The sequence below is a fragment of the Thalassospira sp. genome (assembly GCF_030690045.1).
Taxonomy (GTDB): domain Bacteria; phylum Pseudomonadota; class Alphaproteobacteria; order Rhodospirillales; family Thalassospiraceae; genus Thalassospira.
This window is the reverse complement of record NZ_JAUYHK010000010.1, coordinates 55,932-253,057: the sequence shown is the minus strand read 5'-3', so window position 1 is coordinate 253,057 and position 197,126 is coordinate 55,932. Positions and strand designations below refer to the sequence as shown.

The window sequence follows — 197,126 nt, the reverse complement described above, 5'->3', positions numbered from 1 at the left end:
ACAGCCCCCAAATCGCCAACCGGGCAGGACCGATGCACACAAGACGGACTACCCCCGTAGGATTTTGGCGAGGCTCCATCAGGGGTACCTGATATGGCGCCCATACCCCCGTCTGCCTCACAAGCCGCATCCGAAAATGCAGGCCTGGGTCTCCTTCTACCGCCGGGCCTTCGCCCCGCGTTAACCGAACCCGCCGCAAGACGGCCCGGCCACAACCCGGCTTTCCCGTCACCACGGGAACCGGACACACTTCGGGCTTCCGCCCGCCGTGCCAACACCCCCGGCAAGGCCGACATCTCCCGCCACGATCCCGGCAGGCACGGCCAACCACAAGGCGCAATTCGGGCATCCGTCAGCCTCACCAACGGACCCGCTACCCGCTCCTGCCACCCCCGGCAAGGCCGGATGGCTCCCGGTACGATCCGGGCAGGACGCGCCACCGACAAGACGCAACTCGGGCGTCTTGACAAATGGCCGGGTCAGACCGTCTGCACAATGCCTCCGTAATGGCTTTTCCATCCGCCGGTCATGATTTTGCGGGTGGTTCGCCCGCCGCCTTGTCTGTGTTTTTGCCGCTGCATCATCATCGCCTCTTTCCTCTGGCCCAAACGCAAAAACCCGCAAGGCATCAAGCCTTGCGGGTTTCGCTCCGGGCGGAATTGTCCCGTTGACTTTACTGTTATGCCGCAACGAAAAGAACAAATCAAGAACTTTTTTCAGAAAATCCGAAAAAACTTTGGATGCGTACTGTCGCCTGATAAAAGCATTTGAAAATCAATGAGTTGATGGTTTGTGGGGCAGGTGACGGGGCGGATATCTATTGCGATTGTAAAAACAATCGTGTCTGTTCTATCGCTTCTTTCAGCCCGACTCGCTGCACCGCGACATCCTCGGGAAATGCACCCAAAAGCCGGGTCGGCATCCGGTTATCGAGCAACACAAACACCCCGCGATCCTCGGCGCGACGGACAAGGCGGCCAAAGGCCTGCTTCATGCGCAGGCGGGTCAGCATATCGTCATAACGTGCGCCGTGAAATGCCGCCTTGCGTGCCCGGTGCAAAATATCGGGGCGGGGCCACGGCACGCGGTCAAAAACAATCAGGCGCAAACTGTCGCCGGGCACATCGACTCCGTCGCGCACTGCATCGGTGCCCAGCAGGCAGGCATCGCGTTCGACGCGGAAAATATCAATCAGGGTCGAGACATCCATGCCGTCAATATGTTGCGCCAACAATTGCAGCCCGGCCTCGTCCAGCGGCCCGGTCAGGCGGTCATAGACCGCCCGCAGCCGCGAAATTGCGGTAAACAGGCCCAGCGCACCGCCTTTGGAGGCCAGAAACAATTCCCGATAGGCCGCCGCCACATGATCGGCATTGTCGCGGCCCAGATCATTCACGATGAAAACACGGGTTTGCCGGGCATAATCATAGGGGCTTTTAAGCGCCGCCCGCACCGCCGGAAGCGGCATGTGTGAGGCCCCGGTGCGGTCTTCGGCCACCGCCCAGTCAAACATCTCGTCCCCTGTGCCATCGCGCAGGGTTGCCGATGTAATCACCATGCCATGTGCGGTCGGGGCCAGGGCGGCGGTCAGCGGCAGGGTCGGGTCAAGATAATGGCGATGCATGCCAATATCAAAATCGCGGCCAAATTGCCGTTCAATTGCAAACCAGTCCACAAATTGCGCCGGTGTGTTTTCAACCAATGATGCCAGCATACCGCGCCATGCCGCCACCTGCATGATCGCACGCCGTTCCAGCGACCGGATGGCGGCATCAAGGCGTTGCCGTTCGCCCGATTCCAGTTCATCGGCCTTTTCATCGAGCATATGGGTGATGATTTTAATCAGGGCCTTGGCCGGTTTTTCAAGGGCGGCAAGTGCGCGGTCCAGATCGGCGGCACTTTTCAGCACCGCCTCAATCGCCGGTTTGCAATCGGTTTCAATCGAATAACCGCGATCTGATTCTGTGGCCCGCGCCGTCACCTGCGCACGGATATGGGCCAGAAATATTTCGGCCGGTCCCTTGGCATGTTCCGCCCCGTCCTGAATACGCATCAACCAGCCCTGTTCGGGCAGGCATCCGGCGGCATGAATGACGGCATGGACGGCATCGCGCAATTCGCTACGTTCGGCAATCAGGCTTTCCAGCCGTTGTTTCAGGCCGCGTGCCCGCGACCCGCCCCGGTTTTCCGCCCCCAATAACCAGCGCCTCAATTCCGCCCCTTCCTGTCCGGTCAGATGGGCGGAAAAGGCCTTGTCGGCGGCATCAAACAAATGATGGCCTTCGTCAAAAACATAGCGGGTCGGCATCGCCGCATCGTCCAGCCCGCCAAGGGCCGCCTGCACCATCACCAGCGCATGATTGGCCACGACAATTTCGGCCGACCGCGCCCGGCGCACGGTTTTTTCAACAAAACAGCGCGTATAATGCGGGCAGGCGGCATAAATACATTCACCGCGCTGATCGGCCAGCGCACTGGTAAAGCGGGTGCCGATCAATTCGGTCAGCCATGCCGGAAAATCGCCCCCCACCATATCGCCATCGCGGGTCGCCAATGCCCAACGCGCCATCAGGCCCAACGGCACCGCCTGATGGGGTTGCTGGGCCAGGGGCCGTTGCGCTTCTTCAAAATTCAACAGGCACAGATAATTCTCGCGGCCCTTGCGCACCACCGCTTTCAGGCGTTTTTTGACCGGGTCGTCATAAAGCCGGTCCAGTTCACTGTCGATCTGGCGTTGCAGATTGCGGGTATAGGTGCTGATCCATACCGCTCCCTCGTTTTTCTGCGCCCATAAGGATGCCGGGGCGACATAACCAAGGGTCTTGCCGGTGCCGGTTCCGGCCTCGGCCAGCACGATATTGGGCGCACCCTCGGCGGTGCGTGGCGCAAAGGCGGAACAGACTGCCGATGCATAATCGGCCTGTTGCGGGCGTTCTTCGGCCCCGTCACCCAACAGGCTGCGCAATCTTTCGCGGGCCTCGACCGGCTCCACCCCGATATGGCCGGGGGTGGGCGGCGGGGCATGTTCCGACCATTCGCCGATTTTTTTCCAGATTTTCAGGCCTTCATAGACGGCAAATTTATGCGGCCCGTCGCCATCGGCGCCAAGGGCGGCCAGAACCGGCATGCCCCATGCCCATGTGCCGCGCGCCATCGGCCAGGCCAGGGCAAGGGCGCGGGCGCGTTTGTCGCGGTCCAGAATGGCCAGTTCCTGAAGCAACCGCTTCATCGCTTCGGCCATGGCTTCGGCCTGTCCGGTCAAATCGTCGGATGGTTTTTGCCCGGTGGCAAGGGCGATGCCCCGTGGGGTCGGCACGCAAAATTGCGCCGGGCGAACAAAGGCAAACAGTTCCAGCAAATCATACCCGCCAAATCCCTCGATCTTCAGACGTCGGGCGGTGGCGGGCAAATGCACAACAATCGGGCGCTGTTTTCGGGCGCGTTTGGCCGCCGTGGCCAGCGGCATTTCGTCAATTTCGCCGTCCGGTGTCAAAAACACAGCATGGCGCAATCCGGCGACCATCACAGGCGCGTCGGGCGGCAAAAAACGCGGAACAGGATCAGAACGATCATCGAACATCGGGGGGGACTATAATCAGACTGCCGCAGTGGCGCCACAGGGGAAATTGCCGTATCAAGAGATTCTTGTGTGATCGGAACCCGGACAGCAGTATGAGCCGCAGCAAAACCGCAAACCAGCATTTCTGGCGCAATCCCGCCCTGCCATTTATCGAGGCGCAGCGCGTGCGCGACGGGCGGGGGATATGTTATGAAAAACACAGCCACGATACATTTTCGATTGGTGCGATCACCGGCGGGGCCAGCATCTGTTGGAACCGGGGGCGCAGCCATGATGTGCAGGCCGGATCGGTGGTCGTGATCAATCCGGGTGATGTTCATGCCTGCAATCCGCGCAAGGATGTGCTGTGGTCCTATCAGATGATTTATATCGATACCGGCTGGCTGCGCGATATACAGGGGGGCATCCATGCCGATCAGGCAGGTGAATTTGCCATGTTTGCCGATATCGTCCCCGAACATCCGGCCCTCTATCGCGATCTGACAGGGCTGGGCGATGCGCTGTTTGATGCAGATATGGATATTCTGGGAAAGGAAACGGCAATTGTCGGTTTTTTCACCGGCCTGCATGATGTGCTGGGCCGCCGGGCTGGCCGCACGCACGGGGGTGGCGGTGGGGTAGGCGATAATCGCAAGATGGTGCTGGCGGCTGATTATATCCGGGCGCACTGCACCGATGCGATTACGCTTGCCGATATTTGTGGTGCTGCCGGGGTTTCGGCCTCTTATCTGGTTCGGGCCTTCAAGCGGGTCTATGGCATGACCCCGCATGCCTATGTGATCAATTGCCGGATTGCGTGCGCCCGTGCGGCGCTGCGGCGCGGAGGGCGGATTGTTGATGTTGCGCTGGATTGCGGCTTTGCCGATCAGGCGCATTTTTCGCGCCAGTTCAAACGCCTGACGGCGACGACACCGGGGAATTATGCGCGGGCGGCATAGTTGTGCCGGGTGGTGTTCAGCCTAAGATTAAATACACCGCAGAGGCAATCAGCAAGGCGGCCATCACCCGGTTAAACAGCCGAATGCGGCGCGGTTCGTTCAGGGCATGTTGTAAAAACGCCCCAATCCCGGCCCAACATGCGACCGAACCATAACAAATTACGAAATAAAGGGCGGCAAACTGCCAGACCAGCACCGGGTCACCATCGGCAACATAGGCCCCCATGCCCGCGATTGAAGCCAACCATGCCTTGGGGTTCAGCCATTGCATGATGGCACCATTGAGGGCGGATGGCGTGTGAACCCCGTCCTTTCGGCCAAATTCGCCATTATCGCGGGCCAGTTTCCACGCCATATAAAGCAAAAATCCCACCCCGGCCCACTGAATGACGCGGGTCAGATGCGGCCACTGGATCAGGATTTCATTCAGTCCGAGCCCGATCAGCAACAATAGCAGGCAAAACCCGATTGTCGCCCCGGTGACATGGCGCAGGCTGGGCCGAAAACCATGCTGTACCCCCGAGGCAAGGGCCACAATATTCACCGGCCCCGGCGAGATCGAGGCGGCCAGCGCAAAGGCCGCCATCGACAGAAAAAGCGTTGTTGTCATCGGGTGGTTCCTTGCATCCATTTTCGGTGGGCGCAAGATAGCGACATGGTCTGGCGAAAATATTGAAGGAAATTGACCTGCTCCGGGTCCTTAAACGACAACGTCCGCCCGGACTGTCTCCGGGCGGACGCGTTTGGGATGTTTCCGGAAAAATCAGGAAGCGGTCAACGCCATCAGTTCGTTCGCGCAGGCACCGGCAACATCGTTATCCGCGGCGTCGCTACCGGGCGTGGTGGCCCAGCCGTTGCTGGCGACAAATTCGCGGCGTTTATAGGAGCTTTCTTCCTTGAGGGCGGCCAGTTGCAGCGACTGGTTGGTCGGGGTCTGCAACTTGAACCGGGCGACACACAAGGCCGAAAGGGCGTTCGTCACCGCTGTTTTTTCCTGTGCGTCGGCGCGTTCGGTTGCGGCACCATGAGTCGTTAGCCAGCCGGAGCTAAAGCCGATAATGACAAACGCCATGACGCCCAAAACAGCACCCCAGATACCGGGCTTGAGCCAGACGGGAATGTTTTTTTCCATTTTCAGGATCCAATTCTATAAATTAAAAGTTTATAATATAAATTATTGAATTAATAATAGATTATATGTGAGTAAATATCAAGTAATATCAAAAATAGGTGCCACCATTATCGGCATTTTATGGTTTTTGTATTTTCATATTATCTGTAATTTATAGTATTTTTCATGAGAAATATTATGAAATGAAGTCTGAAATCCAGGCGGCTGCACCTGAAATCATTGCATAGCGCGCCGCCTTTCCCAGCGTCACCAGTACAACAAACGGCCAGAATTTCACCCGCAGCGCCCCGGCCACCAGTGTTAACGGATCGCCAATCACCGGCAACCAGGCAAACAGCAAGGCCCACAGCCCGTACCGGTTAAACCAGCGTTCGGCGCGCTCATATTGCGTCGGCGACACCGGAAACCAGCGTTTGTGGCGGAAATGTTCGATCCACAATCCCAGCCCCCAATTGACCAGCGATCCCAAAACATTGCCCGCCGTGGCAATCGCCACCAGAAGCCACACGGCATGTTCGCCCGTCGTGACAAGGGCGACCAGTGCGGCCTCGGACGTGCCGGGCAGGATGGTGGCGGAAGTAAAGGCGGACAGGAACAGGGCAAAAAGCACGATGGCTATCCGGGGTCAGGATTTGATTGAAAATTTCCGTATATCAATCGGTTCGGCCAGTATCTCGTCGATGGTTTCGGCAAAATTGCGCAGATGCGGCGTTTCAAAATGCCGGGCAAGGTCTTCTTCGGACCGCCAGTTTTCATAGGCCATCCACACCGCCGGATCGTCGTTTGACTGGTGCATGGTGTAAGAAATACAGCCTTCTTCGGCGCAGGACGGCTCAACCAGCGCGATCAGACGCTTGCCAAGTTCGGTTTCCATTCCGGGTTTGGCGCGGGCAATGGCAAGAACGGTCAGATATTTGGGCATGGATATTTCCAGTTGGCTGGGGGCTGTTTTCATAAGGCGGGATCATCAATGTTTGACACGGATCGGGCAATACAAAAAAGCCCGGCAGGTTTCCCCGCCGGGCTTTGATGATTTTAGGGCGCCTCAGACGATGTGCGAAGTAACTTCGACATTGCCGCGTGTGGCGTTGGAATAGGGGCAGATCTTGTGGGCTTCTTCGACCAGTTTTTCGGCATCGGCCCTGTCAAGGCCTGGCAACGAGATATGCAGGTCAACTGCAAGTCCAAAGCCACCGGCGGCACGCGGACCAATTCCGACTTCGGCCTTGACCGACACATCGGTCGGGGTTTTCGGGCCACCCTGCGATGTGACAAATTTCATCGCGCCGATAAAGCAGGCGGAATAACCCATGGCGAAAAGCTGTTCGGGGTTGTTGCCGTCACCGCCGGCACCCCCCAGTTCCTTTGGGGTGGAAAGCTTGACATCAAGGCTGCCGTCTTCGGTTTTCGCACGGCCATCGCGGCCACCGGTTGCACTTGCCGTCGCACGATAGAGAACATTAACAGACATGGTTTTCATCCTTTATGAAAAGAGAAGGGTTTGGGTTCGGTGTCAAGAATTCAGGTGTTTGGTCGTTCAGTTATTCAGTTGGCGTTAAAGGCGTTCCGCAGAAAACTGGTTGCCTGATCAATGGCAGCGCGGGTCGCCGGGGTTTCGGCTAGGGCATTGAGCATCACGAAATCATGGATCGTGCCGTTATACCGGGTTGCCGTCACAGTAACCCCGGCTTGTGACAATTTGCGGGCATAGGCTTCACCTTCATCGCGCAGCACGTCATTTTCGGCCGTAATTACCAGTGCAGGTGCCTGCCCTGCCAGTTGGGATTCGCTGGCATGGATCGGCGTAATCGTCGGGTCGGTGCGGTCAATCCCTTCGGGCAAATACTGGTTCCAGAACCAGTCCATCGCCGGACGGGTCAACCACGGACCATTGGCAAATTCGGTATAGGACCCGTTATCAAGATTGGCATCGGTTACCGGATAGAATAACAGCTGTGCGGCAATTTTCGGCCCCTTGCGTTCCTGTGCCAGCAGCGAGACCACCGCCGTCATATTACCGCCTACACTGTCCCCGGCAATCGCCAGACGGGTCGGGTCGATGTTGAATTCTGCGGGGTTGTTCGCAACATATTGGGTCACTGCGTAATCCTGTTCAATCGCGACCGGGTAACGCTGTTCGGGGGACCGTTCATAATCGACAAACACCAGGGCGGCATTGGCACCAACGGCGATTTCGCGGATCAGGCGATCATGGGTGCCGGTATCGCCCATGACCCAGCCTGCACCATGGAAATATACAATCACCGGCAGGGTATCAGTGTTGCCTTCGGGGCGGATGACGCGGATTTTGGTGGTGCCCGTCGGGCCGACCGGCAGGGTGGTGTCGTTAATATCGACCGCCGGTTTGGCGACCGGGCCGGACTGCGCCCCGGCCAGAACGTTACGGGCTTCATCCGGAGTCAGGGTATAAATCGCCGGGCCGCCCGATGCGGCAACCGCATCGACAAAGGACTGGGTGGCGGGTTCCAGAACCGGGTTGGCGGCAGCGCCGCTGGCAAAGCCGGAAGCCGCAGCAATGGCGAAAGTGGCAGAAGCAACGGTGGTTTTAAACGCATTCATGATGTTAATCCTCGCTGACCGGGTTTGATGTGACGGGCATTCCGTCTTGCTGCATTTTAAGTATCATACGATTTAATTGTGCGCGATATAAAAATGGGCAACTCAGGTATGCGATAAAATCGGTTGATATTAAATCGTGCACGATGTATATTTCCCGGTTACCGCCTAAAACGAAGGAGACAAGCCATGACCCCCCCCCCTTTAAAACTGGATGATCACCTGTGCTTTTCGATCTATGCCGCTGCCCATGCCTTTAACCGGCTTTATAAACCGGTGCTGGATGATCTGGGCCTGACCTATCCGCAATATCTGACGATGGTCGCCCTGTGGCAGGAAGACGGCCAGCGGGTCAGCAGCATCGGCGAGAAACTGTATCTGGAATCCAGTACATTGACGCCTTTGTTGAAACGTCTGGAGGCTGCGGGCCTTGTGACCCGCGAACGTGATCGTGCGGATGAAAGGCAGGTCCTGATCCGACTGACCGATACCGGTCGCGCCTTGCAGGATCGGGCCGGGGCGGTTCCGGCCTGTGTGCTGAATACCAGCGGCATGTCGATTGCGGAATTGCAGGCGCTGAACCGCGAAGTGCAGGCACTGCGTCGTGCACTGGATCGCTCAGCCGCGTGAATGGATCGGCGCCCCCTTTTTACGACGGTGATAGCCCAGAATGGCGGCAATGCAGAATTTCAGGGCATCTTCGGGAAGGGCTTGGTCCAGTGGCAACAGGATGGCGCGGTTGCCTTCAAACTGTAATTGCCCGTCAAACATATCGCGAAATTCGGCAATCAGGCTGGTCTGGCAATTGACATAAAGGGCGATCTGGTTCGGATTTTTATCCTTCCAGTCCAGCCGCAAGGTTGTGCCGCCGCCCGATATTGGTCGCCATGACGGCTCTCCCCATTTCACGGTTTCGGCCAGCGGGCCTATTGCCGGATCGCCTGTGGCAACTTCGTAGATCCAGCCGCGCAGAATGTGGAACCGTTCCTGTGCTGCGGTGGGATAAAGGGCGTAGCGGGCGGTAATGGCGGGGTTTTGTATCGGGGGTGGGGATGCTGGCGGCGTCATGCGATCAGAACGCCAGTACGATCAGCCACACACCGGCCAGAACAAAACTGACATGCTGGATCACCATCGCTGCCCCGCGCGGGGCCGGGCCGGGAACATACAAGGTGCCCAGCGCGTGCAAAAGGCGAGAGACAATAAAAGCCAGTGCGACCAGCCACACCCAGTTGCCCGCCGTGCCTGAAAATTCCAGCCCGGCACAAACCAGAATGGCTAGCGGGGCATTCTCAGTGAAATTGCCATGGGCACGCATCCGCACCCGCAGGGTTTTGTCATCACCATCGCCATATCCGACCATTACAGCGCGACGGCGAAACGATACATTCAGGCTGAGGATCACCAGCATCAGGGCGAAAATGCCGGTGAGGAAAAAAGTGGCGGGCAGCATGGGCATCGGGTGGTTTCCTTCCGGGGTGAGAGGACATGGAAAATCGCGATGGTCGCATTTGCCACCATCGCGGTTCTTATATCAGAAAAACCCGCAATCAGATCGTACGAATACGTCCCAGAAAGGCTTTGACCTGTTGATCCAACTCGCGGGCCTGAACGGCAAGCTCCGTCGCGCCTTGCTGCACATTGGAGGCTGCTTCGCCCGTTTGTTGGGAGGCGGTGCGAACAATGCCGATGGAAGAAGATACTTCGTTGGTACCCGCCGAGGCTTGTTGAATATTGCCGGAAATTTCGGCGGTGGCAGCCCCTTGCTGTTCGACCGCCGAGGCAATGGCGGTGGCGATTTCATTGATGCTGGAAATGGTTTCGCTGACCTTTTCAATTGCGCCGACTGTTTGGCGGGTTTCTTCCTGGATCGATCCCACTTGCTGGGCAATGTCATCGGTGGCGCGTGCGGTTTGATTGGCCAGGTTTTTGACTTCCTGTGCCACCACAGCAAAACCTTTGCCGGCTTCACCGGCACGCGCCGCCTCGATGGTGGCATTGAGTGCCAGCAAATTGGTCTGGGAGGCAATATCATTGATCAGGCTGACGACCGCCCCGATCTTGTCGGCGGCATCGGCCAGACCGGCAACCATGGTGTTGGCGCGTTCGGCCTCGCTGACCGCCGTGCTGGCAATGGTGGATGATTTGCTAACCTGTTCGGAAATTTCATGGATTGAGGCGGACAATTCCTCGGTTGCGGCGGCAACCGTCTGGACATTGGCACTGGCCTCGTCGGCGGCAGCCGCAACGACGGTGGCCTGATGAGATGATTCATCGGCGGCAGACCGCATCTGGCGCGATACGCTTTCCATGCTGGTGGCACTTTTTGTCACCGATCCGACAATCTGCCCGACCGATTTTTCAAATTCATCGGCCAGTTGCAACCGGGTGCGGTTGCGATCCTCACTGGCGCGATGTTCGGTCGCCAGTTTTTCGCGTTCCGCCTCCTGCATGCGGGCCGATGCCGATTTGAATTCTTCCAGGGCGCGGGCAATCAGACCGATTTCATCGGACCGGTCCAGATAGGGTACTGTGACCGTCAGATTACCCTTTTCCAGATGATCAATCACCCCGGCGACCTGTGTCATCGGGCGGCGCACCATGACATTGGCCGAAACCAAAATTACGGTAATTACAATCATCAGCAATACCACACCGCCGATCAGAGTAGCATTGCGCAGGGCATCGGACGGGGCATTGACAGTTGCCAGCGGCACATTGACCGCCACCGCCCAGTTCCGGTCATATTCTTCGATCCGGATCGGTTTGAAAATCCGGACATAGCCATCGGCAATCAGGGTGCGGCTTTCGCCCCGTTCCATGGCATCAAGGGCGGTGGCCTGTGCCGGGATGGCAGGGTCAAGGGCGGTGCCACGGATGGCAGGGTCTTCGTGGGCAACCCATGTGCCCTGGGCGGAAATCAGATTGACCGTGCCGGTGCCAAAGGGTTTGAGTTCGGCAAACCGGTCCGAGAGGGCATTCAGTTCAAGGTCCACCCCCAGAACGCCCAGAAATTTGCCTGCCGGATCCTGCACCGGATAGACAAACGAGGTCAGAACCACATCGCGCCCCTGAATGTCATAGGTAATGGCATCGGTCAGATAGGGGCGGTTGGTGCGTTTGGGTTCCTCGTAATATTCATTGACCGACGGATCATCCAGCCCGGTCAGGTGATAGGGCACAATCCCGTCGCCAAAATCATAATAATAGGTGACATAGCGTCCCGTGCCTTCGCCAAACGGTTCGCCTTCGTCTTTATAGGCGTCGTCGTTGTTATCGAGCGCATTGATTTCAAACCCGGCCCATGCCCCGGCCAGATCGGGATTGTTCATCAGGGTGCGGTTGAGGATTTCGTTATAAACGCCGCGATCCACGTCATCGGTTTCACGGATGGCGCGGAAGGCCCCGGCAAGGTTTTTGGCGGTGGCAATTCCCATATTCAAAACACGGCCTGCCTGTTCGGCATGATGATCGGCAACCGAACTGGCCTGTCCGACGGTCAGGTCTTCGGTGGTTTGTCCGGTCTGGTTTGTTTGTAAAAAGATGCCAATCATCAGGCACGCCGCAACGGCGACGGCACTGACACAGGTCAGTTTCGCCCCCAGTGAAAGTCTGGAAAAATTCATCGTCACCTGCCTCCTTGTTATGCCCCGCCCCTTTGGGGGTATTTTACATGTGGAGACAGTAAACCAGACTTCAACGCTTTAAACGACAAATTACGATGACAGTTTTATTCAAGGTCGGCTGTCCGTTTGTTAAGAAAGCCGTTGTTTATTATGGTTTGTGAAAGTGTTCGCAAGGAAGCGTCACAAGTGTTGTGATCCGGTGTGGCGAATGGTGGTGTCGTCAAAAACCTGACTGGCGGGAACCGGTCGTTTGAACAGGAATCCCTGAAGTTCGTCACAGCCCTGTTTGGCAAGGAAATCGTGCTGTATTTTTTGTTCGACCCCTTCGGCGGTGATGCGCAAGCCCAGCTTGTGGGCCATGGCGATGATGGCCTCGGTCATGGCGGTATTTTCGGAATCGTCGGGAATGCCAATGATAAAGGCGCGGTCAATCTTGATACGTCGGATCGGTAGTTTTTTAAGCGAACTGAGGCAGGAATAGCCGGTGCCAAAATCGTCAATGGCAATCGAAACGCCAAGTGCGAGAAGATCGTGCAGGGTCTGGATGGTGTCTTCGGCATCCTGAATCATGCTTTCGGTGACTTCCAGTTCCAGATATTCCGCTGCCAGCCCGGTTTGGGTCAGAATGGTTTTGACCGTCGTGGCAAAATGGGGAGCATGAAGTTGCCGGGCCGAGACATTTACCGCCATGCGAAGGGCCGGTCGCCCGTCCTTTTGCCATTGGCAGGCCTGACGGCAGGCTTGTCGCAAGACCCAGTCGCCAATTTCGACAATCAGACCGCTTTGCTCGGCAATCGGGATGATGTCGGCAGGCATCAGCAAGCCTTCAGTGGGATGGTTCCAGCGGATCAGGGCTTCAACCGCCATCATCTCGCCGGTTTGCGCGGAGAGTTGCGGCTGGTAAAACAGTTCCAGTTCGCCTTTTTCAAGGCCGTGGCGCAATTGCAGGCTGCGGGTCATGTAATGGGCGGTATTTTCAGTCATTTCCGATTTGTAATAGGCAAAGGTGCGGCGACCCTTGGCCTTGGCGGCATACATGGCGGTATCGGCAAGGCGCACCAGATCCTGCGTGGATTTGCCGTTTTCGGGATAAATGCTGATGCCGATACTGGCCGACATGGTGATTTCCTGGCCCTTGACATGAAAGGGGCGGCGCAGTTCGGCATTGATCCGGGCCGCCAGATAGGATGGCGTTACCGCATTATAAACATCCTCGACAATGATCAGGAATTCATCACCGCCCAGCCGGGCAACCGTGTCGCTTTTGGCGATGGCAGCGCGAATGCGTCGGGCGGCAATCATTAGAACCTGATCGCCGATATCATGACCCAGCATGTCATTGACGTTTTTAAATTCGTCCAGATCCAGAAACAGACAGGCGACATGGGTGCCTTCGGTTTCGGCGCGGTCAATGGCGCGTTGTAGCCGGTCATTGGCCAACAGCCGGTTAGGCAGGGCGGTCAGGCCGTCATATTGCGCCAGATATTGCAATTCCTGTTCGGCCTGCCGGATGGCGGTGCGGTCTGAAATCATCGCGACATAATGGGTCAGATTGCCATTGTCATCGGATACGGCGATGATCTGAGCATGAACCGAAATTGGATCGCCACTCTGGCGTCTGGTGTCGATTTCCCGGTGCCAGTAACCGCGTTGTTTAAGGTTGGCCTGCAAATCCTGTTGCAGGGCGTCGGAGCAAGAGCCATCGGCGACCATATAGGGCGGTTTGCCGATGATCTCGTCGGGCGGGCTGCCGGTGATGGCGCAATAGGCGGGGTTGGCGCTGACGATATTCAGTTGGTGATCCAGAATCAGGATGCCGTCCTGAGTGGTCTGAAAGACCGTTTTTGCCTGCCGCAGTTTTTCGGTCGAAAGATGTTGGTCGGTGACGTCCTGAATGATGCCGATCAGGCGTTCGGTATTGCGGCGGTCGGCGGCAAAAATCTTGCCCTGGGCGCGAAACCAGCGTGGGAGACTGATGCCGCCACCCTGTTCACGGCGAAACATGACATCGTAAAAATTGCCATGCATGATGGCATATTCAAAGGCAGCCCGGACGGTGTCGCGATCCGATGGAATAACGCGCGCCAGAAAATCATCCAGATTGCCAAGGAACCCTTCTGCATCGGCTTCGGGGATCAGGGTTTCAAGACCAAATCCACGCATCAGGCGGGTTTTGACATCGATTTCCCAACAGCCCAGATTGGCTGCCGCCATTGCCAGAGACAGACGTTCTTCGGTCTGGCGCAGGGCATATTCGACTTGACGGCGTTCGACCGCCATCTGAATGGTAGCGTGCAATTCGCGTTCGGAAAAGGGTTTGAGCAAAAAGCCATAAGGCTGGGTTTTCCGGGCCCGTTCCAGCGTCGGGTCTTCGGAATAGGCAGACAGATAGATCACCGGGATCAGAAAATCGGGCGGGATGCTGGCGGCGGTTTCGATGCCGTCAAGATCGCCGTCAATATGGATATCCATTAAAATGACGTCGGGCGCATCGCACATCATGGCGTCGAGTGCCGGTTGACCGGCACTGTGGACGCTTATTTTTTTATATCCCAGACGAGTCAGTTGTTGTCGCAAATGCAGGGCGACAATTCGCTCGTCTTCGACAATCATGACATGGACCTGATCAAACATGGGCCTAATCCGGTTGTTGGAATTCAATGACAAGACGGGTGGGGTTTTGTCGGTTGATGGTCAGGGTGCCGCCCAACTGATCAGTCAGAAGATGGATCAGTTGCAGGCCAAGGCTGGCGCAATTTTCAATATCGAAATCCATCGGAATGCCAACCCCGTCATCGGTCACCGCCATGATGATGGTGTTTTGGCCGGTGTCCTGAATGGCGATATCGATTGTGCCGCAACGATCCCCGGGAAACGCATGTTTGAGGGCGTTCGATACCAGTTCATTGGCAATCAGGCCGCAGGGTACGGCAATGCCAATGGGCATGCGCACTGTTTTGATATGGGTCGTGACCGCAATACGCCCGATATCGGCATTATAGGATGCCGACAGGGTTTGCAGTAATTCCTCGAAAAAATGGCCGAAATCGACCTGACTCATATCCTCGCTTTGATACAGGGCCTGATGAATTTGCGCCATTGAGCGTACCCGGTTGCAACTGTCGCGCAACATCTCGCGGGCATGAGAATCATCAATCTGTGAAGATTGCATATCAAGCAGGCTATAAATGATTTGAAGGTTGTTTTTGACCCGGTGATGGACCTCGGCCAGCAGCAAATCCTTTTCCTGAAGCGATTTTTCAAGGGTTTCCTGTTTGCTTTTGCGGTCCGAAATATCTACCACCGCGGCCAGAATCTGGATGCCGCCACTGATCGGAATCGGGTTCAGGCCGATTTCAACGGCAAACTCGCTACCATCTTTGCGCAGGGCATACAGGTCGCGGCCCGGGCCCATCGGCCGGGGGCCGGGGGCGCGCACGAAACTGTCGCGCAGATCAGCATGATGGCTGTTGAAACGGGCGGGTACCAGAATTTCAATCGGTTGGCCCAGTAATTCATCGCGCCGATAGCCAAAAAGCTGTTCGGTTTCCGCATTGACCATTTCGATACGTCCGCGTTCATCAACCAGAATCATCGCATTGGGCGCATGTTCGACCACACGATGAAACCGGTCATCATGATCATATCCTCTGTCTTTTTTCGCATCTTCCGTTAAAACCGGATCGTCGATCATGCCGCCTCTCTTGCGAAATGCCCTGATATTTTATTGGTCCGCTCACAGTATGTATGGGTAACGTCAGGATCATGTTTCCTGTGGTCATGCATTGTGCCGGGCCCTTTTGGCTTGCTTACCCATGTTTGTCGCGAGGGGCGGACATACAACCCTTTTGATGCGAAATTTTATCATTCCAGTTGAAATTTGGCATCGGCTGTTGTGATCCGGTACTTTGCCGCCGGAAGGTGCGCCATCATACAGAACGATGCGAAATGCAGTCACAAGAGGTCTGATCTGCTATTTTGCGGGTTTGCCGTGCTTGATCTTCGTCGGCAGCAAGGCTATCACCATTGCCGTTACACACAGTTTTCAAGGTTTCATAAAATGACAGACGATCTTCGTAATGCCGCACTTAACAGCAATATCTGGGCTTTCGCAGAAGCCCGCAAGCTGGTTGAGCGGTATAAACAGAAGAAGCCTGAAAAGGGATATGTCCTGTTTGAAACCGGTTATGGCCCGTCGGGCCTGCCGCATATCGGCACCTTTGGCGAAGTGGCGCGCACCACATGGGTTCGTCGCGCCTTTGAAACCATGTCCGATATTCCGACCAAACTGTTTTGCTTTTCCGATGATATGGATGGTTTGCGCAAGGTGCCCGACAATGTGCCGAACCGCGATATGGTGGCGCAACATCTGGGCCGGGCACTGACCAGTGTGCCGGACCCGTTTGGCAAATACGAAAGTTTTGCCCACCACAACAATGCCCGTCTGCGCGAATTTCTGGATGCGTTCGGTTTTGAATATGAATTCAAATCATCGACCGATTGTTATCGTTCCGGTATGTTTGACGCGGCATTGCTGCGGGTTTTGGACCGGTATGACGCGATCCAGAAAATCATGCTGCCGACTTTGGGCGAGGAGCGCCGTGCGACCTATTCCCCCTTTATGCCGGTTGAACAGGATACGATGAAAGTTCTGATGGCCAAGGTGGTTGAAACCAGGGCGGCCAGCGGTACCATTGTTTATGAACATCCCGAAACCGGCAAGCTGGTGGAAACCCCGGTGACGGGTGGCCATTGCAAATTGCAGTGGAAGCCTGACTGGGCGATGCGCTGGTATGCGCTGGGGGTGGATTACGAAATGGCGGGCAAGGATCTGATTCCGTCGGTCGAACTGGGCAACAAGATCGTCAAGGCGATGGGGGGTACGCCGCCCGATGGCTTTAACTATGAATTGTTCCTTGATGAAACCGGCCAGAAAATTTCCAAATCCAAGGGCAATGGCCTGTCGGTTGAAGACTGGCTGAAATATGCGCCGGAAGACAGCCTGTCACTGTTTATGTTCCAGAAACCCAAGGCGGCCAAGCGGCTTTATTTTGATGTCATCCCGAAAACGGTGGATGAATATCTGACCTTTGCCGAAAAGGCCAAAACCGAAACCGATCCGGACAAATTGCTGCAAAACCCGGCATGGCACATCCATGAAGGCAAGATGCCCGAACGTCAGGTGCCGCTTTCATTCGGTATTCTGCTTAATCTGGTGTCGGTCTGCAACACATCGGACAAGGATTTGCTGTGGGCGTTTATTTCGCGTTATGCGGACGGTGCGACGCCGGAAAACGCGCCTTATCTTGATAAACTGGTTGGCTATGCCATCACCTATTATGCCGATTTCGTCAAACCGCACAAAAAATACCGCCGCCCTGAAGTTGCTGAAGCCGCAGCCCTGATGCAATTGCGTGACACGCTGGCAACCCTGCCGAAGGGAGCGGACGGTTCCGAAGTGCAAAATGCGGTGTTTGAAGTTGGCAAACAGCATGACTGCTTTGCCGATCTCAAGGCGTGGTTCCGCGCCCTTTATGAAATCCTGCTGGGGCAGGAACAGGGGCCGCGCATGGGATCGTTCATTGCGCTTTATGGCATTGATGAAAGCATTACCCTGATTGACCGTGCGCTGGCGGGTGAGGATTTGGGGGCGTAAACCCTGATGTCCGGATGACAACAACAAGGCCCGCCAATTTGGCGGGCCTTGTGCGTTTGTTAGGTGTCCGATTTTGGGTGCGATGAGCCGGGTTATTTGGCAGGCGCACTTTCCTGCTTTTTCAGTTCCTCAAGATATTCAATGATTTTGTGCAAATCGTTTTGCATAACCTGCGGGTCGATGGGCTCGAAACCCTGTTCGATTTCCTGCGACATCAGATTGGTGGCGGCGGTGAGGGCGGCGGTATTGGCCGCGACATAGGCATTGGCATCCAGCGCACCATTCATATGGGCAAAGCAGTTATAGGACCGAGCATCGCGGTAAAATTGGATGGCGGCGGTGCGGCGCAAAAGCGGTGTAATATTCTGGGCAATCGCACGGGCCATATTCGCCTTGGCGGTTGCGTCCAGCGACTGGCTGGTCACTTCCATGCTGGCGGTCAGGGCTGAGGTGATGGCCACTGCCACATCGGGCGGCGGTTCCGGGCAGACAATTGAGGCTTGGTCAAATTTCGCGACCACGGTGCGATAATTGGCGGTGGTGGAAAGTGCGCCCACCTTGGCCTCGCCCAGCAGGGCATGGCCACCAACCACCTGATCATGAATGCCATTGGCGCACCCGCCCAGCAGTAAAAGACACAATCCGCCTGCGGCAGCCCGCAAGGTCGTATTTTGAAACCCCATGCGTAAATCCCCCTGTTGGGTGCCGCCGCATGTACTGCCGGGCACCGGAATCTGTTATGAAAATTGATCTGTTTTTGAAGTAAATTCAACCAAAAGTTATGTTTCGGCGATTGACGCAAAATAGCCGTACTTGCGTGCCAACTTTTGGATATATATGTGCGGGGCATGCCCTTGCGGATGATAAAAGGATGAAATGGCGATGAAAATCAGGATTTGGGCGGCGGCCCTGATGGTGACGGTTCTGACGGCCTGTGCGGCCAGCATGCCGCGCGTCTATACCGATGCCGACCATGCTGCCGATTTCGGCCAGTATCATAGCTATGCCTTTTTTGAGTCCGCCAAACAGGTTGGCGAAGAATACGGCACCCTGATGGGGCAACGCATCGAAGACGCCATTGCCGCCAAAATGGCGGAACGCGGCTATGTTCTTGATATCCATCAGCCCGATATGCTGATCAATTTCCATGTCAAACGCACCGACAAACAGCGGGTGCGTCCGGCCACGGTCTATGGTGGTTATGGCGGCTATGGCGGTCGTTATGGTTCTCGCAGCGGTATGTATATGGGCTGGCCGGGCTATGTCGAGCCGGGTTACGCCGATAGCTATGCCGAAGGCACGATCACGGTGGATATGGTGGACCGTGTCACCAACCAGATGATCTGGGAAGGTACGGCCATTCGCCGCCTGAGCGATAGCGATCTGCGCAATCCCGACCCGTCGGTCAGCGAGACCATCAACAGCATTTTCAACAATTACCCGTTTGTCGCCGGGCAATCCGCGCCGGTTGTGGCGCCTGCGGCGCAACAGTAATATATGGTATGTCACAAAAAAGCTGACGGGATGATGTCCTGTCAGCCTTTTGTTTGCCGGTTGTTCGGCAGGCTTATCCGCGTTCAACAAAATCCCAATAAAGTTCCTGCGCACGGCGGGTGATCGGGCCGGGTTGCAGGGCGCGGGCGTCCAGTTTGACGCAGGGGGCGACCTTGTAATAATTGCCGGTGCCGAAAATTTCGTCGGCGGCTTCAAGGTCGCTGTATTTAACCGCCTTTTCAACCACGTCCACGCCATCGTCGCGCAGCAGGCCGATCACGCGCTGCCGGGTCAGGCCATTGAGGAATGTGCCATTGATTGCCGGGGTAAAGACCGTGCCATCCTTGGCGTAAAACAGATTGGCATAGGAAAATTCCGCGACATTGCCGACGGGATCCAGCATCACCCCGGTATCAAAACCGTTATCGCGGGCCTCGGAAACGGCCCGTCCGACATTGGGATAGAGGCAGGATGCCTTGGCCTCGGTCGGGGCACTTTCGGGCGAGGGACGGCGGAAGGATGATTTTTGCGCGCTGAACCCGGTCTGGATGGCATCGGGCAACGCACTTTCATAAATGCACAGCACAAATTGCGCACTGTCGGGGTCGGGCGCGATGAAGCCGGTTTCACCGTAAATGATCGGTTTGATGTAAAGTGCTACATCCGGATCAAATTTGGCAATGCCCTCGCGTGCCAGCGTGACGATTTCGTCCGTTGTAATTTTGGGGGACAGCCCCATCAATTGGGCGGAGCGGATGACGCGGGCGCAATGGGGGATCAGATCGGGTGTTTTGCCCTTCATGCGGCGCGCACCGTCAAAAACCGTGGAAGACATCCACATGCCGTGGGTGGACGGGCCGATGATGGCCGGATTGCCTTCGTGCCACTGGCCGTTAAACCATGTCCATGCCTTTTGGGGGGCGGCGTTTCCCATGTTGATGCTCCGCGTGATGGATCGGTGTGGATCAGGATAGACCCTGATGGTGGGGCGTGACCCCAGCATAGATTTTTTGGCCGGGGCCGGTCAAAGAAAACCGAACGGAATGTGACAGGAATTTACCCGAAAGGATGATTCCAATGCACACGTGTGCGCTTGTGCGCCGTCAAATAATGGCTAAAATGACCCAGCGGGGTAGGGGCAGGCCGGATGTCCTGCCAATGCGGCCATGACGGGTGGACAGGGGAAAAGACCGTGAGCAAACCAAAAAACGGGACGGTGGCGGCACCGGTCCTGCGGCATCATACGGTAACATCGGCCGATGTGGCGCGTGAGGCCGGGGTGGCGCGATCCACCGTGTCGCGCTGTTTGTCGGGGGATAGCCGGATATCGGAGGCCACCCGCGACCGTGTGGTCGCCACCGCCGAGCGGTTGGGATACCAGATCAACAAGATCGCCCGGTCGATGAATACCCGCAAAAGCGATTTGATCGGGTTGGTGACATCTGGGCTGTCGGACCCGTTTCGCGTTGAATTTCTGGACCATCTGATCGCCGCCATCCAGCAGGCCGGATTTCGGCCGCTGGTGATTGATGTGTCCGACCCGGCATTGATGGAAACATCGATGTTGAATTTGCTGCAATATCAGATTGCCGGAATTGTCGTGACATCCGGAAGCCCGCCGCCCGCCATTGGCCAGCATTTCCTGCGCCGCGATGTGCCGGTAGTTCTGGTCAATCGGGCCGGGTTGCTGGAGGGGGCCGATGTGATTAATTGCGATAATATCGCGGGTGGGCAACTGGCGGCGGAAATTTTGCTGGCGTCCGGGAAACGCCGTCTGGGGTTTTTGAACATGCGCGGCGGGACTTATAGCGGCAATGCAAGGGGCGAGGCCTTTGTCGCCGCCATCGCCCCCGAATTGGCAAGCGGGGCGGTCAGTTTTACCCCGCTGTCGTGCAATAGTGCCGATTACGACGGCGGGTTTCAGGCCGGGCTGAAATTTTTGGGCAAGGAAAATGCGCCCGATGCGATCTTTTGCGGCAAGGATCACATCGCACTGGGCCTGATGGATGCCGCACGGTTTGAATTGGGGCTTAAGGTGCCCGACGATCTGGCGATTGTCGGGTTTGACGATATTGTTGCCGCCGGGCAGCGTGCCTATCGCCTGACCACGATTGCCCAAAGCCCGGCCCGGCTGGCGGCCTTGACGATTGGCCGCCTTAAACAACGAATTGCGGGCGAGGTCATCCGCGATGAGCGCCTGATCCTGCCGGTTGAACTGGTGCGCCGCGAAACGGTTTGAAACGGTAAACGGGCGACCGGGCGATCTGACTCGCGGGTTTCTGCCTTGTTGCGCACACGTGTGCGCTGCACCATTCGCTAACCGGATGCAGGGCAGGATTAAATGCAGACTGTCCAGCTTGAGAAAGATTTCAGATTTATTCTTTAAATATCAAATCACTATAATGATAAATGACATTTTTATGACAGAAAAATAGAATTTTTCTGTCATTTGTCAGAATTTGTGATTTAATAATTCCAGTGCGTGCGCTGCGCGTGAGTTGCGCACACGTGTGCATTCAACGAAATGCCATAGGGAGGAATAAAATGACCTTGAAAAATGTATTGCTGGGTTCTGCATGTGTTGCTGCGGCGACGATGATGGCGTTTTCCGCACAGGCGGCCGGGCGGCTGAATGTGATTTGCTCGGCTGATAATGAATGGTGCGAATTGATGGAAACCGCGTTTGAACTGGAGCATGACATTGATGTGTCGATGGTCCGCAAAAGTTCCGGCGAGGCTTATGCCCAGGTTCGTGCCGAAGCCAGCAACCCGAAAATCGATATCTGGTGGGGTGGTACGGGGGACCCGCATTTGCAGGCAGCCGCCGAAGACCTGACCGAAGAATATAAATCTCCCACCCTGGACCAGCTTCAGGATTGGGCGGTGCGGCAGGCCGAAAACGCCAATTTCCGCACGGTCGGCATTTATGCCGGGGCGTTGGGTATTGGCTATAACACCCCGCTTTTGCAAAGCAAGGGCCTGCCGGAACCCAAATGCTGGAAGGATCTGGCCGATCCAGCCTATAAGGGTGAAATCCAGATGGCCAACCCCAATTCATCGGGCACGTCCTATACCGCCCTTGCGACATTGGTGCAGTTGTTTGGCGAAGAAGAAGCCTTTGCCTTCCTGATGGACATGCATAAAAACATCAATCAATACACCAAATCGGGTTCGGCCCCGATCAAGGCGGCCGCCGTGGGGGAAACCACGATTGGCATCACTTTCATGCATGACATGGTATCCCAGGTCAAACAGGGGGCGGAATTGACGATTGTGCCGCCTTGCGAAGGCACGGGGTATGAAGTCGGTTCCATGAGCATCATCAAAGGCGCACGCAATCTGGAAAATGCCAAAATCTGGTATGAATTCGCCCTGAGTGCCAAGGCACAATCGATTGCCGAAGATGGTGGCAGCTATCAGGTGCCGTCCAATTCGGCATCGCGCATTCCCGAAGCGGCCCCGCGTCTGGAAGATATCAAGCTGATTGATTACGACTTTGCCAAATATGGTTCGGCGGAAGTGCGTCGCAGTCTGTTGTCGCGCTGGGATGAAGAGATCAAAACGGCCCCGCAATAACGGCGGGCTGTGATCCGATCTTTCCGATAACGGCATGCCGGGGCAGTGTGACCCCGGCATGGTCGCCATATGCGATCTGACAAGACGACAGGAGTTTCCCCGTGAACCGAATGCTGTGGTTCTGGCTGTTGGCGGGCTGGACCGGTTTCCTGATTTTACCGTGGTATCAACAGGAATACGGGTTCTGGACGCTGGAATGGCTGACGGATGGTTATCCGTTTTATGCCGATTACGCCCCGGCAATTTTGCAAGCCACCCTGTATGACCGGGGCTGGTTATTGCCGTTGGCGATTTTCCTGATCCTGCCTTTGGCGTTGCTGCGCGTGGCGCGGCAGGACCGCAATTATGCCCGGATCCTGATCCTGTCGGGTATGGGCGGGCTGGTTTATCTGCTGGTTCAGGGCTTTGCCATTGGTATTTCCGGCTGGGGATTTGGCTTTTTGGAAAGCCTGTTCGGGCCGTTGGATGTGCGGCAATACGGGCTGGGCTATGGTGCGTTGTTTTGTGCGGCCAGTTTTCTGGTGCTGTTGTGTACCGGGTTGGCCGCCGCCGGGGCAATGCGCGGCGATGTGTTTGTGACATCGGCGATTGGCGTTGTCGTGGCACTGGTGGCGGTGTTTGTGTTTTTCCCGGTGTCGCGCATTCTGGTCGGTGGTTTTGTCGATTATGACGGTGCCTTGTCCGGGGCGGCGTTTGCGCGGAATTTTTTCAATAATGGTGTCTGGGGGGTAGGGTGCCTGTCGGGCGGCTATTGCGGGGTGGCGTGGAATACGGCCATTCTGGCGATTCTGACGGCAACATCGACCACCCTTTTGGGGCTGACCTTTGCGCTGGTGGTGACACGCACCGCCTTTCGCTGGAAAAAATCCCTGCGGGTTTTGACCGTTTTGCCGATCATCACACCGCCTTTTGTGATTGGTCTGGCGCTTATTCTTCTTTTTGGCAGATCGGGGGCTGCGACGCAGTTCTTTTCCGATCTGCTCGGGGTGGAGGCAGGCCGGTGGCTTTATGGCCTCCCTGGGATATGGCTGGCGCAGACCTTGTCCTTCACCCCGATTTCTTTTCTGGTTCTGATTGGTGTTGTCGAGGGGGTCAGCCCGTCGATGGAAGAAGCATCGCAAACCTTGCGCGCCAATCGCTGGCAAACCTTTACGCAGGTGTCGCTGCCGCTGATGCGGCCGGGGCTGGCGAATGCCTTTTTGCTGAGTTTCATCGAAAGCATGGCCGATTTTGGCAACCCGATGGTGCTGGGCGGCAATTATGATGTGCTGTCTACCGAAATTTTCTTTGCCATTGTCGGGGCGCAAAATGATCAGGGCCGGGCGGCGGTGCTGGCCGTGGTTCTGTTGTTTTTCACCCTGTCGGCCTTTGCCGCCCAGCGGTTCTGGCTGGGCCGGAAATCCTATGCCACCGTGTCGGGAAAGGCCGATAACGGGGCGCATGTCGGGCTTAATCGCGGGCTGAAAATCGTTTGTTATGCCACGGTCATTCCGTGGGCGATTTTCACCGTGGTGATTTATGCCATGATTTTTTATGGCGGTTTTGTCCGGCGATTTGGTTTTGACAATTCCCTGACCCTTGCCAATTACCGCGATGCGTTCGGGGTGGCGATTGGCGATCATGGCATTGTCTGGTCGGGGGCGGCGTGGGATTCGCTTTGGACCACCATCAGTATTTCGGCGATTGCCGCCCCGCTAACGGCGATTGTCGGCCTGACCACCGCCTATTTGCTGGTGCGGCAGAATTTCAGGGGCAAGAATGCCTTTGAATTTGGCACGATGCTGAGCTTTGCCATTCCCGGCACGGTGATTGGGGTCAGTTATATTCTGGCGTTCAATGTGCCGCCTTTGGAGCTGACCGGCACCGGGGTAATCCTTGTGATCTGCTTTATTTTCCGCAATATGCCGGTCGGGGTGCGCGGCGGGATTGCCGCCATGAGCCAGCTTGACCGCAGCCTTGACGAAGCCTCCCTGACCCTTGGGGCCAACAGTTTCACCACCTTTCGCCGGGTGATTTTGCCCCTGCTACGCCCGGCGATTGTCGCGGCTTTGGTTTACAGCTTTGTGCGGGCCATTACCTCGGTCAGTGCCGTGATCTTTTTGGTCAGTGCCGATCATAATATGGCGACATCCTATATCATCGGTCTGGTGGAAAATGGCCGGTACGGGGTGGCGATTGCCTATTGTTCGGTGCTGATTGTGGTGATGCTGGCGGCCATTGTTTCGGTGCAGCTTGCGGTTGGCAAACGGCGCCTGCGCCGCGAAGACCGGATCAATGATACCGATACAGATACCGGCGCAAACGGGGGAGAAACATCCCCGATCTTAAGGGAGAAACGTTCATGACACTTAAATATCGCGCCGGATCGGTGGTTTTTGAAAATGTCACCAAGACCTATGGCCGGGGGTCGGTTCTGGCGATTGACAATGTGTCCTTTGACATTCAGCCGGGCGAACTTGTTACCCTTTTGGGGCCCAGCGGCTGTGGCAAAACCACAACCTTGCGCATGATTGCCGGGCTGGAACATGCGTCGTCCGGGCGGATTTTGATTGGTGGCAAGGATGTGACGCAATTGCCCGCCACAGACCGCGATGTCAGCATGGTGTTTCAGTCCTATGCCCTGTTTCCCCATATGAGTGTGGCGGAAAATGTCGGTTATGGCCTGTCGGTGAGCGGCAACAGCAAGGCCGAAACCCGCGAAAAGGCCGAAGAAGGCCTGCGTCTGGTCGGGCTGGCGGGCTATGGCGACCGTCTGCCATCCGAATTATCGGGCGGGCAGCAACAACGGGTGGCGGTGGCGCGCGCCCTTGTTCTGGAGCCGGAGGTTTTGTTGCTGGACGAACCCCTGTCAAACCTTGATGCCAAGCTGCGCCGCCATGTCCGCACCGAAATCCGCGATTTGCAACAGGAACTGGGCCTGACGGCGGTGTATGTCACCCATGATCAGGAAGAAGCCCTTGCGGTGTCGGACCGGATCATTGTGATGAATAATGCGGTGATTGCCCAGCAAGGCACGCCGCGCGAATTGTATGAACAACCGGCCTCGGCCTTCATTGCCGATTTTATTGGCGATGCCAATCTGGTCGAAGCCGAAATTCGCGAGATTTCCGGCGATTATGCCGTGGTGGATCTGGGCGGGGTGACGCAGGAATTGCCCCATCGTGGATACCGGCCCGGCCCGATCAGGGTGGCGGTGCGCCCCGATGCGGTGCAACTGACTGCCCTTGACCCGGTCCCCACCGCCACCGCAGGGGAAATGTCGTTAAAGGGTCACATTACCCATGCAACTTATCTTGGTAGTCAGATGCATTACAGCGTGGATACCCCGTTAGGGCCGCTTTTTGTCATTGATGGCCTGATCGATACGCCGATTGCCGCTGGCCGCGATGTCGGCATTGGATTTTCACGGCGCGGTCTGGCACTGGTGCCGAAAAATTAACATCTTGAAGACACCCAGAGAAAGGAGACCCTTCGTGGTCCAGTCAAGCAGCGAAAGCCGTAAAAACATTGATATCGACGCCCGGTTTGAACATGCCAAGGCGGTGATGAAAGAAGCCGGGAAGGTGGCGATGGATTATTATCGCCGGGTGGATGAACTGGTGGTGGAAACCAAGACCAATCCGCTTGATGTGGTGTCGATTGCCGACAAGAATGTCGAGGCGATCATCCGCGACCGCATCGCCGATGCCTTTCCCGAAGACGGGTTTCTGGGCGAGGAAATGGGCATTACGCGCGGCGATAATGACTGTTTGTGGGTGATTGATCCGATTGACGGCACCGCCTGCTTTGTCAATAAAATGCCGACATGGTGCATTTCGGTGGCGCTGATGATTGGCAAGGAAGCGGTGATCGGCCTTGTCTATGAACCCAATGGCAATGAATTATTTGCCGCCATGACCGGGGAAGGCACGACGGTTAATGGTGATCCGGTCAAGGCCAACCCGGTAAATAATGTCAATGCCGGGGTGATGGGGATTGGCATGTCGCACCGGGTTGGCAGCGATGCCCTGATCCCGTTCATGACCGATCTGATTGACCGCGAGGGGATGTTTATCCGCAACGGGTCCTGTGCGCTGATGATGTCCTATGCGGCGGCGGGGCGGCTGATCGGCTATTTTGAACCGCACATCAATTCATGGGATTGCATGGCGGGGATTGTCCTGATGAAAGAGGCCGGTGGCTGGTGCAGCGATTTCCTTGATCAGCCAGACAGCCTTGAAAGCGGTGCGCCGATTTTGGTGGCGGGGCCGAATGTTGCGGCCCAATTGTCGAAAATGACCGGGGTGAAATAACCCCAATGCCACACCGCCCCGGTGTTTTGTCACGATTTCATGGTTTCATGATCGGCAGGACACCGGGGCAGTGTGGAGCTTTGGCAGATATTCAGATTGCGGTGATATTGCCATCGCAGGCATTCCGCCTACTGACTGCACCACAACACCCGGGCGATCCAGTCGATCTGGTCGGCGGGGATATAGCGGTTTTCGTAATCGGGGTTGAAGGATTTAAGCTCGATCCCCATCGCGCCGCGCCGCACCAGTTCCTTGGCCATCACTTCGCCGTCGATGGTTTTGACCACCACCCGGTCATGCGGGCGGATGTTGGACGCCGGGGAGACAATGATCAGATCGCCATCGCGGAAAACCGGGCTCATCGACTCGCCCGAAATCCGCAAGCCATAGGCGGTCGGATCATGCAGGGCGGGAAAGGTGATGTCTTCCCATGCGCCGCCAACCGGATACCCGGCATCGTCAAAAAAGCCGCGATTCCCGGCCTGGGCAAAGCCGATTACCGGCACCCGCCCGGCCCCGTTGCCATCCATCAGTTCGGAAAATTCGCGGAATGTCACATTGGTGACGGATAACACCTTGGCGATGCTTTCGGTCGAGGGCCAACGCGATTTTCCCGCCGTCGTTACCCGTTTGGACCGGTTGAATGTGGTCGGGTCAAGCTGTGCTAACCGGGCCAGCCCCGAAGGGGACAGCCCGTGATCTTCGGCGATTTTATCAAGCGCCGCCCATATTTGGTCATGCCGGATCATGCCGAGATATTAGCGGGTGGCGGGAGGCGGGGGAAGGAATAAATTCCTTTAAAAGGTCGATCTACGCAGAAAGTTGTATTGGGCAGTATTATGCTTGAATGCATCAGTGCCGCAATTTGATTTCCGTTACAGCTAACGCGCTGTGCTCAAGATTTCCGATGCAAAACGTGGGGAGCAACTTCACCAAGCCATCTGTGGCAAGCGTCATAGCTATCGGCGGATTGCTGAAGTCTAAAGCTTTTCAGAAGCGTTGACTCTGAGTTGATGTGAGCAGAGCATTCTTTCCTATTACATCAAGGGAGGAATGCTAATGGTTTACGACACTGGCCCTAATCAGGATTGGTATGTCCACGTAAATGGCACAGTAGGCGAACCAGAATCCGAAAAGGTACACGTCATTCGCCAGAAATCCCCGCGTATTGTCTTGGAAATTGACGTGCACGGCGCTCTATCTCAGTCAGAGGATCAAGTGAGCGAGGTTCGTCAATTGATCCAGAAGGCAGTCGATGACCTTCAGGAGGTGTTAGACGCTCCGTCAGGGTTGCCTGGATTTCCTCGCCTTTAGACTTCATCTTCTTTTTGATCGGAGTTCGACATGGTGAAAAAGTTCGACCATCTTTCTGACGATTTTCATTTTGCAATCGCAAATGTCGCTGCTCATTCCTCTCGGCTTGAACAACATATTGAGAGAACGATTCATAAAGCTCTTGCTGATAAACCCAAAACCGCAGAATACCTTCTAAAAAACACCGGCCCAGATCGGCTTGTTGGGTTATTGAAATCGCTACTTGTCGATATTTTTCCTGACGAAAAACCTCAAATTGACCGTTTAATTTCTCTCATTAAAGCCGCCAGAAAAGAGCGAAACGAGGTTTTCCATAACACTTGGATTACTGGAGCAACGCCAGAAACATCAATTAATGTTTCTTCTCGCCCGTTCCGTGAGTTCCGTCACAAAGAGATGAATTCGGAACAAGTTCAGAGAACTGCGGATGACATTCATGAGGCATATGCGGCCCTTCTGAAATGGCAAAAGTGCCTTTCTCGGCGGCAATCAAAATCATCTAGTTAAATAGCTTTGTTGCGAGATTGGCAGTTCAGTTTGACGGCGTCATGTATTCAGAATAGTAGGAAAAAAATCCTTTACAAAAAGAACAAAAAGGGATTACAGGTTGTGTGTCACCGGGGAAGCTGCATCCGCAGGCTGGCATACCGGGCAGGGGCGGGTCGCGAAGGTTGGCCGATTGTCTCTGCTTTTCCCCTGACGACATGAAACAAAACCCAGTTTGAAACCGCGCTTTTGCGCCGGATTTTGCATCAGGCCGCCGGTTTGTCGGGCGGCGCGTGCGCCTTGTTGCGCATTTGTCAGGAGGCAGCAGCATGAAACAGAAAAAACATTTTCCCAAACCGCTGATTCAGGGAACACCCACCGCGTTTTCAAGTGCCCGGCAGGCATGGTTCTGGTTCGTGCGGTGTCAGTCCTCGCGGGTTGAGGGGGCGCGGGTGATGGCCGGGGCGGGCGATGTGATTCGCCCCTGTGATCCCGATGATATCTATAATGCGGTCAAGCGGTTGCACCGTGAGGGGATTTTGGCGCAGGCGCATTTGCAGGTTCTGGAATATTACGGGCTTGTCGAACGTCTGCCCGATTCGCGCCGGGCGGATGAAGCCCGCAAGGATATCCTGTGGCGCGAGGCGCTGGATGCCCTGGAGATCGTGCTGATCGGGCGCGGCATTGTCGTGCCGGGTCCCGACATCGAAGACGATTTGAACGAAAATTCCCTGAAACCCTGCCCGATGATTTGGGAGTTGCCGCCATGTCATATGTGAGCGGGGCGGAAACCGTGCCGGAACAGGATATTCTGGTGGTGTTTGGCGATGCTCCGGAAAAACGGTTTTTGAGGCTGTTAAAGCCGGGATTCCGGCATTGTTTTGTGCTGTTTCCCGGCGCGCGGGCCGGGGAATGGATTTGCCTTGATCCGCAAAGCCACCGGGTGCGCTGCGAGGTCTGGCATTATTCGGTTTTGTTTGATCCGGCGGCGTTTTACCGGGGAATCGGGCATCAATGCGTGTGGGTGCCGTATCCGGGCGAGGTGGCAAAACAGGTGCGGATCGGGCCGTTTAGTTGTGTCGAATTTGTCAAACGGCTGACGGGGATTTCCGGGGTGGGGATTGTCACGCCATGGCAGCTTTACCGGTTTTTGGTGCGGCAGGAGCGTTTGGGGATAGCGGCGTAACCTGTTGGAACTAAATATGGATTCCCGATTTCAGGGAAAGGGAAAGGCCGGGGGCAAAAGTTTTTTGCTTTTTTGCGAAAAAAGTTCTTGATTTGTTCTTTTGGCTGTGGCATAAGAGAAAAGTCAACGGGACAAATGCGCCCGGATGAAAAACCCGCAAGGTTCACGCCTTGCGGGTTTTTGCGTTTGGGATGCATGGAAAGGAAAAGCGTGATGGGAAGTTTGTTTTCAGGGCCAAAGCCGCAACCGGTGGCAAGCGCCATGCCGGTTGCCGTCAGTCCGCCGGACGACCCGGTGCAAAGTGCGGTTGAGGCCGCCCGACAGGCGCGACTGGAAGCGCAAAGACGGCGCAGCTATGGCCGGGCCGGATTGATTGCGACCGGGTATCGCGGGTTGTTGCAACCCGGTGCGGTTACGGCGGCAGTGACAGGTGCGACCGGTGCAAATGCGGCCGCGACAGGTGGCGGCAAGAACCTTTTGGGGGAATAGGGGGATGGCATTGTTGGACAAGATGCAGACCGCAGACCGGATGCGGCCCGATGTGGATGGATTGCGCGGCCGGTATCGCCGGGCCGTGGCGCGACGGCAGAACTGGCAACGGCATTGGCAGGAATGTTATGAATTCGCCCTGCCGCAGCGCGGGGAAGGTGCGTCTGGCGGGAGTGTGTCCGGTGCATCTGGCGCATCGGGTGGCGGGCAGGAGGGCAATCGCCGGTTTGACCGGGTGTTTGATGCCACGGCCCCCGATGCGGTCGAGCAGCTTGCCGCCAGTCTTCTGGCCGAAATCACCCCGCCGGGTGGTGGCTGGTTCGATCTGGAATGCGGGGCGGCGGTGCCAGAGAATGATCGGGCGGTTTTGGCCGACAGTCTGGCGCAGGCGGTGCGGATCATTGACGGGCATTTTGAACGGTCGAATTTCAGTGTTGAAATCCATCAGGCGTTTCTGGATCTGGTGACGGTCGGAACGGCCTGTTTGCGGCTGGAAGAGTCGCCGTTTGGCACCGCGTCCGCATTGCGATTTGCCAGCATTCCGGTGCGCGAACTGGCATTTGAGGAACGGGCCGACGGGGCGCTGGATGCGGTGTTTCGCAAATTGCATCTGGGGCTTGGCGATATCCGGGCGCGATGGCCCGATGCACCCTTGCCCGATGGGGCGAGCGGGGCCGGGAATGGGGCCGGGGCAAATGGCGGGGATGCCGCCACGCGCAAATGGAGTCTGATCGAGGCGGTCTTGCCGGTGGCGAGCGGGACGGGCGGTATGGATGGCGCGGGCGGTTATGATCTGGCGGTGTTTTACGAGGATGGCGGGGCGGCGGGGGGCGATGGCCTGATTGCGGTCGACCGCTTTGCCGTTTCGCCCTATATCGCCTTTCGCTGGTTGAAGGCACCGGGCGAGATTTATGGCAGGTCGCCGGTGATGAAGGCATTGCCCGATATCAAGACCGCCAACAAGGTGGTGGAACTGATTTTGAAAAATGCCTCGATCGCCGTGACCGGTATCTGGCAGGCCGACGATGACGGGATTCTGAACCCCGCCACTGTGCGGCTGGTGCCGGGCAGCATCATTCCCAAGGCGGTCGGATCGGCGGGGTTGAAACCGCTGGACGCGCCGGGGCGGTTTGATGTGTCGGACCTGGTATTGCAGGATTTGCGCGACCGTATCCGGCGCTGTTTGCTGGCGGATCGTCTGACCCCGATGGAGGCCCCGCGCATGACGGCGACCGAGGTTCTGGAACGGGCCGCAGAAAACAGCCGGTTGCTGGGCGCGACCTATGGCCGGTTGCAGGCGGAATTGCTGTTTCCCCTGATGCGCCGGGCGGTGCATATCCTGACCCGGCGCGGGGTGTTGCCGGAAATACCGCTGGAGGGCGATGTGGTGCGGTTGCGCCATGCCGCCCCGATGGCGCAATTGCCAAGGCGGGTGCAGGCGGCACAGACGCTGGACTGGTTGATCCGGCTGGGCGGGTTGGGACCGGATGCGATGGCGCGGATTGATCTGGACCGCACGGTCGGCTGGCTGGCCGAACAGTTTGGCGTGCCGGAACATTTGTTGCGTCCGGTTATGCCCGAGATGCCCGACATAGCGATTGCCGACATTGTGACGGAACTTGCCGGGATGGTGGAATTGGGCGGGGGTGCATCATGACCGGCTGGCACTGGTTCAATCCGCAAATGTCGGACGATCCAGCCGCAGATGACGCCGCAAACGTCGATCAGATGCGGCGCAAGATCTGGCAGCGTTGTCTGGGCGGTGCGGATGGCGCGGTTGTTTTGGGTGATTTGCGGGCGATGACACTTGATCGCGTCCTTGGCCCCGATGCCGGGGACCGGGCGTTATGGATGCTGGAAGGGCAACGTGCCCTTGTCTTGCAAATGCGTCAGATGGCGCAGGGTTCTGAAAGGAAAAACAGATGACTGATCCGGTTTCAGGGGAACAGGGTGCCGATATTGCCCTGGATGCCGTTTCCGCCGCGATGACGGGCGGGGAAACGGCATTTGTTGAGGATACCGCCCGCATGGTGCGCCTGCCGGGGGCAGACAGCAGCGATGCTGAGAAACAGGCCTTTTACCGCGAACTGGGTGTGCCTGAAACGCCGGAGGAGTACCGGATTGCGGTGGCCGATGAACTGGGCGGTGTGGATGAGGCGGTCAATCACCGGCTGCATGCGGCGGGTTTTACCCCCGATCAGGTGCAACTGGTTTATGATCTTGCCGCCGAAATCCTGGTGCCGCTTTCGCAACAGATGACGCAACAGGCCGGGTTGCACCAACAGGCCGGGGCGGAGCGCCAGATCCTGGAAGGCGTCTTTGGCGGGGCGGCCGGCTGGGCCAAAATCGCACCGCAAATTGCGCAATGGGGCAAAACCGCCTTGCCCCCGGCGGCCTATGACGCGCTGGGCGAAACGGCGGCGGGGGTGCAGGCGATGTATCGCCTGATGATGCAGGACCGTGAACCGGGATTGACGACGCTGTCCGATGGGGCGGGCGGCGAAGATGACCGGGGGCGCATTCGCCGCCTGATGAATGATCCGCGGTATTGGCGCGATGGTGATCCGGGGATTGTCGCCGAGGTCCGGGCGGCCTTTGGGCGGTTGCAGGAGCGGTCTGAATAGGGGGATTTACCCGCCATTTCCGACCTGATAGCGCCCGCCGGTTTTATGAACATCTGGCGGAATGCGGCGGCGTTCAAAGGCGGCATAGACATCATAGAGCCCCGGTGCCGGGGCGGCATCCATCGCATCATCGCCGAGATCGACGACATCGTCATTTTGATATTGCTGGTCAAAGACATGCACCGGCACGTTGGGCAATCCGGCGCGCAGGGCGGCATCAACCAACAGCCATACCGGTTCGATATCGCTGTTATCCAGCGCCAGGGCGGTTTCATTGGCACAGGCCCCCTGAAGAATGGCGGTTTGATCCTGTGCATTGTCGGTGTCGGGGCTGCTGTCGGGAAGGGGGATCAGATTGACGGCAAGATGGTGCGGGCTGTTGGGGATCAGGTCGTCGCGCGAGACGCGATAGATGCCGACCGGCACCCCGCCGGCATTTTCCGGCAGGGAACGGGCGGCAGAATCGTCATCGCCGCACAGGGTCAGGTTTTTGAATAATTGATAGCGGCCATTATTGGCCCGCAGCCAGACTTCGAGATTTTTCTCAAGCGTAAACACCCGCAGATAAACCGGGGTGCCAATCGCCAGACCAAATTCGGTCAGTTCCTGTTCCAGAGCGGGCAGGACGCGGGCGCGGATGCGGTCGGCCCCAAACCCGGCAAGGGCGGAAAGACGGTCGGTAAAGGCGTGATAATGCGCCGGAATCGGCGTGTAGGGCAGGGCGGCAATGGATGCCGCCCCGGCACCGATCAGAATCAGGATCGCATAGGTGCGCATGCGCATGGAAGGTCTCCGGTCAGGGATATTGCAACAGATCCGGAGAAAACCGGAGAGGCCACACACAACCACCAAAGCATGACCATAAAATGACCGAAACGGCGGCAATTAAGGCATTTCCGCCCTGATTTAACAGCAACAGGAAAGCAGGCAATATGAGTGACAGTATTGATCAAGGTTTTGTCGATCATTTTCAGGCCGATGTGCATCAGGCCTATCAGCGCATGGGATCGAAATTGCGCAATACGGTACGGGTGAAAAACGCCGTCAAGGGCGCGACCACCGTTTTTCAAAAAGTCGGCAAGGGGGTGGCAACCACCAAATCGCGCCACGGCAAGGTGCCGGTGATGAATCTGGATCATGACAGCGTGCGGTGTGATTTGCGCGATTATTATGCCGGGGACTGGGTCGATGCGCTTGATGAACTCAAGATCAACCATGATGAAAAAATGGTGCTGGCCAATGCCGGGGCATGGGCGCTGGGCCGGAAAACCGACGAGCTGATCATCAATGCCCTGTCGGGGACGCTGGATGTGATTGCCGATCAGGATGAGGGGCTGACACTTGCCAAAATCTTGTCGGCGTTTGAAGGCATGGGGGCGCGCGATGTGCCCGATGACGGGCAACGTTATGCGATTGTCGGCTGGAAACAATGGTCGGACTTGCTGGCGATCCGGGAATTTGCCAGCAGCGATTATGTCGGCGATGACGATCTGCCGTGGAAGGGGACACAGGCCAAACGTTGGCTTGGAACATTGTGGATGCCCCATTCCGGCCTGCCGGTGGCGGCAAATATCCGCTCGTGTTTCTGGTATCACCGCACCGCGATTGGCCATGCGATTGGCGCGGATGTGCAATCCGACATCACCTGGCACGGCGACCATGCGGCGCATTTCGTCAATAATTCCATGAGCCAGGGGGCGTGCCTGATTGATGGCGGCGGTGTGACCTGCCTTCAGGCCAAGGAATGATTTTTCCCCGATTTTCCAGACAGGAGTTTTAAGATGGCAGAAGGTTTCAAGGCCCGGAATCTGAGCGTTCTGGCCTATGCCAACGGCTTTACGCTTTGGCATTATATCACCCCGGATTTCGCGGTGGATGTCGATACCACCGGCTATTTCAACGATGCCCGCGACATGTTGCGGGTGGGCGATTTCATCATCGCCAATACCAACCGCGATGGCGGCATGTCGGGCGGGTTGTTCATCGTCGCCAGTTCGGCGCCCAACCTTGTCGATGTCCGCGATATGACGGCGGTGGGGACGAGCAATACGGACTGATCGGCACAGTCACCGATTTTGATTTTCTTTTCCCGACCCGTTCCTGATTTCAGGGGCGGTTTTTTTATGTCCAAGCAAGGAGAATGACATGAGCGATACCATTACCATTTGTTATGAAACCGATATTGACCAGTTCGCCCCGATTGCGGTTCCGACCGCATCTGTGCTGCCGTTCGCAGGCTCAGTTGCCCCGCAGGGGTATCTGTTGTGCGATGGCGCGGAAGTCAGTGCGACTGACTACGCAAATCTTTTCGCCCAAATCGGCACCATCTATGGTCAGGCATCCGAAGAAGGGCTTTTCAAACTTCCCGATCTTCGGGGGCGAATTCCGGTAGGTGCCGGGCAGGGTGAGGGCCTTGCGGATCGGGTGTTGGGCGGTTTTGGTGGTGCGGAAATGCATCAGCTTACCGTTGATGAGATGCCACGACACGAACATGCTTGGGGAAATTCTTTTTACAGTTTGGTTCGGGTTTCGGCGACAGGGGGTGAAGGGATCGGATCGGGTAGTGAAGACTATAGTAATCTGGCTTCCACAGGCTCTTTCCAAGGCGGCGACCAGCCGCACAACAATATGCAGCCTTTCTTGGTGCTGAACTACATCATCAAGGTCTGATTATACGCCTCTAACCATTTCCCTCGGCCCGGCAGCATTCCGCTGCCGGGTTTTTTTATGTTCTGAATAAGGAGAATATCCATGCAGTGTAATACCCCGGTTGCCAGCGAAGTCCTGAACGTTGTTCTGGCCGCAAATATCGCCCCGGATCGTCAGGATGACACCCAGCTTTTGCAGGCGATCAACGCCCTGATTGCGCAGGGTGGTTCCGGTGGCGGCAATGGTGGCGGTTCCGGCAGTGGTTTTGGGGCCGAAATCGGTTCGGTTTCAGCCTTTGCCATGCCGACCCCGCCGGAAGGTTGGCTGGTGTGTGATGGTTCGGCGGTTTCCCGGACTGACTATGCCGATCTGTTTGCAACCATCGGCACCCTTTGGGGGCATGGCAATCAGGTCAGTACCTTTAACCTGCCCGATCTGCGCGGCGAATTTATTCGCGGGTTTGACGATGGTCGTGGTGTAGATGTGGATCGTACTTTCGGTTCGGTGCAGCTTGATGCTGTTCAGAATTTTGAAGGTGAGGTGTATCTTAACAATGCAAATGCGAGTGCTCCAACCGGTATTTTTGAGATTATCTCCGGGCCAAGCAATAGAAATGGCACGGGAAGCACTGCAGCGAATGGATTGCGCATTAACGCTTCAAATGCTGTTCGGGTTGCCGATGAAACCCGCCCGCGTAACATTGCCATGACCTATGCGATCAAGGCGTTTTATCCGGTGGCGGCTGCCAGCCAAGCCTGATGAAACGATTGGCGGGGCCCGGTTTTCCGGGCTCCGTTTTTTCATGTGCCCGACGGGGGCAATCACCCTGCAAAATATCACCCAATCACAACAGGAAAAAAATCATGGCCTTAAGCGATGTAGCCCTGTGCGCCCGCGCATTGGTGATGATCGGGGCGGCGCCGATTGCGTCTTTTGCCGAGGAAACCACCGAGGCGGAGGTGGCCGCGATGTTGTATCCCGTCCTCCGCGACGGGATGCTGGCCGGGTATCCGTGGCGGTTTGCCGCGCGGGGTGGCTGGTTGTCGCGGTTGGGGGAGGGCGGGAATGATGCGGATGATGAGGGCGACAGTTTGTTTGCGCTGCCTGGTGATTTTATCCGGTTATTGTCGTTAAGCGGGGCAGGCGGGGATATTGCCCGGTTTGAATTGCGCCATCAGGCGGTTTCGTGTCCGGCGGGCCGGGCTGCGCGGGTTTATTTGCAGTATGTCGGGCGGTTGCCCGAGGCGTCGTTTCCGGCGTGGTTTGATCTGGCGTTGATTGCGCGGCTGGCGGCGGAATTTTGCCTGCCGCTGACCGAAAGTACCAGCCGGGCCGATTATCTGTCCAAACGCGCCGATGAATTGTTCCGTCAGGCGCGTCTGGCCGATGCGCAGCAATCGACCCCGCATGCCATTCGTGATTTCACCCTGTTGGAGGCCCGGTTGTGATGGCGCGGCGTATTCTGGAAAAAACCGCCTTTTCGGCCGGGGCGCTGGCCCCGTCCCTGTATGGGCGTGGCGATCTGGCGGCCTATGCCAACGGGGCGGCGGTGTTGCAAAATGTGGTGGTGGAACCTTCGGGCGGGGTGCGCCGCCGTGACGGGTTGCGCTTTGTCGCCACCCTGCCCGGTGTCACCCGGCTGGTGGCGTTTGAGTTCAATAGCGAGCAGACCTATTTGCTGGTGTTAAGCGCCAATCGGGTGGCGGTTTTTGAAGATGTCAAGGCGGTGACGTATTTTGAAAGCCCGTGGGCGGCAGAGCATCTGGCGCATCTGAGCTGGACGCAAAGTGCGGACAGTTTGTTGATCGTGCATCCCGAGTGCCCGCCGGTGCGTCTGACCCGGCACGGTGTTGAGGATTGGCGCATGACGACATGGGCGTGGCGAACCGATGGAACGCATGTGTTTTTGCCGTTTTACAAATTCGCCGCCGCCGACACCATCCTGACACCATCGGGGATCAATGGCACCATCACGGCCAGCGTGAATGAAGATGTGTTTGAGGTCGGTCATGTCGGGACGTTGTGGCGGATTAACGGGGTGGAGGCGACATTGAATGCGGTGGCCGGGCCGCGCAGCGCGACGATGGTTCTGAAAGCCGCCCTGCCCGATGCCGGACCGACACAGGATTTTCAGGAGGCGGCGTTTTCGGCGATGCGGGGCTGGCCGCGCAGTGTGACATTTCATCAGGACCGGATGATTATCGGCGGGTCGCGGGATTTGCCCAACCGGATCTGGATGTCGAAATCGGGCGATCTGTTCAATTTCGATCCCGGCGAGGGTCTGGATGATGAAGCGATTGAATTTGGCCTGCTGGCCGATCAGGTCAATGCGATTGTCGCGGTGTTTGCCGGGCGGCATTTGCAGGTGTTTACCAGCGGGTCGGAATGGATGGTGACGGGGGACCCGTTGACCCCGAAAAATGTCCAGATTACCCGGCAAACCCGGATTGGCAGCCAGACCGACCGCAATGTGCCGCCGGTCAGCATTGACGGGGCGACGATTTTTGCCGCCCGCAATGGCCGCGAAATTCGCGAATTTCTGTTTACCGATGTTGAACAGGCCTATGGCGCGGCCGATCTGGCGCTGTTATCGGGGCATCTGATCAATCGCCCGCGCGATCAGGCCTATGACGCGGACCGGCGTTTGTTGCATGTGGTGATGACGGACGGCAGCATGGCCACCCTGACCGCCTATCGCAGCGAAGCGGTGACGGCCTGGAGCTTGCAAAAAACCGCCGGAGCCTTTCGCGCCATCGCGGTATCGGGCGGGGTGGTTTATGTGGTGTGCGAACGGGCCGGGCGGTTTTTTCTGGAATGTTTCGATGCGTCTTGCGGGTTTGATTGCGCCAGCCGCAAAACCCTTGCCGAAGCATCGCCGTCGCGCCGCCATTGGGGCGATTTGCGGCATTTTGACGGATTGACACTGGCCGTTTGGGCCGATGACCGGATGTTTGGCGACATTGCGGTTGCGGGCGGCAGTCTGAGTGTGCCGGTCGCCAGCCACAGCATGATGGTCGGGTTTGCCTTTGAACATGTGATTGAACCTTTGCCACCGGTCGGGGCGGACGGGTCGCGCCCGCATGGCGGCAATGCGGTTCGGCTGATTGCCGCGACCCTTCGTTTGCATCAAACGGCAAGTTTGAAAATTGACGTCGGGCGAGGCCTTCGCGATGTGCCCTTGCGTCGCCGGGGCGATGGCCGGGTTCTGGACCGGCCGGGGGGATTGTTTGATGGCGATGTGACGGTCCGCGCCCTGGGATGGCGGCGCGGGGGATCGGAATCAGTATGGCGGATTGCCGGGGATTTTCCCCGGCCTTTTTGTCTTTTGGCAGTGAGTTGCGAATTGGGGGTGAATGACTGATGGGGGCTTTTGCATCATTGGCGCCGATGGCGATATCGGCCGTGCAGACCGGGCGCGAAATTTCGGCCCGGCGCAGCAGCGCACAGGCCGCCAGCGCCCAGACAGAGGCAGACCGTGCGGCACAGATTGCCGCCCTGCAAAGTGAACAGCAACAGCGCGCCCGGCAAAGGGCCGAACAGGCCCGGATCGCCGAGGCCACCCAGCGCGCCCGGCAGGGCGGGGCGGGATTGCAGGCGGGCGGGGCCGGGTCGGCCGCGGCGGTTCTGGCCGGGTTGCGCCGACGGGTGCTGGACGGCGATGCGGAGGATGCGCAAACCGCCGCCTTGCAGGCCGAACGTCTGAACCGCAATGCCGCCTATCAGCAGCAATCCTTGCTGTCATCCAGTCGCAACGAGACGCTGGCGCGGCTGACATCGTGGTTTGCATCGCGCAATGGTTTTGGGGGATAGGATGATGACGGACAGGACAGGTATTTTCAGCAATCCGGCCGATCCGGCCCGGATTACCTATGAGGGTGATGGCACATCGCGCGATTTTCCGTTTGGTTTTGCGGTGTTTGATGCCGCCGACATTGTAGTGCGTGTGGGGGATGAGGATGTTTCATCGGGGTTTCACATTGCCCTGAAAACCCCCGATGCCGGGCCGGGCGGCGTGGTGCGGTTTGAAAGTGCCCCGGCATCCGGGGTGGAAATCGGCATTCGCCGCCGGTTGCATCTGCGGCGGTTGAGCCGCTATCACAGCGGGTCGAGCCTGAGGGCCGATGCCCTTAATCATGATTTTGATTATATGCTGGCCGCGCTTGGCGATCTGGGCGCGGGCATGGCGGGGGTTTTGACCCTGCCCGATGGCGAGGCGGGCAAAAGCCTGATCTGGGATGAAAGTGGCAACCGCCTGATCAATGGGGCGGATGGGGCGGTGATTGCCGGGGCGCAGCAGCAGGGGCATCTGGCAACGGCGGCGGCACTGCGGGCCGAAACGGCACAAGACCGGGCCGAAAATGCCTTGCACGGCTTTATGCAACAGGGGGCGGGGCCGGTATTGGCGCTGGATTGTCGGGCGCAAAATACCGTGGCCTATGAAGATGAACGGCGCATGAAAATGATTGCCGCACCGGGTTATCGCGTGCTGGACCGGCGCGAAACCGGGGCGTTTGTGATGCTGTCGAATGGCGGGCGGGCCGATTTGCCCGCCTGTGCGGCGGCGGGCAACGGGGTGTGGTATCGCATCAGCAATGGCGACGGCACGCAGGTTGATATCCGGGCGCAAGGAAGCGACATTTTGCGCCCCGCCGACGGATCGGCCGAACAGGCCCTTGTGACCCTGCCGCTGCGCGGGGATGCGGTGGATGTGGTGTGTGACGGGATGCGCTGGCACATCCAGCCGGTGCGATCCGGCGGGCCGGTGGTCAAATTGCGACGGGTGGCGGTGCAAAATATTCCGGCCGATGGCGATTTCATCATCGAATGGGACAGTGTGCCGACCGATACCCATCATCTGTATGATGCCGCGATTGACGGTATCAACCATGTGCCGCCCGGCCATTATCACCTTGATATCGGTGTGTGTTTTGAACTGACCGCCGATGCGGTGCAGGGGATGGTTTATGTCGAACGGTTGGGGGCGGGGGGATGGAACCTGCATTTGCAGGGGATTGATACCCTGCCCGCCGGGCCGGGGGCGCGCAAGATTGTGCGCTGTGGCGGGATGATCCGGGCGGGGATTGGTGTGGACAATGCCTTTCGCGTGCGCGTGGTGCATGGATCGGATGACAGCCGCGTGATCCCGGCAAGCGACCTTCAGACCTGGTTTCATCTGGCGCGGATCGGCGCGTAACATTTTCATTTGGCGGAGAAAACATATGGCGATGCGGGTTTTGCCGCTGACCGGCACCCTGACTGTGGGGCGGGCCAGCCCCAAAATGGTGCGCAATCCGGGCGGTATCCTGATACCGGTTCTGGTTGATCAACCGGCCTTTGATCATGATGCCGCCGGGCGGCCTTTGGGATTGTTGATTGAGGAAGCGCGCAGCAATCTTTTGCGGCATTCCAACAGCTTTTCCAACATATTGTGGGAACGCGATGGCGGGGTGACGGTCAGCGCATCGGCGATTGCCGCACCGGATGGGGCGGCCCATGCGATGCGGCTTGATCTGCCCGGCGGGGCGGCGGGGCTGTATCAGCGGGTGGATAACCTTGCGACCGGGGCGGTTTATGCCTTTGCCATCTGGATGCGGGCGGTTGCGGGCAGTGCATCGGTTATGCTGGGCGGGATTGACGGGCCGTCGGGCCATGAGGTGACGGTTGGCGAAAGCTGGCACCGGGTCGGCTTTGCCGAAAGCGCATCGGACAGCACCCGTTATCCGAAAATCAGAAGTGCGAACGGGCAGGCGGCAAGCGTTGTGATCTGGAATGCGCAGCTTGAACGCGGCCCCAACCCCACCAGCGACATCATCAGCAATGGCAGCCCGGCGATGCGGGCCGGGGATGATGTGCGCTTGTTGCCCGGTGACTGGTTCCGGGCGGGGGCGGGGTGCTTTGTCTTTGACCTTGAAGTGCCGCCGGTATGGGACGGGACGGGGATTTGGCGGATTGTGCAGCTTTATTCCGCCAGTTTGAATGACGATCATCTTGATCTTGGCTTTGACCCGGCGGCGGGGCAATTGCGCATCAGCCTGCGCCGGGCCGGGCAGCAGATCATCAGCCAGTCGCTTTACGGGGCGCTTGCCCCCGGATCGCGGGTGAAAATCGCGCTGGCGTTTGATGATGACGGGGTGGCGGTGGCGTGTGGGGATGGGGTGCTGAAATCCCCGCCGGGATTTGCCTTGCCGCGCAATTTTTCAAATATTGTGATCGGGTCTTATGGCGGGGTGGACAAACATCTGAACGGGTATTTGCGCGGGATATCGTATTGGCCGGAACGGTTGCCCGATGCGCGGCTTTTGGCCATCAGTACAGTGACGGGAGAATAGAGATGGAAATACACCAGACGAACGGGCCGGACCCGATTGCGGAATTGCGCGCCGAACTTTTGCGCGGCTTGCCCGCCGATATCCGCCGGGTGCGCAATGCCTATCGCCGGGCGGCACAGGAAGCCGCCCTTGTCCGCGAGGCCAGGGATTTTGCGGCCCATCAGGCGGCGTGCAAGGCGGGGCTTGCGCATCTGGAAAGCCTGATCAAGCTGCTGCGCTGGGCCGGGGAGGAAACGGAAAAGGACCGGGCGGGTGGTGGTGGCGGCGGCAAGGGCGGGACGGCGGAAAACGCAACCCTGATTGCAGAAGCGCGGGCGGCGTTGGCGGGGGGAGGGTGAGGGGAGAGGGAAGGCCGACACCATATTGCGTCACACCCGCGAAAGCGGGTGTCTATGGGGCGTGATAATTGAGCATTGGATAGCTTAAAACAGAGGCACAAAATCTTGGAAATGCTTTTGGGTATCTTCGTTGAATAACTCAGTTACTCTGTTCATCAAGCGAAATGCCATATCCACGGATTTTTCGGGCCCTGAGATTGGACTTCCCTGCAATTTTAAGCAAGGCTGCATGAGACGCAATACGAATTGCTTCTGCATACGGACCGGGTTGGCGCCCCATGTCTAAAACCCGGCGTATTCCATTGCCCAATTCAGGACCTTCCAGTGACTCGAATATTTGTTCAAAGGAATCTATGGACTGTTTCGACATCAAAACAACATCCTGATCGTTCCATTCACGTGTTCGGGCAATATTCTTCAAAACTTCAAGTGGATTTCGACTATCTTCAAAATTACCTAATTTTTCGGAAAAAGCCCTTTCTAATCCTTCATCTACTACGTCATCGGGAGAAAAGTGATGCTTTCCTATATCGTAGAAAGACCAGCCATCGTTTTCATGTGCATCAATATACTTTGATATGATTTCATCTGCCCTGTCGCCTTGGTTGCACATGCGAAGCATTCTTATGGATGAATTAATATTTAAAGGGCTTATGATTTCAAGATTTTCCAATAATCCATTATATAATGCTTCTAGAAAATCATCATCATTAGTGGTCAATGATCCATGATATAAGTTATGCCAAGCATGCTCAAATGAATTATTTTCAGATGACTTTCTGAGTTTCGATTCTGATTTTGGAGCTGTTTCCTTTAATCTATTATCGTTGAAGTAACCAGATACTACCCCATCTAGTATGATGTTATCCATTTCGTCAGTAGAAAAATGAGGATATTCTGAAAGAATGTTGGCCCAGGATTGAGTTTGCTCATCCAGTTTTTTCTCGGACGCGCGTACTGAAACAGAAAGTTTATTATAGGTTCGGATAAATTCAATTGTTGGAGCTATTTTAGGTTGTTGGGTTGACCAAATTCCCAAGATCAAGGTGATCATAGCCTGCTCTATCAAAGGTTTAGATGCGCCGGATAGAATTTTGTTAAGCTTTTCCGATTGAATAACGATTTTGCGAATGACACGAATATTGGTGATCCCAAGTTTGGCAATCAAGGGGCGCAGCGCTTGTGACAAAGTATCATTTTCTGGCAACGCAATGTTCAGGGCTTCATCTGTGGTGAGGTCGAAGGTTAGGGAAATATCGACGACTTTCTCAATTTGCTGATCAAATTCATCTTTTTTATCTCCTAATTCCACGTCGTTGAGCAACAAGACGACTTTGGATTTCCGTTCTTCCTTAAGAAGGGAGGCAAGGCCAAGGATGTCTGTTATCTCCAAGCCTTTCCCTCGTCGTTCAAGGTCGTCAAGGCATACAATTTGGTTGCGCACCATCATAAAAGAAGATTTTAAAAGTTGTGTCGTTATTCTTTTGGCGGAAAATAAATTAAGAAATAAATCTAATAAATATCCAATAAAAGGAACGGATTTTCGACCAAATTTTTTAAGATTATTGAATCTATTTTTTAAAGTTTTAAGTGATGGTCCTTCAATTACTTTTTCAACAGAAATTGTGTTTTCAAACAAAGAATATTTTAGTTCCTCTAAAGAATTTATTCCGAATAGTGACACATATACGTAGTTTTTAAGAGAGATGTCTTTGTCTTTTGAGGATTCTTTCAGATACTGGTTCCAAGTATATGTCTTGCCAATACCCCATTTTCCCTTGATGCACAAAACTTCAGGGGTAGGTGAGGCAAGGAACCGTTTGATCTCGTTTTGAATGAGTTGCAACGACATGATTGTTCCCCCCCTGATTTCTGTATTTTTCGATTGTAGCGAGAAGATACAGGCAGGCCAACGACCAAAAATGTTGGCGATGGACAAGGCGTATTGCACCGCTGTCTGGATGCCGCCTGCGGGGGAAAGGCGGTGGCTTTTTGCGAGGGGAGGGTAAAAGGAGGATTGCCGGCGATATCGATATAAATCCGGTTATCCAACCAGCGCGGCAATCGTCGATATGTTGAGATAAAGGGTCAGCCCGTCGCCAGAGATTTCGGGCAAAGTGGTAAATCCGTATTGTTCGTAAAAGGATTTGGCTTTGGCATCGAGGGCATGGACCAGAATCACACGCGCCCCGATATGGTCGGCGGCAATCATGGCCCGCTTGAAAGCATCCTTGATCAGGGCTTCGCCAAGTCCCTGTCCCTGACAATCCTTGTGAACGGCAAGGCGGGCCAGCAGGATGGCGGGGACGGGGTGCCGTGGTAATCCCCTGACGAAGGCAGGGTCAACATTGGCGGGATTGATCTGGCTGGCAGAGGTGGCGTAATAGCCGCGGATCAGGTCGGTTCCGGTTTGAAGGGAAACATGGACCCGGCACATATTCTTTTTGGAATTTTGCCAGGCATAGCGGTCTATCCATTGATCCAGTGCGGCATCCCCGCACTCAAAATCGGCGGAAACATGGTGTCGCGCCAGCGGCACCGGCGGGGTATACAACATCATCATGCCCCTGCTGTCAGGCTTCAAATATCGTTTTTTTCGCAAACAGTTTGCGCAAGGCCGGGGCTGGTTCTGCGGGATGGTCGAGGGCATCATAGAATGCCGCGACCGCATCGGGATGCAGGGTAAAGACCGTCCGGTCGGCAAGGGCGATTTTGGCCTGAATCAGGGCGGATTGAATCAGATAGTCGGAAATGTTACGGGCCTGTGCGCTGTTGGCGCCTTTGCGGATCAGGCGTTCATCATCGGGGGTGACCCTGATTGAAAAACGACCGGTGAGCTGTTCTTCCGGGGCGGCGGTGTTCATCGGGGGCTCCTGTTGCAAGGCGGGCATGAGGCGGGATCGCGCCCGGCATGGCTGTGTGACATTGTCTGACAGGAATGTATGACAATGTCGGACAAAATGCAAGGATGTTGCGGCATTTGTCTGGTGTGTGAGGGTCGCGTTTATGTCGATCCCATCGACATATCGGGATGATGTGTCGATTTTTTACTGTTTTTTCGACATGAGGGGCGGATGGCGTAGCCATGCGGCTGGTTTGGTGTGTGCGGGGGGAGGATTTATGCCGCAGGTGATCGGGCAGGCGGGAAGTGCCGGGTTTGGGGAGTTTGTGTGGATCTGGAACCGGATGTTGGGCCTGAGCACGCCCGGCCATCATCGGCGTCTGGCCGGGTGGCTGGAGGGGTGCTGGTGCGGGGGGCAGCGGGATTTGCTGGTGCTGGCGTTTCGCAACAGTGGCAAATCGACCCTGATCGGGCTGTTTTGTGCGTGGGTGCTGTATGGCAATGCCGATTTGCGCATTCTGGTGCTGGCGGCCGATCTGGAACTGGCGAAAAAGATGGTGCGCAATGTCAAACGCATCATCGAACGCCATCCGTTGCTGGCCCGTCTGGTGCCGGGGCGGGCGGCGGATTGGGGGGCGGAGCGGTTTACCGTCAATCGCCCCGGCGAATTGCGCGATCCGTCGATGCAGGCCGTCGGGATTGGCGGCAATATTACCGGGTCGCGGGCCGATCTGGTGATTTGCGATGATGTCGAGGTGCCCAAAACCTGTGATTCCGTCCATAAACGCCATGAATTGCGCGAAAAACTGGGCGAAATTGCCTATGTCTTGTCGCCCGGCGGCAGCCAGATTTATATCGGCACCCCGCACAGCTATTATTCGATCTATGCCGATGAAGCCCGGCCCGAAACCGGCGAGGATGCGCCGTTTCTGGCCGGGTTTGCGCGGTTTTTCCTGCCGGTTCTGGACGATGCCGGGCAGTCGGCGTGGCCGGAACGGTTTTCGCCCGCCAAAATCGCCGACATCCGGCAACGCAGCGGAGAAGCGAAATTTGCCAGCCAGATGATGCTGGTGGCAGGGGCGGGCGAGGAGGGAGAGTTTGATCCGGCGCGCATGCATGCCTATGACGCCGTGCCGGAATTGCTGTTTGCCAATGGCGAGCAACGGTTGATGCTGGCGGGGCGGCGGATGGTGTCGGCATCGTGCCATTTCGATCCGTCCTTTGGCAGTGCCAATGGCGACGGGGCGGTAATTGCCGCGCTTTATGTCTGTGAGCAGGGGGAATACTGGCTTCAGGATATTGAATATTTGCGGTTTGATCCGGCACAGGTTGGCGTGGTGGACGAAGCCAGCCAGCTTTGCGCCCAGGCGGCACATTTTTTAAAAATTCACCAATTGCCGGTCGTCCGCGTCGAAAAAAACGGGGTCGGGCAGTTCCTGCCGGGCATTTTGCGGCGGGAGCTTAAAAATGTGCGCTGGGCGGCGTCGGTGGTGGAATACCATGAAAGCCGCAACAAGGATGCCCGCATCCGGGATGCCTTTGCATCGGTTCTGGGGGCGGGATTGTTACACGCCCATCGCGATATCTGGAAAACGCCGTTGATCCGTGAAATGCGCGAATGGAAGCCGGGCGGCGGCGGGCGGGATGACGGGCTGGACGCGGTGGCGGGATGTTTGTTGGCCGAACCGGTGCGCCTGCCGCGCATCGCCCGGCCGGCATGGGAAGGCGATTGGCGACCCGGCGCGCAGACCCGGACGGTCCGCAGCGATTTTGCGCCGTAAAACAGGCCTGATCACAAAAATGCGATTTTTATGGAAATTTCATTTTTTGATCCCAAATATAACTATATCAAAGGATAGTTTTTTCGACCGGATACTAAACCAAAAGGATAGAGCGGTTGGCAGGGACGAGGCGTTTGGTTTGTTGATTTGAGACGCAGGAGAGTGAAATCTGCCATTTTGGCAGGTGCCCTTGCGTACAAGACCGAAGGAGGGCCTGACCATGTGGAAAGCCATCAGCCTGTTAACCATGCTGGCCGCGACCATCACGATTGCGACCCCGGCCAGTGCGGCCCCGCCGGTATGCGGGGATCGTGAAAAAGTCCTGAGCAATCTGAGCGCCAAATATGCCGAGGAACCGGTTGCCGTCGGTGTGACCGCCAATGGCGGCGTGATCGAGGTTCTCAAGGCGCCGGACGGGGCAACCTGGACCATCCTGTTTACCCATCCATCCGGGCCAAGCTGCCTGATTGCTTCGGGCGAGGCGTGGCTGGAACTGACCCGCAAGATTTCCGGGCCGGGGGTTTGAGGGGTGGGAAGGACCATTCCTTTCCGTCACTCCCGCGCAGGCGGGAGTCCATGGTGCCGCGCGTTCGGATTGTTTGCCCGGAATGTGTAACGTGTTGAGATAGAAGATGGATTCCCGCCTGCGCGGGAATGACGGATGAGGGGGGAAGGGTTATCCGTTTCCGCCCCTGCCGCGATGATGGACTGTTCTGAGCGATTTCTTGCCGATGCCTCCTGACCTGCCCGCACCTTTGTTGGTGCGGGCTTTTTTTATGAAAGGAAGATTTTATGGACCCGTCAATTGATGTGATGTGGTGGATCAGTGCCGTGGAAATTCCGGCGGTGGCCGGGTTGTTCTGGCTGAACTGGCGGTTGCGGGGCGAGCTTTCGGGCCGTCTTGAGGCGCTGCGCGATAGTACGGGGGCCGACATTGCCGCCTGCCGCGAGGGGCTTGTGGCGTTTCGGCTGGATGTGGCGCGCAATTATGTGTCGATCCCGTATCTGAAAGATATCGAAAACCGCCTGACGGCGCATTTGTTGCGCATCGAGGCCAAGCTGGATTCCACCCCGAAACAGGAGGCCCGGCATGGTTAACAAAACCCGGATTGTTGTTGCCGATCCTCTTGTCGATCCGGCGCAATTGCCGGTGTGGGATGTTTTGGCCCGCACGCTGTATGGCGAGGCGCGGGGCGAGGATGCGCCGGGGATCGAGGCGGTGGCGATGGTGATTTTGAACCGTGTTGCGTATGCCTGCAAACGCGGCGGTTATTGGTGGGGCAATGATGTGGCGGCGGTGTGTTTGAAACCGTCGCAATTTTCCTGCTGGAATATCGGTGATCCCAACCGGGCGAAACTGTTGCGGCTTTGTGATGACGATGCGGCTTACCGGCTGTGTTGCCATGTGGCGCGCCGGGCATTGGCGGGGGATTTGCCCGATTTGGTATCGGGGGCGACCCATTATCATACGCGGGCGGTGCATCCGTGGTGGGCGCGGGGCCGGGTGCCGGTGGCCGCGATTGGCCGTCATGTGTTTTATGACAATATTGGATAGGAGAGACCCTTATGATACCGGCATTGCTTGCGCAAATCGGCCTGCCGCTTTTGATCCGGGCGGTGGGGGCGGGGCTGGGCACGATTGACCATCCGGTCGCCCAGACCGCCGCCGGGGGCCTGAAAGATATTGAAACCCTGATTGGCAAGGGCGAGGTGACAGACAACCAGATATTGGAAGCCAACCGCCATACAGAACGGATGGCAGAACTTGAATTATCGCGCGATGCCAGCGTGTTGGTGACGGTGAACCGCACCATCCGGGCCGAGGTGGGCAGCGAGGATGCCTTTGTCCGGCGGTGGCGGCCCAGCTTTGGCTATGCCGTTGCCCTGACCTGGGTGATGACGATGGGGGCGATTGCGGCGGCCATCCTGCTGACCCCGCACGAAGCCCCGGCAATTATCGCCGCCCTTGTCAATACCAGCCCGATCTGGGGCATTGCGCTGGGCGTGCTTGGGGTCAGTGTGGTGAAACGGAGTGCGGATAAGAGGTTGGGGTGATGGGGGAAAGGTTATTATGTGTAGTTGTGGGCTATGAATACTTCGATGTCTTGATCCGTATAACCGAGAAGTTTGCCCATTTTCCGGTCATATTCCCTGTAATCCTTTACGCGCTGATGAACGAGGTCGATCAATAACTGATGGGCCTGTTCCATTCTCCATGTTTCCGAAGGCAGGGCATAAAAGACGGCTTTGATGGTATGGTTGCCTTGTTGATAGGTTTCCTCGCGCCGGAAAATACGTTGGTTCTGGACATGGGGGGCAAATTCTGTTTCGGGGAAGTATCGGGCAGAACCAATCTCATCGGAAAACAGTGCAAGTGGCTTGGCACCGGCCAGCATCAGGTCACATTCCTGCCCTTCATGAGGCCCGATTCCGGGCAATATATCTGTTTGTCTGGGCATGATTTGATCTGGTGCCGGTGCCATTTTCTGTTCGGCCAAGTGTTCGGCAATTACAAATATGTTTATAGCATCGGGCAACAGGCTGTTTCGAGTGTAAAACGGCGTGAGAAGATCGAAAATCGGGAGAGGGAAAGTTTCCTTCTCCCGCCTGGAAACACCCGGTTTTTCAACCACCTGCCTTGAACCAATGACCGTCGTCAATACCTGGCCGATCTGGGGGATTGTATTTGGTGTGGGCGGGGGCGTGCGGTGGCATGGTCTCCGTCCTCTTTGGCGAGGTCCCAGTCTTTATCCAGGTTATGCAGTTCTTGATTTCAGCCTGTTTTCTATAGTAGTGTCAAAATATCGTAGAGATTTGCTAAGTTTTGACAAATTTTGTCGTTATTTTCATCGTTTGATTAATCTAACAGGAGCCGGGCAGTGATTTTGCGGTTCAGCGTACAGAACTATCTGTCATTCGATGAGGAGCAGGAAATCTCTTTCATCGCCAGCAAGCTGCGTGACCGGGATGATGGCCTGATTGATTTGGAGCATATTTCGTCCGGGTTACAGGGGCTTCCTGTTGCTGTGGTTTATGGTGCGAATGCGTCTGGCAAAAGTAATCTTTTGCGCGCGCTTTCTACAATGCGGCAGCTTGTTCTGTTTTCGCATAGTTCCAGCGGGCCGGGACAGGGGATAACCCGAAAGGCTTTTGCGCTTCGAGGTGCCTGCCAGAATGAAGAAACCAAATTCAGTATTGATTTTGTCCTGAATAATGTCCGCTATCACTATGGTTTTTCATTTGACGACGAGATGTATCGCGAGGAGTGGCTGCACTTCTATCCGGAGGGTTCACGTCGTGTGCTGTTTGAGCGTGAAGCTGGTGCGCCGGTAAAATTCGGCCCGTCTTTTAAGGGTGAAAAGAAAATACTCGAAAGCTTGATGCGGGAAAACAGCCTGTTCGTTTCTGTCGCAGCCCAGAATAATCAGGATATTTTGGGGGATGTTTTCAAATTCTTTGATCGAATTTCGATTGAATTGGAGCTTGATGGAAAGTTAGGGATTGCAAAAATCAAACGCGGGGATCGAGAATTTGACGAACGTTCAATTAAGTTTCTTAAATTAATAGGTGCGGGAATTGTCGGATTTCGCAGAAAAAATCCCGATGAATCCGAACATTTTTCAATGTTCTCTCAAATATTGAAACATCAAAGTAATTTTTCAAAAATTTTAAGAGAGCAATATGAAAAATTTCAAGATTTAGAATTGGGTCATGAAGGGAAAGGGGGAGAGATATTCTATTTTAACATTGATGATGAAAGCGCAGGTACTCGAAAAATTGTAGATATTCTGTCACAGATTTTCTCTGTGCTTGATAGAGGGGGATTTGTTGCAATAGACGAGATTGATATAAGTGTTCATTCTCAAGCGACCGAAGCCATTGTTGCGTTGTTTGCCAACAAGGCAACAAATCCGAATGGTGCGCAATTGCTGGCGACAACGCATGATACCAATTTGATGGCGTCGGATATCCTCCGAAGGGATGAAATCTGGCTGGTTGAAAAGAACCCTGAGGGAATGTCCGAACTGTTCCCCCTGACCGATATTCGGACCCGCAAGCAGGACAATATCGAAAAAGGTTATCTGGAGGGGCGCTATGGCGCGGTGCCGATGGTTGATATTCGGGATTTGATTGCGGAGGTCGGCTGTGGGGCGCAGAATTCCTGACCTCAAACGTCGGGGGTCGGTCCGGGCACCCAAGAAAACCTTCTATCTTTTTTGCGAGGGGAAAAATACGGAACCGGATTATTTTCGTGCCCTGAAACGCAAACTCCGTGACCGGTTGATCAGCGTCGAGCCAGTGCCTGCTGCCGGGGTGCCGTTTACGATTGCCCGGAAATCTGCTGATATGGCCAATGCAATTGGCAAGGGGGCAAAGCGTAAAAAAGCAAAACAGTCCTATCAGGAAGCCGATGAGGTCTGGGCGATATTTGACCGGGACGCGCATCCGCACATTGAAGAGGCCAAACAGCTTTGCCAATCAAATAACGTTGGTGTTGCTTTTTCCGATCCGTGTTTTGAACTTTGGCTGATTCTGCATATTCAGGATTTTGATGGCGGATGTGACCGGCACCAGATCCAGCGGGCGTTAAGGGGCGTGCTTGGCGGGTATGATCCAAACGAAGGCAAAACAGCCGATTTTACCGTGCTTCTTGATGAGATAGAGACGGCGGAAAAGAGGGCAGAAGTCCTGCTTGAACGGCGGACTCAGGAGGGTGACGATACGAACCCGTCAACGACAGTATTCAAGCTAACGCGGAAAATTCGGGGCGTTGATACGTAATTGGCTTGAATGATCGCTCATGCAGCCCGCAGGGATTTGCGCATATGCACGATAATGCCGCCGGTCCATGTTTCTTCGCGGTCAATTTTATAGCCGGTTTTCAGATAGATTTCGACGTTTTCGGCAAAGAGCTTGTTGGTATAAAGCCGGATTTCCGAGTGGCCGAGAGACTGTGCGACCTGTTCGGCATGGTTTAGCAATTTGCGGCCAAGGCCCTTGCCCTGACAGGCGGGGGCGATGGCGATATTTTCGATCAGAAGATGATCATCCTTTGGGATCATCTCGATCAGCCCCGCCAGCGTATCGCCCCAAAACAGCACATCAATCTGATGGTTTTTGACGGCTTCGGCGTAGTCGGCCTGCATGGGCAAGGGTTCGCGCCCGATGACGGGCACCCATTTGCCATAGGTTTCGCGAACCAGGGCGCGAATGGCATCCACGTCATCGGTACTTGCACGTTTAAGGAGGAGGGTTTCGCTCAATCGGGTGTTTCCTGTTCTGTTTGAAGTCGCCCCTTACACCCCCAAAACCGGTGCCCCCAAAACCGGCCGCATGAAATTGCGTTCATAGCTGATGATGCTGCGGTTGCGGGCTTCCATGTCCAGAATGGCGGTGCATTCCGGGTCGGCGGCCAGACGGTGGCGATAATCTTCATAGGCCGCAAGGCTGGGAAAGCTGAACAGGGCATAGGCGATGTTGCTGGCCCCTTCGCCGGGCAGGAAATAGCCGTGATGGGTGCCGCCCATGCGGTTGACCTTGTCGATCCAGAGGCGGGAATATTCCTCGAATTCGGCGATTTTATAGGGGTCGATGATGTATTTCAGGTGGCAGGTGATCATCGGGGGCTCCTTGATGTTGTGGGGGACATGGGGGCGGATTGGGGTGACGGCCCGATCATAAGACGTCTGTGATCCGTGTCACGCAACAATTGGGGTTGCGTCCTCATCCGGGAGCCTGTTGCGCGATGGGCTCCCGCGTGCGCGGGAGCGACGGGGAAGGAGGTTGTTTGCGGAAGGGAGCCGGGAAGGGCGGCGTGGAAGGGGTGCGGCGGGAACGGCACCGAAGGGGCGAGAGGGGACGGTGAGGCGACGGCGAAGGGTCCCCAAAAAATGCGGGGGTCCGGTGGCGGATCATTGCACTTTTGCGCGGGGCGACATAAATTCCCCCCATGACACAGGATTATATTTACCGGGTGCTGGGCAGTGACGAATGGGCGGAAGCCCTGTCGGCCGGGCATTACGAAGGGGCGGCGCATGATATCGCCGACGGGTTCATTCATTTTTCCACCCGTGCGACGCTGGCAGAAACGCTGGCGCTGCATTATCCGAAACGGCCGTGGCTGAAACTTTTGCATGTGCCGGTGGCCGTGGTGCAAGACAGGTTGAAATGGGAACCGGCCCGTGGCGGCACGCTGTTTCCCCATTTGTATGGGGTTTTGGCGGTGGAGGATGTGTTGCGGGTGGATGATTTGCCGCTGGATGAAGACGGCATTCATATCTTGCCGGACGGTTTGCGGGGTTGAGGTTTGCGGCTTTGAGGTTTGACCCTCTGCCCTGATCCCGCTACATCTGGATCATCTGTTGGCAGAACGGCTGACACACCCCGAAAACGGAGCAAAAGCGTGGCGTGGTACACTTCCCTTGTTTTGCCGGTCATTCGCTGGATCGATGCCGAATGTGCGCATGGTCTGGCCCTGTGGGCGCTGAAAAACAATCTGGTGCCGCGGGCCAGCGACGCCCAGGATGTCCTGCCGATTCTGGAAACCGAGGTGTTTGGCCGCACATTTGCCAATCCGGTCGGGCTGGCGGCGGGGTTTGACAAAAATGCCGAGGTGCCCAACCAGATGCTGGCGCACGGGTTCGGCTTTGTCGAAATCGGGTCGGTCACGCCCGAACCGCAGGCCGGCAATCGCAAGCCACGGCTGTTTCGGCTGTATTCCGACCGTGCGGTGATCAACCGCATGGGGTTTAACAATGACGGGGCGGCGGTGGTGGCAACCCGCCTGCGCAAACGTGCGCGGCGCGGTATTGTCGGGGCCAATCTGGGCAAAAACAAATATGCCGCCGATGCCGCCGATGATTATGCCAAGGGGGTGGCCGCCCTTGGCCCTTATGCCGATTATCTGGTGATCAATGTTTCCTCGCCCAATACGCCGGGGCTGCGGGCGTTGCAGGGCCGGGAACCGTTGCAAAAGCTGTTGTCGGCGGTGCTGGTGGCGCGGGACCGGTTTGCCGCCGGGGTGCCGGTGTTGCTGAAAGTCGCGCCGGACCTGACGGATGAGGACAAACAGGATATCGCCGCCGTGGTGATGGCGTTGAAACTCGACGGCATGATTGTATCAAACACCACGATTGACCGGCCGGTCGGGCTTAATTCCTATGATCAGGATGAGGCGGGCGGGCTTTCGGGGCCGCCGCTTATGGAGCCCTCCACCCGTGTTCTGGCCGATTTTTACCGCCTGACCAAGGGGACCATTCCCCTGATCGGGGTGGGGGGGGTTGCATCGGGCAAGGATGCCTATGAGAAGATTCTCAATGGCGCATCTTTGGTGCAGCTTTATTCCGCCCTTGTTTATCACGGGCCGGGACTGGTGCAGGAGATCAGGGAAGATCTGGCGCGGCGTTTGCGCAAGGATGGTTTTGCCAGTGTTGCCGATGCGGTCGGCGCGGCTTTTCCCGATATTGGCGCGTCCAGCCCGGCGATTGACGAGGCGGTGCAGGCGCGGGGCGCTGTGGTGGTGCCTGCGGCACCGGCACCTGCTGCCAAAGCGAAAGCTGCGCCGGTGAAGGCTGCTGCGCCGCGCAAGAAAGCCGTTAGAAAACCGGCGAAAAAAGAAGGCTGAGCGGGTGGGGCGATGGATTCCCGCCTTCGCGGGAATGACGGTTTTTGGGGGATCGCACCTTTGGTTCGTCATTCCCGCGAAGGCGGGAATCCATCGTGTGGCGTGCGCGGTGCTACTGTTGTGGTCTCCCTCGCGCCTGCATCCATTAGCACACTATATTGTAATGATAGTTTTCAAGCAGACAGGAAGCGTGAATGACCCCGTCCCCGTCCTATGAGATGATTTCCGGCCTGTCCGAGGTGATGGGCAAATATGATGCTGTGATCCTTGATTTGTGGGGCGTGGTGCATGACGGGGTGACGCCCTATCCGCAATCGATCCCGGCGCTGAACGCCCTTCGGGCCGCCGGGGTGCCGGTGGCGTTGTTATCGAATGCGCCGCGCCGCTCCGAAGTGGTGATTGCCCGGATGGAAGAAATGGGGATTGCGCGGGATTTGTATGGCCCGGCGGTGGCATCGGGCGAAATCGCCTATCGGCAACTGCGCACACGCACCGACCCGTGGTATGCGGCACTGGGGCGCAAGGTTTTGCGGGTGGGGCCGGGGCGCGACCAAAGCCTGTTTGAAGGACAGGATGTGGATATGGTCGAAGATGTCGCCGATGCCGAATGGGTGCTGGTGACCGGGCCGAATGACGATTATGACGCGGTGGCGGTGTATGAGGATCTGTTGCATGCCGCCCGCGCGCGGGATTTGCCGATGTTGTGCCCCAATCCGGACCGCGAGGTTATTCGCGGCGGGGATCGGATTATTTGCGCAGGCGCGATTGCCGGGCGTTATGAAGAACTGGGCGGCAATGTGCGCTGGGAAGGCAAGCCTTTGGCGAGCGCCTATGATTTCTGCTTGCAGGCATTCAATATGGGGCCGGATGCGAAATTGCTGGTGGTGGGCGACAGCCTTTCGACCGATGTGGCCGGGTCCAACGCGGCGGGGCTTGATATCGCCTTTGTCACCGGCGGCATTCATGCCGAGGAACTGAACGCCCCGCGCGGCACCTTGCCCGACCGCGATGCCCTTGACCGCCTGTTGACAATTACCGGTCGGCAGATTGCCTATGCGGTGGGGGATTTTAACTGGTAGAGGGGCACTCTTCACAGTTGATACCTGAAACCCGCCTTTCGTTTGGAAGGCGGGTTTTTTGTTGCGTTTTGGGCTTGTGGCGCGGCGGTATGGATTCCCGCGTTCGCGGGAATGACGTTGATTTTATTGATTTTTTCGTCATGCCCGCGTAGGCGGGTATCCATTTTGCCGCACATTACAGCGCGGCTACTCTGGCGCATATCATTAAGAAACAGCATCCAGATGCGTGTTTTGCAACTCCTGATCGAGCGATTTCATCGTATCGATAAACGCCCGGAGCGGTGGGGGAACCCGGCGGTGATCGGGATAATATAAAAACATTCCGGGAATTTCGGGCAGCCAGTCATCAAGGACGGTGACCAACTCGCCCCGTTCGATGGAGCCGGTCGTGTAAAATGCGGGCACATAGGCAATGCCAAGACCACGGCGTGCGGCATTGATCATCAGATCATGGCGGTCCAGCGTCAGGGAGCCGGGAACATCAATGCGGATTTCCTGTCCCTGTTTCTCGAAATCCCAGTGATAAATCTTGCCGCTGGGAAAGCGTTGTCTGATGCAGGAATGGTGATGCAGATCATCGGGCGTCACCGGACGCGGTTTGTCCTTGAAATAGTCCGGTGCGGCAACCGCAACAAACCGGAATGACGGGCCAAAGCGGACCGCAATCATATCAAGCGGGACTGTTTCGCCCAGGCGAATACCCGCATCAAAACCACCGTCAACAATATCAACCAGGCGACCGTCGGTTACCAGATCAACCGAAACATCGGGATAACGGACCCGCATTTCGGGGACGACATGGCGCATCAAAATATGTGCTGCCCCTTCGGGTGCGTTGATGCGCACAGTGCCCGATGGGCCGCCGGTGCGAAAGCTTTCGACCGATGTCATGGCATCATCAAGCCCGAGAAGGGCCGGGCGCAACCGTGCCAGAAGGCGTTCGCCCGCTTCGGTCAGGGAGACGCTGCGTGTGGTACGGTTCAAAAGACGCACGCCCAGATTTTTCTCCAAACCGCGCAAGGCATGGCTGAGCGTCGAGGGTGCCACACCGAGATTGTCGGCCGCGCGCCGGAAACTGCGATGATCGGCGACCGCGATGAAAAAGTGCAGGTCATTCAGTGTCGGCTGGTTAATTGATGGCATATTTTCACTAACCTATCCAAATTGCGTGCGGTTATCACATCAATGTTTGGCTTCTATAGTGCGTTTCCGTTCAGAGCAAGGAAGAAAGGAAGCAGACATGAGCAAGACATGGTTCATTACCGGTGCGTCTTCGGGATTTGGTCAGGGCATGACGAAACGGCTGCTTGCACGTGGTGATCGGGTGATTGCTACCATCCGCCAGGAAGGGGCGCTTGATGATCTGGCCACGCAATATGGCGACCGATTGCATGTTGTGTATCTTGATGTGACGGATACCGATGGAATTGAAAAATGCGTTGATCGGGTCTTTGCCGGTTTCGGGCGTATTGATGTGATTGTCAGCAATGCCGGATATGGTGTTCTTGGTGCCGCTGAAGAGACCAGCATCGATCAAATCCGCCACGCCATTGACACCAACCTGATCGGTTCAATGGTTCTGATCCGTGCTGCCTTGCCGCATTTGCGTGCACAGGGCGGGGGACGGGTTGTTCAGGTTTCGTCCGAGGGGGGACAGATCGCCTATCCGGGATTCAGCCTGTATCACGCGACCAAATGGGGTATTGAGGGATTTGTTGAATCCCTTGCGATTGAGGTCGCGCCGTTTGGTATCGAATTCATGCTGGTTGAACCCGGTCCCGCACGGACCAACTTTGCAGGGGGACTGGTTCTGCCCGAGCCGATTTCCGATTACGATGGTACGCCTGCACATGACCTGAAAGACGCCGCCTTTGGTGGTGGCTGGGTGATCAAGGGGGACCCGGCGCGTATGGTTGATGCGATGATTACCGCCGCCGATCAGCAAGACATGCCATTCCGCCTGCTATTGGGGGCAGATGCCTATGCCGGTGTGCATGCGGCGCTGACCAAACGGCTGGGGGTGCTTGAAGCTAACCGCGCGATAACAGAATCCGCCGATTTTACCGACGCGGAACTGGCGGCGATGTAAATAACGCATGCGCCGCTTTTGGCCAAAATACAAAACGCCGCCTGACATGACATCGGGCGGCGTTTGCTCAGATCTGGCGTTGGTTTACAGCGCCGTTGCGCGGTTGGCGTCGATGTAGATCTGGCGCAAGCGTTTGGCGATCGGGCCGGGGGTGCCGGTGCCGATTTTGGTGCCGTCGATTTCCACCACCGGGCAGACAAAGCTTGAGGCCGAGGTTGAGAAGGCTTCCTTGGCATTTTGGGCTTCGGCGACCGTAAAGGGGCGTTCTTCCACCGTCAGGCCGAGTTCGGCGGCACAGCGGATCACCGACTGGCGGGTGATGCCGTGCAGGATGTCGGTTGAAAGATGGCGGGTGACGATGGTGTCGTCATGGGTCACGATATAGGCGTTGTTTGACGATCCTTCGGTCACAAAACCGTCCAGCACCATCCAGACATCATCGGCGCCTTCGGCATAGGCCTCGGTTTTGAGCAGCGATGCGTACAGAAGCTGCACGGTTTTGATATCGGACCGGCGCCAGCGGATATCGGGGCGGGTGACGATTTTCTGACCGCGATCCGCCAGCGTGCTTTGGATCAGCGAGTTCCGTTGGGTGAACAGCACCAGACTTGCCGGGGTGTCCTTGTTGATCAGGAAATTCCGATCCCCGGCGGAGCCGCGCGAGACCTGAAGATAGACCAGACCTTCGGTTATATCGTTGCGTTTGACCAGTTCGCGATGGATTTCAAGAAGCTGGTCAATGTCGGGCTTGAAGGCGAATTTCAGTTCCGACAGCGAACGTTCCAGCCGTTTCATATGACCCATAAAGTCAATCAGCTTGCCATCCAGGACCGAGGTGACTTCATACACCCCGTCGGCAAACAGGAAGGAACGGTCAAAGATCGAAATCTTGGCTTCATTTTCCGGCAGATACTGGCCGTTCACATAGACAATACGCATGGCAATTTCCTGATCCGCAATCATGGCTGCACGGGCGGCCCCTATAATGATCCTGAGATATCATAGCCCGCCCCCGATTGTCGCCCGCCACGATCAGGGTTGCGTGTAAAAGGTGAAATGTTGCTTTAGTGGTGCCAATTCTGGCAGTTGTATCGTGATGGCAGGCGGTTTTTACCGGGATTTTCGAATAAAATTCGGTGGTTTGGGGGTGGGGTGGATGTTTATCTTTTTGCAATCAGCTTGGGGGCTTATGTTTATGTGCGGAAAAGGTTTGAATGCTCCAATCTATGAAGGCGCGAACTGTCGGGGAAATATGACGGTTATGCGGATACATGATTGAAACAGGTTCTGGTGGGGCGGTGTTTTCAGACAGTACTTCGCACAATGCGCCGCTTTGTATAAGTGGATCAACGATATAGCTGGCGGCACGAATAAGGCCAAGACCAGCAAGCGCACACGATATATATGCATCGGTGTCATTGACGATCAGACGGTCATTTGCGGGGATGTGGCGTTGCTGCCTGTTGACTTCGAAGGTCCAGTCAAGTGGGCGTCCGGTCGCGCTGGCGACATATCCCACCAGATGATGTTGTTGCAGATCATCAAGGTTTGAGGGCCGACCGTATTTTTCGAGATAGGACGGGGCGGCGCAAACAACCCAACGAAAAGAATGAAGGCGGCGGGTTATCAGGCTGGTCGTGTCTGTGGGAATGCCGGTGCGAATAACGCAATCAATGCCGTTCTGAAACAGATCAATGACATTATCGCGCGCCGTCAGAAACAGCTTAACATCGGGATAGCATTCCTGAAAATCCTGCAATCGCGGCACGATAAAATGTCGGGCGATTGATGCCGTTGTATCGACCCGAAGAATGCCTTGAGCACGCCCTGCGCGACCGGGGAAGGATGCCTCGACGAGTTCAATTTCATGAAGAACGCGCTGGCAATCGGTAAAATAGGAAGCACCATCGACTGTCAGGCTGAGTTTCCGTGTGGTTCGGTTTAGCAGGGATACGCCCAGATAGTCTTCCAGTTCCTTGATCGCGCGTGTCACCGTCGAGGGAGGAAGGGACAACGTTTCAGCAGCCTTGCCAAATCCCCCAGCCTGAACAATGCGAACAAATATTTCCATCGCTTTCAAACGGTTCATTCTGCCTCCGGTCATAAGAGAGGTTCAGCGGAGGATGTACAGGTATCACAATAATTGCATCAGATGGATAAATATGGCGTGGTTTTTATGGGGTGAAAAAACAAACGTTAAAATAGATGTTTTATATCAATATGTTATATTGATATCGGATTTCTCTATTTTTTGATTATTCCATTTTTGAGAATTAACTGCGCAGGATTGCTTCATAGTCAATGGCGGTAAAGCTGCGTATCCAGCACCTATCAGTTGTTCGGGATGATCCCGGTTATTTGAAAAGGAAATGGATATGACAGACGAGAATACAGCACCAAAAGAACCGATCCTTGTGCTTGGTGCAGGTCAGCTTGGATTTGCGGTTTTGCGCGAATTGGCACCGCGACTTGATCCGGAAAAGCAGCCTTTGTCCGTGCTGGTTGCGCCGGGGATGACCCGATCGCAAAAGGAAATGGACCGTGAAATCGTCGCGCAATTAAACCAATGGGGCGCGGAGGTTATCGAGATTGACCTGCGCGATGTATCGGTTGGCGACCTGGCGGACCGGTTTCGGTCGTTCCATACGGTCGTCAGTTGTACCGGTTTCGTCGGCGGCAAGGGCACACAGCTTAAAATTACCGATGCGGCTCTTGATGCCGGTGTGACACGATATTTCCCGTGGCAGTTCGGTGTTGATTACGACATCGTCGGGCGCGGAAGCCCGCAGGATGTTTTTGACGAGCAATATGATGTTCGGTTGTTGCTTCGCGCGCAGAACAAAACCGAATGGGTTATTATTTCGACCGGTATGTTCACGAGCTTTCTATTCGAGCCAAGCTTTGATGTTGTCAATCTTGACAGGAAAACGATAAACGCGCTGGGGAGTTGGGACACAAAGGTCACGGTCACAACACCGGAAGATATCGGAATATTGACCACCAAAATCATTCTGGCAAAGCCGCGTTTTGCCAATGAAGTTGTTTTTGTGGCGGGTGATACTGTTTCCTATGGCCAGCTTGCCGCGATTGTCGAAACCGTGACTGGCGAGGTATTCCGAAAGACAGAACTGACCCACGAGGTTCTTGGGGAATCCCTGAGACGTAACCCGAATGATGTTATGGGCAAATATCGTGCGGCTTTTGCGCAGGGTGATGGCATGCATTGGGATAAGGCCAAAACGTTTAACACCGTTAACAATATCCCGACAACCGATGTTGAAGGCTGGCTGCGTGCAAACCTTGGCGATAAATAAGAATTCGGCAGGTTTGGATTTTTTGGCCGTCTGACCAGGTGATACGGCGAGGGATTGCTCAAGGCACCCTCGCCAGACGGCTAAGAGACCACGGGAGCAGAATATTCGATGAAAACTTTTTGAAATTAGCGTTTGACCTGAAGTTAGGTTGAGGTCGTATCGTCCGGGGCAGTGATGATATATGCCTTGCACGGAGCCCCCGATGAACAATTGTTTGCAAATTCGCCCCGATACTTTGCCCCGACATCTGCCCCGACATCAGAGCGGTGCCGCAAATGCGGTTGATCTGGATGCCTATTTTGCCCGGATCGGCTATGACGGGCCGCGTGAGGCGAGCCTTGAAACCCTGCGCGCTCTTTTGGCCCGTCATATCGCGACCATCCCGTTCGAGGCGATGGATGTTTTGTGCGGGGTCGGGGTGGATCTTGCGCCCGGTGCGATTGATGCCAAGCTGATCACCGGGCAGCGCGGCGGGTATTGTTTCGAGCAAAACGGCCTGTTCAAACGGGTTTTGAGCGCACTGGGTTTTGCCGTTGAGGGGTTGGCCGGGCGGGTGATGTGGATGCAGCCCGAAGACGCGCCGATGCCGCCAAGGTGCCATATGGCGTTGCGGGTGGTGATTGACGGGGCGGCGTGGCTGGTGGATGTCGGGGTGGGCAGCACGGTGCCCGATGCGCCGTTACTGATCGATACCGGGATGGTGCAGGTGACGGCGTTTGACCGGTATCGCCTGCGACCGGTCGGGGATGATTTGCGCCTTGAGATGCAGATCGGGACGGTGTGGCAACCGGTTTATCAATTTTCCCCTGCCCCGGTGCCCGATATCGATTATCAGGTGATGAACTGGTATGCCAGCACCCATGACAAATCGGTGTTTCGCCATAATCTGACCGCATCCCTGACCACGCCAACGGCGCGGTTTTCGCTGCAAAACAATCGCCTGACGGTGCGACCCCGGCATGGTGCGGCCGAACGGCATTTTTTGACGGCGGATGAACTGGAACAGGTGTTGGACGATATTTTTGGCCTGCCGGTTGATCCGGCATGGCGGGCGGCGATTGAGCGGGTTTGCGAGGCCGCACCCGACCTTTGAGGTAACAGCAAGGCCGCGCCCAGGGAGACAGACGCGGCCTTGCTTGCCGGGATCAAGGATCACGGGGGTGGACGTGATCAGGTGCCATTCGCCCCGGAGGTTTCCTTGGTGGTTTCCTCGGGGGCCTTGATCACCGGCGGGAGGCGCAATTCGCTGTTGCGGTCGAAAATATGGGTTTTGTCGATGTCAAAGGCGATGTGAATGGTGCTGTCGATGGCAAAGGCCGGGCGGTCCATCGTAAAGATTTTCAATTCATGCCCGGCCAGCGTGACATGGATCAGGGTTGAAAGCCCCATCGGTTCGATCAGATCGACACGGGCGGGCAAGGCGCCCGGCGTTTCCGGGGCGGCGATGGCAACATGTTCGGGCCGGGCGCCAAGGGTGATTTCCTGCCCGGCATAAAGACCGGGGCGCGGGGCGACAGGCAGGATATGGCCATCGGCAAAGCGGATCGCCGATGTGGTATCGGTTTTGATACAGGTGCCGTGCAGGAAATTCATCGCCGGGGAGCCGATGAAGCTGGCGACGAAGATGTTGGCCGGATGATCATAGATTTCAATCGGCGTTCCGACCTGTTGAATGATGCCGTCATGCATGGCGACAATGCGGTCGGCCATTGTCATGGCTTCGATCTGGTCATGGGTGACATAGACCGATGTGGCGTTCAGCCGCCGATGCAATTTGCGGATTTCGGTGCGCATCTGTTCGCGCAGGCGGGCATCCAGATTTGACAATGGTTCGTCAAACAAAAAGGCCCGGGGTTTGCGGACAATGGCGCGCCCCATCGCCACCCGTTGACGCTGCCCGCCCGACAGCGCCTTGGGCCGACGGTCCAGCAAGGCATTCAGACCCAGAATTTCCGAGACACCGGCCAGCGATTCCGCAATGCGTTCCTTTGCGGTTTTGCGCAGGGTGAGGGCGTAGCTCATATTCTGGGCGACGGTCATATGCGGATAAAGCGCATAGGATTGAAACACCATCGCAATATCGCGGTCTCTGGGTTGCAGATCATTGACGATGTCATCGCCGATGCGGATATCGCCCGATGTGATATCTTCCAGCCCGGCAATCATGCGCAGCAAGGTTGATTTGCCGCAGCCCGATGGCCCGACCAGCACAATGAATTCACCATCGGCAATGGCAAGGTCGATACCATGCAGCACATGGACAGCCCCGTAACTTTTGCGGGCATTTGCAATTTCAATCGAAGCCATTTGGGTTCCCTTATCCTTTGACCGCGCCAGCTGTCAGGCCCTGCACCAGATAACGCTGGATCAGCAGGAAGAACAGGCAGGCGGGAACAAGTGCCAGCACACCGGCGGCCATCATCTGGCCGAAATCGACACTGAATTTTGATACGAATGACAGAAGCCCGACCGGGAAGGTCGAAGCACTTTCACTGCTGACCAGCATCAGGGCGAAGAGAAGTTCGCTCCATGCGGCGGTAAAGACAAAGCCGAGCGTTGCGGCCACACCGGGCAGGGTCAGCGGCAGGATGATCTTGCGGAAGGCTTCAAAGCGGGTATTGCCGTCAATCATGGCGGCTTCTTCCAGATCGCGCGGGATGCCGTCAAAAAACGACTGCATCAGAAAGGTCGCAAACGGCACATTGAACGCCGTATAGACGATGATCAGGCCGGTCAGACTGTCGGTCAGGCCAAGCGGGGCCAGAATGCGAAAAATCGGCGCAATCAGCATCACCAGCGGAAACATCTGGGTGATCAGCATCAGGGCGATGATCACCACCTTGCCGCGAAAGGCAAAGCGCGAAAAGGCATAGCCGGTCATGGCGGCGATGATGGTGGTGATAAAGGCCGTGCTGCCCGATACAATCACCGAATTGAGAAAGAAATGCGGAAAGCTGCTTTTGGTCAGGACAAATGCGTAATTGTCCCATGTGATCCGCGACGGCCACATCCGCACCCCTTCGGTATAGAGGATGTCATTGGGCGTCACCGAAACCTTGAGCAACCAGAACAGCGGAAACAGGGCAAAGGCGACAAAGGCCGCAATCATCAGATAATGCGTGGCCCAATAAACGGTTGTTCCAAGGCGGGATCGTCCGGACAGAACCATGACCGAATTCCTTTGCGGGTTTCAGGAGGAATGCGACATCGCACGGCGCAACGCGATGACCGACAAGGCATAGGCCAGCAACAGGACCAGCAACACCGCCGCAATCGCCGAGGCATAGCCGAAATCGAGACGGCGAAAGGCCTGGGTGAAGATGTAACTGGCGACGATCTGGGTGGAATCCGCCGGGCCGCCATTGGTCATCACCACAATCAGATCGGCGAAATTGGCAATCCAGATGGTGCGCAACATCAGGGTGATGGCGATGGTCGGGGCGAGAAACGGCAGGGTGATGCTGAAAAACTGCTGACGGGTGGTTGCCCCGTCAATCGCGGCGGCCTCGTACAGATCGGACGGGATGGATTGCAGGGCGGCCAACAAGGTGATCGCAAAAAACGGAATGCCAAACCAGATATTGGCGACAATCGGCCCCCACATCGCAAGGTCCGGGTCGGACAGGATGTTAAAGGGGCTGTCCATGATGCCAAGGGCGGTAAACCAGTGCGGCAACGGCCCCACCACCGGATTGAACAACCACGCCCAGTTCAGCCCCGACAGGAAGGTCGGCACCGCCCACGGCAAAAAGACCAGCGCCTGCACCAGCCGCCGCCCGACAAAATGCCGGTTCAGCAACAGGGCGAGGATCAGCCCCAGCGAAAACTGAAACAGCAATGACCCAAAGGTCCACCATGCGGTATTGAGCAGGGCCTGAAAAAAGGCGCTGTCTTGCATCAGGGTTTGGAAATGGGCCAGACCGATGAAGCCGCCGCTAAACGGGTTGAGAATACGGATATCGCGAAAGGCATAGGACAGGCCCAGCACCAGCGGCATCAGCATCACCGCCACAATCAGAATGATTGCGGGCGACACATATAAATACGGTTCAAGAATGCCGGACCATTTGCGGGAGAGAACGCCCCGCCTTGCGACGGGACGTTTTCCGGCGTCAGCCAACAGGGTCACTGGGCTGCCAACCATTTTTTCTGGGCCGGGGTCAGATATTCGGCCCATTGTCTGGCCAGTTCTTCGGCACTGATCCGGTCCAGCATGGCTTCCTGACTGGTGCGTACCACAAGGGAATCCTTGAAAAAGGCGAATTCTTCCAGATGGGTCGGCATAACGGTCGGAAAGACATCGGGGTCGGACAATTCGGCAAACCAGCCTTCAAATTGCGGGGTGGCATAAAACGGATCGGATTCCGCCCCTTCGTAAATTGGCAGGGCACCGATGCGTTTGTTCCATTCCAGATTGGATTCCCGGCCCGACAGGTGGGAAATCAGGCCCCATGCCGCATCCTTGTTTTCGCTGGCTGAAAACATCGACCATCCGGCATAGCCGATTGTCGGAAAGGCCTTGCCCGACGGACCCTTGGGCATGGTGGTGACGCCGAAATCATCCGGGTTCATGCGGCTGGCAATGGCGATCAGGGCGTCGGGATCCTGATCGAGCATGGCACAGGTGCCGGAATAAAATCCGCTGACGATTTCGTTAAAGCCCCAGTTCAGGCTGTCCTTTGGGGCAAGACCGTCCTTGTAAAGTTGGGTCAGATAGGCAATGCCATCCTGCCAGCCGGGGGAATCAAAGGTGCTGTTGCCGTCCGGCGTGAAAAAATCGTTCGACCCGGCGGCGGTGGCACCAAACATCACCCAGCCATTCAGGCCACCCGGCCCGCCGCGCATGCAATAGCCATATTTGCCCGGTGTTGCCGATATTTTTTCGGCAATGGCGCGGAATTCCTCAAGGGTTTGGGGCGGTTCTTCCACGCCTGCCTCGGCGAACATTTTTTTGTTGTAAAACAGGGCACGCAGATAAAACCCGTAAGGCAGCATATAGGCTTCGTCCCCGGCGGCGCGGGCGAATTCAAGGGTGCGGCTGTTCAAGCCATTGGTCGCATCCCAGTTATCGAGATAGGGTTCGAGGCTTTCGAGCATGTTGTTATTGGCATAGAGCGTCAGCCAGGTATCGGGCATTTCAACAATATCGGGCAATTGCCCGGCCGAGACCATGGTGGCGAATTTTTCAAAGGCCTGCCCCCAGGGCAGCGAGATGATTTCGACAGTGACGCCGGGGTTTGCCTGTTCATATTCGGCGACCAGACCCTTGAGGGTTTCGGTGCGTTCCGGGCTGGTGATGACTTCCACCAGTTTAAGCGTGGTGTCGGCATGGGCCTGACCGGTCAGAACAAAGGATGTGACGCCGGCCAGAAGAATTGTTTTCCAGTTCATGTGAAGTCCCCTGTTGTGGACGTTTGATCATTGGAGGGGTTAATCCCAGGCACTTTTTTGGGCACTTATCTCAGGCTGGCCTCGATCGCCTGTTTGAGGTCCGACCATTGGTCGTCCGGGTTTTCGAGGCCGATATGCAGGCGGACCAGCTGTTCGGGCACGCCAAAGCGCAGCGCCGAATTGGGGCCGCCGGTCTGAACCCGCGTTACCTGTGCGGGAACAACAAGGCTTTCATGTCCGCCCCAACTGACACCGATCTTGAAAATGCGCAGCGCATTGCAAAAAACCGGGATGTTGATGCGGGGTGAAAATTCAAAGGAAAAAAGCCCCGATGTCCCGTTCAGCCCGTCGGGCAACGGCCCGGCAAGGCCGGGATGATGAAGGGCAACAGTTTCGGGGTGATCGGCCAGTTTTTGCGCAATCATCAATGCGGATCGTTGATGTTCGCGCATGCGGGCAGGCAGGGTGCGCAGGCCGCGCAACAGCAACCATGCCTCGAACGCCGAAAGTTTGCCGCCCAGATAGGGCAGGATATGCGTGCGCAGCCGGGCGATGAAATCAGACGATCCGGCGACAATCCCGGCGACGACATCGCTATGCCCGCCCAGATATTTCGATGCCGAATGAATGACCACATCGCAGCCCAGCCGGGCCGGGTTTTGAAACACCGGCGAGGCCCAACTGTTGTCGATCATCGATACGGCCCCGTGACGGCGGGCAATGGCAGCAAGGGCAGACAGGTCATGGGTGTGAAACATCCAGCTTGTCGGGCTTTCGAGATACAGCACCCGCGCACCGGGCATGGCGCGTTCCACCGCCGCATGATCGCGGCCATCGACATAATCGACCGTGATATCAAGATCACGCAGCACCATTTCAAAAAACCGGAAGGCATCGGGATAAAGATGTTCGACGGCGACAATGCGGTCGCCCGGCCGCACCACGGAAAGGACCGCCGATGAAATGGCGGCCATACCCGATGCAAAACCCAGGGCATCGTCGCAGCCTTCGAGGGCGGCGACTTTTTCCTCGAAGGCGCGCACGGTGGGGTTCAGGCCGCGGCTATAGACCGGGCGGGTTTTCTGCCCGGCATAGGTTTCGGCCATTTCCTCGAACGAGGAAAAGGTAAACAGCGAATTTTGAAAAATCGGTGGCACCACGGCACCGGCAATGTGGGGTTCGTCATAGGCGACAATGGTGGCGGCCGCACCAAAGACGTCTTTATGATTGTTGTTCATTGGACATTCTCACAATGTCGTTTTCGACGATTTCCAGGATGGCGATGGTATGGGCGCGGGCGGCTTTGGGGTCGTGGCGCGCGATTGCGTCAAACAACATGCGGTGAAATTCAAAGGAATCACGGGCAAAATCGGGCCGGTTGAAGGGCTGGGCGAAAAAGGATTCAAATGCGGCGCGCATCTGGCCCAGCAATTGTTCAAACAACGGATTGCCCGACGCCCGGTAAATCGACAGATGGAACAACAGATCGGCCTGACCGGCGGTGCCTTTTTCCAGATGTTCGGCTTCCATTACCTCAAGGGCGGTACGCATTTTTGCGATGTCATCGGCACTGGCACGTTTGGCGGCCAGCATGCTGGCCTCGATCTCCAATCCGCGCCGGACTTCAAGCGTTTGCAGCAGGCCGTCGCGCTGGGTGGCGATTGACAGCGGCATGAACACGGTTTTTTCGCTGAGCGCGCGTTTCAGATAGGTGCCCGACCCGCGCCGGATTTCGACAATGCCCAGTGCCTGTAGATGACCGATGACTTCGCGGATGCTGGAACGGCCGACTTTCAACCCGGCCATCAATTCGCGTTCGGGCGGCAACTGGTCGCCGGGCTGAAGGTTTGATTGAACGATATAAAGGGTCAGGGCTTCCAGAATCGCATCGCGACGCCCGGAAGAATCAATTGGTCGAATGGCAAGCCCCATCGGTTGTGGCACATCGCACCTGCTTTAACGTGATCCTGTTGGTTCGCCCGGATCGACATTTGGTATGTCGTCAGACGTCAGACCAATTTCAGGATTGAATCGGTTCAAGTCAAGAAAAATGAAACGAGCGGTGATGTTTTTATGGGGGGAGGGCGTGGCGATGGTCTGGCCGGGCGGATCAGTAACGCAGCAAAAGACCGTGCTTTTCGACAAGGCGGGCATAGGTGCCGTCTTTTTTGACGGCATCAAGGGCGCGGTTGAAGCGGACGAGCAGCCTGTCATTTTGCGGATAATCGCGGGAGGTCATCAGATGCAGGCCGCCGCCATCGATCAGGGGTTTTTCAACGGTTTTGAAACGGGCGGCGATGTCGGGCGGGAAAATCTGCCCGATCAGATACCAGCCAAGCGTTGTGGACAGCGGAACCAGATCGATGCGGCCCAGATACAGACGCCGCAGATTTTGTTCCTCGGAATGGGCGAAATCGGTATCCAGCCCGGCCTGTTCAAACCAGTGTTCGTAATAATATCCGTAAATGCCGCCCATGCGCAGGCCTTTGAGGTCTTCCAGTTTTTCATACAGAATCGGCGGGCGTGTGCCATCTGGGTCATAGGTGAAAAAATGGGCGTCGGAGAAATAGATCGTTTCGGAAAAATCATGGATTTTGAGGCGGTCCTCGTTGGGGGTGTAGGGGAAGGTGCCCCATGCCTGACCGGTGGCGACTTCCTGTTCACCGCGCCGCCATGGCATGAAGCGGATATCAAACTGCACGCCCATCCGGTCGCCGATTGCGTCAAACAGATCGGGCAGGAAGCTGTTATCGGCCCCGGCGATGGCATAGGGCGGATAATCATTGGTGACGACAACCAGTGTTTCGGTCATCGGCGGTTCGATCCTTGATGGTTCGGAGGCGCGCGCGGTCATTGCCGTGAAAAACAGCACAAGACCAAAAGAGACTGCGCGGGTGCGAAGGATCATGCCGATGCCTTTGCATGTAAAAATTAAACTTAAGGTTATATAGGAAGCGAAAATGTCATTTATAGGGGGTGCGACAAAAGACGCCCCGCATCGGGGAATGCGGGGCGTCTGACGGGCAGGATGTGGGGCCGGTCCGGGATCAGTTCGCGTTGGCGGCCTCGATGATCAGATCGGCGACGGCTTGCGGGTGCGAGATCATCACGACATGTGATGCCCCCTCGACCGTGACGGTTTTGCGTGATCCGGCACGGTCGGCCATGAATTGCATGGCGGCAACCGGGATGTTTTTATCCGCCGTGCCAAAGATATGGTAGGACGGCAACACCTTCCATGACGGATCGCCCAGAGGTTCGTTGAGGGCGGCGTCTGTCACCGGGCGCTGTGCGACGGCCATCAGGCGGGCGCGTTCAACCGGCAGGTCGGCGGCGAACTGGGCATGGAATTTGGCCTGATCGATGTAAAGATCATGGACGCCGTCGCCCAGCGGAACCGGTGCGGCCAATGCCTCGCCCAATGTGCCGCCGGGGAATTTCCCGGACAGTTCGGCGATGGTTTCGCCCTTTTCAGGGGCAAAAGAGGCGACAAACACCAGCGATTTGACATTGGTGGCCCCGTTGGCCGCCGTGTCGATCACCGGCCCGCCGTAAGAATGGCCGACCAGAACAACATCACCGTCAATCGTATCGATGATGGAACGGGCATGGGCCGCATCAGCGGCAACACCGCGCAGCGGGTTGGCGACGCTAATGACCGGGTATCCGGCATCCAGAAGAATGCCCGATACGGCATCCCAACTGTCCGACGCCGCAAAGGCCCCGTGCGCCATGACGATGGTCGGGCGTTTTGCCGCAGTTTCGGCGGCGGAGGCGGCGGTCTGGGCGGTCAGCATGGCGGCGGTGATGGCGGCGGCCTTGACCAGATTTTTGACATTCAACATTTCATCTCTCCGTGTGGCCGGTTCCGCCGGAATGGCGGGGCACCGTGTTGCGATGAGATGCTTGTAACGCGCAAAATTAATTATCGCAATATTAAATCGTGTGCGATTTAATCAAATGGCAGTCACATGATTGTGAGGTTGCGGGAAGGGGCGGGGACAGTGGCAGGTGGCGCGCCCTAGAATTTCATGCGGAAACCGGCACCAAAGGCGTGTTCGCGGTTGTTTTCCGATATTGAGGGCTGGTAGTCGGCATATAGGCTCCATCCGTCATCATCAGCCAGCGCCATGCCGAGATTGCCGACCAGCGTATCGCGGTCGGTTTCGCTGCCTGCGACCGTGAAGGAGGATGTGCCGGTAAAGGCCAGTGTGGTGCTGTTGGCTGTCGGCCCAAGGTGATGGTCCCAGCCGAGCCGGAATTGCGGGATCAGGGTTTTGCCATTGCCGGTTTCATACAGGCCCGCCATCCGCAGGCCAAGGCTTGCGGTGCCGGTCAGGGTGCTGTCAGACGCGCGTGACAGATTGGCCGATCCGGCCCCGGTTTCGGTAAAGGCGTCATGATCGTTCCAGAGCACGCCCAGCCCGCCATAGGGCGCAACCCGCCAGTTATGGGCAACGTCAAATCCCCTGGCCAGTTCAAGATTGGCATTGAGCGCGTTGTCGGTGTAATCCGCCGTTGCCGTGCGATCAATGCCGCCAAAATCAAGGTTACGGCGGCTGTCATTTGCCGTTCGGGTCCATCCGGCCTGCCCGGAAAGCCGCAAGTCATTGCCAAGATCGTGCGTACCATAAAACCCGGCCATGAAATTGTGGCTATCGAGGGTGGCATCCCGGCCAGCCTGACGGTTTTTGGCGTCGGCATAACCGAAATAGCCCCCCAGAATGGTGGTGTCGGAAAGCTGTGTATCAAAGCCGCCAACCATGCCGGTCCATTGGTAATCGGTGGTGTCGGCATTGCCATCGCCGTCGATCCGGCCGGTTGCCCCGATGGCCTGAAGCCAGATGGCGGAGGCGGCCTGTGGCACATTTTCAGCCCCCAGCGACAGCATGTTTGCGTCACTGGCATATATTTCACTGTCACTTGCCATCGGGCCGGAACGGGCAAAGCCGGTAAGTGCTGCGGGGGACAGGGTGCTGGCGGCGACAAGGGACCCGCTGGTGGTGTCAATGCTGCGGTTGCGGTTCAGATCGGCAAGGCGCGCCCCGATCTGGCCGGTGGCCTGATGGGTGATGCGGTCATTCAGGGCGGCGGCATAGATATCGCCCGAGAGCTGTTGATAGGCGCGCTGTGCCCCGGCATTCGTCAGGCCGAGAATGGCGTTGCTGATGGTGGTGCCGTCCGTGTCCGAAAGGTTGCCGATCTGGCCTGCGACGGCTTTTTGATTAGGGGTTGTGGCAATGTCGGTAAAGCTGCTGGCGTTGCGTGTCAGTGTCAGGGAGACATCATTACCGGTGCCGCCGACGGTTGAACGGGCGGCGTCATAAAAGGCAAGCTGATTGTCAATCGTTGCGAAATCGCCGGTAATCGCATCAACGCCATCATTTTCGATGATCACGTAACTATAGGTGGTTTGACCGGAGAAATTGTTACCCGATACGCCTTTGACCCGCAGCGTCGAGCCGGTGATATCGACCGTGCCGGTCACGATGACCTTGTCGGAATTGCCGGCATCATCCACCTCGATCTCGAGGATGGAACCGGCATTGAGGACATAGGCACCATTGACGGTTTGTGTGCCGATGGAATTGCCCGGCGCATGAATGCCGCCAGAGGAAATCGTGGTGGCTGCGAGGGTTCCCGTGCCGCCAAGGGTGGCACCGTTCGCAACCGTGAGTGCCGAGGTAATCGACCCGTCAACCGAAAGGCGTCCTGCCGAGACGGTCGTGGTGCCGGAATAGGTGTTGGCCGCACTGAGTGTGACGGTGCCGGTCCCGGTTTTGGTCAGCGCGCCGGTCCCGGCCAGAACGGCACTGATCGTGCCCGACCGGGTATCGAAGGTGCCCGATGATGACAATGTGCCGTTTGACACGGTTGCACCATTGAGTGTGATGGTGCCGGTTCGGGTCTGTGTCGTCGTGCCGAGATCAAGTGTTCCGCCGGTCAGGTTAAGCACCCCGGCGGCATCCCCGAGTGTTCCCGATCCTGACAGGGATAATGTGCCCGCCGAAAGGTCTGTTGCGCCGGTATAGGTGTTGGCCGCACTTAATGTGACGGTGCCGGTTCCGGTTTTGGTCAGTGCGCCGGTCCCGGCCAGAACGGCACTGATCGTGCCTGACTGGGTCGCGAAAGTGCCCGATGATGACAATGTGCCATTTGACACGGTTGCGCCATTGAGTGTGATGGTGCCGGTTCGGGTCTGTGTCGTCGTGCCGAGATCAAGCGTTCCGCCGGTCAGGTTAAGTGCCCCGGCGGCATTTCCAAGTGTTCCCGATCCTGACAGGGATAATGTCCCGGCCGAAAGATTTGTTGCACCGGTATAGCTGTTGGCGGCACTGAGTGTCAGGGTGCCTGCGCCGTTTTTGGTTAGTGCCCAGCTTCCGGTGCCGCCCGATCCGGCCTGATCGGTGATGGTATTGGCAAGGGTTTGCGTGTTGCCGGTATCAGGATTGAAGGTCAGGGTGCCGCTGCCTTGCAGGAAAACACCATCGCCAAAGGCAGAGCCGCTCTGGGCCGTGCCCGCCGCACCGGTTCCGCCGGTTCCGCCAGTGACGGTGTTGTTATTGACGGTCAGGGTTCCGGCAATGGTCAGGGTTGCACCTTCCATGACAAAGATTGCGCCCCCGGCACCAAGGCCACCACCCCCGGCAGCCTGAGCGACGGTACCGCTCGAGACACCGTCGCCAGCCCCAAATCCGCCCTGACCGACATTGGCGGTGCTGCCAAGGCCGCCGCCACCACCCCCGCCACCAAAACCGCCATCGCCCCGGAATGCGCCACCCCCGCCGCCAAAACCGCCAGTGCCAGAATTGCTGCCGCCGCCACCAAAACCGCCATCGGGGTCGTCGGTTAACGAGCCATCGGTGCCGTTGACACCGCCGCCTGCGGGGAAGTTATCACCCGTGCCACCGCCGCCGCCATTATTGCCACCCGTGCCGCCACCGCCGCCGGAATTGACGCCATCCCCACCGGCACCTTCGCCCTGGGCGATCCCGTCGCCGCCATTTCCACCATTTGATCCACCGGTTGCCCCGCTGCCAAGGCCGCCGCCGCCGCCGGAAATGCCACCGGCAGCAACGCCGCCATCGCCCCCCATGCCGCCGCCGCCGCCAGTGATCCCCGCTGCGGTTTGTGCGCCGCCATCACCGCCGGTTGCGGCGTTGTTTTGCGCGACAAGATTGCTGATGGTGACGCTTGCGCCATCCTTGACGAACAGCGCACCGCCAAGCCCGGCGCCGCCGCCTGTGGCCTGGCCTGCGTCGCCGCCGGAAGCAACGGCGTTTTCAATGGTCAGGTCGTTGATTGCCACGGTGCCGGAATAAACGAACAGGCCGCGAAACGCGTTATTGCCACTGAGCGTATTGCCATTCCCGTTCAGCGTGATGTTGCTGTTCAGCGCGTTCAGATCGCCGCTGGTCAGCGTGATGGTGCCCAGACCGTTCTGGACATCGATGGTGTTGGTGCCGCCCGCAGCATTGGCATCAAAAATCGCCTGACGTAGCGAACCGGCACCGCTATCGGCGGTGTTGGTCACATTGAAAGTTGCGGCCTGTGCCGATCCTGCCGGTGCGGTGCATAACAGGATCAGGGGGACAAGGCCGTATCGGGCATGCGCAAAGATACCGCGCCAGCAGGAGAATTGACGTGCCCGCCGGGATGGTTGATGCAGGCCCATATGAAAGCACGCCTTCGGTCATGAGAAATGATGATTTCCCATTCCTTTGGGCGACTTTTGAGAAGGGCACAACCCGCTATCTGAGGCCGTGGACTTTATTCTGCGCAATGTGGATATCGGGTTGCGCAAAGTGGATGTTTGGCAGATTTTTTGAGATAAAAGGACCATCCGTCGGCAGGGGGCGGGGCCGCCACCCGACCGGATCAGTTCGCCGGTTTGGCATCGGCCTTTTGGGAAAGATCGCCGAGATAGGCCAGCAGATCGGCGATGGTTTCCGGGGCCAGGGAGAATTCGGGCATCATGGTGGCGTCATGGCCGACGGTGATGCCTTCGGCCAGGGCTTCCTGAAGGTTTTCAAGCGGCCATTTCTGACCGAAACTGGCCAAAGGCGGGGCGTTCTGGATGGCGGGATTGGGGGCCGGGTCCCCTGCAAATTCGGTATGGCAATTCAGGCAGGTGGTTTGGGCGATGGTCCGGCCCTGATCGATGCTGCCTTGCAGGTCGGGGGCATTTTCCGGGGAATCGGGCAGCGGGGGCACCGGGCTGTCGGATGTATCGGGGGGGCCGCCTGCGGTCGCAAGGCCGGGGGAAAGCACAAGCAGAGCCGTCAGCAAAAACGGAAACAGAAAGGCAGATGCGGGGCGCATGGCGGTCTCTTTGCAAGATGTTGTTTCGGTGCGGGTCGATCATTCCCTATGTGGTAGCGGATTTTGCCGGGTTCGGAAAGTGTCGGGGTGAGATCCAAAAGCTATTGATAATTAGTCTTAACTTCGATAGGTACATCATCGCGGCGTAAGAGTGCCCGTTTACGCCCGATCAAAAGGAAGATGTACCTTTGCCGGGAAGCCCGACCCCCCTTGCCCTGTTTGTGTCCCATCGTGCGGCGCTGGTGAATTATGCCTGCCGGATTACCGGCAATTGGGGGCAGGCCGAGGATCTGGTGCAGGAAGCGTGGTTGCGGTTTGATGCGGCGTCGGACGGGCGGTTGATCGAGGATGCCACCGGGTATTTATACCGCATCGTGCGCAATCTGGCCTTTGACAGCCGACGCACTATGGCCCGTGAAAGCCGCATGACCAGTTCGGCCGATTTTGACGAAATTGCCCGTATATCGCCCGATCCCGCCGCCGACCCGGAAACCGTCGCCCTTTATCGGGATGAATATGAAACCGCGATGGCGGCCCTGGCCGAATTGCCCGAACGCACGCAGATTGCCTGTGAAATGCACCGGTTTGGCGGGGCGAAATTGCGCGAAATTGCCGCGTTTCTGGGAATTTCGGTGCCGCTGGCGCACAAGTTGGTGGCGGAAGGGATTGATCATTGCAAGCAGCGTCTGGGCCGGTCATGACGGTTTTTGCGAAAATTTATAGAAAAAAGCCCGGTCGATGCGTTTAGTAAGAAGGGGCGTTTTAAACGCAAACCCGCATGGCGGGATATTGGGGATCATCGGGGCAGCGATACGGGCAATTGCCGGAACCGGTCAGGGATCATGACACGCATGAAAAGACATACCGACCCGATCCGGGACAAGGCATCAAAAGAGGCGACCGGCTGGTTGATCCTGTTGCAGGAAGACCCCGACGATATGGAGGTGGCGCAGCAGTTTCAGGACTGGTGCAATGCCAGCCCCGCCCATCTTGTCGCATGGGAGGAAACCCGTCATGCCGCCGGTCTGATGGCGCAGGGGGTGCCAAGGCATGCCGGGCGCTGGCAACCGTTTCTGAGTGCAAGCCGCGATGCGGTGGCCCATCCGGTCGCCAGCAATGACAACCGGCGGGGATGGCGGCGGGTGCTGGGCGGATTGGCGATTGCGGCATCCCTGCTGGTGGCGGTGATGGCCGGGCCGGGAATTGTCATTGATTTTCAGGCCGATTACAGCACGCAAACGGCGGAAACGCGGGCCATCGTTCTGGCCGATCAGAGCGTTGTCATGCTGGCCCCGCAAAGTGCCATCCGGGTGCGGTTTGAAGGGGGCGAACGCCAGATCGATCTGTTGCGCGGCGAAGCGTTTTTCGAGGTGACACCCGATGAAAGGCACCCGTTCCGGGTATCGTCAGACAGTATTGATGTTACGGTTCTGGGCACGGGGTTTGATGTCCGGCGCGGGGAAAACGGCACGGATGTGGCCGTGGAACATGGTCTGGTGCGGGTGGATATGGAGGACGGGGAGGCGCCCCTTGCCGATATGCTGACGGCGGGGCAACGCGCTCGCGTGTCATGGGCGGGCGATGTGGTGCGTGATGATGTGCCTGACGGGCAGATTGCGACATGGCGGCATCAGCAACTGATTGCGCAGGATCAGCCCCTGTCAACCGTGATTGACGGTCTGCGCCGGTATTATCCCGGTACTATCCTTATTACCGATGCGGCCCTTGCCCGGCGACCGGTGACGGGGGTTTATCATCTTGCCGATCCGCTGGCCGCCTTGCGCGGGATTGCGCGGGCGCAGAATGCCGTTATCCGGCAGGTGACGCCGTGGGTTATTCTGGTGTCGGCATCCTGAAAACCTGTTCAATCTCAATAATTTAAAAAAATCCGGAACTTTTTTTGAAAAAACAATCCCGACAGGCGTTTTGTGTCTTATGCGCGAATGAGAAGCGTTTTTATTCTCATTCGCATTGAGCAGATGACCTGAAACGGAGATGACAGAATGTCTACAGGGGAAAAAGCGGGGATGCGGGGGTGCCGCCTGAGGCTGGTTTTGACCGGGGCGCTGATGATGACGACGGCGCTTGTCCCGGTCGTGATCGCCACACCGGCATTGGCACAGCAGCAAGGGGTGACCGGTGGTGCGTCCGGCGTGCTGGATGGTCAGCATGATTTCGATATTGCGGCCCAGCCAATGACCCGTGCCCTTGCCCTGTTCGGGCAGCAATCGGGATTGCAGATTACCGTGGACGGGGCGCTGGTGCGCGATGTGACGGCACCGGAAATTCGCGGCAACATGACACCGGCGCAGGCGCTGGACCGGATGTTTGCCGGGACCGGGCTGTTTTATACCGTGGCCGATGATGCGACGATTGTGGTTGATCAGGTGGCGCAAGGGGCAGGCGATGCGGATGGCACCCTTGACCCGGTGCGGGTTGAAGGCCATGCCGGAAGCGATACGGCCTTTGGCCCCTATGGCCCGACAACCGAAAGCTTTGTCGCCGGGCGCAGCAAGACGGCCTCGAAAACCGATACGCCGATTCTGGATGATCCAGCCGCCGTTTCGGTGATTACGCAAAAGGAAATGGAAACCCGCAATGTGCAGGATGTGCAGCAGGCGGTGGCCTATACCGCAGGCGTGCAGGCGGGCGAATATGGATCGGATGTGCGCTATGATTATGTGCGTATCCGGGGATTTTATTCGTCGCTTTCGACCTATCGCGACGGGTTGTCGTCGCGCAACTATAATTTCACGACCGCGCGGCAGGAACCCTATGGGCTTCAGCAGGTTGATGTTTTGAAAGGATCGACATCGAGCCTGTTTGGCATGAATGGCCCGGGCGGTCTGGTCAATCTGGTGACCAAGCGCCCGCAGGACGAGGAAGGTGGCGAGGTTTTCACGACCATTGGGGAAAACCATGTACGGGGCGGCGGGGATGTGACCGGCCCGGTTGCGCAAGACAGCAACTGGACCTATCGCCTGACCGGGATGTGGCAGGATGCGGAACGCAGTCAGGATTATTCGCAGGATGACCGCCTTTATGTGGCACCGGCCTTTACCTACAAGCCGAAGGCGGGAACGGAACTGACGATCCTGACCAGCTATAGCAAGCGTGAAAGCAATCTGGGTTATGGTTTTCCGACCGGGATTGAAACCAGCCGTGATGCCTTTTTCGGCGAACCGGATTTCAACACATTCGATACCGAAGAAACCAATCTGGGATATGAATTTTCCCACCAGATTACCGACAAGCTGCAATTCCGGCAGAATGCGCGCTATACCCATGTCGATCTGGATTACGAGACAGTTTATCTGAACGATACCACACCGCTGGGCAATCGTTGGGCCTTTGCGATTTATGGCGAGCTGGACCGTTTTGCCATCGACAACCAGATGCAATATGACACGGCGATTAACAAAAACCTCGACAGCAAGACGCTGGTGGGGATCGACTTCAATCGGGATGTGAACCGAGAGAAACGATATGACGGGTCGGCATCGCCGATTGATCCTTACAACCCGTCCTATTGCGGTCTGTCCTGTGTGAACCTTAATTTTACCTCGGATACGGAAATCACCCAGGCGGCCTATGGGCTTTATGCGCAGGAACAATTGACGATTGCCGAAGACTGGATTGCGACCATTGGCGGGCGGTTTGATTATGTTCAAAGCGATACCGACACGCTGAGCAGCGGGGCAACCGAGGAACGCGATGATCATCAATTTACCTCGCGCCTTGGCCTGACTTACAAGGCGAGTGACGAAGTTTCGGTTTACGGGAATTATTCGGAATCGTTCCAGCCGGTTTATGGTAGCACCGCGTCCAGACCGGGCGGTACCAAGCCACAGGAAGGGACGCAATACGAGGTTGGTGTCAAATATCAGCCCGCCGGCATGGATGCGATGTTCACCGCTGCCCTGTTTGATCTGACGCAGGAAAATGTTTCGCAGTGGAACGCAAACACGGCCACCTATCAACAGATTGGTGAAATCAATTCGCGCGGGCTGGAGCTTGAGGGCAAGATGGCGCTTGATGCGCGGACCAATGTGACGCTGGCCTATACCTATCTTGAAGCCGAAATCAAAGACGATGTGGTGACGGCCAATATCGGTAATCGTCCGTCAAATGTCCCCGAACATGCCGCATCGGCATGGATCGATTATACCATCCCCGAAAGCGGGGAGCGGGGGGACCTGACCTTTGGCACCGGGCTGCGCTTTGTCGGGTCGCGCTATAACAATGATGCCAATGCCGATTTGCTGGGATCGCATACGGTGATGGATGCGATGGTGAATTACAAGGTGACGGACAATGTCGATCTGGCGGTCAATGCGACCAATCTGCTGGACCGGGAATATGTATCGTCCAATACATTCGGCAGCCGTTTTTATGGCGATGGCCGCACGGTTCTGGCGACGTTGAAATATAGCTGGTAGGTTTTTTCCGGCTTTACACGGCAAACGGCCGCGCCATTTGGGGCGGCCGTTTTGCTGTTGCGTGGCCCAGACCCGCCTTGCGCAGGCGGGTGGTCCTTTGCGGTGTGTGGAACCTCTGATAGAGTTATCCAAAACCCGGGAGGATAAAATGGATCGGCGTTTGTTGGGGAAGACGGCACTGGTGTTTGGCGGCGGGTCCTGTGCGCCCGGCTGGGGCAATGGCAAGGCGGCGTCGGTTTTGCTGGCCCGTGCCGGGGCGAAGGTGGCGGTGGTCGATATCCACAAGGCGGCGGCAGAAGAAACCGTTGCGCTGATCCTTGAAGAAGGCGGGAACGCCATTGCGCTTGGCGGCGATATCACCCGGCGCGATCAGATTGACCGGGCGGTTCTGACTTGTCGCGAGGCGCTTGGCGAGATTGATGTTTTGCTGAACAATGTCGGGGTGGTGACGGGTGGCGGGCTGGAAGATTTGACCGCTGAACGCTGGCAGGCGGCGTTTGATGTCAATGTCACCGGGTTTTTCCACACCTGTCAGGCGGTAATGCCCGCCATGCGCAAGCGCAAATCCGGGGCGGTGGTCAATATCGGTTCCATCGGCGGGGCGCGCCAGATCGGCATTGATTATCCGGCCTATGCGGCGGCAAAGGCGGCACTGGTGCAACTGACCCGGTCGTTGGCGGTGGAATATGCGCCGCACGGGGTGCGGGTCAATGCGGTGATCCCGGGATTGATCGATACGCCGCTGGTGACGGCGTCGCTGGCGCGGCTGTATGACGGGGTGGAAATCAGCCGCATCATCGCCAAACGTCATGCCCAGGTGCCGATGGGCCATATGGGCGATGCGTGGGATGTGGCGGAGGCCGTGGTGTTTCTGGCCTCCGACGCGGCAAAATATATTACCGGGGCGGATATTCCGGTTGATGGCGGGCTGTCCTGTACGACGCGATAGGCGCGTGTTGTGCGGCTGTCTCAGCCGCCCGTTGCCCGGTCCATGACGGTGACGCCATTGATGATCAGGCGGCCATCGGGCAGCAATTCGATGTTATAGGCGGTGGTTTCCTGGGGGCCGGGGAGACCGGCGGCAAGGCCTTCGACCGCAAAGGGCACCAGCGCACCGAGCAGGGTCGGGCTGGCCGGGGTGCCGATCAGGAATTCCAGACGATCACGGCCGACCAGATTGACATCAAGATCGCCCTGAAAGCCATAACGGGCATTGTCGCGGGCCAGAAGTTGCCCGTCGCCGCGGGCTTCGAGGCCGCGGCCCTCGACATAGATTTCGTCAATCAGGATCGGCTGGCCGCTGGCCGCGGCCTTGCGCCACAGGGCATTGCCGATATCGCGTCGGGTCTGGCGCGGCGATTTGCCGGTCATCATATCGTTGATGCCCTGTTGCAGGATCGGGCGGGCCTCAGTCCATGGCACACCGGCACTGTGGGTTTGCAGGCGCACGGTGCGCGGCTGGATCAGATTGGGCAGCCATAATCCGTCATGGGCGTAATCAAGGCGGGTTTCGCCGTCCGGGCCGGGATAAAGATCAAAGCTGGCCGATTGCACGGCACCCATTTTTTCGCGGTTGGCTCCGGTCCATTCGGACGCCCCCCATGAAATGGTAGCGCGGGTTTCATCCAGCAATACTTTCAGATTGTTCATCAACCAGTGTTTGCGCGACACCGGTTCGTCGCCGACCAGCATGGCCGCCGCCGCATTAAAGGATTTGGGCGTGGCGGTGACATGGTTCCATGCCAGTGTCCCCCGTGCATCGCGCAGGGTTATCTCGCGGGCATCGGTGGTTTTTTCTGCCAGCATTTGGGCGGTTTCGGGCAGGGTCACATCAATATCGACAATATCGGGATTGCCGGTATCGCGCAGGGTGACGGCGACATCGGACATCACCAGTTCGCGGGCCGTGCGGTATCCGGTCAGATCAAGCCGGACATCATCATAATGCAGCGTCACCGCGCCGTTTTCCGTCTGGATGTCGCGTTCGGTCGCATCAATGCCATGCTGCATCAGGATGGCATCGACAATCTGGCGGGCCTTGGCCGGTTCAAGGGCATGGGCCCGGTCGCCCGGAAAGATCACCAGCGACAAGCCGCACAAGGCGGCCATCGGCAAAAGGCGGGAAACAGGCCAAAACGGTTGCGCAAAACGGCTCATGGAAGCGATCCCTGAAAAAAATGATCTGACAGAAATCTATCATGCGCGTCAATTCTGGTGAAGTCAGGGCAGATTTTCAGGAATTTCTGGCGACACCACCCAGGAAAATATCCACGGCACGGGTGGCGCGTTTTGCGATTTCGGCGTCTGAAACCGGCGGGGATGGCGGTTTTTTCAACATGCGATGCAACCATTGTCCCTGAACCATCGAGACCAGTATTTCCGCCGCGTGCGTCGGGTCATCAATCATGATTGCGCCGGTTTTGGCCTGCCGTTCCAGATAGCTTGCCAGACGCGATGTTGTGCAATCGGGGCCGCTGGACAGGAAAGTATCTGTAATGCCGGGAAAATGATGACCTTCGGACAACAGAATTTGGGTGATACGGATCGCATCCTCGGATAGTATTTTGCGGGCCAGTTTGATTGCAAAGTCGGTCAGGGCGTCACGCGGGGGTAAATCGGTTTCGAGTGCGATCAGCAGTTCGACCGAAAATTCGTGGCACCGTTCGGCAAGAACCGCAGCAATCAGGCCATCTTTTCCGCCAAAGGCCTCGTACAATGTCGTGCGCGAGCCACCAGAACGGGAAATGACTTCGTTGAGAGTGACGCCGGAAAAACCCGATTCCATCAGAATATCCCAGGCGCAATCCATCATGGCGCGCTTGCGCGCCGCACCACGCGACGGATGTTTTTCTTCGGTATCAGGGGTTTCGGACGTTTCTGTCATGATTAAAAAGCCTTTTTTGCCTCTTGATTTCGCAACGCATCATCTGTACTGTACCGTACAGTATTGAAAATTACAATGGCAAGGTTGCTTTCATCGCCTTGTTGTCGGGACCCAGAAGGATCATGATTTTGTCCATTCGTTCATATGCCAAATTTGTTGGACTGGCGGCTTTCGCGCTGCTGTTGGCGGGCTGCGGTCAGGAAGATACCGCACAGGGAGGGGGCGAACAGCAACAGCCCCCGGCAACGCAGGTTGGTTTTGTGACCCTGAAGGCGCAGACGGTTGGTCTGAGCGGTGAAATGCCGGGTCGGACCGTGGCGTTTCGCATGGCAGATATCCGCCCGCAGGTGGACGGGATCGTCAAGGAACGCAGCTTTACCGAAGGCACGCTGGTTGAGGCCGGGCAGCAGCTTTATCTGATCAATCAGGATGTGTATCTGGCCGAAGTGGACGCCGCCGAGGCCGAACTGGCCCGCCAGCGCGCCAGCCTTGACCGGGCGGCCAAAAACCGCGTGCGGTATGAACAACTGGTAAAAACCCAGGCCGCCAGCACCCAGTCCTATGACGATGCGGTGGCCGACGAGGCCGAAGGCAAGGCATTGGTTGCGGCCGCACGGGCCAGTCTCGACAAGGCACGGATCAATCTGGAATATACCAGTGTTGTCGCCCCGATTTCGGGCCGGATCGGCAGTTCTCGGATTACCGAAGGTGCCCTGGTTACCGCCAGTCAGGCCGATGCCCTTGCAACCATCACCCAGTTGGACCCGATTTATGTCGATGTGACGCAGGCGGGCGGCAAATTGTTGCAAATCCGCGATGCGATTGCGACGGGGCGGATCAAGGGATTTGACGATGGTGAAATCGATGTGCGTCTGACCATTGATTCAACCGGTGGCGAATATGGTCATGTCGGCAAATTGCAGTTTTCCGAAGTGACGGTGAATGAAACCACCGGCACCGTGCGCCTGCGCGCCGTATTCCCCAATCCGGACGGCACCTTGTTGCCGGGCATGTTTGTGCGGGCATCGGTTGATCAGGGGCGTGTTGAAAATGCGTTTCTGGTGCCGCAGCGTTCTGTGATGCGGCGTCCTGACGGGTCGGCCTATGTCTATGCCATTGCCGATGACAATACGATTGTGTCCAAGGATGTGACGATTGAACAATCCCAGAAAGATGCCTGGGTGGTCAGCGCCGGTCTTGAGGATGGCGACCGTATTGCGGTGGACGGTGTTTTGATGATCGGGCCGGGTGCCCCTGTGACCCCGGTTTCGATGGATGATGCAAATGCCCAGCAGGCAGCGGCCCAGTAAGGATTTTATCTGATGGCAAGATTTTTTATCGACAGGCCGGTCTTTGCCTGGGTGATCGCCCTGGTGATCATGCTGGCGGGCGGTTTGTCCATTATGCAGTTGCCGGTGGAGCAATATCCTTCCATCGCGCCGCCGACCGTGGAAATCAGCGCGACCTATCCGGGGGCATCGGCCCAGACGGTGGAAAACACCGTGACCCAGATCATCGAACAGCAGATGAGCGGGCTGGATCATCTGCGTTATATGTCGGCGACCAGTGACGGGGCGGGCAGCGCCAGCATTACCCTGACATTCGAGGCCGAAGCCGACCCCGATATCGCCCAGGTTCAGGTGCAAAACAAGTTGCAAGGCGCGATGGCATCCCTGCCGCAGGAAGTGCAGGAACAGGGTGTTACGGTCACCAAATCCAGTGGCAGCTTTTTGATGGTTATCGGTTTTGTTTCCGCCGATGGCAGCATGAGCGGCAACGATCTTTCGGATTTTGTTACCAACACGGTCAAGGACCCGTTATCGCGGGTCAACGGTGTGGGCGATGTCACGGTGTTCGGGGCGCAACACGCTATGCGCATCTGGCTGGACCCGCACCGCATGCTGAGTTATGGCCTGTCGGTGACGGATGTCAGCAGTGCGATTTCCGCCCAGAATACCGAAATCACGCTGGGCCAGATCGGCGGCACGCCGGCGGTGGCCGGACAGCAGATCAACGCCACCATTACGGCGCAAAGCCGCCTTGAAACCCCCGAAGAATTCGCCAACATTCTGGTGCGGGTCAATACGGACGGGTCGCAGGTGCGGCTGGGCGATGTGGCGCGGATCGAAGTCGGTGCCGAAAGCTATAACATGGTTGCCCGTTATAACGGCAAGACCGCCAGTGGTATCGGCGTCAATCTGGCGACCGGGGCCAATGCGCTTGATACCGCCGAGGCGATCAAAAGCCGGGTTGCCGAATTGTCGGAATTCTTCCCCGATGGCGTTGAAGTCGTCTATCCCTATGACACGACGCCATTTGTGCAAATCTCGATCGAGGAAGTGGTCAAAACCCTGTTTGAAGCAGTGGTTCTGGTTTTCCTTGTGATGTTCCTGTTCTTGCAGAATTTCCGCGCCACCCTGATCCCGACGATTGCGGTGCCGGTGGTGTTGCTGGGAACTTTCGGGGTTTTGGCGGCATTTGGCTATTCGATCAATACCCTGACGATGTTTGGCATGGTGCTGGCAATCGGCCTTTTGGTCGATGACGCCATCGTCGTTGTTGAAAACGTTGAACGTGTGATGCATGAAGACGGGCTGGGCCCGCGTGAGGCAACCCGCAAATCGATGGGCCAGATCACCGGTGCGCTTGTTGGTATTGCGCTGGTTCTGTCGGCGGTGTTTGTGCCGATGGCGTTTTTTGCCGGATCGACCGGGGCGATTTACCGCCAGTTTTCGATCACCATTGTTTCGGCGATGGTATTGTCGGTGATTGTCGCGATTGTCCTGACCCCGGCATTGTGCGCCACCCTGCTTAAACCCGGCCATACCGATCCGAATGAAAAACGCGGTTTTTTTGGCTGGTTCAACCGGGGATTTGATAAAACCAACCGGTTCTATCAGGGCAGTGTCGGCCATGTTGTGCATCGCAAATGGCGCTATCTGGTGGTGTATGGGGCGCTGGTCGGTGTTCTGGTGCTGCTGTTTACCAGATTGCCCAGTTCGTTCCTGCCTGATGAAGATCAGGGGATCATGTTTTCGATGGTTCAGCTTCCGGCGGGGGCCTCGCAGGAACGTACCGTCGAGGTTTTGAAAAAAATCGAAACCCATTTCATGGAAGGCGAAAAGGACAATGTGCGCGGTCTGTTTACCGTGGCGGGCTTCAGCTTTGCCGGCAGCGGCCAGAATGCCGGGATTGCCTTTGTCAATCTGGCCGACTGGTCTGACCGGACCGAGCCGCAACAATCGGTGAATGCGATCATCGGGCGGGCCTATGGGGCCTTTGCCCAGATCCGCGAGGCGATGGTTTTTGCCTTTGCCCCGCCTGCGATTATCGAACTGGGTACGGCGACCGGCTTTGACATGCAGCTTGTCGATCGGGGTGGCATCGGGCACACCGCCCTGATGGCGGCACGCAACCAGTTGCTGGGCATGGCCGGGCAAAACCCGGCGGTGGTCGGGGTGCGGCCCAATGGCATGGCCGACACGCCGCAATTCCGCATCGATATCGATCAGGAAAAGGCCAGTGCGCTGGGCCTTGCGATTGGCGATATCAACCAGACGCTGGCCACGGCCTGGGGGTCGTCCTATATCAACGACTATACCGAAAAGGGCCGGGTCAAAAAGGTGTATGTGCAGGCCGATGCGCCGTCGCGCATGATGCCCGAAGACCTTGATAAATGGTATGTCCGCAACAATCTGGGCGAAATGGTGCCGGTATCGGCCTTTGCGACCAGCGACTGGACCTTTGGGTCGCCGCGTCTGGAACGGTTTACCGGCCTGTCATCCCTGAATATTCAGGGGCAGGCGGCGCCGGGTATCAGTTCCGGCGAGGCAATGGCCGCCATGGAACAGATGGTGGCGCAATTGCCGCCGGGGATCGGACTGGAATGGACCGGGCTTTCCTATGAGGAACGCGAAGCCGGGGCGCAGGCCCCCGCCCTTTATGCCTTGTCGATGATTGTGGTGTTCCTGTGTCTGGCGGCCTTGTATGAAAGCTGGTCGATCCCGTTCTCGGTGATGATGGTGGTGCCGCTGGGCGTTTTGGGTGCGGTTGCGGCGGCCTTGCTGCGCGGATTGCCCGATGACGTGTATTTTCAGGTGGCCTTGCTGACGACCATCGGGCTGTCAGCGAAAAACGCCATCCTGATTGTCGAGTTCGCCCGCGATTTGTATGACGAGGGGATGACGTTGCTGGACGCCACCGTGGAAGCCGCACGGCAGCGCTTGCGCCCGATCATCATGACCTCGATGGCCTTTACCCTTGGTGTTTTGCCGCTGGCGATCAGCACCGGGGCCGGGGCCGGGGCGCGGGTCGCGGTTGGGACCGGGGTGATGGGCGGCATGATTGCCGCAACGGTTCTTGCCATCTTCTTTGTGCCACTGTTCTTTATCGTGATTGTCGGGGCGTTTTCGCGCAAACGTCAGGCCGCAGGCGAGGTGGAAGCCCCGCAGCAGCACCCGGCAGAATAAACAACAAGGCCGGTCCGGATAAACCCGGACCGGCCTTGCGGTCGCGCTCGCGACGGTATGCAGAATAAATCTGCAAGTCCCCCGACCCCGCCGTCGTGCGCGTGAAGAGAGGGCGGATACTGGAAACAGTATCCGCTCTTTTGTTTTTGGCGATCCTGACCGGTTCGTCAAGTCGTGAATTGGTCTATGACTATTATTACCGCCCCAAAACCGCCGTCAGTTTATCGAGAAACACCTCGCAGCGGGCGAGTTGGTCGAGTTCTATATATTCGTCGGGTTTGTGGGCCTGTTCGATGTTGCCGGGGCCACAAACCACGGTGGGGATGTCGCCCATTGCGGAAAACACCCCGGCTTCGGTGCCGAAGCTGACCTTGCCAGTGGTGTTGGCCCCGGTCAGTTCCATCACCAGTTTTGTGATTTGCGCATCGTCGCCGGTGGCAAGGCCGGGCATGTCCGATACCACCTCGATCTCTACGCCGACATCGGGGTAAATCTCACGCATTTGCGGGATCAGGATCGTGTCGAGATACTGGAAAACCAGGGATTTCAGCTCGTCGCGGTCATGATTGGGCAGGTTGCGGAATTCAAAATCGACAAAGCAGTTTTGCGGGATGATGTTAAGCTGCGTGCCGCCCTGAATGACGCCGCTATGAAATGTCGTGTGGTTGGGGGTGAAATCATCATCATGCGGGCCATCGGTGCGGAATTTCTGGCCGAGCCTGCGCAAGAACACCACAAATTCGGCGGCAAATTCCACTGCATTCACCCCTTCACCCGGCAGCGATGAATGACCGGCGCGGCCGGTGAAATGGGCACGGGCGGAATATTTGCCCTTGTGCTGGGTGATCACCTGCATATTGGTTGGCTCGCCGACGATGCACATGGCGGGTTTGTGCGGCAGGGCGTTGATCGCCTCGACCAGGGATGGCACGCCCAGACAACCGACTTCTTCGTCATAGGTAAAGGCGAGATGGACCGGCACGCGCAAGGGAGCCCCGGCAAAGGATTCGGCCTTTGCCAGCAGGCAGGCCAGAAAACCCTTCATGTCGCAGGCCCCGCGGCCATACAGCCGCCCGCCTCGGATATCGGCGTCAAACGGGCCGGTTGTCCAGTTCTGACCCTCGACCGGGACGACGTCGCTGTGGCCGGAAAGAATAATGCCGCCCGGAAGGTCCGGGCCGATGGTGGCATAAAGATTGGCCTTGCCGTGGGTTTCGTCAAATACCGTCACACAGCGATAACCCAGACCCTCCAGAAAAGCCTGCACATCCTTGATCAGGGCAAGGTTGGAGGTCAGGCTGACCGTTTGATGGGCGATCAGACGTTTCAGCCAGGACAGGGTGGCTGAAGACGGTTCGGCTGGGCGGGCGGGGCGGTCGGATTCAGGGTTCATTCGACAAACTGTTCCTTGAGAATGCGTTCTTCGAGATTGTGTTCGGGATCAAACAGCAAACGGATTTTCAGGGTTTGATCCTCGCGGATGGTGACACGGGCGACATCGCGGACTTCGGTATAATCGGCGACGGCCGATACCGGGCGTTTGTCCGGGTCCTGCACGTCAAAGGTAACGGTGGCCGCATGCGGCAACAGCGCCCCGCGCCAGCGTCGGGGGCGAAAGGGGCTGATCGGGGTTAAGGCCAAAAGGCCGCTTCCCATGGGCAGGATCGGCCCGTGCGCCGACAGGTTATAGGCGGTGCTGCCTGCCGGGGTGCAAACCAGGGCACCGTCACAGACCAGTTCGGCCAGCCGTTCGATGCCATCAATGCGAATGCGCAATTTGGCGGCCTGCCGCGTTTCGCGCAGCAACGATACCTCGTTGATCGCCAGCGCACACAGGCTTTCACCGCTGACGGTGTGGGCCTCCATTTGCAGGGGCGAAAGGGCGACGGTTTGGGCCTCGGCAATGCGTTCGGGCAAATCGGATTCGCGAAATTCATTCATCAAAAAGCCGACAGTACCGCGATTCATGCCATAAATCGGCACCTTGCGGCCCATATAACGATGCAGGGTTTCGAGCATGAAGCCATCGCCGCCCAGCGCGACAATGACATCGGCCTTGTCAGGCGACAGGTGGCCATAGCGATGCTTGAGCCGGTACATGGCGTCCTGCGCGATTTTGGTGTCGGCCGCCACAAAGGCGATGGAATGAATGTGCATCTTCTGTCCGCAATCGACGGGGTTTCTTGCAATGACTGGTTAATAGAGACCTTCTTGCAATGACAGGCAAATAGAGACCGAAAATCATGGAATTGCAAGGGGCGGCTGTGGGAGTGCGCGTTGCGATATTGACCTTGGCGGCAAAAGACGCGACCCTGCGGGCATAATGAAACAGCTCGAACCCGATCAGAACCCGATCCGAAAGATCGCCATGACCCATCCGCCCCTGCATCCTGCTGATCCGTCTGATCTTTCTGTGGTATCGGCCCCGGAAGGCTCCGAGACCGGGGGGAATGCCGGGGGAAATGCAGGTGTTCCTGCCGGGATTGTGCCGCGCGACGGGCGACGGGTGGCGATGATGCGCAAGGAAGCCGCCGGGGCGGCAACGCGCCGGATGCTGCTGGACGCGGCCTTTGCCGAAATCCGCCATGCCGGATTTTCCGGGGCGTCGATTGCGCGGATTCTGGATAAAACCGGCGTGACCAAGGGGGCGCTGTATCATCATTTTCCCGGCAAGGCGAAGCTGGGCCATGCGGTGATCGAGGAATGCCTGCCTGATTATATCAACACTGTGTGGCTGGATCCGCTGGCCGGGCAGGAGGATGTGTTGCCGGTTTTGATGGCGCAGGTTGATATTCTGGGCAGCGATGCGGCCCCCGCCGCCCTTGATGGGGGTTGCCCGCTGGCGCGGTTTGCGGCCGAGGCCGCCGATCTTGACGATAATTTGCGCCGCCGGATTGACGGGGCATACCGGCATTGGCGGCGCGGGCTGGCCGGGCATATCAGCCGGTCGCAATTCGGCCATTTCATCCGCACCGACGCCGAACCGGCCTCGGTCGCCGAATTCATCATTGCTACCCTGCATGGCTTTCTGACCCGCCCGCCATCCTTGCGCAGCAGCGAAACCCATGCGGCATTCTCGCGGGAATTTGCGCGGTATTTGAATAGTTTGAGGCCGTGATCCTGCATGGGGCGTTTCCTTCAAGAATGCCCCGAAACCCATAACATGTTGATATAAAATATGGTTTCCCGCATTCGCGGGAATGACTGTGGGTTTTGGGCTGTGCCCATTTTCCGGTGGGTAAGGTTTGTTGAGGGTATTAATAACAAAATAAAATTGTATTTTATGAATTATTGACATTAATTAGATGGTGAATATATAAGTATCACATAAAATTTTAACGGAGGATATCCGATGCGTTCTTTCCTTGTGGCCGGTGTTGCGGCTGTTGCTTTTGTTTTTTCCGGTGTGGCGGTTTCGTCCGCCCAGGCGGAGCGTCTGACCGATCAGCCATTGGTCGATGCGGCGTGGCTGGAAGGGAATCTGGATCATCCGTCCTTGGTGGTGGTTGATGTGCGCGATGCGACCAAGGATGCCAATCCGTATGCCGTGGGGCATATTCCCGGTGCGGTCTGGGCGTCTTATGCGCAGTTTGGCTGGCGCACCAAGGTGGGCGATGTGGTCGGGCAATTGCCGCCGGTCGAGGATATTTCGGCGAAAATCGGCAGCCTTGGCATTGATAACGACACCCAGGTGGTGATCGTCCCGGCGGGTGAAAATTCCAGCGATTTCGGGTCGGCGACCCGTGTTTATTGGACCTTCAAGGTTTTGGGTCATGACGCGGTGACGATCCTTGATGGTGGACAGCGCGCATGGATCGCGGCGAATGGCGAGACTTCGACCGATGTGGTAACGCCGGAAACCGTGGCGTTCAATGCGAATTTCCGGCCGGAATTGCTGGCCGATGCCGATGATGTTGCCGCCGCACAGGCCAACGGTGTGGCCCTGATCGATGCGCGGCCCAAGGCGCAATATCTGGGCCAGCAAACCAGCCCGATTGTTGCGCGGGCCGGGGCGATTCCCGGTGCGGTCAATATCGAACAAAGCGCGTTTTATGATGATCAGAAAGGCGCGTTTGTGGCATCGGATGTGATTGCGCAACTGGTGGGGACCGCCGGTGTGGCACCGGAGGCCGACGAGATTGCCTATTGCAATACTGGCCACTGGGCGTCTGTGGCGTGGTTTGGTCTGTCGGAAGTGATGGGGAATAAAAATACCCGCATGTATGACGGATCGATGACCGAATGGGCGGCCGATGCATCGCGCGATGTGGTTGTTCCGGCACAATAATCTGTTATGACTTTGTGATGTGCCACCGCATCCCGACATCATACCGGGTGCGGTGGCGTTTGATTTTTGGTGTTTGACAAGGCTTTGTCATGAGTGAAATCCGTCTTTCGTCCGCCGGTTCCATGCCGGGCCGGGTGCCGTTTGATCGCGGGGCTGCGGCCCTGATTGCCGCGATTTTTGTTCTTGGTGCCATTGCGATTGCGCAGGCCGCCGGTCTGCGTCAGGCCGTGCTGTATGGCATGGGCGGGGTGCTGGGCATGGCGCTGTATCATGCGGCGTTCGGTTTTACCGGCGGCTGGCGCCGGTTGGCCGTCGAGCGGCGCGGGCGGGCGATGCGTGCCCAGATGGTAATGATTGCGGTGGCGACGGTCGCCTTTATTCCGTTGCTGGCGCTTGGTTCGCCCTTTGGGCAACCGATTGTCGGGGCGATGGCCCCGGTCGGGGTATCGGTACTGTTTGGTGCGGCCCTGTTCGGGCTGGGCATGCAATTGGGCGGCGGATGCGGATCGGGCACGCTGTTTACCGTGGGCGGTGGCAGTGCGCGGATGTTGGTGACGCTGGTGTTTTTCATCATCGGGGCGGTGATCGGGTCGGCGCATTTGCCCGCATGGCTGGCGCTGCCGTCCTTGCCGCCGATCAGTCTGGGGACTGAACTGGGCATTTTTGGCGGTGTTGCGGTGACGTTCGGGGTGCTGGCACTGGTGGTTCTGGCAACGATTGTGATTGAACGCCGGGCGCATGGATCGCTGGAAGCCGCCGCACCTGCGGCGCGGTCGGGGCTGGCGCGGGTGCTGCATGGGCCGTGGCCGCTGGTCGGGACCGGTATTTTACTGGCCGCAATCAATATTGCCACCTTGCTGATTGCCGGTCATCCGTGGTCGATCACGTTTGGGTTTGGCCTGTGGGGGGCGAAGATTGCGCAGGCGGTCGGCATTCCGGTGGCGACGTGGGAATTCTGGAACTGGCCCGGACCGGCCTTGGCGCTGTCGCGGTCGGTGTTGATGGATACAACATCGGTGATGAATTTCGGCATTGTGATTGGCGCGGCCCTTGCCGCCGCATTGGCCGGGAAATTTGCACCAAAGGTTGCGGTGCCGCTGGCATCGTTGCTGGCGGCGGCGATTGGCGGGCTTCTGATGGGTTATGGCGCCAGGCTGGCCTTTGGCTGCAATATCGGGGCGCTGTTTAGCGGCATTGCCTCGGGCAGTTTGCATGGCTGGTTATGGTTTGGTGCGGCCTTTGGCGGCAGTCTGATCGGGATTTGGCTGCGTCCGCTGTTTGGGCTTGATGGATTTAAAAAGAAATGAGCGAACGCAATTATCTTTTATATGGCGCGGTGTTTCTGGCCGCAACCGGGGCGGTGGCCGCCGATCATATCGCGAATCAGCCCAACCCGGCGGCAATTGCCCGCCCGGCGGCGGTGCCAGATGACGGTGGCAATCCGTGTGGTGCGGCAAATCCGTGTGCGGCAGGGAATCCCTGTGCTGCGGGCAACCCGTGTGGGGCGATGAACCCTTGTGCTGCCGGGAACCCTTGTGCAGCCAATCCATGCGGGGCCTATAATCCGTGTGGTGCGGGTAATCCCTGTGCCGCCAGTCCTTGTGCGCCTGCCAATCCTTGTGCGGCGATAAATCCCTGCGCCGCAGTGAACCCGTGTGCCGCGATCAATCCTTGCGGCGCAGGGGCACAATAGGATTACAGGACAATGACTTGCTGGCGGATTGCGGTTTCGAGACGATCGACCGCATCCGCCAGTTTTTCATCGATGATATGCAGATATTCGGTCCAGTCGCCGATATGTTTCAATTCGGCCACGCCATCGGAAATGCCGCGCAACCCGATCAGCGGCAGATTGAATTTGTGGCAGGCCCGCAGGACGGCAAAGGTTTCCATATCGACCATATCGGCATCAATGCCGTCATAGGCGGCCCCCGACACAATATTGGCGCCGGTGGACAGCCGCGCCGGGGCAATGCCCGGAATGCGCAGGGGCATATCAAGAATGGCAGGCAGATCCAGCAAGGGGGTCCGGCCCTTTTCAAAGCCAAGGGCCGAGGCATCCATATCGCGGTAGGATACCGAGGTTGCCTGATAGATTTCGGCCTGTTGCAGGCTGCGCGATCCGGCGGAACCCAATGAGACGACCAGATCGGGGCGTTCCCCTTTGGCATGGCATCCGGCAAGGACGCTGGTCAGATTGACGGCGGCCTCGACCGGGCCGATCCCGGTCATCAGGGGGCGGATGCGGGCTTGCAAATGCGGGCCATATTCGGGCCGGGCGGCCATCACGAACAAAACCGACTTGCCACCGATGGATTCCGGGCCGGTGTATTCTGTCATTGTGTCTGATCCCCTTTGTGCCGTCATATCGTTTTATTGCTTTTGCGCCGCCGGGGCAGGGGCGTCAAGAAAAAGGCCCGGCGGGGATGCCGGGCCTGATCGGGAACGGGATGGGCGGGGTCAGATCGCCCGGACTTCGGTCAGGAAATGTTCGACCTCCTGCCCCAACGCATCGGCCTGTGCGGACAATTGCGAGGAGGCTTCGAGAACATCGGACGAGAGCAGGCCGGTTTTGCCCGCCATTTCCGTGACCGACGAGATGTTATCGGAAACCTCTGCCGTGCCGGCGGCGGCATGCTGGACATTGCGGGCGATTTCCTGGGTGGCAGAGGATTGTTCCTCGGTCGCCGCTGAAATCGCCGAGATGGCTTCGTCAATAGTGCGGATTTTATGACCGATGGTGGCAATGGCGGTGATGCAGCCGCCAACGGCCGATTGCATTCCGGCGATCTGGGCGGAGATATCCTCGGTCGCCTTGTGGGTCTGGGTCGCCAGCGTTTTGACCTCGTTGGCGACGACGGCAAAGCCTTTGCCCGCTTCGCCCGCCCGGGCCGATTCAATGGTGGCGTTCAGCGCCAGCAAATTGGTCTGGGAGGCGATATTCTGGATCAGTTCGACCACGGCACCGATCTTTTCGGCGGCGGTCTTGAGATCCTCGAAGCTTTCATTGGTGCGGTCTACCTCGCCCACGGCTTCGGTAGCCATGCGCGATGAATTGTTGATCTGCTGGTTGACCTCGCTGATCGAGGCGCTGAGTTCTTCGGAGGCGGCGGCGACGGTCTGGACATTGCCCGATGCTTCTTCGGAGGCATGGGCAACCGTGACAGACCGGCTGTTGGCGTCTTCGGCAAGAACCGAAAGATTTTGTGCATTGGCCTGCATATGGATGGAGGCATCGCGCACCGCAGTGACAACGCGCGAAATGCCGCGTTCAAAGCTGCTGACGGCGGTGGCCAGTTTTTCGCCACGTTCGATCTGATGTTGTTGCTGGGCCTGTTGTTCTGCCTGAAGGCGTTCGGCCTCAAGGGCGTTGTGGCGCAGTTCTTCAAGGGCTGTGGACAGGCGGCCCAGTTCATCGGGATAGGGCAGGGCCGGGACCGGTTCGGCGAAATGGCGCATCGACAATTTGCCAACCGCCGTCATCAGGATGCTGATCGGGCGCGAGAAACGCCGCAAAACCGAGGTGATGGCGAAAAACGATAATGCCAGAACCAGAAGAAGGGTCAGGGCGGAAAAGCCCAGAACGACCTGCGCTGTGGCCAGCGCATTTTTGCCATGCGTGACGGCTTCGTCCATTGCCATATGGCCGATATCGACGATTCTATCGAACGGACCATTGCACATGGCGGTATATTCGACCGGCGCGATGACGGGCTGGCCGCTATTGTCGAGTTTTTCGACCAGTGTATTCATGCTGCCTTGGGCGTCGGCGGTTGCTTTTTGGGCGCTGGCGACGGCGGCGACCAGTTGCGCCGGTGCGCCGGGACGCGCCAGCAGCAAATCAATCGCCCCCCACGCCACCTGATAGGAACCAATGCCGTTTTGCCATTTTGACAGCGCCTCGACGGTCAGGGGCTGGTTTTGGGAAATGAAGGGACGCAACAGTGAACATTGCGATCCGTAATGGTCGCGCACCTGCCAGGCAGAGCGGCGAATCTGGATCATTTCTGCGACAAAGGGGTCCAGAAGCCGGACATTGTTGCCGACCAGCAACGAGGCGTCCGAAATCGCATTGACCACGCCGCGCACGGCGTCGGACCACGGGGCGGCTGCTTTCAGGTCACGATCGGCTTTCGGGGTGGAGGCAAGGGCGTCGATCTGCGCCTCGCGCTGTTTCATCTCCCGCCATGCGGCTTCGAGGGTACTGACCTGCGCATCCTTGCCGGGAATGTCGAGGGCGGCCATCGCCGAAAGGGCGGACTGAAAGCTGGTATCGGCAATGCTGCGGGTGTCGCCAAGGGCGGATACCAGATCGTCGCGCGAGACAATCGCGGTTTGGGTGCTGGCGATTTGTTGGCGGACGCCGATCATGGCATCAAACAGCAATTTGTCGGTGGTGGTGGCATCCAGAATATTGGAGGCATCCGTGGCATCCCGCCAACTGAGCACGGCGACAATCGCCATGACGCCGACAAAACCAACAAGCAAAATGCCTTGCAGCACGATAATCAATCGCGAGATCGACGTTCCAAACACGATGTACCCCTGTCATTATGGCATAGCTGCGCATCGCAATGCGCGATTGTGGAATGACTGCCTGTTTTAGATATGTCTTATGTGATTGTGCGCAGAGGGAATTTCAATATCTGGATCGTGACTCATTTTTGAATGAAGTTTTGGCGGAGAACTTACTCTCTATTCGCCTGCCCTTTAGGAGACATACAGCGCACAGCAACGCGGTACGTTATTGTCATTGCATGATTTTGTTCACATGGTTCGGGGGTGTTGCAAATATCCTGTTTGACAAGCTTGCAAAACTCTGCGCATGGTGGGGCCGTCATTCGATTGCTCCGGTAGCGTAGAGGGAACTGTTTTTCAGTTTCAGGCTTGTGAGTATATCGTGGAATAACCGCACTGAACGGCCCTACTACGCGGGCTTTTCCCAGGAAGATGCATCGCGCAGACCTGTTTAAAATTAACTTGGGGCCGATTCCCTGTTTGTCTGCTGCCGAAGAACTTAAGAGACCTATTTTTTGACCCAATTTTCGGATCTCGGCCTCGCCGAGCCCGTCCTTCGCGCCCTGACGCACGAAGGCTATGACAAGCCCACGCCGATCCAGGCGCAGGCGATTCCCTCCCTTCTTCAAGGCAAGGATCTTTTGGGCATCGCCCAGACGGGTACCGGCAAAACTGCCGCATTTGCCCTGCCAATCCTTGACCGTTTGTCCAAATCCACCACCCGCACCCCGGCCAAAAGCTGTCGTGTGCTGGTTCTGGCACCGACCCGCGAGTTGGCCGCCCAGATTGGCGAAAGTTTTCGCGCCTATGGTCGTTTCCTGAAACTGACCGTTGCCGTTGTGGTTGGCGGTGTTTCTGCCGGGCCGCAAATCAAGGCGATTACGCCGGGCGTTGACGTTCTGGTGGCAACACCGGGGCGTTTGCTGGACCATGTCGATAGCGGCAAGCTGCGGCTTGATGCGGTTGAAGTGGTTGTGCTGGACGAAGCCGATCATATGCTGGATCTTGGTTTTTTGCCGCCGATCAAACGCATTGTCAAAATGCTGCCGAAAAGCCGCCAGAACCTGTTTTTCTCTGCCACCATGCCGACCCAGATCGGGCAGCTGGCCGGGGATATGCTGCGCGATCCTGTCAAGGTATCGGTGACCCCGGTTGCCACCACGGCCGAGCGCGTCAGCCAAAGCGTTTATTTCATCGAATCATCACGCAAGCGCAATTTGCTGTCTGAATTGCTCGATGCGCCGGAATTTGCCCGGACCCTGGTTTTCACCCGCACCAAACGCGGGGCGGACCGTGTGGCCCGGCATCTGGAATCCTGCAAGATCAGTGCGGCTGCCATTCATGGCAATAAAAGCCAGAATCAGCGTGAACGTGCCTTGGCCGCCTTCAAGGATGGTCAGACCCGCGTTCTGGTCGCGACCGACATTGCCGCACGCGGCATTGATGTTGATGGCGTGACCCATGTCGTCAATTACGAATTACCCAATGTGCCTGAAAGCTATGTCCACCGGATCGGCCGCACCGCGCGCGCCGGGGCGGTTGGCACGGCCATTGCCTTTTGCGCCGATGACGAGCGCAGCTTGCTGAAAGATATCGAACGCACCACCCGTCAAAGCATCCCGTCGATTGATCGTCGTGACGCCAAGGAAGCCGCAGCGCAGGAAGCGATTGCGGCAGAAACCCGGCCTTCTGGCCGGGGGCGTGACAATCGCGGGGATGGTGCCGGGCGGAATGGCCGCAATGGCGGCGGTCGCAACCAGAACAGCCGGGGCGGCCAACGCCCGGCGGCATCTGGTGGCAATCGCACAGCCGAAGGCCGCGATGCTTCAACCGGTTCGGCCAATCAGGCCGCTGCCGCGTCCCGTTACAAGGGCGGGCTGAAACGAAATGACGCCGCTGCTGCGCAGCAACGTGACACGACCCGTCGGGACGCTCCGCGCGACCAGGACGGCGGCAATGGCGGCGCAGTGTTTGGGAACGGGAATGGCAAGTCCAATGCCCGCCCCAATGGTGACCGTCCGGCACGGTCAAATGGCAATGCCGGTCAAAACGGCAATCGCAACAATGCTGCTTCTGAAGGCCAGAACAAGATCGCGTCGAATGTCGCGTTTCTGGGCAAGGCCAACGGAAATGGCAGAAAATCTGGAAATTCGGCGGGATCAGCGGGCGGTAATGCCGCCCGTACCGGCAAGGCCTCCGGGCCTTCGGGGAATGATCGTCGCCGGGCAAGTACCGGAAATCGCACCGGGCGCTCTGTCGCCTGAAGATTTCCAAAAAAGACGGGCAGGACCCACGCGGGGTTTTGTCTGACAGTTTGGGCCAACTATACTCAAGGAGAGATTAAAATGGCAACTGGTACCGTAAAATGGTTTAACGCAACCAAAGGCTTTGGTTTCATTCAGCCGGACGAAGGCGGAAATGACGTGTTCCTGCACATCAGCGCCGTTGAACGCGCTGGCATGAGCCACCCGCAGGAAGGCGACAAGATCAACTACGAACTGCGCACCGACTCACGTTCGGGCCGCGTTTCGGCTGACGATCTGACCGCTGCCTAATTCGGCTTTCTGTCCTTCGGGACGGCTGCGAATGTGCGAAACCCCTGTCCGGGAAACCGGGCGGGGGTTTTGTTTTGGGGCGTTTCGCTGGATCGATTCTGCTCTGCCATGGGGCCGCGCGCAGGATTACGGGCGCAAAAAGGCAATACCTGCCCGGGTGGCGGCACTCAGCACATGGAAATGCATGGCGTCGCGGGCACCCGACGGGTTGCGGTCGCGGATATAGCGTAAAATCTGTTCATGTTCGCGCAAGGGGGCGCTGATTGCTGCCGGGTTGGCGAAGGGCAGCATCTGGTTTTCGTGGATGGTGTCGGCGGCGGGGGCCATTGCCTCGCCAAACATCGGGTTGCCCGATGCGCCCAGCAAAATCTGATGAAATTCGATATCGGCGCGCGAGGCGGTGATCAGGTCATCCTGTTTGAGGGCGTCGGCCATGTCGGCAATGCTGGCGGTCAATGCATCAAGATGATCGCGGCTGCGCGATTGGGCCGCCAGCCCGGCAACATAGGGTTCGATGGCAAGGCGGAACTGATAGACTTGGGCGGCGTGCCTTGCATGGTCGCCGCTGGGCAATTGCCGGGTGGAGGGGTCGGCGACAAAAGCCCCCTTGGCGGCGCGGATTCGCACCAGACCGAGGGCTTCGAGGGTGGCGAGGGCCTCGCGCAGGCTGGCGCGGCTGATGCCGAGATCGCGGGCAAGGTCGCGCTGCCCCGGCAGGCTGTCCCCGGCCTGCAAGTTTTTGGTTTTAATCAGTTCCCGAATGCGGCGGGCGGCATGTTCGGGCGCGGAAAGGGCGCGGGGCATTGGAAATCCTTTGCAACTGGTCAGACCAGATATAATTCCCTGAAAATCAAATAAATCCAAGAAATATATACATAAAAATTGGAATACGTAGTTTTTGCAGTTTTGGTATTCAAATTACTATTGGACAATAGCATAAAATTTAGTCAGTTATTATTCATGTTTAAAAAACATGCTTGCGTGCTGCGGACGGGCCGGGGCGAAGCGGGCATGATCAGAACGGGTAGAGGCTGAGTGATGCATAAAAAGATCAAATCCGCGATTGTGGCGATGGCAATGGCGGTGGTGCTGCCAGGGGCGGCGACGGCGGCCGATGGCGCGTTGAAATCGATTGCTGATGCAGGTGTTTTGAAGGTGGCGGTGCCACAGGATTTTCCGCCTTTTGGCTCGGTCGGGGCGGATATGACCGCACAAGGGTATGATGTTGATATGGCGGCCCTGATTGCCAATGATCTGGGTGTTGCCGTTGAAATTGTCCCGGTTGCCAGCACCAACCGCATTCCGTATCTGACGACAGGCAAGGTTGATCTGGTGATTTCCAGCCTGGGCAAAAATGCCGAACGTGAAGCGGTGATTGATTTTTCCGATGCCTATGCCCCGTTCTTTAACGGCGTTTTCGGCCCTGCCGATATCGAGGTTTCGGATGCAGCCGGATTGTCGGGCAAAACGGTTGGTGTGACGCGTGGATCAATCGAAGATCTGGAACTGACCAAAATTGCCCCGGCGGATGCCGATATCAAACGTTATGAAGATAATAACGGGACGATTTCGGCGTTTTTGTCCGGGCAGGTTGATCTGGTGGCGACCGGCAATGTCGTCGCCGCGGCCATTATCGAACGCAATCCGCCTAAAAAACCGGAACCGAAATTCCTGATCAAGAATTCGCCCTGCTATGTCGGGCTGAACAAGGAAGAACCGGCATTTCAGGCCAAGGTGAACGAGATCATTGCCGTAGCCAAAACCGATGGCCGTCTGGAAGCGATTTCGCAGAAATGGCTGGGCATCAGCCTGCCAGCCGATCTGTAAACCAGACCTTTCGTCTTTCAAACCGGACCGCACCGATGGCATATAAATTCGATTTCAGTACGATCCTGCCTTATTGGGATATGCTGTTGCACGGGATTGTCCTGACAACCGAGTTGACGGTTATCGGTGCGGTGTTCGGGGTGGCGCTGGGCACGTTGGGCGCATGGGCGCGGTCGGCAAAAACCCCGGTGATCAGCCCGATTGTCGGCATTTATGTCGAACTGATCCGCAATACCCCGTTTTTGGTGCAATTGTTTTTTATCTTTTTCGGGTTGCCCGCCCTTGGTGTGCGCATGGGCGAGTTTGAGGCCGCCGTTTTGGCGATGGTCGTCAATCTGGGTGCCTATTCCACCGAAATCATCCGGGCGGGGATTCAATCGATCCCCAGGGGGCAGATTGAGGCGGCCGCCAGTCTTGCGATGAACCGGGTGCAGATTTTCCGATATGTGGTGATTTTACCCGCCCTTAAAAAAATCTGGCCGGCCTTGTCCAGCCAGATTGTCATTGTGATGTTGGGATCGTCGGTATGTTCGCAGATTGCCGCCGAGGAACTGACCTTTGCCGCCAATTACATCCAGTCGCGCAATTTCCGGGCGTTTGAGGTCTATTTTGTCGTTGCCGGGCTGTATCTGGTGATGTCGATTGTGCTGCGCTGGTTGTTGAAAAAGATCGGAAACCGCATGTTCGAGCGTCGCCGCCATGTCTGATTTTACGCTTGGGGTCATTGTTTATAATCTGATGCTGGCGGCGCGCTGGACGGTGTTGCTGTCGCTGATTGCGTTTGTCTGTGGCGGGATTGTCGGGTTGCTGATTCTGATGCTGCGGGTATCTGGGCGGCGGTGGCTGGTGCGGTTGACCATTGGCTATGTCGAACTGTTTCAGGGCACGCCGCTTTTGATGCAGTTGTTTCTGGTGTTTTTCGGCCTGCCTTTGATCGGCATCGATGTATCGCCATGGATGGCGGCGACATTGGCGCTGACATTGTTTACCAGCGCGTTTCTGGCGGAAATCTGGCGTGGTTGTGTCGAGGCGATTGGCAAGGGGCAGTGGGAGGCCTCGGCCAGCCTTGGCATGAATTTTCGCGAACAGATGCGCTGGATCATCCTGCCGCAGGCGATGCGCATTGCAATTGCGCCGACCGTCGGGTTTTCGGTGCAGGTGGTCAAGGGTACGGCCCTGACCTCGATCATCGGCTTTGTCGAACTGACCAAGGCGGGCACCATGATCACCAATGCCACCTTTGCGCCCTTTACGGTCTATGGCTGTGTCGCGCTGTATTATTTTATCATTTGTTATCCGCTCTCGCTTTATGCCCGCCATCTGGAAGGAAAGCTCCATGTCGCTCGTTGAACTGCATGCGATTTACAAAAGTTTTGGCGATGTGGAAGTTCTGAAAGGCATTGACCTGACCATTGACGAGGGGCAGGTAATTGCCCTGATCGGGCGCAGCGGATCGGGCAAAAGCACATTGCTGCGCACCATCAACGGCCTTGAAACCATTGATGACGGCACGATCATGGTGGCGGGCAAAAAGATTGGCGACAAGGATACCGATTTGCGCGACTTGCGCCTGAATGTCGGGATGGTGTTTCAGCAATTCAATCTGTTTCCGCATTACACCGCCCTTGAAAATGTCATGTTGTCGCCGCAGGTCGTCAAGAAACAATCCAAAGCCGAGGCCAAGGTGATTGCAGAGGAAATGCTGGCCAAGGTCGGGCTTGCCGACAAGATGCTGCATTATCCCGATCAGCTTTCAGGCGGGCAGCAACAGCGCGTGGCGATTGCAAGGGCGCTTGCGATGAAGCCCCGTGTGCTGTTGTGCGACGAGGTCACATCGGCCCTGGACCCGGAACTGGTGAATGAGGTTTTGGCAGTGGTGCGCAAACTGGCCGAAGAAGGCATGACGCTGGTGATGGTGACACACGAAATGCGCTTTGCCCGCGAAGTGTGCGACAAGCTGGTATTCATGCATCAGGGCCGCATTCATGAAACCGGCAAACCCGAAGACGTTTTCGCCAGCCCGAAAACGGCAGAACTGGCGCAGTTTGTGGGTGGGTTGGGTTGAAGGAAGTTGACTTTGCATCGCGTATGTCGATGCCTTTGGGTGTGTGCTAACTTTCCCGGTCAATCCTGTCTGCCAATCGCGTCATGAGGTCCATCCGCTCGTGAAAAATCGCCACGACCAATGCAGGCGCATTTTCGCGTGGCAGGCAGAAGACGTAATGATGTTCGCAACGCGCCATCCGCAACGTTGGAAAAAGGTCGGACAAATCCTTGAATGAACCTTGTCCGACGGCAAGGTCAGTAATGCCTTGTTCCAGCCTGGCGATATAGCGTCGGACCTGCGTCGCGCCCCACTCTTTGCGCGTATAGCGGATGATGCCGCGCAGATCGGATTCTGCCTCCGCCGTGAGGATGTAGGCTGTCAATCTCGCCCCGCGGCCAGTTCTTCATCCAGAATTTCAGCGATGCTTTTTGTGGACACGTTGCCGACAAGCCCGTCATTGATGCGGTTTTCCAGCAAGGTTTTCAGTTCCTGCCATGCCTGATCGGCAGCCGTATCGTCAGGAAACAAGCGTTCAAGGGCGTATTGCTTGATGGTCTTGCCCTGCAAGGCGGCCAGCGCCTTCAGGCTTTGGTGCTGCCGGTCGGTTATGTCGATTGTCAGGCGGCTCATGGGGTAATCTCCGTAGAACTACACAAACCCACATTAGCACATATGTGGGAATAAGGCTACCGGTCCGCCTGATGTGGCGATTGTGACAATTTTGTTCTGGCGGATAAAAGCATTCGCCATTTTCGGTTGTTGCGCTAAAAAGTTTCCCTGATCAGGTGTGATGGGGAACGGGATGCGCGACGGGGTTGGCAAGGATAATGGTGGTGTTGGTGGCATCGGGCGGGTGGCGCTTACGGGTGGACTGGCTTTTCTGGACCGCTATCCGTTTTTGGTGCTGGGCCTATTATTTGTCGGTGCGCTGACATCGTCTTCGGCGGCACCGCTGGCCGGGTTGTTTGTTGTCGAGGGGCTGGGCGAACCGCCGTGGAAGCTCAGCATGGTGGCGGTGGTGCAGGTGTGTGTCACGCTTTTGACCAATCGCAGTTTTGGCCGGGCGATTGACCGGGGTGTTCCGGTCAGGATTTTGCTGATCTCAAGCATTCTGTGCTTTGCGACCGGCATGGTGATTTTGGGCACGTTTCAGATTTACTGGGTTTATCTGTGTCTGGTGTCGATCCTGCTGGGGATCGGGTCCGGTGCGCTATCGGTGATGTATTCCTTTGGCCGATTGTTTGCCGAACAGACCGGGCGCGATGTCGTCAAATTTAACAGTCTTTTGCGGATACAAACCTCGCTGGGCTGGATGATCGGGCCTGCGGCGTCGCTATCGCTGTTTGGGGCGTTCGGTTTTACGGCGACCTATTACAGCATCGCGGTTTTGGCGGGGGTGTGGTTTGGCGTTTGTGTGCTGATCCTGCCTGCGGTGTTTCGGTCGCATCATCCGGGTAGTTTGAAGGCGGGTGAAAAGGTGCCGTTCAATCGTGGTTTGGTGTTGGCCTGCATTCCCGTTTATCTGATTGCGACCGGGCATGTTTTGTTTTTAACCGCCATGCCGCTTTATTTCACAACCGGCCTGGGTTTGCCGCCATCAAGCGCCGGGTTCGAACTGACGGTGAAATGTTTTGTCGAGGTGATTGCCATTTATGCTTCTGCCCGGTTGATCCGCCGTATTGGCGAACGGATGGGGCTTATGATTGCCGCAGGCTGTGCGGTGGTGTTTTTTATTCTGGTGTATCATGCGCAAACCTTGCTGCATGTTCTGGCCCTTGGTGCACTTGACGGGCTTTATTACGGGCTGTTTGCGGCCATTGGCATGACTTTTGTGCAAAATTTTGCCCGCAATCGACCCGGTATCGCAACCGGTTATTATGTCAGCACATTGTTTGTTGGCGGTTTGACCGGCAATCTTTTGATGGGAACCATCGCCCACTGGTATTCGTTTCATGCGACGGTCGTGGTGTCGGGGCTTATTGCCGCTATCGGCGGTTTGTCGTTGCTGGTTATCCGGGATGCACCACAGGAAGAAGTCACACCGCAACAGGCATGATTTCTTGACTTTGCATCGCACATGTCGATGATCGCGGCCATGAATGAGATGCAACACTCCAAACCCCGCCTGTTTGTCGATGCCGATGCCTGCCCGGTCAAGGCGGAATGTGAACGTGTGGCCGAACGGCACCGCCTGGAAATGATTGTGGTGTCAAATGGCGGTATTCGCCCGTCGCGCAATCCGCTGGTGCGCAATGTGATTGTGCCGCCCGAACCGGATGCCGCCGATGACTGGATTGCCGAAAATGCGCGGTCGGGTGATGTGATTGTCACCAATGATATTCCGCTGGCATCGCGCGGGCTTGCGATCGGGGCGCGGGTGATCCGCGCCAACGGGCAGGAATTTTCCAATGCCAATATCGGCAATGCGCTGGCGGGCCGCGAAATGGCGGCGCATATGCGCGAAGTCACCGGCGAGCAGGGCCGCAATGCCGGATTTACCCCCAAAGATCGGTCGCGGTTTTTAAGCGCGCTGGAAGTTATGGTGCAGGCGGTTTTGCGTGGGTGACGGGATTAAAATTTACGCTGTGGCGTAATAAATGATTATTTACTCTGTAGCGTAAATTTTGTATTGTTACGCTATCGCGTAAATTATCAGGGGCGTAAAATGGAACTCAAGGCCCGAACCCCGGAGCAAATCGGTCAGTCGTTGCGGCGGTTTCGCAAGGCGAAGGGCCTGACCCAGAAGGATATCAGCGACCGGACCAATCTGCGTGTCGCCACGATCTCGTCACTGGAAAATGGCGATCCGGGGACGCAGCTTCGCACGCTTGTCAGTGTTCTGACCGCCCTTGATCTTGAATTTGTTCTGCAAGATCGGGGCAAATCGACCACGCTCAGCATTGAGGATGTCTTTTCATGAAGAAATCCTCGCGCCACCGGCCTTTGACGGTTTTGCTGAATGGGCGGCTTGTCGGGGCCATCCGCATGGCATCAAGCGGGGCGATCAGCTTTCAATATGATCAAGGCTGGCTGGATCGGGAATATGCCTTGCCGGTTTCGCGGTCCTTGCCGCTTGGCGAGCAGGCCTATCGTGGTGCAGCGGTGATTGCGTGGTTGGAAAATCTTTTGCCGGATAATCAGGTTATTCGCGAGCGCGTGGCGGCCAAAGTGGGGGCAACGGGGACGGGTGCGTATCATCTGCTGGAAAAAATCGGGCGGGATTGCGTCGGAGCGTTGCAGTTCGTTGTTGATTATGACGGCGAAAATCCGACGAGTGAGATTACGGGTGATATTCTTTCGGAGCGGCAGATTGCCGATATTCTGAAAAATCTGGCAACGGTCCCGTTGGGGATTGAGCGAGATCATGATTTTCGTATTTCTCTTGCCGGGGCGCAGGAAAAAACCGCGCTTTTGCATTATGACGGGGCGTGGATAAAGCCATCTGGCATGACGCCCACCACGCATATCCTCAAGACGCAGATTGGCACCATGCCCGGCGGCATTGATTTGCAAGACAGTGTGGAAAACGAATTTTTCTGTATGCGGTTTTGCAAGGCGATGGGGGCGGATATTGCCGATGTGGAAATCCATGATTTCGAGGATTGCCGTGCATTGGTGATCAAACGGTTTGATCGTCAATGGATGCAATCGGGCAAATTGTTGCGATTGCCGCAGGAAGATTTCTGTCAGGCGACGGGGTATCCGCCAAGCCGGAAATATCAGTCGGATGGCGGGCCGGGCATTGTGACCTGTGTCGATCTCTTGAGCGGCAGCGACAGGCCGACAGAGGATCAGATTGCTTTTTTTCGGGCGCAAATCCTGTTCTGGATGCTGGCGGCAACCGATGGGCATGCCAAGAATTTCAGCCTGTTTTTACAGCCAGGCGGCGGATTTGTCATGACGCCGCTTTATGATATTTTGTCGGTGCAAAAGGTTTGCGATGACGGGCAAGTGCGGCACAGGCAGGTCAGACTGGCGATGTCAGTGGGGGATGCGAACCATTCCCGGGTTGATGAAATTGCCCCCCGGCATTTTGTGCAATCGGCCAGGGCGGCGGGCTTTGGGGTTGGTCTGGTGGCGGAATTGATGGCCGATATGCAGGACCGGATTCCGCAGGCGATAGAGGAAACCTACCAAACACTTCCCGATGATTTTCCCCCGGAACTTGCCGCATCAATCACGCGGGGAATAGAGGCCCGTGGCCGGGTATTGCAGATGGGGATTGAGCATATCGGCGACGTGTGATTTTGAGAACGGCGGTAATGAAAAAGCCGGGCAGTATAGGGGCTGCCCGGCTTTGTGTTTTGCGGTGTGATCAGAACGGATAATGGCGTTTGCCGCTTTGGATTGTGATCCAGCGCAGTTCGGTGAATTCGTCAATCGAGGCGTTGGAGCCAAAGCGGCCATAGCCGCTGGATTTCACGCCGCCAAACGGCATCTGGGCTTCATCTTGCACCGTCGGGCTGTTGATGTGGCAGATGCCGCTTTCGATCCGGCCCGCAACGGCCATGGCACGGGTGATATTTTGCGAGAAAACCGCCGAGGAGAGGCCATATTCGCTGTCATTGGCAATGCGCACGGCTTCGTTCTCGTTCCCGGCACGGATGACGACGCAGACCGGGCCAAAGCTTTCCTCGCTATAAATCCGCATGGCGGGGGTGACGTGATCAAGCAGGGTGGCATCCATCAAAACACCATCGGCCTTGCCGGAACCGGCGACCAGTTTGGCTCCTTTCGATATCGCATCCTTGACCAGTTCCTCGATCCGGTTGACGGCCTCGACATTCACCACCCCGCCCAGAATGTGGTTGTGGTTGTCCTTGGACGGGTCGCCTGCGGTCAGGGTTCTGGCCTTGGCGGCAAGTTTTTCAACGAAATCATCGGCAATGGCGTTATCGACGACAAGGCGTTCGGTGGACATGCAGATTTGGCCCTGATTCATATAGGCACCAAAGGCAGCGGCGTTGACGGCCTCGTCCAGATCGGCGTCATCAAGTACGAGAAACGGCGCCTTGCCGCCCAGTTCGAGCAGAACCGGTTTGAGATGTTCGGCGGCCAGTTTGGCGATGATGCGGCCAACCCGGGTGGATCCGGTGAAATTGATGCGGCGCACGGCGGGGTGCGCGATCAGGGTTTCGACGATTTCCGGCGCATCTTCGGGGGCGTTGGTCACGACATTGACCACACCGGCGGGTGCGCCTGCCTCGACCAGGCATTGGGCGATCAGATGATGGATGGCGGGGCACAGTTCGGATGCCTTCAACACCACGGTATTGCCACAGGCCAGCGGCATGGCGATGGCGCGGGTGCCGAGAATGACCGGGGCATTCCACGGGGCGATACCCAAAACAACCCCGACCGGCTGACGGATGCCCATTGCCATCAGGCCCGGCGTGTCGGACGGGATGATGTTGCTTTGAATTTGCGTGGTCATGCCACCGGCTTCGCGCAGCATATTGGCGGCAAGATGGGCGTTGAAACCGCCCCACATGGCGGTGCTGCCGGTTTCCTCGACCACAAGACGGCCAAATTCGGCACCCTTTGATTCCATGATGTCGGCAGCTTTGAGCAGGATTTTGCGCCGGGCACCCGGCCCCATTTTCGACCATGCCGGAAAGGCAGCGGCGGCCGCCGTTGCGGCCTTGCGGGCGTCCGCAGCATTGGCAGCAGCAGCGATGGTGGCGGTTTTGCCGGTGATCGGGTTTTTACGCTCGAATGTGCGGTTGTTTGTGGCGCTGATGTCTTCGTTGTCGATCAGCAATTTAATCTCGGTCATGAACGTTTCTCCGTGTGATGTCGTTTCTGCCTGATGCGGTGTTTGCCGGAAAAAGCCAGACCGCAGCCGGTTTCTTGTTTGGGTCGCAAAAATCGTTGCGTATCAAAAGGGTGGGATTAATGGACGTCCGGCTTACTTTGAAGGTCAAAGTAAAATAACGCCATATCCTCCCTTGTTTTGTTACGCAGATGCGAGACAAAACCAACGCATTGTTTTTTATTTTTTCATTTTGGCGATAATGCCATGTTTATACTAGTAAGCGATGGAACGCTTCCAATGTAAAGACACCGAAATTGACATTTTCAGACGAAAAATTGTACTATTTTACATATAATTTAATGGTTATGGATCGGGGGTGAAAAGGCATGTTTGATCCGTCGCCGGTAACGTTGCAAGCGGTCATGGACCGGTTTGACGCGCCGTTATCGACGCAGGAATGGGTGATTGGCGATGCGGCGCAGCGCGAACGATGCCATGCAGTTTTGTTGCTGGCGGGGCGCGGGCGGGCGCAATTGCGGCAAGGGGGGCTGGATTTCGCGGCACCGGCGCTGGTGTGGTTGCCGGTGGGGGAAACCCAATCCTTTGCGATGACGGCGGGGGCCGGCGGATATGTTTTTTCGGTATCCGAGGATCTGGTAGCGCGGTATGCCGGATCGGGTGCCGGTGGGTTGCCGTTGCGCTTTGTCGCCGATACGGTGCACGCAGTAACGCCGGAGGAAGACGGCCCGGATTTGGCGGGAATCACGCAATCCTTTGCCGCTATCCATGCCGAATTGCGGCGCAATACGGTGGGGGCGGGGCTGGTGATCGGGGCGTATCTTCAGATTATCCTGACCGGGATTTTGCGCCTTGCCGACGGTATGATGGAGCGACGCGATGATCAAAGTCCCGGTTCGGTGACCTTTCAGCGGTTTTTGCAGGTGCTGGAACTGCATTTTCGCGAACACTGGAATGTGGTGGATTATGCCCGCATTCTGGGGATCAGCGAACGCCGTCTGTCATCGGCGGCGATGCGGGCAACCGGCAAGCCACCCTTGTTGTTGATCCATGACCGGGTGATCCGCGAGGCGTGTTTGCGGCTGGAACAATCGCCGCTGGCGGTGGCGCAAATCGCCTATGGCCTTGGTTTTCGCGATCCGGCCTATTTCAGCCGGTTTTTCAAACGCTATATGGGCGAAGCGCCGGGGGCCTATCGCCGGTTGAAACGCGCCGAACTGCGCATTCGTGATGATACATTTGCAGCGTGGCCGTAAAAAACGGGTATTTTGCCATTTTTTTGCTCCGTTTTGCCGGTTTAACCGTATTAAATCTGAAACATATGTTTAAGCGGAAATAGCCCTGTGAGATCACGAACGATATTTTGCCTGAGTTTGCTGGCCATTCTGGTGGCACCTTTCGGCTTGAGCCTGGCACAGGACCCGCCTGCCAAAAAGGCCGAGGAACGTCAGACATGGCGCACCGCGCCGCGTCATGCCAGCGGCATTGCGCCGGACCCGGTGGCCTTTGCCGATACGGCGATTGTGCAGGTGATGGCCGCGCCGACCTATGGCTGGCGCGGGTATTTTGCCGTGCATCCGTGGATTATTACCAAGCGTAGCGGTGAAACCGCCTATCGCCGCTATGACGTGGTGGGCTGGGGCGGCGGCAAGGTTGTGCGCCAGAATTATGCCCTGCCCGATGGTTTGTGGTTTGGATCAACCCCCGAAGTTCTGGCCGATCATCGCGGCGACGGGGTGGATGCCATGATCGACGAGATCGAGGCGGCGGTGGCAAGTTATCCCTACCCCGATCAATATCGCAGCTATCCCGGCCCCAACAGCAACACCTTTGTCGCCCATATCGGTCGCGAGGTGCCATCCCTGACCCTTGATATGCCAGCCAATGCGATTGGCAAGGATTATCGCGGGGCGACCAACCCGGTCGGCTTGTCGCCATCGGGCACCGGGGTTCAGGCCAATCTGTTTGGCTTGCTCGGCCTGACCGCAGGGGTTGAGGAAGGGCTGGAATTCAATGTGCTGGGCCTGAATTTCGGGATTGATTTCAATCGTCCGGCCTTGCGCCTGCCGTCTGTCGGGCGGCTGGGCATGCAAAATATTCCCGATCATCAGGACGACAAAAACGGCACTGCCGAAGCGGCCGAAATGCCGTGATGCGCGTTATCGGTTGAGCCACCAGATCGCGCCATTGAGCGCGGTGGCAAAACCAACCCACACTGCATAAGGTACAAGCAGATACGCCGCCCAACGATCAATGCGGGCAAACAGCATGATATTGACGATGATCAGGCAGAATAGCGGCACGATGCCGACCAGGCCTGCGATAGGGGATTGTGCGCCGAAAAACAGGAACGACCACGCCAGATTAAGGAATAATTGTGCGCCATAAATCGCAAAGGCATCTCGCCCGCCGGTGCGCTGGCGAAAGCCGCCCACCAGCCATGCCCGCCAGCCCGACAGGGCAATCATGAAATAAATGACCGTCCAGACCGGGGCAAACAGCCAGTCAGGCGGGCTGAAAAACGGTTTGGTCAGGGTTTGATACCAGTCGCCGACACTGGTGGCGGTGACGGCCCCGCCTGCGGCGGAAATGATCAGACACAGCACCATAAAGGCGATCAGGGCAAAGAACCGCGTGCGGTGGGTCAGGGTCTGGGCGGGTGTGTCGGGCATGTCAAAATCCTTGCCGGTCAGGGGCTGCTGCGCCTTATAAATTGCCGAAATGGCGGTATTTGCAAGGGGCATTTCAGGGGCGATAGGGATCATAGGTACCGAATGTCCAGACATGTCCCTCAGGATCGCGGGCGGAATAGCCGCGCCCGCCATAATCCTCGTCGCGGATCGGCAGGATAATTTCGGCGCTGGCCGCAATGGCGCGGGCATAATGGTTGTCGGCATCGGGTACGACGATATAGAGGCTTTGCGTCACACCTCCGGCGTCACGCGGGCGGCAGGTGAATTTGCCAAATCCGGTTTCGCTGCCGGGTTTTTGCGCCTGTCCCAGCATGATCATGCCATTGCCAAAAACCAGTTGCGCATGGTTGATGATGCCGTCTTCGGTTTCATAGACCGCATGGCGTTCAAAACCAAAGGCACGACACAGAAAATCGATGGCGGTTGCCACATCGTCATATTGCAGGGCCGGGATGATAACGCCACCCGGCAAGGAACCGTTTGTGGTTTCGCGCATGACTGTTTCCCCATCACAAGATGCCAATGATCAAGGGCAAGGGTGCCATTATGGCGGCCTGTTGTCTTTGACAAAGTGCAAAAGAATGAAAGCCGGGCAAAGTGACTGCTGTCACTGTCAAAGCCTGTAGTTGCATATATTATGCAATATTGTTTTAGGATTTCCTGAGGTTTCCTGCCGTTTCGGTGGGGCAGGAATGGTCAGGACCCAAAAGGAGTCTTGAAAACCGGCAAACAAAGCCAAATATCACAGCAAAAGTTTGGCAAACAGGATATGGGGATCGAAATGTTCAATCTGAATTCGATGAAAATCGGCACACGGATGCTGATTATCGTGGCGGGAGCCATTCTGGCGGCCTTGCTGGTCGGGGCCTTTGGTCTGTCTGAACTGCGTTATAACATGCTGGAAGATCGCAAGGCGAAAACCAAAGACCTTGTCGATGCGACAATCAGCCTGGTCGGGCATTATCATGCCCTTGAACAAGCGGGGGCGATGAGCACCGACGCGGCACAGGATGCCGCCAAGAAGGCGGTGGGGGCCTTGCGCTATGACCGGGATAATTACTTTTTCGTTTTCGATGCGACGCCGGTTGTGATCATTCATGATATCAAGCCGGAACTGGTCGGCAAGAATATGAGTGAGTCGGTCGATGGATCGGGCAAGCATCATTACCGCGAATTTGCCCGGGTGGCGCGCGAAGACGGGTCGGGCTTTGTCGATTATACCTATCAGGTGCCCAATTCCGATAATCTGCGGCCCAAACTGTCCTATGTCAGCAATTTCAAGCCGTGGGGCTGGATCGTTGCCACCGGCATTTACATTGACGATGTCAATGCGGTTTTCATGAAAAGCCTGATGGTGATGGGTGCGGTGGCGCTGGCGGTGTTGTGTGCGGTTGTCGGGGTGTCGCTTTTGATCAGCCGGGGGATTACCCGGCCGCTTTTTGCGATTTCGGACAATATGCTGCGTCTGTCGCGGGGGGATCATAATATCGAGGTCAAATATACCGATCAGCAAAGCGAGATCGGCGATCTGGCCCGTGCGATGGATATTTTCAAGGCCAAAACCATCGAAATGGAAGAAATGCGCACCCAGCGCGAAGAGCAGGAACGCCGGACCGAAATCGAAAAGCGCGAAGCTATGCACAAAATGGCCGACAGTTTCGAGGCCAGCGTCGGGCAGGTTGTGGGTCAGGTGATTGCGGCATCGGGCCATATGCAAACATCGGCCAATGCCATGACCCATACCGCCGAACAGGTCGGGCAGAAATCGATGGTGGTGTCGTCCGCCTCGCAGGAAATGTCCACCAATGTCGAAACCGTGGCCTCCGCCGCCGAAGAATTATCGACATCAATTGCCGAAATCAGCAATCAGGTCGCGCAATCCTCGGCGATTGCCAATGGCGCGGTGCGGATTTCCGATGATACCCATCAGAAAATCGAAGCCCTTGCCGATGCCGCCAACCAGATTGGCGAAGTGGTATCGCTGATTACCAGCATCGCCGAACAGACCAATCTTCTGGCGCTGAATGCCACGATCGAGGCCGCACGGGCCGGGGATGCGGGCAAGGGATTTGCCGTGGTGGCCAACGAGGTCAAAACCCTTGCCAGCCAGACCGCACGGGCGACCGAGGATATCCGGTCGCAAGTCGGCGATATTCAGGTGGCAACATCGCATGCCGTCACCGCGATTGCCGAAATCGCCCAGACCATCCGTCAGCTTGACGGGGCGACAACGGCGATTGCCGCCGCCGTTGAGGAACAGGGAGCCGCGACCCACGAAATCGCGCGGAATGTCGAGCAGGCCGCCCACGGCACCCGCGATGTATCGGAAAACATCACCGGGGTTTCGTCCGCCGCCGGGGATGCCGAAAAACTGTCGGGCGAGGTTCTGGGGTTGGCGCAGGATTTGGGCAGACAGGCCGATGTGCTGAGCAAATCGGTCGAGGCGTTTTTGGCCGAAGTGCGCAGCGCGTAACACCGCAACGTGACAGAAAACCCGCCAGCCCGGTGACAGGCTGGCGGGTTTTTTGTGCCAGATATTTATAATCTGTGTTTTGTGGTCGGGAAGCGCTGAAAGCCCCTAACGTCGCCAGACCGGAAACGGATCGGGCAGGGTGGCATAGTGTGCCGGGTCAAAATGGCCCTGATCAATGGCGCTGTCATCGTCAATCAGGCAGGCATCAAGGCGGGCGCGGATCTGTGCTTCGTTCATGCCGGTGCCAATAAAGACAATTTCCTGACGCCGGTCGCCTAGAACCGGGTGCCAGTTGCGCATCACGGTTTCGCGCCAGTTTTCATCATCAGGCCAGCGGTTGCGCGGAACGGCAACCCACCATGTGCCCAGGGCTTCGTGCTTGACCGCCGCCCCGGCCTGACTGAGTTCGCCGACCCAATCGGGACGGGTGGCGATCCAGAAATGACCCTTGGCGCGGATCACGCCGGGCCATTCGGAATTCAGAAAATCGTAAAAGCGTTGCGGATGAAACGGCAACGCACAGCGATAGACAAAACTTTGTATGCCGTATTCCTCGGTTTCGGGCACATGATCGGCAAAGCCGTACAATTCTTTGGCCCAGAGGGGATGGTCTTGTGCCCGGTCAAAATCAAAGCGCCCGGTATTGAGAATGCGGGCCGGGTCCACCCGCCCGTGATCGGTTTCGATGATGTCGGCATCGGCATTCAGGGCGCGGATGATGGTCAGCACGGTATCGCGTTGTGCAGTACTGATCAGGTCGGTTTTGTTCAGGATGATGATATCGGCAAATTCGATCTGATCGACGAGAAGATCAACCAGGGTGCGGTCATCCTCGTCACCCAGTGATTCCCCGCGATCCCGCAGAAAATCCTGTGATGAATAATCGGCAATCAGGCGTGCGCCATCCACCACAGTGACCATGGTATCAAGCCGTGCGACATCGCCAAGCGACTGGCCGTCGGCATCGCGGAAATCAAAGGTGGCAGCTACCGGCAAAGGTTCGGCAATGCCGGTCGATTCAATCAGCAAATAATCAAATCGCCCTTCGGCAGCGAGACGGCGAACCTCGGCCAGCAAATCATCGCGCAAGGTGCAGCAAATGCAGCCATTGGTCATTTCAACCAGTTTTTCATCCATCTGCGACAAGGCCGCCCCGCCTTCGCGGATCAGATCGGCGTCGATATTGACCTCGCTCATATCATTGACAATGACGGCAACGCGCAGGCCGGAACGGTTATTCAATACATGATTGAGAAGCGTGGTTTTGCCCGCGCCCAAAAAGCCGGACAGCACGGTGACGGGAAGGCGGTGCATGGTATATCCTCATAAATGATATGTTATAACATATCATTTAGCGCGAGACGAAGCGTGTGGCAACAGGGAAAAGGGAACGACCCGCGAACACCGCGTTTCCGCCCGATGGACAACCGCGTTCTCGGGTGTGGCGGTGGGTTTCCCGGTTCAATATATCCGTCATGCCCGTGACCACAGGCATCCATCGGGCGGCAGGTGCGGCGGGTGCGGTGTGATCAGGTGGTCTTACCGACTATCCAATCAGCTTGTCAATTACGGTGAAATCCCGGTTGTTAGGCATACAGAACAGGCATTTTCCATGACTGGCTTCGGCCCATACTTCGCCAATTTGGCGTTTCGGGGCTGCTGCGTCGTAACGATCCCCGCCTTTGTATTCGACAACCATAATCCGGCCATCATGGAGCATTGCCACAAAGTCAGGATAGAACTTGCCGCTGGGCAACTGAAGCCAGAAGGACGTTTTCTTGCTATCGACGTTTCTGATCCAGTATTGCACCTTGTCATGGCGGTCCAGATAGACAGCGCAGTCAAATTCCTCGCCTTGCGGCTTCAGATCGCCAATCAGCGATGTATAGTGTTTGTTGAACTTTGTCGTCCCGGAATAGGGTTGATTATAGGCATATGTCGTTTCATCAAAAATCATTGCCAGATCAGAACTGGTGGCAAACGATTCTGTGTTTACGGCGAAAAGAGAATTGTAGTTGCCGTTTTCGCGATTACCCCGAAGCTCGTTGATCAAGGCAGACAAGGAATTACGCAAATCGTATTTGTTACGTGCCAGAACTTCCAGATCGATCCCGGATTTAACAAGTGCTTCTATCGCCCCTAAAATGAATAAAATAGCACTTGGTTTGGTGACGTCTTGGTGCGGAATGCCCATATCAAGCCAGTTGGCAAGGCGGGGTAAGGTCCAGTTCGGTTCCTGAATAACCGCACCGAGTTCCCCCTGCATCCGGCGGACAAACTGGATTTCGACTTTGCCCTTGTCGGTGATATCGATCTGCCCCGACTGGCTTTCATCAACAACCATGAAACGTTCTGTAATGACTGTTGGATCGCATTTATCCAATTGCCATGGCAAGTCCAGAAAATGTTCCTTGCCAAACAGTTCAAGCTTGCCCTGGCGCTGTGTAATCAGATGGTTTTCGATGTCTGTCCAAACAGGATTTTCTTGTCTTTTTCGGTCATTTCCCCCTGACGCAGGCCTTCGCCCTTTTGATAGGCGGCAATCGTTGCCGGGCGGGCGGCGATGGCCTCAAACCAGCGTTTGAGATCGGGGAAATCGTTCAAATCCTGTTGTTGTTTTTCATGCGACACAATCCACGGATAACAGGCCATATCGGCGATGGTGTAATCGTCACCGGCAATGAAGTTGCGACCGGCAAGGCGTTTGTTCAAAACCCCATAGAGCCGGTTGGTTTCATTGACATAGCGGGTGATGGCATAGGGGATTTTTTCCGGGGCATAGCCGCTGAAATGATGGTTTTGCCCCGCCATCGGGCCAAGGCCGCCCATCTGCCAGAACAGCCATTCCATCACGGTTTTGCGACCGCGCACATCCTTTGGCAGGAATTTGCCGGTCTTTTCGGCCAGATATTGCAAAATTGCCCCGGATTCAAACACCGTGATGGCTTCGCCGCCATCGGCGGGGGCATGGTCAATGATGGCGGGCATGCGGTTATTGGGCGAAAAGGTCAGGAATTCGGGCTTGAACTGATCGCCCGCGCCGATATTGACCGGGATGATGGTGTAATCCTGCCCGGATTCTTCAAGAAACAGCGTGATTTTATGGCCGTTTGGGGTCGGCCAGTAATACAGATCGATCATGAGGGAGGGCCTCCTGTGGTATCGGTTTGCGGTGGCGTACGATGAATGCATCTTGCCAACCGATTCAATATGGATCAATTTAAAACGATCATTCCAAAACACAAGGGGGCTGTCTGAACCCCCGCAGGAGAATTTCATGATCCGTTTTTACTATCACCCGACGCCTAATCCGGCGAAAGTTGCCCTGTTTCTGGAAGAAACCGGATTGCCTTATGAGATTATTCCGGTCGATACCAAAAAGGGCGACCAGCACAGCCCGGCATTCCGGGCGATCAACCCTAACGGCAAGGTTCCGGCGATTGTCGATAGCGATGGGCCGGGTGGTGCTGAAATCCGGGTTTTTGATTCCAATGCGATCCTGATCTATCTGGCGGAAAAGACTGGTGCGTTTCTGGGCAAGCCTGAGGATCGCGGCGACCTTTTGTCGTGGCTGATGTTTGTTGCCACCGGTCTTGGCCCGTTTTCCGGGCAGGCGGTGCATTTTCAACATGTGGCCCCGGTCGGGAACGATTATGGAGTGAACCGTTATCGCAATGAGATTAAACGGCATTACAAGGTGCTGGATGATCACCTGGCCGGACGGGATTTTATGATTGGCGAGGGTTACACGATTGTTGATATGTCGCTCTGGGGATGGATTGAGCGCGCCTTTTTCGTGTTGAAAAGCGACGCGCCGCTGGCTGATTATCCCAATATAAAACGCTGGTACGAGGCCGTTTGCACCCGACCGGCGGTGGAGCGTGCCCGCAAGGCCGGCCAGAACCATGCCTTTAAATCCGATATGGATGATGTCGCCAAACGCGCCCTGTTTCCGTCGAATTACGCATAAGGCACTTACCGCAACACACACCATCCCGGTATCAGGCCGGGGTGGTGTGTGTTGCCAGAATGACGGCGTCAGGCGGCGCTATGGTCGATCACTTCGCCACGGGCCGGATAGTTTTTGGCGATGACGAAATCCAGTGCGCCCAGAATATCGGCAAAGGCCGGGCGGGCGAACGGCATGGTTTGCACTGTGCCGAAATACAATGTGCCATCCGGGCGCACCAAAAACAGGCCCGGTTCGGCAAACAAGGCGGGTTCCTCGACCCCGGCAGAAGTCACGCCGTTGGACGACGAAATATAAAGCCCCCAGTTCCGGGCGACATCCAGCGACAGGCCATAGCCAAGCGTAATGTTATCAAGCCCCCATTTTGTGCGGGCGGTTTCGGCGCGGTCCTGCGTGTCGGATGACAGGACAAGAACATCGACCCCGCGTTTGGCGAATTCGGCGATTTTGCTGTTCAGATCGGCCAGATATTTGCCGCAGATCGGGCAATGCAGGCCGCGATAGACCACGATCATGGTGAAATTTTCCGGGTTCCGGTCCGCAAGCGACCAGACACCACCACCCGCCAGAGAAACGGAAAGGGCGGGCACCTTTTGGCGCGGCATCAGGGGGATAATGACAGACATGATAAACCTTTGCATGAGGTGAAGATATGCCGACCAATATGGAATGATCATTCCGAAATGACAAAGGATAAAAGCGGTTTTCACCGATCTGTGATCAGGCAGAATGATCAGTCCCGGCCCTGACATGGTTGTGCGACGGTATCCTGCCCGATACAGTGCCGGGACATATGACAATGACGCATTCCAAAGGAACGACATGATTGATATTGTAAGGGCAGAGCCCCTGCATCGTGCGGGGTGGGAACGGTTATGGCGTCAGAATATTGCCAACTTTGGTGCCGCCGACATGACGGATCATGTGATTGATGTTTTGTGGCATCGCATCCTTGATTCGGATCATGCCATGCAGGCGTGGCTGGCGGTTGATCGTCGCGGGGAAAAGGATGATCCCGCAGATGATTCCGCAGTGGTTGGGCTGGCCCATATCATTGTGCATCCCCACACATTTTCCCTGCGCAATGTGGGGTATCTGGAAGATTTCTGGGTACCTGCCGATCAACGGGGGCAGGGAATTGGCAAACAGTTGATCGCCGCATTGAAAATACAGGCAAAACAGCAGGACTGGGTGCGTCTGTATTGGTTGACAGCAGGCGACAACCATAATGCCCAACGCCTGTATGACCGCCTGACACAACGGGTTGATGCAGTTTTATACAAGATTGATACGGTTTAGGGGGCGGATCAAACCTTGCGTGCCACAACGAAATGGGCGCGGCCCGATGCGGGATAAAGGGCGGTTTCGACAATCTCGAACCCGGCCGTGCCGATGGCGGTATTGAGGCTTTGGGATGACAGATAACGCACATCGGGGGCAATGCGGGCGACCTTCATCACACTGATCAGGGCACGCAAAAAGATGGTGTATTCGGCAAGGCAGACTGTTTTGGAAATAAACAACCCGCCGGGTCGAAGGCGCCGGTGAATGGCACGAAGTGCGGTGCCGGTTTCCGGAACAAGATGCAAAAGGTTAAAGGCCAGAACCGTGTCAAACATGCCCTCGCCAATTTTGTCGTCGGCAAGTTCGGCGGCGGTAAAGGTGACATTGCCAAGTTCGGCAGTTTCGGGTTTGGCCCGGGCAATGGCGATCATGTTGGGCGAAATATCGGTTGCGGTGATATGCCCGGCATCGGGGGCAAGCAACAGGGCGGTGCTGCCAGTACCGCACCCGATTTCAAGGACTTTCTGATCCTTTGACAGATAGCGCCGGACATGGGCCAGGGTTTGTTCATAGGCGGGCATATTGCCGATTTTACGCCGCGCATAACGCTGCGCATTTTTATCCCAGAATGTGCGGTTACGATCCATCGGCGATTTCCCCAATCGGTTTTGTTCTGTCGTTATGGGGGAAGCAGGCGGGTCAGTCCAGTATCGAGAGGGCCATATCGACATAATCGGACAGGGTGTCTTCGCCCGCGCCGCGTCGCGCCATCAGATGGACGGCCTGAATGGACCCGGTTAGAAAACGGGCCATCTGGCGGGTGTTTTTGACGGGCGAAAGGGTTCCTGCCGCCACCCCGCGTTTCAGCGCATCGGCAAATAATGCCTCAATCCGGCGAAAGGAGGCCTGGGCGATGGCGGCGGTTTCGGGATCATGCGGGGCCAGTTCCATGCCGGAATTGACCATCAGACAGCCCTTGTGCCGGCCCGGCCCGCAACCATTACGCACAGCATCGCGAAAGGTTTGGGTGATGGCGGCACGCCCGTCGGGTACATCGGTCAGGATGGCAAAGCGTTGCTGGCTGATTTTGCGTGTGTAATGATCCAGAACCCGCAGGAACAAGGCCTTTTTGTCGCCAAAGCTGGCATACATGCTGGCACGGTTCAGGCCGGTTTCTGCCACCAGTTCCTGAATGGATGTCGCCTCGAACCCCTTGCTCCAGAAGATGTTCATGGCGTTATCAAGAACGCTTTCCTCGTCAAATGCGCGCGGGCGGGCCATGTTTTAACCAGTCTTCAGATTTCAGAATGACCGGTTTATTATGATCCGGTCCGCCCGGCGCGGCAAGGAGGGTGTGTGGGGGGGGGGGCGCTATGCGTCTTTTCCGGTGGCCAGCAAATCGCGAATTTCGCGCAGCAGGGCGACATCTTCGGGGGTGGCGGGCGGCGGGGTTTCCCCGGCTTTTTTGTCTTCGGCGCGTTTGGCCTTGTTGATCGCCTTGACGACCATGAACAACACCCAGGCGATGATGGTGAAATTGATCGCAATGGTAATGAATTCGCCATAGCCGATGACGGCACCCTGCGCCTTGGCATCGGTATAATTGGTGGCCGTAACGGCATCAGACAGGGCAATGAAATAATTGGAAAAATCAAGCCCGCCGGTAATATAGCCAATCACCGGCATGATGATGTCGCCGACCAGCGAACTGACGATCTTGCCAAAGGCCGCCCCGATGATCACGCCAATCGCCAGATCAACGACATTGCCGCGCAGGGCAAACTTCTTGAATTCTTCAAACATGATAGCCGTCCCGTGTGAGTGTTTTGCAGTGTGTTTGTTTCATCGGCGGTCAAGCGTGACAAAGCTGTAATCCGGGCCGTCCGGGTTCTGAATGCGGTGACGGGCAGTTTCGCGCCATTCCATGGGGGAGAGCGGATCAAGAAACGCATCGCCATCAATATCAATATGGACTTCGGTCAGTTCATAACGGGTGGTGAAGGGCAGGGCGAGGCGATAAATCTGCGCCCCACCGGCGATGATCACGGCATTCACCCCGTCACGGATGGCGATGTCATCGGCCTTTGTGATGGCATCGGCCATGTCATGACAGACCACCACCCGGTCATGGTCAAAGGTCCAGTCTCGGTCGCGGGTAACGACAATCGTGGTGCGGCCCGGCAATGGCTTGCCAATTGCCTCGAATGTCACGCGGCCCATGATCATTGGTTTGCCGATGGTCAGGGATTTGAACCGTTTCAAATCTTCGGGCAGGTGCCACGGCATCCAGCCATCCTTGCCAATTGCGCCGTTTTGGGCGGCGGCAACCACGGCAATGCGTTCCACCCGGTCATTATTGTTTGCCGGGGCCATCAGACGGCCACCTTGCCCGCAATATGGGGGTGCGGGTCATAGCCGGTCAGGGTGAAATCATCATATTTGAAATCAAAGATCGAGGTGACAGCCGGGTTGATCTTCATCACCGGCAGGGGCCGCACGTCGCGGGCCAGTTGCAATTCCACCTGATCAAGGTGGTTGGTATAAAGATGGGCATCGCCCAGGGTGTGGATGAAATCGCCGGGTTTGAGGCCGCAAACCTGCGCAACCATCAGGGTCAACAGCGCATAGGAGGCAATATTGAACGGCACGCCCAGAAAAATATCGGCGCTGCGTTGATACAGCTGACACGATAATTTGCCATCGGCGACATAGAATTGAAACAGGCAATGGCAGGGCGGCAAGGCCATATTGGGCACATCGGCGACATTCCATGCCGAGACAATCAGGCGGCGGGAATCGGGATTTGATTTGATCTGGGTGATCAGGTCGCTGATCTGGTCAATCGTTTCGCCGTTCGCCCCGCGCCAGGATCGCCATTGCCCGCCATAAACCGGGCCAAGATCGCCGTTTTCATCGGCCCATTCATTCCAGATGCGCACGCCATGTTCCTGCAAATAGGCAACATTGGTATCGCCCGCCAGAAACCACAGCAATTCATGAATGATTGACTTCAGATGCAGCTTTTTGGTGGTGGCCATCGGAAAACCGACCGCCAGATCAAAGCGCATCTGATGACCGAAAACCGAAAGGGTGCCGGTGCCGGTGCGGTCTTCCTTGCGGGTGCCGGTGTCGCGCACCAGACGCATCAGATCAAGATATTGCTGCATGCCGTGTCCTGTTTTTGGAATCGTTTCGGGCAGCATAGTCAGCAAAGCCGATGACGGCAACGGTGTTGGGGCAGATGGGGTTCCCACGTTCGGGTGGGGCGAAGGGGTGGGGCGTATTTCCCTGATCGTTACGCCGCGCTGGCGGTCGCCCATCGGGCTGCGGCAATGGCGAATATCGGTGAAGTTCCCGGTTACCCTCAAAAATATTTCCCCCGATTTCCCTTGTGATGTGGGGGGGGAATCCCCTATATAAAACCTGTCGGGGCAACCCGACTATGGCGTTACACGACTTGGCGGAATAGGCATTACGGACCCGGGGGCGGTACCCGGCGGCTCCACCATCTCTTTTCCCTGCCCTACTCAGGCGGGATTGTGGGGGCCGAAACAGGATCGACGTGTGTAGTAAAGGCCTCTGTTGGCGCTCGGCATGGTACCACCGATATCGGACCAATGTTTGTAAACGCAAACGACAATAATGCTCAGGTTGCTGTTGCTGCGTAAGCGGCACTAGCACCAAAGCGAAAATTCCGGTTGCCGGGAGCGGTAATTTGGTGGGGTCAGGGGCACCTAGCAACAGAACGCCCCGCTCTTGTTTTTCAGCCCGGCTTGTTTATGAATAGAGGCTGAGGAATGCGTCACGGGGACGATGGCGCATATGAATGACGGGGTTTCCCGCCAGACACAGGATTTTCGATGCACGAACCGGAAGAATTCCGTTACGACCTGATGGTCGATCAGGCGCTGCGTGGCGTCGTCAAGCAGATACTTTCCCGCGTGGCCAAAGAAGGCCTTTTCGGCGAGCATCATTATTACGTCACCTTTCAGACGAATCACCCCGGCGTTCAATTGCCCGAAAATCAGCGCAAGGCGCATCCCGACAACATCACCGTTGTCGTGCAGCATCGCTTTTGGGATCTGAAAGTCGGCGATGATTTCTTTTCTGTCGGCATGAGTTTTGACGGCATGCCCACCGTGGTTGTGGTGCCGTTTGATGCGATGCTGGCCTTTGTCGATCCGTCCGCCAACTTCATGCTGACCTTTAGCGTCGAAGAAGAAATGAGCGACGATGATTTTCTGGATGATGACGATACCGGTGATGACGACAGCGGCCCGGCCCTTGTTGCCGATCCGAAATCGCGCCCTGCCAAAAAGGCCAAAGATGCCAAGGCAGGCGAAAGCGGCGAAGTCATCGCGCTGGATGCCTTTCGCAAGAAATAAGCGCGGATTTGATATGCAGCGGGCAGAAATGCCCGCTGTTTTTTTGTCTGTTTCCGGTTAAATTCAACCATCCCGCTATCGCGTACCAAATACCCACCTTGTTTTTGAGAGAGACGAGAAATTTCCCATGAGCGCCATGAATGATTTTGTCTATAAACCGATGTTCGAACTGGGCAAGGATGACACGCCCTGGCGCAAGATTGGCGATGAGGGGATTGAAACCCTTGAGGTCAAGGGCGAGACTTTTTTGAAAGTCGCCCCTGCGGCCATCGAAAAACTGACCCTTCAGGCCTTTTTTGATTGTTCGCATCTGTTGCGCCCCGGCCATCTGGCGCAATTGCGCAAGATTCTGGATGACCCGGAAGCGACCCCGAATGACAAATTTGTCGCGATGGATTTGTTGAAAAACGCCAATATCGCATCGGGCGGGGTTCTGCCGATGTGTCAGGATACCGGGACGGCGATTGTCATGGGCAAGCGCGGTGGTCGCGTGATCACCGATGGCACGGATGAAGAAGCGATTTCCAAGGGCGTGTGGCGCGCCTATCAGGAACATAATCTGCGGTATTCGCAGGTGTCGCCGGTGACGATGTTTGAGGAAAAAAACACCGGGTCGAACCTTCCGGCCCAGATCGATCTGTATGCAACACCGGGGGCTGAATATAAATTCATGTTCATGGCCAAGGGCGGCGGATCGGCCAACAAGACGTTTTTGTATCAGCAGACCAAGGCATTGCTGAACCCCGACAGTCTTGTGAAATTCCTTGATGAGAAAATCCGTACACTTGGCACGTCGGCCTGCCCGCCCTATCATCTGGCGATTGTGATTGGCGGGACATCGGCCGAGGCGGCATTGAAAACCGTCAAGATGGCATCGGCGCGTTATTACGACAGCCTGCCGACCGAAGGCGGGGCGCACGGGCAGGCTTACCGTGACCTTGAATGGGAACAGAAAGTTCTGGAAATGACCCGGCAGATGGGCATTGGCGCACAGTTTGGCGGCAAATATTTCTGCCATGATGTGCGTGTTGTGCGCCTGCCGCGCCACGGGGCGAGTTGCCCGGTGGCGATTGGTGTTTCCTGTTCGGCCGACCGGCAGATTTTGGGCAAGATCACCAAAGACGGCATTTTCATCGAGGATCTGGAACATAATCCGGCGAAATATCTGCCGGAAATTTCCGACGAGCATCTGGACGATACGGTGGTCAAGGTGGATTTGAACCAGTCGATGGCTGAAATGCGGCGGCAATTGTCGCAATATCCGGTGAAAACCCGTTTGTCCTTGACTGGCACGGTGATTGTGGCGCGTGACATTGCCCATGCCAAGATCAAGGACCGCCTGGATGCCGGGCAGGGCATGCCCGATTATCTGAAAAATCATCCGGTCTATTATGCCGGTCCGGCCAAAACCCCCGAAGGCATGCCATCCGGGTCCTTTGGCCCGACGACGGCGGGGCGGATGGATGCCTATGTCGATCTGTTTCAGGCCAATGGTGGATCGTTGATCATGCTGGCAAAGGGCAACCGGTCGAAACAGGTCAAGGATGCCTGCCAGAAATATGGCGGGTTTTATCTTGGCTCTATCGGTGGTCCGGCGGCGCGGCTGGCGCAGGATTGCATCAAAAAGGTCGAGGTTCTGGAATATCCGGAACTGGGCATGGAAGCCGTCTGGCGGATTGAAGTCGAGGATTTCCCGGCCTTTATCGTGATGGATGACAAGGGCAATGATTTCTTTGCCGAGTTCGGGATTTAAGGCGGGCATGATGCGGCGGGTTCGGTAGAGCCGTGCGCCGCAGCATATTCTTGCCAGTGGGGGTGTGATGTGCTGGTATGTGGGCGTATCTTCCTGATCGCCCCACATCCTGTTGCAGCCCCGAAAGCCCGAATTCATCATGCCCCGCGATCCTTCCCCTGCCGCTGTTCCTGCGGCTGAAAGCCGTTTGACCGGCATCAGTGCTGCCCTTGCCACTGTGATCATCTGGGCGTCGTGGCTGATCGTCACGCGCTATGCCATGACATCGAACTTTACAGCGGTCGATATCGGGCTGTTGCGGTTTGTGGTGCCATTTGTGGTGTTTGCGCCGGTCTGGATCAAGCGCGGTGTCTGGCCCAGAGGCTTGTCATGGGTCAATGGTCTGGTGATGCTGGCGGGATCGGGGGCGTTTTATACCCTGATGGTGGCCAGTGCGTTGGCATTTGTCCCGGCCAGCCATGTCGGCATTTTGTTGCCCGGTGTGATGTCGGTCTGGGCGATATTGATTGCGGTGTTGCTGTTTGGTGAACGGCCGGGAAAGGTTCGGCTGTGTGGATACGGGTTGGTGATTGTCGGGATCGGCTTGCTGATTGCACTGAAACCCGGACAGGCAGGCGATGGCGGCGGTGAATTGCTGTTTGGTTATGGGCTGGTATCGGGCGGGGCGTTGATGTGGGCGTGCTATACCCATGCGATGCGGCAAAGCGGCCTTGGCGCGATTGATGCGGCGGCTTTTGTCGGGTTCTGGTCCTTTGTGATCATGGCGGCGATTGCGGTTTTTACCGGCACCACGGTTTTCACCGCCCCGATTGATGACATTGTCTTGTTGCTGGTGACGCAGGGCTTGCTGGCCGGGGCGGTAGCGGTTGTCACCTATGGCATGGCAGTGCGCCATATCGGATCGACGGCGGCGGCGGCCTTTGGCGCCCTGACCCCGGCACTGGTTGCGCTGGGCGGGGTTTTCCTGCTGGGCGAGACCGGCAGTATGGTGTTGGTGCTGGCGGTCGCCTTGGTGATTTTGGGGGTGATGGTGGCGTCGGGGGTGTTCCGCAAGATTATCCGCTAAGTCATATCCCGCCGATCAAAACGCTTTTCGCACATGCGAAGACGCGCTATGGTGGTGTCATGTTTTGGTAACGTTGCCGGAACATCTGGCGGGCAACGGGGCCTGCATTGCAAGACCGGCTTTTTTGGGGCCGGTGGTCAATGTCAGTCATCCCGGAGATGTGCCATGTTCGCCGCTTTCATCCGTTCTGTTTCCCCCGAAGACGATATCCGGCCTGTTGCGGCCAATGGGTCCGATCTTGCATCGGCATTGCGGCTGTTGCGCCATGTCAGCGACATTGTGGACGAAGCCCCCGATGCAACAAGTGCGATGGCGCGGATTCTGGATGCGGTGTGCGGCCATTGTCAGTGGCCGGTCGGCCATGCCTATTTGCGACATGTCGGCGCGGGTGAGGGCGGTGGAGATCAGTTGCAATCCGCAAAGATATGGTCGATCGGGCAGGGGATTGTCCGCGATGATTTGCGCGCTTTTTGCGATCAGTCCGAAGCGACGCGGTTTGAGATCGGGCAGGGCCTGATTGGCGGGGTGGCGCAATCGGGGCAGGCGGTGTGTCTGGATGATGTCACCACAAAAGCCGGGTTTCTGCGGGCCGACGGGGCGCGGCGCAACGGGTTGCGCGGCTGTTTTGCCCTGCCGGTGCGGCTGGACGGGCAGGTGGTGGCGGTGGTCGAATTTTTCAGCCGTGCGGTGGCAAGCCTTGATGCGCAGATGCTGGAATTATTGGGATTTGTCGGCGGACAGGTGGCGCGTGCGCTGGAACGCGACGGGGTGCGGGAATCGCGCCGCCGTCTGGCGCAGGATTTTGATCTTCAGGTGCAGGGCACGGTTGGGCAGCTTGCGGCCGCCGTCAGCCAGATGCGCGGGGCGCTGGGTGTTCTGGAACAGGGAAATGCCCGCACCCGTGACAGCAGCGAAGGGATTGACCGGGCAGCGGTCGCCGCCCTTGCGCGGATTGAAAATGTCGCCCGCGAGATGGAAGGATTGCGCACCACGCTTGAGAGTGTCGGGCGGGATGCCGGGGATAATCTGGAAACCACCGACCGGCTGGGGCAGCAGGCATCACGCATCCGCGATGATTTTGGTGCCTTGCAGGACCGGGCATCCGACGCCGGGCGGATGTTGAAAACCATTTCCGATATCGCCAGCCAGATCAAGCTTTTGGGTCTGAATGCCTCGATCGAGGCGGCACGGGTGGGCGAAGCCGGGCGCGGTTTTGCGATTGTCGCCAAAGAGGTCAAGGCACTGGCCGATGATTCCGAACATGCGACCCGCGATATTGCCCTGTGGATGGATAGTGTGACCGGGGCGATTGCCGGGGCGGCCAGTGCGGTTGACAGCATGGCCCATGCCATGACCGGGTTGCAGGACAATGCCCGCCAGACCGCCAATCAGACCGCACAACAACTGGGCAATTGTCAGCAGATTAGCAATGACGTGGCCGGGGCCGTGGCCGATGCCCGCCATGTCAGTGATCAGGTCACCCTGATCCGCACCGCGATTGCCGATGGCGAAGGGGTTTTGCAGGATGTGGCGGCGGCAGCACGGGTTCTGGACGATCAGGGCCGGGATTTGTCGCAGCGGGTCGATGGTTTTGTCGGCAGTATTACGAGGATTTAGGCATATGCCGGGTGCGGCGTGCCACCATGCGGGCCAGACTTGGCCCAAACAGCAGGATCATGAAAAACCGGGCCGACTGGATGACCAGAATAAAGGACAGATCGACATTGGTGCTGGCCGCGATGATGGCGACCGAGTCCAGCCCGCCCGGACTGGTGGCGAGATAGGCGGTCAGGGGATCGACATCCATAAAAACCACCAGCAACACCGAAATCCCGGCGCAAAAGGCAATCAGAACAAAAATCGCCAGCAGGATTTTGGGCAGGGCAAAGGTGGCATGGCGCAACACAGCCGGGGTGAAACGCAGGCCAATCGTTGCCCCGATTACCGCATAGGTCAGGCCCAGAAACCATTCCGGCAGAACGATATCGACCATGCCGGTGATGCTGAGTACCGCCACCACAATGATCGGCAGCAACAGCGCCCCGGACGGCAGACGCGACACCACACCGATGATTGACAATGCGGCGGCAAGGGCAAGGGTCAGGGCGAAATCGCCGATATCAAAGGGTGTAAACCATTCATGCGCCGCCCCGGCAAGGGCCGGATCGACTGAAAAACCGGCCACGGTCGAGGCGACAGCAACGACAATCACCACCCGGACATATTGCATGAAGGCAACCAGCCGTGCATCGGCCCCGAAGGCCTCGGCCATGATCACCATTGCCGATGCCGCACCGGGATAGGCCCCCCAGATCCCGGCGGTGCCGGGCAGGACCTGTTTGACGCACAGCAACCAGCCGAGCGCGCTGCTGACGACCAGGGTTAACAAGGTGACACCAACCACCAGCGGCCAGTCATGCAGGAAAGATGTGACAATCCCCGCCGTCATCGCCCCGCCAACCATTGTGCCGAGCACCGATTGCGCCCCCAGATAGACGGATTTCGGCACGGCAACCGTCGTGCCATTGGTGCCCAGAACAATGCCGACAATCATCGGACCCAGCAAAAGGGCTGCGGGTACATCGGCATCATGCAGCAGGACAGACAGCACCAGCGACCCGCCAATCAGCAACAGCCATTGCACAAGATGCGGCAGGCGGCCAAGCCGGTGACGATCCGGCATTATGGGGGGCGGGGTGTTGGTCAAGGCGGAGGATCCGTTCGGGTGATCAAAAGGCAGGGCGCGGATATGGAACCTTGCCATAAAAGGGCAAAGCCGATTGAAAAGGCATATCATCATAGCCTGAAATATCGGATCATGGCGAGGCTGTATGATAATCGTGTTTTTCTATCCAGGGTCGATGAATGGAGTGACCGGGGAATGAGCGAAAAGACAGAAATTGTCCTGCGGTTTGACGGGCCACAGGATGCAAGTGTGACCATCGTGCTGGCCCACGGGGCCGGGGCGGCGATGGATAGCGATTTCATGAATATGATGTCCGATGGACTTGTCGCGCATGGATATCGGGTGGCGCGGTTTGAATTCCCCTATATGGCCAAAACCCGGCAGGATGGCAGGAAACGCGCCCCGGATCGGGCAGCGGTCTTGCAGGAATGCTGGGGCGATGTGGTGGCGCAAATCGGCCACCCGGAAAGGCTGGTGATTGGCGGCAAATCGATGGGGGGCCGGGTGGCAAGCATGATGGCGGATGAATTGGGGGTTATGGGGTTGGTTTGCCTTGGTTATCCGTTTCATCCGCCCGCAAAGCCCGAAACATTGCGGGTGACGCATCTGAAAACCTTGCGCACCCCGGCGTTGATTGCACATGGCACCCGCGACCCGTTTGGCCGCCCCGATGAAGTGGCGGAGTATGGATTGTCCCCGGCAATTTCCCTTCATTGGGTTGCGGATGGCGATCATGATTTTGTGCCGCGCATATCAACGGGCCGGACACAGGCGGATAATATCGGCGATGCGGTGTTGGCAATGAACGGGTTTATCCGACGTCTTCTTGTGCGGGAATGACGGTTTTGGGATGGGTGCTGTTCCATCATAATCCATTGATTTAAAACATTTTTTTTGTCAAGAATCGGGACGAATGCAAAGTTTTTTCAGATTTTTTGAAAAAAGTTCTTGATTTGTTCTTTTGATTGTGGCATAAGAGAAAAATCAACGGGGCAAATGCGCCCGGACGAAACCCGCAAAGCCTTGTGCTTTGCGGGTTTTTACGTTTGGCGACACATGAAAGAGATGATGATGCAGCGGCAAAACGAAAGACAGATCGGCGGGCGTAACCGCAAGAGGATGACCGGCGGGTGGAAGAGTCATTACGGTGGTCCTTTGCGGGCGTCCTGACCCGGTCCTTGGTCAGGACGCCCGAGGTGCGTCTTGTGTGGGAGCTGCCTGCCCGGAATTTCTCCTGACATTATCGGGCAGTGCCCGGTATGGCCGTGGGTCCGTTGCGGGCTTGCTGGCGAGACAGGCAGAGGCCCGAGGTTTGTCCGGTTTCCTGTGGTCACGGCACGCAGGCCACAATATTGCCTGCGTGCCGCCATATGGCGGGTTTTATGGTGCTGGTGTATGGCAGACGGCCTCGATATTCACCCCGTCCGGGTCAAGGATGAAGGCCCCGTAATAATGTTCGTGATAATGCGGGCGCGGTCCCGGTGCGCCGTTATCAATGCCGCCTGCGGCGATGGCGGCGTGATAGAAGGCATCGACACTGGCGCGGTCAGGGGCGGCAAAGGCGACATGCCATTGATGCCGGACCGGTTTCGGGCGGTCTCCCAGCCAGAATTTCGGACCGGAATCCGGTGTACCAAAACCGGCAAAGGCCGACGTTCCGGTGGTTTCGGCAGTTTCTTCCATCAGGATGGAAATGCCCAGCGGGGCAAGGGCTTGCTGATAAAAGGCTTTTGATTTTTCAAAATCGGCAACGGCAAAACAAACATGGTCGATGATCATGGGATGTCCTTCATGATGGTGTTTGCTGGTGGTGCGAGGGGATCAGGCTGACAGTGTATCCATTGGGACCAGGAAATCCTTGGCGTATTCATCGGAAACCGGGGCGTCCTGACTGGCGATGTCGATGCGCACCCCGTTGGGATCCAGCAGGGTGAAATGGCGTTGACCCCACGGTTCGTCGCGCAGATCAAGGGCGAAGTCAAACCCGGCAGCGCGCAGTTCCTGTGCGGCGGTGGCGGCGTCTTCGACGCTGATCCCGAAGATGCTGCCTTCGCCCAAGGTGCGGGGGTGAAACAGGGCGGGCTGGGTCGGGTGGTCGGGGGCCATCAGGCCGATTTGCACGGCCATGCAATCGGGCCAGACCAGATGGATATACCAATCCCCGGCAAAGACGGCGACAAAGCCCAGTTTTTCGTAAAAGGCCCGGCTTTCGGCCCGGTTTTCGGTGACGATGATCGGAAAGGCGCTGGTGATTTTCATGGTGATGCTCCTGTTTGCCGGGGAATTCGGCCCCCGATAAAAGCCATGATGGCACAAGCCTCCTGACAGGAGCCTGTCAGGAGAGGTATGGTAATTTTTCGGGCAGACTGGAAAGGAGTGATCATGAGACGGGCTGACCGATTGTTTCGACTGGTGCAGATTTTGCGCCGCCGCAAATTAAGCCGGGCACGGGAACTGGCCGCGGAACTGGAAGTTTCCGAACGCACGATTTACCGCGATATCCGCGACCTTGCCGCGTCCGGTGTGCCGGTCGAGGGGGAGGCCGGGGTGGGGTATATCCTGCGCGATGGCTATGATTTGCCGCCCCTGATGTTTGATGCCGACGAGATCGAGGCCTTGGTGGTGGGGGCGCGGATGGTGCAAAGCTGGACCGATCCGCAAATGGCGCGGGCCGCCAGCGACGCGATATCCAAGATCGAGGCGGTGGTGCCCGAACGGTTGCGCGGCCTTGTCGGTGGTATTCCGATTGCGGTTGCCGATATCTGTCAGGCCCCGATTGCCGTATCGATGCCCGATTTGCGCCGCGCCATCCGCGAACGCAGCATTATCGATATCCATTACACCGACGCCAAGGCGGAAGCGACCCGGCGCCGGGTGTGGCCGTTGGGCATGTTGTTTTTTGGCACGGTCTGGCTGTTGGCCGGGTGGTGCGAATTGCGGCAGGCCTTCCGGGTGTTTCGGGCCGACCGCATCATGACGATGGACATTCTGAGCGAACGTTATCGCCCGGTGCCGGGGCGGTCCTTGCGCGATTATCTGATTTCCGAAGGGGTGGAAGGCGAAATCCTCAATCGTCTTGGGAGGTGAGGGTTTGTCGTTCTGAGAAAATGCCGCGCTGATTGTATTGGTGCTGTCTTTTTGTATTGTTTGTGCTTTATGCTTTTTGGGTGCATCACAAAAAGAAAGTGCATCGGTGCGAATCAGGGGTTTTTTCCGGCAGGTTGCCGACATATTCCGGGTGCAGGAAGACCAGCCCGATTTGATCCGTGCGCAGGTCAATGCGTTGTCGCGGCAAATTCCCTTGATGTATTTTCTGTTGACCGCCAATGCGCTGGCGCTGAGTTATACCCATTACGGGGCGGCGTCCGACACCATGACAATTGTGATCCCGGCCATCCTGTCGGCGGTCTTTTTCTGCCGGGCGATTGTCTGGATCAAGGCCGGGGACAAGGTGGATGATCTGGCCGCCGATCTCATGCAATTGCGGCGCATCCGGCTGGTGGCCCTGATCATAAGTGTGATTTCCTCTGTATGGGCTGTTAACCTGTTTTCCTATGGCAATCCCTATCAGCAGGGGCATGTTGCCTATTCCATGTCGATTACGGTGGTCGGCTGTATTTTATGTATGCTGCATTTCCCGCCTGCGGCCTTCATCGTTGTGGGGGTTGTGCTGGGTTCTTTCGTTGTGCATTTCGGGTTAAGCGGCAATGATGTGTTTGTGGCGATTGCCGCCAATATGGCGCTGGTGTCGGTGGTGATTGTGCAGATCATCCGCAGTTATTACGCCGCCTTTTCCGAACTGATCGCCTCGCGCCGGGTTCTGGAAGAACAGCATCGCACGACACAGGAACTGAGCAACCAGAACCGGCAATTGGCGCATCGCGATTTTCTGACCGGCCTTGCCAATCGCCGCGATTTTTTCCACCGGCTGGAAACCATGTTGGCGGGGGCCGATGACACAACCCGGTTTGCCGTGGCGGTGATTGACCTTGACGGGTTCAAGCCGGTCAATGATGTGCATGGGCATATGGTGGGCGATGATGTTCTGGTGCAGGCCGGGCAGCGGCTGGTGACATTATCGGGCGGCACCAGTTATTTTGCCCGTCTGGGCGGCGATGAATTTGGCCTGATTGTCGATCATTATGGCAATGAAGCGGACCTGACCCTGCTGGGCCAGGCGTTGTGCGATGTGATGAAGGTGCCGTTTGAAACCGCAGGCGGGCCGGTGCATTTATCCTGTTCGGTCGGGTTTGCGACCTATCCCGCCGTGGCCCGCACCCCGACCGGGTTGTTTGAACGGGCCGATTTTGCCCTGTATCACGCCAAGAAAAACAATCCCGGCAGCCCGGTTTTGTTTGCCGCCCGTCATGAAAGCCTGATCCGTCAGGAATCCGGGATCGAGCAAGCCTTGCGCAGCGCCGATCTGGATGCCGAACTGTCGTTGAATTTTCAACCGATTTTCAATCTGCTTGACGGCACGGTTCTGGTCAATGAGGCGCTGGCGCGCTGGCACAGTCCGGTGTTGGGCCGGGTGGCGCCGGATGTGTTTTTTCCGCTTGCCGAAAAAACCGGGCAGATTGGCGATCTGACACGGGTTTTGTTTGAAAAATTGCTGGTGGCGATGGCGACATGGCCCGATGTGGAACGGGCGGCCTTTAACCTGTCGGCACAGGACATTACATCGCTTGACCGGACACAATGGTTGCTGGAACGCATCCATGATCACGGGTTGGCACCGCGCCGGATTACCTTTGAAATCACCGAAACCGCCCTGTTGCGTGATTTCGATGCGGCGCGGCAGAGCATCGAAACCCTGCGCCAAAGCGGGGCGCGGGTGGCGCTGGATGATTTTGGCATCGGGTATTCCAGCCTGCGTCTGGTGCATGAACTGGAATTTGACAGTTTGAAGATCGATCGCAGCTTTACCGCCCCGATTGCGCGGAATCCACGCAGCCAGCGCATTGTCAAAACCGTGTTTGACATGTGTGATACCATGGGCATTCGCTGTGTGGTGGAGGGGGTGGAAACCGCCGAACAGCGCGATATCCTGATGCAGTTTGGCTGTCGTTATGCGCAGGGTTATTTCTTTGCCCATCCGGCAGTGCAGCCGGTATTTGACAATCTGACCACCCTTTCATCCTGGCGCAGCAACATTGCCCACGGGTTGTAAATCCCGCCATCCTGCCGCGTCGTTTTGATTTCGGGTCTGGCCGCACGTCAAAAGACGGACCCAAGCCGTTGAAACGACTCGTTGTTTTTATGGGGTATTGCAAGGTTTCTGCCGAGTCGTTAGGATTCGACACCTTCGGGCAGAAACAGGGTGCCAGACGCGATGGCGTGGCAACAGCAAAACAGAACCGGTGCGGATTTTGCGCCGGACATCATGGAAACCGATCTGGCGGCGGACGCCCGCGACCGCCTGCGCGACCTGATTGCGCGTCTTCCCGATACGCCGTCGCGCTTGCGGGTGATGGGGCATGTGTTGCTGGATTTGGCCTTGCCCGATCTGGCCCTCGAAGCCTTTGGCCGGGCCTTGCTGATGGATGATCTGGATATTGCCACCCATCTGGGTCTTGCCCGGACCTATGTGCAAAAAGGCGCGCGGGGGGCGGCAACCGATCATTTGCGCATCGCCATCACCCTTGATCCGCAATCGCGCGATTTGCGCATTGTGCTGGCCGATTTGCTGCGCGGTGACAGGAAAATGACCGGGGCGCTGGACCAGTTGGGCGCGGTGCTGGTTGCCGATCCGGCCCATGCCGGGGCGCGCAAGGGGCTGGCGCATCTGATCCGCATGGCGGTGGCCGGGCGGACGCGCGCGCAAGACAATCTGCCCGCCTTGCAGGATATCGGCCATGTCTGGCTCGGCCCGGAGCCGGATTTCCGGGCGATGCAATAGGGGGGCGGGTATTGTTTCGGTGTAATATCCTGTTCATGTTGTGTGATGTGCAAAGGATGAGGATTATTACTGATGACGATGCAGCAATTCAATCCGCCCCATCCGGGTGAATTTATTCGGGAAGTTTATCTGGAACCTTTGGGGATGTCGGCCAATGAGGCGTCGAAAAAGCTGAAGGTTCATTCCTCGACATTCGGTCGGCTGATTGGCGGCAAAAGCAACGTGTCGCCTGAAATGGCGTTGCGGCTGGAAGCGGTGTTCGGGCGGTCGGCGGAAAGCTGGATGGCGATGCAGGACGGTTATGATCTGGCACAGGCGCGGCCAAAATTCGATATATCCGGTCTGGAGCCGGTTTTGTTCGACTGAATGCCCGGCTTAGCGCGGTTTTGATTGCAGGGTGACGAGGGTGAAGTCGTCTTGCAGGATGGCCGGGGTGTGATCGAGGAAATAGCCGGTCAGGATGGCGGCAAGGTCGCCGGTTTCTTCCGGGTCCATCAGGATTTTTTGCAAAAGGGTTTGCAGGCGCGCCGGGTCGAGGGTTTCGCCGTTATCGAGTTCGGTTTCAATCAGGGCGTCGCTATAGAGCATCAGGAAACTGGTGCAGCCAAAGGCAATTTCGCGGGTGTCATACCGCGCATCGGCAATCACACCCAGCGGCACGCCCGAGCCATCGAGAAACCGGATATCGGGATTGCCGGCCGAGCCGATGACCGGGGCGGTGGTGGCGGCGCAGGCATAGCGAAACAGATTGTCCTGGCGGTCGATAATGCCATAAAGCATGGTGGCATATTGCCCGACCGGCAGCAGTTTTTTGAGATGTCTGTTCAGCGCGGTCAGATAGGCGCCCGGATCGTCATGGGGCGTTTCATCGGACGACATCAGGGAATGCAGGCGGAAGGTATTGAGCGCAGCCCCCAGACCATGCCCGGCAAAATCCACCAGCCATACCGCCAGCCTTTGATCATCAAGCGGCAACAAGCCCCACAAATCGCCGCCCAGTTCCGATGATGTCTGAAAATGAGCACTGATCGACAGGCCGTAATGCGCGCCGGTGGTGCGATAATAATCGGCCCTTGGGATCAGGCGTTCCTGCATGTTGCGCGCCAGTTCCAGTTCGGATTGGGTGCGTTCCCAATAGGATCGCAATTGTTGCACCAGCAGGCGGTTTTCCAGATGAATGCGCACGCGGGCCAGCAATTCTGCCTTGTTGACGGGTTTGAGGATCAAATCCGTTGCGCCGTCTTCAAAAATCTTTGTGCGGCCTGCGGTTTCGGCCAGGGCGGTCTGGGCGATGATCGGGATATCGGCAAAGCGCGGATCGGCACGCAGGGCCTTGCACACCGCAAAGCCATCCATTTTGGGCATCATCAGGTCCAGAATGACCATATCGGGCAGGAACCAGTCGGCCTGGGCCAGGGTATCCTCGCCATCGCGGGCAAAGGCCAGATTGCCAAAGCCACCAATTTTCAGATAGGCCGCCAGACTTTCGCGCGAAATCAGCGTTTCATCAGCCACCAGAATACGGGCCAGACCGATACCATTGCGTGGCAGACTGGCCGGTGTGACCGGGTTTGCGATGAACGGGTTGGTGTTTGCCTGCGCATGGCCGGGAAAGGTCATTTTGATGGTGCGGCCACCCCGGCCAAAACGGACATTTTCGCACAGGCTGCGGATCAGGGGCAATCCGCGGCCAAAGGTCGATTGATCGCCGGGCAGGTTAAACGTGCCATCATCGTCGGACGGGGTAAAACCCGGTCCCTGATCATGGATCGAAATTTCGATCCGGCCTTTTTGGGTGTGGCGGGCGGCCATAATGATGGCGCGACCGCCATAAAACGGATGGGCCAGACGTTTGCGGGTTTCATCGGCCAGAATATTGAGTTTGTCGAGCGTGAAACGCCCGGACGTATTGAGTTCCATATTGCCGTGCATCACCGAATTGGAAAAGGCTTCCTGCACTGCAAGTTCAACCGACGGGGCGATGTCATCGCCAATGATGTTGCGTTGTCTGAGTGCGGTGACAAATTTGCGTGCCAGCGGCAAATGATAGGCACTTTGCGTTGACAGGCAGACCACCAGTTCGCGGCGATCATCGCGCAGGGAAGTGCGCAGCGGCCCCAGATCGCCCAGATCGAGATTGGGGAAAAGCTCGACAAAGACATTGCAATTGATGCGAAACAGCGCATCAAGCCAGCGATTGGGGGTGGGGCAGGGTAAAAGGCAGGCGTGGTAGCGCAGATCAGCGGCGAAATCTTCGACGGTGCCGCCATATTGCACTGTCGCCCGGTTGCTGGCATCATCGGGGAAAAGGCTGTTGCCGGTCAGAAAGCTGTTGACCGTTTCCGCCCCCAGACTGGCGGCAACCGCAAGGGTTGGACGGCGTTGTCCGTCCGGCACGATCAGTTTTCCAGTTTGAACAGGGTGTCGAAACGGGCGACTTCCAACATGCGTTTGACCTGGCCCTTTGCCCCGCGCAGGGTGATGGAAGATCGGCTTTTTTCGCCTTCGTCGCGGGCCAGCAACAACATGCCCAGACCGGCAGAATCGATAAAATCGATTTCGGACAGATCGAGAACCTGTTTTTCAACGCCGGAATCGCGCATTTCCTCGATCAGTTTGCGAAAGGCGGTGTGATCGCCGAAGGTAAAACGCCCGCTTAGCAAGATTTCAACGGTGTCGCCCGATTGCTGGCTTTTATAATTCACGCGGTTCTTCCTTTGTCGGCTTTTTTGTCAGATGCTGCATTTTGTTTTAGCGGAAAATTGTTCAGCCGCCTACACTTCCTATTGTTACAATAATGTCGCAACCGGCTTTTGGGACCGGGCGACAAACGGGACATAAACGACTGCCATGCCACATACGGCCCGCATTCTGCTGATTGAAGATACCCTGTCTTTGGCACGGGTATATCAGGATTATTTGCGCGACAAGGGTTATGACATTGATCATGTCGGCACCGGGCGCGAGGCGATTGCGATTTTACGCACCGATCCGCCCGATATTGCGGTGCTGGATTTGAAATTGCCCGATATGGACGGGCGTGATGTGTTGCGTGCCGCCCGCGATGTGGCCCCCGATTGCAAGGTGGTGGTGATTACCGCCCACGGGTCGGTCAATATTGCGGTCGAGGCGATGCGCGACGGGGCCTATGATTTTGTTCTCAAGCCCTTTACCGCCGAAAAATTGCGGACAACGGTTGCCGATGCGCTGGCGGGGCGGGTGGTGGTCATGCCCGGTTCGGGGCGGCGCGGCGGAGGGGGCAAGGGCGATGCGGCCCGGCCCGATGACATGTATTTCGATATCATCGGGGCATCGGGCACGATGCGCAGCATTTACCGGATTATCGAATCAGCCGCGCCAAGCCGGGCAACGGTTTTTATCACCGGCGAGTCCGGGACCGGCAAGGAACTGGCGGCCGAGGCGATCCACCGGCGCAGCGACCGCGCCGATGCCCCGTTTATTCCGCTTAATTGCGGCGCGATCCCCAAGGATTTGATGGAAAGCGAGATTTTCGGCCATGTCAAAGGGGCCTTTACCGGGGCGATTGCCGATCGCGAAGGGGCGGCGCATCAGGCGGCGGGCGGGACGCTGTTTCTCGATGAAATTTGCGAGATGGATCTGGATTTGCAGACCAAATTGCTGCGATTCATTCAGACCGGCACCTTTCAGAAGGTTGGCGGCAGCGGCATTGACAGCGTTGATGTGCGGTTTGTCTGTGCGACCAATCGCAATCCGCTGGAAGAAGTGCGGGCCGGACGGTTCCGCGAGGATTTGTATTATCGCCTGCATGTGATTCCATTGCATATGCCGCCCTTGCGCGACCGTGGCGATGACATTTTGCAAATCGCCAAATTTTACCTGCATCGTTACACCACCGAGGAAGGCCGCGATTTCAAACGGTTCAGTCCCGATGTGAGCGCATTGTTTACCCGCTATGCGTGGCCGGGGAATATCCGGCAATTGCAAAATATTATCCGCAATATTGTGGTTTTGAATAACGGGCCGGAGGTCACACTGGAAATGGTGCCGCGCCCGGTGCATCACGGCGGCGAGGATGATCATTTCAGTTCCGGCGTGATCGAGGCCCCGCCGCCCCATCCGGTGTTTTCCAGTGATTTCGATCCGGCCAACCGCCTGTGGCAGGATGACCCGGAGGCGTTGGCCTTTTTATCGGGAAACCCGCATTTTCAGGGGCCGATCCCGGCCCGCCGTGCCGGGGATAGTGAGGGGATGAATGCCCGCCCGTTGCAATCCCTGATCAGCGGCAGGGCTGTGGACCCCGGTTTTGTCCGACTGGCACCGGGCAAGACGATTATCCCGCTGTGGCAGGTGGAAAAACAGGCGATTGAAAACGCGATTGAACAATGCGGTGGATCGATCCCGCGCGCGGCCGAGGCGCTGGGCGTCAGCCCATCGACCCTGTATCGCAAAAAACAATCATGGGAAGATCAGGGGTATTGATAAAATATAATCCATAGATTATAAATTTATTGTATTAATATAATTCATGGATTATAAAAAACTATCATTTCATAATCTGTGGATTATCATGCCTCAGGCGACGCTGGCCCGGAAGAACCTTGACAAACGCTTTGCCGACCTTGCGCGGGTTGAGATGACGCGTCCGTCCAAAGGCTGGATTCGGGCTATTCGCGATGCGCTGGGCATCAGTGCCACACAGTTTGCCCGCCGTCTGGGGGTAAAGCAGCCCCGTATTTCCGCCCTTGAAAAAGCGGAAATATCCGGTGCCGTTTCCATCCAGACCCTTCGGGCTGCGGCGGAAGCACTGGGATGCAAATTCGTTTACGCCATTTTGCCCGAAACCTCGCTTGAGGACCTTGTTCGCGTACAGGCCGCCAAACGGGCCGAACAGGAACTGCGCCGCATCCATCATACGATGACGCTTGAAAACCAGTCCCTGAACAGCAGCGATATTGCCGACGAAAGACAGCGTCTGATCAATGAATTGCTGAACGGGTCGATGCGTCGCCTGTGGGAGGATCCATGACCGATCCGCTATATGGCGAAGACGATGACGCCAATACGCCCCTGACAGACGAAGAACGCGGCCAGCTTATCCCGACATATATCACGTTGCGCCGCGAATTGAACGAGGCGGAACTGGTCAATATCCTTGCCGCAACGAGATGGGTCTCGGGGCGCAAGCGCGATATACTGGATGACGGGTTTTTGCGCCAGTTACACAAACGCATGTTCAATCAGGTTTGGCGCTGGGCGGGGATATATCGCACCACAGCCCGCAATATCGGCATGGATGCCTGGCGTATTGCTGTGGAAGTCCGTCAACTGGTCGATGATGTGCGCTTTCAGATTGACCATCAAACCTTTGAACCGGACGAGATTGCCGTGCGTTTTGCGCACCGGCTGGTTTCGATCCATCCGTTTCCCAATGGCAATGGTCGCCATTCCCGGCTGGCCGGGGATTTATTGGCCGTGCAGCTTGGCCAGCCTCCTTTTAGCTGGGGACGGATTAATCTGGTTGATCCGGGGGAAACACGCAAAGCCTATATCAATGCGCTGCAATGTGCTGACCGGCATGACATACAGCCTTTGTTGGGTTTCGCAAGGTTGTAGCAAAAGCCTCAAAATTTATGGTTCAGGCGGTCAGGACCGATTGCAGTTTTTGCCAGTCGGCCTCGCCGCCCGGCAGGCCAAAACGCAGCCAGTCGGGCGCATAGTCAAAGGCGCGGACCAGAATGCCGTGACGGGCAAGGCGGTCATACCAGCCCGCCATATCCGGCCCGCGATAGAGCCGGAACAGATCGGTGCCGCCGACAAGTTCCCCAACCCCGTTGGTGATGATCAGATCATCCAGCCGTTTGGCCGCATCGGCCAGGTTGTGCCGGGTGTTGTCCTGCCAGTCGCGGTCATGCAGGGCGCGGGTGGCGATTTCGATGGCCGGGCCCGATACCGCCCACGGGCCCAGTCGGGTGGTGAGGGTGGCGATGATATCGGGCTGGCCGATGGCAAAGCCCAGCCGCACCCCGGCCAGCCCGAAAAACTTGCCAAAGGACCGCAAAACAAGGGTGCGGTCCAGTGTTGTGATATGGGGGCAGAGGGAGGCGGCCGGGTCGGTATCGGCAAAGGCTTCGTCAATTATCAGCCAGCCGCCTTTTGCCGCCATGCCCTGTGCAATTTCCATCAGATCATTCGGTGATATCACCGCACCATCGGGATTGTTGGGATTGACCAGTACCATCACATCGCAATCCTTGATCGCGGCGCGCAAATGGCTGGCGCGGGTGGCGGCGGGGATGTTGGGTTCGGCAACATCGAACCCGGCCTGTCGCCAGACATTGCCATGTTCGCCGTAAGTCGGGCCGGCAATCAGGATTTTGCGCCCGCGTTTATGGCCCCGGATCAGCGCGGGGATGATCTGGATCAGGGCCTGTGTCCCCGGGGCGCAGGCGATGTGATCGGGGTTTGCGACCCGGTAATAACCGGCGGCGGCCTGTTGCAGGCGGATCAGATCGGCATGCAGGGGTAATTTCTGCCATACGTCGGGGGAAATTGCCGGGACCGGCCATGGCCGGGGATTGATCCCGGTGGACAGATCCAGCCATTGATCATCGGGAATGCCATAATGGCGGGCGGCAAGATCAATAGCGCCGCCATGCAGGGGCAGGGATGTCATGGGTGCGGGTTTCCGGGCTGTGGCATATCGGGTTTCTATCCGTAACGGGCAGACGGGATCGGTGCAAGTGCGACTTGCGTCTGGCGGGACGGGGCCGTATCGTCGCGCCGGTTTTGGGGATTGGCAATGACGGCTGGAAAATGGTGATGATTTCGGCGCGGCAGGCATGTGATGCGGGTTTCTGGGCGGGGTTTAATCCCGGCCTGACGATTGACGGCACGGACAATGGTTTTCCGGCGATTGACGCGGCGCGGTTTGGCCTGTCGGCGGTGTCGGATCATTTTTGGCAGGAAGGCTATTTCCGCATTGAGGATGTGTTGCCGTCGGCACCCTTATTGGCCCTGCGCACCGGGATTGAACGGCTGGTGGCCGAAGGTTTGCCGCCGGTGATGATTTATCTTTATGACGAAGCATGGCAGGTTTTTGCGGCCCTGCGCCCCCTTTTGACGCATTTTCTGGGCGATAAAATTGCCCTGTTGCCGCATTTCTGGGCGTTGCATGTGGATCCGCAGTCGGCGGGGCGGGGATGGCCGCCGCATCGCGATTATCAGGGCGACAGCGTGATTGGCGACGATATGGCGATCAGCCTGTCATTATGGGTGCCGCTGAGCATTGCCAGCCCCGATAATGGCTGCATGTATGTTTTGCCGCGATCCTTTGAGGCGGCCTATGGCGCACCGGTGACGGACCCGGCACAGGTGGCGTTGCAGGATGTCCGGGCCTTGCCCGCCGTCCCCGGTACGGTGATGGGATGGCGGCAGGATGTGTATCATTGGGGTGGGCGGGCATCGCGTTTTGCGTCCGAGCCCCGTATCAGCCTGTCGCTGGAATTTCAGAATGCCGCCTTTGACCCGATGGGCGATCCGTTGCTGAACCCCGATCATCCGCCGTGCTTTGCCGAGCGTCTGGCCCTGATTGCCGGGCAGTTTGGCAAATATCGCCACATGCAGGACATTTCGCCGGAAATGGGTGATTGGGCGCAGGATATTTTATCTTTTTTGAACGCAAAGCACGCCTGAAACTGCCGGACTTGGCAACGGGAAAGGGGCGTGTACGGCATAATTGCGCCCGATAAATGGAATTTTTGTTGCAAAATATAAACAATATGGAATATTTTTATCAACAATCAGGCCGTTTCACCTTAACGGCATAAAGCCCTGCCGCGATATGAGCCGGGCATCGAGTTTAAAAACGTCCTTGCGACGACAGGGAGGATGCCATGCGCATTCGCGACATTCGTATTGGCGTGCGCGTCAGCGGTGCTTTTTTCATTGTGGTTCTGCTTTCGGCCCTTGTCGGGGCGGTGGGGTGGCAAGGTTTGCGCGTGTTTCAGGACGGGGTGCGCACCGTCACGGTTACACAGGCCTTTTCCGACGATTTGGGGCAGGTCCGCGCCCTGTTGTTGCGGTTTGATCAAAGTGCCGATGACGACCTTGCCGGGCAGATCCATGCCCTGATTGGCAATATGAATGCCCGTGCCGGTGATTTTGCCGATAGCGCCGATCTTGGGGATGCCTTGCGGGCCTTTGAAAACAGTTTTGCCGCTTATCAGACCGCCTTGCTGGCGCATCGTGGTGCGAATGCGACGGCGGAAGACGCCCTGACGCAGATTACCGGCGATAGCGGGGCGATTGTCGAACTGATCAAACAGTCGCACGGCGAAACCATGAAGCGGTTTCAGGCGGCCGCCGCCCAGGGGCGGGCAATGCGCGAAGTGCGCAATGTGGAAAATGCCGAAAGCCTGCGCAGTGCGGGGGCAAGCCTGCGCGACAATGCCTTGCAGCTTTCGATTGATCAGGCGATGTTTTCCGCCGCGATTTCCGAGGGGGAACGACAGGAAGCCAGCGAGATTGTCGAACAGACCATTGCGGCATTGCGGCAGGTGACGCTGGAACTGGACCGTAACCTTGTCGAAGAACGGTCGCGCACGGCGATTATGCAGTTTTCGGAATTTCTGGAATCCTATCCCGGTCAGTTCGCGGCATTGCGCCGGGCCGGGCAGGATCGCATGGCCGCACAGGATGCCTTTAATGCCAAGGCGCTGGCGGTGATCGAGGCGGCGAACGGTTTGAAAACCCGGTCGGAAAATGTTCTGGCAGCGGCGGCAAACCGGTCTGAGCAATGGATTTTGTTCGGGGTTTTGGGGGCGGTGATTGGCGGGGCGTTATTATCGTGGCGGATCAATCGCAGCATCGTGCGCCCGGTGGGGGCGCTAACCGCGGCGATGACAACACTGGCATCCGATCAGACCGATATTGTCATTCCCGGCACCGATCGCGGCGATGAATTTGGACGGATGGCGCAAACCGTCGAGGTGTTTCGCAACAGTGCGGTCAAACGCCAGTTGCTGGAACGCCAACAGGAAAGCAACCGCCTTGAAGCCGAACAGGAAAAGCGCCAGACCCTTGATCGGCTGGCCGGGGATTTTGAACAATCGGTGTTAAAGTTGCTGGATGACATGGCGCATCTGACCGATGTCATGGCACATCATGCCACCGATATGACCGGCATGGCCGGTGAAACGTCGGAGCGCATGGCCGGGGCGGCCAGCCAAAGCAATCAGGCAATGGGGAATGTGGAAACCGTGGCCGCGGCCGCCGAGCAACTTTCGGCATCGATTGCCGAGGTCGCCCGGCAGGCGGCCAATTGCCTGGACGATGCCCGTGTGACATCGGAAGAAGCCGCCCGCACCCAGCAGGGCATTGCCGAATTGTCGGAATCGGCGGGCGAAATTGGCCGGGTCTTGCAAATGATCCGCGACATTGCCGAACAGACCAATCTTTTGGCGCTGAACGCCACCATCGAGGCGGCACGGGCCGGGGATGCGGGCAAGGGATTTGCCGTGGTGGCGGGCGAGGTTAAAAATCTGGCGACGCAATCGGCCCGTGCGACCGGGGAAATTGCCGAACTGGTCGATACGATCCAGCGCAAGACATCGGCATCGGTTGACAGCATTGCCGGAATTACCGGCCATATCCGCGAACTGGAAAACCGGATCGGATCGGTGGTGGCGGCAACGGATGAACAAAAGGCGGCAACCGCCGAAATCGCCACCAATGTCGATGCGGCGGCCCGTGCGGCGCGTGTGGTTTCCAGCGAAACCAACGAGGCCAGCCACAAGGCATCGGAAACCGGCCACAAAGCCGCCGAGGTCAGCGAAAGTGCCGGAACGGTCGCCCAAAATGCCCGCCACGCCACTGTGACGGTATCGGAATTTATCACCCGGTTACGGGTTGGATAATAATGTGGGGAATTATTTTGATTTTATATAATATATAAAATCATAAAATCGGATTTTTGATCCTGATTTTAGGGTAAATTGTCATCAATATGGCATTCTGCAAAAATAATACTGTTATTTTTTCCGAAACTTATACGGACGTATATTCATCTGGGCGGGATCATATGTTATCAAAATCATATCCAACAGCTAGAAAGGATATGATTTATTATGACTTCTTACTCGAAAATGGTTCTGGGCGGTGTTTCTGCGGTTGCCATAATGATGATGGCGGGTGCCACACAGGCACAGCAGGCACCGGGTGAAGTCCGCATCATTGGCACCGAGGAAAATGTCGAACTGAATGGCAGCAAGGGTCAGCTTGCCAGTCTGGCAAACCCCGAAAGCGGTGGTCAGGAAACGGCTGTTGTGATGGAAACAGCCGAATTGTCCGATCAGCCGTTGATGATTGCCTTGCGGTTTACCCAGCCGCTGGGCGAAACCGAGATGAGCTATTTCGGTGAGGAAAAACAGGGGCAGGTCGAAGTCACCGCCCAATGTTCCGAAGTGCTGATTGCGGAAATGCCCGATGGCCGTCAGGTTGCACAGGGCAATGATTGCACCCTGGTCGATTACGAATAACGTACGCGGTGCTTTGCATCAAAGAACAGGGGCCGCCGGATGACCTTCCGGCGGCCCTTTCCGGTCAGCGTTCGATCAGATCAAGATTGTGGCGCGAAATGGCATCGTTGCCGGTTTCGGTGACAATGACGCTGTGGCCCGGGCACATGGCGGTGCCGCTGTCGCTGTCCATCAGGATCATATGCAGGAAAAACACCATGCCCGGTTCGGCGATCACCGGGTTGTCATGATAAAACATCGGCCAGTCCATCCAGTTGGGCGCAAAGGTGGTGCCCATCGAATAGCCGCAGGCATTGAGGCGGTGGGCGCGCATGCCTGCGCCGTCGCAAATACGGGCATAGGCATCAAATACCTTGCCAATCGGTTCGCCCGGTTTCAGGGCATCGCGACAGGCGGCCATCGCATCGACGGCGACCTTGTGCATTTCGATATGGCGGTCTGTTGCGCCGCCAACCGGGATGGTGCGCATCATGGCGGCATGGTAATGGCGATCCGCCCCGGCCCATTCCAGCGTGATCTGATCGGTATCGCCAATATGTTTGCGACCGGAAAAATAGCGGCATAACAGGGCATCGCGCCCGGCCCCGATGATAAATTCATTGCCGGGATAATCGCCGCCGCCCTTGAAAACAGCGCCCTGCATCGCGGCCAGAATATCGCCTTCAAATGCCCCGGCATGGACGGTGTCCCATGCGGCATTCAGGGCATCGTCGGCCAGTTCGGCGGCACGGCGGATATAGCCCAGTTCGGCGGGGCTTTTGACCACGCGCAGTTCGGACACCAGCCGCGAGGCATCGGACAGCGTACAAAAACCATCCAGCGCGGATTCGAGTTTTTTGCCATTGGCGGCGGTCAGGCCATAGGCATCATATTCGACCCCCAGTTTTTTGCCCGACGCGCCAAATTCCGTCAGCATGTCGCGCAATTGAAAGGCCGGGTTGATGTCCGGGCCATCGACCCAGATGCGGATATCGTCGATGTCGGACGTATGTTGCGCCTGGCGCAAATCGGGGGCGCGGGTGATCAAGGCGACCCTGCCATCGGTGCCGATATACAGGCACTGAAAGAACACATACCCGAATGTGTCGTACCCGGTCAGGTAAAACATGCTTTCCTGCCGGAAAACCAGCAGGCCATCAAGGCCGTTTTCCTCAAGTTTGCGGATCGTGCGGGCCCGGCGTTCTGCCAGTTCTGCGCGGGAAAAATGTAAGGCCATGATGGCTCCCTGTTTTGATTGTTTGCCGGGTTGTTTATCGGTTTGTTTATGGGGCGAGACTATCAAAAACCACCGGGTCGGAACAGGATATTTTATAAAATGTCGATAAATTGTAGGCAGATCGGTTTTGTCGGAACCCGACCGGATGCCGGGGCGTTTTAATCCTGAAGCCATCCTGGAAGGAGCAATGTCATGGTAAAAGATCACGGTCCGCAGATCAAAAATGACGCGGTTTATGAAAGGTTGCGCGACGCGGGTGCCAGCAAGGAAAAGGCCGCCCGCATCGCCAATGCCGGAAAAGCGGCCAGCCGCAAGGGGGGCAAGCATCCGCCCTATGAAGACTGGACCGTAAGGGAATTGCGCGTGCAGGCCGGGAAAGTCGGCATTCATCGCCGGTCCTTGATGAAAAAGGACCAACTGATCAAGGCGCTGCGCAATCATTAGGTGATTTTGGTCTTGGGGACGTTCGGTGTTTTCGGCTATGATGCTGTTTGTCGGCCCCCGTATTTGGGGGCGGCGAAAATTTCCGCAAAGACCCTTTGAAATTCGATCATGACGTGCTTACGTCTGAATCAGACAGTCGTCACCGTGATGTGACAAAAAAGACAGACAGGACCCGGTTGGCGACCCTGTTCGCCCCGCCCTGCATTTGACGTCTTGGCCGGTGCGCCTTGACCGTCCACCTGAGAATGGCACAAAAAGACGACGCGGGCCTTGCCCGTGATGAGGGCGTGCTTTTGGCTGTTTCCTAAAGGTATCAGGAGAAAAAAATGGCAAGCTACCGCAATCTGGCGGATCGTGACCGCACACAGGTTTCCCACAAAGCGGAAACCCGGACATCCCCGGAATATCAATCGTGGCGGCGCGATGATTTGTATCATCTGGCACAAATGCGCGGTATCGAAAACCGTGCCAATATGTCCAATGACGAACTGGCGCAGGCGCTAAGTACGCAGAAGCAGTCATAAGGTACGATTGATTGTGATTGATTATGTTTGACGTAACTGATTACGTTTGGCATAATTATCCAGATCGTCGGGTGTGCGGTAAACGAAAGGCATCCCGGATACGCAATTTCAGGCTGGGGGGCCGATGATTGTATCCTTTCGATGCAAGGAAACCGAAAAGCTTTTCCGGCGAAAAATGACCAGACTGATGGATGTCCGTTTGCAAAAACACGCATATCGGAAGCTGGTGATGCTGAACGCGGCAAGTGTTCTGGACGATTTGCGAGTGCCGCCGGGCAACCGGTTGGAGGCCTTGTCCGGTGATCGCAATGGGCAATACAGCATCCGGATCAACCAGCAATACAGGATATGCTTTTGCTGGGATAGTGGTCGGGTGACCGACGTACAAATTATCGATTATCACTAGAATGCGGTGGCAGACATGACGGTAGATCGTATTGACCGGATTGATCCGGTGCATCCCGGCGAGGTTCTGGAGGCAGAATTTCTGGAGCCGCTGGGGGTGTCGGCATGGCGGTTGGCGCGTGATATTCATGTACCAGCCAACCGGATTACCGCAATTATCAAAGGCCAGCGGGCCGTGACGGCGGATACCGCCGTTCGTCTGGCGAAATATTTTGGCACCAGTGCGCAATTCTGGCTGAACCTTCAGACGGGTTATGATCTGGAAATGATCCGGGATCATGCCGCCGCCGATATTGATTCCATCCTGCCAATGGCGCGAGCCGGTTAAATTACCGGATCGTACAGAATTCTTTGCTGCTGCATCAGGCTGCACCTTTCGGGATGCAGCCTGATGGTTTGTTGCCGTTACTGATCCAGGCCGAATGCCGGGTGATGGATCAGTTCCCCGTGCGGTTCAATGTTGTCGAAGGGCAATGCCTGAACCACTTCGGGAGGGCAACCCGCCACAGTCAGGCCGGGGAAAGCCCGGAATCCGAACCGGTGATAGTAAGCGGGGTCGCCGACGAGAGCCGCCCCGCAGCAGGTTGTTTGCAGCCGGTGGAGGGCTTCTGCCATCAGGGCCGTGCCGATGCCCTGGTGATGCCTTGACGGCAAAACGGCAAGCGGGCCGATCAGTCCCCAGCCATCCTGCGTCCCGATCCGCGCCATCGAGGCGGCCAGATAGCCAATCACCTTGCCTTGATCCTCTGCCACAAGCGAGAGAGCGAGGGCACCATCGGCCCGCAGTCTTTCGACAATGCCGGCTTCGGTCCCGGTGGATTGCGCAAGCATCATCAGGGCCTGGGTGATGACGCGGCTTATGGCCGGGATGTCACCGGCGGTTTCGTTACGGATCAACATGGTGTGTTTTCCCTATCGATTGTCGAGTTGAGCGCGAACAGAACGGCGGCCTTTATCGGAAATCCGATAGGGGCTGGACGATCTGGATTCGATCAGGCGTTTGCGCCGGAGTTTGGCAAAGACTTCCAGCGTGCAATCGGCCAGAACATAGCCGTCGCGCGTGAAGCAGAGGATGTCTGTGATACGGCCGTTGTCGGCCCGTTTGTGGCGGATATGTCCGCCCTGCGCCAGTACGTGCAGAACGCGCTGCTCGCTGCGTGAGATGTTCATGGAAAAGCCTGTGTATGGAGATCACCCGCGCAAAATCTGGCCCCGGCAAAACATGCCGTTGCGAAACCTTGCGGCTAGATGTCCCGATCAATCGGGACGGTTAGCGGGTGGTCACAAGCTCCAACATCTACAATTCCCTGTTCTTATGGGTTGGGAAGCACCAGTTTAGCGTGTGTTCCGTCAATAATCTGTGCCTTGCGGATTGCATCAGTCGCTGATGCGTCGGATCGCCGGATCGTTCAGGGCGGCGGTCAGGTGATCGGCCAGATACGGGGCGAAGGATCGCCAGATTTCAATCACCCAGCGATGGTGCCCCGTGCGCCACAGGATGATTTCCGCCTTGCCAAACAATGTCCGGCTGGCTTTTCCAACCGGAAAGGCCGGATCGCGCACATCTTGCGGGCAGCCCGAGGCGATCAGCCACGCGGCGTTGGGGCCGTCCAGAATGAAGGCGATGTTGCGGTGGCTGACATCGGTCAGGCTGACGATTTTATCGCCAAAATCCTGCTGTTCCAGAAGGTGCCAGTCATTGCGGGCCGGACGGCGGATTGCCAGATATTCTTCGGGGCCCACCCGCAAAACGCATCCGTTATCCGTATCCGTACCGGAATTGAGGGTATCGGGCAGGGCAAGGCCAAGGGCGGTGGCAACATCGTTGCGGGCGGCATCCTCGCACCAGATCGCCAGCCGGTCGGCAGGATCGGCAAGGCGGATGGTGGTCAGGCCATCAGCATGATGCAGAGTGGAAAAGCCGTCCAGATCGGGTGTGCGCACGGTGTTAAAGGACAGATCAGCCATTGAGGCGTTCCCCCGTCGGGTCATAGAAAACGGTGCTGCAAATTTCGGCCCGGATCACGGTATCGGGCATCGGGATGAAAACCGTTTCGCCCATGCGGTTATGGCCGTTTTCAACCAGGGCCAGCGCGATGGATCGGCCCAAAACCGGGCTGTGATAGGCCGATGTGACATGGCCCGACATTGTCATCGGGATCGGCTGGTTCGGATCAAGGACAATCTGTGCGCCTTCCTGAAGTACAATCATCGGATCAAGGGTTTTCAGACCGACCAGATGTTTGCGCCGTTCGGTGGCGATGATATCGGGCCGGGCGAGGGACCGTTTGCCGACAAAATCGCGTTTGGCCTTGCCAATCGCCCAGCCAAGACCGGCATCAATTGGCGTTACTGTGCCGTCGGTATCCTGCCCGGTGATGATATAGCCCTTTTCGGCCCGCAACACATGCATGGTTTCGGTGCCATAGGGGGTAATGCCAAATTCCGCCCCGGCCAGCATCAAGGCATCCCACAGGGCCGCGCCATAAGCGGCAGGCACATTGATTTCAAACCCGGTTTCGCCGGTAAAGCTGATGCGAAACAGCCGGGCCGGAATGCCGCCCAGAACATGGCCGCACCGGGCCGCCATATGCGGCAGGGCATGGGCCGAAACATCGATATCATCGACAATTTTCGCCACGACATCACGGGCGCGGGGACCATTGATTGCAAGGGTGGCCCATTGTTCGGTGGTGGAGGTCAGGCGGAGTTTGAGATGGGGGAATTCGGTTTGCAGGTAATCTTCCATATGGGCCAGCACACGCGGCGCGCCGCCGGTTGTGGTGGTGACATGAAAGCGGTTTGGCGCAAGGCGGGCCACCACGCCATCATCAAACACAAAACCGTCTTCGCGCAGCATCACGCCATAACGACAGCGCCCGACCGGCAGTTTTTGCCACGGATTGGTATAAAGCAATTCCATGAAGGTTGCGGCATCGGGGCCGACAATTTCGATCTTGCCAAGGGTGGAGGCATCAAACAGCCCGACCGATTGCCGGGTTGCCAGACATTCCCGATGGACTGCCTGATGGCGGGTTTCGGTGCCTTTGGGAAAATACAATGCCCGCAACCATAAGCCGACGGGTTCAAAGACCGCCCCCAGAGCGACCGCCCGGTCATGGGTCGGTGTTTTGCGGCGCGGGTCAAACAGCGCATCCTGATGATAGCCGACCAACGCGCCAAAGGTGACCGGGGTATAGGGTTGGCGGAATGTGGTCAGGCCGACCGCCGGGATATCCTTGCCCAATTGATGGGCGGCAATCGCCAGACCGTGCATGTTGGATGTTTTGCCCTGATCGGTGGCCATGCCGGTGGTGGTATAGCGTTTGACATGTTCGATCGAATGAAAGCCTTCGCGCACGGCCAGTTTGATATCCTTGCTGGTGACGTCGTGCTGAAAATCGACAAAGGCGCGGGCATGGATTTTGGCATGGGGCAGGGGCACCGCCCCCAGAAAACCGGTGCCGCGTTCGGCGGTTTCGGTGGCGATGATCACCCGTTTGCGGCCCTTGCGCCCGCCAATGGCCGCACGGCCCGATGCCAGACCGGCGGCAAAAGATTCGGCCAATGTATCTTGCAGGCCAAGGGTGCCGCGTGCCGCACCAACCGATTGTTCATCCTGCACCGGGGGGCCGGGGATGAAAATCTTGCGTTCCGGGTCCCAGACCACCTTGCCGCGCGATTGCGAATACAGATGCAGGGTCGGCGTCCAGCCGCCCGCCATCAACATCGCATCGCAGGCCAGATGACGTTCCGGGCCAAATACCCCGTCCTGATGGGCGCAGATGCTGGCCTGTGTGATCCGCAGGCGGCCTTTGGTGCCGGTCATCACATGACCGGCCAGAACCGGTATGTCGGCCTTGCGGCAGGCATGGAGCGGGTCGGGGGCGATGGCCGTTTCGGGGCGCAGATCGACGATTGTGACCTTTGCACCGACGCTGGCAAGTTCCAATGCGGTGCCATAGGCGGAATCCTCGGCGGCAAAAATGACGATCTTGCGCCCGACCAGCACCCCGTAACGGTCCAGACAGATGCGGGCGGCCGAGGCCAGCATCACACCGGGGCGGTCATTGCCGGGAAAAACCAGCGGGCGTTCAAGTGCCCCGGTGGCAAGGATGACGCGCCTTGCCCGGATTTGCCAGAGACGTTGACGCGGGGTGGTGGTATCGGGATGGCGCACATGATCCGACAGGCGTTCGCACAGTCCCAGATAATTTTGCGCGTAATAGGCATAACAGGTGGTACGCGGCAACAGCAAAACATTGGCCCGCGATTGCAGATCGGCAATCGTTCCGGCGATCCAGTCCTGTGCCGACAGGCCATCAATGATGTCCGTCTGATTGCCGCAAAGCGAGCCGCCCCAGACCGCATGTTCATCGCACAAAACCACGTCGGCCCCGCTATCGGCGGCGGCAAGGGCGCTGGCGAGGCCCGCGACACCGCCACCGGCAATCAGCACATCGCAATGATGATAGCGCGTGCTGTAATGATCGGGATCGGGCGCATCGGGGGCCTTGCCCAGCCCGGCCATGCGGCGGATGACCGGTTCATACAATTTGCGCCATGCCGATTTTGGCCACATGAAGGTCTTGTAATAAAATCCGGCGGAAAACAGCGGGGCGGCCAGATCATTGATGGCACCGATATCATGGGCCAGAGAGGGAAAACGGTTCTGGCTTTGGCATTCCAGCCCGTCATAAAGTTCCTGCATGGTGGCGCGGCTGTTGGGATCGAAACGGCCATCGCCGCGATCCTGGGCGATCAGGGCGTTGGGTTCTTCGGACCCGGCCGATAAAATGCCGCGCGGACGATGATATTTATAAGACCGCCCGACCAGATGCACACCATTGGCCAGCAGGGCCGATGCGACGCTGTCACCCGCCAGCCCGTCATAGCGTTTGCCATCAAACACCAGCGTGCAGGGTTGACCGGGATCGACCATGCCGCGACCGGGAATGCGAAAATCGCTCATTGGGCATTCTCCGGCTTGGCTGTTGCGGGTCTGGGGGTTCCGGCGGGATAGGTCTGGATGAATTTGTCCGAGACACTATCGCGCAGGGCATTGAAAAACCGCCCGCACCCATGGGTATGCCGCCAGCGTTCGGCGTGGATGCCCCGCGGATTGGTGCGGTAAAACAAAAACTGCGCCCAGTCGGCATCCGACAGGGTATCGGGGTTTGACGGGCGGGCGATATGGGCTTCGCCAGCATAGGTGAATTCGGTTTCGGGGCGGTCTTCGCCGCACACAGGGCAATGGATCAACAGCATGGCAAAAATCCTAATGTGCGACGGCGGCGGCTGCTGCTTCGTCAATCAGCCGACCGGTTTCAAAGCGTTTCAGGGTAAAGGGCGCATTGACGGGATGCGGGGTGCCGGTTGCCAGATGATGGGCGAAAACATGGGCCGATCCCGGTGTTGCCTTGAACCCGCCGGTGCCCCAGCCACAATTGACGAACAGGCCGGGCACCGGGGTTTCGCCAATGATCGGGCTGCGATCCGGGGTGACATCGACAATGCCGCCCCAACTGCGCATCATCCGCACCCGCCGGAAGATCGGGAATAATTCACAAATGGCTTCGAGGGTGTGGCTGATCACCGGCAGGCTGCCGGTCTGGCTGTAGGATACATATTGATCGGTGCCCGCCCCGATCACCAGTTCGCCCTTGTCGGACTGGCTGATATAGGCATGGACACTGTTGGACATGATCACGCACGGGATCACCGGTTTGAGCGGTTCGGACACCAGCGCCTGTAACGGATAACTTTCCAGCGGCATCCTGACCCCGGCCATGCGCATGACATTGCTGGTATTGCCTGCGGCGACCACGGCGATTTTCTTTGCGCCGATGAAACCGCGCGATGTTTCGACGCCGCTGACCGATCCGTTCGCATGGCGGGTGATGTTGGTGACTTCGCAATTCTGGATGATATGCACCCCGCATTCGGATGCGGCCCGCGCATAGCCCCACGCCACCGCATCATGGCGGGCAACACCGCCGCGCCGTTGCAAGGCCGCCCCGATGACCGGGTAACGGGCGGCGGGGCTGATATCAAGGGCGGGGCAATAATCCTGTGCCTGCCCGGCGTCCAGCCATTCATTGTCGATCCCATTCAGGCGATTGGCATGGATGTGGCGCTGAAAACTGTGGCGGTCATGATCGGTATGGGCCAGCATCATCACGCCGCGCTGTGAAAACATCACATTGTAATTCAGATCCTGGCTGAGACCTTCCCACAGCCTGACCGAATGATCATACAGGGCGGCACTTTCATCATAAAGATAGTTGGACCGGATGATGGTGGTATTGCGCCCGGTATTGCCGCCGCCGATCCAGCCTTTTTCCAGAACGGCGATATTGGTCAGGCCGTGTTCCTTTGCCAGATAACAGGCAGTGCCCAGCCCGTGCCCGCCGCCGCCAATGATGATGATGTCATAATCCTTTTTCGGTTCCGGGTCGGCCCATTGGCGTTGCCAGTCCTCGTTATGGTTCAGCGCCTTGCGCATGATCTCGAAAAAGGAAAATTTGCTCATCTGCCGCACCCCGATGTTTGGCGCAGTATGACAGCAAGAATTTGTTTCTTGCAGAACAAAAGCGACATTTTTGTCGTATGATTACGACAGAATGCGATATATCAGGGGGATGTTGAAAACGGGTTGAGGATGCGCAGGGTGCCATTGACCACAAGACCATCCTGCATGTCTTCGGACCACAGGACATTGCACCGGGCCAGAAGGGCGGCGGCAACGATCATCGCGTCATAGACCGACAACCGGTATTTTTCCGCCAGATCAAGGCCGGTCTGATGGGTTTCGCGGGTGAGGGGTTCAATCTGTAACAGGCCCGATATCAGGGCCAGAAAGGATCGTGTGTCGTCCCATGACAAATTCATTTTCCGGCGGGCGATACTGGTGATTTCATTGAGGACCTGAACGCTGATGACACCCCCGGATGCCAGCAGGATTTCGGCCTTTTGTGCTTTGATGTGATCGTTTGAGGCAAGATAAAGCAGGATGTTGGTATCGAAGAAATTATCTTGCATGGGCATCGTCGCGATCAAACCGGAACCCGTCGGGCAGGCGACCGCGAAAGGCGCGCAATCTTTCGATCAGGGCGTCACGTCCGAGTTGGCGCGACAGGGCAAAGGTGCGTTCGTCGGCAACAAAAATGTCGATATTGTCACCTTCGCGCAGTTTCAGGGCCTCGACCACCGCGGCAGGCAACCGCACGGCCAGACTGTTTCCCCATTTGGCAACCTGCATGGGTTTCTCCTGTGAAAGAGGATGTATGATACACGAAAAAACAATGTATATCATTTTGCGCCATTCGTCAAAACCGGGAAGCGGTGCCAGATGAAAAGTGAAAAACTATCCCCTGCCACCGTTCTGTCGGTTGGGTTTGTGCTGGCGCGGAAATTTACGCTGGGCGCGTTTGGCAATTTTGTCGATGTGTTGCGGCTCTCTGCCGATGAGGGGGACCGGTCCCGGCCGATCAGATGCCGATGGGCGGTTTTGGGCCGGGTGGGGGAAGCCGTGCCGTCGTCATCGGGCATTACGGTGCAGGCGACCGAGGCCTTTGGCGATCCGGCACGGTTTGATTATATCGTGGTGGTGGGCGGGTTGCTGGATGAACAGGACCCGTTATCGGATGCCGCACGGGGGTTTATCCGACAGGCAGCGGCGCAGAATGTGCCGCTGGTCGGGGTATGTACCGGCAGTTTTCTGTTATGCCGGGCCGGGGTGATGACGGGATATGGCTGTTGCGTCAGCTGGTTTCATCATCATGATTTTATCGCGGAATTCCCCGATGTGACACCGGTGGCAGACCGGTTGTTTGTGGTGGACCGGGACCGGATTACCTGTTCGGGCGGGATGGGGGCGGTCGATCTGGCGGCGTGGCTGGTGGAACGGCATGTATCACGGATGGCGGCGCAAAAAAGCCTGCACATCATGCAGGTCGCCGCCGCCCGCACCGGCGACGATGCCCAGCCCGCCCCGCCAGTCATTCCGCAGGGCATTCAGACGGTGCGCGATGCACGGGTCAAACGCGCCCTGGTGCTGATGGAACAGAATATGGCCCCGCCGCTGGACATGCCGACCCTTGCCGGTCGACTTGACATCGGGGTGCGGCAGCTTGAACGACTGTTTTTGCGCGAAACCGGGGCCGGACCGGCGCAATCCTATGTGCGGTTGCGGGTGATGACGGCGGTGTGGATTCTGGATCATAGCCGACGTGACATCACCGATATTGCGATGGAAACCGGATTTGCCGATGCGTCGCATTTTATCCGCCATTTCAAACGTCTGATTGGCATGACACCCGCCGCATGGCGGGTGCGGCACAGGCCGGGTGTGGATGGCGTGCAATCGGCGGGGGATGTCGGCAGTTTGCCAGACCGGCGGATTTTTGTGACACCGACATGAAATTGCCCCGGTTGGCTTGTTTATGGCGTCTGGCGAATGATACCTTGCCCGCCCGACACCAATGGAGTGCGCGTTTATGAAACCTGTTTCCCTTGTTTTTCATCGCGGCGACAATCGTAATGCCCCGGAAAATACCTTTGCCAGTGCCGAAAAGGCGATTGCGGCACGGGCCGATTACATCGAATTCGATGTGCGCCAGTCGGCAGACGGGGTTTTATATGTGCTGCATGACGAAACTGTGGATCGCACCACCAATGGCAGCGGGGCGATTGCGGACATGCACAGCCGCGATATTGATGCGCTGGATGCCGGAAGCTGGTTCGATCCGGCTTTTGCCGGGGAAGTTGTGCCGCGGCTGGAAGATTTTTTGCGTCGTCTGAAAGGGCGGGTGAAGCTGTATTGTGAAATCAAGGAAGCCGATGTGGCCGCCGTGGTGGCGATGTTGCGCGATTTCGATTTTGGCGATGATGTGTTTTTCGGATCGTTTTCGGCCCGCATTCGCGATGAAATGTGGCGCATTGCCCCGGACATCCGGCGCAATATCCAGATGTCGATTGCAAAAACACCGGAAAAGGCGGTGGCCCGCGAACATGCGCAGATTTTTGAATTCATGGAACATGAAGTCAGCAAGGAGGCCATTGAGGCCGCCAAAGCGCAGGGCCTTGAAACCATGATCTTTATCGACACCCCGAATGCCGATCTGTTTGCCCGGCTGGTCGAATGGCAGATTGATTATGTCAATCTGGATTACACCGCGCTGTTTCGTGCCGTGCAGCGCGAGGTGTTGCTGGCCCATCAGGTGCCTGCTGCATCCTGAAAATCTGCGGGTAACCTATCCGGAAGAGGGATGCTACAATGTTTGACCCGCCCCGCCATATTGATTATGTCTGATTTGACATATCCCTGATGGCAGGTAGTCAGATGGTGGGAAATCATTGTGCGGCATTTAAGAATTTTGATTCTGCTGACGGTGGCGATGTGCTGCCCGATGCGGGCCTATGGGCAGACTGCCCCGGTATCCGGGGTTCCACGGGTTGCCTTTATCAATCCCGGATTTGGCGATAGCGGTTTCTGGAAAGATGTCAGCGACACAATGCGGGCAGCGGCAGCGCAGCTCGGATTTGAGGTCATTGTGTTTGACAGCAATCGTGACTGGCCCCTGATGGCGGAAAATACCAACCGGGTTTTTGCCATGGACCCACCCCCCGATTATATTATTGCGGTCAATGAATATCAGCAGGGCAGCCGCATCGTGATTGAGGCCAATGCGCGCAACATACCGGTTTTTATGTTGCTCAATGACCTGACACTTGCGCAAAAGGGCCGTCTGGCAAGGGCCGGGGATGATTTGTCCCGCTGGATTGCCACCCTGACCCCGGATAATGACCGGGCCGGGTATGAGATTGCCCGGTCGCTGGTGATGGCGGCACAGGATGCCGGGCCGGACTTGGCCGGGCGCAAGGATTTGTGTTTGCTGACGCTGGCGGGGGATCAATTGACCCCGGCATCAATCGACCGGCTTGCCGGACTTGACCGGGCCTTGCGCGAATTCCCGGCAATGGTCGAACAGCGCCGTCTTGTGGTGAACTGGTCCTATGACGAAGCCTATCGCCGGACGCGCAACTGGATTGAGATGGGGGGATGTGTCGATCTGGTGTGGGCGGCCAATGACCCGATTGCACTGGGTGCTATTCAGGCATTGCGCGAAGCCGGACGTGCGCCGGGGGAAGATGTGATGATTGCCGGTTTGAACTGGTCGCAAGAAGCCCTTGATCTGGTAGTGCTGGGCGAGATGACCATGACCCATGGCGGGCATTTTATGGCCGGGGCATGGATGATGGTGCTGATCCATGACTATCATCATGGATTGTTGACAAAGGGCCGGGATTTCAGCTTTCCGATGCTGGCGATTGATCGGACCAATGTGGCCGTGTTTCAGGATGCCCTTGGCGACCGGGACTGGAATGTGATTGATTTTGGGGCTTTCTCCCGGCGTGCTCATCCTGAATTACCGGAATACCGGTTTGATCTCGACACGTTGTTGGCGGCAGTGACAAAGCGTGTAGAATAATACCGGGAGAATATCATCCGGGTGGGGAGAAATTTGGCTGGTGTCGGCATCCAGGGATCATAACAACCAAAAGCCACGCAATCTGTCCGCCATGAAGCTGGGCAGTTCAATTGCGACCCGTCATCTGCTGATGGCGTTCATGATTGCGTTCGGGCTGGGGCTTTCGATCAGTTGTGTGCAAATCTGGCTTGATTATCGCTGGCTTCATACCGTCTATCAGCAAAATAATGACCGGGTGATCAGCGCCAGCATGCCGGTGGCGGCCCGTGCCTTGTCCCAGAAGGATGCCGATCTGGTCAATGCCGTGATGGCGGGGGTGCTGACCCAGCGGAGCTTCATCCGGGCCCGGCTGGTGGATCGAGAGGGTTCCGTTCCGGGAGAACAGATTTCCCCTTTCTACGAACTTCATGAGTCGTTTTGGGATGATGTCCTGTTTGGCGGGCCGGTTACCCATCGGTTTATCCTTGATGCCCCGGCGCCTGGCAACCTGCCGCCGGTCGGTCATCTGGAAGTCGATCTTAATCCGCATTCCTTTGTGGTAGCCTTTTTTCAGCGGGTCCGGGTGATTGTCAGCGGGGCGCTGATTTATGCCTTTGTGGTGACGATCTGTTTTGTTGCGATGACGTTTCGCACGGTGACCCGGCCGATCCTGCAACTGACCGATTATATGGTGCAATCCGATCCGACCGATATGAAACGGCCCCTCGCCCCGCCACCACAATACCGGCATGATGATGAATTACAGGTTCTGGGGGCGGTGACGGCCGGGCTTTTTGCCCTGATCCGCCGTCAGATCGGCGAATTGCAGGCGGCACGCGATGATTTGCAACAGGCCAACCAGTCGTTGGAGGTGCGGGTGGAACAACGCACCCGCGAATTGAATGAGGCGATGGCAAAGCTGGAACAGCTGGCGGCGACCGATCCGTTAACCGGGCTTGCCAATCGGCGGACACTTCTGATGCGACTGGAAGGGGCGATTTCAGTCTGGAAACGTCGCCATGTGCCGGTTTCACTGGTTCTGCTGGATCTGGATCATTTCAAGAAACTCAATGATCAATATGGCCATCGCGCCGGGGATCAGGTGTTGATGTCCCTGTCGCGGGTTTTGCGCGAGGGTTTGCGCGATATTGATCTTCCGGCCCGGATCGGCGGCGAGGAATTTGCCGTGATGTTGCCCGGTGAGGGTGCCGAAGGGGCAATGATCGTCGCTGAACGCCTGCGCATGGCGATTGAAGAAGACGAGGTGGTATGTGATGCCGCCAAAATGCACTACACCGCCAGTTTCGGGGTCGCATCCCTGTCAGCCCAGCCGCACGGGACAGAACGGGCGGAAAATACCGAAACCCTGATTGATGCCCTGTATGGCCGGGCCGACAGGGCGCTGTATCAGGCCAAGGAACGCGGTCGGAACCGGTGTGTGCAGGCGCAAGGATAAGGGGGGGCAAAAAAGACAAAACCCCGGAAAACGCAAAGGTTTTCTGGGGTTTGGATGGTGGGCGCAGTAGGGCTCGAACCTACGGCCCGCTGATTAAGAGTCAGCTGCTCTACCAACTGAGCTATGCGCCCATCTTTTGTCCGTGTTCAGGTCTTTAGGCCGGAACGCAGCGGGTTATAGCGTTGCCGGGGCGGTGTTGTCCAGCGTAAATTCGTTTGTTGTGCAAGTTTCCGGTCAATCGCGGCCATCATCATTGCCCTGTCGGGAAATGCGGATATCGCGATGGACCGATACGCTGAGCAACAGGCCGAAACTGACCAGAATGGTCAGCATCACCGTGCCGCCATAAGACACCAGCGGCAAAGGCACCCCCACCACCGGCACCAGTCCCATCACCATGGCGATATTGATAAAGACATACAGAAAAAACGTCGATGTGATGCCAAGGGCGACCAGACGGCCAAACTGGTTGCGGCAGCGCAGGGCAATGACAAAGCCATAGACAATCACCAGCGTATAGATCAGCAGCAGGGCAATGCCACCGACCAGCCCGAATTCCTCGCCCAGCATGGTAAAGATAAAGTCGGTCTGTTTTTCGGGCAGGAAATTCAGATGGCTTTGCGAGCCCAGCATATAGCCCTTGCCAAAGATCCCGCCCGATCCCAGCGCAATTTTGGACTGGGTAATGTGATATCCGGCACCCAGTGGGTCATTTTCCGGGTTCATGAAGGTCAGGACGCGCTTTTTTTGATAATCATGCAGAAACTGCCAGCCAATCGGAATGGCGGCAAGACCGGCAGCCAGTACCAGCCCGAATTTCCAGATACGCACCCCCGAAAGCCAGAAAATAACCCCGCCCCCGGCAATCAAAAGCAGGGCGGTGCCAAGATCCGGTTGGCGCAGCACAAGGGCGGCCGGGGCGGCAACCATCAAAAGCGGCGGGATCAGCAAGGTGATGCTGCCGGTTTCTTCGACGGTCAGGCCGTGAAAATAGCGGGCGAGGGACAGTACCAGCGCGATTTTCATCAATTCCGAAGGTTGCAATTGAAAGAAACCCAGATTGATCCAGCGTTGGGCCCCCATGCCGATCTCGCCCCGGATTTCAACGCCGATCAAAAGGATCAGGGCAACAGCATAAATCACATAGGACAGGCGCAACCACAGGCGGATATCGCTGATGGCGATGATGATCATCACAACCAGACCGAAAGCAAAACGGACCATTTGCCGTTCGGCCCAGGGTTCGATGGAGCCATTGGCCGCCGAATAGAGCATGGCAAAACCGATGCCCGCCAAGGCGGCGAGCAACAGCACCAGCGTCCAGTTCAGCAGCAATAACCGCCGTCCGATCGGAACGTAATCCGGGTCTTGACCGATGCGATAACGCGATGGCATGGAGCAGTCCTAGCTTTCTGACGGTTCTTCCACGGCCTTGCCGGGTCTGGAGACCTGACCGCCGGGCTGATAGGTGGTAGCGGAAATGCCCGGCGCACTGGAATTAAGTTCCTGCGCCTTGATCAGAATATCACGGGCGATCGGGGCGGCGACCCCGGACCCGGATCCGCCATGTTCGACAATCACCGCACAGGCATAACGCGGATTTTCAATCGGGGCAAAAGCGACAAACAAGGCATGGTCGCGGAATTTCCACGGTAGTTTGTCATTGCCGATCACCCCGGTTGTTGTGCGTTCGCGCATGGTGATGCGGCGCACCTGACTGGTGCCGGTTTTGCCCGCCATTTCCATACCGGCAATCTTGATGCGGGAGTTATAGGCGGTGCCACGGGTTTCGTTGGTCACACCATTCATCGCATTGCGGATATGGTTCAGATGGGCGCGATTGATCGCCATTTCCGGGAATTCTTCGACGATGCGGGTGGTGGTGCCATCGGCGTCGATATGATCGCGGGTCAGATGCGGCACCACGGCCTTGCCCGACGCCAGCCGGGCCGTCATGGTCGCCAGTTGCAGGGGGGTTGCCAGAACATAGCCCTGCCCGATTGCCGAAATCAGGGTTTCGCCGCCCTGCCAGCGTTGGCCGATCTGGACTTCTTTCCAGTCGCGGGTCGGGATCAGACCGCTACGTTCGGTCGGCAGATCAATGCCTGTCGGTTCGCCAAGGCCCAGTTTGCGTGCCATTGCGGCAATGCGGTCAATGCCGATTTTCTGCGATATTTCGTAATAATAAACATCGCAGGAATGTTTCATTGAATCATGCAGATTGACCCAGCCATGCCCACCACGTTTCCAGCAGTGAAACCGCGAAGACCCCAGATCAAGATGGCCGGGGCAGAAAAAGCGTTGTTCGGGCGTGATCACACCGGCATCAAGGGCGGCAAGGGCGACGCACATCTTGAAGGTGGAGCCCGGCGCATAACTGCCATTGGTCGCCTTGTTGGTCAGCGGGGCATATTCGTTATTCAGCAGGCTGTTCCACAATTTATGCGAAATGCCGTTGGTAAAGGCATTGGGATCATAACTGGGATGGGAGGCAAGGGCCAGAACCTCGCCATTATGGACATCCAGAACAACGGCAGCGGCACTTTCCTTGTCCGAAAGGCGCTGATTGGTGTAGCGCTGCAATTCGATATCAAGGGTCATGACGACCGTGCTGCCGCTTTGGCCTTCTTCGCGGTCCAGTTCGCGGATCACCCGGCCCAGCGCATTGACTTCGACCTGACTGGTCCCGGCCTTGCCGCGCAGGGCAAGATCGTAAACCCGTTCAACGCCATTCTTGCCCACCCGGAACCCCGGCAGTTCCAGCAACGGATCGCCGGTCAGTTCCTTTTCCGAAACGGCGGCGACATAGCCCATCGCATGGGCCAGATGCGGGCCTTCGGGATAATCGCGCAATTGCCCGGCATCGATGATGATACCCGGCAAATCGGGGGCATTGACGCCGATCCGGGCAACTTCATCCCAACTGAGATTGTCGCGCACCGTGACCGGCACAAAGGACCGTTTGCGCGCAACGTCGCGTTCCACCCGTTCGATGGTATCGGCGCCAAGATCGATGATCCGGTTCAGAACTTCGAGGGTGCGGCGGACATCAGGGGTTTGTTCGCGGACGATCAGGATGTGATAGTTTTGCTGATTGATCGCCAAAGGCACGCCGAAACGATCCGTAATCAGGCCGCGTGGCGGTGGCAACAGGCGATGGGAAATACGGTTGTCGTCGGCCAGAACCGTGTAACGGTCGCTTTCCATGACCTGAAGATAATACATGCGGGCGGCAAGCCCGGTCAAAAGCAGGCCTTGCCCGGCGCCCAGAATGGCGGCGCGGCGCGTGAACATGCGAAATCTGTCTGAGTCGCGGTGCCACATGGCGGCTATCGGGCCTCTGTTCGTCGGATGCGCGGCCACATATCAGGGCATCCGGTTTGATCATTGTTGTATCGTACACCTTTGCAAATGGAAACTGTCGGATACAGTGTCGCCGACAGCCATTGCCAAATCGTCAATGCAAAGACATTACACATGCTGCAACAGCCCGTTTTGCACCCGTGTCAGCACCCATGCAATCAGCGGAAACAGGGCGGCTGTCAGAATATAGCTGGTGACCAGCGGTTTGAAAGGCAAGAGTGCGCCGATCAATGCCGAGGTGAACAGCCATTGCACCAGAAGGGCGGCAAGGGCGACCAGTGCAAAGGCCCACCACAGAACGGCAAAGGATTTGTTCTGAAAAAAGCGGCCCTGATTGGCGCTAAGGGTTTGCACGATCAGCAGTACCAGCGAACTGACACCCAGTGGCAGGCCGGTCAGCAAATCCTGCACCAGCCCGATGATAAAGGCCGCCAGCGCCGTCAGCAGATCGGGCCGGTTGATCGACCAGTAAAATACCGACATCAGGGTCAGGGCCGGGGTGACCGTACTGACCATCGGCAGGCCCACCGGCACCAGACTGATCAGCAGCAGGACAAAAACACTGAAGGCAGGCACCATGCAACGTGCAATGGTGTCAAGGCGATGCCAGAAACCCGGTTTCACGGCGTCTGGCCAGATGGCGGTGTTGCGGGAGCCTGTGCCGGTTCGGGCACCAGGGAAAGATCAGGAACAACCGGTACGGGGGTGACGATATTGTTCAGATCGCCCAGGTCAAGCGGGCGCACGCCCAGCCCGCCGGGCACCGGATTGGGGGCGGCATCCGCCGCCGGAGGTTGCGGGATGGCACGATCCGGATCGGCCAGAATGCCATCCAGCCCGTAATCGGCGACCCGCAGATATTCCAGTTGGTGACGGCGATAAAGCGGGGTGACACGCACCGAGGTTTCCGATACCGATGAGACAACACCGACCGGAATGCCGGGCGGAAAGGCCCCGCCATGCCCGGATGTCAGAACCCGGTCCCCCGGCGAGACCGAGGCATCGGCGGTCAGAAAGTTCAAAACCGGGCGGTCGCTGTTATCGCCCGACAGAAAGGCACGGTCGCGGCTGTTTTCAATCAGGACGGGGACACGGGAATTGATATCGGTAATCAGCAAAATCCGCGATGCCTGATATCCGGCATTGATAACACGCCCGACCAGTCCTTCGTCGGCGAAAACGGCCTGACCTTTTTTGACGCCTTCGCGCGACCCGGCGCTGATCATCATGCTGTGGGCATAGGCACCGCCCATATCGGCAATGACGCGGGCGGAAATGATGTGAATGGCGGGCGGTTCGGCAAAACTGTGAATGCTGCGCAGGCGGGCGTTTTCATGTTCCAGATTGCGCGCCACCTGTTGCCATGCCAGCAATTGGTGGTTTTCCTCGCGCAGGCGCAGATTTTCTTCGTAAAGATTGGCAAGGTTTTCGATATAGGCGGAAATATCATTGATCGTGGCCGCCGGACGGGATGCCAGATTCATGATCGGCGACACCAGATCGGTAGAGGCCCCGCGAATGCGTTCGATCAAAACGGTATCGGCCTTGCCCAGCAACATCAGACCAAAGGTCGAAACAATCAGCAATATGAAGGCAAACCGTTGCACTGCTGTGCGTAACGGTGAGAAAATCCGCTGTTGTGGACCGCCATGCTGAGCCACTGTTTTCCCCGCGCGTGACCGGAAGATGGATCGAGAAGTTCACCTTAACGAAATCGCCGAGTCGCGTCCAGTCATGACGCAACCCGGCGGTTTCTTTATATTGTCTTAGTAGGCCGTGTGCAGCACATTGCGCAGCGTTTTCTTTTCTTCGAGCGCCCGACCCGTACCCAGTGCCACACAGGACAGCGGATCATCGGCAATCGACACCGGCAAGCCGGTAGCGTGGCGCAGGACATAATCAAGATTGCCAAGCATCGCGCCGCCGCCGGTCAGGACAATGCCCTTATCGACGATATCGGCGGCCAGTTCGGGCGGTGTCTGTTCCAGCGCGACCTTGACGGCCTCGATGATGGCAGAAACCGGTTCGGCAAGGCTTTCGGCAATCTGGCGTTCGGAAATCAGAAGTTCTTTCGGAACCCCGTTCATCAGATCGCGACCGCGAATTTCCATGGTTGCGCCATCGCCGTCATCGGGCGCACAGGCAGAACCAATCTGTTTTTTGACCCGTTCGGCGGTGCTTTCACCAACCAGCAGGTTATGGGTGCGACGGATATAGGCGATGATTGCCTCATCCATCTTGTCGCCGCCAACGCGCACTGAACGGGCATAAACGATCCCGCCCAACGACAGAACCGCGACCTCGGTGGTGCCACCGCCAATATCGACGACCATCGAACCGGTGGGTTCGGTCACCGGCAGGCCGGCACCAATGGCGGCTGCCATTGGTTCGTCAATCAGCCAAACCTTGCGCGCCCCGGCACTTTCCGCACTTTCCTGAATCGCACGGCGTTCTACTGCCGTTGATCCGGATGGGACGCAAATGATCACTTCCGGGCTGGCGAAGCTGCGACGATTATGCACTTTACGAATAAAGTGTTTGATCATCTCTTCGGCGATATGGAATTCGGCAATCACACCGTCACGCAACGGACGGATCGCCTGAATATAACCGGGCGTACGGCCCAGCATGAGTTTTGCCTCTTCACCGACTGCAAGAACCTGTTTCTTGCCTTTTTCGTCCGTGATGGCCACGACCGATGGTTCGTTCAGGACGATACCACGTCCCTTGACATAAACCAGCGTATTGGCGGTTCCAAGATCCACCGCCATGTCGGAGGATAAAATCCCAAGCAGTCTGGAAAACATTCCTGCCCTGTGCCCCGATTCTTGAAAATGCTTGAATGCGAATATCTCGCCCTAGATAGCGCAGCGCGCGCCCGTATGCATTAATAAACTGCAACGCATTGATGAATAATTAAGGCCCGTTGCCGTCATCGCAGGCAGGACAAAAAAATTGCCAAACAAAATGGCAGGGTTAGGTCAGGTTGAGGGCGGGCAGGAGGGACCTGTCCTTTGGTATAAATATTTTTTGGAATGCTAATGTTGCCGGTTTTGGGCAGGCAAAACCCCCAAAAAGCGGAAGGCACCGCAGGGGTGCCTTCCGTGTCGGGTTTGATGTCGTGCGGACAGGCGTCAGGATGCCATCGCGTCCGGTGCGGTTTTCTGGCTTTTTTCGATCAGTTTGTTGACCGCCGTGACATAGGCCATGCAGGACGCGACCACCGTGTCGGTATCGGAGGCGTTGCCAACCACGGTGCGGTCTTCGCCGTCCAGTTTGACGGTGACGGTTCCTTGGGCATCGGTGCCTTCGGTGACGGCATGAACCTGATAGAGTTTCAGTTTCCAGTCATGCGGATAAATCGCCTTGATGGCGTTAAAGGTCGCATCAATCGGGCCGTCGCCGGTGGTTTTGGCGGTTTTGAGGTCACCATTGACGCTCAGTTCCAGTTCGGCGGTTTGCGGGCCTTTGGAACCGCAAGTCACGGCCAGCGAGACAAATTTGATATGTTCATTGTCGCGCATACCGTCATCGACCAAGGCGACGATATCGTCGTCATAGACTTCTTTTTTCTTGTCGGCCAGTTCCTTGAAACGGGCAAAGGCGTCTTCGATGGCATTGTCGCCCAGTTCGGCAAAGCCCAGTTCCTTGAGCTTTTCCTTGAAGGCATGACGACCGGAATGTTTGCCCATCACCAGCGATGATTTGTTCAGGCCGATCGATTCCGGTTTCATGATTTCATAGGTTTCGGAATGCTTCAGATAGCCATCCTGATGGATGCCGCTTTCATGGGCAAAGGCATTGGCACCGACAATCGCCTTGTTGGGCTGAATGACAAAACCCGAAACCGCCGATACCAGCCGCGAGGCATTCATGATTTTGGTGGAATCAATGGCGGTTTCAAACGGCAACACGTCGCTGCGGGTTTTCAGGGCCATGATGATTTCTTCAAGGGCGGCATTGCCCGCCCGTTCGCCCAGACCATTGATCGTGCATTCAATCTGACGCGCCCCGGCCTGAACGGCGGCCAGCGAATTGGCAACCGCCAGACCCAGATCGTTATGGCAATGCACCGACAGGATCGCCTTGTCGATATTGGGGACCCGGTTAAACAGCATGGTCATCAGGCCGGCATATTCCGCCGGGGTGGAATAGCCCACCGTGTCGGGGATGTTGATGGTGGTGGCCCCGGCATCAATCGCGGCTTCGACGCAGCGGCACAGAAAATCATGTTCGGTGCGTGACCCGTCTTCGGCCGACCATTCGACATCATCGGTGAATTTGCGGGCGAGGCTGACGCTTTCGGTAACCTTGGCCAGAACCTTTTCCGGCTCCATCTGCAATTTGTATTTCATATGCAGGGGGCTTGTGGAAATGAAGGTGTGAATGCGTTTGTTTTCGGCGGGTTCCAGTGCCTCGGCGGCGCGTTCAATGTCGCCTTTGGTGGCGCGTGCCAGCGAACAGATGATCGGCCCCCTGACCTGTCGGGCGATTTCATTGACTGCGCGGAAGTCGCCGTTCGAGGCAATGGCAAAACCGGCTTCGATGATATCAACCTTCAATTCGGCGAGGGCATGCGCAACACGCAGCTTTTCGTCCAGGGTCATGGAGGCGCCGGGCGATTGTTCGCCGTCCCGCAGGGTGGTGTCAAAAATGATGACGCGATTGTCGTTTGCGCTGGTCATGGCGTTATGTCCTGTAAAGCGGGTCATAGCCCGATAAATCTGATCTGATGGAAAATGTGCGGGCCTTTTGGCGCGGCTTGTTCCCCTGAGCGGCGGATATCAGACCAACCTTTGCGGGGGGTCTTTCCGTCGTCTTGCGCTCAGGGGCGGGTAAGTCGTAGCGACCCGCGTGCGGCGCAATCCGCAAGACCCGAAATAAGAAGAAGACCGGCAAACGCCATCGCACGGCGCGGGGCATCATGTGCCTCGGCGCAGAAAATGCGATCAACAGAAATGGGTGCGTTTGCAATCATCGGGGTTTTGGGGTCTTTGTCAGATGTACAACAATCTGCCACCATGATCGGCGACAGCTTCAATTTCGCGGCAGGGACGGGCAAGGTCAAGTAATTTTTGTATGTTTTTGATGGTTTCTGCGCCCGATTTTCGCGTCACATACCAAAACCCGTTTAAAAACAAGAGGAAAGCCTGACCGATTGCAGGGATGTCAAACATCCCGTTGGCGGCACCGGGCAGATCGGCTATGTGTAACGGGAAATATTTTTAACCTGTTTGTCAAAGGCCTGAGATGGTTGGTTTTTCCCTGATTCTGGCATTTATTCCGACGGCGTTTTTCGTGTCGGTTACGCCGGGCATGTGCATGACGCTGGCAATGACGATGGGCATGACCATCGGGGTGCGCCGCACTTTCTGGATGATGGCGGGCGAACTGGTCGGGGTGGGGATTGTTGTTATATCGGCGGCGTTGGGGGTTGCCGCCCTGATGTTGCAATATCCGGCTGTTTTTGCAGTTTTCAAATATGTCGGCGGGGCGTGGCTGGCGTGGATGGGGTTTCAGATGTGGCGGTCACGCGGGCGCATGGCGATTGCGACCAGGCTGGAAAATACCCGCCCGGTAACGCGCAAGGCCCTTGCCTCCCAGGGATTTGTGACCGCAATTGCCAATCCCAAGGGCTGGGCCTTTATGGTGTCGCTGTTGCCGCCCTTTATTGATGTGCAGATGCCAATGGCGCCGCAATTGTCGATGCTGGTGGTCATTATCCTGATCACGGAACTGATCTGCCTGATGCTGTATGCGACCGGGGGGCGGTCCTTGCGGCATTTTCTGGAAAAAAGCGGCAATGTCCGCCTGTTGAACCGGATATCAGGGACGCTGATGATCGGTGTCGGCATCTGGCTGGCCAGTAGCTGACGCATTTTATTGCAGATTATCCTATTCTATTTTGATAGGTGATCCCTATATATATGTATATAAAAAATCGGGAACCTTATCTATGCGCGAATTACGATGTATTATTTTTGATTCTAGGGAGATCATGAAGGCGGTATCTGCCTATCGTCGGCGGACGGGCAAGCCCTTGCCACCCGGTGAAGTCAGAACGGTGGGTATTGAAAAAGACCCGGAAATCGTTGTGACACTGCAACTGGTTGCCGATCACGGAAACCCGGTGATTGTCCCGCTTGCCGGGGCGGAACTGGCCGCGGCCCTGATCGGGTTTTGTATCGAATCGAAGGTGCCGGTTCCGGCCACTGCCCAGAAATCCCTGACCATTCTCGACGGTCATCTGGCGTTGAAAATCACCAAATAAAACCGGAATTATGGCCCGAAACGTCGCGGGAGATGGTCGTTACCACTGCATCATCTTGCCCGACAGGGCCTTCATGCGGTCTTCCTCGTCGCGGATATTGGCATCCGGGGCAATGCCATCCTGCACCTTGGTCATCAAAAGCCATTGTTTGACCTTCATGAAGCGCGGGGCAAGGAATTGATAGGTATCGCGCACAAGCCGGACGGCGGTTGGTCCGCGTTCCGGTGTCAGGGCTGTCCATTGTTCAAACAGCGGTTCCCACGCCCGCAGGCGTTTATACAGATCGTCGCGCCGTGTGCGGATATATTGTCGCTGCGACGTGAAATTGCGCAGGACTGACATGATTTCGCCGGTATTGGCGTCGATCTCGTCAAAAGACCCTTCAAATTTTTTCATGGCGTCGTCAATCAGGCGGATGACCTGGGTGACGGTTTCCAGAACGCCCTTTTCATGGCCATAGATGCGACGCAATTCCTGCAATTTGCCATCGACCATTTTAACCAGCCGGTATTTTTCGCGCAGGGTTTCGATATAGGATAATTCATCGGCAACCTGATGAACCAGATTGACCACTTCCTCGCGGTTTTCGCGCCCGATACCCAGCTTGTCGGCGACTTCGTCAAAGGCGGAATTGATCTTTTTCTTGGTGTTGGGGTCTTCGGCAATCTGCATCAACTGGTCGGGATCGGTGATCAGTTCCTCGTTGCCCGACATCCAGGTGACAAGCTGCATGGTGACGCGGTTATAGGCAATCGCCCTGTGGCTGTCATCCACATCCCACGACGCTTCGCCGGTCAGGACTTCAAGGGGCAAATCGTCGCCCGGTCGCAACACATTGATATAATCAAGCGATTTATCGACCAGCCCGATCAGTTCGCCATCACTGGAATCCTCGGCAATACCAAATTCCTTGCAAACCGCCTTGAGCGGCAGCGATACCGTTGACCCTTCGCTCATTTTCAGGACGAACAATGCTTCTTCCGTCAGATCGGATTTCTGAAAATGGCAATCTTCAAATGAACTGAAAATCTTGTGTTGCAGGTCAAGTTTTCGTTCGCGCAGCGGTTTGGTCATTGGTGTTGCTCCACCCGGATCAGACTTGATTATATTTTTGGGATGGTATCGGGGCCATCCTGCCATCACGACATAAGGCGCAAAACAACGACAGGCAATGATCTGGAACAATCATCACAATGCAGCTCCGCATTGTATCTTTAATTCATCTGATTAATCAACCCGGACACATGTATTGCGCCCGGCCTGTTTGGCTCGATACAGGGCATCGTCGGCGCGATCGACAAATTCCATGATGTTTTCCCCCAGTTTATAGGCGGTAATCCCGATGGAAACTGTCAGACGACCAAAATCTTCGCCGGTTTTTTTGTTGCGAATGCGCCGGGATGACACATTGTTCAGCAGCTTGGACGCCAGTTTTTCGGCGTTTTCCGGGATTGTGTCGGGCAGGACGATGGCAAATTCCTCGCCGCCATAGCGTGAAACCGTGTCTGCCCCCTTGGTTGAATTGACCAGAACGCGGGCGACTTCTTTCAGCACGCCATCCCCGGCGCGATGGCCGTGATTGTCGTTGAAATTCTTGAAATGATCGATGTCGATCATCAAAAGCGATACGGTCTCGCCGGTTTCCATGCTGTGGGTCACGGCCTGACGCAGGGCGGAATCGAAATGCTTGCGATTGGCAATGCCGGTCAGGGTATCGGTCAGGGCATCGCGCCGCACCAGTTCCAGTTCGGACCGCACCCGGCGGACTTCGCCGTGATATTCGCCCAGTGTTCCGCGAAACGCCTGACAGGTTTCATGGGTGCGACTGGTGTTATGCGCCAGATCCAGTGTCAGGTTGCGGGCGTCTTCAAGGGTGATGGATTTGTCGCCCAGACGGGTGGCGGCGGTGCCAAGATGGACGCTGAAACCTTCGGTTTCGCGCAAGACATCATCGACCGCCGTTTCGACTCGTTCCACCGCCGCCTGAAGCCCTTCGACCCCGGCGCTGATTTTCTCATCGACCGAATTGATGCCAAAATATTTGTGATAAAGCCGGTAAACGGTTTCTTCGTTCAAATCCTGGGTATTACGGACCAGAACCCGGATGATCTGGCTAAGCTCGCCGATCTCGTCGGCGATATAGGCATAAAAAACGTGATAAACCTGCGGGGTGGGTTGCAGGTTCAGCTCGGCAATCAAGGCCATCGCGCTTTGGGCAATTTCGCGGGGATTGGCGATTTTGGTTGTCGTTGCGGTCACTTTTTTATCCGATCCGGCATTCAGAGATGGCTGTTATTCTTGACCGTATCCCAATGGGTCGCACGGATACGGAATGTCCGTTTGCGACCTCTGTTTTTTGCGACCCTGTCCGTTCTGCCATGCCTGTCTGGTCATGACATCCTTGGTGCGTCTGATATGGCGACAGGCTATCTGCATATCAAGAATCCTGCATGGCAAATATCCGTCACCTATACCTTTTGTTAATGCACGTTTCCCGGCCTGAAAGCAATTGCCGAATGATGGATTTTTTGATTATCGCACCGGGGTGCAAAATGCCGGAATACCTTGTTTCGGGCCATTCTGCCCGCCGGTGTTGCCCGTCGGGCATGTCTTGAAATTCGGGCGTGCAGGCCAATATGTGAAAGCTAGCCTGACCGGTTGGAAGCCGGTGCGACCAAGAGGTTTTCATGCAGGATTTTCAGGCGGCAAAATGGCCGTTTTATCTGTTTGTTATCATGGGGATTTTGGGGTTGCCGGGGGCCGGGCAAGGGCAGGCCGCAGAAATCCGCATTGGTGCAACCATTCCGTTTGACGCGGAATGGGAAAATGTCGCCAGCCCGGAACAGCGCCGCTTTATTGCCGCCTTGCGTGACCCGGCCCTGTCGGGGGTGATTGAAACAGTTCCCCATAACCGCAAACGCGAAATGTATGCCGATCATAAGCTGGATTGCATTTTGACCGCCGACTGGGTCAAACGCGATGTCGATATTGTCGCCGACAAAACAATCCGGTTTGTCTTGCGCCTGTTTACCGCCCCCGGAATGGACCTCAATGCGCGGGGGCCTGCGGTCAGTGTCGGTTTTCTGGCGCACACGCCGCGACCGCCACTATCGATTTTGCGCGATGTGGAATGGTATGGTTTGCGATCAATCCGGCAAGGGGTTGATCTGCTGGCGGCGGGGCGGCTGGATGCGATTGTCGCCGATGAGTCGCATGTTTTCCCAACCCCGCCTTATCAGGGTGGCCTTGTGATTGTGGCCCCCTTGTCGCCGGTACAGGTGGTTGCCCTGTTGCTGATCTGTCACGATACGCCTGCAAACCGGCATTTTGTGGCACGGTTTGATCAATTGATGGCGATATCGGGCGATATGCTGAACCGGGGGCAGGGTGGCTGGCCTTATCTTTAGGGGCCATGCGGGAATGATCAGAACTCATTCTATTTATAATCGTTTTTCTGGCGGTGGTTATTCCTTTTTTGGGGTGGAATGACCGTGATGCGCGATGATGTTTGCCGGAAATATGCCGAAAAAGAATGAAGATGATGGGGTGAAAAATGAAATTCGGGCATGATTTCATTGCACAAAGCCCATTTTTCACGTAAATTTTTATGTGATGCGATGTGTTTTGGTGTGTACTGATTGCCTTCTGGTTGGGTTGTCGGTGATGACAGGATGCAGGGCAGGGACTGGCGACAGCACAAACCTTTTGGGGGCGTGCCTCTATTCAACAAAGGACGACGACGGATATGGCTACCGGAACGGTTAAGTGGTTCAACGCGACCAAGGGTTTTGGCTTCATCACCCCGGACGAGGGCGGCAAGGATGCATTCGTGCATATCACCGCTGTTCAGCGCGCTGGCCTGCAGGGTCTTGATGAAGGCCAGAAACTTCAATTTGAACTCATCGAAGGTCGCAATGGCCGCATGTCGGCGGAAAATCTTTCCGTCTTGTGATCTTGATCTGGATTGCAGCTTTTCGCTGACAACCGTTAACGCGCCGGTCTCCGGCGCGTTATGCGTTTGGGGTGGATTTTCGTTTGCCGGAACAAGGATTTACGGCCTGTCATGAATGCCGATTTGCCGAAAATGCCGGAAAAAGACGATGCCGACGGCCAGATGCGCTGGCGGCATCAGATGCGCGCAATATTGTTGGCGCAGCGCAAGGAAATAACCCGGAGCGACCATGACCGGGCATCGCAGGCGATCCGGGATCATGTGGGGCAATTGCTGGCGATACGGCCTGCTGCGACCATCGGGTTTTACTGGCCGTTTCGCGGCGAGATTGATTTGCGCCCGGTTCTGTCCGCCCATATTGCCGCAGGCGGCAATGCCGCCCTGCCGGTGGTGGCAGGCAAAGACGCGCCAATGGCGTTTCACAGATGGGCCTCCGAAACCGTGATGAAGCCCGGTTATGCCGGGATTTTGGAACCGGTCGAAAGCCCCGTTGTGATGCCGCAAGTGATCATCGCGCCGCTGGTGGGGTTTGATGATGCCGGATACCGGCTGGGCTATGGCGGGGGTTTTTTTGACCGGACGTTGGCGACACTGCCGCGCAAGCCGCTGGTGATTGGTGTTGGCTTTGCCCACAGCCGGGTGGCAACCATCTTTCCGCATCGCCATGATATTCCGATGGATATTGTCGTGACCGAAAACGGCACGCGGGAATTTTCGGATGCGGCGCGGGGTGCAGAAGACCGGATTGTCTCTTCCTCGCCGCCCTGTTTTTTGTTGTGAGTTGTTTTGGGGCTGTATTGATATTTGATATCTGAATTTCAATCTTATGACTTCTAATTTTCAGGTTCTTAACTTCTAATTATCCGTCTCCCAGCTTCAACCTTGGCATATGAACGCGCTGAAACGGCTGTCCAATACGCCCAAATTGCATTTTCTTGACAGCGGGCTTCTTGCGGCGATGCGCGGACTGGGTTTTGACCGGGTCAAAGCGGATCGCCGAACCTTCGGTGCGCTTTTGGAAAGTTTCGTCTTTTCGGAAGTCCAGAAACTCATGACTGCTTCCGGTCTGTGGTTGACACCGTATCATTTCCGCGATCATCAGAATCACGAAGTGGATATTGTGTTGGAACGTGATGACGGTATGATTGTCGGGATCGAGGTGAAAGCCAGTGCCGCTGTGAAATCCAGCGATTTTGCAGGCTTGCGGGTGCTGACTGACGCATGCAAGGACCGCTTCGCCTGTGGCGTCGTGCTTTATGACGGCACCGATATCATACCGTTCGGAGAAATACTTGCCGCCGCACCTCTGTCATGTCTTTGGGAGTGAGGTGCAAGACGTTGCATCTCTTCTACAACAAAGAACCACCGTGCCAGAAACAGCAACACTATCCGGCCGCAACAGCTTCAACGAAATCGCGACGATCCGGTCTTCATTCATTCAATCGGCATGCGAAAATGGATACATGCAGGTTAATATTAAGGGCGGTTCATATCATGCTATTTCAAGCTTGAATAAACTCGAAAAGGGTGGCGACTATGAATTTGGAAATTTGGCTGACCTATATCGCGGCTTACACCGTAATCTCGCTGATACCTGGGCCTTCTGTTTTTATGGTTATCGGGCATTCCCTTTCGCGCGGGCTGAAGGCTGCAATGTATTGCGTGTTGGGTGATATCGCTGGCGGCGTTGTGGTGATGGCGACTGCATATGCTGGGCTGGGTTTGATCTTAGCAGCTTCTGCAGAAGCATTCTTTGTTCTGAAATGGGCCGGGGTGGCTTACATGTTCTGGCTTGGTGTAACCCAGTTGCTAGCTGCTCGCAGGCTTGGAAGTGATGACTTGGCCGCTGATGAGAATGCCAATTTGCTACAGCAGTCTGCAAGCTGGCGCGCGGGTTTCTTGACCGGGGCTCTTAACCCAAAGGCGATCATGTTCTATGTCGCGTTTTTGGCCCAGTTCATAAACCCAAGCGCACCAGCACTACCGCAGTTTTTGGTATTAATGGTGACTTCATGCTTGGTCGTGTTTGGTGTTTTGATGAGCTATGCATTGCTAGCTGTTCAGGTTCGGCAGCAATTCCAAAGTTTACGCGCGCGCAAAGTGATGGGCTATGCAGGCGGATCGTTTTTGCTCGGTGGCAGCGCATTTATGGCTGTGACGAGGTGAATGTGAGCGGTTGGTGATTGTTTCGGAATACCTCCGTTGTTGTCCGGAATGTTGTAAGGTGGATAATTTCAGATCGATTTGAAGCCAATGGTGTTTTGACGGCTGAGCTAAATGGCGACCAAGAGTCTGCTACTGAAATAGCTGCAATGACATGCTCTGCATGTCCCACCAGAGGAACTTTGGCGTTATGGCATCACTCGGGATATAGCATTAGAAGGCGACGATTTTTCCTCATCGACTCTTCCTCGCCGCCCTGTTTTTTGTTGTGAATCTTGCTGGCGCTGAAATGATGTTGTACGGAAATCATATAATTGCTATGATGGGGATAGCAGGATGATCCAGTCTTTTGCTTGCAAACATACCTTGAAAATATGGAATGGTATTACCGTCAGGGCGTTTCCCGAAGACATGCAGGATCGAGCCTTGCGCAAATTGCGTCAGCTTGATGCCTCAAAAACAACAGATGACCTCAAAAATCCGCCGGGGAACCGGCTTGAATCCCTGAAAGGGGATCGCAAGGGGCAAATGAGCATCCGGATTAACGATCAATGGCGTCTTTGTTTTGTCTGGCAGGATGGCGAGGCTTATGACGTTGAAATTGCCGACTATCACTGAACAGGAAACAGGTGTTGAAATGACCCGGCTTTTGAAAAATCCACATCCCGGTGATATCCTGAACGAAGAATTTCTGGAACCATTGGGACTGTCGCAAAATGCGTTGGCGCAGGCGATTGGTGTTCCGGCCAACCGGATCAGTGAAATCATTCGCGGGCGGCGCGGCATTACCGCCGATACCGATTTGCGGTTATGTCGCTATTTTCAGGTGTCGGACGGGTACTGGCTGCATCTGCAAAATACCCATGACATAATGGAAGCCCGCCGGGAGGTTGGCGCGGATATTGACAGGATTGTTCCGCGTTCAATTCCCGAAGATATTTGTGCCTGAAAAAAAAGCCGACAGCTGGTTTGTCCGGGCTATTCCCCGGAACGATCCGTAGCGTCGTTGTCACGGCCATATTGTTGCGCCAGCGGTACCGGCGGCAACCAGGATTCACGGCGGATGGTCCAGAGTTCGTAGGTGGGCTTTAGCTGGTCCGGGGTATCAAGAGATCCCAGATGCAGTTCGATTTCGCCGGGGCTGCGTGAGAAAACCGACGATCCGCAGCGAGGGCAGAAAAACCGCCCGGCATAGTCGCGTGTTTCGCCCTCAATCGTCACGGCATCCTCGGGAAACACCGCCGATGCGTGAAAAAGGGCACCGTGATGCTTGCGGCAATCAAGGCAATGGCAAAGGCCAACCCGGTCTGGATGCCCCGACGCGACAATTCGGACATCACCGCACAGACAGCCACCGGTAAAGCGGTCCATGTTGCGTCTCCTGCCAGTTCAAATTCAAATGATCTGAATATTTATAACGGGCAGCAGGGGGCGCGCAATGGTTTGCAGCGGGCAAATCCATTTTCAATCGGCAGAAATGTTTTGTGGGAAAATCCGGGCCGGAGCCTGTCAAGGCGAAGGATGGCTGGGGAACCTGGACTCGAACCAGGACTAGCGGAGTCAGAGTCCGCGGGTCTACCATTAACCTATTCCCCAGCAGGGCCTTGGACGCCGCGTGGCGTGCAGCGGTGTTTAGTAAACCGTTCGGGCTTTTGCAAGTCCTTTTTTCGGGCAATCGCCCGCCGGGCAAAAAAATCCTTTTATCCATACGCGCAATGGGGGATTTGCGTTGCGTTGCTTTGTCGTTAAACTCATATGATAGAGTCGGATGACTGATCCGAAAGATTTTGCGTATTTTGCGCGCCCGATATGAACCCTGATCACCCAAAACAAGGAACCGGCACCGTGAACCACACCATCCGTCATAACAGACCGTCCGGGCCCGTCGCGCCCGAAGGCGGCACTGTTGTCGCGGGTGTCGCCGGTGCCGCCAGTGCCGGTGCCAGTACCAGTGCGCTTTATGCCGCGATTGATCTGGGCAGTTCCAATTGCCGTCTTCTGGTCGCCCGGCCCTGCAAGGACGGGTTCAAGGTGCTGGATGCGTTTTCGCGGGTGGTGCGTCTGGGCGAGGGGGTGCGCGAAAAAGGGTATTTGTGCGAACCGGCGATGGAGCGGGCGATAGAGGCCCTGAAAATCTGTGCGCGCAAATTGCACAAGCATCCGGGCGCAAAATTATATGCCGTGGCGACCGAGGCCTGCCGGTCGGCCGAAAACCGCGATGAATTTGTCGCCCGTGTCCGGGCCGAAACCGGCATCCAGTTGCACATCATCCATGCCGAGGAAGAAAGCCGTCTGGCCTTGCAGGCCTGTTCGGCGCTGCTTGATGACCGGCCTTATGGCATTGTGTTTGATATTGGCGGTGGCAGTACGGAAATTTGCTGGATCGAGGTCGGGCAGGATGGCGATACCCACAGCATCGATACATTATCCATGCCGTGCGGGGTTTTGTGCCTGACCGAACGGTATGCCCATATTGCTGACCGGCGCGAACGGTTTGGGGCGATGCGGGCCGAAATCCGCAGCCGCCTGGAAGATTTCGCGGCGCGTAATTGCTGTTCGGATATTCTGGACGACAACAGGGTGCAGATGATCGGCACATCGGGCACGGTGACGACCTTTTGCGGCATTGCCCTTGGCCTTGAACGCTATGAACGCCACAAGGTCGATGGATCGGATTTGCGGTTTGACGATGCCGAACGGGTGACGGAATTGCTGTTGCGCATGGAAAGCGACAAACGGCAGGGCCATCCCTGTATTGGCAATCAGCGGGCCGAACTGATGGATGCCGGGGCGGCGATTTTTGCCGCCATTCGCGATATATGGCCGCTGGCGACGCTCAAGGTCGCAGACCGCGGTCTGCGCGAGGGAATCCTTGTCGATTTGATGCGTGCCGACGGTCATGCTATTGACCCCAACGCGGCACGCCGTCATATAGTGCCCGATATTTCAGCCGGACTGTAACCGCAAACCGATGTTTGCCTCACCCCGGCCTTACCCGTTTTGATCGGAAAAGTACCAGCATTATGACCGAAAATCGCAGCGGAAGCGGAAAAGGCGGCGGAGGCCGTCGCAAGGGATCGGCCATTGCCGCCATTGATACCGGGGCACGCCGTGGTTTGCGCACCCGTGTCAAAAGTGCCAAGGGCCGCAAGATTTCCTCCACCCGCTGGCTGGATCGTCAGTTGAACGACCCTTATGTGCAGGAAGCACGTCGGCTGGGCTATCGGTCGCGGGCGGCCTTCAAACTGATTGAAATCAACAATCAGTTTGATTTGCTGCGCCCCGGCATGCGGGTGGTCGATCTGGGGGCGGCACCGGGCGGCTGGACGCAGGTGGCGGTCAATATGGTCGGTTCGGAACGCGGGCAGGGTCAGGTGGTGGGCCTTGATATCGCCGAATGGGAAGGTGTGTCGGGTGCAACCTGTTTGCAGGCCGATTTTCTGGATCCTGATGCGCCCGCCATGATCAAACATGCCTTGCAAGGCCCGGTCGATGCGGTGATTTCCGATATGTCGCCGCCAACCACCGGCCATCGCGGCACCGATCATATCCGCATCATTGATCTGGTCGAACATGCGATTTATTTCGCCGAAGAAGTCCTTGCCCCCGATGGCATTTTTATCGCCAAGGTGTTCAAGGGCGGCACGGAAAATGATTTGCTGGCGCATGTCAAAAAGCTGTTTCGCGTTGCCAAACACGCCAAACCGCCCTCGTCGCGTGCCGAAAGCCCGGAAATGTATCTGATCGCCACCGGATTCCGGGGCCAGAACAATGCCGCCGAAGACATCGCCAATGCCGAATTGCCACCGGAAAAACTGTGGACGCCCGACGATCAGGATTAAAGACAACCGGATTTCGTCGATGCCGTTGCCAGAATAAAACGCGCCTTTTGAACGGGGCGCGTTTTTTATAGGGGTGCATTGCGCACTCAGGGTTGTTTTTCAAAAAAACCAAATATTCCCGCGATCATTTGCGCCAAATCAAGTCCCCGTACTTTCCGTAAGGTTATATCGATTGATTATACCACTGGATGGTATGTCCGGGTTCGGCGTGGGGCAGAACCCGGAAGGATGCGATATGGCCGCAAGAGCCTGCGCGTTACAGCTGCCGCTTCTCTGGGGATTATCAAGATGCAACGGGACAATATTCACCTGACCGGGGTCGAACGGCATTTTGCCGATGACGAGATTATCGTCAGCAAAACCGACCCCAAAGGCCGGATTACCTATGCCAATGACATTTTTCTGAAAATCGCCGGATATCGCGAACGCGATGTTCTGGGCCAGCCGCACAGCATCATCCGGCATCCGCATATGCCGCGCTGTGTTTATGCGGTGATGTGGGAAACCATCGCAAGGGGCGAGGAAATTTTCGCCTATGTCGTCAATCGTTGTGCCAATGGCGATCATTACTGGGTTCTGGCCAATGTGACGCCAACCTTTGACAGCAACGGGGCCATTCGCGCCTTTCATTCCAATCGCCGTCGCCCGCGCCGCGAGGCGGTGGCGGCGGTCAGTGCGCTTTATACCCGGTTGCGGGCCGAAGAAGAAACCGAGCAGAACCGCCGCGATGGCATGGCCCGTGGGCTTGAGATGTTTAAATCCGTAATGGCGCAACAGGGCATGAATTATGACGAATTTGTTCACACTTTATAATCTGCGCCTGTTGCTGATTCTGGCCGGGATTGCGCAACTGGCCCTGACAGGCTGGGCGATCAGTGGGGCGACAGTATCCGGCATGGCTCTGATCGGGGCCGGGGGGGTGGTTCTGGGGGTGATTGCGCTGGTTTTTGCCGGTATCACCGCATTCGACCGCGCCTTGCGCCACAGCAAGGCGGTGATTGATGCCGCCGCCGCCGGGGCGATGGATGCACGGTTGAACAACCGCGATCAGGCGGGCGATCTGACGCCCTTGATGTGCAGCATCAATAATTTGCTGGATCTGACCGAAGCCTTTACCAAGGAAGCATCGGGGGCGATGCAACATGCGGCACGCGGGGCCTATTATCGGAAAATCCTGCCGGCTGGCTTGCGCGGCGATTTCATCGATTATGCCGCCAAGGTCAATGCCGCCCTGACGGCGATGGATGGCAAAACCCGCAATTTTGCCACCAGTGCCGGGAAAATCGGCGACAATATCGGACAGGTGGTCAGTTCGGTGTCCAGTGCCGCCGGGCAATTATCCGACAATTCGCAATCCCTGGCGACCCGGATCAACGATATCAGCCAGCAGGCCGAACATGTACGGCAAGCCACCGGGGAAAGCAGCACCGCCCTTGACGGGATTGCGGCGGCGACCGGGCAGTTTAGCGCCTCGATCCGCGATATCGGCAGTCAGATCAGCGGATCGGCGGGCATGGCCGAAGCCGCCGTGCGCCGTGCGGCCCTTGCCGGACAGCGGATTGATGAATTGAACGAAGTGGCAAACCGGGTGGCCGGGGTGGTTGGCCTGATTACCGACATTGCCGAACAGACCAATCTTCTGGCGCTGAATGCCACGATCGAGGCGGCACGGGCCGGAGAAGCAGGCAAGGGATTTGCCGTGGTCGCGACGGAGGTCAAAAACCTTGCCAATCAGACGGCCCGCGCGGCCGAGGATGTGATTGGTGAAATCGGCGCCATGCAAAACATGACACGCGAAGCGGTCAGTGCGGTGCGCGCCATTAACGACAATATCGAGGAAATCGACAGCAGCACCCGCCATATTGCCGAAGTCGTCCGTCAGCAGGGCGAGGTGGTGGAAGATATCAGCCGCCGGATCGACGCGGCCGTCACCCGGATGCGCCGCATTGCCGAAATCATTCACGATGTTGCCCGCGAGACCACGGAATCCGGCGATGCCGTCAGTCAGGTCAGGGGGGCCGCCGGGCATTTGCAACAACAGGCGCACATCCTCGATCAGGATGTCCGGCAGTTCGTTGAACAGGTGGTAACGGCGGGCTGATGTCGATACGGGGAAAGACGGGGCGGTTATCCTGTGCCAGATAGCAGCCCCATCGACCAGTATCTAACGGAAACGTCGCAGCAATGCAGCAATAAAATAACAGGGCAGAATTGCCCGGCAAAAGCTTGGCACAGACGCAAGAACATGTATAAGTTCCGCGCCAACTCTATTTAACGAGGTGGCGCACATGTCCCGTATCGCAGAAGCCCTGACATTTGACGATGTCCTGATCAAACCCGCAGCCAGTTCCGTACTGCCGTCGCAGGTTCAGACCAACACCAGAATCACCCGCAATATTGATCTCCGGATTCCGTTATTGTCATCGGCAATGGATACGGTGACCGAAAGCCCGATGGCGATTGTCATGGCGCAATGCGGCGGGATTGGTGTGATTCACAAAAATCTGGATATCGCCCTTCAGGCCGAGCAAGTCCGCCGCGTCAAGAAATTTGAATCGGGCATGGTGGTCAATCCGATCACCATTCATCCTGATCAGACACTGGCCGATGCGCTGGCCCTGATGGATATCAACAAAATCAGCGGCATTCCGGTTGTTGAACGGGACTCGAAAAAGCTGGTCGGGATTCTGACCAACCGCGATGTGCGTTTTGCCTCGAACCGTGCGCAACCGGTTTCCGAACTGATGACGTATGAGAATCTGGTCACGGTGACGGAAAATGTGAATACCGAAGAAGCCAAGAAATTGCTGCATCAACACCGCATTGAAAAATTGCTGGTGGTGGATGATGCCTATCGCTGCGTCGGGCTGATCACGGTCAAGGATATCGAAAAAGCCAAACTGCACCCCAATGCCTGCAAGGATGCCAGTGGCCGCCTGCGTGCCGCCGCCGCCACCGGGGTCGGGGATAGCGGATTTGAACGGGCCGTCGCCCTGATCGAGGCGGGCGTGGATATTCTGGTGATCGACACCGCGCATGGTCATAGCGAAGGCGTGATCAAGGCGGTCGAGCGGATCAAGGCGCAATATGGCAATATTGATGTGATTGCCGGGAATGTCGCAACGGCCGCCGCCGTTCGTGCCCTTGCCGATGCCGGGGCCGATGCGGTCAAGGTCGGGATCGGGCCGGGGTCGATCTGCACCACCCGCATTGTTGCCGGTGTCGGCGTGCCGCAATTGACCGCGATCATGGATTGCGCCGAAGAAGGCAACAAACACGGCGTTCCGATCATTGCCGATGGCGGCATCAAGTTTTCCGGCGACATTGCCAAGGCAATGGCGGCCGGGGCGGCGACCTGTATGGTCGGTTCGCTTCTGGCCGGGACGGACGAGGCACCGGGCGAAGTCATTCTGTATCAGGGGCGGTCCTATAAATCCTATCGCGGGATGGGATCGGTGGGGGCGATGGCCCGCGGATCGGCAGACCGTTATTTCCAGCAGGATGTGCAGGACAATCTGAAACTGGTGCCCGAAGGCATTGAAGGCCGCGTGCCTTATAAAGGCCCGGCCGGTCAGATTATTCATCAACTGGTGGGCGGGCTTAAGGCGGCGATGGGCTATACCGGGTCGGCAACCCTTGCCGATTTCATTGAACGGACCGAATTTGTCCGCATCACCAATGCCGGTCTGCGCGAAAGCCACACCCATGATGTGACGATCACCCGCGAAGCCCCGAATTATCGCCCCGGCGGGTCATAAGCGAGGCAGGCAGAATGACAGGACGGCGTGCCAGACCCGCGTTTGACGTGGTTGGATAAAAGCCAAAGTCGTGCTATCAGCCCGCCAGTATGTGTTAAAACCGTGATTTGCCTGAAAACGTCATGTCCGCCTTGCGCGGGGTGACACACGAAAGGCCCGGTTTTCAGAGATTTCAGGTGACGGCAGGCGGTTCTGCCGTCACCGCTTTATTTATCGCGGGGGAAACCCCGGTATCAGACAGGTTTGGAAATTCGCTTTGAAACCCGGTGCACGCATCGCTGCCGTTATTGAAATTTATGACGGCTGGACCCACACCCGAGACGACGCAGATCGCATCGTGTCGGGCTATTTCGGTTCGCGCCGCTATATCGGCGGCAGTGATCGCCGCGATATCAGTGAACGGTTCTATAACCTGATCCGTCATCAGGCCCGTCTGGGCTGGTGGCTGGCCGAGGTCAATCATGACAGTCAGGATGGCCGCGCCCGGATGATTGCCGAACTGGCCCTGTTCAGCCGCACCAAGGCCGATGAATTTCCCGGCCTGTTCAATGGCGAGGAATTCTGCCCGGCCACACTGGCCCCGTCGGAAACCGGCCTGGTCAAACGGCTTGAAGGGCAATCGCTGGACCATGACGGGCAACCGGGGGCGGTCAAGACCGAATTGCCAAAATGGCTGTATACCGAGCTTTTAAAGCTGCATCACGAAAATCTGGCGGCCGAAATGGCGGCCTATAACAAACCGGCCAAGCTGGATTTGCGGGTCAATACCCTGCGCGGCGATATCGACACCGCCATCCGTGAACTGACCGAAGACGGCATCAAGAACATCACCAGATTGCAATATGCCACCAATGGCCTGCGCTTGCCGTTGGGCCTCAATATGCTGGTGACCAAGCCCTATAAGGACGGCCTGATTGAAATTCAGGACGAAGCCTCGCAAATCTGTGTGCGGCTGGTCGATGCCAAACCGGGCATGCGGGTTCTTGATATGTGTGCGGGCGGCGGCGGCAAGACCCTTGGCATTGCGGCCGACATGCGCGGCAAGGGCCGTATTCTGGCCTGTGATACCCATGCTGCACGCCTTGATAATGCGCGCAAGCGCGCCAAACGCGCCGGGGCCGGGGATTGCATCCAGCAACGCATCATTTCCGATGAACGTGATAGCTGGCTGCGCAGCAAATCGGGCTTTTTTGACCGGGTCTTGCTGGACGTTCCCTGTTCGGGGCTGGGCACCTTGCGGCGTAATCCGGCGCTGCGCTGGCGCATCGGGCAACGCGAGATTCGCGAATTGACAGCACAGCAAAGCAAATTGCTGAAAGCCGGGGCAGCACGGGTGACCAAGGGCGGGCGGTTGATTTATGCCACCTGTTCGATCCTGGCCGACGAAAACGAACGGCTGATTGATACATTCATGCGGGATCGCAAGGATTTCAGGCCGGTGCCGGTTTCGGAAATCTGGCCCGATGCCCCGCAATCTGTGCCCGTACCGGGTGGCAAGGACAAGCCGTGGCTGCGTCTGTCGCCCAATGTGCATGGCACGGACGGGTTTTTCATTGCGGTGTTTGAGCGCACCACCAAGGGGAATGCCCGCTGATGGCGCGGGGCGACATCATCGCCGCAAACCGGCGTGATGTCGCATGTCGCCACAAAAATGCCCTGACCGCGCTTGGCGGATCAGGGCATTCTGTCTTTGCAGGGAACGCGAATTTATTTCACGCTTTGGCTCGCCACTTATTCCGTGCGGGGGGCTTCGCCTTCGGTTGGCTGATTTTCACCGCCGCTATCGGGCATCAGATCCTGTGGCGTATCGCCGGACTCCGGTGCTTCATCGCCCATTGCGGGCGGGGGCGGCGGGGCCGATGGATCAGCCGCAGGGTTATCGCCCATGCCCGGTTGCGGGGCCGGGGTGACCGGTGCGGTGCCTGTGCCGGTATCGCCCGGTGCGGGGGCCATCGGGCTGGCGGGATCGCTGGTGGCTCCGGGCATTGCCGGGGCGGGGTCGTCGCTTTGGGACATGCTGACGGCAATTGCCACACCGGCAATTACCAGCACGCCTGCAACGACAAGCGCGATTTTACTGCCTTTGGTCTGAGTCATTGTCTTGTGTCCCTTATCTTGTTGCGGGGCGGGCGCGGTTTGGTCTGCGCTCCAATGCAAACCACTCTATTGCGACATTGCGCACGAAAAAGGGACCAATTGTGCAATTTCAAGGGTCAATTGCGGCAATTTCTGCCGTTATTGCCGAAAAGACATCGCCCTGTTTCTGATCCTGACCGATTTTTCTCCGTCCGGGCCGTTATGCGCCGGGTTGCCGCGACGGGTGGTTTGACGTATGTACGGCGCATTCCCATCCTTGACGGAGAACCGGCCCGATGACGGATCGCGTGCTGATTATTGATTTCGGATCGCAAGTAACCCAGCTGATTGCGCGGCGTGTGCGCGAAAGCGGCGTTTATTGCGAAATCCACCCTTTCAACAGTGTTTCTGACAGCTTTCTGGATGATTTTGCGCCAAAGGCCATCATTCTGTCTGGCGGCCCGGCCTCGGTCCATTGGGATCAGGCCCCGGCGGCCCCGGTCAAGGTCTTTGCCATGGGCATTCCGGTTCTGGGTATTTGTTATGGCCAGCAGACCATGGTCAACCAGCTGGGCGGCAAGGTGGAAACATCCGACCACCGCGAATTTGGCCGCGCCTTTGTCGATGTGACCGAAGATTGCGCGCTGTTTCACGGCATCTGGTCGGTGGGCGCCCGCGAACAGGTCTGGATGAGCCACGGCGACCGCGTGGATGCCCTGCCCGAAGGATTCCGCATGGTCGGCAAATCAGATGGGGCGCCCTGTGCGGTGATTGCCAATGATGCCAAAAAATTCTATGGCGTGCAGTTCCACCCCGAAGTCGTCCATACGCCGCATGGCGCACAATTGTTGAAAAACTTTGTGCACGGGGTTGCCGGATGTTCTGGCGACTGGACGATGAATGCCTATAAGGATGATGCGATTGCCAAAATCCGCGCCCAGGTTGGCGATGGCAAGGTGATTTGCGGTCTTTCGGGCGGGGTGGACAGTTCTGTCACCGCCGTTCTGATCCACGAGGCGATTGGCGCACAATTGACTTGCGTGTTTGTCGATCATGGTTTCATGCGGGCGGGCGAGGCCGAACAGGTGGTGACGCTGTTTCGCGATCATTACAATATTCCGCTGGTACATGTTGATGCATCCGACACCTTTATTGGCGCGATTGAAGGCGAAACCGACCCCGAGGTCAAACGCAAGACCATTGGCCGCCTGTTTATCGAAGTGTTCGAGGCCGAAGCCAAAAAGATTGGCGGCGCCCAGTTCCTTGCACAGGGCACGCTTTACCCCGATGTGATCGAAAGCGTGTCGTTCACCGGCGGCCCGTCGGTGACGATCAAATCGCACCATAATGTCGGCGGTTTGCCCGAACGCATGAATATGCAACTGGTGGAACCGCTGCGCGAATTGTTCAAGGACGAAGTGCGCAATCTGGGCCGGGAACTGGGCCTGCCCGACAGCTTTGTCGGCCGCCACCCGTTCCCCGGACCGGGCCTTGCCATTCGTATTCCGGGACAGCCGATTACGAAGGAAAAACTGGATATCCTGCGCAAGGCCGATGCGATTTACCTTGAGGAAATCCGCAATGCGGGCCTGTATGACGCAATCTGGCAGGCCTTTGCCGTCCTGTTGCCGGTGCGCACTGTTGGCGTGATGGGCGATGGCCGGACCTATGATTATGCCTGTGCGCTGCGCGCTGTGACTTCAACCGACGGCATGACCGCGGATTATTTCGCCTTCCCGCCGGAAATCCTTGGCACAATCGCCAACCGGATCATCAACGAGGTCAATGGCATTAACCGCGTGACCTATGACTATACCTCCAAACCGCCGGGAACGATTGAGTGGGAATAAGGTTTCCACGATTGTAAACGACAAAACGGCGCGTCCATGGGGCGCGCCGTTTTGGTTTGCGCAGACCGGCGTGGGGTCCGGTGCGGGCGGGCTGTTGTTATCCGCGGGCTTCGGCGCAACAGCTGCCATTGCGCAAACGCCGGTGCAAATGACGCCGGGGGCCGTGCGCCATTAGGGATGGCGCGTCATCCAGTGTGGCGGCATCGGCAGTCGGATTGGCGAATGCGCCGGTTTCGGCATCGGTATTTTGCAGCAGAAGGCGGCGGCAGATATGGGTTTCCGTGGCGGTTTCGGTTTCAGTCGCACGATTGCGGTGCCCGTGGCCGCCGCGCCCGCCATGACCATGACCCGCACAGCCTTTGCCGTGTCGTCCCTGTCCATGGCCGCATGTCCGGGTGTCAGAATGCATTGTCTCTCTCCTTCGTCTGAAATCAGCAAGAAAGGGTGCAGGCGGGAGCGCCGGCACCCTCCCTTGCCTAGTGCCCCGCTGCTGTGCGGCGGCGGGCATCGTTGCGGCTTTCAAGCCACATGGCGTTAATGACGGCAAACATCATTGCGACGGAAAGTCCGAGTATCCAGGCGAAATACCACATTGTTTTTCTCCTTGTTCTGTCAGTAAACGGAATCGGATTCCGCCGTCACCGATGCCTCGTCCACCTTGCCCCACAGCACCTTGTAAACCCAGGCGGTGTAGGCAAGGATCATGGGCAGGAACAACACCGTGACCACCAGCATGATAAACAGGGTCTGGTGGCTGGAGCTGGCATCCCAGACCGTGAGGCTGGAATTCGGGTCGATGCTGCTGGGCAGGATGAAGGGAAACATGGTCAGGCCGACGGTAGAAATAATGCCGACAACCGACAGTTTCGAGGCCAGAAACGTGGTGATTTCCCAGCGCGTGGCAAGGCCGATTGCCGCCCCCGCCGCGCCCAGAAAACCAAGGGCCGGGGCAATGATGATCCAGGGCCGGTCGGCATAGGCGACAAGCCAGGATCCCTGTCGGACAACTTCGCTAAACAGCGGATTGGACGGGCCATCGGGTGCGGGCGGCGAGATAAAACTGTATCCCTCAATCCCGCCAATCGCCAACCAGACCCCGGCCAGCGCGAACAGGACAATGACGGCAAGGGCCGCCCACATCCCGTAACGGCGTCCGCGCACCGCGACAATGCCATCGGCCTTTAATCCCAGCCACGCCCCGCCATGCATGACAATCATCGCCAGCGATGTCAGCCCGCATAACAGCGAGAACGGATCCAGCAAGGCAAAGAAACTGCCTTCATAGATCGGCAAAAGATCATCGGTCAGACGGAAGGGGGCCCCTTGCAACACATTGCCGATGGCAACCCCGAAAATCACCGGCGGAACAGCACCGCCGATAAACAATGCCCAGTCCCAACCGGTCCGCCATGCCGCAGAATCCCGTTTCGAGCGATATTTAAAGGCAACCGGCCGCAGGATCAGGGCCGCCAGCACAACAAACATCGCCAGATAAAAGCCGGAAAAACTGACGGCATAAAGCGGCGGCCAGGCGGCGAAAATCGCCCCGCCGCCCAGAATGAACCACACCTGGTTGCCTTCCCAGACCGGACCGACCGTATTGATCGCCACCCGGCGTTCCAGATTGCTGCGTCCGACAAAGGGCAGCAAGGTCGCCACCCCCAGATCAAAACCGTCGGTAACGGCAAAACCGATCAGCAAGACACCGAGCAAGACCCACCAGATCAGGCGCAGCACTTCATAATCAATCAATTCATAGAGGATCATGGTCTTACTCCGCCAGATAAGGGCCGGGACGTGGCGCGCCGGATGCAAGCATACGGTCTTGTGCCGCGTTCCAGGATTGAACGGGTTCAATGTCGAGATACGGGCCCTTGCGGATATATTTGACCATCAGGGACATCTCGATCACCAAAAGCACGGTATAGAAGACAACAAACCCGGTCAGGGTCAGGGCAACTTCCCAGACGCCCAGATGACTGACGGCAACCGCCGTGGGCAAAACCCCCTCAACCGACCAGGGTTGACGGCCATATTCGGCAACGAACCAGCCCATTTCGGCGGCAATCCACGGCAGGGGAATGGCACATACCGCCACCCACAAGGCGCGCCGTCCGATTTCGCCGGTGCCAAAAGAGCTTTTCCAGAAGAAATACACCATCAGGCCGATAAAGAAGAAACCCAGCCCGACCATGATGCGGAAGGTCCAGAATAGTGGGGCGACCATCGGCACGGTATCAAGGCTGGCCTGTTCGATCTGGGCCGCCGTTGCCTGACGCGGATCATCGACATAGCGTTTGAGCAACAGGGCATAGCCAAGATCGCGGCCATGCTGTTCAAAAACATCGCGAACAGCAGGATCAACCGCCGCCCGTTCGGCGCGGATCTGCATCAGGGCGTCATAGGCGATGATACCCGATCTGATCCGGTCCCCGGCCTCGATCACCAGATCATTGATACCGGGCAGTTCGGTGGTCAGGCTGCGGGTGCCGATCAGGCCCATGACATAGGGAATCTTGATGGCGTAATGGGTTTCGCGGGCATCCTGATCGGGCATGCCAATCAGGGTAAAGGCGGCGGGGGCTTCTTCGGTTTCCCACATGCCTTCCATCGCGGCGAGTTTCATTTTCTGGTGGCTGGTGGCGGAATAACCTGATTCATCGCCGAGAACGACCACCGAAAGGGCCGATGCCAGACCGAAACTGGCGGCAATCGCAATGGAACGGCGGGCCAGACCGGTATGGCGTCCCTGCAAAAGATACAATGCCGAAACGCCCAGCACGAAAACCGATGCGGTGACATATCCGGCCGAAACCGTATGGACGAATTTGGCCTGGGCAACCTCGTTGAAAATCACGTCATAGAAACTGGTGATTTCCATGCGCATGGTTTCGGGGTTGAACACCGATCCGACCGGATTCTGCATCCAGCCATTGGCGACCAGAATCCATAATGCCGACAGGTTCGACCCCAGGGCAACCGCCCATGTTGCAATCAGATGGCCGACCTTTGACATCCGGTTCCAGCCAAAAAAGAACAGGCCGACAAAGGTTGCCTCAAGGAAAAAGGCCATCAGGCCTTCAATGGCAAGGGGGGCGCCGAAAATGTCGCCGACATAATGGCTGTAATAGCTCCAGTTCATGCCGAACTGGAATTCCATGGTGATGCCGGTGGCCACCCCCAAAACAAAATTGATACCAAAAAGAGTACCCCAGAACTTGGTCATCTGACGCCAGATCGGGCGATCCGTCATGACATAGACGGTTTCCATAATCGCCAGAATGGCAGACAGGCCAAGTGTCAGGGGTACGAACAGGAAGTGATACATCGCTGTCATGGCAAATTGCAGCCGGGACAGCGACACAATGTCTATTTCCATGATGATAACCCTCGTGAGCGGGACCTAAAACCGGAATTGTAAATACCGGTTTATGGCCTGATATTTACGGGGGCAGGCAATGTTCGCCATGATCCAGATCAATTATATTAAAAAAGACGTATATAAAAATCTTCTTTTATGAGGAAGCATCCTGTCGCCCGATGGCGATGCAGAAATCGGCGATGTCGCGTTCTTCGGCCCGGTGGCTGGCGGTCAGGACGATTTTACCGGCCAGATGGCGGCGCAAATTTTCCATCACCTGCCGGGCGGTGGCGGAATCCAGCCCCTCGGTCGGTTCATCCAGAAGAAGGATGGGTGATTGGCGCAAAATGACGCGGGCCAGCGCCAGACGACGCATTTCACCGCCCGAAAGCCCCGATCCGCCTTCGCCCAGTGCAAAATCCAGCCCGCCGCGCCGGGCGACGACCTGATCAAGCATGACCAGACGCAAGGCGTCCCACAGATCGTCATCGGTGGCGGACGGATCGGCAAGGCGCAAATTTTCGGCCAGCGTTCCGGCAAACAGGCTGGCACGTTGCGGCAACAGGGCAACGTGCCGTCGCAACACATCTTCGGACAGGTCGCCAACCCGGTGCGGGCCGATCAGAACCTGTCCGCCGGTTGGTGCCTGCATGGCCGTGATCAGGGCCAGAACGGTGCTTTTGCCACAACCGCTGGGGCCGGTCAGGGCCGCCCATTGCCCCGGTTCAAGGCGAAATGACAGGTCGGTCAAAACCGGTGCGCAGGCGCCATCGGGGACAAACCGCACCTGATCCACGACCAGATGCGCGGGCGAGGCGGCAAAAATATCCGCATTTGCAACGATGGTGGCAGGCCCCGTTTCGCCGGTCATAACCCGCCGTGCGGCCAGCATCGCCCGGCCCAGATCCAGCGCCCCGCGCCGCAACGGCATCAGGCCTTCGCCCATCGCAAGGGCACCAAAAACGGCAATGGCGGTGATTTCAACCGGGATGTCGTGCAAAATCGCAATCAGCAACGCCCCGGCGGCGGCAAGGGCGACGGTCATTTGCAAGGCGATCCCGGCGATGGTATCGATCCGGTCCATGCCAAGGGCGGCCGTTTCCGCCGTTTCACCGGCCTTTGCAATCCTGTCGGCCTGATCGCCAAGCCGCCCCGACATCGCCAGTTCGATCGCCCCGTCGCACAGATCGGCAAAACGCACCCGGATGGCCTCAAGCGCAAAGGCACGCCGCCGGGCGACCCGGCGACTGGCATGGATCGTGCCGCCGACCACAATCACCGCCATGCCGCCATACAATCCGACAACCCAGACGGCAATTGCCGGACTGACCAGCCAGAACAGCAACAGGGCGGCCAGGATCAGCATCACAACCAATGTCAGGGCCGGGGCCACCAGCCGCAAATACACCAGATCCAGCGCGTCGATATCGGTGGTCAGGCGGTTAAGCGCGGCACTGCGCCGCAAATGCCCCAAAATCGCAAAGGGCCGGGCGGCAATCATGCGAAAAACCCGTAACCGCAAGGTCGCCAGAAACCGCAAGGTAGCGTCATGGGTGGTCAGGCGTTCGCCATAACGGGCCGCTGTGCGGGCAATCGCCAGAAAACGAATAGCCGCACTGGGGCGGAAAAAATCAAATCCGATGCCAACCCCCGCCATTCCGGCCAGTGCACAGGCGGTAATGAACCAGCCCGACAGGCCCAGCAGGATGATACCCGACAACAGGGCCAGCATCATCAACCCGGTGCCGGTCAGAAAGGCCGCCCGGTGTTCGCGCCAGAACAGGCCAAGGATCAGGATCAGGGCTTTCATCGGGCCTCCGTCAGGGTAATCTGACGTCCCAGACGCGCCATGACGCGCGGATCATGGGTGGCGACGATCAGGGTGGCCCCGCCTTGGGCCAGATGCAACAGACCGTTCAGAACCGCTTCGGCGGTTTCGCCGTCCAGATGGGCGGTGGGTTCGTCGGCCAGAATGACATCCCGCCCCATAAAGGCCGCCCGCGCCACGGCAAGACGCCGGGCTTCGCCGCCTGAAACACCATATCCGGTGTCGCCCAGACGGGCATCCAGCCCGCCGGGAAGGAGCCCGGGAATATGCAGGGCGGCGGCGATGGTCAGGGCGTGACGGATTCTGGCGATATCGGTGACATCTCCGGCAAAGGCAACATTGGCCCGCAACGACCCGGAAATAAAGTGCGGCTGTTGACTGACCCAGGCGATCCGCGCCCGCCAGCCATCGGCGGTGAAATCGTTCAGGGGCTGTTCCGCCACCGTGATCGTGCCGGTATCGGGCGACAATAACCCGGCGATCAGGGCCAAAAGGGTGCTTTTGCCCGCGCCGCTTGGCCCGGTGATGGCAATGGTTTCGCCCGGTGCAATTTCAAGATGGCCGGGCAGGTGAATGCCCCGGCATGTCACCCCGTCCAGAACCACACGGGCCGGACCGGGCAGGGTGGGAACCTGTTGGCCGGTGCCGATAAATCCGCCACGGGGTTCGGCCAGAATGGCATCGGCTTCATCCATGATGGCGCGCGCGGTGGCGCTGTCGTGCCAGGCGGTTGCAAAATCGCGCAAGGGCTGGAAAAATTCCGGGGCCAGCATCAGGATAAACACCCCCTGCGCCAGCATCATCTGCCCGGACCATGTGCCAAATTCAAGAATGCCCAGCAAGCCAAACCCGACATAAACCGCCACCATCGCCACACCCAGTGCGGAAAACAGTTCCAGCACCGCCGATGACAGAAAGGCAATCTTTAAAACCGCCATGGTGCGACCGCGCAGGCGGTCGGCGGCGGTGGCGAAATCCCCGGCGACCTGATCGACCGCGCCCAGCAACCGGATATCGACAAGCCCGCGCAACCGGTCCAGCATCAGGGCATTCATCGTGCCGATTTCCACCAGCTGGCGCGAACTGGCCTCTTTGGCGGCCATGCCGACCAGCGCCATGAAAAGCGGGATCAACGGCCCGGCAACCAGCAGGATCAGGGCGGCCACCCACGAAATGCTGGCGGTAATCGCGATCAGGCACAAAGGCACCACCGCCACCCGCCAGATGGCGGCGCGATAGCGGGTCAGATAGGGCAGTAACGCCTCGATCTTGTCCGATCCCAATGCCGCCCATGCGCCGGATGCGATGTGCCGGTTGCTGTCAGGCGCAATATGGGCCGCCAGAATATGACGCACCCGGCGCACCACGCCAAGGGCGGCCCGCTGGGCAATTCTGTTGCCGGTGGCGTCCAGAATGCTGCGCATAACGGCAATCACAACGAACCCCAAAACCCCGGTCAGGGACTCGCGCCCCCGGCCATGCGCCATTTCGCCCAGCACCCATGCCGCACATCCGGCTTGCAACGGCCATAACAAACCGGCGCACAGCGACAATCCGGCCCCCAGCCGCAAGGTGCCTGCGGCCGGGGCGATCATGTCCTTTATCCGGGGGGGCGGATTGGGGCCGGTGGCATCTGTTATTCGGGTTTGCAAATCTCGTTCGCCCGGATGGCCGCCGCAGTGCGCAGCAAAAGCCCCGCAACCACAACCAGCAAAAACACCAGCAACCCAAGGCCAATCACCCGATGGGTCATCGAACCGGTCATTTCGGAAAACATCAGCGATGCAATCGTCAGGGCGGCAACCGGAAAGGACAGCGCCCACCATGACAGGGCAAAGGGCAGGCGTTTGAATTTGGGCAATTGCGTTGCCACCACGGCGGCAAAGACATAGCCGATATTGATCAGGATGCGGGCAAAGGCATCGATCTCGCCCCCCAGTTTGACATAGGCGATAAAGGCGACGGCGGGCGGGGCGATCAAGATTACCAGGGTCGGCAACATGCGACCGGGCAGCGGATCATGAAAAATCAGCCGGTTGACCACAAGGGTCAGCAAGACAATCCAGAACATGATCCCGGCCGAAAAAAACAGCCACGATATTTCAACAAACCCCATGCTGGCCCCGGCAACCGGAACAATGACATTGCCGACCGCGGGAATAAACCATGCCGGGTTCAGATGGATGGGCTGAAAGGCCCGATGGCCGATCCAGTTGGCGACAACGCTCAGGGTCAGGATGGCTTGCAGGGCAACGGCAACAATCCACAACCCCTTTGCCATTCCCGGCGCATAGGGCAGAACCGCGGTTGCAATCAACAATAACGAGATGGAAACCGCCGGGAAAAAGGCGATGCGGACCGGATGCGCCCATTCTGCGGCGACATCTTGCGGATGGCGGGCCATCTTGGTCAGATAAAACGCCGCCAGCACGACAAAACATACTGCGGCCATCGCAAGCGTTGCCAGGGATGCGCCGGGCGCGATTCTCAAAACCTTTTCAGCGGCGGCAAGGGCAAGGGTCAACCCCGCCAGCCCCATCACCATGGCAAAAAACGAAACCGGAAAATGCGACAGACGCGAACCGTCCGTCTGTAGGGCTTCTGACATTCAAAACCTGCCTTGTGCACAAAAGAGGAATTTTATATGCGCCATTTATCATATGGATTGCCGCATGATGTTGACGCATGTCAATCCCGTTCGGTCCTGTGTGCGATAAAGTGGCATCTTGCAGGTTTCTTTTCAGGATACGGTAATGAAATTGACAATTCGATCCAATCACGCCATGCGGATGGTGATGTTTTGTGCGGTGAATGACGGGGCGGTGGCGTCTGTCGCCGAAATTGCCGGGGCCTGCAACATGTCCGAGGCGCATCTTGCCAAAATCGCCAACAAACTGGCGGCACACGGATTTCTGGAAACTGTGCGCGGGCGTAATGGCGGGGTCCGCCTTGCCAAACCGGCCGCCGAAATCAATGTCGGCGATATTGTCCGCGCCACCGAATTCGGGCGCTGTCTGGTCGAATGCTTTGACCCAGACACCAACACCTGCCCCCTGACCAAAGTCTGCCGGTTTCAAAGCATCATTGGCCGTGCGCTTGAGGCGTTTTTAAGCGTGCTGGACGGTTACACCATATCGGACCTTGTCGCGGACCGGGAAAATTTGCGCCAGGCCATGGGATTGACGGATGCGGTTCCGGCGTGAGGGGCGGATTGTTTCCCCGTTCAGATTTCCCAAATCCGCCGGAACGAGCGATCACCTGATATAATAAACCAGTTGCGACGCCACCATCAGGATACCGATCAGGCCCGCAAAATAGGCGATCGGGCGCGGGCCGGGGATTCCGGCGATATAGGTTGTGGCATGGATGATCCGGGCGACCAGAAACAATACCGCGCCAAAGACGGTTATGGCGTTTGATATCCCGGCCTGATTGACGACCAGAACGACAATCGCAAAAGGCAGCAGATTTTCCAGATGGTTCTGATGGGCGCGGTGGCCACGCGCGGCAATGCCGGTGCGTTCCGGCAGATTGTCCCGATTGCCCAGCAAGGCCCTGCCGCCCACCTGCTTGCCATAATGCCAGTTATAAACAAACGGAAACAACAGGCCCAGCAGCGCACAGGTCACCAGAATCCATAATTCATAGGTCACGATTTCATATCCTTTGAGGGCTGCCCGGTGGCCGGGCTGTGGGATTAGGAAGATGATAGGGTATCCTCGCAAAATTCAAGTAAATCAGCCCGGCTGACATCCAGTTGGGAGCAAAGTTTCACGCTGAACTCCGTGAATTTTAACGGATTTCAGAATTGACAGATTTTACTCGTTCTTCCCCGTTCTCGGCCTTGACGCGGATCGCTTCGTCAAAAAACCAGGCGATTACCAACAGCAATATGCCAAGAAACAGGTTTGAAACCTCATGTTCTCGATAGGCAACAGAAAAAAACGGTGTTTCTTCCGGCCGTGTAAAAATCGCAATAACGGCGGTTCCGGTGGCCTTTGCTATCGGTGCCAGCAAGGACTGAGTTATTAAGGCGATACAGAATACTTTGAGATGAGTAATCGTCTTATGATCAAGAATGCGGTTTTCGCCGAAGGCCAAAAACATCGCCCTCAATCGCCAAAATCCATAAGTCACGATAATAGAGGGGATCATTATTATGATCATTGTTGCATTTCGTTGCCAGCCTGTCAGCGCTGCCAGTTTTGCAATTTCCGAGGGCAGGACGCCAAACGGGCCGGGCAGATACCATATCAGTGGAGTAATGAGGAAATTGTAAGAAGCTGCCAGAGTGCACACCCAACCGAAAAAACGGCTGATTTTAAAGATCTTTGTCGGAGTGTTTTTGTCCGGGATATCTTGATGGGGATGAGGCATGGCGTAAACCTTTTCGCGGATCATGGCTTCAAGTTGCGGGGGCAGGGTCGTTTGCATATTGGGCCTCCTGCAATCCATGAAGTATGCGAAGCCGCAGGGTTTTGTCAAAGGCAGTGCGGCTGGCGGAACTGGCATGTCGCCTTGTCGCGGTATAAATATCCGGTTTCCTGTATCCGCCCTCTTGACATGCAGGTATTTACCTGCATAATTTGTTTTCAAGGATGAGTAAGAGCAATGCACGCAGACAGGTTTTTCAAGGCGCTGGCCGATCCGACCCGCAGAAAGCTGCTTGACCTTCTTTGCGAGAAGAACGGCCAGACGCTGGGCCAGCTTTGCGAAAATCTGGACATGGCGCGGCAATCGGCCACACAGCATCTTGAGATACTGGAAGCCGCCAATCTGGTCAGCACTGTCCGGCGTGGCCGCGAAAAACTGCATTTCATCAATCCCGTGCCGCTTCACGAAGTCTATGAGCGGTGGGTCCGGAAATTTGAACGTCAGCGGCTGAGCCTGCTGCACGATCTGAAAAAGGAACTCGAAGGAGAACAGGAATGACGAAAGAGATGACCAGCTTTGTCTATGTCACTTTCATTCGGTCAACGCCGGAAAAGGTGTTTGAGGCCATCATCAAACCGGACCTCGCCCGGCGTTACTGGGGGCACGAAAATGTTTCCGACTGGAAACCCGGATCGGGATGGGAACATATCCGTGCCAATGCAGAACGGACCGTCGAACTGGTTGGCAAGGTTATCGAAATTTCGCCGCCGACCCGCCTTGTCATCAGTTGGGCGAATGCGTCGCAGGCTGACGATCCGGCAAGTCACAGCCGGGTGACGTTCGAGATCGAGGAATATGAGGACATGGCCCGCTTGACCGTGACCCATGATGAACTCGAAGCGGGCAGCGGCATGGCAAACGGCATCAAAAAAGGCTGGCCCGCCGTTCTTTCCAGCCTGAAATCCTTTCTGGAAACCGGGCATGGGCTTGATGTTTTTGCCAAACCGAAATCGGCCTGATTTTGGGTGTGACCATCAAGGAAGCCTGCCAGCAAGAAAATGAGGCAATAAGCAGACCGTTTGCGCACTGTCTCTGAAATGCAAGAGAGGTGAAGTCTTGAAAATCGGTATTATTGGCGTTGGCGAAATGGGGGGAACCCTTGCCGTCGGATGGAGCAGAGCTGGTCACAGCGTGCGTGTCGCCAATTCGCGCGGTCCGGAGGCCGTCCGGAAATTCGCAAATGAAATCGGCGCTGTTGCTGCCGATATCTATGGTGCGGTGGAAGATGCGGACGTTGTGCTGTTATCCATGCCGTTTCCCGCCATAACCAGCCTGCCCGGCGATCTGTTTGACCGGGCGGCAGAAAATGTCGTGATCATCGATACCGCAAACTATTATCCCGATGTGCGGGATCCCCGCATCGCAGAGATCGATGCCGGTATGCCGGAAAGTGTCTGGGTGTCGCAGCAGCTTGGCCGTCCCATCTTCAAGGCGTTCAACAGCATCATGTTTTATGC

General features: G+C 57.1%; 199 protein-coding genes, 2 tRNA genes, 1 other RNA gene and 1 pseudogene (1 of these 203 only partly in view). 108 read left to right on the top strand and 95 right to left on the bottom strand.

Going from position 1 to position 197,126, the window contains the following annotated elements:
- Positions 1-228: 228 nt before the first annotated feature.
- Positions 229-519 (bottom strand): hypothetical protein, encoded by a 291-nt coding sequence (locus Q8O73_RS05865; protein ID WP_305556325.1) that lies wholly within the window; start codon positions 517-519, stop codon positions 229-231.
- Positions 520-817: 298 nt separating this feature from the next.
- Positions 818-3,580, bottom strand: coding sequence for an ATP-dependent DNA helicase (locus Q8O73_RS05860; RefSeq protein ID WP_305556323.1), 2,763 nt, complete (start codon positions 3,578-3,580; stop codon positions 818-820).
- Positions 3,581-3,672: 92 nt separating this feature from the next.
- Here Q8O73_RS05860 and Q8O73_RS05855 point away from each other — a divergent pair, with 92 nt between their 5' ends.
- Positions 3,673-4,518, top strand: a complete 846-nt coding sequence (locus tag Q8O73_RS05855) for an AraC family transcriptional regulator (RefSeq protein WP_305556321.1) — start codon at positions 3,673-3,675, stop codon at positions 4,516-4,518.
- 16 nt (positions 4,519-4,534) lie between these two features.
- Here the strand turns inward: Q8O73_RS05855 and Q8O73_RS05850 are convergent, their stop codons facing one another.
- The 6 genes from Q8O73_RS05850 to Q8O73_RS05825 form a co-directional block, all read right to left on the bottom strand.
- Positions 4,535-5,128, bottom strand: a complete 594-nt coding sequence (locus Q8O73_RS05850; RefSeq protein ID WP_305556320.1) for a LysE family translocator — start codon at positions 5,126-5,128, stop codon at positions 4,535-4,537.
- A gap of 153 nt (positions 5,129-5,281) precedes the next feature.
- The gene (locus tag Q8O73_RS05845; RefSeq protein WP_305556318.1) at positions 5,282-5,650 is read right to left on the bottom strand and encodes a hypothetical protein; all 369 of its coding nucleotides are present in this window, start codon (positions 5,648-5,650) and stop codon (positions 5,282-5,284) included.
- Positions 5,651-5,825: 175 nt separating this feature from the next.
- The gene (locus tag Q8O73_RS05840) at positions 5,826-6,260 is read right to left on the bottom strand and encodes a YqaA family protein (protein ID WP_305556316.1); all 435 of its coding nucleotides are present in this window, start codon (positions 6,258-6,260) and stop codon (positions 5,826-5,828) included.
- Between the two features lie 15 nt (positions 6,261-6,275).
- Positions 6,276-6,605 (bottom strand): putative quinol monooxygenase, encoded by a 330-nt coding sequence (locus Q8O73_RS05835; protein ID WP_305556313.1) that lies wholly within the window; start codon positions 6,603-6,605, stop codon positions 6,276-6,278.
- Between the two features lie 90 nt (positions 6,606-6,695).
- Positions 6,696-7,121, bottom strand: a complete 426-nt coding sequence (locus tag Q8O73_RS05830) for an organic hydroperoxide resistance protein (protein WP_305556311.1) — start codon at positions 7,119-7,121, stop codon at positions 6,696-6,698.
- A gap of 74 nt (positions 7,122-7,195) precedes the next feature.
- Complete coding sequence (locus tag Q8O73_RS05825; protein WP_305556309.1) at positions 7,196-8,230, bottom strand: alpha/beta hydrolase; 1,035 nt, start codon at positions 8,228-8,230, stop codon at positions 7,196-7,198.
- A gap of 186 nt (positions 8,231-8,416) precedes the next feature.
- Between Q8O73_RS05825 and Q8O73_RS05820 the strand changes: the two genes are divergently transcribed.
- Positions 8,417-8,857 (top strand): MarR family winged helix-turn-helix transcriptional regulator, encoded by a 441-nt coding sequence (locus tag Q8O73_RS05820; protein WP_305556307.1) that lies wholly within the window; start codon positions 8,417-8,419, stop codon positions 8,855-8,857.
- Here Q8O73_RS05820 and Q8O73_RS05815 read toward each other — a convergent pair.
- The 5 genes from Q8O73_RS05815 to Q8O73_RS05795 all read right to left on the bottom strand — a co-directional run bounded on the left by Q8O73_RS05815 (position 8,846) and on the right by Q8O73_RS05795 (position 15,547).
- Entirely contained in the window at positions 8,846-9,295 is a 450-nt protein-coding gene (locus tag Q8O73_RS05815; protein WP_305556305.1) for a DUF1801 domain-containing protein, read from the bottom strand. The two genes, Q8O73_RS05820 and Q8O73_RS05815, sit on opposite strands and share 12 nt — an antisense overlap.
- Before the next feature lie 4 nt (positions 9,296-9,299).
- Positions 9,300-9,686, bottom strand: a complete 387-nt coding sequence (locus Q8O73_RS05810) for an MAPEG family protein (RefSeq protein ID WP_305556303.1) — start codon at positions 9,684-9,686, stop codon at positions 9,300-9,302.
- 91 nt (positions 9,687-9,777) lie between these two features.
- Positions 9,778-11,853: a methyl-accepting chemotaxis protein gene (locus Q8O73_RS05805; protein ID WP_305556301.1), complete on the bottom strand. Its 2,076-nt coding sequence runs from the start codon at positions 11,851-11,853 to the stop codon at positions 9,778-9,780.
- A 180-nt stretch (positions 11,854-12,033) separates the two neighbouring features.
- Positions 12,034-14,487 carry an EAL domain-containing protein gene (locus Q8O73_RS05800; protein ID WP_305556298.1) on the bottom strand — a complete coding sequence of 818 codons (2,454 nt, stop codon included), beginning with the start codon at positions 14,485-14,487 and terminating at the stop codon, positions 12,034-12,036.
- A 4-nt stretch (positions 14,488-14,491) separates the two neighbouring features.
- Positions 14,492-15,547 (bottom strand): sensor histidine kinase, encoded by a 1,056-nt coding sequence (locus Q8O73_RS05795; protein WP_305556296.1) that lies wholly within the window; start codon positions 15,545-15,547, stop codon positions 14,492-14,494.
- Positions 15,548-15,913: 366 nt separating this feature from the next.
- Between Q8O73_RS05795 and Q8O73_RS05790 the strand changes: the two genes are divergently transcribed.
- A complete protein-coding gene (locus tag Q8O73_RS05790; RefSeq protein ID WP_305556294.1) occupies positions 15,914-17,509 on the top strand; it encodes a lysine--tRNA ligase in 1,596 nt (531 codons plus the stop codon).
- 92 nt (positions 17,510-17,601) lie between these two features.
- Here Q8O73_RS05790 and Q8O73_RS05785 read toward each other — a convergent pair whose 3' ends face one another.
- Complete coding sequence (locus Q8O73_RS05785) at positions 17,602-18,192, bottom strand: hypothetical protein (RefSeq protein ID WP_305556292.1); 591 nt, start codon at positions 18,190-18,192, stop codon at positions 17,602-17,604.
- A 199-nt stretch (positions 18,193-18,391) separates the two neighbouring features.
- Here Q8O73_RS05785 and Q8O73_RS05780 point away from each other — a divergent pair, with 199 nt between their 5' ends.
- Positions 18,392-19,003, top strand: a complete 612-nt coding sequence (locus tag Q8O73_RS05780; RefSeq protein WP_305556290.1) for a DUF4136 domain-containing protein — start codon at positions 18,392-18,394, stop codon at positions 19,001-19,003.
- 73 nt (positions 19,004-19,076) lie between these two features.
- Here the strand turns inward: Q8O73_RS05780 and Q8O73_RS05775 are convergent, their stop codons facing one another.
- Complete coding sequence (locus tag Q8O73_RS05775; protein ID WP_305556288.1) at positions 19,077-19,937, bottom strand: branched-chain amino acid aminotransferase; 861 nt, start codon at positions 19,935-19,937, stop codon at positions 19,077-19,079.
- Between the two features lie 258 nt (positions 19,938-20,195).
- Between Q8O73_RS05775 and Q8O73_RS05770 the strand changes: the two genes are divergently transcribed.
- The 5 genes from Q8O73_RS05770 to Q8O73_RS05750 all read left to right on the top strand — a co-directional run bounded on the left by Q8O73_RS05770 (position 20,196) and on the right by Q8O73_RS05750 (position 26,871).
- Positions 20,196-21,242, top strand: a complete 1,047-nt coding sequence (locus Q8O73_RS05770; protein WP_305556286.1) for a LacI family DNA-binding transcriptional regulator — start codon at positions 20,196-20,198, stop codon at positions 21,240-21,242.
- Positions 21,243-21,547: 305 nt separating this feature from the next.
- The gene (locus tag Q8O73_RS05765; protein WP_305556283.1) at positions 21,548-22,579 is read left to right on the top strand and encodes an ABC transporter substrate-binding protein; all 1,032 of its coding nucleotides are present in this window, start codon (positions 21,548-21,550) and stop codon (positions 22,577-22,579) included.
- 110 nt (positions 22,580-22,689) lie between these two features.
- Entirely contained in the window at positions 22,690-24,924 is a 2,235-nt protein-coding gene (locus tag Q8O73_RS05760; RefSeq protein ID WP_305556339.1) for an iron ABC transporter permease, read from the top strand.
- The gene (locus Q8O73_RS05755; RefSeq protein WP_305556281.1) at positions 24,921-26,018 is read left to right on the top strand and encodes an ABC transporter ATP-binding protein; all 1,098 of its coding nucleotides are present in this window, start codon (positions 24,921-24,923) and stop codon (positions 26,016-26,018) included. The genes Q8O73_RS05760 and Q8O73_RS05755 overlap by 4 nt, the downstream gene beginning before the upstream one ends.
- Before the next feature lie 34 nt (positions 26,019-26,052).
- Entirely contained in the window at positions 26,053-26,871 is an 819-nt protein-coding gene (locus Q8O73_RS05750) for an inositol monophosphatase (RefSeq protein WP_305556279.1), read from the top strand.
- A gap of 128 nt (positions 26,872-26,999) precedes the next feature.
- Here Q8O73_RS05750 and Q8O73_RS05745 read toward each other — a convergent pair whose 3' ends face one another.
- Entirely contained in the window at positions 27,000-27,620 is a 621-nt protein-coding gene (locus Q8O73_RS05745) for a helix-turn-helix transcriptional regulator (RefSeq protein ID WP_305556277.1), read from the bottom strand.
- A gap of 595 nt (positions 27,621-28,215) precedes the next feature.
- On the opposite strand from Q8O73_RS05745, the gene Q8O73_RS05740 reads away from it, so the two are divergent.
- The 3 genes from Q8O73_RS05740 to Q8O73_RS05730 all read left to right on the top strand — a co-directional run bounded on the left by Q8O73_RS05740 (position 28,216) and on the right by Q8O73_RS05730 (position 29,857).
- The gene (locus Q8O73_RS05740) at positions 28,216-28,692 is read left to right on the top strand and encodes a hypothetical protein (protein ID WP_305556275.1); all 477 of its coding nucleotides are present in this window, start codon (positions 28,216-28,218) and stop codon (positions 28,690-28,692) included.
- Positions 28,693-29,000: 308 nt separating this feature from the next.
- On the top strand, positions 29,001-29,450 hold the full coding sequence (locus Q8O73_RS05735; protein ID WP_305556273.1) for a hypothetical protein: 450 nt from the start codon (positions 29,001-29,003) through the stop codon (positions 29,448-29,450).
- On the top strand, positions 29,438-29,857 hold the full coding sequence (locus Q8O73_RS05730; protein ID WP_305556271.1) for a hypothetical protein: 420 nt from the start codon (positions 29,438-29,440) through the stop codon (positions 29,855-29,857). Before Q8O73_RS05735 ends, Q8O73_RS05730 begins: the two co-directional genes overlap by 13 nt.
- Here Q8O73_RS05730 and Q8O73_RS05725 read toward each other — a convergent pair.
- Entirely contained in the window at positions 29,812-30,120 is a 309-nt protein-coding gene (locus tag Q8O73_RS05725; RefSeq protein ID WP_305556268.1) for a hypothetical protein, read from the bottom strand. The two genes, Q8O73_RS05730 and Q8O73_RS05725, sit on opposite strands and share 46 nt — an antisense overlap.
- Between Q8O73_RS05725 and Q8O73_RS05720 the strand changes: the two genes are divergently transcribed.
- The 4 genes from Q8O73_RS05720 to Q8O73_RS05705 are packed head-to-tail and all read left to right on the top strand — an operon-like array spanning position 30,119 to position 32,970.
- Positions 30,119-30,346 (top strand): hypothetical protein, encoded by a 228-nt coding sequence (locus Q8O73_RS05720; RefSeq protein ID WP_305556266.1) that lies wholly within the window; start codon positions 30,119-30,121, stop codon positions 30,344-30,346. The two genes, Q8O73_RS05725 and Q8O73_RS05720, sit on opposite strands and share 2 nt — an antisense overlap.
- A gap of 4 nt (positions 30,347-30,350) precedes the next feature.
- Positions 30,351-32,003: a portal protein gene (locus tag Q8O73_RS05715; protein ID WP_305556264.1), complete on the top strand. Its 1,653-nt coding sequence runs from the start codon at positions 30,351-30,353 to the stop codon at positions 32,001-32,003.
- The gene (locus Q8O73_RS05710; protein WP_305556262.1) at positions 32,000-32,272 is read left to right on the top strand and encodes a hypothetical protein; all 273 of its coding nucleotides are present in this window, start codon (positions 32,000-32,002) and stop codon (positions 32,270-32,272) included. Before Q8O73_RS05715 ends, Q8O73_RS05710 begins: the two co-directional genes overlap by 4 nt.
- The gene (locus Q8O73_RS05705) at positions 32,269-32,970 is read left to right on the top strand and encodes a hypothetical protein (RefSeq protein ID WP_305556260.1); all 702 of its coding nucleotides are present in this window, start codon (positions 32,269-32,271) and stop codon (positions 32,968-32,970) included. The genes Q8O73_RS05710 and Q8O73_RS05705 overlap by 4 nt, the downstream gene beginning before the upstream one ends.
- 6 nt (positions 32,971-32,976) lie before the next feature.
- On the opposite strand, the gene Q8O73_RS05700 is transcribed toward Q8O73_RS05705, so the two are convergent.
- On the bottom strand, positions 32,977-33,753 hold the full coding sequence (locus Q8O73_RS05700) for a hypothetical protein (protein ID WP_305556258.1): 777 nt from the start codon (positions 33,751-33,753) through the stop codon (positions 32,977-32,979).
- A 149-nt stretch (positions 33,754-33,902) separates the two neighbouring features.
- Between Q8O73_RS05700 and Q8O73_RS05695 the strand changes: the two genes are divergently transcribed.
- The 10 genes from Q8O73_RS05695 (at position 33,903) to Q8O73_RS05650 (ending at position 42,286) form a co-directional block, all read left to right on the top strand.
- Positions 33,903-34,718: a phage capsid protein gene (locus tag Q8O73_RS05695; protein ID WP_305556255.1), complete on the top strand. Its 816-nt coding sequence runs from the start codon at positions 33,903-33,905 to the stop codon at positions 34,716-34,718.
- A gap of 33 nt (positions 34,719-34,751) precedes the next feature.
- Entirely contained in the window at positions 34,752-35,027 is a 276-nt protein-coding gene (locus Q8O73_RS05690) for a hypothetical protein (protein WP_305556252.1), read from the top strand.
- An 88-nt stretch (positions 35,028-35,115) separates the two neighbouring features.
- Positions 35,116-35,640 (top strand): phage tail protein, encoded by a 525-nt coding sequence (locus tag Q8O73_RS05685; protein ID WP_305556249.1) that lies wholly within the window; start codon positions 35,116-35,118, stop codon positions 35,638-35,640.
- Between the two features lie 81 nt (positions 35,641-35,721).
- A complete protein-coding gene (locus tag Q8O73_RS05680; RefSeq protein ID WP_305556246.1) occupies positions 35,722-36,378 on the top strand; it encodes a phage tail protein in 657 nt (218 codons plus the stop codon).
- A gap of 104 nt (positions 36,379-36,482) precedes the next feature.
- Positions 36,483-37,067, top strand: coding sequence for a hypothetical protein (locus tag Q8O73_RS05675; RefSeq protein WP_305556243.1), 585 nt, complete (start codon positions 36,483-36,485; stop codon positions 37,065-37,067).
- On the top strand, positions 37,067-38,980 hold the full coding sequence (locus tag Q8O73_RS05670; protein WP_305556240.1) for a hypothetical protein: 1,914 nt from the start codon (positions 37,067-37,069) through the stop codon (positions 38,978-38,980). Before Q8O73_RS05675 ends, Q8O73_RS05670 begins: the two co-directional genes overlap by 1 nt.
- Positions 38,980-39,429 carry a hypothetical protein gene (locus tag Q8O73_RS05665; protein WP_305556237.1) on the top strand — a complete coding sequence of 150 codons (450 nt, stop codon included), beginning with the start codon at positions 38,980-38,982 and terminating at the stop codon, positions 39,427-39,429. Before Q8O73_RS05670 ends, Q8O73_RS05665 begins: the two co-directional genes overlap by 1 nt.
- Before the next feature lie 4 nt (positions 39,430-39,433).
- Positions 39,434-40,813 carry a hypothetical protein gene (locus Q8O73_RS05660; protein WP_305556234.1) on the top strand — a complete coding sequence of 460 codons (1,380 nt, stop codon included), beginning with the start codon at positions 39,434-39,436 and terminating at the stop codon, positions 40,811-40,813.
- Positions 40,814-40,838: 25 nt separating this feature from the next.
- Positions 40,839-41,948: a hypothetical protein gene (locus Q8O73_RS05655; protein WP_305556231.1), complete on the top strand. Its 1,110-nt coding sequence runs from the start codon at positions 40,839-40,841 to the stop codon at positions 41,946-41,948.
- A gap of 2 nt (positions 41,949-41,950) precedes the next feature.
- Positions 41,951-42,286 carry a hypothetical protein gene (locus tag Q8O73_RS05650; RefSeq protein WP_305556228.1) on the top strand — a complete coding sequence of 112 codons (336 nt, stop codon included), beginning with the start codon at positions 41,951-41,953 and terminating at the stop codon, positions 42,284-42,286.
- Positions 42,287-42,425: 139 nt separating this feature from the next.
- On the opposite strand, the gene Q8O73_RS05645 is transcribed toward Q8O73_RS05650, so the two are convergent.
- The 3 genes from Q8O73_RS05645 to Q8O73_RS05635 all read right to left on the bottom strand — a co-directional run bounded on the left by Q8O73_RS05645 (position 42,426) and on the right by Q8O73_RS05635 (position 45,150).
- Entirely contained in the window at positions 42,426-44,138 is a 1,713-nt protein-coding gene (locus Q8O73_RS05645) for a hypothetical protein (protein ID WP_305556225.1), read from the bottom strand.
- Between the two features lie 192 nt (positions 44,139-44,330).
- Complete coding sequence (locus Q8O73_RS05640; protein ID WP_305556222.1) at positions 44,331-44,849, bottom strand: GNAT family N-acetyltransferase; 519 nt, start codon at positions 44,847-44,849, stop codon at positions 44,331-44,333.
- A 10-nt stretch (positions 44,850-44,859) separates the two neighbouring features.
- On the bottom strand, positions 44,860-45,150 hold the full coding sequence (locus Q8O73_RS05635; RefSeq protein WP_305556220.1) for a DUF1778 domain-containing protein: 291 nt from the start codon (positions 45,148-45,150) through the stop codon (positions 44,860-44,862).
- A gap of 256 nt (positions 45,151-45,406) precedes the next feature.
- Here Q8O73_RS05635 and terL point away from each other — a divergent pair, with 256 nt between their 5' ends.
- The 5 genes from terL (at position 45,407) to Q8O73_RS05610 (ending at position 48,964) form a co-directional block, all read left to right on the top strand.
- Positions 45,407-46,909 (top strand): phage terminase large subunit, encoded by a 1,503-nt coding sequence (terL, locus tag Q8O73_RS05630; protein WP_305556218.1) that lies wholly within the window; start codon positions 45,407-45,409, stop codon positions 46,907-46,909.
- A gap of 220 nt (positions 46,910-47,129) precedes the next feature.
- Positions 47,130-47,435: a hypothetical protein gene (locus Q8O73_RS05625; RefSeq protein ID WP_305556216.1), complete on the top strand. Its 306-nt coding sequence runs from the start codon at positions 47,130-47,132 to the stop codon at positions 47,433-47,435.
- Positions 47,436-47,701: 266 nt separating this feature from the next.
- Complete coding sequence (locus tag Q8O73_RS05620) at positions 47,702-48,007, top strand: hypothetical protein (RefSeq protein WP_305556214.1); 306 nt, start codon at positions 47,702-47,704, stop codon at positions 48,005-48,007.
- A complete protein-coding gene (locus tag Q8O73_RS05615) occupies positions 48,000-48,464 on the top strand; it encodes a cell wall hydrolase (RefSeq protein WP_305556212.1) in 465 nt (154 codons plus the stop codon). Before Q8O73_RS05620 ends, Q8O73_RS05615 begins: the two co-directional genes overlap by 8 nt.
- An 11-nt stretch (positions 48,465-48,475) precedes the next feature.
- The gene (locus Q8O73_RS05610; RefSeq protein WP_305556210.1) at positions 48,476-48,964 is read left to right on the top strand and encodes a 3TM-type holin; all 489 of its coding nucleotides are present in this window, start codon (positions 48,476-48,478) and stop codon (positions 48,962-48,964) included.
- 14 nt (positions 48,965-48,978) lie between these two features.
- Here Q8O73_RS05610 and Q8O73_RS05605 read toward each other — a convergent pair whose 3' ends face one another.
- Entirely contained in the window at positions 48,979-49,569 is a 591-nt protein-coding gene (locus tag Q8O73_RS05605; RefSeq protein ID WP_305556208.1) for a hypothetical protein, read from the bottom strand.
- 219 nt (positions 49,570-49,788) lie between these two features.
- Between Q8O73_RS05605 and Q8O73_RS05600 the strand changes: the two genes are divergently transcribed.
- A complete protein-coding gene (locus Q8O73_RS05600; protein ID WP_305556206.1) occupies positions 49,789-51,075 on the top strand; it encodes an ATP/GTP-binding protein in 1,287 nt (428 codons plus the stop codon).
- Positions 51,056-51,691: an RloB family protein gene (locus Q8O73_RS05595; RefSeq protein ID WP_305556204.1), complete on the top strand. Its 636-nt coding sequence runs from the start codon at positions 51,056-51,058 to the stop codon at positions 51,689-51,691. Before Q8O73_RS05600 ends, Q8O73_RS05595 begins: the two co-directional genes overlap by 20 nt.
- A 17-nt stretch (positions 51,692-51,708) precedes the next feature.
- Here Q8O73_RS05595 and Q8O73_RS05590 read toward each other — a convergent pair whose 3' ends face one another.
- Both Q8O73_RS05590 and Q8O73_RS05585 read right to left on the bottom strand, forming a co-directional pair.
- On the bottom strand, positions 51,709-52,173 hold the full coding sequence (locus Q8O73_RS05590; RefSeq protein WP_305556202.1) for a GNAT family N-acetyltransferase: 465 nt from the start codon (positions 52,171-52,173) through the stop codon (positions 51,709-51,711).
- A 33-nt stretch (positions 52,174-52,206) separates the two neighbouring features.
- Positions 52,207-52,530 (bottom strand): NIPSNAP family protein, encoded by a 324-nt coding sequence (locus Q8O73_RS05585; RefSeq protein WP_305556200.1) that lies wholly within the window; start codon positions 52,528-52,530, stop codon positions 52,207-52,209.
- A 329-nt stretch (positions 52,531-52,859) separates the two neighbouring features.
- Between Q8O73_RS05585 and Q8O73_RS05580 the strand changes: the two genes are divergently transcribed.
- The 3 genes from Q8O73_RS05580 to Q8O73_RS05570 all read left to right on the top strand — a co-directional run bounded on the left by Q8O73_RS05580 (position 52,860) and on the right by Q8O73_RS05570 (position 55,612).
- The gene (locus Q8O73_RS05580; RefSeq protein ID WP_305556198.1) at positions 52,860-53,213 is read left to right on the top strand and encodes a DUF952 domain-containing protein; all 354 of its coding nucleotides are present in this window, start codon (positions 52,860-52,862) and stop codon (positions 53,211-53,213) included.
- A 99-nt stretch (positions 53,214-53,312) separates the two neighbouring features.
- A complete protein-coding gene (locus Q8O73_RS05575) occupies positions 53,313-54,533 on the top strand; it encodes a quinone-dependent dihydroorotate dehydrogenase (protein ID WP_305556195.1) in 1,221 nt (406 codons plus the stop codon).
- Between the two features lie 194 nt (positions 54,534-54,727).
- Entirely contained in the window at positions 54,728-55,612 is an 885-nt protein-coding gene (locus tag Q8O73_RS05570; RefSeq protein WP_305556192.1) for a TIGR01459 family HAD-type hydrolase, read from the top strand.
- A 204-nt stretch (positions 55,613-55,816) separates the two neighbouring features.
- On the opposite strand, the gene Q8O73_RS05565 is transcribed toward Q8O73_RS05570, so the two are convergent.
- Entirely contained in the window at positions 55,817-56,755 is a 939-nt protein-coding gene (locus Q8O73_RS05565) for a LysR family transcriptional regulator (RefSeq protein ID WP_371135042.1), read from the bottom strand.
- Between the two features lie 97 nt (positions 56,756-56,852).
- Between Q8O73_RS05565 and Q8O73_RS05560 the strand changes: the two genes are divergently transcribed.
- A complete protein-coding gene (locus Q8O73_RS05560; RefSeq protein ID WP_305556186.1) occupies positions 56,853-57,701 on the top strand; it encodes an SDR family oxidoreductase in 849 nt (282 codons plus the stop codon).
- 84 nt (positions 57,702-57,785) lie between these two features.
- On the opposite strand, the gene Q8O73_RS05555 is transcribed toward Q8O73_RS05560, so the two are convergent.
- Together Q8O73_RS05555 and Q8O73_RS05550 are read right to left on the bottom strand one after the other, a co-directional pair.
- Positions 57,786-58,640 carry a D-amino-acid transaminase gene (locus Q8O73_RS05555; protein WP_305556183.1) on the bottom strand — a complete coding sequence of 285 codons (855 nt, stop codon included), beginning with the start codon at positions 58,638-58,640 and terminating at the stop codon, positions 57,786-57,788.
- Positions 58,641-58,875: 235 nt separating this feature from the next.
- Positions 58,876-59,790, bottom strand: coding sequence for a LysR family transcriptional regulator (locus Q8O73_RS05550; RefSeq protein WP_305556180.1), 915 nt, complete (start codon positions 59,788-59,790; stop codon positions 58,876-58,878).
- A gap of 286 nt (positions 59,791-60,076) precedes the next feature.
- Between Q8O73_RS05550 and Q8O73_RS05545 the strand changes: the two genes are divergently transcribed.
- Together Q8O73_RS05545 and Q8O73_RS05540 are read left to right on the top strand one after the other, a co-directional pair.
- Complete coding sequence (locus Q8O73_RS05545) at positions 60,077-61,015, top strand: aromatic alcohol reductase (protein WP_305556177.1); 939 nt, start codon at positions 60,077-60,079, stop codon at positions 61,013-61,015.
- A 202-nt stretch (positions 61,016-61,217) separates the two neighbouring features.
- Positions 61,218-62,108, top strand: coding sequence for an arylamine N-acetyltransferase (locus Q8O73_RS05540; protein ID WP_305556174.1), 891 nt, complete (start codon positions 61,218-61,220; stop codon positions 62,106-62,108).
- 77 nt (positions 62,109-62,185) lie between these two features.
- Here Q8O73_RS05540 and Q8O73_RS05535 read toward each other — a convergent pair whose 3' ends face one another.
- The 10 genes from Q8O73_RS05535 to Q8O73_RS05490 form a co-directional block, all read right to left on the bottom strand.
- A complete protein-coding gene (locus Q8O73_RS05535) occupies positions 62,186-63,322 on the bottom strand; it encodes an ABC transporter ATP-binding protein (protein ID WP_305556171.1) in 1,137 nt (378 codons plus the stop codon).
- A gap of 10 nt (positions 63,323-63,332) precedes the next feature.
- A complete protein-coding gene (locus Q8O73_RS05530; RefSeq protein ID WP_305556168.1) occupies positions 63,333-64,184 on the bottom strand; it encodes a carbohydrate ABC transporter permease in 852 nt (283 codons plus the stop codon).
- A 21-nt stretch (positions 64,185-64,205) separates the two neighbouring features.
- Positions 64,206-65,144: a carbohydrate ABC transporter permease gene (locus tag Q8O73_RS05525; protein WP_305556164.1), complete on the bottom strand. Its 939-nt coding sequence runs from the start codon at positions 65,142-65,144 to the stop codon at positions 64,206-64,208.
- Positions 65,141-66,406 carry a sugar ABC transporter substrate-binding protein gene (locus Q8O73_RS05520; RefSeq protein WP_305556161.1) on the bottom strand — a complete coding sequence of 422 codons (1,266 nt, stop codon included), beginning with the start codon at positions 66,404-66,406 and terminating at the stop codon, positions 65,141-65,143. Before Q8O73_RS05520 ends, Q8O73_RS05525 begins: the two co-directional genes overlap by 4 nt.
- A gap of 65 nt (positions 66,407-66,471) precedes the next feature.
- Entirely contained in the window at positions 66,472-67,644 is a 1,173-nt protein-coding gene (locus Q8O73_RS05515; RefSeq protein ID WP_305556158.1) for a PLP-dependent transferase, read from the bottom strand.
- Entirely contained in the window at positions 67,628-68,350 is a 723-nt protein-coding gene (locus Q8O73_RS05510; protein ID WP_305556156.1) for a FadR/GntR family transcriptional regulator, read from the bottom strand. The genes Q8O73_RS05515 and Q8O73_RS05510 overlap by 17 nt, the downstream gene beginning before the upstream one ends.
- A 166-nt stretch (positions 68,351-68,516) precedes the next feature.
- Positions 68,517-69,218: an ABC transporter substrate-binding protein gene (locus Q8O73_RS05505; protein WP_305556153.1), complete on the bottom strand. Its 702-nt coding sequence runs from the start codon at positions 69,216-69,218 to the stop codon at positions 68,517-68,519.
- 235 nt (positions 69,219-69,453) lie between these two features.
- Positions 69,454-70,251 carry an alpha/beta fold hydrolase gene (locus Q8O73_RS05500; RefSeq protein WP_305556150.1) on the bottom strand — a complete coding sequence of 266 codons (798 nt, stop codon included), beginning with the start codon at positions 70,249-70,251 and terminating at the stop codon, positions 69,454-69,456.
- 176 nt (positions 70,252-70,427) lie between these two features.
- On the bottom strand, positions 70,428-74,081 hold the full coding sequence (locus Q8O73_RS05495; RefSeq protein WP_305556147.1) for an autotransporter domain-containing protein: 3,654 nt from the start codon (positions 74,079-74,081) through the stop codon (positions 70,428-70,430).
- 203 nt (positions 74,082-74,284) lie between these two features.
- The gene (locus tag Q8O73_RS05490; protein ID WP_305556144.1) at positions 74,285-74,728 is read right to left on the bottom strand and encodes a c-type cytochrome; all 444 of its coding nucleotides are present in this window, start codon (positions 74,726-74,728) and stop codon (positions 74,285-74,287) included.
- Between the two features lie 188 nt (positions 74,729-74,916).
- Here Q8O73_RS05490 and Q8O73_RS05485 point away from each other — a divergent pair, with 188 nt between their 5' ends.
- From Q8O73_RS05485 to Q8O73_RS05470, 4 genes are all read left to right on the top strand, one after another.
- Positions 74,917-75,429 (top strand): sigma-70 family RNA polymerase sigma factor, encoded by a 513-nt coding sequence (locus Q8O73_RS05485; protein ID WP_305556141.1) that lies wholly within the window; start codon positions 74,917-74,919, stop codon positions 75,427-75,429.
- Positions 75,430-75,579: 150 nt separating this feature from the next.
- The gene (locus Q8O73_RS05480; RefSeq protein ID WP_305556138.1) at positions 75,580-76,584 is read left to right on the top strand and encodes a FecR family protein; all 1,005 of its coding nucleotides are present in this window, start codon (positions 75,580-75,582) and stop codon (positions 76,582-76,584) included.
- Between the two features lie 147 nt (positions 76,585-76,731).
- A complete protein-coding gene (locus Q8O73_RS05475) occupies positions 76,732-79,167 on the top strand; it encodes a TonB-dependent siderophore receptor (RefSeq protein WP_305556135.1) in 2,436 nt (811 codons plus the stop codon).
- A gap of 148 nt (positions 79,168-79,315) precedes the next feature.
- A complete protein-coding gene (locus Q8O73_RS05470) occupies positions 79,316-80,116 on the top strand; it encodes an SDR family NAD(P)-dependent oxidoreductase (RefSeq protein WP_305556132.1) in 801 nt (266 codons plus the stop codon).
- Between the two features lie 20 nt (positions 80,117-80,136).
- Here Q8O73_RS05470 and Q8O73_RS05465 read toward each other — a convergent pair whose 3' ends face one another.
- Both Q8O73_RS05465 and Q8O73_RS05460 read right to left on the bottom strand, forming a co-directional pair.
- Positions 80,137-81,324: a hypothetical protein gene (locus Q8O73_RS05465; RefSeq protein ID WP_305556128.1), complete on the bottom strand. Its 1,188-nt coding sequence runs from the start codon at positions 81,322-81,324 to the stop codon at positions 80,137-80,139.
- Between the two features lie 76 nt (positions 81,325-81,400).
- Positions 81,401-82,051 carry a TetR/AcrR family transcriptional regulator C-terminal domain-containing protein gene (locus tag Q8O73_RS05460; RefSeq protein ID WP_305556125.1) on the bottom strand — a complete coding sequence of 217 codons (651 nt, stop codon included), beginning with the start codon at positions 82,049-82,051 and terminating at the stop codon, positions 81,401-81,403.
- Between the two features lie 128 nt (positions 82,052-82,179).
- On the opposite strand from Q8O73_RS05460, the gene Q8O73_RS05455 reads away from it, so the two are divergent.
- On the top strand, positions 82,180-83,361 hold the full coding sequence (locus tag Q8O73_RS05455) for an efflux RND transporter periplasmic adaptor subunit (RefSeq protein ID WP_305556122.1): 1,182 nt from the start codon (positions 82,180-82,182) through the stop codon (positions 83,359-83,361).
- Between the two features lie 12 nt (positions 83,362-83,373).
- Positions 83,374-86,520 carry an efflux RND transporter permease subunit gene (locus Q8O73_RS05450; RefSeq protein WP_305556119.1) on the top strand — a complete coding sequence of 1,049 codons (3,147 nt, stop codon included), beginning with the start codon at positions 83,374-83,376 and terminating at the stop codon, positions 86,518-86,520.
- Between the two features lie 196 nt (positions 86,521-86,716).
- Here the strand turns inward: Q8O73_RS05450 and argE are convergent, their stop codons facing one another.
- Together argE and Q8O73_RS05440 are read right to left on the bottom strand one after the other, a co-directional pair.
- Positions 86,717-87,913 (bottom strand): acetylornithine deacetylase, encoded by a 1,197-nt coding sequence (argE, locus tag Q8O73_RS05445; protein ID WP_305556116.1) that lies wholly within the window; start codon positions 87,911-87,913, stop codon positions 86,717-86,719.
- The gene (locus tag Q8O73_RS05440) at positions 87,910-88,677 is read right to left on the bottom strand and encodes an NAD kinase (RefSeq protein WP_305556113.1); all 768 of its coding nucleotides are present in this window, start codon (positions 88,675-88,677) and stop codon (positions 87,910-87,912) included. The genes argE and Q8O73_RS05440 overlap by 4 nt, the downstream gene beginning before the upstream one ends.
- Positions 88,678-88,843: 166 nt before the next feature.
- On the opposite strand from Q8O73_RS05440, the gene Q8O73_RS05435 reads away from it, so the two are divergent.
- The 4 genes from Q8O73_RS05435 to Q8O73_RS05420 all read left to right on the top strand — a co-directional run bounded on the left by Q8O73_RS05435 (position 88,844) and on the right by Q8O73_RS05420 (position 92,501).
- Positions 88,844-89,638 carry a TetR/AcrR family transcriptional regulator gene (locus Q8O73_RS05435; protein ID WP_305556110.1) on the top strand — a complete coding sequence of 265 codons (795 nt, stop codon included), beginning with the start codon at positions 88,844-88,846 and terminating at the stop codon, positions 89,636-89,638.
- 234 nt (positions 89,639-89,872) lie between these two features.
- A complete protein-coding gene (locus Q8O73_RS05430; protein WP_305556107.1) occupies positions 89,873-90,808 on the top strand; it encodes a sulfurtransferase in 936 nt (311 codons plus the stop codon).
- Positions 90,809-90,897: 89 nt separating this feature from the next.
- Entirely contained in the window at positions 90,898-92,115 is a 1,218-nt protein-coding gene (locus tag Q8O73_RS05425) for a YeeE/YedE family protein (RefSeq protein ID WP_305556104.1), read from the top strand.
- Entirely contained in the window at positions 92,112-92,501 is a 390-nt protein-coding gene (locus tag Q8O73_RS05420) for a hypothetical protein (protein WP_305556101.1), read from the top strand. Before Q8O73_RS05425 ends, Q8O73_RS05420 begins: the two co-directional genes overlap by 4 nt.
- 2 nt (positions 92,502-92,503) lie before the next feature.
- On the opposite strand, the gene Q8O73_RS05415 is transcribed toward Q8O73_RS05420, so the two are convergent.
- Together Q8O73_RS05415 and Q8O73_RS05410 are read right to left on the bottom strand one after the other, a co-directional pair.
- Positions 92,504-93,148 carry a 5'-methylthioadenosine/S-adenosylhomocysteine nucleosidase gene (locus tag Q8O73_RS05415; RefSeq protein ID WP_305556098.1) on the bottom strand — a complete coding sequence of 215 codons (645 nt, stop codon included), beginning with the start codon at positions 93,146-93,148 and terminating at the stop codon, positions 92,504-92,506.
- 120 nt (positions 93,149-93,268) lie between these two features.
- On the bottom strand, positions 93,269-95,344 hold the full coding sequence (locus Q8O73_RS05410; RefSeq protein ID WP_305556095.1) for a HAMP domain-containing methyl-accepting chemotaxis protein: 2,076 nt from the start codon (positions 95,342-95,344) through the stop codon (positions 93,269-93,271).
- A 497-nt stretch (positions 95,345-95,841) separates the two neighbouring features.
- On the opposite strand from Q8O73_RS05410, the gene Q8O73_RS05405 reads away from it, so the two are divergent.
- The gene (locus tag Q8O73_RS05405) at positions 95,842-97,590 is read left to right on the top strand and encodes a DEAD/DEAH box helicase (RefSeq protein WP_305556092.1); all 1,749 of its coding nucleotides are present in this window, start codon (positions 95,842-95,844) and stop codon (positions 97,588-97,590) included.
- Positions 97,591-97,671: 81 nt separating this feature from the next.
- Positions 97,672-97,881 (top strand): cold-shock protein, encoded by a 210-nt coding sequence (locus Q8O73_RS05400; RefSeq protein WP_305556090.1) that lies wholly within the window; start codon positions 97,672-97,674, stop codon positions 97,879-97,881.
- 126 nt (positions 97,882-98,007) lie between these two features.
- On the opposite strand, the gene Q8O73_RS05395 is transcribed toward Q8O73_RS05400, so the two are convergent.
- Complete coding sequence (locus Q8O73_RS05395) at positions 98,008-98,685, bottom strand: FadR/GntR family transcriptional regulator (protein ID WP_305556087.1); 678 nt, start codon at positions 98,683-98,685, stop codon at positions 98,008-98,010.
- A gap of 234 nt (positions 98,686-98,919) precedes the next feature.
- Between Q8O73_RS05395 and Q8O73_RS05390 the strand changes: the two genes are divergently transcribed.
- From Q8O73_RS05390 to Q8O73_RS05375, 4 genes are read left to right on the top strand one after another with little or no spacing between them, the layout of a single operon-like run.
- A complete protein-coding gene (locus tag Q8O73_RS05390) occupies positions 98,920-99,708 on the top strand; it encodes a transporter substrate-binding domain-containing protein (protein ID WP_305556084.1) in 789 nt (262 codons plus the stop codon).
- A 35-nt stretch (positions 99,709-99,743) separates the two neighbouring features.
- The gene (locus Q8O73_RS05385; protein WP_305556082.1) at positions 99,744-100,415 is read left to right on the top strand and encodes an amino acid ABC transporter permease; all 672 of its coding nucleotides are present in this window, start codon (positions 99,744-99,746) and stop codon (positions 100,413-100,415) included.
- Positions 100,408-101,058 carry an amino acid ABC transporter permease gene (locus Q8O73_RS05380; RefSeq protein WP_305556080.1) on the top strand — a complete coding sequence of 217 codons (651 nt, stop codon included), beginning with the start codon at positions 100,408-100,410 and terminating at the stop codon, positions 101,056-101,058. Before Q8O73_RS05385 ends, Q8O73_RS05380 begins: the two co-directional genes overlap by 8 nt.
- The gene (locus Q8O73_RS05375) at positions 101,045-101,773 is read left to right on the top strand and encodes an amino acid ABC transporter ATP-binding protein (RefSeq protein ID WP_305556077.1); all 729 of its coding nucleotides are present in this window, start codon (positions 101,045-101,047) and stop codon (positions 101,771-101,773) included. The genes Q8O73_RS05380 and Q8O73_RS05375 overlap by 14 nt, the downstream gene beginning before the upstream one ends.
- Before the next feature lie 46 nt (positions 101,774-101,819).
- Here Q8O73_RS05375 and Q8O73_RS05370 read toward each other — a convergent pair whose 3' ends face one another.
- Both Q8O73_RS05370 and Q8O73_RS05365 read right to left on the bottom strand, forming a co-directional pair.
- Positions 101,820-102,137 (bottom strand): type II toxin-antitoxin system RelE/ParE family toxin, encoded by a 318-nt coding sequence (locus Q8O73_RS05370; RefSeq protein ID WP_305556074.1) that lies wholly within the window; start codon positions 102,135-102,137, stop codon positions 101,820-101,822.
- On the bottom strand, positions 102,134-102,385 hold the full coding sequence (locus tag Q8O73_RS05365) for an antitoxin (protein WP_305556071.1): 252 nt from the start codon (positions 102,383-102,385) through the stop codon (positions 102,134-102,136). Before Q8O73_RS05365 ends, Q8O73_RS05370 begins: the two co-directional genes overlap by 4 nt.
- A gap of 172 nt (positions 102,386-102,557) precedes the next feature.
- Here Q8O73_RS05365 and Q8O73_RS05360 point away from each other — a divergent pair, with 172 nt between their 5' ends.
- The 4 genes from Q8O73_RS05360 to Q8O73_RS05345 all read left to right on the top strand — a co-directional run bounded on the left by Q8O73_RS05360 (position 102,558) and on the right by Q8O73_RS05345 (position 106,000).
- The gene (locus tag Q8O73_RS05360; RefSeq protein WP_305556068.1) at positions 102,558-103,811 is read left to right on the top strand and encodes an MFS transporter; all 1,254 of its coding nucleotides are present in this window, start codon (positions 102,558-102,560) and stop codon (positions 103,809-103,811) included.
- Between the two features lie 39 nt (positions 103,812-103,850).
- Entirely contained in the window at positions 103,851-104,321 is a 471-nt protein-coding gene (locus Q8O73_RS05355) for a YaiI/YqxD family protein (protein ID WP_305556065.1), read from the top strand.
- A gap of 99 nt (positions 104,322-104,420) precedes the next feature.
- Positions 104,421-104,675, top strand: coding sequence for a helix-turn-helix domain-containing protein (locus Q8O73_RS05350; RefSeq protein WP_305556062.1), 255 nt, complete (start codon positions 104,421-104,423; stop codon positions 104,673-104,675).
- A complete protein-coding gene (locus Q8O73_RS05345) occupies positions 104,672-106,000 on the top strand; it encodes a type II toxin-antitoxin system HipA family toxin (RefSeq protein WP_305556059.1) in 1,329 nt (442 codons plus the stop codon). The genes Q8O73_RS05350 and Q8O73_RS05345 overlap by 4 nt, the downstream gene beginning before the upstream one ends.
- A 70-nt stretch (positions 106,001-106,070) precedes the next feature.
- On the opposite strand, the gene Q8O73_RS05340 is transcribed toward Q8O73_RS05345, so the two are convergent.
- Positions 106,071-107,531, bottom strand: a complete 1,461-nt coding sequence (locus Q8O73_RS05340) for an aldehyde dehydrogenase (protein ID WP_305556056.1) — start codon at positions 107,529-107,531, stop codon at positions 106,071-106,073.
- A gap of 365 nt (positions 107,532-107,896) precedes the next feature.
- On the opposite strand from Q8O73_RS05340, the gene Q8O73_RS05335 reads away from it, so the two are divergent.
- A complete protein-coding gene (locus Q8O73_RS05335; RefSeq protein ID WP_305556053.1) occupies positions 107,897-108,784 on the top strand; it encodes a helix-turn-helix domain-containing protein in 888 nt (295 codons plus the stop codon).
- Positions 108,785-108,871: 87 nt separating this feature from the next.
- Positions 108,872-109,681: a DUF3750 domain-containing protein gene (locus tag Q8O73_RS05330; RefSeq protein ID WP_305556050.1), complete on the top strand. Its 810-nt coding sequence runs from the start codon at positions 108,872-108,874 to the stop codon at positions 109,679-109,681.
- Positions 109,682-109,687: 6 nt separating this feature from the next.
- On the opposite strand, the gene Q8O73_RS05325 is transcribed toward Q8O73_RS05330, so the two are convergent.
- Together Q8O73_RS05325 and Q8O73_RS05320 are read right to left on the bottom strand one after the other, a co-directional pair.
- On the bottom strand, positions 109,688-110,293 hold the full coding sequence (locus Q8O73_RS05325; RefSeq protein WP_305556047.1) for a TspO/MBR family protein: 606 nt from the start codon (positions 110,291-110,293) through the stop codon (positions 109,688-109,690).
- Positions 110,274-110,717: a VOC family protein gene (locus tag Q8O73_RS05320; RefSeq protein WP_305556044.1), complete on the bottom strand. Its 444-nt coding sequence runs from the start codon at positions 110,715-110,717 to the stop codon at positions 110,274-110,276. The genes Q8O73_RS05325 and Q8O73_RS05320 overlap by 20 nt, the downstream gene beginning before the upstream one ends.
- A gap of 285 nt (positions 110,718-111,002) precedes the next feature.
- Here Q8O73_RS05320 and Q8O73_RS05315 point away from each other — a divergent pair, with 285 nt between their 5' ends.
- Entirely contained in the window at positions 111,003-112,694 is a 1,692-nt protein-coding gene (locus Q8O73_RS05315; RefSeq protein ID WP_305556041.1) for a methyl-accepting chemotaxis protein, read from the top strand.
- Between the two features lie 105 nt (positions 112,695-112,799).
- Here the strand turns inward: Q8O73_RS05315 and zigA are convergent, their stop codons facing one another.
- From zigA to Q8O73_RS05300, 3 genes are all read right to left on the bottom strand, one after another.
- Positions 112,800-114,008 (bottom strand): zinc metallochaperone GTPase ZigA, encoded by a 1,209-nt coding sequence (gene zigA / locus Q8O73_RS05310; RefSeq protein ID WP_305556038.1) that lies wholly within the window; start codon positions 114,006-114,008, stop codon positions 112,800-112,802.
- Positions 114,009-114,240: 232 nt separating this feature from the next.
- Entirely contained in the window at positions 114,241-115,038 is a 798-nt protein-coding gene (locus tag Q8O73_RS05305) for a hypothetical protein (protein WP_305556036.1), read from the bottom strand.
- 104 nt (positions 115,039-115,142) lie between these two features.
- Entirely contained in the window at positions 115,143-115,835 is a 693-nt protein-coding gene (locus Q8O73_RS05300; RefSeq protein ID WP_305556033.1) for a glutathione binding-like protein, read from the bottom strand.
- A 136-nt stretch (positions 115,836-115,971) separates the two neighbouring features.
- On the opposite strand from Q8O73_RS05300, the gene Q8O73_RS05295 reads away from it, so the two are divergent.
- Complete coding sequence (locus tag Q8O73_RS05295) at positions 115,972-116,664, top strand: glutathione S-transferase family protein (protein ID WP_305556030.1); 693 nt, start codon at positions 115,972-115,974, stop codon at positions 116,662-116,664.
- A gap of 68 nt (positions 116,665-116,732) precedes the next feature.
- Here the strand turns inward: Q8O73_RS05295 and Q8O73_RS05290 are convergent, their stop codons facing one another.
- The gene (locus Q8O73_RS05290) at positions 116,733-117,290 is read right to left on the bottom strand and encodes a peroxiredoxin-like family protein (protein ID WP_305556027.1); all 558 of its coding nucleotides are present in this window, start codon (positions 117,288-117,290) and stop codon (positions 116,733-116,735) included.
- 196 nt (positions 117,291-117,486) lie between these two features.
- On the opposite strand from Q8O73_RS05290, the gene Q8O73_RS05285 reads away from it, so the two are divergent.
- A complete protein-coding gene (locus Q8O73_RS05285) occupies positions 117,487-117,963 on the top strand; it encodes a GNAT family N-acetyltransferase (protein WP_305556024.1) in 477 nt (158 codons plus the stop codon).
- Between the two features lie 8 nt (positions 117,964-117,971).
- Here Q8O73_RS05285 and Q8O73_RS05280 read toward each other — a convergent pair whose 3' ends face one another.
- From Q8O73_RS05280 to Q8O73_RS05260, 5 genes are all read right to left on the bottom strand, one after another.
- On the bottom strand, positions 117,972-118,595 hold the full coding sequence (locus Q8O73_RS05280) for a class I SAM-dependent methyltransferase (protein WP_305556021.1): 624 nt from the start codon (positions 118,593-118,595) through the stop codon (positions 117,972-117,974).
- 52 nt (positions 118,596-118,647) lie between these two features.
- The gene (locus Q8O73_RS05275) at positions 118,648-119,229 is read right to left on the bottom strand and encodes a TetR/AcrR family transcriptional regulator (RefSeq protein WP_305556018.1); all 582 of its coding nucleotides are present in this window, start codon (positions 119,227-119,229) and stop codon (positions 118,648-118,650) included.
- 90 nt (positions 119,230-119,319) lie between these two features.
- On the bottom strand, positions 119,320-119,751 hold the full coding sequence (gene mscL, locus Q8O73_RS05270) for a large conductance mechanosensitive channel protein MscL (protein ID WP_305556015.1): 432 nt from the start codon (positions 119,749-119,751) through the stop codon (positions 119,320-119,322).
- A gap of 39 nt (positions 119,752-119,790) precedes the next feature.
- Complete coding sequence (locus Q8O73_RS05265) at positions 119,791-120,321, bottom strand: dihydrofolate reductase (protein WP_305556012.1); 531 nt, start codon at positions 120,319-120,321, stop codon at positions 119,791-119,793.
- Positions 120,321-121,115: a thymidylate synthase gene (locus Q8O73_RS05260; RefSeq protein ID WP_305556009.1), complete on the bottom strand. Its 795-nt coding sequence runs from the start codon at positions 121,113-121,115 to the stop codon at positions 120,321-120,323. The genes Q8O73_RS05265 and Q8O73_RS05260 overlap by 1 nt, the downstream gene beginning before the upstream one ends.
- 218 nt (positions 121,116-121,333) lie before the next feature.
- Here Q8O73_RS05260 and ssrA point away from each other — a divergent pair.
- From ssrA to Q8O73_RS05235, 5 genes are all read left to right on the top strand, one after another.
- Positions 121,334-121,703: a transfer-messenger RNA gene (ssrA, locus tag Q8O73_RS05255) on the top strand.
- A gap of 105 nt (positions 121,704-121,808) precedes the next feature.
- Positions 121,809-122,333 (top strand): SspB family protein, encoded by a 525-nt coding sequence (locus Q8O73_RS05250; protein WP_305556006.1) that lies wholly within the window; start codon positions 121,809-121,811, stop codon positions 122,331-122,333.
- Positions 122,334-122,469: 136 nt separating this feature from the next.
- Positions 122,470-124,086 (top strand): fumarate hydratase, encoded by a 1,617-nt coding sequence (locus tag Q8O73_RS05245; RefSeq protein ID WP_305556335.1) that lies wholly within the window; start codon positions 122,470-122,472, stop codon positions 124,084-124,086.
- 139 nt (positions 124,087-124,225) lie between these two features.
- Entirely contained in the window at positions 124,226-125,152 is a 927-nt protein-coding gene (locus tag Q8O73_RS05240; protein WP_305556003.1) for a DMT family transporter, read from the top strand.
- A 165-nt stretch (positions 125,153-125,317) separates the two neighbouring features.
- The gene (locus Q8O73_RS05235; protein ID WP_305556000.1) at positions 125,318-126,769 is read left to right on the top strand and encodes a methyl-accepting chemotaxis protein; all 1,452 of its coding nucleotides are present in this window, start codon (positions 125,318-125,320) and stop codon (positions 126,767-126,769) included.
- Here the strand turns inward: Q8O73_RS05235 and Q8O73_RS05230 are convergent.
- Positions 126,756-127,859, bottom strand: coding sequence for an AbrB family transcriptional regulator (locus Q8O73_RS05230; RefSeq protein WP_305555997.1), 1,104 nt, complete (start codon positions 127,857-127,859; stop codon positions 126,756-126,758). The two genes, Q8O73_RS05235 and Q8O73_RS05230, sit on opposite strands and share 14 nt — an antisense overlap.
- Positions 127,860-128,033: 174 nt before the next feature.
- On the opposite strand from Q8O73_RS05230, the gene Q8O73_RS05225 reads away from it, so the two are divergent.
- Positions 128,034-128,678 (top strand): alpha/beta family hydrolase, encoded by a 645-nt coding sequence (locus Q8O73_RS05225; RefSeq protein WP_305555994.1) that lies wholly within the window; start codon positions 128,034-128,036, stop codon positions 128,676-128,678.
- A 540-nt stretch (positions 128,679-129,218) separates the two neighbouring features.
- Here the strand turns inward: Q8O73_RS05225 and Q8O73_RS05220 are convergent.
- Positions 129,219-129,617: a VOC family protein gene (locus Q8O73_RS05220; RefSeq protein WP_305555991.1), complete on the bottom strand. Its 399-nt coding sequence runs from the start codon at positions 129,615-129,617 to the stop codon at positions 129,219-129,221.
- A gap of 42 nt (positions 129,618-129,659) precedes the next feature.
- Positions 129,660-130,097 (bottom strand): VOC family protein, encoded by a 438-nt coding sequence (locus Q8O73_RS05215; protein ID WP_305555988.1) that lies wholly within the window; start codon positions 130,095-130,097, stop codon positions 129,660-129,662.
- A gap of 123 nt (positions 130,098-130,220) precedes the next feature.
- Here Q8O73_RS05215 and Q8O73_RS05210 point away from each other — a divergent pair, with 123 nt between their 5' ends.
- The 4 genes from Q8O73_RS05210 (at position 130,221) to Q8O73_RS05195 (ending at position 134,103) form a co-directional block, all read left to right on the top strand.
- The gene (locus Q8O73_RS05210) at positions 130,221-130,925 is read left to right on the top strand and encodes a YafY family protein (RefSeq protein ID WP_305555986.1); all 705 of its coding nucleotides are present in this window, start codon (positions 130,221-130,223) and stop codon (positions 130,923-130,925) included.
- Positions 130,926-131,031: 106 nt separating this feature from the next.
- Positions 131,032-133,008, top strand: a complete 1,977-nt coding sequence (locus Q8O73_RS05205; RefSeq protein WP_305555984.1) for a bifunctional diguanylate cyclase/phosphodiesterase — start codon at positions 131,032-131,034, stop codon at positions 133,006-133,008.
- Positions 133,009-133,170: 162 nt separating this feature from the next.
- Complete coding sequence (locus Q8O73_RS05200; protein ID WP_305555981.1) at positions 133,171-133,737, top strand: lipopolysaccharide assembly protein LapB; 567 nt, start codon at positions 133,171-133,173, stop codon at positions 133,735-133,737.
- A gap of 72 nt (positions 133,738-133,809) precedes the next feature.
- Entirely contained in the window at positions 133,810-134,103 is a 294-nt protein-coding gene (locus Q8O73_RS05195) for a HigA family addiction module antitoxin (protein WP_305555979.1), read from the top strand.
- A 9-nt stretch (positions 134,104-134,112) separates the two neighbouring features.
- Here Q8O73_RS05195 and Q8O73_RS05190 read toward each other — a convergent pair whose 3' ends face one another.
- Positions 134,113-136,134 carry a SpoIIE family protein phosphatase gene (locus Q8O73_RS05190; RefSeq protein ID WP_305555976.1) on the bottom strand — a complete coding sequence of 674 codons (2,022 nt, stop codon included), beginning with the start codon at positions 136,132-136,134 and terminating at the stop codon, positions 134,113-134,115.
- Positions 136,135-136,136: 2 nt separating this feature from the next.
- The gene (locus Q8O73_RS05185) at positions 136,137-136,442 is read right to left on the bottom strand and encodes an STAS domain-containing protein (protein WP_305555973.1); all 306 of its coding nucleotides are present in this window, start codon (positions 136,440-136,442) and stop codon (positions 136,137-136,139) included.
- Between the two features lie 145 nt (positions 136,443-136,587).
- Between Q8O73_RS05185 and Q8O73_RS05180 the strand changes: the two genes are divergently transcribed.
- The 3 genes from Q8O73_RS05180 (at position 136,588) to Q8O73_RS05170 (ending at position 139,332) form a co-directional block, all read left to right on the top strand.
- On the top strand, positions 136,588-138,198 hold the full coding sequence (locus Q8O73_RS05180; protein WP_305555970.1) for a sigma-54 dependent transcriptional regulator: 1,611 nt from the start codon (positions 136,588-136,590) through the stop codon (positions 138,196-138,198).
- Between the two features lie 88 nt (positions 138,199-138,286).
- Positions 138,287-138,745: a mobile mystery protein A gene (locus Q8O73_RS05175; protein WP_305555968.1), complete on the top strand. Its 459-nt coding sequence runs from the start codon at positions 138,287-138,289 to the stop codon at positions 138,743-138,745.
- Positions 138,742-139,332 (top strand): mobile mystery protein B, encoded by a 591-nt coding sequence (locus Q8O73_RS05170; protein ID WP_305555965.1) that lies wholly within the window; start codon positions 138,742-138,744, stop codon positions 139,330-139,332. Before Q8O73_RS05175 ends, Q8O73_RS05170 begins: the two co-directional genes overlap by 4 nt.
- Before the next feature lie 22 nt (positions 139,333-139,354).
- On the opposite strand, the gene cobD is transcribed toward Q8O73_RS05170, so the two are convergent.
- A complete protein-coding gene (gene cobD, locus Q8O73_RS05165; RefSeq protein ID WP_305555962.1) occupies positions 139,355-140,392 on the bottom strand; it encodes a threonine-phosphate decarboxylase CobD in 1,038 nt (345 codons plus the stop codon).
- 74 nt (positions 140,393-140,466) lie between these two features.
- Between cobD and Q8O73_RS05160 the strand changes: the two genes are divergently transcribed.
- From Q8O73_RS05160 to Q8O73_RS05150, 3 genes are all read left to right on the top strand, one after another.
- On the top strand, positions 140,467-141,411 hold the full coding sequence (locus Q8O73_RS05160; RefSeq protein ID WP_305555959.1) for a phytanoyl-CoA dioxygenase family protein: 945 nt from the start codon (positions 140,467-140,469) through the stop codon (positions 141,409-141,411).
- A 200-nt stretch (positions 141,412-141,611) separates the two neighbouring features.
- Positions 141,612-143,633 (top strand): methyl-accepting chemotaxis protein, encoded by a 2,022-nt coding sequence (locus tag Q8O73_RS05155; protein ID WP_305555957.1) that lies wholly within the window; start codon positions 141,612-141,614, stop codon positions 143,631-143,633.
- A 210-nt stretch (positions 143,634-143,843) separates the two neighbouring features.
- A complete protein-coding gene (locus Q8O73_RS05150) occupies positions 143,844-144,254 on the top strand; it encodes a hypothetical protein (RefSeq protein ID WP_305555954.1) in 411 nt (136 codons plus the stop codon).
- A gap of 64 nt (positions 144,255-144,318) precedes the next feature.
- On the opposite strand, the gene Q8O73_RS05145 is transcribed toward Q8O73_RS05150, so the two are convergent.
- Entirely contained in the window at positions 144,319-145,470 is a 1,152-nt protein-coding gene (locus Q8O73_RS05145) for a Xaa-Pro peptidase family protein (protein WP_305555951.1), read from the bottom strand.
- A 192-nt stretch (positions 145,471-145,662) separates the two neighbouring features.
- On the opposite strand from Q8O73_RS05145, the gene Q8O73_RS05140 reads away from it, so the two are divergent.
- The 4 genes from Q8O73_RS05140 (at position 145,663) to Q8O73_RS05125 (ending at position 147,171) form a co-directional block, all read left to right on the top strand.
- Entirely contained in the window at positions 145,663-145,914 is a 252-nt protein-coding gene (locus tag Q8O73_RS05140; protein WP_305555948.1) for a Rho termination factor, read from the top strand.
- Positions 145,915-146,240: 326 nt separating this feature from the next.
- Complete coding sequence (locus Q8O73_RS05135; protein WP_305555945.1) at positions 146,241-146,438, top strand: hypothetical protein; 198 nt, start codon at positions 146,241-146,243, stop codon at positions 146,436-146,438.
- 124 nt (positions 146,439-146,562) lie between these two features.
- A complete protein-coding gene (locus Q8O73_RS05130; RefSeq protein ID WP_305555943.1) occupies positions 146,563-146,844 on the top strand; it encodes a type II toxin-antitoxin system RelE/ParE family toxin in 282 nt (93 codons plus the stop codon).
- Between the two features lie 15 nt (positions 146,845-146,859).
- On the top strand, positions 146,860-147,171 hold the full coding sequence (locus tag Q8O73_RS05125; RefSeq protein WP_305555940.1) for a HigA family addiction module antitoxin: 312 nt from the start codon (positions 146,860-146,862) through the stop codon (positions 147,169-147,171).
- Positions 147,172-147,248: 77 nt separating this feature from the next.
- On the opposite strand, the gene Q8O73_RS05120 is transcribed toward Q8O73_RS05125, so the two are convergent.
- The 8 genes from Q8O73_RS05120 to Q8O73_RS05085 all read right to left on the bottom strand — a co-directional run bounded on the left by Q8O73_RS05120 (position 147,249) and on the right by Q8O73_RS05085 (position 154,104).
- Positions 147,249-147,743, bottom strand: a complete 495-nt coding sequence (locus tag Q8O73_RS05120) for a GNAT family N-acetyltransferase (protein WP_305555937.1) — start codon at positions 147,741-147,743, stop codon at positions 147,249-147,251.
- Positions 147,744-147,755: 12 nt separating this feature from the next.
- A complete protein-coding gene (locus Q8O73_RS05115) occupies positions 147,756-148,013 on the bottom strand; it encodes a YjhX family toxin (protein WP_305555934.1) in 258 nt (85 codons plus the stop codon).
- 207 nt (positions 148,014-148,220) lie between these two features.
- Positions 148,221-148,811, bottom strand: coding sequence for a sarcosine oxidase subunit gamma (locus Q8O73_RS05110; RefSeq protein ID WP_305555931.1), 591 nt, complete (start codon positions 148,809-148,811; stop codon positions 148,221-148,223).
- Positions 148,804-151,815 carry a sarcosine oxidase subunit alpha family protein gene (locus Q8O73_RS05105; protein ID WP_305555929.1) on the bottom strand — a complete coding sequence of 1,004 codons (3,012 nt, stop codon included), beginning with the start codon at positions 151,813-151,815 and terminating at the stop codon, positions 148,804-148,806. The genes Q8O73_RS05110 and Q8O73_RS05105 overlap by 8 nt, the downstream gene beginning before the upstream one ends.
- Complete coding sequence (locus Q8O73_RS05100; protein ID WP_305555926.1) at positions 151,812-152,111, bottom strand: sarcosine oxidase subunit delta; 300 nt, start codon at positions 152,109-152,111, stop codon at positions 151,812-151,814. Before Q8O73_RS05100 ends, Q8O73_RS05105 begins: the two co-directional genes overlap by 4 nt.
- Positions 152,112-152,121: 10 nt before the next feature.
- On the bottom strand, positions 152,122-153,375 hold the full coding sequence (locus Q8O73_RS05095) for a sarcosine oxidase subunit beta family protein (RefSeq protein WP_305555923.1): 1,254 nt from the start codon (positions 153,373-153,375) through the stop codon (positions 152,122-152,124).
- 101 nt (positions 153,376-153,476) lie between these two features.
- Positions 153,477-153,884 (bottom strand): PIN domain-containing protein, encoded by a 408-nt coding sequence (locus Q8O73_RS05090; RefSeq protein ID WP_305555920.1) that lies wholly within the window; start codon positions 153,882-153,884, stop codon positions 153,477-153,479.
- Positions 153,874-154,104, bottom strand: coding sequence for an AbrB/MazE/SpoVT family DNA-binding domain-containing protein (locus Q8O73_RS05085; RefSeq protein WP_305555917.1), 231 nt, complete (start codon positions 154,102-154,104; stop codon positions 153,874-153,876). The genes Q8O73_RS05090 and Q8O73_RS05085 overlap by 11 nt, the downstream gene beginning before the upstream one ends.
- A gap of 90 nt (positions 154,105-154,194) precedes the next feature.
- Here Q8O73_RS05085 and Q8O73_RS05080 point away from each other — a divergent pair, with 90 nt between their 5' ends.
- The 4 genes from Q8O73_RS05080 (at position 154,195) to Q8O73_RS05065 (ending at position 158,771) form a co-directional block, all read left to right on the top strand.
- Positions 154,195-155,265: a GlxA family transcriptional regulator gene (locus Q8O73_RS05080; protein ID WP_305555915.1), complete on the top strand. Its 1,071-nt coding sequence runs from the start codon at positions 154,195-154,197 to the stop codon at positions 155,263-155,265.
- 76 nt (positions 155,266-155,341) lie between these two features.
- On the top strand, positions 155,342-156,082 hold the full coding sequence (locus tag Q8O73_RS05075; protein WP_305555912.1) for a glycerophosphodiester phosphodiesterase family protein: 741 nt from the start codon (positions 155,342-155,344) through the stop codon (positions 156,080-156,082).
- 120 nt (positions 156,083-156,202) lie between these two features.
- Positions 156,203-157,336, top strand: coding sequence for an ABC transporter substrate-binding protein (locus Q8O73_RS05070; protein ID WP_305555909.1), 1,134 nt, complete (start codon positions 156,203-156,205; stop codon positions 157,334-157,336).
- A gap of 40 nt (positions 157,337-157,376) precedes the next feature.
- Positions 157,377-158,771, top strand: a complete 1,395-nt coding sequence (locus Q8O73_RS05065; RefSeq protein ID WP_305555906.1) for a GGDEF domain-containing protein — start codon at positions 157,377-157,379, stop codon at positions 158,769-158,771.
- A 55-nt stretch (positions 158,772-158,826) separates the two neighbouring features.
- On the opposite strand, the gene Q8O73_RS05060 is transcribed toward Q8O73_RS05065, so the two are convergent.
- From Q8O73_RS05060 to Q8O73_RS05025, 8 genes are all read right to left on the bottom strand, one after another.
- A tRNA-Lys gene (locus Q8O73_RS05060) sits at positions 158,827-158,902 on the bottom strand.
- Positions 158,903-159,005: 103 nt separating this feature from the next.
- Positions 159,006-160,166, bottom strand: coding sequence for a rod shape-determining protein RodA (rodA, locus tag Q8O73_RS05055; RefSeq protein ID WP_305555903.1), 1,161 nt, complete (start codon positions 160,164-160,166; stop codon positions 159,006-159,008).
- 9 nt (positions 160,167-160,175) lie between these two features.
- Positions 160,176-162,065, bottom strand: a complete 1,890-nt coding sequence (gene mrdA / locus Q8O73_RS05050; RefSeq protein WP_305555900.1) for a penicillin-binding protein 2 — start codon at positions 162,063-162,065, stop codon at positions 160,176-160,178.
- A 177-nt stretch (positions 162,066-162,242) separates the two neighbouring features.
- On the bottom strand, positions 162,243-162,758 hold the full coding sequence (mreD, locus tag Q8O73_RS05045; RefSeq protein WP_305555897.1) for a rod shape-determining protein MreD: 516 nt from the start codon (positions 162,756-162,758) through the stop codon (positions 162,243-162,245).
- The gene (gene mreC, locus Q8O73_RS05040; protein WP_305555894.1) at positions 162,755-163,795 is read right to left on the bottom strand and encodes a rod shape-determining protein MreC; all 1,041 of its coding nucleotides are present in this window, start codon (positions 163,793-163,795) and stop codon (positions 162,755-162,757) included. Before mreC ends, mreD begins: the two co-directional genes overlap by 4 nt.
- 105 nt (positions 163,796-163,900) lie before the next feature.
- A complete protein-coding gene (locus Q8O73_RS05035) occupies positions 163,901-164,941 on the bottom strand; it encodes a rod shape-determining protein (protein ID WP_305555891.1) in 1,041 nt (346 codons plus the stop codon).
- A 327-nt stretch (positions 164,942-165,268) separates the two neighbouring features.
- Positions 165,269-166,819, bottom strand: a complete 1,551-nt coding sequence (locus Q8O73_RS05030) for a 2-isopropylmalate synthase (protein WP_305555888.1) — start codon at positions 166,817-166,819, stop codon at positions 165,269-165,271.
- Positions 166,820-167,131: 312 nt separating this feature from the next.
- Positions 167,132-167,311 (bottom strand): hypothetical protein, encoded by a 180-nt coding sequence (locus Q8O73_RS05025; RefSeq protein ID WP_305555885.1) that lies wholly within the window; start codon positions 167,309-167,311, stop codon positions 167,132-167,134.
- A 73-nt stretch (positions 167,312-167,384) separates the two neighbouring features.
- Here Q8O73_RS05025 and Q8O73_RS05020 point away from each other — a divergent pair, with 73 nt between their 5' ends.
- Both Q8O73_RS05020 and Q8O73_RS05015 read left to right on the top strand, forming a co-directional pair.
- The gene (locus tag Q8O73_RS05020) at positions 167,385-168,008 is read left to right on the top strand and encodes a LysE family translocator (protein WP_305555882.1); all 624 of its coding nucleotides are present in this window, start codon (positions 167,385-167,387) and stop codon (positions 168,006-168,008) included.
- Positions 168,009-168,132: 124 nt separating this feature from the next.
- Positions 168,133-168,405: a hypothetical protein gene (locus Q8O73_RS05015; RefSeq protein ID WP_305555879.1), complete on the top strand. Its 273-nt coding sequence runs from the start codon at positions 168,133-168,135 to the stop codon at positions 168,403-168,405.
- Positions 168,406-168,444: 39 nt separating this feature from the next.
- Here the strand turns inward: Q8O73_RS05015 and Q8O73_RS05010 are convergent, their stop codons facing one another.
- Both Q8O73_RS05010 and Q8O73_RS05005 read right to left on the bottom strand, forming a co-directional pair.
- Complete coding sequence (locus Q8O73_RS05010; RefSeq protein WP_305555876.1) at positions 168,445-169,479, bottom strand: hypothetical protein; 1,035 nt, start codon at positions 169,477-169,479, stop codon at positions 168,445-168,447.
- Between the two features lie 153 nt (positions 169,480-169,632).
- Positions 169,633-170,664: a GGDEF domain-containing protein gene (locus Q8O73_RS05005; RefSeq protein ID WP_305555873.1), complete on the bottom strand. Its 1,032-nt coding sequence runs from the start codon at positions 170,662-170,664 to the stop codon at positions 169,633-169,635.
- A 428-nt stretch (positions 170,665-171,092) separates the two neighbouring features.
- Between Q8O73_RS05005 and Q8O73_RS05000 the strand changes: the two genes are divergently transcribed.
- The 7 genes and pseudogenes from Q8O73_RS05000 to Q8O73_RS04970 all read left to right on the top strand — a co-directional run bounded on the left by Q8O73_RS05000 (position 171,093) and on the right by Q8O73_RS04970 (position 175,469).
- Positions 171,093-171,812: a hypothetical protein gene (locus tag Q8O73_RS05000; protein WP_305555870.1), complete on the top strand. Its 720-nt coding sequence runs from the start codon at positions 171,093-171,095 to the stop codon at positions 171,810-171,812.
- A 338-nt stretch (positions 171,813-172,150) separates the two neighbouring features.
- Positions 172,151-172,357 (top strand): cold-shock protein, encoded by a 207-nt coding sequence (locus Q8O73_RS04995; RefSeq protein ID WP_305555867.1) that lies wholly within the window; start codon positions 172,151-172,153, stop codon positions 172,355-172,357.
- A 111-nt stretch (positions 172,358-172,468) separates the two neighbouring features.
- Positions 172,469-173,137, top strand: coding sequence for a 5-formyltetrahydrofolate cyclo-ligase (locus tag Q8O73_RS04990; RefSeq protein WP_305555864.1), 669 nt, complete (start codon positions 172,469-172,471; stop codon positions 173,135-173,137).
- A gap of 97 nt (positions 173,138-173,234) precedes the next feature.
- Positions 173,235-173,684: pseudogene (locus tag Q8O73_RS04985) on the top strand (DUF4143 domain-containing protein); the annotation flags it as partial.
- Between the two features lie 209 nt (positions 173,685-173,893).
- Positions 173,894-174,523 (top strand): LysE family translocator, encoded by a 630-nt coding sequence (locus Q8O73_RS04980; RefSeq protein ID WP_305555861.1) that lies wholly within the window; start codon positions 173,894-173,896, stop codon positions 174,521-174,523.
- Positions 174,524-174,856: 333 nt separating this feature from the next.
- Complete coding sequence (locus tag Q8O73_RS04975) at positions 174,857-175,138, top strand: type II toxin-antitoxin system RelE/ParE family toxin (RefSeq protein ID WP_305555859.1); 282 nt, start codon at positions 174,857-174,859, stop codon at positions 175,136-175,138.
- Positions 175,110-175,469 carry a HigA family addiction module antitoxin gene (locus tag Q8O73_RS04970; protein WP_305555856.1) on the top strand — a complete coding sequence of 120 codons (360 nt, stop codon included), beginning with the start codon at positions 175,110-175,112 and terminating at the stop codon, positions 175,467-175,469. Before Q8O73_RS04975 ends, Q8O73_RS04970 begins: the two co-directional genes overlap by 29 nt.
- A 29-nt stretch (positions 175,470-175,498) precedes the next feature.
- On the opposite strand, the gene Q8O73_RS04965 is transcribed toward Q8O73_RS04970, so the two are convergent.
- Together Q8O73_RS04965 and Q8O73_RS04960 are read right to left on the bottom strand one after the other, a co-directional pair.
- Positions 175,499-175,891 (bottom strand): GFA family protein, encoded by a 393-nt coding sequence (locus Q8O73_RS04965; RefSeq protein WP_305555853.1) that lies wholly within the window; start codon positions 175,889-175,891, stop codon positions 175,499-175,501.
- Positions 175,892-176,042: 151 nt separating this feature from the next.
- Positions 176,043-176,116: transfer RNA gene (locus Q8O73_RS04960), tRNA-Gln, on the bottom strand.
- Between the two features lie 249 nt (positions 176,117-176,365).
- Between Q8O73_RS04960 and Q8O73_RS04955 the strand changes: the two genes are divergently transcribed.
- From Q8O73_RS04955 to Q8O73_RS04930, 6 genes are all read left to right on the top strand, one after another.
- Positions 176,366-177,481, top strand: a complete 1,116-nt coding sequence (locus Q8O73_RS04955; protein WP_305555850.1) for a Ppx/GppA phosphatase family protein — start codon at positions 176,366-176,368, stop codon at positions 177,479-177,481.
- A 62-nt stretch (positions 177,482-177,543) separates the two neighbouring features.
- Positions 177,544-178,362: an RlmE family RNA methyltransferase gene (locus Q8O73_RS04950; protein WP_305555847.1), complete on the top strand. Its 819-nt coding sequence runs from the start codon at positions 177,544-177,546 to the stop codon at positions 178,360-178,362.
- 288 nt (positions 178,363-178,650) lie between these two features.
- Positions 178,651-179,175: a PAS domain-containing protein gene (locus Q8O73_RS04945; RefSeq protein WP_305555844.1), complete on the top strand. Its 525-nt coding sequence runs from the start codon at positions 178,651-178,653 to the stop codon at positions 179,173-179,175.
- The gene (locus Q8O73_RS04940) at positions 179,150-180,463 is read left to right on the top strand and encodes a methyl-accepting chemotaxis protein (RefSeq protein ID WP_305555841.1); all 1,314 of its coding nucleotides are present in this window, start codon (positions 179,150-179,152) and stop codon (positions 180,461-180,463) included. The genes Q8O73_RS04945 and Q8O73_RS04940 overlap by 26 nt, the downstream gene beginning before the upstream one ends.
- A gap of 187 nt (positions 180,464-180,650) precedes the next feature.
- Positions 180,651-182,120 carry an IMP dehydrogenase gene (gene guaB / locus Q8O73_RS04935; protein WP_305555838.1) on the top strand — a complete coding sequence of 490 codons (1,470 nt, stop codon included), beginning with the start codon at positions 180,651-180,653 and terminating at the stop codon, positions 182,118-182,120.
- A gap of 256 nt (positions 182,121-182,376) precedes the next feature.
- Positions 182,377-183,714 carry an RsmB/NOP family class I SAM-dependent RNA methyltransferase gene (locus Q8O73_RS04930; RefSeq protein WP_305555835.1) on the top strand — a complete coding sequence of 446 codons (1,338 nt, stop codon included), beginning with the start codon at positions 182,377-182,379 and terminating at the stop codon, positions 183,712-183,714.
- A 137-nt stretch (positions 183,715-183,851) separates the two neighbouring features.
- Here Q8O73_RS04930 and Q8O73_RS04925 read toward each other — a convergent pair whose 3' ends face one another.
- On the bottom strand, positions 183,852-184,217 hold the full coding sequence (locus tag Q8O73_RS04925) for a hypothetical protein (protein ID WP_305555832.1): 366 nt from the start codon (positions 184,215-184,217) through the stop codon (positions 183,852-183,854).
- A 275-nt stretch (positions 184,218-184,492) separates the two neighbouring features.
- Between Q8O73_RS04925 and guaA the strand changes: the two genes are divergently transcribed.
- On the top strand, positions 184,493-186,046 hold the full coding sequence (guaA, locus tag Q8O73_RS04920) for a glutamine-hydrolyzing GMP synthase (RefSeq protein ID WP_305555829.1): 1,554 nt from the start codon (positions 184,493-184,495) through the stop codon (positions 186,044-186,046).
- Between the two features lie 97 nt (positions 186,047-186,143).
- Here guaA and Q8O73_RS04915 read toward each other — a convergent pair whose 3' ends face one another.
- From Q8O73_RS04915 to Q8O73_RS04885, 7 genes are all read right to left on the bottom strand, one after another.
- The gene (locus Q8O73_RS04915; protein WP_305555827.1) at positions 186,144-186,455 is read right to left on the bottom strand and encodes a hypothetical protein; all 312 of its coding nucleotides are present in this window, start codon (positions 186,453-186,455) and stop codon (positions 186,144-186,146) included.
- Between the two features lie 67 nt (positions 186,456-186,522).
- Positions 186,523-186,639 (bottom strand): cytochrome bd-I oxidase subunit CydX, encoded by a 117-nt coding sequence (gene cydX, locus Q8O73_RS04910; RefSeq protein WP_305555824.1) that lies wholly within the window; start codon positions 186,637-186,639, stop codon positions 186,523-186,525.
- A 19-nt stretch (positions 186,640-186,658) separates the two neighbouring features.
- On the bottom strand, positions 186,659-187,813 hold the full coding sequence (cydB, locus tag Q8O73_RS04905) for a cytochrome d ubiquinol oxidase subunit II (protein ID WP_305555821.1): 1,155 nt from the start codon (positions 187,811-187,813) through the stop codon (positions 186,659-186,661).
- Between the two features lie 4 nt (positions 187,814-187,817).
- Positions 187,818-189,425 (bottom strand): cytochrome ubiquinol oxidase subunit I, encoded by a 1,608-nt coding sequence (locus Q8O73_RS04900; RefSeq protein ID WP_305555818.1) that lies wholly within the window; start codon positions 189,423-189,425, stop codon positions 187,818-187,820.
- Positions 189,426-189,561: 136 nt separating this feature from the next.
- A complete protein-coding gene (locus Q8O73_RS04895) occupies positions 189,562-191,217 on the bottom strand; it encodes an amino acid ABC transporter ATP-binding/permease protein (RefSeq protein ID WP_305555815.1) in 1,656 nt (551 codons plus the stop codon).
- Positions 191,214-192,830, bottom strand: a complete 1,617-nt coding sequence (gene cydD / locus Q8O73_RS04890; RefSeq protein ID WP_305555812.1) for a thiol reductant ABC exporter subunit CydD — start codon at positions 192,828-192,830, stop codon at positions 191,214-191,216. The genes Q8O73_RS04895 and cydD overlap by 4 nt, the downstream gene beginning before the upstream one ends.
- Positions 192,831-192,871: 41 nt before the next feature.
- Positions 192,872-193,843 (bottom strand): SLAC1 anion channel family protein, encoded by a 972-nt coding sequence (locus tag Q8O73_RS04885; RefSeq protein ID WP_305555809.1) that lies wholly within the window; start codon positions 193,841-193,843, stop codon positions 192,872-192,874.
- Between the two features lie 145 nt (positions 193,844-193,988).
- On the opposite strand from Q8O73_RS04885, the gene Q8O73_RS04880 reads away from it, so the two are divergent.
- Complete coding sequence (locus Q8O73_RS04880; RefSeq protein WP_305555806.1) at positions 193,989-194,438, top strand: Rrf2 family transcriptional regulator; 450 nt, start codon at positions 193,989-193,991, stop codon at positions 194,436-194,438.
- A 51-nt stretch (positions 194,439-194,489) separates the two neighbouring features.
- On the opposite strand, the gene Q8O73_RS04875 is transcribed toward Q8O73_RS04880, so the two are convergent.
- Both Q8O73_RS04875 and Q8O73_RS04870 read right to left on the bottom strand, forming a co-directional pair.
- Positions 194,490-194,888: an MAPEG family protein gene (locus tag Q8O73_RS04875; RefSeq protein WP_305555803.1), complete on the bottom strand. Its 399-nt coding sequence runs from the start codon at positions 194,886-194,888 to the stop codon at positions 194,490-194,492.
- A 139-nt stretch (positions 194,889-195,027) separates the two neighbouring features.
- On the bottom strand, positions 195,028-195,669 hold the full coding sequence (locus tag Q8O73_RS04870; RefSeq protein ID WP_305555800.1) for a DUF2975 domain-containing protein: 642 nt from the start codon (positions 195,667-195,669) through the stop codon (positions 195,028-195,030).
- A 177-nt stretch (positions 195,670-195,846) separates the two neighbouring features.
- Between Q8O73_RS04870 and Q8O73_RS04865 the strand changes: the two genes are divergently transcribed.
- The 3 genes from Q8O73_RS04865 to Q8O73_RS04855 all read left to right on the top strand — a co-directional run.
- Positions 195,847-196,167, top strand: coding sequence for a helix-turn-helix transcriptional regulator (locus Q8O73_RS04865; RefSeq protein WP_305555797.1), 321 nt, complete (start codon positions 195,847-195,849; stop codon positions 196,165-196,167).
- A complete protein-coding gene (locus Q8O73_RS04860) occupies positions 196,164-196,628 on the top strand; it encodes an SRPBCC family protein (RefSeq protein WP_305555794.1) in 465 nt (154 codons plus the stop codon). The genes Q8O73_RS04865 and Q8O73_RS04860 overlap by 4 nt, the downstream gene beginning before the upstream one ends.
- Before the next feature lie 97 nt (positions 196,629-196,725).
- On the top strand, positions 196,726-197,126 hold the 5' portion of the coding sequence (locus Q8O73_RS04855) for an NADPH-dependent F420 reductase (RefSeq protein ID WP_305555791.1). It continues 361 nt past the right edge of the window; only the first 401 of its 762 coding nucleotides appear in the window; the start codon lies at positions 196,726-196,728; its stop codon lies off the right edge, out of view.

What these genes read in the sequence shown, in the direction of transcription:
- Q8O73_RS04965 (WP_305555853.1), bottom strand. Translation starts at nt 175,891, where the DNA reads ATGGACCGCTTTACCGGTGGCTGTCTGTGCGGTGATGTCCGAATTGTC.
- Q8O73_RS05670 (WP_305556240.1), top strand. Translation starts at nt 37,067, where the DNA reads ATGGCGCGGCGTATTCTGGAAAAAACCGCCTTTTCGGCCGGGGCGCTG.
- Q8O73_RS05385 (WP_305556082.1), top strand. Translation starts at nt 99,744, where the DNA reads ATGGCATATAAATTCGATTTCAGTACGATCCTGCCTTATTGGGATATG.
- Q8O73_RS04995 (WP_305555867.1), top strand. Translation starts at nt 172,151, where the DNA reads ATGGCTACCGGAACGGTTAAGTGGTTCAACGCGACCAAGGGTTTTGGC.
- Q8O73_RS05275 (WP_305556018.1), bottom strand. Translation starts at nt 119,229, where the DNA reads ATGGCCCGCCCGCGCGCATTTGACGAGGAAAGCGTTCTTGATAACGCC.
- Q8O73_RS05740 (WP_305556275.1), top strand. Translation starts at nt 28,216, where the DNA reads ATGGTGAAAAAGTTCGACCATCTTTCTGACGATTTTCATTTTGCAATC.
- Q8O73_RS05735 (WP_305556273.1), top strand. Translation starts at nt 29,001, where the DNA reads ATGAAACAGAAAAAACATTTTCCCAAACCGCTGATTCAGGGAACACCC.
- Q8O73_RS05480 (WP_305556138.1), top strand. Translation starts at nt 75,580, where the DNA reads ATGAAAAGACATACCGACCCGATCCGGGACAAGGCATCAAAAGAGGCG.
- Q8O73_RS04970 (WP_305555856.1), top strand. Translation starts at nt 175,110, where the DNA reads ATGACGTTGAAATTGCCGACTATCACTGAACAGGAAACAGGTGTTGAA.
- Q8O73_RS05105 (WP_305555929.1), bottom strand. Translation starts at nt 151,815, where the DNA reads ATGAGCGATTTTCGCATTCCCGGTCGCGGCATGGTCGATCCCGGTCAA.
- Q8O73_RS05585 (WP_305556200.1), bottom strand. Translation starts at nt 52,530, where the DNA reads ATGATCACCTGCCACCTGAAATACATCATCGACCCCTATAAAATCGCC.
- Q8O73_RS05320 (WP_305556044.1), bottom strand. Translation starts at nt 110,717, where the DNA reads ATGCGCGAAACCACAAACGGTTCCTTGCCGGGTGGCGTTATCATCCCG.
- Q8O73_RS05535 (WP_305556171.1), bottom strand. Translation starts at nt 63,322, where the DNA reads ATGGCTTCGATTGAAATTGCAAATGCCCGCAAAAGTTACGGGGCTGTC.
- Q8O73_RS05430 (WP_305556107.1), top strand. Translation starts at nt 89,873, where the DNA reads ATGCGTTCTTTCCTTGTGGCCGGTGTTGCGGCTGTTGCTTTTGTTTTT.
- Q8O73_RS05520 (WP_305556161.1), bottom strand. Translation starts at nt 66,406, where the DNA reads ATGAACTGGAAAACAATTCTTCTGGCCGGCGTCACATCCTTTGTTCTG.
- Q8O73_RS05220 (WP_305555991.1), bottom strand. Translation starts at nt 129,617, where the DNA reads ATGATCATCGACCATGTTTGTTTTGCCGTTGCCGATTTTGAAAAATCA.
- mscL (WP_305556015.1), bottom strand. Translation starts at nt 119,751, where the DNA reads ATGTTTGAAGAATTCAAGAAGTTTGCCCTGCGCGGCAATGTCGTTGAT.
- Q8O73_RS05865 (WP_305556325.1), bottom strand. Translation starts at nt 519, where the DNA reads ATGGAAAAGCCATTACGGAGGCATTGTGCAGACGGTCTGACCCGGCCA.
- Q8O73_RS04990 (WP_305555864.1), top strand. Translation starts at nt 172,469, where the DNA reads ATGAATGCCGATTTGCCGAAAATGCCGGAAAAAGACGATGCCGACGGC.
- Q8O73_RS05035 (WP_305555891.1), bottom strand. Translation starts at nt 164,941, where the DNA reads ATGTTTTCCAGACTGCTTGGGATTTTATCCTCCGACATGGCGGTGGAT.
- Q8O73_RS05335 (WP_305556053.1), top strand. Translation starts at nt 107,897, where the DNA reads ATGTTTGATCCGTCGCCGGTAACGTTGCAAGCGGTCATGGACCGGTTT.
- Q8O73_RS05315 (WP_305556041.1), top strand. Translation starts at nt 111,003, where the DNA reads ATGTTCAATCTGAATTCGATGAAAATCGGCACACGGATGCTGATTATC.
- Q8O73_RS05470 (WP_305556132.1), top strand. Translation starts at nt 79,316, where the DNA reads ATGGATCGGCGTTTGTTGGGGAAGACGGCACTGGTGTTTGGCGGCGGG.
- Q8O73_RS05780 (WP_305556290.1), top strand. Translation starts at nt 18,392, where the DNA reads ATGAAAATCAGGATTTGGGCGGCGGCCCTGATGGTGACGGTTCTGACG.
- Q8O73_RS05550 (WP_305556180.1), bottom strand. Translation starts at nt 59,790, where the DNA reads ATGAACCGTTTGAAAGCGATGGAAATATTTGTTCGCATTGTTCAGGCT.
- Q8O73_RS05140 (WP_305555948.1), top strand. Translation starts at nt 145,663, where the DNA reads ATGGTAAAAGATCACGGTCCGCAGATCAAAAATGACGCGGTTTATGAA.
- Q8O73_RS04900 (WP_305555818.1), bottom strand. Translation starts at nt 189,425, where the DNA reads ATGGAAATAGACATTGTGTCGCTGTCCCGGCTGCAATTTGCCATGACA.
- Q8O73_RS05280 (WP_305556021.1), bottom strand. Translation starts at nt 118,595, where the DNA reads ATGGATCGTAACCGCACATTCTGGGATAAAAATGCGCAGCGTTATGCG.
- Q8O73_RS05855 (WP_305556321.1), top strand. Translation starts at nt 3,673, where the DNA reads ATGAGCCGCAGCAAAACCGCAAACCAGCATTTCTGGCGCAATCCCGCC.
- Q8O73_RS05730 (WP_305556271.1), top strand. Translation starts at nt 29,438, where the DNA reads ATGTCATATGTGAGCGGGGCGGAAACCGTGCCGGAACAGGATATTCTG.
- Q8O73_RS05295 (WP_305556030.1), top strand. Translation starts at nt 115,972, where the DNA reads ATGATCCGTTTTTACTATCACCCGACGCCTAATCCGGCGAAAGTTGCC.
- Q8O73_RS05390 (WP_305556084.1), top strand. Translation starts at nt 98,920, where the DNA reads ATGCATAAAAAGATCAAATCCGCGATTGTGGCGATGGCAATGGCGGTG.
- Q8O73_RS05795 (WP_305556296.1), bottom strand. Translation starts at nt 15,547, where the DNA reads ATGATCGACGATCCGGTTTTAACGGAAGATGCGAAAAAAGACAGAGGA.
- Q8O73_RS04940 (WP_305555841.1), top strand. Translation starts at nt 179,150, where the DNA reads ATGACGAATTTGTTCACACTTTATAATCTGCGCCTGTTGCTGATTCTG.
- Q8O73_RS05125 (WP_305555940.1), top strand. Translation starts at nt 146,860, where the DNA reads ATGACGGTAGATCGTATTGACCGGATTGATCCGGTGCATCCCGGCGAG.
- Q8O73_RS05705 (WP_305556260.1), top strand. Translation starts at nt 32,269, where the DNA reads ATGACTGATCCGGTTTCAGGGGAACAGGGTGCCGATATTGCCCTGGAT.
- Q8O73_RS05845 (WP_305556318.1), bottom strand. Translation starts at nt 5,650, where the DNA reads ATGGAAAAAAACATTCCCGTCTGGCTCAAGCCCGGTATCTGGGGTGCT.
- Q8O73_RS05075 (WP_305555912.1), top strand. Translation starts at nt 155,342, where the DNA reads ATGAAACCTGTTTCCCTTGTTTTTCATCGCGGCGACAATCGTAATGCC.
- Q8O73_RS05625 (WP_305556216.1), top strand. Translation starts at nt 47,130, where the DNA reads ATGTGGAAAGCCATCAGCCTGTTAACCATGCTGGCCGCGACCATCACG.
- terL (WP_305556218.1), top strand. Translation starts at nt 45,407, where the DNA reads ATGCCGCAGGTGATCGGGCAGGCGGGAAGTGCCGGGTTTGGGGAGTTT.
- Q8O73_RS05850 (WP_305556320.1), bottom strand. Translation starts at nt 5,128, where the DNA reads ATGACAACAACGCTTTTTCTGTCGATGGCGGCCTTTGCGCTGGCCGCC.
- Q8O73_RS05660 (WP_305556234.1), top strand. Translation starts at nt 39,434, where the DNA reads ATGACGGACAGGACAGGTATTTTCAGCAATCCGGCCGATCCGGCCCGG.
- Q8O73_RS05355 (WP_305556065.1), top strand. Translation starts at nt 103,851, where the DNA reads ATGAATGAGATGCAACACTCCAAACCCCGCCTGTTTGTCGATGCCGAT.
- Q8O73_RS05020 (WP_305555882.1), top strand. Translation starts at nt 167,385, where the DNA reads ATGGTTGGTTTTTCCCTGATTCTGGCATTTATTCCGACGGCGTTTTTC.
- Q8O73_RS05725 (WP_305556268.1), bottom strand. Translation starts at nt 30,120, where the DNA reads ATGGCGCTTGCCACCGGTTGCGGCTTTGGCCCTGAAAACAAACTTCCC.
- Q8O73_RS05360 (WP_305556068.1), top strand. Translation starts at nt 102,558, where the DNA reads ATGCGCGACGGGGTTGGCAAGGATAATGGTGGTGTTGGTGGCATCGGG.
- Q8O73_RS05815 (WP_305556305.1), bottom strand. Translation starts at nt 9,295, where the DNA reads ATGACGCCGCCAGCATCCCCACCCCCGATACAAAACCCCGCCATTACC.
- Q8O73_RS05110 (WP_305555931.1), bottom strand. Translation starts at nt 148,811, where the DNA reads ATGGCTGATCTGTCCTTTAACACCGTGCGCACACCCGATCTGGACGGC.
- Q8O73_RS05830 (WP_305556311.1), bottom strand. Translation starts at nt 7,121, where the DNA reads ATGTCTGTTAATGTTCTCTATCGTGCGACGGCAAGTGCAACCGGTGGC.
- Q8O73_RS05715 (WP_305556264.1), top strand. Translation starts at nt 30,351, where the DNA reads ATGGCATTGTTGGACAAGATGCAGACCGCAGACCGGATGCGGCCCGAT.
- Q8O73_RS05180 (WP_305555970.1), top strand. Translation starts at nt 136,588, where the DNA reads ATGCCACATACGGCCCGCATTCTGCTGATTGAAGATACCCTGTCTTTG.
- Q8O73_RS04945 (WP_305555844.1), top strand. Translation starts at nt 178,651, where the DNA reads ATGCAACGGGACAATATTCACCTGACCGGGGTCGAACGGCATTTTGCC.
- Q8O73_RS05155 (WP_305555957.1), top strand. Translation starts at nt 141,612, where the DNA reads ATGCGCATTCGCGACATTCGTATTGGCGTGCGCGTCAGCGGTGCTTTT.
- Q8O73_RS05195 (WP_305555979.1), top strand. Translation starts at nt 133,810, where the DNA reads ATGACGATGCAGCAATTCAATCCGCCCCATCCGGGTGAATTTATTCGG.
- Q8O73_RS05560 (WP_305556186.1), top strand. Translation starts at nt 56,853, where the DNA reads ATGAGCAAGACATGGTTCATTACCGGTGCGTCTTCGGGATTTGGTCAG.
- guaB (WP_305555838.1), top strand. Translation starts at nt 180,651, where the DNA reads ATGTCCCGTATCGCAGAAGCCCTGACATTTGACGATGTCCTGATCAAA.
- Q8O73_RS05775 (WP_305556288.1), bottom strand. Translation starts at nt 19,937, where the DNA reads ATGGGAAACGCCGCCCCCCAAAAGGCATGGACATGGTTTAACGGCCAG.
- Q8O73_RS05505 (WP_305556153.1), bottom strand. Translation starts at nt 69,218, where the DNA reads ATGACCGAAACACTGGTTGTCGTCACCAATGATTATCCGCCCTATGCC.
- Q8O73_RS05325 (WP_305556047.1), bottom strand. Translation starts at nt 110,293, where the DNA reads ATGATCCCTATCGCCCCTGAAATGCCCCTTGCAAATACCGCCATTTCG.
- Q8O73_RS05225 (WP_305555994.1), top strand. Translation starts at nt 128,034, where the DNA reads ATGAGCGAAAAGACAGAAATTGTCCTGCGGTTTGACGGGCCACAGGAT.
- Q8O73_RS05700 (WP_305556258.1), bottom strand. Translation starts at nt 33,753, where the DNA reads ATGCGCATGCGCACCTATGCGATCCTGATTCTGATCGGTGCCGGGGCG.
- Q8O73_RS05765 (WP_305556283.1), top strand. Translation starts at nt 21,548, where the DNA reads ATGACCTTGAAAAATGTATTGCTGGGTTCTGCATGTGTTGCTGCGGCG.
- Q8O73_RS05515 (WP_305556158.1), bottom strand. Translation starts at nt 67,644, where the DNA reads ATGAACAACAATCATAAAGACGTCTTTGGTGCGGCCGCCACCATTGTC.
- Q8O73_RS05340 (WP_305556056.1), bottom strand. Translation starts at nt 107,531, where the DNA reads ATGACCGAGATTAAATTGCTGATCGACAACGAAGACATCAGCGCCACA.
- Q8O73_RS05000 (WP_305555870.1), top strand. Translation starts at nt 171,093, where the DNA reads ATGCAGGATTTTCAGGCGGCAAAATGGCCGTTTTATCTGTTTGTTATC.
- Q8O73_RS04915 (WP_305555827.1), bottom strand. Translation starts at nt 186,455, where the DNA reads ATGCATTCTGACACCCGGACATGCGGCCATGGACAGGGACGACACGGC.
- cobD (WP_305555962.1), bottom strand. Translation starts at nt 140,392, where the DNA reads ATGACATCCCTGCCCCTGCATGGCGGCGCTATTGATCTTGCCGCCCGC.
- Q8O73_RS05745 (WP_305556277.1), bottom strand. Translation starts at nt 27,620, where the DNA reads ATGATCCGGCATGACCAAATATGGGCGGCGCTTGATAAAATCGCCGAA.
- Q8O73_RS05375 (WP_305556077.1), top strand. Translation starts at nt 101,045, where the DNA reads ATGTCGCTCGTTGAACTGCATGCGATTTACAAAAGTTTTGGCGATGTG.
- Q8O73_RS05395 (WP_305556087.1), bottom strand. Translation starts at nt 98,685, where the DNA reads ATGCCCCGCGCCCTTTCCGCGCCCGAACATGCCGCCCGCCGCATTCGG.
- Q8O73_RS05760 (WP_305556339.1), top strand. Translation starts at nt 22,690, where the DNA reads ATGCTGTGGTTCTGGCTGTTGGCGGGCTGGACCGGTTTCCTGATTTTA.
- Q8O73_RS05350 (WP_305556062.1), top strand. Translation starts at nt 104,421, where the DNA reads ATGGAACTCAAGGCCCGAACCCCGGAGCAAATCGGTCAGTCGTTGCGG.
- Q8O73_RS05365 (WP_305556071.1), bottom strand. Translation starts at nt 102,385, where the DNA reads ATGAGCCGCCTGACAATCGACATAACCGACCGGCAGCACCAAAGCCTG.
- Q8O73_RS04880 (WP_305555806.1), top strand. Translation starts at nt 193,989, where the DNA reads ATGAAATTGACAATTCGATCCAATCACGCCATGCGGATGGTGATGTTT.
- Q8O73_RS05285 (WP_305556024.1), top strand. Translation starts at nt 117,487, where the DNA reads ATGATTGATATTGTAAGGGCAGAGCCCCTGCATCGTGCGGGGTGGGAA.
- Q8O73_RS05095 (WP_305555923.1), bottom strand. Translation starts at nt 153,375, where the DNA reads ATGAGCAAATTTTCCTTTTTCGAGATCATGCGCAAGGCGCTGAACCAT.
- Q8O73_RS05200 (WP_305555981.1), top strand. Translation starts at nt 133,171, where the DNA reads ATGGCGTGGCAACAGCAAAACAGAACCGGTGCGGATTTTGCGCCGGAC.
- Q8O73_RS05720 (WP_305556266.1), top strand. Translation starts at nt 30,119, where the DNA reads ATGCCGGTTGCCGTCAGTCCGCCGGACGACCCGGTGCAAAGTGCGGTT.
- Q8O73_RS05425 (WP_305556104.1), top strand. Translation starts at nt 90,898, where the DNA reads ATGAGTGAAATCCGTCTTTCGTCCGCCGGTTCCATGCCGGGCCGGGTG.
- Q8O73_RS05565 (WP_371135042.1), bottom strand. Translation starts at nt 56,755, where the DNA reads ATGCCATCAATTAACCAGCCGACACTGAATGACCTGCACTTTTTCATC.
- Q8O73_RS05435 (WP_305556110.1), top strand. Translation starts at nt 88,844, where the DNA reads ATGAAACAGCTCGAACCCGATCAGAACCCGATCCGAAAGATCGCCATG.
- Q8O73_RS05015 (WP_305555879.1), top strand. Translation starts at nt 168,133, where the DNA reads ATGAAGGCGGTATCTGCCTATCGTCGGCGGACGGGCAAGCCCTTGCCA.
- Q8O73_RS05240 (WP_305556003.1), top strand. Translation starts at nt 124,226, where the DNA reads ATGCCCCGCGATCCTTCCCCTGCCGCTGTTCCTGCGGCTGAAAGCCGT.
- Q8O73_RS04975 (WP_305555859.1), top strand. Translation starts at nt 174,857, where the DNA reads ATGATCCAGTCTTTTGCTTGCAAACATACCTTGAAAATATGGAATGGT.
- Q8O73_RS04860 (WP_305555794.1), top strand. Translation starts at nt 196,164, where the DNA reads ATGACGAAAGAGATGACCAGCTTTGTCTATGTCACTTTCATTCGGTCA.
- Q8O73_RS05130 (WP_305555943.1), top strand. Translation starts at nt 146,563, where the DNA reads ATGATTGTATCCTTTCGATGCAAGGAAACCGAAAAGCTTTTCCGGCGA.
- Q8O73_RS05305 (WP_305556036.1), bottom strand. Translation starts at nt 115,038, where the DNA reads ATGGTTGTTGATGAAAGCCAGTCGGGGCAGATCGATATCACCGACAAG.
- Q8O73_RS05695 (WP_305556255.1), top strand. Translation starts at nt 33,903, where the DNA reads ATGAGTGACAGTATTGATCAAGGTTTTGTCGATCATTTTCAGGCCGAT.
- Q8O73_RS05755 (WP_305556281.1), top strand. Translation starts at nt 24,921, where the DNA reads ATGACACTTAAATATCGCGCCGGATCGGTGGTTTTTGAAAATGTCACC.
- Q8O73_RS05790 (WP_305556294.1), top strand. Translation starts at nt 15,914, where the DNA reads ATGACAGACGATCTTCGTAATGCCGCACTTAACAGCAATATCTGGGCT.
- Q8O73_RS05805 (WP_305556301.1), bottom strand. Translation starts at nt 11,853, where the DNA reads ATGAATTTTTCCAGACTTTCACTGGGGGCGAAACTGACCTGTGTCAGT.
- Q8O73_RS05175 (WP_305555968.1), top strand. Translation starts at nt 138,287, where the DNA reads ATGCCTCAGGCGACGCTGGCCCGGAAGAACCTTGACAAACGCTTTGCC.
- Q8O73_RS05530 (WP_305556168.1), bottom strand. Translation starts at nt 64,184, where the DNA reads ATGGTTCTGTCCGGACGATCCCGCCTTGGAACAACCGTTTATTGGGCC.
- Q8O73_RS05380 (WP_305556080.1), top strand. Translation starts at nt 100,408, where the DNA reads ATGTCTGATTTTACGCTTGGGGTCATTGTTTATAATCTGATGCTGGCG.
- Q8O73_RS05030 (WP_305555888.1), bottom strand. Translation starts at nt 166,819, where the DNA reads ATGACCAGCGCAAACGACAATCGCGTCATCATTTTTGACACCACCCTG.
- Q8O73_RS05495 (WP_305556147.1), bottom strand. Translation starts at nt 74,081, where the DNA reads ATGGGCCTGCATCAACCATCCCGGCGGGCACGTCAATTCTCCTGCTGG.
- Q8O73_RS05215 (WP_305555988.1), bottom strand. Translation starts at nt 130,097, where the DNA reads ATGAAAATCACCAGCGCCTTTCCGATCATCGTCACCGAAAACCGGGCC.
- Q8O73_RS05655 (WP_305556231.1), top strand. Translation starts at nt 40,839, where the DNA reads ATGGCGATGCGGGTTTTGCCGCTGACCGGCACCCTGACTGTGGGGCGG.
- Q8O73_RS05450 (WP_305556119.1), top strand. Translation starts at nt 83,374, where the DNA reads ATGGCAAGATTTTTTATCGACAGGCCGGTCTTTGCCTGGGTGATCGCC.
- Q8O73_RS05640 (WP_305556222.1), bottom strand. Translation starts at nt 44,849, where the DNA reads ATGATGATGTTGTATACCCCGCCGGTGCCGCTGGCGCGACACCATGTT.
- Q8O73_RS05860 (WP_305556323.1), bottom strand. Translation starts at nt 3,580, where the DNA reads ATGTTCGATGATCGTTCTGATCCTGTTCCGCGTTTTTTGCCGCCCGAC.
- Q8O73_RS05825 (WP_305556309.1), bottom strand. Translation starts at nt 8,230, where the DNA reads ATGAATGCGTTTAAAACCACCGTTGCTTCTGCCACTTTCGCCATTGCT.
- Q8O73_RS05685 (WP_305556249.1), top strand. Translation starts at nt 35,116, where the DNA reads ATGAGCGATACCATTACCATTTGTTATGAAACCGATATTGACCAGTTC.
- Q8O73_RS05420 (WP_305556101.1), top strand. Translation starts at nt 92,112, where the DNA reads ATGAGCGAACGCAATTATCTTTTATATGGCGCGGTGTTTCTGGCCGCA.
- Q8O73_RS05150 (WP_305555954.1), top strand. Translation starts at nt 143,844, where the DNA reads ATGACTTCTTACTCGAAAATGGTTCTGGGCGGTGTTTCTGCGGTTGCC.
- Q8O73_RS05500 (WP_305556150.1), bottom strand. Translation starts at nt 70,251, where the DNA reads ATGTTGAATGTCAAAAATCTGGTCAAGGCCGCCGCCATCACCGCCGCC.
- Q8O73_RS05235 (WP_305556000.1), top strand. Translation starts at nt 125,318, where the DNA reads ATGTTCGCCGCTTTCATCCGTTCTGTTTCCCCCGAAGACGATATCCGG.
- Q8O73_RS04870 (WP_305555800.1), bottom strand. Translation starts at nt 195,669, where the DNA reads ATGCAAACGACCCTGCCCCCGCAACTTGAAGCCATGATCCGCGAAAAG.
- Q8O73_RS04865 (WP_305555797.1), top strand. Translation starts at nt 195,847, where the DNA reads ATGCACGCAGACAGGTTTTTCAAGGCGCTGGCCGATCCGACCCGCAGA.
- cydB (WP_305555821.1), bottom strand. Translation starts at nt 187,813, where the DNA reads ATGATCCTCTATGAATTGATTGATTATGAAGTGCTGCGCCTGATCTGG.
- Q8O73_RS05710 (WP_305556262.1), top strand. Translation starts at nt 32,000, where the DNA reads ATGACCGGCTGGCACTGGTTCAATCCGCAAATGTCGGACGATCCAGCC.
- Q8O73_RS05835 (WP_305556313.1), bottom strand. Translation starts at nt 6,605, where the DNA reads ATGAAAACAGCCCCCAGCCAACTGGAAATATCCATGCCCAAATATCTG.
- Q8O73_RS05580 (WP_305556198.1), top strand. Translation starts at nt 52,860, where the DNA reads ATGACACAGGATTATATTTACCGGGTGCTGGGCAGTGACGAATGGGCG.
- rodA (WP_305555903.1), bottom strand. Translation starts at nt 160,166, where the DNA reads ATGCCATCGCGTTATCGCATCGGTCAAGACCCGGATTACGTTCCGATC.
- Q8O73_RS05260 (WP_305556009.1), bottom strand. Translation starts at nt 121,115, where the DNA reads ATGCAGCAATATCTTGATCTGATGCGTCTGGTGCGCGACACCGGCACC.
- Q8O73_RS05665 (WP_305556237.1), top strand. Translation starts at nt 38,980, where the DNA reads ATGGGGGCTTTTGCATCATTGGCGCCGATGGCGATATCGGCCGTGCAG.
- Q8O73_RS05250 (WP_305556006.1), top strand. Translation starts at nt 121,809, where the DNA reads ATGCACGAACCGGAAGAATTCCGTTACGACCTGATGGTCGATCAGGCG.
- Q8O73_RS05570 (WP_305556192.1), top strand. Translation starts at nt 54,728, where the DNA reads ATGACCCCGTCCCCGTCCTATGAGATGATTTCCGGCCTGTCCGAGGTG.
- Q8O73_RS05460 (WP_305556125.1), bottom strand. Translation starts at nt 82,051, where the DNA reads ATGACAGAAACGTCCGAAACCCCTGATACCGAAGAAAAACATCCGTCG.
- Q8O73_RS05635 (WP_305556220.1), bottom strand. Translation starts at nt 45,150, where the DNA reads ATGAACACCGCCGCCCCGGAAGAACAGCTCACCGGTCGTTTTTCAATC.
- Q8O73_RS05100 (WP_305555926.1), bottom strand. Translation starts at nt 152,111, where the DNA reads ATGCTGTTGATCCATTGCCCTGTGTGCGGCGAAGACCGCCCCGAAACC.
- Q8O73_RS05115 (WP_305555934.1), bottom strand. Translation starts at nt 148,013, where the DNA reads ATGAACATCTCACGCAGCGAGCAGCGCGTTCTGCACGTACTGGCGCAG.
- Q8O73_RS05010 (WP_305555876.1), bottom strand. Translation starts at nt 169,479, where the DNA reads ATGACCAAACCGCTGCGCGAACGAAAACTTGACCTGCAACACAAGATT.
- Q8O73_RS05680 (WP_305556246.1), top strand. Translation starts at nt 35,722, where the DNA reads ATGCAGTGTAATACCCCGGTTGCCAGCGAAGTCCTGAACGTTGTTCTG.
- Q8O73_RS05300 (WP_305556033.1), bottom strand. Translation starts at nt 115,835, where the DNA reads ATGATCGATCTGTATTACTGGCCGACCCCAAACGGCCATAAAATCACG.
- Q8O73_RS05645 (WP_305556225.1), bottom strand. Translation starts at nt 44,138, where the DNA reads ATGTCGTTGCAACTCATTCAAAACGAGATCAAACGGTTCCTTGCCTCA.
- cydX (WP_305555824.1), bottom strand. Translation starts at nt 186,639, where the DNA reads ATGTGGTATTTCGCCTGGATACTCGGACTTTCCGTCGCAATGATGTTT.
- mrdA (WP_305555900.1), bottom strand. Translation starts at nt 162,065, where the DNA reads ATGTTCACGCGCCGCGCCGCCATTCTGGGCGCCGGGCAAGGCCTGCTT.
- Q8O73_RS05610 (WP_305556210.1), top strand. Translation starts at nt 48,476, where the DNA reads ATGATACCGGCATTGCTTGCGCAAATCGGCCTGCCGCTTTTGATCCGG.
- Q8O73_RS05540 (WP_305556174.1), top strand. Translation starts at nt 61,218, where the DNA reads ATGAACAATTGTTTGCAAATTCGCCCCGATACTTTGCCCCGACATCTG.
- Q8O73_RS05265 (WP_305556012.1), bottom strand. Translation starts at nt 120,321, where the DNA reads ATGGCCCCGGCAAACAATAATGACCGGGTGGAACGCATTGCCGTGGTT.
- zigA (WP_305556038.1), bottom strand. Translation starts at nt 114,008, where the DNA reads ATGCACCGCCTTCCCGTCACCGTGCTGTCCGGCTTTTTGGGCGCGGGC.
- Q8O73_RS05085 (WP_305555917.1), bottom strand. Translation starts at nt 154,104, where the DNA reads ATGCAGGTTGCCAAATGGGGAAACAGTCTGGCCGTGCGGTTGCCTGCC.
- Q8O73_RS05210 (WP_305555986.1), top strand. Translation starts at nt 130,221, where the DNA reads ATGAGACGGGCTGACCGATTGTTTCGACTGGTGCAGATTTTGCGCCGC.
- Q8O73_RS05120 (WP_305555937.1), bottom strand. Translation starts at nt 147,743, where the DNA reads ATGTTGATCCGTAACGAAACCGCCGGTGACATCCCGGCCATAAGCCGC.
- Q8O73_RS05415 (WP_305556098.1), bottom strand. Translation starts at nt 93,148, where the DNA reads ATGACAGAATACACCGGCCCGGAATCCATCGGTGGCAAGTCGGTTTTG.
- guaA (WP_305555829.1), top strand. Translation starts at nt 184,493, where the DNA reads ATGACGGATCGCGTGCTGATTATTGATTTCGGATCGCAAGTAACCCAG.
- Q8O73_RS05080 (WP_305555915.1), top strand. Translation starts at nt 154,195, where the DNA reads ATGAAAAGTGAAAAACTATCCCCTGCCACCGTTCTGTCGGTTGGGTTT.
- Q8O73_RS05820 (WP_305556307.1), top strand. Translation starts at nt 8,417, where the DNA reads ATGACCCCCCCCCCTTTAAAACTGGATGATCACCTGTGCTTTTCGATC.
- Q8O73_RS05475 (WP_305556135.1), top strand. Translation starts at nt 76,732, where the DNA reads ATGTCTACAGGGGAAAAAGCGGGGATGCGGGGGTGCCGCCTGAGGCTG.
- Q8O73_RS05690 (WP_305556252.1), top strand. Translation starts at nt 34,752, where the DNA reads ATGGCAGAAGGTTTCAAGGCCCGGAATCTGAGCGTTCTGGCCTATGCC.
- Q8O73_RS05345 (WP_305556059.1), top strand. Translation starts at nt 104,672, where the DNA reads ATGAAGAAATCCTCGCGCCACCGGCCTTTGACGGTTTTGCTGAATGGG.
- Q8O73_RS05650 (WP_305556228.1), top strand. Translation starts at nt 41,951, where the DNA reads ATGGAAATACACCAGACGAACGGGCCGGACCCGATTGCGGAATTGCGC.
- Q8O73_RS05490 (WP_305556144.1), bottom strand. Translation starts at nt 74,728, where the DNA reads ATGCGCCCCGCATCTGCCTTTCTGTTTCCGTTTTTGCTGACGGCTCTG.
- Q8O73_RS05465 (WP_305556128.1), bottom strand. Translation starts at nt 81,324, where the DNA reads ATGAGCCGTTTTGCGCAACCGTTTTGGCCTGTTTCCCGCCTTTTGCCG.
- Q8O73_RS05620 (WP_305556214.1), top strand. Translation starts at nt 47,702, where the DNA reads ATGGACCCGTCAATTGATGTGATGTGGTGGATCAGTGCCGTGGAAATT.
- argE (WP_305556116.1), bottom strand. Translation starts at nt 87,913, where the DNA reads ATGAACCCTGAATCCGACCGCCCCGCCCGCCCAGCCGAACCGTCTTCA.
- Q8O73_RS05675 (WP_305556243.1), top strand. Translation starts at nt 36,483, where the DNA reads ATGGCCTTAAGCGATGTAGCCCTGTGCGCCCGCGCATTGGTGATGATC.
- Q8O73_RS05135 (WP_305555945.1), top strand. Translation starts at nt 146,241, where the DNA reads ATGGCAAGCTACCGCAATCTGGCGGATCGTGACCGCACACAGGTTTCC.
- Q8O73_RS05800 (WP_305556298.1), bottom strand. Translation starts at nt 14,487, where the DNA reads ATGTTTGATCAGGTCCATGTCATGATTGTCGAAGACGAGCGAATTGTC.
- Q8O73_RS05090 (WP_305555920.1), bottom strand. Translation starts at nt 153,884, where the DNA reads ATGCAAGATAATTTCTTCGATACCAACATCCTGCTTTATCTTGCCTCA.
- Q8O73_RS04925 (WP_305555832.1), bottom strand. Translation starts at nt 184,217, where the DNA reads ATGACTCAGACCAAAGGCAGTAAAATCGCGCTTGTCGTTGCAGGCGTG.
- Q8O73_RS05025 (WP_305555885.1), bottom strand. Translation starts at nt 167,311, where the DNA reads ATGTTTGACATCCCTGCAATCGGTCAGGCTTTCCTCTTGTTTTTAAAC.
- cydD (WP_305555812.1), bottom strand. Translation starts at nt 192,830, where the DNA reads ATGATCGCCCCGGCCGCAGGCACCTTGCGGCTGGGGGCCGGATTGTCG.
- Q8O73_RS05290 (WP_305556027.1), bottom strand. Translation starts at nt 117,290, where the DNA reads ATGTCTGTCATTATCCCCCTGATGCCGCGCCAAAAGGTGCCCGCCCTT.
- Q8O73_RS05810 (WP_305556303.1), bottom strand. Translation starts at nt 9,686, where the DNA reads ATGCCCATGCTGCCCGCCACTTTTTTCCTCACCGGCATTTTCGCCCTG.
- Q8O73_RS04885 (WP_305555809.1), bottom strand. Translation starts at nt 193,843, where the DNA reads ATGTCAGAAGCCCTACAGACGGACGGTTCGCGTCTGTCGCATTTTCCG.
- Q8O73_RS04980 (WP_305555861.1), top strand. Translation starts at nt 173,894, where the DNA reads ATGAATTTGGAAATTTGGCTGACCTATATCGCGGCTTACACCGTAATC.
- Q8O73_RS05785 (WP_305556292.1), bottom strand. Translation starts at nt 18,192, where the DNA reads ATGGGGTTTCAAAATACGACCTTGCGGGCTGCCGCAGGCGGATTGTGT.
- Q8O73_RS05440 (WP_305556113.1), bottom strand. Translation starts at nt 88,677, where the DNA reads ATGCACATTCATTCCATCGCCTTTGTGGCGGCCGACACCAAAATCGCG.
- Q8O73_RS04895 (WP_305555815.1), bottom strand. Translation starts at nt 191,217, where the DNA reads ATGAAAGCCCTGATCCTGATCCTTGGCCTGTTCTGGCGCGAACACCGG.
- Q8O73_RS05145 (WP_305555951.1), bottom strand. Translation starts at nt 145,470, where the DNA reads ATGGCCTTACATTTTTCCCGCGCAGAACTGGCAGAACGCCGGGCCCGC.
- Q8O73_RS05555 (WP_305556183.1), bottom strand. Translation starts at nt 58,640, where the DNA reads ATGCGTATTGTCTATGTGAACGGCCAGTATCTGCCGGAAAATGAAGCC.
- Q8O73_RS05245 (WP_305556335.1), top strand. Translation starts at nt 122,470, where the DNA reads ATGAATGATTTTGTCTATAAACCGATGTTCGAACTGGGCAAGGATGAC.
- Q8O73_RS04950 (WP_305555847.1), top strand. Translation starts at nt 177,544, where the DNA reads ATGACCGAAAATCGCAGCGGAAGCGGAAAAGGCGGCGGAGGCCGTCGC.
- Q8O73_RS05170 (WP_305555965.1), top strand. Translation starts at nt 138,742, where the DNA reads ATGACCGATCCGCTATATGGCGAAGACGATGACGCCAATACGCCCCTG.
- Q8O73_RS05615 (WP_305556212.1), top strand. Translation starts at nt 48,000, where the DNA reads ATGGTTAACAAAACCCGGATTGTTGTTGCCGATCCTCTTGTCGATCCG.
- Q8O73_RS05400 (WP_305556090.1), top strand. Translation starts at nt 97,672, where the DNA reads ATGGCAACTGGTACCGTAAAATGGTTTAACGCAACCAAAGGCTTTGGT.
- Q8O73_RS05545 (WP_305556177.1), top strand. Translation starts at nt 60,077, where the DNA reads ATGACAGACGAGAATACAGCACCAAAAGAACCGATCCTTGTGCTTGGT.